The sequence below is a fragment of the Streptomyces zaehneri genome, assembly GCF_032248645.1.
In the GTDB taxonomy this organism is placed as follows: domain Bacteria; phylum Actinomycetota; class Actinomycetes; order Streptomycetales; family Streptomycetaceae; genus Streptomyces; species Streptomyces coriariae.
This window is the reverse complement of sequence record NZ_JASTTJ010000008.1, coordinates 171,292-337,406: the sequence shown is the minus strand read 5'-3', so window position 1 is coordinate 337,406 and position 166,115 is coordinate 171,292. Positions and strand designations below refer to the sequence as shown.

Annotated in this window: 129 protein-coding genes, 3 tRNA genes and 4 pseudogenes (1 of these 136 running past the window's edge); 77 read left to right on the top strand and 59 right to left on the bottom strand. The window is 71.7% G+C overall.

Annotated features, from left to right (window positions below; all coding sequences use genetic code 11):
- Window positions 1-126: pseudogene (locus tag QQM72_RS16615) on the top strand (IS481 family transposase); the annotation flags it as partial.
- Here QQM72_RS16615 and QQM72_RS16610 read toward each other — a convergent pair.
- On the bottom strand, window positions 123-509 hold the full coding sequence (locus QQM72_RS16610) for a RidA family protein (RefSeq protein ID WP_314221640.1): 387 nt from the start codon (window positions 507-509) through the stop codon (window positions 123-125). The pseudogene QQM72_RS16615 and the gene QQM72_RS16610 overlap by 4 nt on opposite strands.
- Window positions 510-566: 57 nt before the next feature.
- On the opposite strand from QQM72_RS16610, the gene QQM72_RS16605 reads away from it, so the two are divergent.
- Window positions 567-1,511 carry a LysR substrate-binding domain-containing protein gene (locus QQM72_RS16605; protein ID WP_399077450.1) on the top strand — a complete coding sequence of 315 codons (945 nt, stop codon included), beginning with the start codon at window positions 567-569 and terminating at the stop codon, window positions 1,509-1,511.
- A gap of 147 nt (window positions 1,512-1,658) precedes the next feature.
- A complete protein-coding gene (locus QQM72_RS16600) occupies window positions 1,659-2,867 on the top strand; it encodes a pyroglutamyl peptidase (RefSeq protein ID WP_314221656.1) in 1,209 nt (402 codons plus the stop codon).
- Between the two features lie 126 nt (window positions 2,868-2,993).
- On the opposite strand, the gene QQM72_RS16595 is transcribed toward QQM72_RS16600, so the two are convergent.
- Window positions 2,994-3,800 (bottom strand): EI24 domain-containing protein, encoded by an 807-nt coding sequence (locus QQM72_RS16595; RefSeq protein ID WP_314221639.1) that lies wholly within the window; start codon window positions 3,798-3,800, stop codon window positions 2,994-2,996.
- Between the two features lie 243 nt (window positions 3,801-4,043).
- On the opposite strand from QQM72_RS16595, the gene QQM72_RS16590 reads away from it, so the two are divergent.
- Window positions 4,044-5,219, top strand: a complete 1,176-nt coding sequence (locus QQM72_RS16590) for a serine hydrolase domain-containing protein (protein ID WP_314221638.1) — start codon at window positions 4,044-4,046, stop codon at window positions 5,217-5,219.
- Between the two features lie 130 nt (window positions 5,220-5,349).
- On the opposite strand, the gene QQM72_RS16585 is transcribed toward QQM72_RS16590, so the two are convergent.
- Window positions 5,350-6,369, bottom strand: a complete 1,020-nt coding sequence (locus tag QQM72_RS16585; RefSeq protein ID WP_314221637.1) for an NADP-dependent oxidoreductase — start codon at window positions 6,367-6,369, stop codon at window positions 5,350-5,352.
- A gap of 98 nt (window positions 6,370-6,467) precedes the next feature.
- On the opposite strand from QQM72_RS16585, the gene QQM72_RS16580 reads away from it, so the two are divergent.
- Window positions 6,468-6,920, top strand: a complete 453-nt coding sequence (locus QQM72_RS16580; RefSeq protein ID WP_314221636.1) for a MarR family winged helix-turn-helix transcriptional regulator — start codon at window positions 6,468-6,470, stop codon at window positions 6,918-6,920.
- A 236-nt stretch (window positions 6,921-7,156) separates the two neighbouring features.
- Here the strand turns inward: QQM72_RS16580 and QQM72_RS16575 are convergent, their stop codons facing one another.
- Genes QQM72_RS16575 through QQM72_RS16565 form a run of 3 tightly spaced genes read right to left on the bottom strand, consistent with a single transcriptional unit; the run spans window position 7,157 to window position 8,678 of the window.
- Complete coding sequence (locus tag QQM72_RS16575) at window positions 7,157-7,348, bottom strand: hypothetical protein (protein ID WP_314221635.1); 192 nt, start codon at window positions 7,346-7,348, stop codon at window positions 7,157-7,159.
- Complete coding sequence (locus QQM72_RS16570; RefSeq protein WP_314221634.1) at window positions 7,345-8,139, bottom strand: GntR family transcriptional regulator; 795 nt, start codon at window positions 8,137-8,139, stop codon at window positions 7,345-7,347. Before QQM72_RS16570 ends, QQM72_RS16575 begins: the two co-directional genes overlap by 4 nt.
- Window positions 8,136-8,678, bottom strand: a complete 543-nt coding sequence (locus QQM72_RS16565) for a GntR family transcriptional regulator (protein ID WP_314221633.1) — start codon at window positions 8,676-8,678, stop codon at window positions 8,136-8,138. Before QQM72_RS16565 ends, QQM72_RS16570 begins: the two co-directional genes overlap by 4 nt.
- Window positions 8,679-8,859: 181 nt before the next feature.
- Here QQM72_RS16565 and QQM72_RS16560 point away from each other — a divergent pair, with 181 nt between their 5' ends.
- Window positions 8,860-9,261: an ATP-binding protein gene (locus tag QQM72_RS16560; protein WP_314221632.1), complete on the top strand. Its 402-nt coding sequence runs from the start codon at window positions 8,860-8,862 to the stop codon at window positions 9,259-9,261.
- A gap of 38 nt (window positions 9,262-9,299) precedes the next feature.
- Here the strand turns inward: QQM72_RS16560 and yjfF are convergent, their stop codons facing one another.
- The 6 genes from yjfF to QQM72_RS41030 all read right to left on the bottom strand — a co-directional run bounded on the left by yjfF (window position 9,300) and on the right by QQM72_RS41030 (window position 16,678).
- Window positions 9,300-10,322 (bottom strand): galactofuranose ABC transporter, permease protein YjfF, encoded by a 1,023-nt coding sequence (gene yjfF / locus QQM72_RS16555; RefSeq protein ID WP_314221631.1) that lies wholly within the window; start codon window positions 10,320-10,322, stop codon window positions 9,300-9,302.
- Window positions 10,322-11,443, bottom strand: a complete 1,122-nt coding sequence (locus tag QQM72_RS16550; RefSeq protein ID WP_314221630.1) for an ABC transporter permease — start codon at window positions 11,441-11,443, stop codon at window positions 10,322-10,324. Before QQM72_RS16550 ends, yjfF begins: the two co-directional genes overlap by 1 nt.
- Window positions 11,440-12,999, bottom strand: coding sequence for a sugar ABC transporter ATP-binding protein (locus QQM72_RS16545; protein ID WP_314221629.1), 1,560 nt, complete (start codon window positions 12,997-12,999; stop codon window positions 11,440-11,442). The genes QQM72_RS16550 and QQM72_RS16545 overlap by 4 nt, the downstream gene beginning before the upstream one ends.
- 94 nt (window positions 13,000-13,093) lie before the next feature.
- Complete coding sequence (locus QQM72_RS16540) at window positions 13,094-14,101, bottom strand: ABC transporter substrate-binding protein (RefSeq protein ID WP_020126951.1); 1,008 nt, start codon at window positions 14,099-14,101, stop codon at window positions 13,094-13,096.
- A gap of 143 nt (window positions 14,102-14,244) precedes the next feature.
- Window positions 14,245-15,291 (bottom strand): LacI family DNA-binding transcriptional regulator, encoded by a 1,047-nt coding sequence (locus QQM72_RS16535; protein ID WP_314221628.1) that lies wholly within the window; start codon window positions 15,289-15,291, stop codon window positions 14,245-14,247.
- A gap of 496 nt (window positions 15,292-15,787) precedes the next feature.
- Window positions 15,788-16,678, bottom strand: a complete 891-nt coding sequence (locus tag QQM72_RS41030) for an SCO2400 family protein (RefSeq protein ID WP_449657430.1) — start codon at window positions 16,676-16,678, stop codon at window positions 15,788-15,790.
- Window positions 16,679-16,934: 256 nt separating this feature from the next.
- Here QQM72_RS41030 and QQM72_RS16520 point away from each other — a divergent pair, with 256 nt between their 5' ends.
- The 7 genes from QQM72_RS16520 to QQM72_RS16490 all read left to right on the top strand — a co-directional run bounded on the left by QQM72_RS16520 (window position 16,935) and on the right by QQM72_RS16490 (window position 26,289).
- The gene (locus QQM72_RS16520) at window positions 16,935-18,095 is read left to right on the top strand and encodes a mandelate racemase/muconate lactonizing enzyme family protein (RefSeq protein ID WP_171397024.1); all 1,161 of its coding nucleotides are present in this window, start codon (window positions 16,935-16,937) and stop codon (window positions 18,093-18,095) included.
- Entirely contained in the window at window positions 18,092-19,096 is a 1,005-nt protein-coding gene (locus QQM72_RS16515; protein WP_054238146.1) for a zinc-dependent alcohol dehydrogenase, read from the top strand. Before QQM72_RS16520 ends, QQM72_RS16515 begins: the two co-directional genes overlap by 4 nt.
- Window positions 19,097-19,218: 122 nt before the next feature.
- Entirely contained in the window at window positions 19,219-20,190 is a 972-nt protein-coding gene (locus tag QQM72_RS16510; RefSeq protein ID WP_314221625.1) for a hypothetical protein, read from the top strand.
- 151 nt (window positions 20,191-20,341) lie between these two features.
- On the top strand, window positions 20,342-21,451 hold the full coding sequence (gene chvE, locus QQM72_RS16505; protein ID WP_314221624.1) for a multiple monosaccharide ABC transporter substrate-binding protein: 1,110 nt from the start codon (window positions 20,342-20,344) through the stop codon (window positions 21,449-21,451).
- A 32-nt stretch (window positions 21,452-21,483) separates the two neighbouring features.
- A complete protein-coding gene (gene mmsA / locus QQM72_RS16500; RefSeq protein WP_314221623.1) occupies window positions 21,484-23,034 on the top strand; it encodes a multiple monosaccharide ABC transporter ATP-binding protein in 1,551 nt (516 codons plus the stop codon).
- Complete coding sequence (gene mmsB, locus QQM72_RS16495; protein WP_314221622.1) at window positions 23,031-24,275, top strand: multiple monosaccharide ABC transporter permease; 1,245 nt, start codon at window positions 23,031-23,033, stop codon at window positions 24,273-24,275. The genes mmsA and mmsB overlap by 4 nt, the downstream gene beginning before the upstream one ends.
- 298 nt (window positions 24,276-24,573) lie before the next feature.
- A complete protein-coding gene (locus QQM72_RS16490; RefSeq protein WP_314221621.1) occupies window positions 24,574-26,289 on the top strand; it encodes a pyridoxal phosphate-dependent aminotransferase in 1,716 nt (571 codons plus the stop codon).
- 99 nt (window positions 26,290-26,388) lie between these two features.
- Here QQM72_RS16490 and QQM72_RS16485 read toward each other — a convergent pair whose 3' ends face one another.
- A complete protein-coding gene (locus QQM72_RS16485) occupies window positions 26,389-27,822 on the bottom strand; it encodes a family 43 glycosylhydrolase (RefSeq protein ID WP_314221620.1) in 1,434 nt (477 codons plus the stop codon).
- Window positions 27,804-28,820: an arabinan endo-1,5-alpha-L-arabinosidase gene (locus QQM72_RS16480; RefSeq protein WP_314221619.1), complete on the bottom strand. Its 1,017-nt coding sequence runs from the start codon at window positions 28,818-28,820 to the stop codon at window positions 27,804-27,806. The genes QQM72_RS16485 and QQM72_RS16480 overlap by 19 nt, the downstream gene beginning before the upstream one ends.
- 263 nt (window positions 28,821-29,083) lie before the next feature.
- On the opposite strand from QQM72_RS16480, the gene QQM72_RS16475 reads away from it, so the two are divergent.
- Complete coding sequence (locus tag QQM72_RS16475; RefSeq protein WP_314221618.1) at window positions 29,084-29,851, top strand: intradiol ring-cleavage dioxygenase; 768 nt, start codon at window positions 29,084-29,086, stop codon at window positions 29,849-29,851.
- 406 nt (window positions 29,852-30,257) lie between these two features.
- Here QQM72_RS16475 and QQM72_RS16470 read toward each other — a convergent pair whose 3' ends face one another.
- The 6 genes from QQM72_RS16470 to QQM72_RS16445 form a co-directional block, all read right to left on the bottom strand.
- Entirely contained in the window at window positions 30,258-30,908 is a 651-nt protein-coding gene (locus QQM72_RS16470; protein WP_314221617.1) for a DUF4360 domain-containing protein, read from the bottom strand.
- A 473-nt stretch (window positions 30,909-31,381) separates the two neighbouring features.
- Window positions 31,382-31,840, bottom strand: coding sequence for an RrF2 family transcriptional regulator (locus tag QQM72_RS16465; protein WP_314221616.1), 459 nt, complete (start codon window positions 31,838-31,840; stop codon window positions 31,382-31,384).
- Window positions 31,841-32,056: 216 nt separating this feature from the next.
- Window positions 32,057-33,568, bottom strand: coding sequence for an arabinosylfuranosidase ArfA (gene arfA / locus QQM72_RS16460; protein WP_314221615.1), 1,512 nt, complete (start codon window positions 33,566-33,568; stop codon window positions 32,057-32,059).
- Window positions 33,569-33,608: 40 nt separating this feature from the next.
- Window positions 33,609-34,514, bottom strand: coding sequence for a carbohydrate ABC transporter permease (locus QQM72_RS16455; RefSeq protein WP_314221614.1), 906 nt, complete (start codon window positions 34,512-34,514; stop codon window positions 33,609-33,611).
- Window positions 34,511-35,452 carry a carbohydrate ABC transporter permease gene (locus QQM72_RS16450; protein ID WP_314221613.1) on the bottom strand — a complete coding sequence of 314 codons (942 nt, stop codon included), beginning with the start codon at window positions 35,450-35,452 and terminating at the stop codon, window positions 34,511-34,513. The genes QQM72_RS16455 and QQM72_RS16450 overlap by 4 nt, the downstream gene beginning before the upstream one ends.
- Entirely contained in the window at window positions 35,449-36,807 is a 1,359-nt protein-coding gene (locus QQM72_RS16445) for an extracellular solute-binding protein (protein WP_314221612.1), read from the bottom strand. Before QQM72_RS16445 ends, QQM72_RS16450 begins: the two co-directional genes overlap by 4 nt.
- 236 nt (window positions 36,808-37,043) lie before the next feature.
- On the opposite strand from QQM72_RS16445, the gene QQM72_RS16440 reads away from it, so the two are divergent.
- The 3 genes from QQM72_RS16440 to QQM72_RS16430 are packed head-to-tail and all read left to right on the top strand — an operon-like array spanning window position 37,044 to window position 40,392.
- Complete coding sequence (locus QQM72_RS16440) at window positions 37,044-37,652, top strand: toxin-antitoxin system, toxin component family protein (RefSeq protein WP_314221611.1); 609 nt, start codon at window positions 37,044-37,046, stop codon at window positions 37,650-37,652.
- On the top strand, window positions 37,649-39,001 hold the full coding sequence (locus tag QQM72_RS16435) for an MAB_1171c family putative transporter (protein ID WP_314221610.1): 1,353 nt from the start codon (window positions 37,649-37,651) through the stop codon (window positions 38,999-39,001). Before QQM72_RS16440 ends, QQM72_RS16435 begins: the two co-directional genes overlap by 4 nt.
- Window positions 38,998-40,392, top strand: coding sequence for an FAD-dependent oxidoreductase (locus QQM72_RS16430; RefSeq protein ID WP_314221609.1), 1,395 nt, complete (start codon window positions 38,998-39,000; stop codon window positions 40,390-40,392). The genes QQM72_RS16435 and QQM72_RS16430 overlap by 4 nt, the downstream gene beginning before the upstream one ends.
- Here QQM72_RS16430 and QQM72_RS16425 read toward each other — a convergent pair whose 3' ends face one another.
- On the bottom strand, window positions 40,393-41,247 hold the full coding sequence (locus tag QQM72_RS16425; RefSeq protein WP_314221608.1) for an SMP-30/gluconolactonase/LRE family protein: 855 nt from the start codon (window positions 41,245-41,247) through the stop codon (window positions 40,393-40,395). It lies immediately after the preceding gene.
- Entirely contained in the window at window positions 41,244-42,017 is a 774-nt protein-coding gene (locus QQM72_RS16420) for an IclR family transcriptional regulator (protein WP_314221607.1), read from the bottom strand. Before QQM72_RS16420 ends, QQM72_RS16425 begins: the two co-directional genes overlap by 4 nt.
- Before the next feature lie 163 nt (window positions 42,018-42,180).
- Between QQM72_RS16420 and QQM72_RS16415 the strand changes: the two genes are divergently transcribed.
- Window positions 42,181-42,771: a hypothetical protein gene (locus QQM72_RS16415; protein WP_314221606.1), complete on the top strand. Its 591-nt coding sequence runs from the start codon at window positions 42,181-42,183 to the stop codon at window positions 42,769-42,771.
- A 37-nt stretch (window positions 42,772-42,808) separates the two neighbouring features.
- On the opposite strand, the gene QQM72_RS16410 is transcribed toward QQM72_RS16415, so the two are convergent.
- On the bottom strand, window positions 42,809-43,693 hold the full coding sequence (locus tag QQM72_RS16410) for an ATP-grasp domain-containing protein (protein ID WP_314221605.1): 885 nt from the start codon (window positions 43,691-43,693) through the stop codon (window positions 42,809-42,811).
- 285 nt (window positions 43,694-43,978) lie between these two features.
- On the opposite strand from QQM72_RS16410, the gene QQM72_RS16405 reads away from it, so the two are divergent.
- The 12 genes from QQM72_RS16405 (at window position 43,979) to QQM72_RS16350 (ending at window position 60,951) form a co-directional block, all read left to right on the top strand.
- Window positions 43,979-45,439 (top strand): acyl-CoA synthetase, encoded by a 1,461-nt coding sequence (locus QQM72_RS16405; protein WP_314221604.1) that lies wholly within the window; start codon window positions 43,979-43,981, stop codon window positions 45,437-45,439.
- On the top strand, window positions 45,436-47,100 hold the full coding sequence (locus tag QQM72_RS16400) for a carboxyl transferase domain-containing protein (RefSeq protein WP_314221603.1): 1,665 nt from the start codon (window positions 45,436-45,438) through the stop codon (window positions 47,098-47,100). Before QQM72_RS16405 ends, QQM72_RS16400 begins: the two co-directional genes overlap by 4 nt.
- Window positions 47,101-47,184: 84 nt before the next feature.
- The gene (locus QQM72_RS16395) at window positions 47,185-47,511 is read left to right on the top strand and encodes a CU044_2847 family protein (RefSeq protein ID WP_314221655.1); all 327 of its coding nucleotides are present in this window, start codon (window positions 47,185-47,187) and stop codon (window positions 47,509-47,511) included.
- Window positions 47,508-49,235, top strand: a complete 1,728-nt coding sequence (locus tag QQM72_RS16390) for a VMAP-C domain-containing protein (RefSeq protein WP_314221602.1) — start codon at window positions 47,508-47,510, stop codon at window positions 49,233-49,235. The genes QQM72_RS16395 and QQM72_RS16390 overlap by 4 nt, the downstream gene beginning before the upstream one ends.
- Before the next feature lie 99 nt (window positions 49,236-49,334).
- On the top strand, window positions 49,335-50,363 hold the full coding sequence (locus QQM72_RS16385; RefSeq protein ID WP_314221601.1) for an AAA family ATPase: 1,029 nt from the start codon (window positions 49,335-49,337) through the stop codon (window positions 50,361-50,363).
- A 19-nt stretch (window positions 50,364-50,382) separates the two neighbouring features.
- On the top strand, window positions 50,383-53,844 hold the full coding sequence (locus tag QQM72_RS16380; protein WP_314221600.1) for an SAV_2336 N-terminal domain-related protein: 3,462 nt from the start codon (window positions 50,383-50,385) through the stop codon (window positions 53,842-53,844).
- A 128-nt stretch (window positions 53,845-53,972) separates the two neighbouring features.
- On the top strand, window positions 53,973-55,463 hold the full coding sequence (locus QQM72_RS16375) for an FAD-binding protein (protein WP_314221599.1): 1,491 nt from the start codon (window positions 53,973-53,975) through the stop codon (window positions 55,461-55,463).
- A 219-nt stretch (window positions 55,464-55,682) separates the two neighbouring features.
- Window positions 55,683-56,720 (top strand): rod shape-determining protein, encoded by a 1,038-nt coding sequence (locus QQM72_RS16370; RefSeq protein WP_314221598.1) that lies wholly within the window; start codon window positions 55,683-55,685, stop codon window positions 56,718-56,720.
- A 349-nt stretch (window positions 56,721-57,069) separates the two neighbouring features.
- Entirely contained in the window at window positions 57,070-58,206 is a 1,137-nt protein-coding gene (locus tag QQM72_RS16365) for a beta-ketoacyl synthase N-terminal-like domain-containing protein (protein WP_314221597.1), read from the top strand.
- Entirely contained in the window at window positions 58,203-58,751 is a 549-nt protein-coding gene (locus QQM72_RS16360; protein WP_314221596.1) for a hypothetical protein, read from the top strand. Before QQM72_RS16365 ends, QQM72_RS16360 begins: the two co-directional genes overlap by 4 nt.
- Window positions 58,748-60,232 (top strand): class I adenylate-forming enzyme family protein, encoded by a 1,485-nt coding sequence (locus QQM72_RS16355; protein ID WP_314221595.1) that lies wholly within the window; start codon window positions 58,748-58,750, stop codon window positions 60,230-60,232. The genes QQM72_RS16360 and QQM72_RS16355 overlap by 4 nt, the downstream gene beginning before the upstream one ends.
- Window positions 60,229-60,951 (top strand): thioesterase II family protein, encoded by a 723-nt coding sequence (locus QQM72_RS16350; protein WP_314221594.1) that lies wholly within the window; start codon window positions 60,229-60,231, stop codon window positions 60,949-60,951. Before QQM72_RS16355 ends, QQM72_RS16350 begins: the two co-directional genes overlap by 4 nt.
- A gap of 93 nt (window positions 60,952-61,044) precedes the next feature.
- On the opposite strand, the gene QQM72_RS16345 is transcribed toward QQM72_RS16350, so the two are convergent.
- From QQM72_RS16345 to QQM72_RS16320, 6 genes are all read right to left on the bottom strand, one after another.
- Window positions 61,045-61,899, bottom strand: a complete 855-nt coding sequence (locus tag QQM72_RS16345; protein ID WP_314221593.1) for a hypothetical protein — start codon at window positions 61,897-61,899, stop codon at window positions 61,045-61,047.
- Window positions 61,896-62,939, bottom strand: a complete 1,044-nt coding sequence (locus QQM72_RS16340) for a methyltransferase (protein ID WP_267020088.1) — start codon at window positions 62,937-62,939, stop codon at window positions 61,896-61,898. The genes QQM72_RS16345 and QQM72_RS16340 overlap by 4 nt, the downstream gene beginning before the upstream one ends.
- Before the next feature lie 59 nt (window positions 62,940-62,998).
- Window positions 62,999-64,054 carry a pyridoxal phosphate-dependent aminotransferase gene (locus QQM72_RS16335; RefSeq protein WP_314221592.1) on the bottom strand — a complete coding sequence of 352 codons (1,056 nt, stop codon included), beginning with the start codon at window positions 64,052-64,054 and terminating at the stop codon, window positions 62,999-63,001.
- Complete coding sequence (locus QQM72_RS16330) at window positions 64,051-64,437, bottom strand: cupin domain-containing protein (protein WP_314221591.1); 387 nt, start codon at window positions 64,435-64,437, stop codon at window positions 64,051-64,053. Before QQM72_RS16330 ends, QQM72_RS16335 begins: the two co-directional genes overlap by 4 nt.
- Entirely contained in the window at window positions 64,437-65,510 is a 1,074-nt protein-coding gene (locus QQM72_RS16325) for a class I SAM-dependent methyltransferase (protein WP_314221590.1), read from the bottom strand. The genes QQM72_RS16330 and QQM72_RS16325 overlap by 1 nt, the downstream gene beginning before the upstream one ends.
- 111 nt (window positions 65,511-65,621) lie before the next feature.
- Complete coding sequence (locus QQM72_RS16320) at window positions 65,622-65,987, bottom strand: acyl carrier protein (protein WP_314221589.1); 366 nt, start codon at window positions 65,985-65,987, stop codon at window positions 65,622-65,624.
- A 715-nt stretch (window positions 65,988-66,702) separates the two neighbouring features.
- Between QQM72_RS16320 and QQM72_RS16315 the strand changes: the two genes are divergently transcribed.
- The 7 genes from QQM72_RS16315 to QQM72_RS16285 are packed head-to-tail and all read left to right on the top strand — an operon-like array spanning window position 66,703 to window position 77,502.
- Window positions 66,703-67,713: a ketopantoate reductase family protein gene (locus QQM72_RS16315; protein ID WP_314221588.1), complete on the top strand. Its 1,011-nt coding sequence runs from the start codon at window positions 66,703-66,705 to the stop codon at window positions 67,711-67,713.
- A complete protein-coding gene (locus QQM72_RS16310) occupies window positions 67,710-68,018 on the top strand; it encodes an acyl carrier protein (RefSeq protein ID WP_079073590.1) in 309 nt (102 codons plus the stop codon). Before QQM72_RS16315 ends, QQM72_RS16310 begins: the two co-directional genes overlap by 4 nt.
- The gene (locus QQM72_RS16305; RefSeq protein ID WP_314221587.1) at window positions 68,015-72,175 is read left to right on the top strand and encodes a non-ribosomal peptide synthetase; all 4,161 of its coding nucleotides are present in this window, start codon (window positions 68,015-68,017) and stop codon (window positions 72,173-72,175) included. The genes QQM72_RS16310 and QQM72_RS16305 overlap by 4 nt, the downstream gene beginning before the upstream one ends.
- 12 nt (window positions 72,176-72,187) lie before the next feature.
- On the top strand, window positions 72,188-73,201 hold the full coding sequence (locus QQM72_RS16300; RefSeq protein WP_171397067.1) for a zinc-binding dehydrogenase: 1,014 nt from the start codon (window positions 72,188-72,190) through the stop codon (window positions 73,199-73,201).
- 13 nt (window positions 73,202-73,214) lie between these two features.
- Complete coding sequence (locus tag QQM72_RS16295) at window positions 73,215-74,456, top strand: beta-ketoacyl [acyl carrier protein] synthase domain-containing protein (RefSeq protein WP_314221586.1); 1,242 nt, start codon at window positions 73,215-73,217, stop codon at window positions 74,454-74,456.
- Window positions 74,457-74,509: 53 nt separating this feature from the next.
- On the top strand, window positions 74,510-74,938 hold the full coding sequence (locus tag QQM72_RS16290) for a nuclear transport factor 2 family protein (protein WP_314221585.1): 429 nt from the start codon (window positions 74,510-74,512) through the stop codon (window positions 74,936-74,938).
- A gap of 44 nt (window positions 74,939-74,982) precedes the next feature.
- Window positions 74,983-77,502 (top strand): AMP-binding protein, encoded by a 2,520-nt coding sequence (locus QQM72_RS16285; RefSeq protein WP_314221584.1) that lies wholly within the window; start codon window positions 74,983-74,985, stop codon window positions 77,500-77,502.
- Between the two features lie 85 nt (window positions 77,503-77,587).
- On the opposite strand, the gene QQM72_RS16280 is transcribed toward QQM72_RS16285, so the two are convergent.
- Entirely contained in the window at window positions 77,588-78,538 is a 951-nt protein-coding gene (locus QQM72_RS16280; RefSeq protein WP_314221583.1) for a M28 family metallopeptidase, read from the bottom strand.
- A gap of 658 nt (window positions 78,539-79,196) precedes the next feature.
- Here QQM72_RS16280 and QQM72_RS16275 point away from each other — a divergent pair.
- The gene (locus tag QQM72_RS16275; RefSeq protein ID WP_314221582.1) at window positions 79,197-80,270 is read left to right on the top strand and encodes a glycoside hydrolase family 5 protein; all 1,074 of its coding nucleotides are present in this window, start codon (window positions 79,197-79,199) and stop codon (window positions 80,268-80,270) included.
- Window positions 80,271-80,607: 337 nt separating this feature from the next.
- On the opposite strand, the gene ligA is transcribed toward QQM72_RS16275, so the two are convergent.
- Window positions 80,608-82,728: an NAD-dependent DNA ligase LigA gene (gene ligA, locus QQM72_RS16270; RefSeq protein WP_314221580.1), complete on the bottom strand. Its 2,121-nt coding sequence runs from the start codon at window positions 82,726-82,728 to the stop codon at window positions 80,608-80,610.
- A 137-nt stretch (window positions 82,729-82,865) separates the two neighbouring features.
- On the opposite strand from ligA, the gene QQM72_RS16265 reads away from it, so the two are divergent.
- The 6 genes from QQM72_RS16265 (at window position 82,866) to QQM72_RS16240 (ending at window position 88,470) form a co-directional block, all read left to right on the top strand.
- Window positions 82,866-83,738, top strand: coding sequence for an LLM class flavin-dependent oxidoreductase (locus QQM72_RS16265; RefSeq protein WP_314221654.1), 873 nt, complete (start codon window positions 82,866-82,868; stop codon window positions 83,736-83,738).
- A 132-nt stretch (window positions 83,739-83,870) separates the two neighbouring features.
- Window positions 83,871-84,122, top strand: coding sequence for an FAD-dependent oxidoreductase (locus QQM72_RS16260; RefSeq protein WP_314221579.1), 252 nt, complete (start codon window positions 83,871-83,873; stop codon window positions 84,120-84,122).
- A 94-nt stretch (window positions 84,123-84,216) separates the two neighbouring features.
- On the top strand, window positions 84,217-84,966 hold the full coding sequence (locus QQM72_RS16255; RefSeq protein WP_314221653.1) for a response regulator transcription factor: 750 nt from the start codon (window positions 84,217-84,219) through the stop codon (window positions 84,964-84,966).
- A complete protein-coding gene (locus QQM72_RS16250; RefSeq protein WP_314221578.1) occupies window positions 84,953-87,010 on the top strand; it encodes a sensor histidine kinase in 2,058 nt (685 codons plus the stop codon). The genes QQM72_RS16255 and QQM72_RS16250 overlap by 14 nt, the downstream gene beginning before the upstream one ends.
- Before the next feature lie 170 nt (window positions 87,011-87,180).
- Window positions 87,181-87,564 carry a hypothetical protein gene (locus QQM72_RS16245; RefSeq protein ID WP_314221577.1) on the top strand — a complete coding sequence of 128 codons (384 nt, stop codon included), beginning with the start codon at window positions 87,181-87,183 and terminating at the stop codon, window positions 87,562-87,564.
- Window positions 87,565-87,813: 249 nt separating this feature from the next.
- Complete coding sequence (locus tag QQM72_RS16240) at window positions 87,814-88,470, top strand: class F sortase (protein ID WP_314221576.1); 657 nt, start codon at window positions 87,814-87,816, stop codon at window positions 88,468-88,470.
- A gap of 29 nt (window positions 88,471-88,499) precedes the next feature.
- On the opposite strand, the gene QQM72_RS16235 is transcribed toward QQM72_RS16240, so the two are convergent.
- Window positions 88,500-90,050: an alpha-1,2-mannosidase gene (locus QQM72_RS16235; protein ID WP_314221575.1), complete on the bottom strand. Its 1,551-nt coding sequence runs from the start codon at window positions 90,048-90,050 to the stop codon at window positions 88,500-88,502.
- A gap of 172 nt (window positions 90,051-90,222) precedes the next feature.
- Between QQM72_RS16235 and QQM72_RS16230 the strand changes: the two genes are divergently transcribed.
- A complete protein-coding gene (locus tag QQM72_RS16230; protein ID WP_314221574.1) occupies window positions 90,223-90,399 on the top strand; it encodes a hypothetical protein in 177 nt (58 codons plus the stop codon).
- An 8-nt stretch (window positions 90,400-90,407) separates the two neighbouring features.
- On the opposite strand, the gene QQM72_RS16225 is transcribed toward QQM72_RS16230, so the two are convergent.
- Window positions 90,408-92,591 carry an alpha-galactosidase gene (locus QQM72_RS16225; protein WP_314221573.1) on the bottom strand — a complete coding sequence of 728 codons (2,184 nt, stop codon included), beginning with the start codon at window positions 92,589-92,591 and terminating at the stop codon, window positions 90,408-90,410.
- A 419-nt stretch (window positions 92,592-93,010) separates the two neighbouring features.
- Here QQM72_RS16225 and QQM72_RS16220 point away from each other — a divergent pair, with 419 nt between their 5' ends.
- Entirely contained in the window at window positions 93,011-94,138 is a 1,128-nt protein-coding gene (locus QQM72_RS16220) for a LacI family DNA-binding transcriptional regulator (protein ID WP_314221572.1), read from the top strand.
- Between the two features lie 247 nt (window positions 94,139-94,385).
- Here QQM72_RS16220 and QQM72_RS16215 read toward each other — a convergent pair whose 3' ends face one another.
- Window positions 94,386-95,483 (bottom strand): Gfo/Idh/MocA family protein, encoded by a 1,098-nt coding sequence (locus tag QQM72_RS16215; protein WP_314221571.1) that lies wholly within the window; start codon window positions 95,481-95,483, stop codon window positions 94,386-94,388.
- Window positions 95,476-95,727 carry an ester cyclase gene (locus QQM72_RS16210; RefSeq protein ID WP_399077400.1) on the bottom strand — a complete coding sequence of 84 codons (252 nt, stop codon included), beginning with the start codon at window positions 95,725-95,727 and terminating at the stop codon, window positions 95,476-95,478. The genes QQM72_RS16215 and QQM72_RS16210 overlap by 8 nt, the downstream gene beginning before the upstream one ends.
- Before the next feature lie 21 nt (window positions 95,728-95,748).
- Here QQM72_RS16210 and QQM72_RS16205 point away from each other — a divergent pair.
- The 9 genes and pseudogenes from QQM72_RS16205 to QQM72_RS16165 all read left to right on the top strand — a co-directional run.
- A pseudogene (locus tag QQM72_RS16205) lies at window positions 95,749-96,351 on the top strand (aldo/keto reductase); the annotation flags it as partial.
- A gap of 344 nt (window positions 96,352-96,695) precedes the next feature.
- Complete coding sequence (locus QQM72_RS16200; RefSeq protein ID WP_314221569.1) at window positions 96,696-97,421, top strand: SCO4225 family membrane protein; 726 nt, start codon at window positions 96,696-96,698, stop codon at window positions 97,419-97,421.
- Window positions 97,422-97,472: 51 nt separating this feature from the next.
- Complete coding sequence (locus tag QQM72_RS16195; protein WP_314221568.1) at window positions 97,473-98,177, top strand: LamG-like jellyroll fold domain-containing protein; 705 nt, start codon at window positions 97,473-97,475, stop codon at window positions 98,175-98,177.
- 509 nt (window positions 98,178-98,686) lie between these two features.
- On the top strand, window positions 98,687-99,760 hold the full coding sequence (locus tag QQM72_RS16190) for an AAA family ATPase (protein ID WP_314221567.1): 1,074 nt from the start codon (window positions 98,687-98,689) through the stop codon (window positions 99,758-99,760).
- A gap of 94 nt (window positions 99,761-99,854) precedes the next feature.
- Window positions 99,855-100,748: a hypothetical protein gene (locus QQM72_RS16185; protein ID WP_314221566.1), complete on the top strand. Its 894-nt coding sequence runs from the start codon at window positions 99,855-99,857 to the stop codon at window positions 100,746-100,748.
- A gap of 39 nt (window positions 100,749-100,787) precedes the next feature.
- Complete coding sequence (locus QQM72_RS16180) at window positions 100,788-102,110, top strand: type IV secretory system conjugative DNA transfer family protein (RefSeq protein WP_314221565.1); 1,323 nt, start codon at window positions 100,788-100,790, stop codon at window positions 102,108-102,110.
- Window positions 102,092-103,183 carry a GTP pyrophosphokinase gene (locus QQM72_RS16175; RefSeq protein WP_314221564.1) on the top strand — a complete coding sequence of 364 codons (1,092 nt, stop codon included), beginning with the start codon at window positions 102,092-102,094 and terminating at the stop codon, window positions 103,181-103,183. The genes QQM72_RS16180 and QQM72_RS16175 overlap by 19 nt, the downstream gene beginning before the upstream one ends.
- Window positions 103,184-103,229: 46 nt before the next feature.
- Window positions 103,230-103,697, top strand: a complete 468-nt coding sequence (locus tag QQM72_RS16170) for a hypothetical protein (protein ID WP_314221563.1) — start codon at window positions 103,230-103,232, stop codon at window positions 103,695-103,697.
- A 223-nt stretch (window positions 103,698-103,920) separates the two neighbouring features.
- A complete protein-coding gene (locus QQM72_RS16165) occupies window positions 103,921-105,387 on the top strand; it encodes an ATP-binding protein (RefSeq protein WP_314221562.1) in 1,467 nt (488 codons plus the stop codon).
- Here the strand turns inward: QQM72_RS16165 and QQM72_RS16160 are convergent.
- The 3 genes from QQM72_RS16160 to QQM72_RS16150 are packed head-to-tail and all read right to left on the bottom strand — an operon-like array spanning window position 105,309 to window position 107,065.
- The gene (locus QQM72_RS16160; RefSeq protein WP_314221561.1) at window positions 105,309-105,671 is read right to left on the bottom strand and encodes a hypothetical protein; all 363 of its coding nucleotides are present in this window, start codon (window positions 105,669-105,671) and stop codon (window positions 105,309-105,311) included. The two genes, QQM72_RS16165 and QQM72_RS16160, sit on opposite strands and share 79 nt — an antisense overlap.
- 52 nt (window positions 105,672-105,723) lie before the next feature.
- Window positions 105,724-106,695, bottom strand: a complete 972-nt coding sequence (locus QQM72_RS16155) for an alpha/beta hydrolase (protein ID WP_314221560.1) — start codon at window positions 106,693-106,695, stop codon at window positions 105,724-105,726.
- Window positions 106,696-106,747: 52 nt separating this feature from the next.
- Window positions 106,748-107,065 carry a putative quinol monooxygenase gene (locus QQM72_RS16150; RefSeq protein ID WP_314221559.1) on the bottom strand — a complete coding sequence of 106 codons (318 nt, stop codon included), beginning with the start codon at window positions 107,063-107,065 and terminating at the stop codon, window positions 106,748-106,750.
- A 153-nt stretch (window positions 107,066-107,218) separates the two neighbouring features.
- Between QQM72_RS16150 and QQM72_RS16145 the strand changes: the two genes are divergently transcribed.
- Window positions 107,219-108,124 (top strand): AraC family transcriptional regulator, encoded by a 906-nt coding sequence (locus QQM72_RS16145; RefSeq protein WP_314221652.1) that lies wholly within the window; start codon window positions 107,219-107,221, stop codon window positions 108,122-108,124.
- Between the two features lie 278 nt (window positions 108,125-108,402).
- Here QQM72_RS16145 and QQM72_RS16140 read toward each other — a convergent pair.
- The 3 genes from QQM72_RS16140 to QQM72_RS16130 form a co-directional block, all read right to left on the bottom strand.
- Window positions 108,403-108,476: transfer RNA gene (locus QQM72_RS16140), tRNA-Ile, on the bottom strand.
- Between the two features lie 169 nt (window positions 108,477-108,645).
- Window positions 108,646-108,718, bottom strand: a tRNA-Asn gene (locus QQM72_RS16135).
- A 5-nt stretch (window positions 108,719-108,723) separates the two neighbouring features.
- A tRNA-Asn gene (locus QQM72_RS16130) sits at window positions 108,724-108,796 on the bottom strand.
- A 157-nt stretch (window positions 108,797-108,953) separates the two neighbouring features.
- On the opposite strand from QQM72_RS16130, the gene QQM72_RS16125 reads away from it, so the two are divergent.
- From QQM72_RS16125 to QQM72_RS16110, 4 genes are all read left to right on the top strand, one after another.
- Window positions 108,954-109,259, top strand: coding sequence for a YtxH domain-containing protein (locus tag QQM72_RS16125; RefSeq protein WP_314221558.1), 306 nt, complete (start codon window positions 108,954-108,956; stop codon window positions 109,257-109,259).
- 170 nt (window positions 109,260-109,429) lie between these two features.
- Window positions 109,430-110,887 carry an FGGY family carbohydrate kinase gene (locus tag QQM72_RS16120; protein WP_314221557.1) on the top strand — a complete coding sequence of 486 codons (1,458 nt, stop codon included), beginning with the start codon at window positions 109,430-109,432 and terminating at the stop codon, window positions 110,885-110,887.
- Window positions 110,888-111,152: 265 nt separating this feature from the next.
- Window positions 111,153-112,886, top strand: a complete 1,734-nt coding sequence (locus tag QQM72_RS16115; RefSeq protein WP_314221556.1) for an ABC transporter ATP-binding protein — start codon at window positions 111,153-111,155, stop codon at window positions 112,884-112,886.
- Window positions 112,886-114,814 carry an ABC transporter ATP-binding protein gene (locus QQM72_RS16110; RefSeq protein WP_314221555.1) on the top strand — a complete coding sequence of 643 codons (1,929 nt, stop codon included), beginning with the start codon at window positions 112,886-112,888 and terminating at the stop codon, window positions 114,812-114,814. Before QQM72_RS16115 ends, QQM72_RS16110 begins: the two co-directional genes overlap by 1 nt.
- A 95-nt stretch (window positions 114,815-114,909) precedes the next feature.
- Here the strand turns inward: QQM72_RS16110 and QQM72_RS16105 are convergent.
- From QQM72_RS16105 to QQM72_RS16085, 5 genes and pseudogenes are all read right to left on the bottom strand, one after another.
- A pseudogene (locus QQM72_RS16105) lies at window positions 114,910-116,246 on the bottom strand (RNA polymerase sigma factor).
- Window positions 116,247-116,349: 103 nt separating this feature from the next.
- Window positions 116,350-118,245, bottom strand: coding sequence for a DNA primase (gene dnaG, locus QQM72_RS16100; RefSeq protein ID WP_314221553.1), 1,896 nt, complete (start codon window positions 118,243-118,245; stop codon window positions 116,350-116,352).
- Window positions 118,246-118,404: 159 nt separating this feature from the next.
- A complete protein-coding gene (locus QQM72_RS16095) occupies window positions 118,405-119,670 on the bottom strand; it encodes an NAD(P)/FAD-dependent oxidoreductase (protein WP_314221552.1) in 1,266 nt (421 codons plus the stop codon).
- Between the two features lie 167 nt (window positions 119,671-119,837).
- The gene (locus QQM72_RS16090) at window positions 119,838-121,121 is read right to left on the bottom strand and encodes a deoxyguanosinetriphosphate triphosphohydrolase (protein WP_314221551.1); all 1,284 of its coding nucleotides are present in this window, start codon (window positions 121,119-121,121) and stop codon (window positions 119,838-119,840) included.
- A 234-nt stretch (window positions 121,122-121,355) separates the two neighbouring features.
- A complete protein-coding gene (locus QQM72_RS16085; protein WP_314221550.1) occupies window positions 121,356-122,252 on the bottom strand; it encodes a sirohydrochlorin chelatase in 897 nt (298 codons plus the stop codon).
- Between the two features lie 207 nt (window positions 122,253-122,459).
- Between QQM72_RS16085 and QQM72_RS16080 the strand changes: the two genes are divergently transcribed.
- Together QQM72_RS16080 and QQM72_RS16075 are read left to right on the top strand one after the other, a co-directional pair.
- A complete protein-coding gene (locus QQM72_RS16080; RefSeq protein WP_314221549.1) occupies window positions 122,460-123,137 on the top strand; it encodes a SanA/YdcF family protein in 678 nt (225 codons plus the stop codon).
- Between the two features lie 173 nt (window positions 123,138-123,310).
- A complete protein-coding gene (locus tag QQM72_RS16075) occupies window positions 123,311-125,653 on the top strand; it encodes a molybdopterin oxidoreductase family protein (RefSeq protein ID WP_314221548.1) in 2,343 nt (780 codons plus the stop codon).
- Window positions 125,654-125,691: 38 nt separating this feature from the next.
- Here the strand turns inward: QQM72_RS16075 and QQM72_RS16070 are convergent.
- Window positions 125,692-126,390 (bottom strand): annotated as a pseudogene (locus QQM72_RS16070) (DUF6215 domain-containing protein).
- A gap of 400 nt (window positions 126,391-126,790) precedes the next feature.
- Window positions 126,791-128,437 carry a M4 family metallopeptidase gene (locus tag QQM72_RS16065; RefSeq protein ID WP_314221547.1) on the bottom strand — a complete coding sequence of 549 codons (1,647 nt, stop codon included), beginning with the start codon at window positions 128,435-128,437 and terminating at the stop codon, window positions 126,791-126,793.
- A 177-nt stretch (window positions 128,438-128,614) separates the two neighbouring features.
- Here QQM72_RS16065 and QQM72_RS16060 point away from each other — a divergent pair, with 177 nt between their 5' ends.
- The 7 genes from QQM72_RS16060 (at window position 128,615) to nirD (ending at window position 138,587) form a co-directional block, all read left to right on the top strand.
- Window positions 128,615-129,118, top strand: coding sequence for a gamma-glutamylcyclotransferase family protein (locus QQM72_RS16060; RefSeq protein WP_314221546.1), 504 nt, complete (start codon window positions 128,615-128,617; stop codon window positions 129,116-129,118).
- A gap of 268 nt (window positions 129,119-129,386) precedes the next feature.
- Window positions 129,387-129,974 carry a hypothetical protein gene (locus tag QQM72_RS16055; RefSeq protein ID WP_314221545.1) on the top strand — a complete coding sequence of 196 codons (588 nt, stop codon included), beginning with the start codon at window positions 129,387-129,389 and terminating at the stop codon, window positions 129,972-129,974.
- A 153-nt stretch (window positions 129,975-130,127) separates the two neighbouring features.
- Window positions 130,128-130,754, top strand: a complete 627-nt coding sequence (locus QQM72_RS16050) for a class F sortase (RefSeq protein ID WP_314221544.1) — start codon at window positions 130,128-130,130, stop codon at window positions 130,752-130,754.
- 178 nt (window positions 130,755-130,932) lie between these two features.
- The gene (locus QQM72_RS16045) at window positions 130,933-133,956 is read left to right on the top strand and encodes an eCIS core domain-containing protein (RefSeq protein WP_314221543.1); all 3,024 of its coding nucleotides are present in this window, start codon (window positions 130,933-130,935) and stop codon (window positions 133,954-133,956) included.
- A gap of 466 nt (window positions 133,957-134,422) precedes the next feature.
- Window positions 134,423-135,637, top strand: a complete 1,215-nt coding sequence (locus QQM72_RS16040; RefSeq protein WP_314221542.1) for an NAD(P)/FAD-dependent oxidoreductase — start codon at window positions 134,423-134,425, stop codon at window positions 135,635-135,637.
- Entirely contained in the window at window positions 135,637-138,240 is a 2,604-nt protein-coding gene (gene nirB, locus QQM72_RS16035; RefSeq protein ID WP_314221541.1) for a nitrite reductase large subunit NirB, read from the top strand. The genes QQM72_RS16040 and nirB overlap by 1 nt, the downstream gene beginning before the upstream one ends.
- Window positions 138,237-138,587, top strand: a complete 351-nt coding sequence (nirD, locus tag QQM72_RS16030) for a nitrite reductase small subunit NirD (protein ID WP_314221540.1) — start codon at window positions 138,237-138,239, stop codon at window positions 138,585-138,587. Before nirB ends, nirD begins: the two co-directional genes overlap by 4 nt.
- Window positions 138,588-139,238: 651 nt before the next feature.
- On the opposite strand, the gene QQM72_RS16025 is transcribed toward nirD, so the two are convergent.
- The gene (locus QQM72_RS16025; protein WP_314221539.1) at window positions 139,239-140,180 is read right to left on the bottom strand and encodes an oxidoreductase; all 942 of its coding nucleotides are present in this window, start codon (window positions 140,178-140,180) and stop codon (window positions 139,239-139,241) included.
- Window positions 140,181-140,469: 289 nt separating this feature from the next.
- Here QQM72_RS16025 and QQM72_RS16020 point away from each other — a divergent pair, with 289 nt between their 5' ends.
- Together QQM72_RS16020 and QQM72_RS16015 are read left to right on the top strand one after the other, a co-directional pair.
- The gene (locus QQM72_RS16020; protein WP_314221538.1) at window positions 140,470-141,627 is read left to right on the top strand and encodes an alkaline phosphatase PhoX; all 1,158 of its coding nucleotides are present in this window, start codon (window positions 140,470-140,472) and stop codon (window positions 141,625-141,627) included.
- 267 nt (window positions 141,628-141,894) lie between these two features.
- The gene (locus tag QQM72_RS16015) at window positions 141,895-142,887 is read left to right on the top strand and encodes an SMP-30/gluconolactonase/LRE family protein (RefSeq protein WP_314221537.1); all 993 of its coding nucleotides are present in this window, start codon (window positions 141,895-141,897) and stop codon (window positions 142,885-142,887) included.
- A 241-nt stretch (window positions 142,888-143,128) separates the two neighbouring features.
- Here QQM72_RS16015 and QQM72_RS16010 read toward each other — a convergent pair whose 3' ends face one another.
- The 5 genes from QQM72_RS16010 to QQM72_RS15990 all read right to left on the bottom strand — a co-directional run bounded on the left by QQM72_RS16010 (window position 143,129) and on the right by QQM72_RS15990 (window position 151,686).
- A complete protein-coding gene (locus QQM72_RS16010; RefSeq protein ID WP_314221536.1) occupies window positions 143,129-145,423 on the bottom strand; it encodes an FtsX-like permease family protein in 2,295 nt (764 codons plus the stop codon).
- The gene (locus tag QQM72_RS16005; RefSeq protein WP_314221651.1) at window positions 145,420-146,073 is read right to left on the bottom strand and encodes an ABC transporter ATP-binding protein; all 654 of its coding nucleotides are present in this window, start codon (window positions 146,071-146,073) and stop codon (window positions 145,420-145,422) included. The genes QQM72_RS16010 and QQM72_RS16005 overlap by 4 nt, the downstream gene beginning before the upstream one ends.
- A 96-nt stretch (window positions 146,074-146,169) precedes the next feature.
- Window positions 146,170-146,598 carry a hypothetical protein gene (locus QQM72_RS16000; RefSeq protein WP_314221535.1) on the bottom strand — a complete coding sequence of 143 codons (429 nt, stop codon included), beginning with the start codon at window positions 146,596-146,598 and terminating at the stop codon, window positions 146,170-146,172.
- 626 nt (window positions 146,599-147,224) lie between these two features.
- Window positions 147,225-149,972, bottom strand: coding sequence for a pyruvate, phosphate dikinase (gene ppdK / locus QQM72_RS15995; RefSeq protein ID WP_314221534.1), 2,748 nt, complete (start codon window positions 149,970-149,972; stop codon window positions 147,225-147,227).
- Window positions 149,973-150,462: 490 nt separating this feature from the next.
- Window positions 150,463-151,686, bottom strand: a complete 1,224-nt coding sequence (locus QQM72_RS15990) for an ROK family protein (protein ID WP_314221533.1) — start codon at window positions 151,684-151,686, stop codon at window positions 150,463-150,465.
- A 120-nt stretch (window positions 151,687-151,806) separates the two neighbouring features.
- Between QQM72_RS15990 and QQM72_RS15985 the strand changes: the two genes are divergently transcribed.
- The 3 genes from QQM72_RS15985 (at window position 151,807) to QQM72_RS15975 (ending at window position 157,667) form a co-directional block, all read left to right on the top strand.
- A complete protein-coding gene (locus tag QQM72_RS15985; RefSeq protein ID WP_314221532.1) occupies window positions 151,807-153,633 on the top strand; it encodes an MGH1-like glycoside hydrolase domain-containing protein in 1,827 nt (608 codons plus the stop codon).
- Complete coding sequence (locus QQM72_RS15980; protein ID WP_314221531.1) at window positions 153,630-155,579, top strand: amylo-alpha-1,6-glucosidase; 1,950 nt, start codon at window positions 153,630-153,632, stop codon at window positions 155,577-155,579. Before QQM72_RS15985 ends, QQM72_RS15980 begins: the two co-directional genes overlap by 4 nt.
- Before the next feature lie 153 nt (window positions 155,580-155,732).
- Window positions 155,733-157,667, top strand: coding sequence for an LTA synthase family protein (locus tag QQM72_RS15975; protein ID WP_314221530.1), 1,935 nt, complete (start codon window positions 155,733-155,735; stop codon window positions 157,665-157,667).
- A 46-nt stretch (window positions 157,668-157,713) separates the two neighbouring features.
- On the opposite strand, the gene dusB is transcribed toward QQM72_RS15975, so the two are convergent.
- Window positions 157,714-158,868, bottom strand: coding sequence for a tRNA dihydrouridine synthase DusB (gene dusB, locus QQM72_RS15970; RefSeq protein ID WP_314221529.1), 1,155 nt, complete (start codon window positions 158,866-158,868; stop codon window positions 157,714-157,716).
- 117 nt (window positions 158,869-158,985) lie between these two features.
- On the opposite strand from dusB, the gene QQM72_RS15965 reads away from it, so the two are divergent.
- Entirely contained in the window at window positions 158,986-160,431 is a 1,446-nt protein-coding gene (locus QQM72_RS15965) for an MFS transporter (protein ID WP_314221528.1), read from the top strand.
- Here QQM72_RS15965 and QQM72_RS15960 read toward each other — a convergent pair.
- A complete protein-coding gene (locus tag QQM72_RS15960; RefSeq protein WP_314221527.1) occupies window positions 160,421-161,545 on the bottom strand; it encodes an MmyB family transcriptional regulator in 1,125 nt (374 codons plus the stop codon). The two genes, QQM72_RS15965 and QQM72_RS15960, sit on opposite strands and share 11 nt — an antisense overlap.
- 101 nt (window positions 161,546-161,646) lie before the next feature.
- On the opposite strand from QQM72_RS15960, the gene QQM72_RS15955 reads away from it, so the two are divergent.
- Window positions 161,647-163,077 (top strand): MFS transporter, encoded by a 1,431-nt coding sequence (locus QQM72_RS15955; RefSeq protein WP_314221526.1) that lies wholly within the window; start codon window positions 161,647-161,649, stop codon window positions 163,075-163,077.
- Window positions 163,078-163,191: 114 nt separating this feature from the next.
- The gene (locus QQM72_RS15950) at window positions 163,192-163,410 is read left to right on the top strand and encodes a hypothetical protein (RefSeq protein ID WP_020132980.1); all 219 of its coding nucleotides are present in this window, start codon (window positions 163,192-163,194) and stop codon (window positions 163,408-163,410) included.
- 66 nt (window positions 163,411-163,476) lie between these two features.
- Here QQM72_RS15950 and QQM72_RS15945 read toward each other — a convergent pair whose 3' ends face one another.
- The 3 genes from QQM72_RS15945 to QQM72_RS15935 all read right to left on the bottom strand — a co-directional run.
- On the bottom strand, window positions 163,477-164,796 hold the full coding sequence (locus tag QQM72_RS15945; RefSeq protein ID WP_314221650.1) for an MFS transporter: 1,320 nt from the start codon (window positions 164,794-164,796) through the stop codon (window positions 163,477-163,479).
- Between the two features lie 290 nt (window positions 164,797-165,086).
- Window positions 165,087-166,043 carry a UTP--glucose-1-phosphate uridylyltransferase gene (locus QQM72_RS15940; RefSeq protein ID WP_314221525.1) on the bottom strand — a complete coding sequence of 319 codons (957 nt, stop codon included), beginning with the start codon at window positions 166,041-166,043 and terminating at the stop codon, window positions 165,087-165,089.
- Window positions 166,043-166,115, bottom strand: the final stretch of a protein-coding gene (locus QQM72_RS15935) for a TetR/AcrR family transcriptional regulator (RefSeq protein WP_314221524.1). Its footprint extends 524 nt past the window's final position; the window shows 73 of its 597 coding nt (coding positions 525-597); its start codon lies off the right edge, out of view — the gene reads right to left on this strand; the stop codon is at window positions 166,043-166,045. Before QQM72_RS15935 ends, QQM72_RS15940 begins: the two co-directional genes overlap by 1 nt.

Genomic DNA, 166,115 nt, shown 5'->3' with positions numbered 1-166,115 from the left:
GAGCAGGAACGACGCGACGCCTTCCCCGACTGGCTGCACACCTACAATCACCACCGCGGACACACCGCGCTGAAAGGCCAACCACCCGCCAGCCGCGTCCCCAACCTCACGGGTCAATACACCTAGGCCGCGGGTACCGCCGCCACCACCTCCACCTCGATCCGCGCCTCGGGGCGGAACAGCCGGGACACCTCGAAGGTCATGCTGGTCGGCGGGGTTCCGGTGAGGAACTCCTGGCGTACGGCGCCGTATTCGGCGAGCCCGTCGATGTCCGTGAGGTAGGTCCGGATGTTGACGACGTTCGCCAGACCCGCTCCGTGCGCCCTCAGCAGGGCGTCGATCGTCTCGAAGACGCCCCGGCTCTGCTCGGCGAGTGTGGCGCCCTCGGCGATCTGCCCGGAGAGGAACAACAGGGCGCTGCCGTCAGTCTGTTGGACGCGGGCGACCTGGGAGTAGTAGGGGCTCAGGGGCCGGGGTGCGCCGGCCGGGTTGTCGAGGGTGATGTCCATGTCCCGACGCTAGGACGGGACTTGCGATGCGACAAGCGAATGTCCAGCATGGAGGACATGCCGGATCCGCATCGCATGGCCTCCCTGCCCGAACTCTCCACCGTGTGGCTGCGGGCGTTTCTGGAGGTGGTCCGCCACGGCTCGTTCACCGTCGCCGCGCGGAGCCTTGGGTGGACCCAGTCCGCGGTGTCCCGGCAGATCTCCTCGCTGGAGTCGGCCCTGGGCGGCGACCCGCTCTTCGACCGGCTGCCCCGCGGGGTACGGCTGACGGAGGCCGGGCGGGCGCTGGTGCCGTACGCGGAGTCCGTCGCCGAGGCCCTGCACGGTGCGCGGCGGGAGCTGGCCGCGCTGCGGGAGGGCGCGGCCGGGCGGCTGCGGTTCGGGGCGTTCGCGACGGCGGACGCGGCGCTGGTGCCGCGCGCCCTGGCCGCGTTCCGGGACCGCTGTCCCGGTGTGCGCGTGACGAGGGAGGAGGGGCTCACCCCGGCCCTGCTGGAGCGGCTCGGCGCCGGGCACCTCGACCTGGCGGTGGTGTCCACGACGGGCCGCGCGGCGCTGGAGTCGTACGCGCTGCGTCACCTCCTCGACGAGTCTCTCCACGTCGCCGTGCCGGCCGGGCACCCCCTGGCGGGCCGCGGTGGGCCGGTGCGGCTGGGCGAACTCGCCGACGCCGACTGGGTGTCCGGATCCGCCCGGCCCGAGGGCACCCTTCTCGACGCGGCACTGCGGGAGGGCTTCCGGCCGCGGGTGGCGCACGTCGTCGCCGAGTGGACCGCCAAGCAGGGCTATGTCGCCGCGGGTCTCGGCGTCGCACTGGTCCCCGCGCTCGCCGCCTCGTCCGTACGGCCGGACGTCGTGCTGCTGCCGGTGCTCGACGAGGACGCCCCGGCACGGGCGGTGTACGCGGCCACGGAACGGGGGCGCTCGCTCACTCCGGCGGCGGAGGCGTTCGTCACCGCACTGCGGGAGGCGGCGACGGCGATCCCCGGCGCCATGGCGTAGACCACTTCCGTCACGGGATACTTCCGCCGTCCCACCCCACGCTCTCCCCCACAGCGACGGAAGGACCCCGACCCCGTGCATCCCGCGTACTGCGAGCATCCCGCATACTCCGCCCGTTCCCTTCGCGTTCGCGTTCGCGTCGGCGTTCTGGCTCTGGCCCTGGCGGCCGGGCTCGCCCTTCCCACCGCCGCCACCGCGACCGAGGCGCTGCCCACCCCCACGGTCGAGGAACAGCGCCTGACACAGGCCGTTCCCCAGGAGATCCTCGCCCGGTCCGGGTTCGACGTGGTGGCTCCGCGTCTCGCCCGGCTGCTGGCAGCCTCGCACTCCTACGCGCGGGCCCGTCAGGCCGTCACCCGCGAGGGCGCGGCCCTGTGGCGGCGGGCGGTGGACCGGGTCCAGGGGCGCGGCCCCGCCGGCGGGGACCTCAGCCGGGACGACGACCGGCCGCTGTACTGGGCGCGGCTCGGCATGACGAGCGAACTGCGCACCTGGCGGCCCGGCTTCGCGGTCACCGAGGGCCAACGGGCCGCCCTGCTCGACGTCTTGGAGCGCACCACGCGCGGACAGACCGATCTGCGCCTTCCGCCCCGCGCCAAGGGACTCAAGCGCGTTCTCGTCACCGGCTTCGACCCGTTCACCCTGGACCGGGACATCCGGATCTCGAACCCCTCGGGGGCGACCGCGCTCGCCCTCGACGGCACGGTGATCCGGACCGCGGACGGCCCGGCGCGGGTGGAGACCGCCGTGTTCCCGGTGCGCTGGCAGGACTTCGCGGAGCAGACGGTGGAGCGCGCGCTGCGGCCGTATCTGCCGCACGTCGATCTGTTCACCACCGTCAGCCAGGGCCGCGTCGGCCGCTTCGACGTGGAGCGCACCAACGGGGCCTGGCGCGGCGGCTTCCCCGACAACGAGAACGTCGGCCGGACGGAGACGGTCCCGGTCGCCGACCCCGCCACACAGCCGCAGTGGACGACCACGACCCTGCCGTACGCGGCGATCGTGGCGGCGGACACGGGACGGTTCCCGGTCTACGACAACACGAGCGTCACCGAGATCCCGGCGGGTGGCGCCGAGCCCGTCGTCCGGCCGGACGGGCCGACGGCGGGGTCGACCGCACGGGCCGGGGGCGGCGGGAACTACCTCTCCAACGAGATCGCCTACCGGGCCACCCTGCTGCGCGACCGGCTGGGGCTGCACGACAGCCTGCCGGGCGGGCATGTGCACACGCCGGTGCTCCAGTTCGCGGCGGGCAACACCCAGGACGTGACCGATCCGGAGTTCGTGCGCAACCGGCTGGACATCGTCGCCCAGGTACGGGCGATCCTGGCCGTGGCCGTGGCGGCCGGGAGATAGGCGCGCGGTCTCGGCGCCCGGGTCAGTGCGAGGGCGCCAGCGCCGGGCTGACGCCCAGGCCCGCCAGGACCGAGCCGATGACCTTGACGGCCAGCACGGTGATGAGGGCGACGGCGAGCAGCTCGGTCACCAGGTGGCGTTCTCCTCTTTCGGGGTGTCGGCGCCGTCGGCCCGGTCGCCCTCGTCGATCTCCTCGCCGAGCAGTTCACGGGCCAGCAGGGTGGCGCCCGCGACCGCGCCCGGCATCAGGAACACCGCGACGACCGGCACCAGGAAAGCCAGCCCCAGGGGGGTGCCGAAGCCCCAGATCAGGGTCTTGCGGGAGCGCAGCAGGGCGAGCCGGGCCCGCAGGTCGACGCCCCGGCGCTGGAGGGCGACGGCGACCAGTTCCTCGGTGAGGAAGAAGCCGGTGACGAAGAAGCCGATCACCGGGACCACCGTCTGCCCGACGACCGGAATGAACCCGAGGGCGAACAGCAGCACGGCCCACAGCAGCGCGCGGCACAGGATGCGCAGGCTGTCGCGGGCGGAGATCCACAGCTCGCGCCAGAGCGGCAGCCCGGACTCGGGGGCAGTGCCGTCGGGCGAGACGTCCCGGTCCACCTTCTCGGAGAGGCTCTCGTAGAACGGCTGCCCGATGAGCAGGGTGACCGCGGTGAAGGTGAGGACGGCGAGCAACAGTCCGAGGGCGAACAGCACGACGACGAGGAAGCCGCGGAACATTCCGCGCCAGGGGCTCGTCCAGTCGTCGGCGAACGGTGTCGACCATCCGACGAAGTCCTCGCCCCACACCGCGAGCGCCACCAGGGCCGCCGCGTAGAGGACGAGTGTGATCAGGCCGGGAACGAGACCGAACCCGTACTGCTTGCCGTGCCGGGCCACCCACCGCTGGCCCTTCAGGAGGTACGTGAACCCCGCCCCTAGATCGCGCATGGCCGAACTCTATCGGTCGTGCACATTTCACGGTCCGGGGCCGGCCGGGGCCCGCGTGCCGTGCGCGGCACGGGCTCGCGACGCCCCTCGTAGGCCATCCGGGGCATCGCTGACACCGACACCTGCTTGATGCAGTTGAGTCGAACAGGTGCACCTCGCCGTACCGATCCCCGGAAGCAACGATCTCGGCCAGGTGTTGATCACCATGGCACACGCAAGCAGTGGGCTGGTTGAGGAGAGCGAATGACTCGATTGACTCGGACGACGAAGGAGATCCACGGCAGCGTCGCCGACGGATTCGAAGCGGTGCGGGAGGCGTTCGCCGCGTTCGTGGCGGAGGAACGGCCGGACTACGAAGGCCAGTTGTGCGCCCATGTGCACGGACGGCGGGTCGTCGACCTGTGGGTGCCGGGCGACGGCGCCGGCCCCGACTCCCTCTACGGCGTCTACTCCTCCACCAAGGGCGCCGCCCATCTGGTGGTCGCGCTCCTCGTCCAGGAGGGCACCCTGGAGCTGGACCGGAAAGTCACCTACTACTGGCCGGAGTTCGCGGCCGAGAGCAAGGGCGCGCTGACCCTGCGCGAGCTGCTCGCGCACCGGGCCGGGGTGATCGGCACGGACAGCGGGTTCTCGCCGCAGGAGCTGGCCGACGACCGGCAGATCGCCGAACGCCTCGCCGACCAGCGGCCGTTCTGGCGACCGGGGACCGCCTTCGGCTACCACGGGCTGGTCATCGGGGCGCTCACCGGCGAGGTCGTACGGCGGGCCACGGGCCGCACGCTCCAGGAGGTGTACGCGGAGCGGGTGCGCGTCCCGTACGGGCTGGACTTCTTCCTGGGGCTGCCCGCGGCGCACGAGCCGCGGTTCCGCACCGCGCAGCCGATGGCGCCGACCGCCGAGCAGCGGGCGCTGCTGGACTCCCTGCCGGGCGGGCCGCACACCCTGGCCGCCGTCGCCTTCAACCGGCACGCCGCCGAGCCGACCGACCTGGAACTCCTGCCCAACGATCCCCTGATCCGGGCCAGGGGGCCGGCCTCGGTGGGCGGGGTGGCCTCGGCGCGCGGACTGGCCGGGCTGTACGCGGCGGCGATCAGCGAGGTCGGCGGGAAGGCGCCGCTGCTGAAGGAGGACACGGCGGCGGAGTTCGGGCAGCTGCACTCGGTGGGCTACGACGTGGTGGCGCGTTCGCACCGGTCGTACGGGCTGGGCTTCCAGGCGACCGCCGACACCTGGCACCCGTTCCTCGGCGCCGGGGCGTTCGGGCACAGCGGGGCGGGCGGCTGCCAGGCCTTCGCGGATCCGCGCAGCGGGCTCGCCTACGGCTACACACGGCGCCGGTTCGCCTTCCCCGGCGGGTCCGCGCCGGAGAACGACCGGCTGGCGGCGGCGGTGCACGCCGCCGCACTGGCTTCCGGCTGACGGCAGGGCACGGCGTACGGCCCGCCCGGCGGACGGCCCGCCGAGCGGGCGAAGGCCGCACCCCACGTCCAGGGGTGCGGCCTTCGCCGTACGCGACGACCGGTGTCAGGGCGGTGTCACGGACCGGGGATCAGAGCTTGACGATCATCTTTCCGGTGTTGTCGCCGCGCAGCACCCCGAGGAACGCCTCCAGGTTGTGCTCGATGCCCTCGACGACCGTCTCGCGGTACTTCAGCTCGCCGGAGCGGACCCAGCCGCCGACCTCCCGGACGAACTCCGGCTGGAGGTCGTAGTGGTCGCCGACCAGGAAGCCCTCGATACGGCCACGGGTCGCGATGAGCCGGGCGAGGTTCTTCGGGCCGGGGGCCGGCTCGGTGTTGTTGTAGACGGAGATCATGCCGCAGATCACGATGCGGCCCTTCTCGTTGAGCGAGCCGATGGCCGCCTCGAGGTGGTCGCCGCCGACGTTGTCGAAGTAGACGTCGACACCGTCGGGAGCGGCCTCGCGCAGCTGCGCGGCCACAGGTCCGTTCTTGTAGTTGAAGGCGGCGTCGAAGCCGTACTCCTCGACGAGCAGCTTGACCTTCTCGTCGGAGCCGGCCGAGCCGATGACCCGGGAGGCGCCCTTCAGCCTGGCGATCTGGCCGACCTGGCTGCCGACGGCGCCGGCCGCGCCCGACACGAAGACGGAGTCGCCCTCCTTGAAGGAGCCGGTGCGCAGCAGGCCCGCGTAGGCGGTGAGACCGGTCATCCCGAGGACGCCGAGGTAGGTGGACAGGGGCGCGGCCTCGGGGTCGACCTTGACGGCCTGCTTGGCGTCGAAGGTGGCGTACTCGCGCCAGCCGCCGAAGTGCAGGACGTGATCGCCGGCCGAGACGCCCTCGGCGGCGGAGGCGACGACCTCGCCGACCGCACCGCCCTGCATGGCCTTGCCCAGCTCGAAGGGGGCCACGTACGACTTGGCCGCGCTCATCCGGCCGCGCATGTAGGGGTCGACGGACACGTAGGCGTTGCGCACCAGCACCTCACCCGGGCCGGGCTGCCGGATCTCCGCCTCGGCCAGCTCGAAGTCCTCGGGCTTCGGCCAGCCGACGGGGCGGCTGAGCAGACGCCATTCGCGGCTGGTGGTGGGGAGGGCCGACTCGGTCATGGGGGGCTGCCTTTCCTGTGCTCGCAAATGCTTCACTACCTGAAACAACCATGCTCCTGAATATTTCAGGATGTCAAGTAACGGGGTACCCTCGATCCATGCCCACCCCACATCCGGCCCCTCTCCCCGATGCCCTGACCATGGAGGTCGTCGGCCTGATCGGCGAGGTCGTGGCCCGTTACTACGAGGACTACGAGGAAGCCGCGGCAGGTCACGCCCTCACCGGCGCACAGGCCCGGCTGCTGAGCCTGCTCTCGCTGGAGCCGCTGCCGATGCGGAAGCTGGCGCAGAAACTGAAGTGTGAGCCGTCCAACGTGACCGGCATCGTCGACCGCCTGGAGTCCCGCGGCCTGGTCGAGCGGCGCCCCGATCCGGCCGACCGCCGGGTGAAGCTGGCGGCCGCCACCGTCGAGGGCCGCAAGACAGCCAAGGGGCTGCGCGAGTCGCTGCGGTTCGCGCGGGAGCCGCTGGCGGGGCTGGCGGAGGAGGAGCGGGTGGCCCTGCGGGGACTGCTGCGACGCATGCTGGCCACGGAGCCCGGCGAGGCCTGACGGCGTCTGGCCCCGGCCGGCCCGACCGCGCCCGCCCCTGGCCGACCTGACGGCACCTGACCCCGGCGGGCCCCACCGCCCCGGACCCCGACGGGCCCGACCGCCCCGGACCCCGACGGGCCGACCGCCCCGGACCGACTGCGTCCGACCCCGGCCGGCCCGACCGCGTGCATGTCTCCGAGCGGCACGAGTCCGGCGCGCCCGACCGGACGGGGCCGCTCGTGCGGGCCGGTGACTCAGTCGTCCGAGCCGGACTTCCCGCCGCCCGTACGGTCCGTACGGTTCGCTCCGCGGAGCAGTTCGCCCGCCGCGAGGGTCACGAGGGCCACGGCACGTGCCCAGCGCGGGCCGCCTCGCGCCGCCCACCAGACACAGGCACAGCCGCCGAGGACGAGCACCAGGAGCCCCGTCAGGGCGAGCACGATCACGCGTCCCCCACCTCTTCGCCCGTGAACTCGTACTGCAGTTCGTAGAGATGGCCCGCCTTCACCATCACGGTCACCTCGACGGGGCGGCCGCCGTCGCCGTGGATCACGCGCAGGGTGCGCAGGACCGGCATGCCGCTGGTGAGGCGCAGGGCCTGGTACTGGGCCTGGGTGGGAACCCTGGCGGAGACCCGGTCCGTGCTGCGGCGGGGCGGGTGGCCGAGTTCCGTCAGCAGGGCGGGGGTGCCGCCCCTGATCCTGCGGCGCTCGGCCAGCGGCGTCCCCTGGGCGATGTCCAGCGGGTAGTAGGACTCCACGAGTTCGGCGGGCTCGTCGTCGACGAGGAGTACCTGGCCGCGGAGCAGCGCGACGCCGTCCGCCGGGAGGTCGAGGGCGGCGCGCACGTCGGCGGGCGGCCGGCTCTCGGCCACGTCGAGGAGCTGCATGCGGGCGTGCGTGCCGTGCTTGGCCGCCTCGGAGAGCCAGCGGTAGGGCGCTCCGGGGCTGCCCGGCCGCACGAGCGTGGCGGGCCGGACGGTGCGCTGGCGGTGCTCGCGGACCGTGACGGAGGCGCCCGCCCGGCCGACCACCAGGCGTTCGTCCTTGAGGAGCTGGAGGGCCTTCTGGACCGTGGCGCTCGACGCCTCGAAGCGTTCCTTGAGCCGGGCGGTGGTGGGCAGGCTGGCGCCGGGGGCGAGCTCTCCGCTCATGATGTCGTCGCGCAGATCGGCCGCGATCCGTTCGTGCAGGGAGCGGCGGTCGACGGCTTCCGGGTCTGCCTTGGGCACGGTCATCCGATCCTGATCTGGTAGCGCAGCCTCTGCCGTAGGGCAGGCATCACCATACGGTCGACCTGGATCGGCCGGTCGGCGTGGTCCAGCGTGAGCCGGACGAGCCGCAGGACCGGTTCCCCGGGGCCGGTCCCCAGGGCCTGGCGCTCCTCCTCGTCCGGCATCCCGGCCGTCACGTCCTCGCGCACGAGGACGCCGACGTGACCGAGCTCGGCGAGCAGGGCGAGGGCTCCGCCGGGGATCTTGGCGGTCCCGGCGAGACGGGTGCCCGCCGCTATGGCCGTCGGGTAGTACGTGTCGGTCAGTTCGCTGGGCTCGTCGTCGAGGAGGATCAGCCGCCGGCGTACGACGACCGGCTCGCCCTCGGGGACTCCGAGCAGCGCCGCCACGTCGGCGGGGGCGGGCACCTCACCGGCGTGCAGGATGCGCTGGCCGCCACGCCGCCCCTGCGCGGCGGCCTCGGCCGCCCAGGCGTCGCCCTGCCCGGTGCCCCGTGGCGTCAGATACGGCAACGATGCGCTGACCCATCCGCTCGCACCCACGACTCCTCCTGTACGGCCGACTGTTCTTTCGAACCCTGCCGCCCTACACGGTAGGCGACTTGGCTCATCCGCCAACCGCCCCCCTCAGCCCCCTTCAGCCACCCTTCACTACCTTGTCACCTTTCGTGAATAACAGTAAGGTTTCGCCGCAGGACGCCCCAGAACCACCGGAGGTGCCCCCGTGCCCCTGTCACGGCAACGTCGTTTCCCCCGCTCGCGCGCCTCGGTGCGGGCCGCCCGGGTCTTCGTCCATCAGGTGCTGAGCGACTGGAACTGCGTCGACCGGCTGGACGACATAGAGCTGTGCGTGTCGGAACTCGCCACGAACGCCCTGCTGCACGGGGTGCCGCCCGGCAGGCAGTACTGCGTGTCCCTCACCCTCGACGGCCCCCTGGTCCGGCTCGCCGTACGCGACAGCGGTGACCATCCCGTGCCCGCGTGCCCGCCGACCTCCGACGCGTGTTCGGGCCGGGGGCTCTTCCTGGCCCGGGAACTGGCCGACGACCTCGGCATCACCGAACACTCCGTGGGCAAGACGGTGTGGGTGACCTTCAAGAGCGAGAGCCTGCCCGGGACAGCCTGACGACGGCTCCCGGCCCACGCCGGGAGCGTCGCATCGCCTCAGGTCTTCTTGCGGGTCGTCATGAAGCGCTGGACCAGGATGAACGCGCACAGCAGCACACCGGTGGCGATCTTCGTCCACCAGGAGCTGAGGGTGCCCTCGAACTGGATGATGCTCTTGATCAGGCCCAGCACCAGCACGCCGAACAGGGTGCCCAGCACATACCCGGAGCCACCCGTCAGCAGCGTGCCGCCGATGACCACCGCGGCGATCGCGTCGAGTTCCATGCCGGTCGCGTGCAGCGGGTCGCCGGACTGGATGTACAGGGTGAAGAGCAGTCCGGCCAGCGCCGAGCAGAACCCGCTCACGGTGTACACGGCGATCTTCGTGCCGCCCTGCGGGAGACCCATCAGCATGGCCGACTGCTCGTTGCCGCCGATGGCGTACACCCGGCGCCCGAAGCGGGTGTAGTGCAGGACGTAGAACGCCACGGCGAGGACGACCAGCGAGACGATCGCGCCGATGGACAGGAAGCCCATCCCCAGCGACACCTGCGCCTGGGCCATGCTGCTCACCGAGGAGTCACTGATGGAGATCGACTCCTTGCTGATGACCAGGCACAGGCCGCGGAAGAGGAAGAGGCCGGCGAGGGTCACGATGAAGGGCTGGATCTCGAAGTTGTGGATCACATAGCCCATCAGGAAACCGCCGAGCGCGCCCACGCCCAGCGCCATGGGGATCACCAGCGGCAGCGGCAGCCCCTGGCGCTCCACCAGCCAGGCCGTGAACATCGTCGTGAAGCCGATCATCGAACCGACGGACAGGTCGATGCCGCCGGACAGGATGACGAAGGTGACGCCGACCGCGGCGACCAGCAGATAGCCGTTGTCGATGAACAGGTTCAGGAAGACCTGCGGCTCGCCGAACCCGTAGTTCTGGTAGCGGCTCAGGCCCACGCCGTACATCAGCAGGAAGAGCAGGGCCGTCACCGCGACGGGCAGCCGCCGGTCGCCGAGCAGCCGCGAGACCGTGGACGGGGTACGGCTGTCGGAGGCCGTGGGGCTCTGGGTGGTCGCGCTCATCACGACACCTCCATCTTGGGGGCGGCCTCGGACGCCGCGGCGGGGTCCGCCGGGGCCGCGGCCGGCTTGCCGCTTCCCTTCGCGCCGGATCCGGCGCCGAACCTGGCGCCGAACACCTTGGCGCGGAACTTCGGGGACTGGAGCAGGCAGACGACGATGACGACGGCGGCCTTGAAGACCAGGTTGGTCTGGGTCGGCACGCCGATGGTGTAGATCGTGGTGGTCAGGGTCTGGATGACGAGGGCGCCGACCACCGTGCCGCCGACGGAGAACCGGCCGCCCAGGAGCGAGGTGCCGCCGATCACCACGGCGAGGATCGCGTCGAGCTCGATCCACAGGCCGGCGTTGTTGCCGTCCGCGGCCGAGGTGTTGGAGCTGATCATCAGACCGGCGATGCCGGCGCAGAGCGCGCAGAACGCGTACACCATGATCTTGATGCGCCGGGACCTGATGCCCACCAGGCGGCTGGCCTCGGCGTTGCCGCCGACCGCCTCGACCAGCAGGCCGAGTGCCGTGCGGCGGGTCAGCACCACGGTGACGGCCACGACCACGGCCACCACGAAGATGGAGAACGGCAGGGTCAGCCAGTAGCCGCCGCCGATCAGCTTGTACGGCTCGCTGTTGATGGTGATGATCTGGCCGTCGGTGATCAGCTGGGCGACACCGCGCCCGGCGACCATGATGATCAGGGTGGCGATGATCGGCTGGATCCCCATCCTGGCGACCAGGAACCCGTTCCACAGGCCGCAGACGACCGCGGCCAGCAGGCCCAGGCCCATGGCGAGCAGCACCCCGGACAGGGCGCCCTGGTCGGACTGGTCGCTGATGTACGAGCAGGCCAGTGCTCCGGTGATGGCGACCACGGCGCCGACGGAGAGGTCGATGCCGCCGGTGGCGATGACCAGCGTCATGCCGACCGCCACCAGGATGAGCGGCGATCCGAACAGGACGATCGAGACGAGGCTGCCGTAGAGGTGGCCGTCCGCCATCCTGATCGAGAAGAAGTCGGGTGTGAAGGGAACGTTGACGAGCAGCAGCAGGACCAGGACCGCCACCGGCCAGAACAGGTGGTGGTGGGTCAGCGCTCGCCACCGGGAAGTGGTGGTCGAAGAGGTGGTCACTGGTGCTCTCCGCTCGCGATGGTCTCCAGGATCCGGCTCGTGGTGATCTCGGGCCCGTTGGCGATCTGCGCCACCAGCCGGCGGTCGCGCAGCACTCCGATGGTGTGACTGAGCCGGAGTACCTCCTCCAGCTCGGCCGCGATGTAGAGCACCGACATGCCGTCCTCGGAGAGCGAGACGACGAGCTTCTGGATCTCCGCCTTGGCGCCGATGTCGATGCCGCGCGTGGGCTCGTCCAGGATCAGCAGCTTCGGACTCGTGATCAGCCAGCGGGCCAGCAGCACCTTCTGCTGGTTGCCGCCGCTGAGCTGGCCCACCCTGGCCTCGGGGTTGGCGGGGCGGATGTCCAGCGCCTTGATGTACTTGGCGACGAGTTCGTCGCGCTGGGCGACCGGGATGGGCCGGGTCCAGCCGCGCGCGGCCTGCAGGGCCAGGATGATGTTCTCGCGCACCGTCAGATCGGGCACCAGGCCCTCGCTCTTGCGGTTCTCGGAGCAGAAGGCGACACCCGCGTCGATCGCGTCGTTCGGGGCGCTCATCGAGACCTTCCTGCCGCCGATGGACACCTTGCCGGTGTCCGGCTGGTCGGCGCCGAAGAGCAGCCGGGCGAGTTCGGTCCGGCCCGATCCGAGCAGGCCGGCGAGGCCGATCACCTCGCCCTTCTTGATCTCCATGTCGAACGGGGCGATGCCGCCGGTCCGGCCGAGGCCGTCCGCCTGGAGCAGGGCCTCGCCCGCGTGGGAGTGCAGCTGGTGTTCGTGGAGTTCGTCCAGCTGGCCCATGGCCTTGCCGAGCATGAGCTGGACGAGGCCGACCTGGTCGAGGTCGCGCACCATGTGCTCACCGACGAGGGTGCCGTTGCGCAGTACGGTCATCCGGTCGCAGACCTCGTAGATCTGGTCGAGGAAGTGCGAGACGAACAGGATCGCGACGCCCTCTTCCTTCAGCCTCCGCATCAGCGCGAACAGTTGGAGGACCTCGTCGCGGTCGAGGCTGGAGGTCGGCTCGTCGAGGATCAGCACCTTGGTGCCCGGCCCCTCGGCGCCCGGTCCCTTGCCGCCGCCCGCGCCGTCGCCGGTGCCCAACGACCTTACGATCGCGACCAGTTGCTGCACGGCGAGCGGATACGAGGACAGCGGGGCGGTCACGTCGATGTCGAGTCCGAGCCGGTCCACCAGCTCCGCCGCCTGCCGGCGCAGCTGCTTCCACTGGATACGGCCCAGCCGGGTCGGTTCACGCCCGATGAAGATGTTCTCCGCCACCGACAGGTTGGGGCAGAGGTTGACCTCCTGGTAGACGGTGCTGATGCCGGCCTGCTGGGCCTCCAGCGGGCTGGTGATCCGCACGGCCCCGCCGTCCAGCGTGATCGTGCCGCCGTCCAGGGAGTAGACCCCCGTGAGGACCTTGATGAGGGTGGACTTGCCCGCGCCGTTCTCGCCCATCAGGGCGTGGATCTCGCCGGGGAAGAGCCGGAAGTCGACGTCCGACAGAGCCCGTACCCCCGGAAACTCCTTGACTATGCCCGTCATTTCCAGGACGGGCCGTGGCTCTGCCATGGCAGCGCTCCTCTTGAGATTCGTTCAGGCCCGCAGGGAGCCCCGGGACCGACGGCTCGGTCGGCCGGGGGCTCCCTGCCGGTGGGTGCGTCGGTCAGTACTTGCGGCTCGGGAGCGCGGCCGCGGCCTGGTCCTGCATGAAGTCGCCCTCCTCGGTCTTGATCCAGCGCTCGACCGTCTCGCCGTCCTTGACCTTCTTGACGACGTCCATCAGCTGCGGGCCGAGGAGCGGGTTGCACTCGACGATGGCGTTGATCTTGCCCTCGGACATGGCCACGAAGCCGTCCTTCACGCCGTCGATCGAGACGATCAGGATGTCCTTGCCGGGCTTCTTGCCGGCCGCCTCGATGGACTGGATGGCGCCGATGGCCATGTCGTCGTTGTGCGCGAAGAGGACGTTGATGTCCGGGTTGGACTGGAGGAAGGCCGCCATGACCTGCTTGCCGCCGGCACGGGTGAAGTCACCGGTCTGGCTGACGACGACCTTCCAGTCGTCCTTGTGGCTCGCGTCCATGACCTCCTTGAAGCCCTTGGCACGCTCGATCGCCGGGGCGGCACCGGTGGTGCCCTCCAGCTGGGCGATCTTCACCGCGCCCTTGAGGCCGGCCTTCGCGATGACCTTCTCGAGGATCTTGGCGGCGCGGCGGCCCTCGTCGGTGAAGTCGGAGCCGACCAGGGTCACGTACAGGGACTCGTCGGAGGTCTCGACGGAGCGGTCGGTGAGGACCACCGGGATCTTCTTGGCCTTGGCCTCTTTCAGCACCGCGTCCCAGCCGGTGACGACCACCGGCGAGAAGGCGATGACGTCGACCCCCTGGGTGATGTAGCTGCGGATCGCGGAGATCTGGTTCTCCTGCTTCTGCTGGGCGTCGGAGAACTTGAGGGTGTAGCCCGCCTCCTTGGCCGCCGCCTTCACCGAGTCGGTGTTGGCGCTGCGCCAGCCGCTCTCCGAACCGACCTGGGAGAAGCCGAGGGTGATCGCCTTGCCGCCGTCCCCGGAGGAGCTGCTGGACGCGCCGTCGTCCTCCTTGGCGCAGGCCGCCAGGCCGCCCGCCGCCGCCACGCCGACCGCCGCGGTGAGGAAGTTTCTTCTGCTGAGCATGTTCTTCTCCTTTGAAGAGCCGGCCCGGGGATGGACCTGCTGGTACTCGATGGACCGGCCGCGCTGCGTCCAGCCTGTCGATCACTGTTCGGCATTTCGGCCACACTGCTGGTCAGAGGTTCGACGGGGTCCGACGGGGTCCGTCAGAGGGGGGCGCCCTCCGGTTGAGCGGCGCTCGGGAACGTGCTTGCGCGTACGACGAGTTGGGGTTCGATCGCGATCCGGGGCGCGCCGGAGGCCGGCCGGCCCTCGATCTGCTCCAGGAGCAGCGCGATGCCCCGCTGGCCCACCGTCGAGAAGTCCTGCCGGACGGTGGTGAGGGGCGGTGCGAAGAACTCCGACTCCGGGATGTCGTCGAAGCCGACCACCGCGACGTCCTGGGGAGTCCGGACGCCCGCCTCGCGCAGGGCCCGCAACACCCCCAGGGCCATCTGGTCGTTGGCGACGAAGACGGCGGTCAGCCCCCGGCCCACCCAGCCGGCCAGTTCCTGGCCCGCACGGTAGCCCGACAGCGGACTCCAGTCCCCCCGCAGCAGCATGGGCGGCTCGACGCCCGCCGCTTCGAGGGTGTCCCGCCAGCCGGCGGCCCGGTCGGCCGCCTCCTGCCAGTCCTCGGGTCCGGCGAGGTGCCAGACCGTGCGATGACCGGCGGCCAGCAGGTGGCCGGTCGCCAGCCGCGCCCCGAGATGCTGGTCGACGCCGACGCGGGGGATGTCCATGCCCGGCTCGCCGCCCACGACCACCACCGGGAAGGGATGGCGCAGTTCGGCCAGGGCGTCCACCGCCGACCGCTGCGGGGCGATGGCGACCACGCCCTCCACCCCGCCCTCGCTGAGGTGGTCCAGGGCCTCGGAGAGCTTCTCCATGGTCAGTTCGCGCAGGCTGACCGTCGAGACGAGATACCCCTCGGCCCGCGCCGCCTCCTCGAGCGCGAACAGCGTGCTGGCCGGCCCGTAGAGGGTGGTGTCGGAGGCGACCACGCCCAGCGTCCGGGTACGCCGGGTCGCCAGGGCCCGTGCGGAGAAGTTGCGGCGGTAACCCATCTCCTCGATCGCCCTCAGCACCCTGGCCCGTGTCTCGTCCCGCACGTTGGGGTGCTCCCCCAGCACGCGGGACACGGTCTGGTGGGACACACCGGCCAGGCGCGCCACGTCGGCCATGGTGGGCGGCCGGAGCCGGGTGTGTGTCACGGCCGCACCTCCTTGGCGCTCGTCTGCCGACAGTTGCGGTAAGTCCTGCGGTGTGGGCGGGTGGTTCCGCGCCACGGGCTTCACTCCGGGATCCCGGTGGGCCCGACGACACCGGTACGAAATGCGAGTGGGGACGCTGCGGGCACGACCGCTCGTACCTCCCCGTATCTGACGTCGTCGTCGACTGGTGAATGCGGAGGTCATTGTGAGCGCTAACAATTCATGGCGGTCAAGGGGGTTGCACGGGAAGCTCGTCACGGTTCCATAACGCGCTTGCCGGCGGCGGCACATCGTCCCTGGTCACAGGCCGAAAGGCGGACCGAGGCCGGGCTCCGGGCAGCGGACCGCCGACGGGTCGTGCGGCCGGAGCATGTCCAACTCGCTTCAGTGCACAGCTGTTTCGGCCATACCCGGGCGTCCCGCACACCCTCCTGGACGGCCCACATCACGACCGCTCGGCGGGCCCGGCCGCGAAACGGCCGGCTCCGGCGGAGCCCTACGAGCACCACCACAGGAAGCGGGTGCACGTCTGCGAGGGCGACGGGTCCGGGGACTCGGCCGGCGCCGACGGGTCGGCGGTCGGGGTGGGGTCCGAGCCGGAGTCCGCGTCCGAGGGGGTCGATCCGGAGGTCGACCCGGCTGAGCCGGGCAGGGTCGCCGACTGGGCGTCCTTGTCGGGGCTCGGCGTCGCCGACGCGTCCTTCGCGGACTCCGAGGCCGACGGGGAGGCGGAGGGGCTCGGGGAGTTCGAGGCCTCGTCCCCGCCCGTGTCGGTCCGGTCGTCCAGGGGTGGTGCGGACGCGCTCGGCTCCGACGACCCGTCGACCTCGGACGCCTCTCCCCCGGCCGCCGCCGGGTTCCCCGGAGAGGTGAACCCCGGTGCGTCCACGCCGAGTTCGGCCAGGCTCAGGCCACCGGCCGCGAGCGCGAAGCCGACGGTGATCAGCACGATGCGTTTGCGGCGTCTTCGGTGGGCCGAGGCCTTGCGGTCGCGGCGGCTCGCCTCCGGCGCGACGGCCGCGCCCTGGGGGCCGCGCCGACCGCCCCGGCCCTGCCCGCGACGGCGCGCGGCCCGGCCCTGCGGCTCGCCGCTCCCGTCTTCGTGATCGGCGTGCCCGTCGTGCTCGTCGCGATCTTCGCGAGCGCCGTGGTCGTCCCGGCCGTCGTGAGCGCCGTGGTCGTCCCGGCCGTCGTGAGCGCCGTGGTCATCCGGGTCGCCGCGACCGTCCGGGGCGCCGGGAGTCCGGTGCGCCGACGTGTCCCGCGCAGACGGCTCGGGTCCGGACGCGTCGGACGGATACGCGCGTAGCCGCTGAGCGGGCGCGCCGCACCCCGGGCAGGCGAGGGCGCCGTTGAGGTGCCGTCGGCACGGGTGGCAGTAGTCCATGACGCGGGAAGACTAAGTTCCCGGACAGGCGCGTTCCCGGGTTCACCTGTGAAAGTTGTGTGGGAAACCGGCCATACCGGCGCGACACTTCGAGTGACCTGGACCACAGCTCGGCAGGCCAAGTTTCGAAAGGAGTATCGAAACTGTCGAAACCGTTACCTGTTCGACCCATTGACACTCACCTCGCGCAATCCTTACTGTCTGCCCAGCATTTCGAACATGTGACGAAATCTCGAACAGCCGAAGGGTAACTTCCGTGCGCATCACCGGAATCAGCACGCACGTGGTCGGGACGCCGTGGCGCAACCTGACCTACGTCCTGGTGCACACCGACGAGGGCATCACGGGTGTCGGAGAGACCCGCATGCTGGGTCACACCGACGCGCTGCTCGGCTACCTGAAGGAGGCCGAGGCCAACCACATTCTCGGCTCCGACCCATTCGCTGTCGAGGACCTCGTGCGCCGGATGAAGTACGGCGACTACGGGCGGGCCGGCGAGATCGTGATGTCGGGCATCGCCGTCGTCGAGATGGCCTGCTGGGACATCAAGGGCAAGGCCCTCGGCGTGCCCGTCTGGCAGCTCCTCGGCGGCAAGGTCACCGACAAGGTCAAGGCCTACGCCAACGGCTGGTACACCACCGAGCGGACCCCGGAGGCCTACCACAAGGCCGCCCAGGGAGTCATGGAGCGCGGCTACAAGGCGCTCAAGATCGACCCCTTCGGCACCGGGCACTTCGAGCTGGACCACCAGCAGACCCTCTACGCGGTCTCCCTCATCGAGGCGGTGCGCGACGCCATCGGGCCGGACGCCGAGCTGATGCTGGAGATGCACGGCCGCTTCTCCCCCGCCACCGCCGTCCGGCTCGCGAACGAGCTCGCGCCCTTCAAGCCCGCGTGGCTGGAGGAGCCGTGCCCGCCCGAGAACCTGAAGGCTCTCGAGAAGGTCGCCGCGAAGGTCGACATCCCCGTCGCCACCGGCGAGCGCATCCACGACCGCGTCGAGTTCCGTGAGCTCTTCGAGAGCCAGGCCGTGGACATCATCCAGCCGGACGTCGGCCACATCGGCGGCATCTGGGAGACCCGGAAGCTGGCCGCCACCGCCGAGGCGCACTACGTGCTCGTCGCCCCGCACAACGTCGGCGGCCCGGTCCTCACCGCGGCCTCGCTCCAGGTCGGCTTCACCTCCCCGAACTTCAAGATCCTCGAGCACTTCAACGACTTCGCCGACTCGGAGATCAAGAAGGTCGTCAAGGGGGCTCCCCAGGTCGTCGACGGCTACTTCGAGCTGTCCCACGCGCCCGGTCTCGGTGTCGAGCTCGACGTGGACGCCGCCGCCGAGTTCCCGCAGCAGCAGGCCCGTTTCGACCTCTGGGCCGAGGGCTGGGAGCAGCGCAAGCCGAAGGGCAGCGACAAGTGAGCACAGCCGTCGTCGTCGAGGCGCCGGGCGAGCACCGGCTCGTCCCGCACGAGCCTCGGCGGCCGGAACCCGGCGAGGCGCTCGTCCGCGTCCACGCCACCGGCATCTGCGGCAGCGACCGCGAGGTGTACCAGGGCAACCGTCCCGAGGGGTACGTCCGCTACCCGCTGACCCCCGGCCACGAGTGGTCGGGGACGGTCGAGGCGGTCGGCGCCGGGGTCCCCGCGTCGCTCGTCGGCCGCAAGGTCGTCGGTGAGGGCTTCCGCAACTGCCAGGTCTGCGACCGCTGTCACGCGGGCGAGACGACGCTGTGCACGGACGGGTACGAGGAGACCGGCTTCACCCAGCCGGGGGCCATGGCGGCCACCCTCACCCTCCCGGCCCGGCTGCTGCACGTCCTGGCGGACGACGCCGACCTCACCGCGGCCGCCCTGCTCGAGCCCGCCGCCTGTATCGCGGCCGCCGCGATCAAGGCGCACGCGCTGCCGGGCGAGAAGGTGGCCGTCGTCGGCACCGGGACGCTGGGCATGTTCGCCGTCCAGTTCCTGAAGGCGGGATCGCCCGCCGAGCTGCTGGTCGTCGGCACCCGCAACGACCGGGAGGCGCTCTCCCGGCAGTTCGGGGCCACCGACTTCCGGACCAGGGACCAGGAGCTCCCGGACGACTTCGACGTCGTCATCGAGACCGCCGGGTCCGCGTCCGCCGCCCGGACCGCCGCCTCGCTGCTCCGGCGCGGTGGCCGGCTGGTCCTCACCGGGATCCCGGCGCCGGGCGCCGACGGGCTCGACCCGACGGACCTGGTCGTACGACAGCTGGAGGTGCACACCGTCTTCGGAGCGCCGCCGGACGCCTGGTCGCACACCGTCCGGGTGTTCGGAGCCGGGCTGCTCGATCCGCTGCCCCTGGTCACGCACGAACTGCCGCTCGCCGAGTTCTCCGCGGCCATCGACCTGGTGGGATCAGGCGATCCGAAGGTGGGCAAGGTGCTGCTCAAGCCGTAAAGCCCCTGATCCGTACGCCGGTGCGGGGGCGACCTGACCGCCCCCGCACCGGCGTACACCCATCACCCCGCACGACCTGAGCCGCGAACCTTGACCGAAATACCGAACACGAAGGACGGCATGTGACCACCGACGCTTCCGCCACGGCAGCCCGTCGACCTGGTGAGCAGGCGCTCACCGCGCTCGGCCTGGGCGCACCCGCCCTCGACCCCGCCGACGCCTCCGCCCACACCTTCCCGGACGGCGGCCGCTGGCGCACCGAGGTCCCCTCGTGCGAGGGCCCCGAAGCGCTGGCCGTCATCCTCAAGGAGGCCTCGCGCCTCGACGTGCCGATCCACCGGATCAGCCAGGGCAGCGGCGTGTGGATGCTGACCGACGCCGAGATCACCGAGATGGTCGACGCCACCGGCGAGCGTGACATCGAGCTCTGCCTCTTCACCGGGCCGCGCGGCACCTGGGACATCGGCGGCTCGACCCGCACCGACTCGCGGGGCGGCGGGCTGCGCGCCCGCGGTCACGACGCCGTCGCCGGATGCGTCGAGGACGCCGTCCGGGCCACGGAACTGGGCGTCAAGTGCCTGCTCGTCGCCGACGAGGGCGTGCTGTGGACGCTGCACCGCGCCCGTGCGGCCGGCATCATCCCGGCCGACACCACGCTGAAGGTGTCCGCGCTCATCGGCCCCGTCAACCCGGCGGCGTACGCGGTGTACGAGCAGCTCGGCGCCGACTCGGTCAACGTGCCCAGCGACCTCACCCTGGACCACCTGACCGAGATCCGCCGGGTCTCCGGCGCCCCCATGGACATGTACATCGAGGCCCCCGACGATCTCGGCGGTTACGTCCGGATGTACGAGGTCGCCGAGCTGATCCGGCGCGGCGCACCGCTCTACCTGAAGTTCGGCCTGTCCAAGGCCCCGGGGATCTACCCGTACGGCCACCACCTGCGGGATCTGGCGCTCTCCACGGCCCGGGAACGGGTGCGGCGCGGACGGCTCGCCCTCGACCTCCTCGCCCGTCACGGCGCGGACGGTGACATGGCGCCGCTGGGCTCGCGCCTGCCGGGCGAACTCAAGCGTTTTGACATCCAGTCATAACGTTCCGGAAACCCCGCTTCACAGAAGCCGACACAGGCGCGCAGAATCCCACACACCGCTTCTTCACTTCTTCTCTTCTTCCCGGCGTTGCTCCGGGAGCGGCCGTCGCACCGCGATACCGACCCCTGCACACACATCAAGGATGATGATCATGCGCAACCGTAGAGTCTCCCTCGCCGCCATAGCCGGAGCCGCCTCCCTCGCCCTGACCCTGTCCGCCTGCGGCCAGAGCGGTGACGGTGGCAGCAAGGACGAGGGCTCGGACAGCGCCAAGGGCGGGACCATCGGTATCGCGATGCCGACCAAGTCCTCCGAGCGCTGGATCTCCGACGGCGCCAACGTCGTCAAGGACCTCGAGGCCAAGGGCTACAAGACCAAGCTGGTCTACGGCGAGGACGACCCCGACCAGCAGGTCTCGCAGATCGAGAACCTGATCACGCAGGGCGTCAAGGCGCTGATCGTCGCGGCCATCGACAACAAGTCGCTGAACAACGTCCTCCAGCAGGCCGCCGACGCCAAGATCCCGGTCATCTCCTACGACCGGCTGATCCTCGGCACGAAGAACGTCGACTACTACGCGTCCTTCGACAACACCAAGGTCGGCGAGCTCCAGGCCAACTACATCGTCGACAAGCTCGGCCTGAAGTCCGGCAAGGGCCCGTTCAACATCGAGCTGTTCGCCGGCTCCAACGACGACAACAACACCAAGTACTTCTTCAACGGCGCGATGAGCGTGCTCCAGCCGTACATCGACAGCAAGAAGCTCGTCGTCCAGTCCGGCCAGACCGGCCTCACCCAGGTCACCACCCTGCGCTGGGACGGCGCGACCGCGCAGAAGCGCATGGACGACATCCTCACCAAGTCGTACGGCAGCAAGAAGGTCGACGCGGTCCTCTCGCCGTACGACGGCATCTCCATCGGCATCCTGTCGGCGCTGAAGTCGGACGACTACGGCTCCGCGAGCAAGCCGCTGCCGGTCCTCACCGGCCAGGACGCCGAGCTGGCCTCGGTGAAGTCGATCATCGCGGGCGGCCAGACCCAGACCGTCTACAAGGACCTCCGTGAGCTGGCCAAGGTCGCCACGACCATGGTCGACGACGTCCTCAACGACAAGAAGCCCGAGACGAACGACACCAAGACGTACGACAACGGCACCAAGGTCGTCCCGGCCTACCTGCTCCAGCCGGTGAGCGTGGACAAGACCAACTACGAGAAGGTCCTCGTCGAGGGCGGCTACTACACGGCCGACCAGCTCAAGTAAGCGTCGACCCTCAAGGATTGGAAGGCACGACCATGGCGGGACCCGTCCTGGAAATGCGCTCGATCGTCAAGACCTTTCCCGGTGTGAAAGCGCTGTCGGACGTCACTCTGACCGTCCGCCAGGGCGAGGTCCATGCCATCTGCGGTGAGAACGGCGCCGGAAAGTCCACCTTGATGAAGGTGCTCTCCGGCGTCCATCCGCACGGCACGTACGAGGGCGAGATCCTGTTCGAGGGAGAGACCGTCTCCTTCAAGGACATCCGGGCCAGCGAGCAGCGCGGCATCGTCATCATCCACCAGGAGCTGGCGCTGGTGCCGTACCTCTCCCTCGCGGAGAACATCTTCCTCGGCAACGAGCACGCCACGCGCGGGCTGATCAACTGGAACGACACCCTGCGGCACGCCTCCGAGCTGCTGCGCCGGGTCGGTCTGAGCGATCACCCCGAGACCCGCGTCGCCGACATCGGCGTGGGCAAGCAGCAGCTCGTGGAGATCGCGAAGGCGCTCTCGAAGAAGGTGAAGCTGCTCATCCTGGATGAGCCGACCGCGGCCCTCAACGACGAGGACAGCGACAAACTCCTCGATCTCATCCTGGAGTTGAAGAAGCAGGGCATCACCTCGATCATCATCTCCCACAAGCTCAACGAGATCCGCAAGGTCGCGGACTCGGTGACGATCATTCGCGACGGGCAGTCGATCGAGACGCTCGACGTGAAGTCGGCGGAGACGACCGAGGACCGGATCATCAGCGGCATGGTCGGCCGCGACCTGGACAACCGCTTCCCCGAGCGCACCCCGCACGAGGCGGAGTCGGGCGCGGCCCCGGCCCTGGAGATCCGCAACTGGACCGTGCACCACCCGATCGACCAGCAGCGCAAGGTCGTCGACGACGTGTCGGTCCAGGTGCGGCGCGGGGAGATCGTCGGCATCGCGGGCCTGATGGGCGCCGGCCGCACCGAGCTCGCGATGAGCGTCTTCGGACGCTCCTACGGCCGGCACGCGGGCGGCACCGTCCTCAAGGACGGCAAGGAGATCCGTACCAAGACCGTCGCGGAGGCGGTCGGCCACGGGATCGCCTATGTCACGGAGGACCGCAAGCACTACGGCCTCAACCTCATCGACACGATCAACCGCAACATCTCGCTGACCGCGCTGGACAAGGTGGCCAAGCGGGGGATCGTCGACGAGCACGAGGAGCGGCAGGTCTCCGAGGGCTACCGCAAGTCCATGAACATCAAGGCGCCGACCGTCTTCGAGCCGGTGGGCAAGCTGTCCGGCGGCAACCAGCAGAAGGTCGTCCTCAGCAAGTGGATCTTCGCGGGTCCTGACGTGCTGATCCTGGACGAGCCCACGCGCGGTATCGACGTCGGCGCCAAGTACGAGATCTACACGGTCATCGACCAACTGGCGGCCCAGGGCAAGGCGGTCGTCTTCATCTCCTCCGAGCTGCCCGAACTGCTCGGTATGTGCGACCGCATCTACACCATGGCCGCCGGGCGGCTCACGGGCGAGTTCCCGCGGGCCGAGGCCACGCAGGAAGTGCTGATGCGTCAGATGACGAAGGACAAAGAGGTATCGCGATGAGCACCGACGTGACCAAGAGCCCGGCAGCCGCGCCGCCCGGCAAGAGCGGCGGACCGGCGGCCGGCGGCGGCCTGCTCCAGCTGGTGCTGGACGGCCTGCGCCGCAACATGCGCCAGTACGGCATGCTGATCGCCCTCGGCCTGATCGTCGCGCTCTTCGCGGTCTGGACCGACGGTGACCTGCTGCTGCCGCGCAACGTCTCCAACCTGGTCCTCCAGAACAGCTATGTGCTGATCCTCGCGATCGGCATGATGCTGGTGATCATCGCGGGCCACATCGACCTGTCGGTCGGTTCGCTGACCGCGTTCATCGGCGCGTTCGCGGCCGTACTGACGGTGCAGCACGACGTCTCGTGGCCCGTCGCGGTGGTGCTGTGCCTGATCGTGGGCGCGGTCGCGGGCTCGGTGCAGGGCTTCTTCATCGCGTATCTCGGCATACCGTCGTTCATCGTCACCCTCGCCGGCATGCTGATCTTCCGTGGCATGACGGAGATCTTCCTGGAGGGCCAGACCCTCGGCCCGTTCCCGGACGGTCTGCAGAAGATGGGCAACGGCTTCCTCCCGGAGGTCGGCCCGACCACGAACTACCACAACATCACGCTGCTGCTGGGCCTCGCCGTGATCGTCATGGTGGTGCTCCAGGAGGTGCGCGACCGCAAGCGCCAGCAGGAGTTCTCGCTGGACGTCGTGCCGCGCAACCTGTTCCTGCTCAAGATCGTCGCCATCGTCGCCGCGGTGCTCACCGTCACGATGCTGCTCGCCAGCTACAAGGGCGCGCCGATCATCCTGCTGGTCCTGGGCGCGCTGGTGGTCGGCTACGGCTACGTCATGCGCAACGCCGTCTTCGGCCGTCACATCTACGCGATCGGCGGCAACCTGCCGGCCGCGAAGCTGTCCGGCGTCAAGGACAAGAAGGTCACCTTCCTCGTCTTCCTGAACATGGGCGCGCTCGCCGCCCTGGCGGGTCTGGTGGTCGCGGCCCGGCTGAACGCCGCCGGTCCCAAGGCGGGTCTGAACTTCGAACTCGAGGCCATCGCGTCGGCGTTCATCGGCGGCGCGTCGATGAGCGGCGGTGTCGGCACCGTCCTCGGCGCGATCATCGGTGGTCTCGTCCTCGGCGTGCTGAACAACGGCATGAACCTGCTCGGCGTCGGCAGCGACTGGCAGCAGGTCATCAAGGGCCTCGCGCTGCTCGCCGCGGTCGGTTTCGACGTCTGGAACAAGCGCAAGTCCGGTTCGTGACCCGTCCGCAGATCCAGGACGGGTCCGTGGCCTCAGGACCTGGTCCACAGCTCAGGACGGGTCCGTAGCTCAGGACAGGAGGGCCCCGCCGACACCGGCGGGGCCCTTTCCGATGCCCCCCGGGCGTCGTGGTCACGACGTCTTCACAGGTGACCCACAAGTTCTTACCGATTCCTCAGCGGTTGAACAGCGCCACCCAAAAGTTCGTATGTAAGGGCGGCCCGCGCTCCCCCGCGCGGGCCACCCAATGACGACGGGCCCGGTCGTCCCCGCCGGGCCCGCCCCATACGGAGGTTCCATGGCCGACAACGTCTCCTCGTTGTTCCGCAACACCGCGGCGCACAGTCCGTCGATGGCGGCGCTGACGCGAGAGGGCGGCGAGGGAGTCGGCCCGGTGGACTTCTGTATCCCCTGCAACCCCTACTTCCCCACCCCGGCCATGATGGACACCATGGCCGCGCGACTGCGGGACATCATCACGTACTACCCGAGCGGCGCCGACACGATCACGGCCGAGCTGTGCAACCTCCTCCAACTCCCCCCGCAGGCCGTGGCGATGGGCAACGGGTCGACCGAGCTGATCACCTGGATCGACCACCTGCTGGTGCGTGAGTCCCTCGCCGTCCCCGTCCCCACCTTCGGCCGCTGGACCGACCAGCCCATGGAGACCGGCAAGCGGGTCGACATGTTCCCGCTCCAGGAGTCCAGCGGCTTCGCCCTGGACCTCGCGCAGTACGCCGAGTTCATCCGCACCCGCGGCACCAGGGCCGCCGTCATCTGCAACCCGAACAACCCCGACGGCGGCTTCCTCCACAAGCACGCGCTCGTGCAGTTCATGGACGCGATGGCCGACCTGGACCTGATCGTCATCGACGAGTCGTTCCTGGAGTTCGCGGACGCGGAGCAGGAACCGAGCGTCGTGCAGGAGGCGATGATCCGGCCCAACGTCATCGTGCTGCGCAGCCTCGGCAAGAACTTCGGCCTGCACGGCATCCGGTTCGGCTACATGGTCTCCAACCCGTCGCTCGCCGGCCGGGTCCGCTCGATGCTGCCGAAGTGGAACCTCAACGCCTTCGCCGAGTACGTGGTGTTCATGCTGAAGGAGCACGGCCCCGAGTACGCGCAGAGCCTGATGCAGGTGCGCCGGGACCGGCTCGACATGGCGAGTCAGCTCAGCGCGCTGCCCGGGCTGACCGTCTACCCCTCCCAGGGGAACTTCCTCTTCGTACGCCTTCCCGTCGGCGCCGAGGGCACCGTGGTCCGCGACCGGCTGCTCGCCGAGCACCGCATCCTGGTCCGCGAGTGCGGCAACAAGATCGGTTCGTCCAGCCGCTTCCTGCGGCTCGTGGTGCGCCCCCAGGTGGACGTTCGTCGCCTGGTGTCCGGCCTGGAACAGGTGCTCTACGGGACCAGGAGGGGAGCCGCCGTGCCCGAGCTGAGCACCGGGACCAGCTACAGCTCGGGCACGCCGGCGGTGGACCGGCTGGTCACCAACGGGTCCGGCATGCACAACCTCGCCGCTCAGGCCATGGGCGTCGCGATGCCGGGGCTGGTCGCGGCCGCGCCGGCCGCCGGCGCCCCGATGGCGATGCCCGCCCCGCCGATGGCCCCGGCGATGGCGCAGGCCACTCCGTCCGACGGCGCCGGGATGCCGATGCCTGCCGCGGCCCAGATCTTCCCCCAGTCGGTGCCCGCCCAGGCCCCCGCGCCGGTCCCGGCCCCCGCCCCCGCGCCGGTCCCGGCCGCGGCTCCGCCGATGGCGCCGGCCGCCGCGATGGCACCGGCGGCCATGGCACCCGCCATGGCACCCGCCATGGCACCCGCGGCCATGGCCCCCGCCATGGCTCCGGCTCCCGCCCCGCCGATGGGCCCGACCCCGCCCGGCGTCCCGGCCCGCGGCGGCCTCACGGCCGCCCAGGTCCGGGGCACCAACGGCCTCTCCCCCGCCGCCGCGACAGGCTGGCCGAACGCCCAGAGCTGGCCGAACGCGGCGGGTATGGGGCAGGCGGGATAGAACTTCGCGGCGTCGATCCGTTGCGCCCCGGACGGCCGATGGCTGCTCGGGGCGCAACGGGTCGGCGGCAGGAACTCCACCGCACACCGACTGCACCGGCTACACCGGCTCGAGCCTCCACTGCTGGCAGGTGTTGTTCAGCCAGGACCACTGACGTACGTCGGCGGAGTCCGCGGCGGAGCAGTCGGCGACGTCGGCGACCTTGCCCGTGGACTGGTTGACGATACGGACGTATCCGCTGTCGGTGGTGAGGAAGCGGAAGCGCTGGCAGGTGTTGTTCAGCCAGGACCACTGACGCAGGTCGGCGCCGTCCGCGGCGGAGCAGTCGGCGGTGTCGAGGACCTTGCCGGTGGCCACGTTGACCAGTCGGCTGGTGTCGTCGCCCTGGTCCTCTACGCGCCAGCGCTGGTTCGTTCCTCCGTTGCAGGTGTACTGCTGCACGTTGGCCCCGTCCGCCGGCGAACTCCCCGCCACATCGAGGCACTTGCCGCTGTTGCGGTTGGTGATCCGGTAGGTGGTGGCGGTGGCCGAAGGTTCACCGGAGGGGCCGCTGCCGGCCGAGCCCAGCGCCACGGGCGTGCCCAGGTTCGGGGTGCCGTCGGAGTTCCAGGTGAACTTCTGGGCCCGGGTCGTCCGGCCGTTGTCGCAGCCGTCCGAGGCCGAGTCGTTGGCGTGGTAGACGATCCAGCTCTCGGCGCCGTCCGGCGAGCTGAAGAAGCCGTTGTGGCCGGGGCCGTAGACGCCCGCGGAGTCGTTGCGCTGGAACACCGGCGTGGACTTCTTGGTCCAGGACGATGCCGCGAGCGGGTCGGAGCCGGTGAGGGTGAGCTGGCCGAGCTTGTAGTCGGGGGTCCAGCAGCCGCTCGCCGAATAGACCAGGAAGGTCCTGCCGCCGCGTTGCAGGACCTCCGGGCCCTCGTTGACCGAACCTCCCGACTTCTCCCAGGAGTTGGTGGGCGTGGAGATGGTCGAGAAGCCGGTGGCCAGGGTGTACGGGTTGGACATCCGGGCCGCCACGAGGTTCTGCGTCCCGCCGCTCGCACTGCCGAACAGGTACAGCCGGCCGTTGATGGTGGCGACCGTCGGATCCAGCATCCAGGCGGAGTTGAGCTGGCTCTTGTAGGTGTACGGACCCGTCGGGTCGGATCCCGCGCTCTCCAGGACGTGCGTGCGCTGGGTCGGGTTGTAGTCGGTGACGTTCTGCCCGGCGACGTAGTACAGGTACCAGCGGCCGTCGAGGAAGTGGATCTCGGGCGCCCAGATGTTGCAGCACCGCGAAGCGGCGTCCCCGGTCCACACCTGGATGTTCGGCGCGGTGGCGAGTCCCGCGAGGGTGGCGGACTTGCGCATGGTGATGACGTTCGTCCAACTCGTCGTCACGAGGTAGTAGTTGCCGTCGTGGTACGAGATCCAGGGGTCGGCGCCCTTCTGCGCCTTGATCGGGTTGGTGACGGTGGCCGCGCTCGCCGAGGGCTGTCCGATCGCCAGGGCGAGCAGCAGCGCGGCCAGCAGGGTCAGTAGGCGACGGGCCATCCGCTGCTCCAGTTCAAGAGGTTGATGCCGAGCTTGGGGGTGCCGTTGTCGTTGCCGTCGTAGTAGTGGTAGACGATCAGGTCGCCGTCGGTGTCGTGCAGGATCGACTGGCCGCCGGGGCCGATGACGCTGCCGTGCGACTCCAGGACCGCCGTGCCGCCGTTGTTCGTCATCGCGACGCCGTTCTTGTCGTAGTACGGCCCGGTGACGGTGGTGGCGCGGCCGACCTTCACCTTGTAGGTGGAGCTGGTGCCGGCGCAGCAGGTGTCGTAGGAGGCGAAGAGGTAGTAGTAGCCGCCGCGCTTCACGACGTAGGGCGCCTCGACGGCCTTGGTCCCGGTGGGGCGGGAGGCGATCGAGCGCCGGGCGGTGTCGGACGCGAGCTGCTTGCCGGTGGCCGGATCGATCCGGATCATCTTGATCCCCGTCCACCAACTCCCGAACGAAAGCCACCACTTGCCGTCGTCGTCCACGAAGAGGTTCGGGTCGATGGCGTTGTAGTCGCTGGACGTGGTGGAGGTGTAGACGGTGCCGTAGTCGGTCCAGGAGCCGGGGAGTCCGGTGCTCGAACCGGCCAGTCCGATCGCGGACTTGTTGGATCCGAAGGTGGAGACGGCGTAGTACATGAGGTACTTGCCGCCCTGGTAGGAGATGTCGGGCGCCCAGGCCTCGGTGGTGCCGTAGGAGGACCACCAGCTCGGCCGGGTGGAGAAGGCGTCACCGCCCGCGCCGAACGCGATGCGGTCGGTGGAGGTGCGGTAGGACAGGCCGCCGCCGGTCGCGTAGAGGAGGTAGCGGCCGGCCGAGGTGCGGATCATCGTCGGGTCGTGCACGACGGTGGAGCCGGTGACCGTACCGGGGTTGGGGTACGCGGAGGCGGTGGACGGGATCAGGGCGAGCAGGACCGCCGCCGGGACGCCGAGCAGTGCGGCCCTGCGGGGCGTGCGGGATGTGCGGGGCGCGCGAGAGATGCGTGAGGTGCGTGAGGTGCGGCTCATGCGGACGCTCCTTCAGTGGGGATGTCGCCGTTCGTGATACCGAACAGCAGTCGCGTCGTCGGACGGGACCGTAGAATCGAACCCCTTGCGCGTCAATGCTCCGCACGCGCACCCGAAAGTCTTCGAGAAACGGCGCGATGGATCGCCTCCTCGAAGGCGCGACGACCCTTGTGTCGACACTTGCCCGGCAAGTAGCTTGACGCCGCCTCGCTTTGCCGAACTGACAGCCCTCCGACAGGAACCGTTTCTACGGTGTCGTGCTCATGACAGACACCTCAAATGCGCGCCCCTCCGTCGCGCGCCGTACCGTACTCGTCGCCTCGGGCGCGACCGCAGCGGCCCTGGCCGTAGGCGCCGCTGCCACGCCCGAGGCCCCCACCGCCGACGCGGCCGACACCGCCCCCGTCGCCGCCGCGGCCGTCTGCACCCTCACGAAGGAGATGACCGAAGGCCCCTACTACCTCGACGGACAGTACGTCCGCGCCGACATCACCGAGGGCAAGGCGGGGATCCCGCTGAAGCTGACCCTCACGGTGGTCGACGACGACACCTGCGTGCCCCTGTCCAACGCCCTCGTGGAGATCTGGCACTGCGACGCCCTCGGCGAGTACTCCGGCTTCGTCGGGAACAACGGCCACACCGAACCGGACGACGGCACCTTCCTGCGCGGCGGAGTCCTCACCAACTCCAGCGGAGTCGCGGCGATCACCACGATCTACCCCGGCTGGTACCGCGGCCGCTGCATCCACATCCACATCAAGGTGCACACCGGCGTCACGGTGACCTCCGACGGCCACTTCACCGGTGGCCAGGAGCTCCACACCGGTCAGCTCTTCTTCAACGAGACGATCACGACGGCCGTCGCGAGGATCTCGCCGTACTCGACCAACACGGTCACCCGCACCACCCTCGCCCAGGACTCCATCTACGACGAGGGAGGCGCCGCCTCGGGCCTGCTGACCCTGACGGCTCTGGGCAGCTCGCCCTCGTCCGGCTACGCGGGAACGCTGACGCTCGGGGTCGAACGCTGACCTCGGCGCCGCACGGTCCGACCCGCACCACCCGTACGACCCGCACCACCCGTACGGCCTGCAAAACCCGTACGACCCGTACGGCATGAGCATCCCCCGTTCGACTGGGCGTCACCGCAGCCGCGGTGGCGTCCAGTCGGCATGCCGCAGGGCGGCCCGCAGCGTCGCTCCGGAGGGCGCCAGCCACAGGGCGCCGTTGCGGAGGGCCACTGCGAGGGGGGCCGATCGCGGCGGCCAGCCCGCCGATGCCTCCGCCGACGACCACCGCGCTGCGACCGTGACCCATACCCCACGCCCCCTCTGTCCGCCGGCAGGGCGAGCCGCCGTGCCCACCGGGGGCGGCACCGCGTGGGCCGGGTTCGTGGCCCACGCGGCGAGGTGACCCGAGGGTCGGGAGGCGAACCGCCTACTTAGCCGGACACTGCTGCCAGGCCATGTGGTAGATCGTACTGAGGTCGCCGTCGGTCGAGTCCATGGTCATGAAGCTGACCTTGCTCGGCGAGGACGTGCCCGCGTTGACCCGCAGCTCGGTGTTGATGTTGAAGTTGCGCTGAACTCCGCAGGGCGCCCAGACCAGTTGGGCCCAGTCGGTGCTGTCGGTCGCCTGCCAGCTGTCGTTGTAGGAGCCGCTGAAGTTGTGGTTCTTGAACACCGTCTGCGACGAGCCCTGGAAGTAGTACGAGGCCCGCTGTACGGCGGTCGCGCCGGACTGGAGCGAGGCGTAGCCGCGGTAGTCCGCCTTGGCGATGGCGTACGTGAAGCCCGACGGGACGTGGACGACCAGGTTGAGCTGGCAGTTCTTGCGGAACGCCGTGGGGTTGGAGCCTCCGCCGACCTGGGCGAGGTAGTCGCTGTAGGTCACGGTGAAGGCGGTGTTGTCCTCGGAGACGGCGACGGCAGCCGTACCCGCGGGACAGCCGGAGCCGTTCACCGTGGCGACGTCGATGACGATCTTGTCCGGGGGCGGGTTGTCGAACACGGGGGACGAGTTGTGCGCGGGTATCGCCGCGGTGATGAGAGCGGCGACCGCACCGCCCAGGAGCAGCCCACTTGCCATGGTCTCTGTCCTTCGTTCGGATCGGTGGGGGGTGGATGCGCGCCCGGCTCGGCCCATCAACTCTGTGAAGGATCAATGGAGTTGCTGTGAAGAACCGGGGCGATCGCATCGTAGGGAGAGTGGTGGGGCGCGCCCAGAGGGAACTCCGGCCATTCACCACGGCCCGTTCACACCCGCTCGCTCCGCGTCAGCACAGGGGTCGCCGCTCCTCGGATTGCCGGACAGCGGGCGCGCATCGCGCCGCCCGGCCCGTGCGCCGCCCGCCACCGACGACCGGCGTCGGCACGGTCACCGCCTCCGGCGGGACCGCCGGAGCCGCCGAAGCCCCGGATCACCCCCCGGCCCGGACGGCGCCGGCAGCCGGGGCCCGCACGTCGCACACGTGCGGGCCCCGGCAGCCACGCCTGTCCCGGGCCGCGCCCTGGCAGCCGTGTCCTGGTACCGGGTCGGGTGATGCCGTCGGTGGCCGTGACTCACGGGTTCTCCCAGGCCGCCGGTTCCTCGGCGAGCGCCTGGACCGGGTCCGGCAGGGCGTCCGCCGCGATGTCGGCGATCGTGACGCCCTCCAGGATCCGCCGCACGTTCGCCCGCAGCGCGATCCAGAGCGGGAGCAGGGGCTGCGCCGAGCCCGTGTACGTCAGGCCGGTCGGGCGTTCGCCGCGTACGGACACGATCGGGCCGTCCACCGCCCTGATCACGTCAGCGACCGTGATCGCCGCCGGGTCACGGGCCAGCCGGTAGCCACCGCCCCCGCCGCGCCGGCTGTCGACGATCCCACCGCGCCGAAGGTCGCCGAGGATCCCCTCGAGGAACTTGTGCGGAATGTCCTGCACGGCGGCGATCGACTCGGCCTTCACCGGGTCGCCGCCCTGCCGTACGGCGAGCTCCAGTACCGCCCGCACCGCGTAGTCCGCCCGTGCCGAGATCCTCATGGGCCCATTGTGCCGTCAGCCGCCGGCCGTCACGGGTCGGGCGCCGGCCGCATGAACCGCCCGGGTACGGGAGAAACGGTCCGGCGCCGGGCGCCGGGTCGGACGAAGGGGTGATCGCAAGAGGCCGCCGGACGCACGGTCGCGCCCGGCCGGCCGGGCGCCGATCACCCTCGTACGCCCGGCCGCACCAGGCCGCTTCCGGTCAGGCCGGCCCGATCACGCGAGCCTGATCACGTTCCACGACAGCGGCTCCAGCGTCGCCGTCAGGGCGCCGTCCGTCAGCGCCGTGCCCTCGGCCGGGTGCGGGACGACCCGCTCGGGGTCGGCGAGGGTGTTCCGGGCGTCCGGGTCGGCGTCCGCGAGCACACTGTGTTCGACCACCGAGGTCAGGTCGAGGCCGGTCAGCCGGACGTGGAGCGGCAGCGCCTCGGTGCGGCTGCGGTTGACGGCGAACACGGTGACCGTGCCGTCGTCGGCGCGGACGGCGGTGGCGTGCAGAAGGTCCGCCTCGCCGTACTTGGCCGTCACGTACGTCGGTGAGTCGACCCGCACGTCGAGGACCGTGCCCCGGCCGTGCTTGGACGCCTGCGCGAACGGGAAGAACGTCGTCTGCCGCCAGGCCGGGCCGCCCGGCTCGGTGAGGATCGGCGCGATGACGTTGACGAGCTGGGCGAGACAGGCGACCGTCACCCGGTCGGCGTGCCGCAGCAGCGCGATGAGGAGCGAGCCGAAGACGACCGCGTCCATGACGCTGTAGTTGTCCTCCAGCAGCCGGGGGGCCTCGGCCCAGTCCCGCGTGGCGGAGTCCTCGATCGCGTGCCACCCCGAGATGTACCAGACGTTCCACTCGTCGAAGGAGAGGTTGATCTTCTTCTTCGACTTGAGCTTCGCGCCGACGTGGTCGCAGGTGGCGACGACGTTCTCGATGAACGACTCCATGTCCACGGCCGAGGCCAGGAAGGAGTCGACGTCGCCGTCCTGCGGCTCGTAGTAGGCGTGCAGGGAGATGTAGTCGACCAGGTCGTACGTCTCCGCGAGGACCGTCGCCTCCCACTCGGCGAAGGTCGGCATGGACTGGCTGGAAGAGCCGCAGGCGACCAGTTCCACGGACGGGTCCATCTGGCGCATGGCGCGAGCGGTCTCGGCGGCGAGACGGCCGTACTCCCCGGCGGTCTTGTGGCCGGTCTGCCAGGGGCCGTCCATCTCGTTGCCCAGACACCAGACCTTGATGCCGAAGGGGTCCTTGTCACCGTGGTCGGCCCGCAGATCCGAAAGCGCCGTGCCGGCCGGGTGGTTGGCGTACTCCTGGAGTTCCAGGGCCTCCGCCACGCCCCGCGTGCCGAGGTTGATCGCCATCATCGGCTCGGCCTGCGGGCCGATCTTGCGCAGGAAGGCGATGTACTCGGAGAGCCCGAAGCGGTTGGTCTCCGTCGAGCGCCAGGCCAGGTCGAGGCGGCGCGGGCGGTCCTCGGCGGGGCCGACCGAGTCCTCCCACTTGTAGCCCGAGACGAAGTTGCCGCCGGGGTAGCGGACGGCGGTGACGCCGAGTTCGCGGACCAGGTCCAGGACGTCGGTCCGCAGCCCCGCCTCGTCGGCGGACGGGTGGCCGGGCTCGTAGAGACCGGTGTAGACACACCGGCCCAGATGCTCCACGAAGCTGCCGAAGAGACGGGGGTCTACTTCGCCGATGGTGAAGGCGGGGTCGAGGGTGAGACGTGCGGTGCGCATGAACGCCTTTCGAGGAGGGGGTGCTTGTCCGTCGGCTTGACTACTGGCCCGCCAGACCCGTGTGGGCCACGCCCCGCACGATCTGGCTCTGGAAGAAGACGAACACGACGATCAGCGGAAGGCCGGCCAGCAGTCCGCCGGCCATGAGCTGGGGCCAGACGATGCCGAAGGCGTTCTGCACGGTGGCGATGCCGTTCGGCATGGTCATCAGGTCGGGGTTGTTGGTCACCATGTAGGGCCACAGGAAGTTGTTCCAGGAGGCGATGAAGGTGAAGATGCCGACCGCCGAGAGAGACGGCTTCGACAGGGGCAGGACGATCGTGAAGAAGATCCGCCAGCGGCCCGCGCCGTCGATGAAGGCCGCCTCCTCCAGCTCCCTCGGCAGCGACCGGAAGAACTTGTAGAGGATGTAGACCATCGCCGCCGGCGCGCACTGCGGAAGGATCATGCCCCAGTAGGTGTCCACCATGCCGAGCGACTGGACCGTGGTGAAGAGCGGGACGCCGAGGATCGCCGGGGAGAACATCAGGCCCGCCATCGTCAGCGCCATCAGCGCCGACTTGCCGCGGAACTCCGTGCGCGCGAAGCCGTATCCCGCGAGGGAGGCGACCGCGAGGACGACGAAGGTGACGCAGATGGACACGACGACCGAGTTCACGAACCAGTTGGGGATGTTGCCGGCCTCGATCACCGCCTTCCAGGACTCCGCGGTGAAGTCCTGCGGGATCCAGTGCGGGGACGTCACCGACTCGGTGGGGGTCTTGAGGGACGTCGACAGCGCCCAGGCGAGCGGGGCCAGCCAGACCAGGGAGAGGGCCGCCGCCACCAGCGTGAGGGCGATCTGGGCCGGGGTCCAGGTGCCGCGCGGCTTGCGCGGCGCAGGGGTCGGGGGTGTCGGCAGCGCGGGGGGCGCGGTCGGCGTCGTCGGCGTCGTCGGCGTCGTCATCGGGTGGCGACCTCCTCGCGGTTGCGCAGCAGCCACATCCGCCCGAGGGCGACGGCCGCGACGATGATGAAGAGGATGAAGGAGATCGCGGAGGCGTAGCCCACGCGGTAGCTGGTGAAGCCCTGTTCGAGGGTGTACTGCACGAAGGTGCGGGTCGATTCCTCCGGTCCTGGTCCGAACTGGTACATCACCACGGCCTGGTCGAAGACCTGGAGCGAGGCGAGGATCTGCAGGGCGAGGACCAGGCCGGTGATGTTGCGCAGGTTGGGCACGGTGATGTGCAGCATCCGCTGGAACGCGTTCGCCCCGTCCAGTTCGGCGGCCTCGTAGAGGTGGTGGGGGATGTTCTGGAGGGCGGCCAGATAGAGGAGGAAGGAGAAGCCGACCGTCCACCACAGGGTCGCGACGACGACCGCGAGCATCGCCGTGGACTTCTGGGTGAGCCACGGGGTGTCCAGGCCGAGGACGTGGTTGACCATGCCGTTCGTGGGCTGGAACAGCCACCACCACAGGTTGCCGATCACCGCGGAGGGCAGCAGGAAGGGCGCGAAGAAGCACAGCCGCCACAGCCACCTGAAGTGCACGGTGTGGTGGGCGATCAGCGCCATCAGCAGGGCCACGACGACGATCACCGGGACCACGTAGAGCGTGAACTGCACGCTGTGCCAGAGGGAGTCCCAGACCAGGTCGTCCTTGAGGGCCTCGCGGTAGTTGTCGAGGCCGACGAAGCCGGTGTGGTCGCCGGAGATGTTGGCGTCGGTGAAGCTCAGGTAGAGCCCGCGGACGACCGGCAGCACGACGAACAGTCCGTACAGGACGAAGAACGGGGCGACGAACCAGCCGCCGTGCTGGAAGCGGCGGCCCCAGCGGGCGCGGGCGGATTCGGCGGCGACCGCGGTGCGCGGCGGCAGTGTCCCGGCGTGCGCGAGCGTGCTCATGCGCCGGCTCCCTTCAGCTCCTGGGCTGCCGTGCGGCCGTCCATCGGGTTCTTCATCGCCAGCAGCTGCGCCAGCGCGGACTTCATCCGGCGGGCCGCCGCGTCCGGGGCGGCCGAGCCCAGGTTGGAGGCGGCCACGATCGGGCCGACGCGCTGGGCGAGGACGCCGGTGGAGCCGGCGAACCAGATGTGGGGTTCGTTGGCCTGGTGGTCCATGGCGGGGCGTGAGTACTCGCTCTGCGGGGCCAGTTCCAGATAGGCCGGGTCCTCGAAGGTGGGCAGATAGGCCGGGACATGGCCGCCGTTGGCCCAGGTGGTGGCGTGGGTGACCATGTAGGCGGCGAGCCGGTAGGCGCCCTCGTCGGCGTCCCCGCCGCGGTCGGCCTGGTGGGGCAGGACGAAGGAGTGCGACTCGGCGTGGGTGGCCGGGGTGCCGAAGACGGGGGGCAGCGGCTGAGCGCCGTACTCGACCTTCTCGCCGTTGAAGTACGGCACCGACCAGTTGCCCTCCCAGGTGAACGGCGAGCCGGCGAGGAACGCCTCGCCGTCCGCCTCGCCGACGGTGACGTAGCCGTCGGTGACGTGCTTGCGGAGGAACTCCAGGACCTGGGTGGCCTTGTCGGTGTCGAAGGTGACGGTCGTGTGGTCGTCGTCGAAGTAGGCGCCGCCGAGCTGCCGGTAGAAGGCGACGAAGAACCACCAGCAGAAGTTCTGGTCGCCGGCGTGCAGGCCGAGCGTCTGCTGCCCCTTCCTCAGCTGCCCCTTGGCCTCCTTCAGGATGTCGAACCACTCGTCGGTGGAGCCGGCGGCGGGGAGGCGGCCGGCGGTGTCGAGGAGTCCCGCCTTCTCGCAGACGTCCTTGCGGTAGAAGTTCAGCTGGACGTGGATGTCCAGCGGCAGCGCGTACAGCTTCCCGTCGACGATGCCTCGTTGCCACAGCACCGGGTTGAAGTCGGCCTCGCGTACGCCGTGCTCGGCGAGGAGGTCCACGTCCCAGGGATCCAGGAGGCGGCCGGGCGCGAAGCCGGGGACGCGGCCCTGGTGCATGACCCCGAGGTCCGGTGCGCGGTTGCCGGCGGCGGCCATGGCGAGCTTGGTGTAGTAGGGGCCGCCCCAGGCGAGGGTGGAGTCCTTCACGGCGATGTCCGGGTGCCCGTCGCGGAAGGCGTCCACCATCGCCACCTGGTTGGCGCCGTCGCCGCCCTGGAAGAGGTTCCAGTAGCGGACCCGGGTCCGTGTCCCGGCGGCGAGCGCGTCGGCTCCCGTGCCGAGAGCGGCGAAGCCGAAACTGCCCGCCACCGCCAACCCGCCGGCGGCGGCGAGGAGCTGCCTGCGATTCAGGCCAGGTTGTCCCATACCTTGCCCCTGTCGTTCTCTCGGTTCGACATTTCGAATTCCGCTCGTAACTTCGAACGGGACCGTAAAATCGATGCGCCTGCACGTCAATGGTTTTGACGGGATCTATGACAGCGCTTTCTATCGATGGTCTCCCTACGCCCCCCGACAGCCCCGTGAAACTTCCCGTGACGTGGGCACAACCGGCCGCGTAGGCTCGAACGGGCTGCCGTACGGCGGTCGAGAAGGGGGAGCGGATGGACATCGCGGGCGCGCGCGGGAGGGCGGCCCGGATCGGCTCGGCGCTGCGGCGCGCGAGGACCGGACCGGCCATGCGCGAGCTGACCGGCGATCTCTGCGCCGCGGTACGGGCCCGCCCCGGCCGGCCGGCCGGGGTGCGGGACGTGTGCCGGGCGCTGTGCGAGGAGATGTCCGCGCGGCGCGGCGGGCGGCCCGTCGAGGTGCGGTTCGAGCGGTTCCCCGACGAGATCGAGGTGACCGGGCTGTGCGTGGAGTTCCAGGACTTCGACCTGGTCATCGTCGAGGAACGGGCCGAGGACGTGCAGCAACTGGTCATCCTCGGCCATGAGCTGTGGCATCTGCACGCCGGTCACCGCCACCACCACGGGCCCGGCACGGCCGCCGCCGCACGCGCGTTCGCCGGTCGGCCCGGCTGGCGCGACGCGGCCCTCTCCGTCGCCGCCCGTGACGGTTCCCGCCAACGGGACGAGGCCGAGGCCGACGACTTCGGCCACCGTCTGGCCTCCGCCCTGCGGCCCCTTGTCTGCGGCGAGGGCGTCAGCGGGCCTCTCGATCCCCTGCAGCGGGCGTTCGGCTACCGCGGGCGTGGAGGAACGGCCCGGTGATCCATGCCCTGGGCTCCCCCGAGCTGGCCCTCGACCCCGCCCGTCTCCTGGACGAGTTCTACATCTCGTTCTGGATCCCCGCCGCGATCCTCACCACCGCTCTCGTGATCAAGCTGCCCACCATCATCAGACTGTGGCGGGACCCGCTGCTGCGCGCGGTCGGCGGGCTGCTGTTGCTCGCCTGCTTCGTGTTCGTGTCCGCGGCGCCTGCCACGATCGCCTGGACCAACCGGGTCACGGGCGTGCCGAACATCGCGGCCCCGCTGGTCTACTCGCTGCTCACCGCGTTCTGCGGCTCCTGTCTGCTGCTGCTCATCGCCTGGCGCAACGGTCTGTCCGACCGCACGGCGGCCACCCGCCGCGCCATGCGCTGGGTCCTGTGCCTGTACTCGGGCGTGGTCGTCGCGCTGTGGGTGCTGTTCGCCCTCGCGGACGCTCCGGTCGAGCGGCTCCGGGACCTGGACACGTACTACGCCTCGACGCCCTTCATGCGCGAGGAGATCCTGGCCTACCTGCTCGCGCACACCGTGGCCGTCCTGATCACCTCACGGCTGATCTGGAACTGGGTCCGCACCGACGGGCTCGACGCCTGGCTGCGCTGGGGGCTGAAGTCGCTCGGCGTCGGCTACGTGATCAACCTGATCTTCGACGCCGCCAAACTCACCGCCGTGGTGGCCCGCTGGACCGGCCACGACCTGGACTGGCTGAGCACCCAACTGGCCCCGCCCGTCGCCTGTCTGTCCGCGATCCTGATCGCGGTGGGATTCATCCTCCCGCACGCGGGCCAGTACCTGCACGAAAGCTGGCGCGTCCGGCTCGCCCACCGCGAACTGCGTCCCCTGTACACGCTGATGCGGACCGTCAACGGCGGCGGCATCCCGTTCGTCCTGCACACCACGCCCGAACTGCGCCTGATCCGGCGGGAGACCTTCATCCGCGACGCACTCCTCCCACTGGCCGGCCGCATCGACGAGGAGCAGCAGCGACGGTCGCAGGAGGCCGCGCTCGCCCTCGGCTTCGAGCCCGCTCACGCGAAGGCGCTCGCCGCCGCCGTGGCCGTCCAGGACGCGGCCGACGCCAAGCGTCGCGCGCCGGACGGCGCTGCCACCGGCAATCCCGACATCACGGACCTGCTCCAGGAGATCGCGGCCGTGTCACGGGCCCTGCACCGTCCCGATGACATGGCGGCGGTCCGCCGGCACACGGCCGCGCCCCCAGCGGGCGCCCCCGGCCCGCCCGTCGACGACCCCGGCAGCGACGGCCACAGCAAAGTCGACAGCAGCCATGTCGACAGCAGCAGTGACGACAGCAGCACCGATGACCACAGCAGAGAGCGTGCCCGTCCATGAGTCAACGCCCCACCACCGCCGTCGTCCTCGGCGGCTCCCTCGCCGGCATGCTCGCCGCCCGCGCCCTGGCCTCGGTCGCCGACCGGGTCATCGTGGTCGAGCGCGATGAGCTGCCCACGGGCCCGCACCCGCGAAAGGGGCTGCCCCAGGCGAGGCACGTCCACCAGCTGTGGTCGGGTGGGGCGCGGGCCGTGGAGGAGCTGCTGCCGGGCGTCACGGGGCGGCTGCGGGAGGCCGGTGCACACCGGCTGCCGGTCACCACGGACATGGTCGTGCTGTCGCCGAAGGGCTGGTACCGGCGCTGGGCCGAGTCGCACTTCATGCTGTTGTCCGGCCGTGACCTGCTGGACGCGACGGTACGGGCGGACGTCCTGGCCGATGACCGCGTCGAGCTGACCGACCGGACCGAGGTGCTCCGGCTGGACGGCACGGGCGCCGCCGTCACCGGGGTCCGGGTCCGGGCCCGCGACGGCGCCGAGCGCAGCCTCGCCGCCGACCTGGTGGTCGACGCCACGGGGCGCGGCTCCCGTGCCTCCCGGTGGCTGACGGACCTGGGGCTGCCCACCCCCGAGCGGCGCGAGGTCGACGCGGGACTGGCCTACGCGAGCCGCCTCTACCTCGCGCCCGAATCCGCCCGCGACGGCTTCCCGGTCGTCAACGTGATGGCGGACCCGCGCACGGGTGAGCCCGGCCGGGCGGGCGTCCTGCTCCCGATCGAGGACGGGCGGTGGCTGGTCACCCTGATCGGCACACGCGGCGGCGAACCGTCGTCCGACGCCGCCGACTTCGACCGGTACGCGCGCGAGGAACTGCGGCATCCGCTCGTCGCCGACCTGATCGCCCGCGCCGAGCCGCTCTCCGACGTGGCGTTCACCCGCACCACGGCCAACCGCCGTGCCTTCTACGAGAAGATGCCGGCCTGGCCGGAGAACTTCGCGGTCCTCGGCGACGCACTCGCCGCGTACAACCCGGTGTACGGACACGGCATGTCGGTCGCGGCCCAGGGCGCGTCGGCCATGCGGGACGTCGTACGACGGCACGGCTGGGGCTCGCCGGGACTGTCCCGGCGCATCCAGAGGGCAGTGGCCCGGCCGGTCGCGGCGGCGTGGGACCTCGCGGTCGGGCAGGACGTGTTCTTCCCGGGCGCGACGGAGGACGGCCCCACCCGACGGGACCGGCTCGTCGCCGCGTACGTGGACCGGCTGATCTTCACGGCCACCGGAAACGGCCGAGTCGCCAGAACGGTCACGGACGTGATGTCACTGGAGCGAAGAGCCGAGGTGCTGCTGGCACCGAGAATGCTGCTGTCGGCGGCGCTGGGCCCGCTCAAGCCACCGCTGAGCGGGCCACCGCTGACGCCGGAGGAACGCAAGGCCGCGGAACTGGAGTAGTCAGCCCGCGAACGCCGGTTGAGCCAGTCCCTTCCCTGCCTTCGGTATCACCAGCAGCGAGCCGGCGACCGGGTGCGGTGCCTCCAGGCCCACCCGGGCGGTGGTGACGTACAGGTCGGTCAGGTCGGCCCCGCCGAACGCGCAGGCCGTGACCCTCGGGGTCGGGAGGGTGAGCACCCGGTCCAGTTCGCCCGCCGGGGTGTAGCGGCGTACCGCTCCCCCGTCCCACAGCGCCACCCACACGCAGCCGTCCGCGTCGACCGTGAGGCCGTCGGGGAAGCCGGCGCCGTCCTCGATCTCGACGAGGGTACGGCGGTCCGCGACCCCGCCGTCCGCCGAGTACGCGAACACGTCGACCCGGCGCGTCGGCGAGTCGATGTAGTACATCAGCGTCCCGTCCGGGCTCCAGCCGGTGCCGTTGCTGACCGTCACGTCGTCGAGGACCGGCTCGGGCGAGCCGTCGCCGGTGACCCGGAACAGGGTGCCGCCGCCCGGGGCCTCGTCGTAGCGCATGGTGCCGGCCCAGAGGGAGCCGTCGGGGGCGACGGCGGCGTCGTTGGCGCGGCGGCCGGGGACCGGCTCGTGGTGCAGCCAGCGAAAGCTGTCGTCCGGGTCGAGCAGACCCACCCCGTCCCGGAGGTTGAGGACCAGGCCGCCCCCGGCGCGCGGCTTGGCCGCGCCCACGTGCTGGTGGGTCGCCCGGACCGTGCGGCGGCCGGTCGAGGGGTCGTAGCCGTGCAGGCGGGAGCCGAGTATGTCCAGCCAGAGCAGCCGGCCGGTGACCGGGTCCCAGGTCGGCCCCTCGCCGAGGACGGCCTCGGCCCGCACGGCCACCTCGTACGACGACGTCGTCATGCCACGCTCCGGTAGCCCAGCAGCTCGGACAACTCGGCGGCGCCCTTCGCGGCGAGCTGCTCCAGTTCCACCCGGCGCTCGTCGCTCCAGCGGATCATCGGCACGGAGATGGACAGGGCGGCGACGACCTGGCCCGTGCGGTCGCGCACCGGCGCCGCCACACAGCTGACGTCCGGGTTGGACTCACGGCTCTCCACCGCGACGCCCCGCTCCCGGATCTCCGCCAGGGCCTCACGCAGGGCGCCGGGCTCGGTGATGCTGTTCGGGGTCATCCGGATGAGGTCGGCGTCGTCGGGGATGCGCGCGCTGAGCTCCGGCTCGGAGAGCGAGGCCAGCAGCATCTTGCCGACGGACGTGCAGTGGGCCGGAAGACGGCGGCCGGCGGCCGACACCATCCGGACCGCGTGCGTGGAGTCGACCTTGGCGATGTAGATGACGTCCGTGCCCTCCAGGATCGCCACGTGGACCGTCTCGTCACACGTCTCAGCGACGGAGCGGGCGACCTGCTGACCCTCGGCGGCGAGGTCGAGCTGCTCGGCGTAGCGGCTGCCGAGCTGGTACGGACGTACGCCGAGGCGGTAGCGTCCGGGCTGTCCCGGTACGGCCACGATGTACGACCGTGCCGAGAGCGTGGTCACCAGTTCGTGCACGGTGGTGCGCGGAAGCTGGAGCTTGCGCACGATGTCGGGGGCGGAGAGCGAACCGTCCCCGTCGAGGAAGAGCTCGAGAATGTCGAGAGCTCGGGTCACGGCAGGTACGAGGCGCCCCACAACAGGCCCCCTCCCTTGGTTGGTCGTATCAGCGCCTGTGTTCGAGATTTCAACAGGCGATCGGCATGACGAACACAGGCTGTCATACGGCGTTGCGCCGGGCAATGGTCGGGAATCGCACACTGGCCCAGGACGGGGCGCCGCGTGGGCCAGGATGGAGCGCATGCCGACCCAGAAACGCCTCGCCGGCTCGTTCACGGCGCTCGATTTCCAACAGGTCCTGCTGCGCCGCATGGCCGACCACAACCCTGACCTGGTGGAGGAAGCGCGCCACGCGCTGGGCGCCTCCCTCGCACAGATGCGGGAGGCCAACAAGCGCTGGCAGGCGATGCTCCACTCCCCGCACGCCCGGGGCGCGCTGGCCCGCTACCGCTCCGTCCTCGGCGAACCGGAGTCCCGGGTGCCCCGCCGCGTCGGGGACCTCGACTGCGAGGCCTGGCTCTGGCCGCTGCCCCTCTGGCCCGACCTGCGCTTCGAGGTGCTCCTCGCGCCGGACGGCCGCGTCTGGAACGAGTGGCTGGTCCGCGCCCCGGGAGCCACGCCGCCGCGCCTGACGAGCCTCGAAGACCTCACCCCCTGGTCCTGCACGGTCGACGAGGCCGCGCACGCCTTCGCCCCGGCCCGCCCCCTGGAGGGCACCGCCCCCACCCGCTGGGGGCTGGCCTTCACGGCCCCCGACGGCTGGGGCGTACGGCGGGAGGTCGTCGCCGAGTTCACCTGGGGGCTGCTGCAACGGACGGGGATCCGGGAGTAGCGGCGGGCCGGTGGTGACGCGGGAGCGGGGATCGCCGTCAGGGCGTGGCGGCCGCCGCCAGGATCGCCGCCACGACGGTCGGCGCCGACTCCGGGTGCAGGAAGAGGAACAGGTTCGGCTCGACCAGTTCCAGCTCCATCACGCGCGGCTCCCCGTCGTCGCCGTCCACGAGGTCGACCCGGGCGTAGAGCAGCTCCGGCGCGTCCGGAACGGCGGCCAGGGCGCGTTCGGCGACGGCCAGCTCGGCCGGGGTCGGGGTCCAGGGCTCCAGACCGGGGTGGGCGACCTTGTCCGCGTCGAAGGCGGTGCCCAGGGCCAGTACGGCCCGCTTGCGGCTGGCGTGCAGCAGGCGCCCGCCGAAGAACTGCAGGGCCCGCTCCCCGCCGGTGTCGATGCTCCGCATGTACGGCTGCACCATCGCCGTCAGCCCTTCGGCGTGCATCCGCGCGAGGTGCCGTACGGCCGCCTCGTGCCGGTCGGGCGTGTAGCGGGCGGCGTACCGGGCGCCGGCGCCGGAGGTGGGCTTGACGACGTACTCGTGGTCGCCCGGCAGCCCCGCCGCGGCGTCGGCGTCGCCCGGGGCGAGATAACGGGTGGGGACCGTGGGCACGCCGGCCGCCGCGAGCTCCCCGATGTACCGCTTGTCGGTGTTCCAGCGCACGACGGACACCGGGTTGGCCAGCCGCGTCAGCTTGCCGCACCGCTCCGCCCAGGCCGTGAACTCGGCGGCACGCCAGCTGTAGTCCCAGGTCGAGCGGATGACGGCCAGGTCGTAGGAGGCCCAGTCGGCGTCGGCGTCGTCCCAGCACACGACGTCCGCCTCGGCACCGGCCGCCGCCAGCGCCGCCCGCAGCCCGGGAAGGTCGCGGTCCTTGCTCGGCTCCGGCCGGGGGTCGTAGGTGACGAGGGCGACTCGGGGCACGACGGGACTCCGTTCTCGTACATCCGCACATCCGCACATCCATACGCCTGTACGTCCGTACGTCTGCATTTCGTACGTCTGTGTAGTACCTCCGCAGGTTAACGGCCGTCCCCGCGACCGGGACAACCGGTTTGCCCGGAGCAGGCCCGGCGGCGCCGGCGGGCCGGACAAGGCCGGTTGCGTCGTCGCGGACGTGGTGGCGGGGACACCCTGACAGGTGGCGGCGAGGCGAGTGGGGTAGGAACGGCTGTGTCGTGTCCCGCAGCCACTCAAGGAGCCCGTTCCGTGTCCTCTCTCTTCCCGGCCCTGACGGACGACCCGTCCGGGCGCTCCGCCCTGCGGTTCGGCGAGCGTTCCCTGACGTACGCGCAGCTCGCCTCGGCGGCCGGTGCCGTCGGTGAACGGGTGCGGGGGGAGGGCAGGGTCGCCGTGTGGGCGACTCCGTCGCTGGAGACCGCCGTCGCGGTGGTGGGCGCCCTGCTCGCCGGGGTGGCCGCCGTGCCGCTGAACCCGAAGTCGGGCGACAAGGAGCTCGGGCACATCCTGGGCGACAGCGCGCCGCGGGTGGTGCTGGCGGCCCCCGGCGACGAACTGCCCGCCGCGCTGCGTGAGCTGGCACGGATCGACGTCGAGGTGGACGGCGAGGCCGGCGGGGAGGGTGCCGGGGCGCCGGGCGGGGCGCCCGTGGACGACGAGACCCCCGCCCTCGTCGTCTACACCTCCGGCACCACCGGGCCGCCCAAGGGCGCGGTGATCCCGCGCCGGGCGATCGCCACGACGCTGGACGCGCTCGCCGACGCCTGGCAGTGGACCGGGGAGGACGTCCTCGTGCACGGGCTGCCGCTGTTCCACGTGCACGGGCTGGTGCTGGGGATCCTCGGGCCGCTGCGGCGCGGCGGGTCGGTACGGCATCTCGGGAGGTTCGGCACCGAGGGCGTGACGCGGGAGCTGAGCACGGGGGCGAGCATGCTCTTCGGGGTGCCGACGATGTACCACCGCATCGCCGAGGCGCTGCCCGACGACCCCGCACTGGCCAAGGCGCTCGCCGGGGCACGGCTGCTGGTGTCCGGTTCGGCCGCGCTGCCCGTGCACGACCACGAGCGGATCGCGGCCGCGACCGGGCGGCGGGTGATCGAGCGGTACGGGATGACGGAGACCCTGATGAACACGAGCGTCCGGGCGGACGGGGAGGCGCGGGCGGGGACCGTCGGGATGCCCCTGCCCGGTGTGGAGCTGCGGCTGGTGGACGAGGACGGGTCGGCCGTCGAGGCGTACGACGGGGAGAGCGTCGGGGAGATCCAGGTGCGCGGGCCGAACCTGTTCACCGCCTACCTCAACCGGCCCGACGCGACCGCCGCCGCCTTCACCTCCGACGGCTGGTTCCGCACGGGTGACGTGGCCGTGCGCGACCCCGACGGCTATGTCCGGATCGTCGGGCGCAAGGCGACCGACCTCATCAAGAGCGGCGGGTACAAGATCGGGGCCGGTGAGATCGAGAACGCGCTGCTGGAACATCCGGGGGTGCGCGAGGCCGCCGTCACCGGGGAGCCGGACGCGGACCTCGGGGAGCGGATCGTCGCGTGGGTCGTGCCGACGGATCCCGAAAACCCGCCGACCGAGAGCGAGTTGGCCGACCACGTGGCCCGTCGTCTGGCGCCGCACAAGCGGCCTCGCGTGGTGCGCCATCTCGACGCGCTGCCCCGCAACGACATGGGGAAGATCATGAAGCGGGCGCTGCCGTCATGACGACGCGGCGGGCGGGCGCGCGCGAGGTCGTCGCCCTCGTCGCCGACGACTTCACCCGGTTCCCCGACCCGCCCGGCGGGGAGCGGCCCTCCGCTCCCGACGGGCCCCTCGGCTGGCCCGGCTACGACGCCTCGCGCGAGCGCGCCGCCCGACGTACCGGTGAGTCGGAGTCCGTCGTCTGCGGCACGGGGAGCGTCGGGGGCACGCGGGCCGTGCTGATCGCCTTCGAGTTCGGCTTCCTGGGCGGATCGCTGGGCGGGCGCACCGGTGACCGGCTGACGGCGGCGTACACGTACGCCCGTGAACACCGGCTGCCGGTCGTGCCGTTGATCGCCACAGGCGGCAGCCGGATGCAGGAGGGCATGCTCGCGCTCACGCAACTCCAGCGCGTGGCACGGCAGTCGGCGCTCACCCGGGAGGCCGGGCTGCCGCAGATCGCGGTCCTGCGGGACCCGACGACCGGCGGCGGCTGGGCCACCCTGGGCGCGGGCGCCGACGTGGTGCTCGCGCTGCCAAACGCCCAGGTCGGCTTCGCGGGCTCGCGGGTCCGGCCGCCGGACGCCGACCCGGCCGCCTACACGGCCGAGGCCCAGGTCGCGGCCGGAGCCGCGGACGCGGTGGTGCCTCCGGCAGAGCTACGGGAGGTGCTGGGGCGATGGCTCCGTCTGCTGACCGACAAAACGCCGGCAGCGCATCGTCCGAGCGGGACCCCCGGCACCCCCGGCGAACCGGGCGCCGCGCGGGCCGTGGCCCTCGGGGCCGGACCCCGGCCGAAGTCACATCGCGAGGCCGCAGCGGTACCGGCCGAGACCCACAGCACCCCCGGCGAACCGGGCGCCGCGCGGGCCGTGGCCCTCGGGGCCGGACCCCGGCCGGAGTCACATCGCGAGGCCGCAGCGGTACCGGCCGAGACCCACAGCACCCCCGGCGAACCGGCCACCGCCGCGCCAGGCGCCGTACCCGGCACGGGCAGCCCCTCGACACGGCCCCAGCCGAGGCCGCCCCGCGAACCCGCGCCTGTTCCCGTCGCTCTCGGCGTCGCGGATCTGCCGCGTACCGGGTGGGAGGCCGTTCGCCGGGCTCGGGCGGCAGAACGGCCGCGCGCCCGGGCCTACTTGGACGCCTACTTCAGCCACCGGCTCGCGATCTCCGGGGACCGGTGCGGCGGGGTCGATCCGGACGGGATGCTGTGCGGCTTCGGCGTTCACCAGGGCCGTACGGTCGGCTACGCCGCGCAGACCGGGGCGGCCACCCGGCCCGCCGGGTACCGCACGGCCGCCCGGCTGATCCGCCTCGCGGACCGGCTCGGCATCCCGGTGCTGACGCTGGTGGACACCCCGGGCGCGGCCAACGACGCCGAGGCCGAACGGCAGGGGGCCGGCGCGGCGATCGCGGAGCTGTTCGGCGTGGTGGCCACCGCCCGCACGCCGATCACCACGCTGGTCATCGGCGAGGGCGGCTCCGGCGGCGCGCTGGCCCTGGCCGCGCCCGGCCGCACCTGGGCCACCCCGGACAGCTACTTCTCCGTCATCGCACCGGAGTCGGCGGCGGCGATCCTCAAGCGGCCCCCGCGGGAGGTGGAGGCGACGGCCGATCAACTCCGGATACGGCCACAGGACTTGGTGGAGCTGGGAGTGATCCGGATCACGCAGGCGCGCTGAACGCAGGACAATCTCCAGTACCGTCCGTGACAATGGATGCGCGCAGAGCCGCAGGACTACATGGGTGAGGGGTTACGGGGCGCCGTGGACGGACTGGTGGAGTTCAGGACCGACGACGGTGCCGTGGTCGCCGTCGAGGCGGTCACGGAGGGGCGGCCCGGTTCCCGGCTGGTGGCCCGCGACGGTACGGTCCAGGCGGCGCGCACCTTCGAGGGCGCCCTGGAGGGCGTGCGCGCGGCCGCCGAGTCCGCCCTGCGGGTGTTCCGCGACGGGACGTTACGGCCCGACGGGGTGGAGATCGAGTTCGGGGTGAAGCTGTCGGCGGAGACCGGCGCGATCATCGCCAAGGGCACGGCGGAGGGCCACCTCGTCGTGCGGCTGACCTGGTCGCCGCCCTCCCCCGCCGCATGAACAGCGCCGAATGGCACGCCCGGATCGAGAGCGCGGGCCAGGTGGCGGGCGCGGGCTTCCTCGTCACCGGACGCCGGGTGCTGACCTGCGCCCATGTCGTGCGACAGGCCGACCCGGACACCCTGACGGTGACCTTCACCGAACGCCCCGGCGCCCCCGCCGTACCGGCCCGGGTGGTCGCCGACGGCGGCTGGGGCGGCGGCACCACCGACCTCGGCGACCTGGCCGTCCTGGAGCTGGCGCACGAGGTCCCGGTCGCCCCGGCCGCGCTGGCCCCCGTGGACGCCGCCCACGACCGGCGGCCCGACCGGCCCCGCAAGCTCGTCGTCTACGGCTTCCCGGTCGGCTTCGACGAGGGCACCCTCGCCGAATACCGCATCACCGCGAAGCAGTTGCTCAACCGCGAGTGGATCCAGCTGGAGGCCTGGCAGCCCGGCGGCCAGCCGCTCGCCCCCGGGTTCAGCGGCGCCGCGGTCACCCTGGCGGACACCGGTGAGGTCGTCGGCATGGTCACCGCGGCCGCCGGTGACCGTGGTGTGCACAACGGGCGGATGATGCCCACCGAGGTCATGGCCCGCTACTGGCCCGACCTGGAGGGCCTGGTCCCCACCTCCGACCACCGCGGCGCCGACCGCGCCCGGCTGCGCGAACTGGTCGAACGCGCCGTGCGCGCGGGCCTGGACGGCGATCCGGGGCGGCGCGTGCGGCTCTACGAGTCCGCCCGGGGCCCGCTGGACCCGGACGCCCCCGAGGAGGGGTTCGACTCGCTGTGGTCGGCGGCCCTGTTCGTGCTGTGCGAGGTCGACGGCGGCGACGCGGCGGCCACCGTCGCCCGCTTCACCACGCATGTGGAGGCCCTGTTCCAGGACCCCGTCGGGACGGCCGCCGAGACGGCCGCGGCACCCGACTGGTCGCCCATCCTCGTCGACCTCCAGCACAGCGGCGCGGGCGACGGACACGTCCGGGTGGAGGTGTCCGCGTACAGCGGGGGCCGCCGGCATCCGGTCGGCTCCGGCACGGTCCCGCAGGCCGGGCTGCGTGCCTTCGTGCAGGACCGGATCGAGGCCGCCTTCCGGTATCTGACGCCCGGCTGCGACGAGTTGCTGGCGTTCGCGCTGCCCCGTGACTGGATCGACCTGCCCGTCGACCGCTGGGCGAGCACACCCGACGACGACACCCCGCTCGGCTGTGTGTACCCGCTCGTCGTCACCGACCAGGCGCGCCGCAGGGCGGGGGTCCGGCACCAGCTGACCCGGGTGTGGAACCGGCTCGACGCGGCGCCCGGCGCCCGGGTGCACCGGGTCGAGTGCGGCAGCCCCGAGGAACCCCGCCGGCTCCGGGTGCGGCTGCGTCAGGACGACGCCTGTCTCGCCGGCTTCGCGACCGCCCCGGCCGCGTCCCACACCCGCCCGCACTTCGACACCTCGCTCAACGCGCCCGCGCCGATGGTCGTCTGGTCCCGCGAGGGCTGCGCCGGCGGTCCCGACGCCTCCTGCGCAGGCGGGGACGACTGCGCGGGCAAGACGTTCCTGGACGAGCTCGACACCTGTGTCTCCGGTGTGTCGCCCGCCGAACTCCCGCGCCGGGTGCTGGCGCTGCGCGAGGAGGCCGACGCGGAGGACGGCCACTGGGCCCACGACATCCAGCTGTTGTGGGACGACCCGCGCCTCTTCGCCGACCCGCACGGCGACGCGGCCGGCCACCCCCGCTCCCCCGTGACCTGAACCGCGTCCACCCCCGTCCCCGTCCCCGTCCCCGCAACAGAGCCACGAGCCGCACGAGTCACGCGAGCCCCACGAGTCACACCAGAGTTTCGGAGAACCATGCCGCACTGGTCCGTCTACACCGGGAACAGCGAGCCGCACGACGGCATCGACCGGCTGCCCGAGCCGCCGCCCTGGCGGGCGTTCGACGGCGAACCCGTCGTGCCGCCGCCCCGGGACGCCGACGACGAGGCGGCCGTCTCCCCCGACCGCGTCCACCGCGCCCGCTCGTACGTCGCCACCCCGGAGAGCGTCGAACTCGTCAACGCAGCCCTGGTGCTGCGCCGCCCGCTGCTGGTCACCGGTCCGCCCGGCACCGGCAAGTCCTCCCTGGCGTACGCGGTGGCGCGCGAGCTGGCTCTCGGCCCGGTGCTGCGCTGGAACATCACCAGCCGCTCCACGCTGGCCGACGGCCTCTACCAGTACGACCCGCTGTCCCGGCTGTACGCCGCCCGGCAGGCGGCGTGGCGCGAACGGGACGGGGACGCCGACGGCGGGGTCGAGGACCATCTGCGCCTCGGCCCCCTCGGCACGGCCCTGCTGCCCTACGAACGTCCCCGCGCGCTCCTCGTCGACGAGATCGACAAGAGCGACCTCGACCTCCCCAACGACCTGCTGAACGTCCTGGAGGAGGGGCAGTACGAGATCCCCGAACTCATGCGCGCGGCCCGGCACTGCGCCGAGGACGTCACCGCCGGCGTCCTGGCCGACGGCTCGGACGACCCGGTCGCCGTCACCCGGGGCCGAGTCCGCTGCCGCGCCTTCCCGTTCGTCGTCCTGACCAGCAACGGCGAGCGTGAGTTCCCGCCCGCCTTCCTGCGCCGCTGTGTCCGGCTGAAGCTGCGCCGCCCCGGCCGCGAACAGCTCACCGAGATCGTCCGGGCCCACCTCGACACCCCGCCGGGCGAGGCGGAACACCTCATCGACCGCTTCCTGACCCGCGCAGCCGACGGCGAACTCGCCACCGACCAGCTGCTGAACGCGCTCTATCTCACCGGAGTCGCCGGTCTGGACGCCGACTCCCGCGACGCACTGGCGGAGCGCCTGATGCCGTACCTCGGCGCCACGGCGGACGGCGATGGCTTCTGAGGAGACACCGGGAGGTGACATGTCCGCCCTGGACCGGCTGACCGCCCTGCTGACGGCCGCGGCGGACACCACGCCCACCCCCCGCGAGCTCGCCGAACTGCTGTGGCTCGCAGGGCTGTCGAGCGACCCGGAGGAGGTACCGGAGCGGACGGACCCGGCCGGGCCGGACGCGGCGGCCGCACGGGCCGAGCGGGCCGGGCGGGACACCGGCGGTACGCCCGACGACGAGGCCGGCGGCAGGCCCGACCACGCGGACCCCGACCGTACGGCGGGGAGTACGTCGCCGAACTCCGCGCCCGGTGACCCCGCCGACCGTGTCCCGCTCCGTCTCCCCACGCCCGCGCCCGCCGCCGGCTCCGGTGACGACTTCGGCGGGAACCGGCCCGTCCTCGCGCCCGCGCCCGCGATGCTCCCGCATCCCCTCGCCCTCCAGCGGGCCCTGCGCCCGCTGAAGCGCACGGTGCCCTCGGCGCGGGCCCGCCTCCTCGACGAGCGGGCGACGGCCGACCGCATCGCCCGGCTGGGCGCCCACCCGGACGTCTGGCTGCCCGTGCTGCGTCCCGCGCGCGACCGCTGGCTGCGCCTCAACCTCGTCCACGACACCGGCCCGACGATGCCGGTCTGGCGGCCGCTGATCCGTGAACTGCTCACCGTCCTCGCCCAGTCGGGCGTCTTCCGCACGGTCACCCCGCACCCGGCCACACCCGACGGCGAGGCCCGACGGGTTCCCCACCCGGCGGACGGCCGGACGGTCACCCTGATCGTGAGCGACTGCATGGGCCCGCAGTGGCGACCGGGACCGGCGGGCGAGCGCTGGTACCGGACCCTGCGGCACTGGGCGACCCGGATGCCGCTGGCCGTCGTCCAGCCGCTCCCGGAGCACCTGTGGACCACGACGGCCCTCCCGGCCGAACCGGGTCTGCTCTTCTCCGCGACCCGGGCGGCCCCGCTCTCCGCGCTGACGTTCACCCCGTACGACCCGCAGACCGCGCCCCGGCCCGGCGCGGCCCTCCCGATCCCCGTGCTGGAGCCGGGCGCGCCCTGGCTGGCCAACTGGGCGGCGCTGGTAGCGGGTCCGGGCGGCGCGCGCACCCCGGGTGCGGTGGCCTGGCTGCCACCGGCGCCCGTCCCGCCCGGGACCGCCGGGCCGCAGGCCGCCGACCCGGCCGCCCTGCCCGCCCAGGAGCTGGTGCTGCGCTTCCGCGCCACCGCCTCACGGGAGGCGTTCCGGCTGGCCGGTCATCTGGCCCTGGCCGTCCCCTCGGTTCCGGTGATGCGCCTCGTCCAACGTGCGGTGAACCGCGACCCGCGCCCCCAGCACCTGGCCGAGGTGATCCTCAGCGGCATGCTGACCACCGTGCCGGGTCCGCCCGGCTCGTACGACTTCCGCCCCGGCGTACGCGAGCTGCTGCTGCGCACCCTGCCGCGCACGACACGCGGCCGCACCCGCGAACTCCTGGACCGGATCGGCGCCTTGATCGACGAGCGCGCGGGCCTCACGACGGGCGAGTTCCGCGCGGAGACAGGCGGCACCGACAGCACGGCCGTCGCCTTCGCGACGGTGAGCGCGGAGACGGTCCGCAGGCTGGGCGGAAGCGTCGAACCCCCCGCGCCACGGCCCGAAGCCCCGACCGGCACCCTGCCGACCCCCCTGCCCGACGAACTCCGGCCGAACCGCACACGGTTGACACCCGACGACCCCGAGGCGGAAGGGACCGCACCCGGACACCGGGAGGCTCGCGCGCAGGTGGCCGAGCCGCCGATGACCGGCACAGGCACGCGGCACGCTCTTCTCTTCGAGACCGGCGCCGACCTCACCGCGCGCCCCGAAGCCCGTATCACCCTCGAATACGCCGTCCACGAAGTCCTCGCGCGGGGCGATCTCACGCCTCAGCAGTACGAGGTCCGTGTCCGCCCGAACGGGTATGTCGTGCGGATCCAGCCCGAGGCGTATCTGCTCCCGGTGCTCGCCGCCGCCCTGCGCGGGCTCCCCGGTCCGCTCGCCGAGCTGGCCGAACCGCCGCGTCTGCGGGTGACGTTCCAGGACGCGCCCGAGACCCCCGCGCCCCCGCGGGGCGACGCCCCGGTGCTCCTCACCGTCCCCCCGGCTCTCTACGCGGCCTTCGCCGACAGCTCCGCCGCCTCCGGGCCGCACCGCTTCCGGCCCCTGTTCGGCGACGCCCCGGACGCCCCGCCGCTCGCCTGGTACTGCCCGCTGCCGCCGGAGGAGAGCGCGGGCGACACGGCGGACGACCGGACCGACGTCCGGGAGCCGGTGCGCGGGCCCTTCCTCACCCGTGACCTGCGCCAGCTGGGCATCCCCGCGCCGGGCCGCACCGCGATCGTGCACACCCGTCCCGACAGCCCGCTCACCCTCCTCGACCCCGTCCTGCCCTACGGGGGCCGCCCGCCGCGTCCGGCGACGTACTACGAGGTCGACCTGACGCCGCGGCACGCCGTCGAGCGGATCTCCCTGCCGAGCTCCGGGAAGGGCGCCTTCATCGCCGCCGTCGAGCTGACCTGGCGGGTCGACGACCCGGTGGCGTTCGTACGGGCGGAGACCGCGGGCGTGCGCGAGCGGCTGCTGGCGCATCTGCTGGCGGCGGGCTCGCGCATCACCCGCCACCACTCCGTCCGCCGGGCGGCCGGCGCGCAGCGGGCCGTCAACTCCCAGCTGGGCAGGTGGCCGGTGCCGGGTCTGGTGGTGACCTGCGCGGTCACGCTCGCGCCGGACTACGCCCCGCCCCCCGAGGTGCGCCGGCCGGCCGGCCGTTCCGGGCGCCCGCTCCGGGACCTGCTCGGCGACGCCGAGACCGTGCTGTTCGGCTTCGACGGCCCGCTGGCCCGGCTGTTCACGGCGACGACCGCGCGTGCGGCCGCCCTCGACCTGCTCGGGATCGTCGCCGAGCACCGCGACCCCGAGGACGCCCTGGCGGGCCGCCCGGCGGGCGACCCGCGCGCCGCGGGCCGGGAGCTTTTCGTGCACCCGCTGGACGTGCTGCGGGCCTTCGCCCAGGACCGGCTGGGCCCGCTGCTGCGGGACCGTCTCGACCGGCTGGAGCTGAGCGCCGTGCCGGACGCGCCCAGGACGCACCACTCCGTGGTCCTCGTGCGCACCCTCCACGACACCGGGCGCCGGGTCGGGGTGGTCACGGACGTCTGTGAAGCGGCCGTCCACCGCTGTCTGGAGTCCTACCGGCTTCCGCTGCCGGCCGGCGTCCACGGCCGCGACGACGACCTCGGCCGGCTCACGCCGAACCCGGACCGGCTGCTGGGCGCCCTGCGGCCGCTCGGCGCGCCCGCCGCCACCGGCGTCCTGATCGGCTCCACGCTCGCCGAGCTCGCCGCCGCCCACGCGGCGGGTCTGCGCTTTCTCGGCCTCGCGCGCAATCCGACCGCCGAGCAGGCGCTGCTCGGGGCGGGCTGTGACGCGGTGGTCCCCTCCCTCACCCCGGTGCTGGAAGCGGCCCGCGCGCTGTAGAGGGGCCGAACCGGGCGATGCACGGCCACGGGCGGCGGTACCGGCGAAATCCGGCACCGGGCGGGGCCAACTGTCCTACCCTGACGTGGATTTGAAGATCTCATGGAGATTCCGAGGGGGAAATGCGCATGTCCAGCACACCGTCAAGACGTACCGTCCTGCGCGGACTCACGGTCACCGGAGCCGCGGTGACCGGCTTCGATCCCGGCGCCCGCAGCTGGGCCGCGACCACGGCCGACGCGGACCTCGAGGCCGTCACGGAACTGGCCCGGGTTCCCCGGCTGGACGGCACGCTCGTCACGGACGACCTCGCACTCGCGGCGGCGGCCGACGACTACGGACACATCGTGCACCGGCGCCCCTCGGCGGTCCTGCGGCCGGGCTCGGTCCGTGACGTCGTCGCCATGGTCCGCTTCTGCAACGACCACTGTCTGCCGGTCGCGCCACGCGGCCAGGGACACGCCCCGTTCGGCCAGGCGCAGGTGGCGGGCGGTCTGGTCATCGAGACCGCGACACTCGCGGACATCGGCCCGCTGGGGCCCGGCAGCACCACCGTCACCGTCGGCGCGGGCGCCAGGTGGAGCGCGGTGGCCCGGGCCACGCTCGCGCACGGCCTCACCCCGCCCGTCTTCACCGACTACCTCGAGCTCTCCGTCGGCGGCACCCTGTCGGTGGGCGGTCTGGGCGGCCAGGCCCACCGGTACGGCGCCCAGGTCGACAACGTCACCGAACTGCGGGTCGTCACCGGGGCGGGCGAGCTGGTGCGCTGTTCCCCGTCCCGGCGCGCCGACCTCTTCCACGCGGTGCTGGCGGGCCTCGGCCAGTGCGCCGTCGTCGTCGAGGCCACGCTGCGCCTGGTCCCCGCGCCCGAGACCGTACGGCGCTACCAGCTCACCTACGACGACCTGGCGGTCTTCCTCGACGACCAGCGCCTCCTGGTCCAGGACGGCCGTTTCGACTACGTCGAGGGGCAGGTCCACGCGGACGCCGCCGGGGCGTTCGGGGTCTACGTCCTGGAGGCGGTGGCCTACGGCCCGCCGGTGGGCCCCGCACCGGACGACACGGCACTGCTGCGCGGTCTGCGCCACGACCCCGCGAGCGCCGAGTCCACCGACCAGACCTACTACGACTTCCTCGACCGGCTGGCCCCCGTCGTCGCCGCCATGAAGGCGGCCGGCATCTGGACGTACGCCCACCCCTGGCTCAACCTCATGCTGCCCGGCACCTCCGCCGCGGCCCTCGGCGCGCGGATCCTGGGCGGACTCACCCCGGCCGACGTGGGCCCCGGGGCCGTCATCCTCTTCTACCCCCTGCGCGGCGACCGCCTCACCACCCCGCTGCTGCGCAGCTCCGACGACGCCGTGTCGTACCTCTTCGACGTGCTGAGCGCCGCGCCGCCGGACGACACCGTCGCCGTCGACCGTCTCCTGGCGGCCAACCGCTGCGCCTACGAGGCCACCGCGGCGGCCGGCGGCACCCACTACCCCGTCGGCAGCATCCCCTTCACGCCCGCCGACTGGCGCACCCACTTCGGCCCGGCCTGGCCGGGACTGGAGTCGGCGAAGCGGACGTACGACCCACAGGGGATCCTCGTCCCGGGGCAGGGCATCTTCGGCTGATCCGGCCGCGCGCCTCCCCGACCTGACCGTATTTCATACTTATTTTGGGCAGGTGAGACAAAACCCCCATTCGGCCGCGCCTCGCCCGGCCCACCAGAAAAGGCGGCCCCCTCCCCGCCCCCGCACCATGCGAAGGAGGCCGACCGCGCGGCGGCCCACGCACGAGAGGCCCGCCGGCCCGGCGAAGCCCCACGGTCTGCGCTCTCGGGAGGACCTGCCATGACCGCCAGTCTGGAGCAGCTGCGCCGCTGCCACTTCGCCGTCGACCTGGGAGCGGCGCGGACGCGGGTCTACGTGAAGGGGGCCGGGCTCGTCGTCGACCAGCCGTCCGCCGCAGCGGTGAACACCCGCACCGGTGCGCTGATCGCGGTCGGCGAGTTCGCCGAGAAGATGACCGGGCGCACGCCGCACTACATCCGCGTCATGCGCCCGGTCTCCGGCGGCACGGTCGTCGACATCGAGATGGCGCAGCGCATGCTGCGCCATCTGCTCGGCGACAAGATCCGCCGTCAGCTGCGCCGCAAGCCGTTCCTGCGCGCCGCCGCCTGCACCCCGCACGACGCCGACCCGCTCGCCCAGCGCGCCGCGATCGAGACCCTGGTGGGCCTCGGCGCCCGCCGCGTGGAACTCGTCGACACCCTGATCGCCGCCGCCGTCGGCTGCGGGCTGCCCGTCGAACGCCCCGAAGCCACCATGATCATGGTGTGCGGGGCGGCCGCCACCCAGGTCGCCGTGCTCTCCCTCGGCTCGATCGTGACCGCCGAGCGGATCCCGGTGGGCGGTGAGGCCGTGGACCACGCGATCGTCCAGCACCTGCGCCACGAGCACGAGTTGATGCTGCCCAGCCAGTCCGTCCGGCCCCTGCAGGTCACCCTCTCCGGCAACGGCCTCACCTCGCAGGGCCCCGTGTCCACCGAGATCCACGGGCGGGACGTCGCCACCGGCCTCGCCCGTTCCGTACAGGTCGACACCGCGGCCGTACGGGACGCCATCGAGACCCCGCTGACCGCCGTGCTCGACGGCATCGGCAGGGTGCTGCGCGAGTGCCCGCCCGACCTGGTCGCCGACCTCGCCGACCGCGGGATCATGATGGTCGGCGGTTCCGCCCTGCTGCCGGGCTTCGACCAGATGCTGCGTCAGGCCACGGGGATGCCGGTGCACATCGCGGAACGGCCCGACATCTGCGCCGCCCAGGGCCTGGGCGCCATGCTGGAGGGCAAGGTCGAGCCGCTGACCCTGGACCCGCTGGGCGCCTGAGCCCTGGACCGGGCCGCGGCGACCGGCCCGGCCGAGAGCCGGATCCCGGAGGGGACGGCGACGGGGGCGTCGCGAGCGCCGGGGGTGCCGGGGTGCCGGGGGTGCAGGGCGGCGGGGGTGCCGGGGCGGCGGGGCGACGACCGTGACGTGGCAGGCGTCGATGTGAGCGCGACCTGCGTCCCTTGCCACCCCAGAACTCCTTCGTTAAAATACGATTGCTGTATGCAAATAGAATTTCGATCGGCAAATCGGGGTTACGCGGATCCCGCAGAGCTTCGCTCAGAGCGTTTATCGGAATACCGGGGGGATTTACTTGGGGGGTTTCCGCAGAGCCGACCGCGATCGGGCCGTGTGCATCACCGGCATGGGCTGGACCACAGCGCTGGGTGACGGTCTCGACGAGGTGTGGCAGCAGCTGACGAGCGGGCGCGTCGGCGTCCGGGAGTCGGCGGGTGACGGCCGTCCACCCGCCGCCCTCCTCACGGACGGCGAGGCGGACCGCGGGGCGGACGGACCTCCGTCCGCACGGCAGATCTCGCTCGCCGTGACCACCGCGGCCGCCGCCCTGCGCGACGCGGGCTGCCCGGCCGGGGACGTCGACACGCTGGTGCTCGGCAGCAGCCTCGGCCCGCACCTGGACGACGCCGCCGAGACCTCGCCGCACACCCTGACCTCCGCCGTCGCCGAGCAACTGGGGGTGGCCCGGTCCGCGTCGGTGAGCACCGCCTGCTCCTCCGGCGCCGATGCCGTGCTGGCCGGCGCGGCCCTGCTCACCGGCGGCGAGGCGGAACGCTGTCTGTGCGGCGGCATCGACCTGCTCACCGAGGGCAAACTCCTCGGACACCGGGCGCTCGGCACCCTCTCCGCGTCCGGCGCCGTCCGCCCCTTCGACACCGACCGGGACGGCACCCTCTTCGGCGAGGGCGCCGGCTTCCTGCTGCTGGAGACCCGGGCCGCGGCCACGGCGCGCGGCGCCCGGATCCTGGGCGAACTGCGCGGCTGGGGCGCGTCCAACGACGGCACCGGGCCGACCGCCCCCGACGAGACCGGGGCGGGCGCGGTCCTCGCCGTCCGGCGCGCTCTGGCCAGGGCGGGGGCCGACGCCCGGGACATCGCGGTGATCAACGCCCACGGCACCGGCACCCGCGCCAACGACACGGCGGAGGCGGCGTGTTACGGCACCGTCTTCGGCAAGGAGTCGGAGGCGGTCGTGTTCGCCACCAAGCCGGCCTTCGGCCACACCCTCGGCGCCACCGGCGCGCTGGAGGCCATCGCCCTGCTCCTCGCGCTGCGGCACGGCAGCGTGCCCCCGCTCCCGCACACGCGCACGGTCATGCCGGAACTGACCCTGCCGCTGGCCGCGGACGCCCCCCGGGAGTTCACCGGCTCCCTCGGCATCAGCCTCACCCTCGGCTTCGGCGGCTTCAACACGTGCCTGCTGCTGGCGGCCGACGGGCCGCGGACCGCGGTCGGGGGCGCCGCGTGAACCCGGCGCAGTGGTGCCCCGCGGGAGCCGTGATCACCGGCTCCGCCCTGGTGGAGACGGACGACCCGGGCACGGTCGGGCGCCGCGTCCCCGGGGTGTACGCCGACCCCGTGGCCTGGCTGATGGCCGAGACCGTGGCCGCCGCGCTGGAGAACTGCGGCGACGCCGCGCCGAGCCGTCCCGAGGAGGTCGGGGTCATCGGGGTGAGCGAGCGGGCCACGCGCCACACCCTGCGCGCGCTCGCCGAGTCCGTCCCCCGCGGCCGGGTCTCCCCCATGCGGTTCGCGGGCGCCGGAGCGGGCTCGCTCGTCGGGGTCGTCTGCTCGGCGTTCGGCTTCCACGGGCCGGTGTCGATGCTGCCCATGCCCCTCACCCCGGCCGTGCCGCTCACCAGAGCACTGTGCGGCGACTGGCTGCTCGGCGACCCGCCGAGCGCCGCACACGTCCTGGTCGTCACCCACGAAGTCGACGACGAAGGCAAGCACCGGGCGCACTGCCTGGTCGTCAGTGGGCCGACGCCCACGCGGAGGCCCCGGAGAACATGACCTCGCAGAACACCACCCCGCGCAACACGACCACCCCGAGCACGACACCACCGATCACGACTTCCCCGATCACGACACCGCCGAGCCTGGCCGACCCGCTCCTCGACCCCGCCGTCGTCGGCGACTTCCTGGGCCGGGTCGAGGACCTGTCCCGTACCGAGGATCCGGGCGGCCCGGCCGGGCTGCCCGCCCTGATCGACCGGTTCGCGGCCCTGCCGGCCCCGCCCGGCGCCGTCGTCGTCATCGCGCTGCCGAACGGCATCCGGGCGCTGCGGTTCTTCTTCGCCGTCGCACTGGCCGGACACACCCCCGTGCTGCTCTCCCCGTCCACCCCGGTGTCCCGGGTCCGCGAGGTGGCCCGTGAACTGGGCGCCTGCGCACTGGTCAGGGCGGCCGTGCGGGCCGACGCGTACGGCGTCACCGACGTCACCCGCACCGGCGGCGCCGACATCGGCCTCTTCACCGGCCGGCCGTATCAGCACCACGGGCCGGGCCACGTGATCCTGATGAGCTCCGGCACCTCCGGCATGGCCACCGGATGCCTGCACGGCGTCGACGCCCTGCTGCGCAACGCCCGCCGCCACGGCCGCTCCCTCGGCCAGCGCGCCGCCGACACCACCCTGGTCAGCCTGCCCGTCTACTACTCCTACGCGCTGGTCGCCCAGGTGCTCGGCGGCCTCGTGCACGGCTCGCGGCTGGTCATGGCGGGACCGCCGTTCTCGGTGGCCGACTACCTGGCCACGGTCGCCGGCCGGGGCGTCACCCTCTCCTCGCTCACCCCGAGCCTGGTCAAGTCCGTGGTCACCGCGGGCGGCGAACTGCCCGCGCCGCTGCGCACGCTGACCGTGGGCGGGCAGGCCCTCGACCCGTCGTACGTCTCCCGCCTGCTGAAACTCAACCCCGAGCTGGGCCTGTACATCACCTACGGGCTGACCGAGGCCGGGCCGCGGGTGTCCACCCTGGCCGCCCACCGGGAGCCCCCGCACCGGCACGGCTCGGTGGGGTTGCCGCTGGACGGCGTCGAGGTGCTCACCCGGCCCACCGACACCGGGGAGCGGGAGCTGCTCGTGCGCTCCGACACCGTCTACCGCAGGCGGGTCGGCGAGCCCGCGCCGTCCAAGCGCGGCGATCTGGTCGAGCCCGGCCTGCTGGCCACCGGCGACATCGGGCACGTCGACGACGACGGATACGTGTACGTGCACGGCCGCTCGTCGGACTTCGCGATGGTGCGCGGCGAGAAGGTGTCGACGGCGACGGTGCGCCGGGCCGCCGAGTCGCTGCCCGGAGTGGTCCGTGCCGCGACCAGGATCGCCGTCGTGGACGACGACTCCGCCGTCCTCGAGCTCGACGTCTTCGTCGACGACGCCGTACCGCCCTCCGAGGCGGAGATGCGGCGGCACCTGCGGTCCCTGCTGACCCGCAACGAACTGCCGCTGACGGTCCGGATCCGGTCACTGCGCGCGGGCGAGCACCACAAGTGACGGGCCCGGAACCGCTCACCCTGTACTGCGTGCCGCACGCCGGCGGCTCCGCGCGCAGCTTCGTGCGCTGGCGGCGCGAGCTGCCGGCCGGGCTGCGCGCCCGGCCTCTGGAGATCGCGGGCAAGGGCCTGCGCTCCCGTGAGCCGCGGGCGGCGACCCTGCGGGCCGCGGCCGCCGACCTCGCCCTCCGGCTGGACCCGCCCGGCCGGTACGCGCTGCTCGGGCACAGCATGGGCGGCCTGCTCGCCTACGAGACGGCCCTCGCCCTGCACGCCCTGGGCCGGCCCGCGCCGGAGTTCGTCGTGGTCGCCGCCGCCCGGCCGCCCCACCTCCTCGGCACCTCCTCCTACGGCCCCCTGCTCGCCCTGGACGACGACGCCCTGCTCGACGCGCTCGCGGAGAACGGCCGGATCCCGACGGAGGTGCGCCGGTCACCGATGCGGCACCAGTTCGTGCCGGTCATCCGCGGCGACCTCGCGCTGCTCGCCGGCCACCGCCCCGCCCCCGAGCCGCGGCCCCTGCCGAGCGACCTCGTCGTCTGGTACGGCGGCGGCGACGCGGACACCCCGCCCGAGGTGATGGCCGGCTGGCGGCACTACACCCGGCGCACGCTCGTCGGCGAGGCCTTCGCCGGCGGCCACTTCTTCCTCCATGAACGCTTCGAGGAGGTCGCGGCCCGGCTTGTCGGCCTGGCCGCGCAGCAGCGAGCGGGCCGCTGACCGAGTCCGGTCGGCGGCCCGCTCGCGAGGGCCGGTGTCAGGAGGGGGATGCCGGAGAAGCCGTGTCAGGGGTGGTCGGTGCTGGTCAGGGGGTCAGTGCTGCACCGGACAGCCGTTCCCGCCGCCGCGCACCGGGGCGTCGGTGTCGTGCCGGGTGCCGAGCAGCCAGTACGCGTCCTCCGCCGCCCGCCACAGTTCCGGAAAGAGCGCCAGCTGCGAGCGGGCCTCCAGCGTCGCCAGGGACCGGCCGCCCAGGCTCTGCGGCAGCTCGAGCTCGTCGTCGCCCTCCTCGTTCCCCTTGCGCAGGCCGGGCTGGCCGCCCAGCTGCGACCAGACCATGATCAGGTGGTGCTGCTTCCAGCCGAGGACACTGCCGTCCAGCCGCAGCATCGCCTCCCGGACCAGGGCCAGCGACTGCGAACCGGACGAGCGGGGGCCGTCGTAGCCGTCGTCCTGCTGGGCGATCACGTCCTGGAGGGACAGCCCGGCGCGCTCCACCGCCTGCTCGTAGGCCTTCCAGACCGGACGGGCCACCCGCCGCAGGTTGCGGTAGCCGGGCGAGTCCAGGCCGGTGGCGTCCTCGGGGAGCGCGTTGCGCATCATCAGCAGGCTGTGCTGCGGCAGGTGGTCGGTGAGCAGCCGCACCGCCTGGACGGTGACCTCGCTGAGCCCGGTCGCCCGGTCGAACATGCGGACCGCCTGGTGATACCGGTCCTGGTCCAGGTGCCCGATCGCCCGGCGCAGCTCGTAGTGGACCTGTACCCAGGCGTACTCGGTGATGAGGTGGGTGACCTGGAAGAACCGCTGGTCGGGATGTTCCGTCTCGCTCTCCGGGACGAGGGCGCCGAGGGCGTCGGTGAGATGCAGGACGTTCTCGTAGTTGCTGCCCCGGTCGAAGTCGTAGGAGAGCAGGGCGTTGGGCTCGTCCGGGTTCAGCGAGCGCTTCACCGGGTCTCCTCTTTGGTGTACTCGACCAGCCAGTGGCCGGGCAGCTCGAACTTCGTGGAGTCGGTGAGGGTCAGTCCGACGCCGGCGCCGAGGTCGCGCAGGTCGTCCATGCTGCGTTCACGGCCGCCGAGCAGGACCAGCATCAGCAGGTCGGCGTAGCTCGCCATCACGGGGTCCTTGCCGCTGTCCAGCAGCCGCTCGACGACCACGACCCGCCCGCCGGGGGCGAGCGCCGCCGAGCAGCGGCCCAGGATGCGGGCGGCGTCCCGGTCGCTCCAGTTGTGCAGGGTGTTGGCGATCAGGTAGACGTCGCCGCCGGCCGGAACCGGCTCGAAGAAGCTGCCCGCGACCAGCTCGCAGCGGTCGGACACCGGGGCGGTGACCCCGCCGGCCTCGTCGATGACGCTCGGCAGCTCCAGCAGCGTGCCGCGCAGCGCCGGGTGCTCGGTGAGCAGCTTCAGCAGCAGGGAGCCGTTGCCGCCGCCGACGTCCACGACGTGCCCCACCGACGCCCAGTCGTAGATACGGGCCAGTTCCGGCACCAGCCGGTCCGCGATCCGGGCGATGCCCGCGTTGAAGGACTTCTCGATGTCCGGGTGTGCCTCCAGGTCCTTCCAGAAGGGCCGCCCGTGCGCCTGCTCGTACACCGGCAGACCGGTGCGTACGGCGTCCATGAGCCGGCCGACGGCCGGTTCGAAGCGGGCCTCCATGGGCCGGCTCGGGTCCTCGTAGTCCAGCCAGCGGCGCAGATTGCTCGGGTGGTCGCCGAGCAGCACCCGGCCCACGTCGGTGAGCTCGTACGTCCGCTGCCGCGACGCGCTGTCGGTCGTCTCCTCGAAGAGGCCGAGGAGGCTGACGTAGTGCAGGACGCGGCCCAGGGACTGCTCGTCGGTGCCGGTCTCGGCGGCCAGGGCCGCCGCGGTCCGGTGACCCTGCTCCACCAGGTCGGGCAGGCGGAGTGTCGCGGTCACCCGCACGGCCGTGGGGGTGAACCCGGAGCCCAGGGCGAGGATCGTGTTCAACGGGTCTTGGCGGAACACCAAAAGCCTCCAGTCGTTCTCGTTCGGTCGGTCGTTTCGCCGGGCGTTCCGGTGGGAATTCAGGGAGTCCGTTCGATCTCGTCCAGGGCGTCGAGGAACCGCACGAGGTCCTTTTGTTCGCCGAGCGACGTGCGCAGGTATCCGGGAAATCCGAACAGCCCTGCATTGCGAACGAGAATGCCGAAATCCGCGGCGAGACGATCCTGCGCGCGGGCGCAGTCCCGGGCCGCGACGGCGACGAAGTTGGTCACGGAGGGCAGATGGGCCCGCCCGCGCCGGTCCAGCTCGCCGACGAACCAGCGCCGCCGCTCGGCGGTGGACCGGCGTACCCCGTCGACGAAGTCCCGGTCGCCGAGGGCGGCGGTCGCGGCCGCCTGGGCGAGCCGGTTCACGCTGAAGGGCAGGGCCCGCAGGGTTCCCCGCAGTCCGGCGATCAGCTCGGGCCGGCCGACGGCGTAGCCGACGCGCAGCGCGGCCAGGCCGTAGGCCTTGGAGAAGGTGCGCAGCGCGACGACGGGCGCGCCCTCGTCCAGCAGGTCGCGGGTCTGCGGGGTGTCCGGGTCGGCGAACTCCATGTACGCCTCGTCGAAGACCAGCGGGACCCCGCTGCGGCCGGAGGCATCGACCAGCGCGGCCAGTTCCCGCCGGGTGAGGGCCGCGCCGCTGGGGTTGTGCGGGTTGCACAGATAGCCGATCCCGTGTCCGGGCAGCCGCGCGGCGAAGGCGGCGGCGTCGACGGCGGTGCCGCTGAGCGGTACGGCGGTGCAGCCGCGCCCGGTGAGCTCCAGACAGGCCCGGTAGCCGGGGAACGTCCCGTCGGTGACGAGCCCGGGAAGGCTCCGGTCGCCGAGGGTGAGGGCGGTGGCCAGGACGAGCTCGTCACTCCCGTTGGCGACGGCGATGTGGTCGGGGCCGACACCCCAGTGCGCGGCGAGCGCCCGCACCAGTTCCTGCCGCTCGGGGTCCGGGTAGACGTTGACCCGCCCCAGTTCGCGCTCGGCCGCCCGCACGGCCGCCTTGCTGGCGCCGTGGGGACTCTCGCTGAGGTGCAGCCGGATCAGGTCGTCGGCGCCGGGGACACTCGTGTTGAACGCCTTGCCGGCGGCCGGGGTCACAGGCTGTCCCCCAGGAGGACGCCGAAGCAGTAGCTGCCGGCCTCCGCCTCGAGGGTCAGGAAGCAGTGTTCGCTGCCGGCCGGGATCCGCATGACGGCCGGGGAGAGCAGTTCATGGCGTCCGCCGTCGAGTTGGACCTCGATGCGGGCGCCGCCCTTGTTCGGGGAGATGAGCAGGTAGAGCTCGTCGACCGGGTGGGTGTGCGGCGCGGCGACCGGTTTGCCGACCAGGGTGCTGAGTTCACCGCCGGCGAGCTGCACGGGCAGGCCGCCGAACATGTCCGCGGTGAGGTAGAAGGGCGCGGGCTGGTGATGCCCGGCCACGGCGAGGGGGATGGGCAGATCCTCCACGATCTCGGGGCCGGCGGGACATCGCTCGCTCATCACTGGGCCTCCAGGACGAACAGGTAGGTGTGGGGGGCGCCGAAGGGAACCGTGCGGCGCAGGTGCAGCCCGCCCTCGTGGAAGAGGTCCTCGTACTCCTCGCGCGTGTAGACGGGGACGCCCATCAGCGCGTGGGCGAGCTCGAAGCCGCTGGAGAAGACGGGCAGCGTGTCCTTCTCGCCGCGCGGCCGGACGGTGGTGTCGGCGAGCAGGAAGGTGTGCGCGCGGGGGAACGCCTTGCGCAGCGCGGGGATGACGTCCGACCGGGTGGTGGGGTCGACGAGCAGGTCGTGCAGGAACATGAAGCTCATCGCGACGTCCACCTGGTCGGCGCCCTCGATGCGGCGGCCCCGGAAGAGGATGTCGAGGACGTCGGCGCAGATCGGCTGGACGCGGTCGGCCAGCTCGTGCCGTTCGACGGTGCCGGCCGCCAGCGCGGTGGCCGAGGCGCTGATGTCCAGGCCCAGACCTCGGGCGCCGGGACGGGACTTGACGAGGCGGCACACGCGTTCGCTGATCCCGCTGCCGAGGTCGGCGATGACGGAGAAGTCGAGTGCGGCGATCTGCTCGTCGAGCAGGTTCCGCATCAGCGCCATGTCGGCCTGGGCCGAGCCGAGCGCCACCATGGCCTCGTCGCGCAACACGTCCTTGCCGAAAGCGCGTTCCCCTCGCGCGATGGTCGCGGCATTGGCGAAGACGTCGTGGTACCCGCCCACGCCCCAGGTGAAGAACCCTATTTTCCGGCGGAGGTCGCCCCAGGCCGGCGTGGGTGTCACCAGGCCGTCGAGAACGTCGAGATACCCGAAGGCCTCCGCCGCCGACAACAACTGGCGGAAAACCCTTTCGTCCAGCTGCCGGCTCCAACAGTACTCGCGCACGTCGAGCCGGTCGGCCGCGTCGAACCAGGCGAACAGCCCCAGTTGCTCCAGGGCGAAAACGACATGTGTGGAGATGAATCCGTTGAACGCGGTGTCGGCATCGAGCGGGGTGTTCGCGGCGCCCTGCCATTCGGCGGGACGGAAAAAGCTTTCACCCAACGCTTGGAGGCCGTCACGGGAAAGGGGAGCAGTCACGAGAGGTGCCTTCCTTGTTTCGGTCGAATGCCGAGCTCCGGTCGAGCCGACGACGAGCCTGCTTCGAGTCGGCCTCGGGCCGGCGCCGAAGCCCGAATCTGCGGCAACCGGTCAAACGCGGGGCGAAGTGGCGGCGACACGTGCCACCGCCACCGCCAGTTCCCGCACGGTGGGGTGGTCGAAGAACAGCCGGTTGGGCAGCCGGACACCGAGCTGCCGACGCAGCCGCATGAGTACCTGCGTGGCTTTCAGGGAATGACCGCCCGCCTCGACGAAGGGGGTGTCGTCATCGAAGTCGTCATGCCCGAGGACCTCGGTCCACGCCGCTCTGACCTGGTCTTCCATGGCCCGCGCGGACGGTGTCGCGGGCGGTTCGGGAACCGGCCCGGAAGGCGGTCCGGAATGCCGCCCCGAAGGCGGTCCGGAAAATTGCGCGGCATACGGATCCGGACGTGTTTTCACGCCGTCGTCGCTCAAGATAATTCCCCCGTGTCATGACGGATCACGGTCGATCGCCCCGAATGTGGGGCAGCCGTGGAACGGCCGCGCCGATGGGCGCGGCCAAGCGAAACTTCAATTGTTTTCCCCCGTAAAAACGGACGCTCCACCGGTGGGTCAAACCGGTTCGGTCCCTGAGGTGATTGCTCACCTGGCGGCAGACTGCCGATATCGGAGAGTAGGCAGCGGCCATCGAGCCAGTCAAGGGTCGGATGTCGGCCAGCCTGCGCCGGAATCACCTCTGGCCAACACTTCAACGCTGGGTGTAAACCCGCCCTGTCATTCGCTTGCATCGGCCATCCGGTTGGCCGAAAAGCGGGTTGACGGCCGAAACTCGGCACCTCTACGGTCGATGAGTCGATTGTGAACGCAGTATTTCAAGGGTTGCGTTCGAGGCCGACACCAACCGGCGTGACAGGGGGAATGATGTACGCCGAAACGGGGGAGACAGAACCGGTCGACCAACCGGTTCCATATTCCGTCAGAGTCCTTTTCGAACTCCGATGATCCTTGGATCGGTGACCACCTGACCCGTGGCCGCCTGATCTCTCAAAGGCCGTAGCCGGCCCTTTTCCATCATTCACACGGTGTCGTCCACCGCTGCCCGCCGCACGGCGCACATCCGTGCGCACACCTGTGCGCGCACCGCCGTACGGGCAGCGGCATCCGTCACGAGATGCATCAAGGAAGCGTGTTGAGGCATGCGATTCTGGGCGCCGGCGGAGTCGGGCTCGCCCTCGGAGCGGCGCTGGCCCGTGCCGGCCACGAGGTCGTGCTGGTGATGCGGGAGTCCTCACGAGCCCGCTACCGCGGCGTGATCGACGTCCACAGCAAACTGCACGGCGACCTCGCCGTCGAGGCGCGCGCGGTGGAGCGGCTCGACGAGCCGGTCGACGTCCTGTGGGTGACGGTGAAGGCGCCCGCGCTGGACGCCGCCCTGGACCGGGTCGCCCCACGGCTGACCCCGGACTCGGTCGTCCCCCTGCTCAACGGACTCGACCATGCGCGATCGCTGCGGACCAGGTTCGGGCCCCGCCAGCTGGTCGGCGCGATCCTCATCGAGGCGGAACGCACCGCGCCCGGCCGGGTCACCTGGAACTCCCTGTACGCGGAGGTCAGCCTCGCGACCACCGACGGCGACCGCGCCGGGGACGCTCCCGAGGACCGAGGCCGCGCCGCGGACGCTCCCGAAAGGGGCGCCGGCCCCGGTGGCCGGCGGCTCGGCGGGCTCGCCGAGGTCCTCGCCGACGCGGGTCTCGGCTGCACCCCGGAGCGGGATCCGGCGAGCGTCCTGTGGCGCAAGCTGGTCCTCCTGCTGCCGTTGGCGCTGGCCACCACCGCGGCCGACGGCCCCCTCGGCATCGTCCGCCGACGGCCCGAGCTGTCCGCCCTGCTGCGCGACGCCGCCCGGGAAGCCTGTGCCGTCGCCGCCGCGGACACCGTCGCCGTCGACGACCGGAACCTGCTGCACACCCTGGACACCCTGCCCGGCCGGACCGACACCTCCCTGCACCGGGACGTCGCCGCCGGGGTCCGGCCGACCGAACTCGCCGCGCTCACCGAGCCGGTGCTGCGCCGCGCCCGGGACCACCACGTGGCCGTACCCGCGCTGACCGAACTGGCCCGCAGGGCCGCGGAGCGGGAGCGGCAGGCGGAAGTACCCGCACCGCACCGATCCACCTACCGCAAGGGAGAAACGTCATGACAGTCGGTTCGGGCGAGACACTGGACGAGACCCTGGAAGCGACCCTCAAGGAGATCCTCGTCGAGGACCTCTTCCTGGACGTGCCCACCGAACGCATCGGGGACGACGACGGCCTCCAGGACGTGCTGGGCCTGGACTCCCTCGGCTTCGTGGAGCTGCGCGCCCAGTGCGAGCAGCGCTTCGGCGTGGCCATCACGGACGCCGAGTTCACCCCGCTCCACTTCCACTCGGTGCGCACGGTGGCCAACCTGGTGCGCACCCTGCGTACGGGCGCCGCCGGCGAGCACCTGGCGGTCCCGCAGTGAGGGAACCCGCCTCCTCCGAGCAGATGGACGTCTGGCTCGCCTGTCAGCGCGAGCCGGAGTCCGACCGCTACAACGTCACCGTCGACCTGGAGTTCACGCCGACCGTCGACATACCGGCGCTGCGTGCCGCACTCGGCGATGTGCTGACCGCCCACCCTGCCCTGCGCTGCGCCTTCGTCACCGAGGGCGGCGAGCTGTGGCGCACCGCCGAGACCGACCCGCCGATGGCGTTCGTCACCGACCGGCTCCCCGGCCGCTACGACCGTGCGCAGGCCCTCGCCCGCGCGGTCGTCGCCGGCCGCGCGCCCTTCGACCTGGCCACCGCGCCGCTGCTGCGGGCGACGCTGCTGGCCGGGGAGGGCGGCGCGCTGCTCGCCGTCACGATGCACCACATCGTCTCCGACGGCTGGTCCAGCCGGATCCTCTCCGAGGACCTGGTGACGGCGTACCGGGCCCGGACGACGGGCGGCCCGGTCCCGGTCCCAGCTCCGCGCACGTCGGCCGACATCGATGCCGACATCGATGCCGGTGCCGGTGGCGGTGCCAGTGGCGTTACTGCTGCCGAGGCCGACGCCCAGGGTGACCGCGACGCCGACGCCGAGATCGACACCGACACCGATATCGATGCCGACGCCGACGCCGACGAGTACTGGACCTCCGTCCTGCGTGACGCCCCCGCCTCCCTCGCGCCCCCGCACGACCTGGTACCGGAGGACGGCTTCCCCGGTCCCTCCGGCCGGGTCGAGGTGCTCCTGCCCGCCGAGGTGCACGCGGGGGTCCAGGCGCTGGCCGCCGCCGAACGCGGCTCCCCCGCCGTCGTGCTGCTCGCCGCCTGGTCCGTGCTGCTGCACGCGTGGGCCGGGGAGTCCGAGGGCACCTTCGGCATGGTCTTCGCCGGCCGCCGGTACGCCGACGCCGAGCGTGTCGACCTGTTCAGCCGGGCGCTGCCGATGCGTGACCGGATGTCCCCGGACGACCGCTTCCTGGAGGTGGCGGCCCGGCTGCGCGAGCAGATGCTCGACGCGATGGAACACGCCCACCTCCCGGTGCGGCGGCTGCGGGCGATCCGCAGCGCACAGGCCGACGGGCCGGGCGTCGAGCGGACGGTGTTCATGTACACCCCCGCCTACGAGGACGAGTGGCAGGCGGGAGAGGTGACCGTCCGCCGCTTCGACCACCCGGACGAGACGACGAAGTACGAGTTCTCGGTCAACGTGCTGGAGGGCTCGGCCGGTACCCGGCTGTGCGTCTACTACGACACCGCCCGCTATCTCCCCGCCACCGCCGAGCTGTTCGCCGGGGAACTGCGCGAGCTGCTGGCCCGCGCCGTGGCCGACCCGGACACCACCTGCGGCGACCTGCTCGCCGCCTGCGACCCGGGCCTGTCCGAGGTCGCCGCGCACGGCGCGCCCGTCGTGTCACCGGCGCCGAGCATCCCCGGGCTGGTCCTGCGGCACGCCGCCGACCGCCCGGACGCCATCGCCGTACGCCACGGCGAGCGCACCCTCGACTACGGCGAACTCGCCGGCCGCGCGGGCGAGGTGGCCGGCTGGCTGCGCGAGCGGGGTGTCGGGCCCGGCGACACCGTGGCGCTGCTGCTCGCCCCCGGCGTCGAGACCCCGGTGTTCTGGCTGGCGTCCGCCCTGGCCGGAGCCGCCTACCTCCCCCTCGACCCCGCCTATCCGCAGGCCCAGCTCCAGCTGATCGTGGACGACGCCCGTCCCGCGGTCCTCGTCGTCGACCCGGCCTGCGGACAGACCCTCGACGTGCCGGAGGGCACCGCCGTACCGGTCGACGAGGCGCTCGCGCGGGCCCGCGGCCGGTCCGCCCCCGAGCTCGCGTACGACGACACCGCCACCCTCTGCGTGCTCTACACCTCCGGCACCACCGGCCGGCCCAAGGGGGTCGTGCTGCCGCACCGCGGGCTGGCCCGGCTCTTCGTACGGCCCGACTTCCTCCCGCTGGACGAGACGGACGTCGTCGCGCAGCTGTGCCCGCTCAACTTCGACGGCGCCAGCTACGAGATCTGGGGCGCCCTCACGCACGGCGCCCAACTGGTCGTCCTCGACAAGCACCTGGTGCTCAGCCCCCGTGAGATGCGGACGGTGGTCCGCGAGCGCGGGGTGACCACACTGCTCGTGACGACACCGCTGCTCAACCGGATCATCGAGGACGCCCCGGACCTGCTCCAGTCGCTGCGGCGGGTGTACTTCGGCGGCGAGCTGATCTCCGTACGGCACATGCGCCGTGCGCTGCGCTGGTCCCGGCCGGGCGTGCTGCTCCACAGCTACGGCCCCACGGAGAACTCCTTCACCTCGACCTGGTTCCCGATCACCGACCTCGCGCCGAACGCCAGGACGGTCCCCATCGGCCGACCGGTGCCCGGCACCGAGGTACGGGTCGTTCAGGAGGGCGGCACCCGTCCGGTGCCGCGCGGGGTTCCGGGCGAACTCCTGCTCGGCGGCGCGGGGTTGGCCGACGGCTATCTGAACGCGCCCGCGATGACGGCGGACCGTTTCGTCACCGACGGCCCGACCCGCCTCTACCGGACCGGTGACCGGGTGCGCTGGCGTCCCGACGGCCTGCTGGAGTTCATCGGCCGCAACGACAACCAGGTCAAGATCCGCAGCCAGCGCGTCGAACTCGGCGAGGTGGAGGCGGTGTTGGACGCGCACCCGGCCGTCGAGTCGGTCTTCGTCACGACGCGCGTCAACCGGCGCGGCGAGAAGGAGATCGTCGCCTACACGGTGGCCGCGCCCGGCACGGACGCCGACGAGCTCGGCCGGCACGCCAGGCTGCGGCTGCCCGCCTTCGCCGTACCCAGCCACCTGCTGCTGGTCGGGGAGCTCCCGCTCACCCCGACCGGCAAGATCGACCGGCGCCGGCTGCCGGACCCTGAGCGGGCGACCGGGTCCGCTCGGCCCGACCCCGCTCCGGCCCCCACGGCGGCCCTCGCCCCGGAACCGCCCTCGGCGGTATCCGCGGCTGCCGCGGCCTCCGGTCCTCCCCTCACCTCCGCGGCCTCCGCGGCCTCCGTGACGGAAGGGGTGCGGGCCGCCTGGCGGGCGGTGCTGGAGCACGACGGCTTCGGGCCCGACCGCAACTTCTTCGACGCCGGCGGCCATTCGCTGCTGCTGGTGAGACTGCGGGAGCAGCTGCGGCTGGCGACCGGCGCCGACATCCCGGTCATCGACCTGCTGCGCCATGTCACGGTCCGCGAGCAGGCGCGCCTGGTCGCCACGGCCCACCAGCCCCTGGGCGGGACGGCGGCCCCGGCCGCCGTCGTGCCCCGACGGCCCCTCGAAGGCGCGCCGTCGAGGCCGGCCGGCACGCCGCCGGTGTCGGCTCCCGGTCCGCGGATCGTCGCCCTCTCCGCCGCCACCGCGGAGGCCCTGCTCGTCGCCCGCGAGCGGCTGGCCGCCCATCTGGAGGCGAGCGAGGACCTGGCACTGGCGGACGTGGCCCACACGCTGGACGTGGGCCGTCGGCACTTCGGTCACCGGTGTGCCGTCGTGGCGTCCGACCTGGCCGAGGCGGTGCGTGCCCTGCGCGCCCCGCACACCGCGGCGCCCGCCGCCCCCGGTTCGCCCCCGGCCGTGGTGTTCGCCTTCGCGGACGGCCCGCCGGACGGCACCGGCCGGGGCTCCGGACCGCTCACCCGCCAGCTGCGCCTGGCCGCCCGGTTCGCCGAACGGGGCGTGACCCCGGCGGCGGTGTACGGGGTGGGAACGGGCCGGTTCGCGGCCGCGGTGGTGAGCGGCGCGCTCACGGCCCAGGAAGGTGAGGAGGGCGTAGGGCCGGCCGCCGACCGGGCCGGCGCGCGCGTCCCCGTGCCCCGCCGTCCCGCCCTGCTGTGGTCCACCGCGCTGGGTCCGCTGTTCCCCGACGGGCCCGCCCCGCAGGAACAGCACCTGTCGGCCGAGGCCGAGCCGGCCAAGCTGCTCCGGACGGCCTGTGACCGGCTCGGCGAGGTGGCCGTCCTCGACCTCGCGGCCGAGGACCCCGACGAACGGGCCCTGCTGACGGCCCTCGCGGCCCTGTGGTGCCAGGGCGCCGAGGTGCGGCTGACACCGGCCGGCCCGGCCCGTCGTCTGCGTCTGCCCGGCCACCCCCTGTCCTGGGCGTCTTCCGCGTCCCCGCTCTCCGTACATTCCTGAAGGAAGGTCCGCATGCCGCACGTACGTGGCGAAGCCGCCGTTCTCGTCGAACCCGGTCGCCTGGAGGTGGCGGAGGTCGCCTTCCGGGAGCCGGCCGAGGGCGAGGTCCTCGTCCGCAACACCGTGGCCGCCATCTGCGGCAGCGATGTGCACCGGGTGCGCGCCGAGTCCCCCTTCTTCCGGGACATGCGCGACCACCCCTACCCCTGTCCGGCGGGCTACCCCGGGCACGAGGGGGTCGGGGAGGTCGTCGAGAGCCGGTCGGCCCGCTTCTCGCCGGGCGACCTGGTGCTCACCGTGCCCAACCACGCCTACATGGCGTCGTTCGCCCGCTACCAGACGATCGCCGACCGGTTCCTGCTGCCGGTGAAGGGCACCGGGGCGCCGACCGTCCAGCTGATGGCGCAGCAGCTCGGGACCGTCGTCTTCGCGCTGAAGCGGTTCTGGCCGGAGCCCGTGCCGGAGGGATCGACGGCCGCCGTCGTCGGCGTCGGCTCGGCGGGGCTGCTGTTCCAGCAGCTGCTCAAGCACCGCGGGTTCGAGAAGGTCGTCGCGGTCGACCTGGAGCCGGGGCGGCTGGCGGTGGCCCGTTCCCTCGGCGCGGACGCGACCGTGCACGTCCCCGGACAGAGCGCCGAGGAGGTCGTCATGGAGGCGACCGGCGGCAAGGGCGCCGACCTGGTGGTGGAGGCGGCCGGCACCGACGGAGCACGCGAGCACGCGATGCGGATGGTCGGCCAGCACGGCCGGCTGGGCTTCTTCGGCATGCCCGAGGACTACGACATGCGCATCCCGTACGCCCATCTCTTCGTCCGCCAGGCGCAGTTGATCACCGCGGTCGGCGGCGCCCAGCTGGAACCGGGACTCCCCTCCTTCCGGACCGCGCTGGAGCTGATCGGGGACGGCTCGATCCGGGTCGACGACCACATCACCCACACCTTCGACATCAAGAACATCGCCGACGCCTTCGACCTCGCGCACAACCGGCAGGACGACGTCGTCAAGATCGCGCTCACTTTCGGCTGACGGGAGGACAGGCATGTCGGAACTCGCCAGGCACTCGGGCCCGGTGGCCGTCATCGGCGTCGGCGGGCGCTTCGCCCGGGCGCCCGACGTAGGGGCGTTCTGGGACAACCTCGTGGCGGGCCGGGACTGCTTCCGGCGGGAGCCGGTCCCGGTCGTGGAGGACCTGGGCGAGGACCGGCTGCGGGTCCACTCGTGGGGGATCGCACCGCACCGGGACACCTACGACCACACGCTCGTCGGCGTCGAGGGGCTGGACCCGCAGCACGGCATCCTCCAGGAGTCGCTGTGGCAGGCGGCGGAGGACGCCGGGGTCAGGCTGTCGGCGATCGCCGACCGGACCGCCGTCTACGCCGGCTGCGCCCGCACCAAGCATGTGCCGCGGGCCGCCTTCGACGACGTGGTGCAGGTCGACCCGACGTTCGCCGGGCCCTATTTCTCCTATCTGCAGGACCTGTGGGGCGAGTCGTTGATGCTGGACTCGGCGTGCGCCACCTCCACGGTGGCCGTCCAGCTCGCCTGCCAGAGCCTGCGGTCGCACGCCTGCGACTACGCGCTGGCCGGGGCGGTGGCGATCCAGGAGGACGCCGACGGCTCCTATCTGCGGACCCCGCGCAGCATCTACTCCACCGAGGGCATCGTGCGCCCCTTCGACCGCCGTCACAACGGCGTGGTGCCCGGCGACGGCTCCGGGGCCGTCCTGCTGCGCAGACTGGACGACGCCCTGCGCGACGGCGATCCGGTCTACGCCGTCATCCGGGGCGGCGCCGTCACCAACGACGGGCGGGCCAAGCCCGGTTTCGTCATCCCCGGTGTCGACGGCAAGGTCCGCGCGGTGCGCCGGGCGCTGGAGGCGGCGGGACTGACCGGGGCCGACGTCGACTACGTGGAGACGCACGGCGTCGGCATCCCGCTGAACGACCAGATCGAGGCGACCGCCCTGATCGAGGCCCTCGGCACCGACGGGCCGCCGGTGGCGGTCGGCTCGGTGAAGGCCTCCGTCGGCCACTGCGACACCGCCGCCGGCATGGCGGCCCTGATCAAGACGTGCCTCGCGATCGACCGCGGCTTCCTGCCCGCGACCCCGAACACCGAGGTCCCCATCGAGGAGTTCACCGGGCGCGGCGAGCGCTTCGGCATCCTCCCCGAAGGCCGTCCCTGGCCCACGAACGGCCGCCCACGCACGGCCGGCCTGATGTCGGCCGGCGTGGGTGGCACCAACGCCTTCCTCGTCCTCGAGGAAGCCCCGGCCCACTGACGCCGGGCCACTGACCACCCACCGGTTTCCGTTTCCCTCACCGAGGAGCACGCATGTCCGTCACCGCCGACCTGTACATCGAGGTCAAGAACTTCTACGCCCGCCAGATGCGCGTCCTGGACGACCTGGACATCGAGCGGTTCACCGCGACCTTCACCGAGGACGGCTCGGTCGCCCACCCGCACCGCGGCGAGAAGGTGGAGGGCCGCGAGGCGATGCGCACCAAGATGAAGAGCATGCTGCCGATGTACGAGGGGCTCGTCACCCGGCACTGGTTCGACCACTTCCTCATCGAGGAGACCGAGGGCGACGGCCTGCGCGTCACCTACTACTCGCTGGTGACCCAGACGAACACGCAGGACGAGGTGCACTTCTTCTCCTCCTCCAGCGTCGAGGACCAGATGGTGCGCGAGGAGGGTGAACTGCGCATCCGGGAGCGGGTCATCCACCGCGACAACCCCAAGTACGGCCGAGTGATCTGACCCTCGCCCACGCAGCCGTGAACCGCCGAAGGAGGGCAGAGCAGATGGCAGAGCAGAGGGCAGATCGGCCCGCGGAGCAACCGGCGCGACCGTCGGCGGAGCGGTCGGCGCAGCAGCCCACGGAGTCCTGGGAAACGCCGCCGGCCGAGTGGAACGACACGGCGCGGCCGTTCGAGGACCAGGTGAGCATGATCGACCTGATCGAGCGGCGTGTCCGGGAGTCCCCCGACGCTCCCGCCGTCCGCCTCGGCGAGGGGGAGGTCAGGACGTACGCGCGGCTGTGGGCCGACTCCGGCCTGCTCGCCCGGTTCCTCGCCGGTCACGGGGTGGGCCGGGGCGCGTTCGTCGGCATCCTGCACGAGAACTCGTGGGACAGCGTGCTGGCGGTCGTCGGTGTGCTGCGCACCGGCGCGGCCTACGTGCCGCTGGACGCGCGCTGGCCGGCCACCCGGATCGCGGCGCCGCTGCGTCAGTCGGGCATCGACTGGCTCGTCACCGGCCACGCGCTGGCGCGCCGCGCGGAGGAGGCCGGGCAGCTCGCGGGCCGCGGCGTGCGGCTGGTCTGCACGGATCTGCGGGCCGCGGCCCCGGACCCGCTGGACACGGAGACGGTGGGCCTGCTGTGGGACACCGTCGCCGAGGACGAGGACCTGGCCCGGGCCTCGGGCTTCAACCAGAACCCCGGCGACGGGATCTCCGCCGCGCAGATCGACACCTACGTCTCGCACGTGCGCGACCTGGTGCTGTCGGCGGCTCCGACGGTGGAGCGGCCCCGGGTCGTCGAGGTGGGCTGCGGCGCCGGTCTGATCGCGGGTGCGCTGCGGGACCGGGTGGCCGGTTACACGGGCGTCGACGTGTCGGCCGTCGCGCTGGAGCGGGCGGGGCGGGAGGCGGGCGAGGGGGCACGGTTCGTGCGGGCCGCGGCCGCCGACCTCGGCCGGGTGGTGGCCCCGGCGAGCGCGGACGTCGTCCTGCTCGCGAGCGTCGCCCAGTTCTTCCCCGGGTTCGAGTACCTGCGGTCCGTGCTGCGGGACGCCGTGGGCGCCCTGGCGCCGGGCGGGGCGGTGGTCCTCGCGGACCTCGCCGATCTCGCGGAGCCGGGCGAGGGACCCGACTCCGGCCATCTGCGGGTGCCCGCCGAGTGGTTCGGGCACCTCGCGGCCCAACTCGGCCTGCCGGTGAGTGCGGAGATCCGTCGGCGCGGTGGGGACGACTGGCCGCCGGTCCTGCGGGACCGGTACGACGTCGTCCTGCGCATGGCGCCGCACGACACGGCCACCCCGTACTCGCCGGTGATCAGCGCCTGGAGCGACGTCGAGGAGGCCCGCGCCCTGCCGCTGCCGGCCGGCCCCGGCGCCGACGACACCGCGTACGTCATCTTCACCTCGGGCTCCACCGGCGTGCCGAAGGGCGTGTCGGTGCGTCACCGCAGTGCCGTCAACGTCATCCAGTGGGTGAACGAGACCTATGCGGTGGGTCCGGACGACTGTCTGCTGTGGGTCACCGCGCTCACCTTCGACCTGTCGGTCTACGACCTCCTCGGCGTGCTCGCGGCGGGCGCCAGTCTGCGCGTGGTCTCCGCGGCCGAACTGTCCGACGGCGAACGGCTGCTGGACATCATGCTGCGCGAGCCGATCACCTTCTGGGACTCGGCGCCCGCCGCGCTCGGCATGGTGATGTCCTTCGCCGACGAGCCGGACGGGACGGGCGCGACGGGCGTCACGGGCGGAATGGGCACGACGGACGGGACAGGCGCGACAGGCGCGACGAGTGTGACGGGCGCGACTGCGGACGGCGGTCCGGTGCCGGGTCTGCGGCTGGTGTTCCTCAGCGGCGACTGGGTGCCGCCGGCCCTGCCCGGCCGGGTCCGGGCCCGCTTCCCGCGGGCTCACGTCGTGGCGCTGGGCGGCGCGACCGAGGCGACGATCTGGTCCAACCACTTCGACGTCGGCGAGATCGACCCGGCCTGGACGAGCGTCCCGTACGGCAAGCCGATCCAGAACGCCCGCTACTACGTCCTGGACGGCGACCGCAAACCGTGTCCGATCGGGGTCGAGGGCGATCTCCACATCGCGGGCGTGGTGGTGGCCGACGGGTATGTCGGCGATCCGGAGCTGACGGCCGCGAAGTTCACGGCCGACACGGTGATCGGCCCGGCAGACGAGTCCATGTACGCCACGGGCGACCGGGCGCGCTGGATGGCCGACGGCAACCTGGAGTTCCGGGGCCGCCGTGACGACCAGGTCAAGGTCCGCGGCTACCGGATCGAACTGGGCGAGGTGCTGGCCGCCCTGCGTCAGGTACCGGGGGTGGTGGACTGCGCGGTCACCACGCTGCGGGGGGACGACGGCCCGCAGATCGTGGCGGCCGTGGCCGTGGGGGGCTCGGATCCCCTGCCGGGCGGCGGGTTCGTCCGCCGCCACCTCGCGCAGAGCCTGCCCAGCTACATGCTTCCGGAGCATGTGCTCGTCCTGCCGGCCCTGCCGGTCGGCCCCACGGGCAAGGTCGACCGGGAACGGCTGGCCCGGCTGGCCGCCCGCCCCCGGGACCGCCGGCGGACCTGAGAGCCGAGAGGGGTGGGGGCCCCGCGGGCGCGGGGGGGCCCCCCCACCCCTCTCGCGGCCGCACGGGACCTGGGTCGGACACGTCCTAGCCGCGCACGCCCAGCTTCCACACCATCGCGGCGACGGCGTCGCTGTTGACGTCCAGGGCCCGCCTGTCGATGTTGGCGGGGGTGTCGCAGGCCTGGTGGTAGCACTTGTCCATGGCCTCACCGGCGGTGCCGCCCCACTTCGCGGCCTGCTCCGGGGTCTTGATCTCGGCGGATCCGGTGAAGATTCCGCCCACCGGGACGCCCTTGGCCAGAAACGGCTCGTGGTCGCTGCGGCCGTTGAGAGCGGTCGCGGGCTCGGTGGGGATGCCCTTGGCGGCGAAGTACCGGTCGAAGTGCCGGGCGACCTCCGGGCTCTGGTCATAGACGAAGTAGCCGGGGTTCGGTGAGCCGATCATGTCGAAGTTCAGATAGGCGGTGATCTTCGACAGTTCGGCCGCCGGCAGGGTGTTCACGTAGTGCGTGGACCCGATGTAGGTCTCCTCCTCCGTTCCCCAGAAGCCGAACCGGAGGTGCTGGGAAGGGGTGACGTTCTTCGCGGAAACCGTCAGCGCGGTCTCCAGGATCGCGGCGACGCTGGAGCCGTTGTCGTTGATTCCGGGGCTTGTCTCCACCGAGTCGAGGTGTGCGCCGACCATGAGGACTTCCCCGGTCCGACCGCCCCGGGGCCAGTCGGCGATCAGATTCCAGCTCTTCTTTCCGCCGAACTCGAATTCCTGGAGCGAGGTGGTGAATCCGGCGGCGTCCAGCTTTTTCTTCACGTAATCGACGGAGGCCTGATAGCCGGCCGTACCATGGGCGCGGTTTCCGCTGTTCGCGTCGGAGATCCGCTGGAGCGCGTCCAGGTGCCGCATCACTCTGGAGACCGAGAGGTCGGGCGCCGCACCTGCCTGAGCAGGCTCTTCCGCATGCACACCGACCGTTGTCAGCAACAGGACGGACAGCGTGGACGCCGCGACGACGGCCGGACGGGACGGCTTGAAAGGCACAGCTGTTTCCCTTCTCGGTACGAGCAATTGATCTTTCCGAATGCTTCCACGAAGCCCGCACCGAAGCCAACAGAGTTCAACGGACTTCACAAACGGAACCGTCCGGACGCTCCTTTTCCGCCAGGTGGCCCGCAACGGCTTTCTCACCCAAGAGCGCACCGGAAATCAACCGTCACCGACCACCGCCACGCCGGAAAAGCACATGAATTCATGACGCGTTTCACACGGTCGAGAACCGGCTCCGCCGAACCACGGAACCCCAGCACTACGGAACCGCCGGACTGCGGGACTGCCGGACTGCGGGATTGCCGGACTGCCGGACTGCGGAACCGAGCAGCGGGACCGGACCACCGGGCTCGTTCACGGGGCGGGACCGCCGGGCATCTCACCGCACCGACGGGACCGGGCGGCCCTACCCCTCCAGCCCCGTCCCGACCCGACCCGAACCGTCTCGGCCCACCCGCCTCCGGAGCCCCGGACGTTACGCGCCGGAAACCTTGACGATCACATCGGCGGGTGCCACGATTCCGGCGCCGTCATGTTTACGTAAACATCAGCCACCCCCAAGGCGTTGATGTTTGCGCAAACATCGCGTGGCGGCCGCCGCCCAGCCCGCGCGTCCCCCAGCGCCGAGCCGCTTCTCCTGAAAGGGCACGTCATGCGCAAGACCCCCACCAGAGCCTCCCGCACCCCCCGCCTGCGCGCCGCCCTCGTCGCGGTCGCCGTCGCCGCCGTCACCGTCACCGGCACGACCCTGGCCGGCAGCCCGGCCGCCGCCGCCCCCGGCGCCGCACCGACCACCGACACGACCCAGTTCAAGGGCGTGAACTGGGCCGACCCGCGCGACAACTTCGCCGACGACCTCCTCCAGCTGTCCGGTCTGTCGACCACGGACACCTACCGGCAGACCTACGCGAAGGCGACCCGGATCATCGCGGCGTTCCGCGCGAACCTCGGCGCCAACACCGTGCGGCTGCCCATCAACCCGTACACGGTCAACGGCGCCTACTGGAAGTCCTACCGCGGGGTCATCGACGCGGCCTCGGACCAGGGCTTCAAGGTCATCGTGTCCTACTGGGAGGGCACGGGCGCCCAGAAGGACGGCTTCATCGACGACACGGCCACGTACTGGCCGATGTGGGACACCGTCGTCAAGGCGTACAGGAACGACAGCCGCGTCTACTTCGAGCCGATGAACGAGCCGCACGGCTACACCGACACCGAGTGGGCCGACATCGCGGCCAAGTGGCTGTCGACGTACTCGAAGGTCCCGCGCAACCGGGTGTTCGTCAGCGGCGCCGGCTACAACGACCACGTCACCACGGTCTGCGCGGACCCGCGTCTGAAGGGCACGTATCTCTCCCTGCACCACTACGGGTTCTGGAAGGACTACGCGACCTACGACCAGTGGGTGGCCGACCTGAAGGTACGCATCGGCGACTGCGCGAACCGGACCGTCGCGGACGAGTTCGGGGCCCCGATGACCACCGGGCTGAACTACGACGTGAAGACGCCGGACGACAACTTCGTCAACTACGTCCAGGCCGTCACCGACACCTTCCGCGAGCTGAAGATGGGCTCCGTGTACTGGCCGGGTCTGCGCACCGACGACACGTACTCGCTGCAGACCCTCACGGGCACCACCGCCCGCCCCTGGCTGGCCACCACCAACCAGTCGGGCGCCGACCGCCTCGCCTGGGCATGGGGCCGCGGCAAGCCCGTCAAGGGCTGAGCCGGCCGAGGCCAAGCCCCCGTAGGGGACCGGGTCCCGTCACGGACGGGGACGGTCACGGACCGGGCGGCCGGGTACCGGGGCCGCCACGGACCGGCGCCTCACCGGACCGGCGGTCCAGGAGCTGAGGCCGGCACGGACAGGGGCGGCCGAGCAGGGGAGCGTCCACGAACCGGACGCTCGGGCGTCCGGACGTGAGCCCCCCAGCCCGACCGTCCCCCGGCAGCGGCCCCACCGCGCCCGGCCCGGCACCCCCGAGGGGAGCACGGCCGGGCCCGACCGATCGTCGTCACCGGGGCGGCCGACCTGACGGCCGGCCCGGTGACGGCTTGTCCGCCTACACCGTCGGCTCCCCGCCGGGGCCCGCGTCGACGTAGTCGGCGACGAGCGCGGCGAACTCGTCGGGCGCGGCGAGCCGGAGGCCGAGGGTCTCGGCCTTGGTCCGCTTGGAGCCGGCGCCCTCGCCGGCGACGACCAGGCTGGTCTTCTTGGAGACGCTGGACGAGGAGCGGCCCCCGGCGCGCTCGATGAGTTCGTTCATCTGGTTGCGGCTGAGCTTCTCCAGCGCCCCGGTCATCGCGCCGGTGACGACCACGGTCATCCCGGCCAGCGGCCCGGCGGCGACGGCCTGCGTGCCCTCGCCCTCGCCGTCGGCCGCGTCGGGCGTCGCCGGTACGGGCGGGGTGGCGCCGGGCTCGGTCATGTTCACCCCGGCGGCGACGAGTCTGTCGATCAGCGGCGCGAGTTCGGCGAGTTCGGCCACGATGGACGGGGCCTTCTCGGTGCCGATGCCCTCGACCTGCTGGATCGCTTCGGCGTCGGCGGCGCGCAGCAGGTCCATGGTGGCGAAGTGGCGTGCGATCCGGCGGGACATGGAGCGGCCGGTGCCGCGGACCCCGAGGGCGCACAGCACGCGGGACAGCGGCTGGTTCTTGGCCTTGGCGAGCGCGGCGAGGAGGTTGTCGGTGCTGGTCTCCCCCATCCGCTCCAGGCCGAGGAGCTGGTCGCGGGTGAGGGCGAACAGACCGGCGAGGTCGGTGACCAGTCCGGCTTCGACGAGCTGGACGACCCGGGTGTGGCCGAGGCCCTCGATGTCGAGCTGGTCGCGTCCGGCGGCGTAGGAGAGGGAGGCGACGAGGTGGCAGTCGCGGCCGTTGACGCAGCGCCAGCGCTGCTCGCCGGTGTCGATGCCCGATCCGCAGCGCGGACACGCCTCGGGGAAGACGATGGGCTGTTCGTCGCCGGTGCGCAGATGGGCGACGGGCGCCTCGATGCGGGGGATCACGTCCCCGGCCCGGTGGACCATGACGTGGTCGCCGAGGCGCAGGTCACGGCGGGTGATGTCGGCCGGGTTGTGGAGGGTGGCGTAGGTGATGGTGGAGCCGTCGATCTCGACCGGCTCCAGGACGGCGCGCGGGGCGATGATGCCGGTGCGGCCCACGTTCCACTCCACCGCCAGCAGTCGGGTGATCTTCTCGACGGCGGGCAGCTTGTAGGCGGTCGCCCAGCGCGGGGCGCGTGAACCCGAACCGGCGGCCCGCTGGTCGGCGGCGAGGTCGGCCTTGACCACGATCCCGTCGATCCCGAACGGCAGCGAGGCGCGCAGCCCGGCGATCTCGGCCACCCGGGCCAGGACCTCCTCGACGGTGTTCGCGGTGACGCCGGGCACGGCCGTGGTCGCGGTGGTGTTCACGCCGTAGCCGCCGGCCCGGGTCATGAGGTCGCTGTGCGCGCTCTCCTCCAGCAGCGCGGCCAGCGCCGGTTCGGTGTCGTCCAGCGGCAGCAGTCCGTAGCCGAAGAAGGTCATCGGGACGGTGTACGCGCGTTCCCTGGCGCGCAGGGTGCCCGCCGCGGCGTTGCGCGGGTTGGCGAACGGCGCGCCGCCGTGCGCGGTGCGCACCTCGTTGGCGTGCTCGAACTGGGCGGTGGTCATCAGGACCTCGCCGCGCACCTCGACCGTGACCGGCTCCGCCAGTTCGGTCGGCAGGCCCTCGACGGTGCCGATGGCGTGCGAGACGTCCTCCCCGGCCGTCCCGTCGCCCCGGGTGATCAGCCGGGTCAGGCGGCCGCGCGTGTAGCGGGCCGCGATCGCCAGACCGTCCAGCTTCGGCTCGACGCTGAACGGGGTGACGTCGTGGCCGACGCGCCGGGTGAGAGAGGCGGTCCACGCGGTGAACTCCTCCGCGGAGAAGACGTTGTCCAGGCTCAGCATCGCCCTCGTGTGCGGGACATCGCCCTCGACCGCCCCGCCGGCGACCTTGCCGGTCGGCGAGTCGGGCAGCACCTGCTCCGGGTTCTCGTCCTCCCAGGCCGCGATGGCGCGCACCAGCCGGTCGTAGGCGTCGTCGTCCAGCACCGAAGTGCCACCCGCGTAGTAGGCGGCCGACGCCTTCACCGCGTCCTCGATCGCCTGCGCGTAGGCGACGGCGTCCACAATCACTGCACCGGGTGTTGTCATGCCTCACATCCTGCCTGCCACCACTGACAACGCCCCGAACGCGGGATCGGCGGCCCCGGACTTCGGGGGTGGCCCCGGCCCGGATACGCCGTTGATCCACTACCCGCCCACCCCATAGGTTCCGGTGCATGACGAACGTGACGAACGTACGGGTCGGTGTCATGTACGACCGCGACTGGGCTCCCGAGGAGTTGCCCGGGTTCGCGCGGCGGGCCGAGGCGCTCGGGGTGGACGACCTGTGGGTGGTCGAGGACCTCGGCTGGAACGGCGGGGTGTCTGCGGCGGCCGTGGCGCTGGGGGCGACCGAGCGGCTGCGGGTGGGCATCGGGATCGCACCGGCGCCGCTGCGCAGCCCGGCCTTGCTGGCGATGGAACTGGCCACGCTGGCGCGGGTGTTCCCCGGGCGGCTGGTCGCCGGGATCGGGCACGGGGTGCGGGAGTGGATGGAGTCGGCCGGCGTCGCTCCCCGGTCGCCGCTGGCTCTCCTGGAGGAGACGATCACCTCCGTGCGCGCGCTGCTGCGCGGTGAGCGCGTCGAACTGGAGGGGCGTGAAGTACGTCTGGACGGCGTGCGGTTGGTGCATCCTCCGGGCCAGGTGCCGCCGGTGGTGGCGGGCGTGGTCCGTCCCCGCTCCCTCGAACTGTCCGGCCGGGTCGCGGACGGCACCCTGATCGCCGAGGGGCACGGGCCGCGGGACCTGGAGAACACCCGGGCCCTCACCGCCAAGGGCGGGGCCGGTCCCGACCACACGCTGACCGTGCTGTCCTTCGCCTGTGTGGGCGACGACCCCGAGCAGGTCGCGCGGATCCTGCACCCGCACACCGAGGGGCACGGCGCCTGGCTGGGCCGCCCGCAGGACGAGGTGTTCACCGTCTCGGGCACCCCCGCGCAGGCCGTCGCCGGCATCCACGCCCTGAAGGACTCCGGCGCCGACACCGTCGTCCTGCGCGTCGTCGGCCCCGAGCCGTTGCGCCAGCTGGAGGCCGTGCTGACGGCTTTCGGACGCTGAACGGGTGAGAGGGCGGCCCGGACCGGTCGTGCGGCGCCCGGCCGGAACTCCGGTCCGCCGTCCGGGCGTTCTCCCGTGGGTGGCGTACGACGACGGGGCCGTGCGTCCATGGGCGCAACAGCGGGGTGAGGCATGGCGCGCGTACTGGTCGTCGGCGGCGGGATCGCCGGCGCGGCGGCGGCTCTGGCGCTGGACAAGGCAGGGCAGGAGGTCGCCGTGTACGAGGCGCTCCGGCGCCCCCGCGTGGAACACGACACGACCGTCGGCGGGAACATCTCCCGTGGCGTCCGCCCCCCGCCGCCCCGCACCCCCGGGAGCCCGCCCCCGGCCCGGCCCGACGCGGAGACCACCCGCCGGCTGGAGTGGGCCGCCGCCCTGCGCTGACCGGCATGGACGTCGAACTCCCTCTGCCGCGGCTCGACTTACCGGGGCGCCGGGTCGGGCGCTCGCTACGATCCTCGGCGTGTGCGCAAACATCATGGTCGCCGAAGACGACGCGAAGCAGGCAGAACTGGTGCGTCGCTACCTCGAGCACGAGGGCCACGCGGTCACGGTCGTCGAGGACGGCCGTGCGGCTCTCGAGGAGGTCCGGCACCGGGAGCCCGACCTGCTCGTGCTCGATGTGATGATGCCCCGGGCCGACGGGCTCGACGTGGTGCGGATCCTGCGCGCGGAGGACCGGGAGATACCGGTGCTGATGCTGACGGCCCGCAGCACCGAGGACGATCTCCTGCTCGGGCTGGATCTCGGCGCCGACGACTACATGACCAAGCCGTTCAGCCCCCGTGAGCTGGTGGCCCGGGTCCGCACCCTGCTGCGCCGCAACCGCCGCACCGCGGCCCCCTCCCCGGCCGCCGGTCCCGGCCCAGCGGCCGCCGTTGCCCCGGCCGAGGCCGACGACGCGCTGACGGTCGGCACGCTCAGGGTCGATCCGGTCCGGCACGAGGTGTCGGTCGGCGGCACACTCGTCGTGTGCACGCCCGGCGAGTTCCGCATCCTCGCCGCGATGGCGGCGGAGCCCGACCGGGTGTTCACCAGGCAGCGGCTCCTGGCGGAGCTGCACGGCTTCGACAAGTACATCAGCGGCCGCACCGTCGACGTGCACGTCATGCACCTGCGCAAGAAGATCGAGCGGGCCCCGCGCCGGCCGGTCCGGCTGCTCACCGTCTTCGGCGTCGGCTACAAGCTGACCGACCCCGCCAAGGGAGCACGCCGTGCGTCGTCGTGACGGGCGGGCGGGGCGGACGGGGCGGGCAGGGCGGACCCGGACACGCCTGCCGCTCCGCAAGAGCCTGCTCGGCCGCCTGCTCACCGTGTCGGCGCTGGTGGCCTCCTGTTCGGTCGCCGCCACCGCCTGGCTCGCCGTGCAGACGACCTCCGTCGCGATCCGTCAGGAGCAGGGGCGCAACCTGAGCACCGACGCGAGGATCTACGACACCCTGCTGGGTTACGCGGCCGGCCATCCCGACTGGGCGGGCGTCGCCGGCACCGTGCGGGACCTGGCGCGGGAGTCCGGGCGCCGGATCGTGCTGACCACCGAGGACCGCCGGCCCCTCCTCGACTCCGCCGCGGGCGCCTCACCCGCCGCCGACCTGCCGACGCAGGCTTCGGCGGTCGTCGACCCGCTGTCGGTCGACACCGTGCTGGTGCCCGACGCCGTGCCGGTCGGCACGGACCGCGTCGACCCACGAGCCGTCGGACCGTTCCTGCTGCCCGCGAAGGAACGAACGGTCCTGCGCAGGGCCACCGCCCGCAGCGCGGAGTGCCTCGCGGGGATGGGGATCGCCGCGGATGTCGTCGACAGCCCCAGCGGGCGGCCCTGGGTCCGGTTCGTGAGCGACGGCACCGACCGCGACAGCGAGCTGAAGTGCCTCTCCGTCGACGGCGCCGAGACCACCGCGACCGAGGAGAGGGCCCTGCGCGCGCTGGAGCAGCTCGCCGACGCCTGTCTGAAGCGGCAGGGCCGTACGGGCGTGAGACTGAACCTGGATCTGTCCTGGGACCGGGGATACGGACGGGAGGGTACGGATGTCGGCTCCTCGGCGCCCGTCCCCGTGCCCGAGACCGGCATCACCAAGGAAGAGGCGATCGAGCGGCGCGTGGCCGAGGACAGGGCGGCCGCGGCGGGCGTTCCCACCGGCGGCGCGGCACAGGCCCGCGGCAGCGGGTACGACCGGGCCGTGGCCGCCTGCGTCGGCAGCGCCCGCCGCGAACAGCTCACGGCCTATGTCGCCGCGCCCGCCCTGCTGTTCATCGACGGCCCCGGCGCCGTCAGCGTGCCCGGTTTCGACCTCTCCCCGGCCAACACCGCACGCATCGCCGGGGTCACGGCCCTCGTCCTCGCCCTCACCGTCGGCGCCTCGGTGATCGCCGGAACCCGGCTGGTACGCCCGCTGCACGCGCTGACCGGCGCCGCCCAGCGGATGCGGGACGGCCTGGACTCGGCGCCCGTACCGGTCGGCCCGGACAACGAGATCGGACGGCTGGCGCTGGCCTTCAACGACATGGCCGCCCACCGGACCCGGCTCGAGGAGCAGCGCAAGGTGATGGTCAGCGACGTCGCCCACGAGCTGCGTACCCCGCTGAGCAACATCCGTGGCTGGCTGGAGGCCGCGCACGACGGGCTGGCCGAACCGGACCCGGCGTTCGTCTCCTCCCTCCTCGACGAGGCGGTGCAGCTCCAGCACCTCATCAACGATCTGCAGGACCTGGGGGCGGCCGAGGCGGGCGCGCTGCGGCTGCACCTGGAGCCGGTGTTCGTCGACGAGCTGCTCGGCCAGGTCGCCGCGGCTCACCAGGGGCCGGCCGAGACCGCGGGCGTGACCCTGGAGGTCGCCACGGCGCCCGGCTCCCCGCCCCCGCCGCCGGTCGAGGCCGACCCGGTCCGGCTGCGTCAGGCCGTCAGCAACCTGCTCTCCAACGCGGTACGCCACACCCCGCCCGGTGGCCGGGTGACGCTGCGTCCGTATGTCACGAAGGGCGGGGACGAGGTGGCCGTGGAGGTGTCCGACACCGGCAGCGGCATCCCGGCGGGCGACCTCCCGCATGTGTTCGACCGCTTCTGGCGGGCCGAGAAGTCCCGCAACCGCAGCACCGGCGGCAGCGGCCTCGGGCTGGCGATCGTGCTCAAACTCGCCGAGGCGCACGGGGGCACGGTGAGCGTGACGAGCACCGAGGGACAGGGCTCGGTCTTCACCCTGCGGTTGCCGGCCCTGCCCGACGAGGACGCCGAGCGGCCGAGGGACGGCGAGGCGACCGTCGTCCGCCCCTGACGCGAGGGCCCTGCCGCTCGCTGCCCCTGCCGCGAGAGCCCTGCCGCTATGCCCCGGCCGCGATGACGCTGATGCGATGACCACGACGCTCTGACAGCTTCTTCACAAGTGACGGCAAGTCTTCGGTCACGCCCCAGGCCACCGAGGCCGGGCTGGAATTGGAGTCACACATGTCCCGCCGTCCCATCCTGCGTCTCGCCGTACTGACCGCCCTCGCGGGCGGCGCGCTGCTCGCCCCCGCCACCGCGGCCTTCGCGGACGACCCCACGCCGGCGGCGTCCGCGCCGACCACGGGCGCGGACTCGGCCGTGGCCGAGAGGAAGGCCGAAGCCGACAAGGCGGCCAAGGCGAAGGAGGAAGCGGCCGCGGCGGCCAAGAGGGGCGAGGACGCCAGGCAGCTGCCGCGGGGCGGCGTCGACGCGGGCGAGGCCACGGCCGATGACAGCGGCTCCGGCAGCACGGCGCTCGTCGGTTCGGCCGCCGGCGCCCTGCTGCTCGCGGGCGCGGGCACCTTCGTCATCCGCCGCCGCGCCGCCGGCCGCACCGACGCCTGACCCCGCACCGCACCGCACCGCACCGCACCGACACACCATGGCGCCGCCCGGCTCGGGCGGCGCCATGGCGCATCGCCGTATGTCCGCGCACACCTCGGCGTATCGCCGCGGACTCCCCACCCACCTCCGTCGGCGTCCGCGTATCGCCGCGTACCTCCGCTCAGCCCCGCTCATCTCCGCGGGCGCGTTCGCACCCACGCGTGCGTCCGCGTGTCGCCGCGTATGCACCCACCCCGCTTGGAGCCCGTCATGTCCCCCGTACACCGTCCGCTGCGCCGCCGTGCCACCCGGCCGGCCCCGGCCGCCGCCCGGCTCGTCCGCGTCGCCCTCGTCGTACCCGTGGCGCTGGCCGTGCTCACCGGCTGCTCGTCCGCCCCGGAGAAGACCGCCCCCGCGGCCGACCCGGGTTCCTCCACCGCGGCGGGCACCCCCGCGTCCGGCGGCGCGTCGCAGGCCGGGCAGCCGCCGGCCCCTGCCGAGGTGACCATCCCCTCGCTCGGGATCACCAGCTCCCTGATGGAGCTCGGCCTCCGTAAGGACGGCACCGTCGAGGTCCCGCCGGCCGACAAGGGCATGACCGCGGGCTGGTACACCGGCGGCGCCGTGCCCGGTGCGCCCGGTGCGGCCGTCATCATCGGCCACAACGACACCCGGTTCGGCAAGGCCGTCTTCCACGACCTCAACAAGATCACCGAGGGCGCGGACATCACCGTCACCGACGCACGAGGAGACGCGGCGCACTTCTCCGTCACGGGTACCGAGAGCGTCAGCAAGGGTTCCTTCCCCACCCAGAAGGTCTACGGCCCGACGGCGGACCGCGCCCTGCGGCTGATCACCTGCGACGGCGACTTCGACGCCGAGGGACATCCGGTGAACAACCTCATCGTCTACGCGACGCGCGACTGAACGCCGCACCGCGGCGGCGGCCGCCTCGCTCAGCTGTCGCGGAGGCGGGACGCCAGGGCGGCCAGGGTCTGGGCGGTGTCGGTCAGGGACCGGACGGCCGCCTCCAGGTCCGCGGCCAGCAGGGGCGCCGGGATGGCGAGGGGCGCGGACGCCGGTGCGGGTGTGGGGACCGGCGTACCGCGATAGCCGATCGGGCCCTCGTTGTAACGCTGGTAGTAGCCGGTGAACGCCCGGCCGACGGCGCCTTCGACGAAGCGGACCCGGGCGAGCTGGGTCTCGATCGCGCCGGAGTTGCGGGTGATGTCGAGGCGGTAGTGGCGGTAGCCCGAGGCGGGGGCGCGGAGGCGGAACTCCCTGGTCTCGAAGCGGTTGTCGAAGAATTCCCCGGCGCGGGAGTCCAAGCGCGTCCAGGTACGGCCGTCGTAGGAGCCCTCGAGGGTCCAGTCGCGCGGATCGCGATCGGGGCTGTCGTTCGCCGACATCAGCGTGTAGGAGGTGACGACCGCGGGGTGGGCGAGGGTGAAGTGGAGCCGGGGGGCTTCGTCGTGCGCCAGCCACTTGGACCGGGAGCCGTTCAACAGGTTGTCCGCCGTCTCCCCCGCTTCCTCGAACTCGTCGCTCGCCTCGACGTCGGCCACCCGGGCGTCGGTGGCGGTCTCGCCCGGCACGCTCTGGAGCATGGCCACGCCGGAGTTGCCTCGCTGGTCACGCCAGGTCACCCGCTCCACGGGGGCCACGCCGTCGTCCACCAGCAACCGCAGTTCATGCGAGCTGTGCCAGCGACCACCGTGTCCCTCCTCCGTGCGGAAGCGGTGCAGCCCGGACGCCGACGTCTCCTCGAGACCCTCCGGAAAGGACCAGCCGCCGGTGAGACGGCCGCGGTACTCGTAGGCCGTACCGTCGGCGGTGCGGTGGCAGCCGTGGAAGTCGGACATGTTCGACTGGAAGCTGATGGCCGATTCGGTCCCGTCCTCGCCTCGCCAGCCGAGCTGCGCGGGCAGCGAGTGCTCGTCCCGGTCGAGGTGGAACACCAGCCGCGGGGCCTCCTGCCAGGACGTCGACGAGGAGTCGTGGGCGGGGCGGAGTTCCGTCCGGTAGGCGAACACCGAGTTCCGGGCGGCCTGCGCCGCCAGCGCGCGCTCCGAGGCGCCCCGTTCGTCGACGGAGTCCAGGATGATCCGGTAGAGCCGGAGCGTGCTGCGCGCCTCGGCCGAAGCGCGTATCTCCAGGGTGTTGGTCCCGGGCTTCAGCATGCCGGCCGGCACCGCGAACACGTTGTCCTGCGGAAGGTCCCCGCCACCGGGCACGGTGAGGTCCTCGGCCAGCGCCTCGCCCTGGACGAGTACGTCGATCGGGGCGTGGCCCGGGGCGGAGCCGAGCCTGGAGACGAGGGCCGTGACGGTGAGCGTCGCCTCGGGGATGTCCTCCGGGTCGGCCACCTCGAAGTCCAGCGTCACCGTCGCGCCCGCGCCCAGCGTCAGGTGGGATCCGCCGAACTCGGCCCGGTCATGCCTGACCACGGCGTTGGACAGCCGGGCGGGGTCGACGGAGAAGTCGGCGAAGGTGGCCTGCAAGCTCATTGCGCATCACTCCTGATAGACAGTCAACAACGTTGTCACCCAAGGGAGGTGACGCGATCAGGTGGACCCTAGCGCCTCGCTCCGACAGTGCCGGACGCCCGAGTCGCCGCCCCTCACGCCGTGCCGCACGGAGCCGGTGCCCTTGCGCCCCGGCGAGGACGGTGATGAGGGCATGACGTTGTCGACGGCCTTCACGGAGCCGTTCGGTGTGCGGCGTCCGATCGCGTCGGCGCCGAGGGGCGGACCGGTCGGCGGCGCGCACCTGCGCCCCGCGGCCGATCTCGTCGCCGGCCTCGCCGCGCGGGCCGAGGACGCGTCGGCCCGCGCGGGAGGACGAGGAGGCGTGTGACCCGCCGGTCAGGGGTGCGGCGGCGTGCCGTCCGGCGGGGGTGACGCCATGTCCAGGCGGAGCAGTACGGCGGTGCCGGGGCGGGGCAGGCAGACGGTGAGCTGCCCGTCGGCGGCGTCCCAGGTCGCGTTCGCGTCGGCGGTGACGGGGTAGAGCGGCGTGGGGCGGACGTGGCTGCCGCGCAGGTGGGAGACCGTGACGGTGCGGGTGCTGTCGTCGGCCGGGGGCCGGTCGCGGCGGCTCCGGACGCTCCCTTGCCCCCCGGCGGCGGGCTCTCGACGCCACAGTGCGAGCCAGGTGGCGGTGGGACCGCGCCAGCCGTAGGCGAGCCAGCCGTCCTCCCAGGAGGGCAGCCCGAGCGGCCAGAACGGCAGGCTGTCGGGGATCTCCGCGCGCAGGGCCTTGTAGACGGAGAGACCCGAGCGGACGAGGTCGAACTGCTCCGGGCTCATGCGGTCGAGGAACCCGGACAGGTGGATGCGGCCCGGCAGCGCGCCGGTGAGGGTGAAGGCGATCTCGTCGAGCCCGAAGTGCGGCTGGGGGTAGGCCCATACGGCGGCTTGCTCGGGGGTCGCCGCCGTGGCGGCCGCGGCGGCGATGGGCGGCTGGCGCAGCGGGTCCTGCTGGTCGCTGGTGGACTGGATCTGGACCACGGCGAGTTGGGCGTAGTCCATGCGCAGCCCGCCCGACGCGCAGTTCTCCAGGACGAGGCCGGGGTGCCGGTCGAGGAGGGAGCCGAGCCAGTCGAGGTGCGCGCGGTGGTGCCCGAGCAGCCCGGCACCGGCGCTCTCGCCGCCGTTCTCGGTGCCGGGGCCGATGTTGATGTTGTAGTCGAGCTTCAGATAACCCACACCCCACTCCCCCACCAGCCGGTCGACGACCCGGTCGAGGTGGGCGCGGGCCGCGGGGTGACGCAGGTCCAGGTGGTGACGGCCGTGTTCGGTGACGCGGACCCCGCCCCGGCGGAAGAACGCCTCGGGCGGCAGCGTGTCGGCCAACGGGCTGCGCACACCGACCACTTCGGGCTCCAGCCACAGTCCCGGGGTCATCCCGTGCGCTCTGACGGCGTCCAGAACCTGCCGGATGCCGCCCGGAAAGCGCCGGTCCGAGGCGTCCCATGCGCCGACGGCGTCCCACCAGCCCTGGGCGTCGTCGTCGTACCAGCCGGCGTCGATGACGAAGACCTCGGCACCGGCGGCTCCCGCCGCTTCGACGAGCGGCAGGAGCCTTTCGGTCGTGGGGTCGCCCATCAGGGTGTTCATGTAGTCGTTGTAGATCACCGGGAGCGCCGTGTGATCCGGGTGGCGGCGGCGGATCCGGCGCCGGTAGGCGGTGAGTTCACCGAACGCGGCGTCCAGGCCACCGCTCTCGGCCCGGACCAGGACGGCGGGGACGGTGCTGAACTCCTCTCCTGGACAGAGGAGTTGGTGCCACTGATGGTGGGCGTCGTCGGGCCCGAAGAGAGCGAGGTAGGCGGCGCCCTCCCGTTCGCCCGTCTCGTAACGCCAGCCCGCGCTGGACTCGATCTGCCAGAGCCATGCCCGGCCCGTCCGGTCGTCGGTGAGCGCGGCCATCGGCAGGTGCCGTCCCGAGGACCAACTGCCCTGCGAGTAGCGCTCGAAGCAGCCGCGCCCCTCGTGTCCGTGGGCGGCCCGGCTCAGGGGGACGACGTGGTCGCGGAACGCGCTGTGCCGCCAACGGCACTCGGCGAGCCAGTCGTTGTCCGCCCAGTGCAGGGTCAGGCCGTCCGGCGCGCCCGAGCCGTCCACGATCCCGCCGACGGCCAGGGTCGACACGCTCTCCAGCCGGAGCGGGACACGGCCCTCGTTGACCAGACGCACCTGTGAGCGGAGGAAGCCGGCGCCGGGGCAGGTCCGCAGGGTGATATGGGCGGCGAGGCCGGTCACCGGATCCGCCAGCCGGATCGTCGTGCGCTGCCAGTCCCCCTCGTCGGCCGTCTCGTGGTCCCGGTAGACCAGCCGGTCGCCGATGGCGGTGTCGATGAAGCGCTCCCCCGACCAGGTGCGGCCGTGACCGGTGGCGGTGACCTCGACGAGCGGCAGCAGCGTGTGCCACTCCCGGCCCGGCGCGCCCAGCCTGACCGACCCGGCGGAATCCGTGACGGCGTGCAGCCCAAGGGCCTCGTGGGACCAGATGAGCGACCTCTCGGCCGCTTCGTCGGCGATGGTCAACGCGGTTTCCCCTTCTGCCGTGTGCGGTCTCTCGCGTACGCCGCGGGGTGCGGCTTCCGATGCGCCGCGGGGCGGGATGCCCGATGCGTCCCGGGGCGCGGTGCACCACAGCTCCGCGATACCCGATGCGCCGCGGTGTCCCAGGTGCGATGCGTCGCGGGGCGCGAGCATCCGACGGGCCGCCGTGCGCGGCGTGCGATGCGCGGCGTGCGATGTCGCGGCGTGCGATGTCGCGCGGATCCCGCCCGGAGCCCCCGCCGGCCCCGCCCGGCGGCTCCGCGCCCGCCCTGGCGACAGGCTCTCTGCCCGCCTCCGCGCCCGGCTCCGCGCCCGCCGGCGCGCACGGTGTGTTGATACGATCCCGGGCGGATCCGGGGTTCCTGTTGACGGTCGTCATGGCGACCGATCACAATCGTGACATGGATGTGACCGGTCACACAAGCCTCGGCAACCCCTCGGATCCCGGCCCGGAACCGCGTAAGGCCGCGAGCATCCGGGACGTCGCCCAGGCCGCCGGCGTCTCGTACCAGACCGTCTCGAGGGTCATCAACAACCACCCGAACGTCCGCGAGGAGACCCGCAAGCGGGTCGAGGCGGCCGTCGGGACACTGGGATTCCGACGCAACGCCACCGCGTTCGCGCTGGCCAGCGGAGTCACCCGGTCGGTCACCGTACTGACGTCGAACACCACCCTCTACGGCTATGCGGCCACCCTCCAGGGCCTGGAGGAAGCGGCCCGCGCCGCGGGTTACTCGCTGGGTGTGAAGCTGCTGACGCCCGAGGACGACCTGGACCGCACCATCTCCGCTGCGGCGGCCGACGGTGGCGGACTGATGGTCATCGGCTTCGACCGGCTCGCCGCTTCGGCTCTGGACCGGGTCCCGGAGAACGTGCCGTGCGCCGCGGTCGTCGAAGCGCCCTCACACGGCCGGCCCCCTCCCCGTCCGGCCGTCTGGGCCGACGACCGTGAAGCGGCCCGCGCCGCCACCGCGCACCTGCTGGAACTCGGACACCGGACGGTCCACTACGTCGCGATCCCGACGTCGGTGGGCACCCGGCGCGCGGAAGGGCCCCGTGCACAGGGCTGGCGGGCCGCCCTGGAAACCGCCGGCATCACCCCGCCCGAACCCCACGGCGGCAAGGGCTGGGACGCGCGGGTCGGCTACGACGAGGGACGGGAACTCGCCCGCGACCCGGAGGTCACGGCGATCCTGTGCGGCAACGACGACCTGGCGCTGGGCGTGCTGCGCGCCCTGCACCACGCCGGGCGGTCGGTACCGGGAGACGTCAGCGTCATCGGCTTCGACGACGCCCCGCACGCGGAGTTCGTCACCCCGTCCCTCACCACCGTCCGGATGGACTTCCAGGGCCTCGGCCGCGACGCCTTCGCCCTCCTGCGCGGCCGGCTGGAGAACGACTACCGGCCCCCCGCTCCGACGTTCGCCGGTACGGCCCTGATCCTCCGCGAGAGCACGGGGCCCGCCGACGCCCGACACCGGGCGCAGGGTCAGTGGATTTCCGCCATGAGTGAGACCTGTGCAACATGAAGTACGCAGGTCACGGGTCTGGTGTGCGGGGCGGGCGGGGTACTCGCGCTGGTCGTCGGCGGGTGTCCATGGTGAAGATCGTCTGACCTGTCGCCAGGGCCGTTGTCGGGGTCTGCCGCGCCGCACGCCACGCTTGCTCGTGTCCGCTCTCGATCGGTCAGCGTGCGGCCGAGTATGCCGGCACACACGGCAGGGGCCGATGTGGCGAAGTGATGTCGGACAGTGTCGAAATCGACCGGCTGCGCGCCTAAGGATGGAGGGCTTTTCGTCGGCCTGTGGCGGCGGACCGTACGATCGCGTCAAGGAGTCGGTGGCGCTTTACGGCGTGGGTGAAGTCCGGGGCGACAGCCGTTCCGTGGACGAGGTCGTCCCGAATCGCGGCATAGGCGTGCACCAGCGTGTGGATCACTGTTCCGGCCAGGCCGGGATAGTCGTCGTAGCCGCTGGGCAGCGTGACCTTCGTAGGCCGACCGACGCCGCGTGTGCCACGCACCGTGACCGGACCGACGTGCGGGAACTCGGCGGCGGTGATCTCGAGTCTCCCTTTCGTGCCGTCGATGACCAGAGAGAACCCTGCACCCGATGCCGCGCCTCCACGGTGGTGGACGGACAGGATCGCCCCGCCCGCCGCGGTGCCCGAGATCGCGATCTGGTCCTCGGCGGTCATCGGAACGACCTGCCCGGTGCGCCCGAGGGGAACCTGGCGGCGCCGGGTCGCGGTCGTAGCGACCACTTCCTGAAGCTCGCCGACGACCATCGACACCAGGTCGATCGCGTGTCCGAACGCGATGGTCAGCATCGTGGCCCCGAGCTTGCGGTCGAGCGTGTAGACCATGTTCGGAGACACCGGAGTGCCCCATTCGGTCGAGGACGCCACGACGGTGGCGGAGAGCACTTCCCCCACGAATCCTTCGGACACGAGGTCGGCCAGCCAGCGGAAGGTAGGCGAGGAGCGTCCCTGAAGACCGACGAAGGTGCGCGTCGTCCCGGCGGCACGCTCCAACTCCTCGGCCTCGCGCAGGTCGACGGCGAGCGGCCACTCGGAGAGCACCGGCACTCCCGCCTTCAGCACGGGCAACACGAGTTCGCGATGCTGGGGCACTTTGACGGCGACCACAACGAGGTCGACGTTCTCGTCGCCGGCGAGCTGCTCGACCGACGTGTACGCGGGTACGCCATACGCCGCTCCCGCGGCCTGGGCCGAGGCTTCGGAGCTCGCCGCCAGCGCGCGAAGCTCGATCCCGTCGACGGCGCTCAGCGCGGGCAGGTGAGCCCCGGCCGCCCAGCCTCCCGTGGCGCTCAGGCCGACGATGCCGACGCCGATCGGCTTACGGGGGTCAGGCACCGAGCTGCCGCCTCAGGGTCTCAGCGTCGTGCAGGGCCGTCATGTGCACGAACCGCCCGTGACGAACCTGGTAGATGGCGTACTCGACGATCTCGAACGAGGCGCCGGTGGGAGCCACGCCGAGCCACTCCTTGGCGGGCGTGCCCGTGTTGGTCAGACGGGCGGCCAGGCGATCACCATCGACCGCGATCTCCCGGGGCTCCCAGTGGAAGTCCGGGACCGCGTCGATGTCGCCGTTCAGCACAGCAATGACCTGGTCCCGAGTGCGGACCCCGGCACGCCCATCGAAGAGACCGTTGGCGCGCTGGCCGAACTGGTGGCCGAAGGCAAGATCCGCCACATCGGCCTGTCGGAGGCCGGTCCCGCCACGATCCGCCGCGCTCACGCCGTGCATCCGGTCACCGCGGTCCAGTCCGAGTACTCGCTGTGGACCCGCGACCCGGAGGCCGAGATCCTGCCCGTCCTGCGCGAACTGGGTATCGGCTTCGTGCCGTACTCCCCGCTTGGCCGCGGCTTTCTGACCGGCAACATCCGCTCTCTGACCGATCTTGACGCCGACGACTGGCGCCGCACCAACCACCGCTTTGCCGACGGCAACCTGGAACGCAACCTGCGGATCGTCGACGAGGTCCGGGCCGTGGCCGCCGAGATCGACACCACGCCCGCGCAGGTCGCCTTGGCCTGGCTGCTCGCCCAGGGTGACGACATCGCGCCCATCCCCGGCACCAAGCGAGTCGCCCGGCTGGAGGAGAACGCCGCCGCCGACCACATCGAGCTCACTGCCAGCCACGTCGCCCGCCTGAACGACCTGCCCCCGGCCTCCGGCGAGCGCTACGACGCGGACAACATGGCCGCCATCGACCGCTGATCGAAGACGCACCATCACGCACGCCACGGGTCGGCATCCGGGCGAAGTGTGCCGCATTCCCAAGTGACGACGAGGAGTACCTGGAGAAGAGCCCGGCCGCCGCCTGGGGAGTCCGGCCGCCGTTGCGGCTGACAGCGGCCGGACTCCCCAGGCGCGTCCTCGCTCGGCTCGCCGAACTGTGAGCACGGCGTCCGCGGCGGCCGAAACCCCCAGCCAGGGTTGAGTACCCGTACTCAACCCTGAACGCGCGCCCTGATCCATCGTGGAGACCACCGGACCGGACCGACCCAGGACCGACCCGGACCGACCCAGGACCGACCCGGACCGACCCGAAGGACCCCACGATGACCGATGCCTCGCGTTCTCGCCGCCTCCCGCGCCTGCGTCGCCTCCTCGCGCTCGCCACGGACAACTGGCCGGCCCGGGGCTATCTGGCTGTCGTCGCCGCCTCCGCCGCGGTCATGTTCCTGTTCCCGGAGAGCGGCTTCGCCGCGGATCCCCTGTTGCTCACCGCGCCCCTCTCCTTCCTCGGGATGGTCCTCCCCTTCGGTCCCGGCACCAAGGGCGGCGGGGCGGTCGAGGCGTCGGCCGTCGGCTTCTGGGTCGGCTGGCTGCTGCTGTGCGCCCTCGTGAACTCCGCGGTGCTCGGCGCCCTCGTCGCGAGGTCCACGGCCGCCGCTCCGTCCGGCCGCCGTGCTCCCCTCCCCGGCGTCCCGGACCCCGCCGAGCGTCCCCGGCCGCGGGGGGCCCGGGCCCTGCTGGCGCCCGCGGTGGACAACTGGCTCGCGCGCGGATACCTCGTCGTGGTCGCGGCGGCGCTGGGGTTCTTCCTCTTCGCCGCGTACGTGCTGCCGGACCCGGGGTTCGCCGGGATCTGGCCGCTCATGGCCACGGCACCGGTCAGCCTGCTCGCCGTCCCGCTGTCGGCACCCGCGGAGTACTCCTCGCTCACCTGGCTGAGCCCGTTGGTCTTCGCCGTGGTCACGGCACTGGCCGGGCTGTTCAACGCCGTACTGCTCGGCCGGCTCGCACACCGGCTGCGGGTACGGGAAGCGCGTCCGGCCGTCTGAGCCCGCCGTCCCGGGACTCTCGGCCCGCCGAAGCTGCTCGGCCACTGGTCTGTGGAGAACGCGACGGACGGGGTGAGCCCCGAGCAGACCGGCGGCGCACCGCTGCGGCTCGGCACGGGGGCTTCGATCTACCGGGGCTCCGACAGCTCCTGCATCCCGGACATCGACCCGGACTGCGCCTACGTGCCGCCGCCACTCGTCGGCGACGGGCATCTGCGTCTGGACGGCGAGAACGGGTATGCCGCTGCCGACGGGCCCGTCGTGGACACCCGGGACAGCTTCACGCTCGGCGTCGTCGTACGCCTCGCGGACTCCGAGCCCGCCCACCCGATGACCGTGCTCTCGCAGGCCGGCGAGCACACCGACGCCTTCAAGGTGCGCTACGAGCCGTCCACGCACACCTGGCAGCTGGTGATGCCGGAGAAGGACGAGGCCGGAGCTCCCGAGAAGGTGGTGTCCCAGATCGTGGGCGCGGACGGAGGCGAGGGCCAGGGTCATCGCCTCGCCGTGGTCTACGACGACGCCTCCGACGCGATCAAGCTCTACGTCGACGGCTACACCAACGCCCAGGCGACCGGGCACCTCCCCGACGGCCGGCACAGCACCGGTGCCCTCCAGATCGGCCGGGCCAAGGCCGGTGACGGCTGGGGCGAGTACCTGAACGGCGACGTGGACGAGGTGCAGGCCTACTCGGGTGCCCTGAGGGACGGGGATGTCCTCGGCCTCGGGTGGGGTACGAATCCCTGTCTGTGCTGATCCCTGAGCCCGTTGCCTGAGCTCTGTTCCCCGAACTCCCCGACGGCCCGCCCGAACCCAGGTTCCGGCGGGCCGTCGTGCTCCGGCCGACCGCCGGTGCCTGAGCCGAACCGGGCGGTCTCCCGGGGGTCCGGCGGGCCGTCCACGGGGCCGGACCCGCTTCGGCAGGCCGACGCCCGCTTTCGGCGGTGGTGCGGCGAGGTGGCCGGTCCTGCGGCGACAGCAGGTGTGGCCCACCGGACGACACCCTGTTTCCCGCATTTCACAGCGGTCCGTCGGCTCGAAAAGCTTCGCCTCACCATTCGCTTTGGTCCATCCCCTCCCACCAGTAACCACAAAGATGCCAATTATGGCGTCAGGCTCGCGGAACGGTCACGTCAGGCTATATCGTTCACCCGTAGGCAGGATGAACATGGCCTTGCCTACGGGGGTGTCAGTGATACCACTGGGCACGGATCGCACTGCATTTCGGTGTACGCCGCACAGCGGATCCTATAGGGGGACCACGGATGCCATCCGGGGAAGGCGTCGGGCCGGTCGATTCTTCGGCCCGGCAGATACTCACGGAACTACGCAAGACCGTGGTCGGTCAAGAGACGGCGATCAGGGATCTCGCCACACTGCTCGCGATGCATTCCGAGTGGTTTTCACATCCCGATGACGACCACACCGCGCCGAACGCGCTGATCATCGGCCCGACGGGGGTCGGGAAAACACATGCGATTCGCCGGGCCGCGCAGAACCTGCACATCCCTCTCGCCGTCGTCGACGCAACCCATCTGGGCGGCCTGGGCTCTGGTGTGAACCTCGAAGACATACTCGTCGAACTCCTCACGACCTCCCGAAGGCTGATGAAGGAGAAGAAGCTGCCGGCTGGTTCACTCAACGACGACGGCCTGGCTTACCTTGATGAACTGAAGGTCGCGAGCCGGGGAATCGTATTCATCGACGAATTCGACAAGATCGCGACCAGAAACAAACAGACCAACGAACGCAATGAATTGGTTCAGCGTCGGCTCCTGCAGTTCATTGACGGTGCCAGCGTGACGCTCAACCCCTCACCCGAGGCCAGCCACCAGGAGGTCACCTTCAACACGGCCGGCCTCATGTTCGTCGTCGCCGGCGCTTTCACGGGCCTGACCGACGACATGGGGGCACGGCCACAGCCCCGAGCACGCGTATTGGACGACCCCAACCAGATCATCCCGGACGATCTGGTCCGCTTCGGGTTCATGAAGGAGCTGATCGCCCGCATACCGGTGATCATCGTGTTCGAGGAGCTCGGTTCCGCGGACCTTGTCGAGATCCTGCGGAACCCGGCTACCGACCCGTCCCTCTTCTATCGACGGTATTTGAAATCACTCGGCGCCGACCTGGTGATCGACGACAGCGCACTGGCCCGGATCGCGTCAGACGCGGCAGCTCTCGGCATCGGCGCACGCGGTCTTCACCAGAGAATATTCCCCCTCCTTGCCCGGCTGAGCCAGCAAGTGGAGGACGATCCCGTCGAGGCTGTGGTCCTGGACGAGGCGAAGCTGGACAGGCTCGACCAAGAACTGGAGCAGATACGTCTTGACAGATAAAACTTCCTCGGGTTCGAAGCGTGACTTCGAGGTCGCCTACGAGGAGTATCTCGCCACCTCCCGCTCGCCGAAGTTCTTGCGCACCATGACACACGTGGGAAGCTTCACCTACCGGGCGCAGACGAATTTCCTGGGCGGCTGGGACGCCGAGAAAGAGCGGCGAGTCATCTTCCTCTTGCAGCGGACGTTGCAAGAAGCCCTCGTGGAGTCCCGGTTCCATAACCTCGACGCGCTCGAGACGCGTAGCTTCGAGGGCGGAATGGAGTTCCGCTACGGCGATCCGGACTACGGGTTCCGCTACAGCATCAACGGGCGCGGCCAGCTGGTACTGTCGCGCGAACCGTCCTCCGCGCGAAGTTTCCACGAGTGGTACCGGCGGTTCATCCCTTCCCTGGTGACCATCATCCAGCAGACCGTCCGGATCATCGACAGTGAGCTGACGGGATTCGCCCGCGACGAGGCCGACTGGGACCAGAACCCGGACAAGACGCGCCCGCAGGTGATCGAGGTCGAGTCGGCATCCTACAATTTCTCGGTTGCCGTGGAGCTTCCGGAGACACAGCTGAGTGCCGAGCCGCCGAGCTCTGAGCTGACCTTTCCGAATATCCAGATCCTCAGTGAGAGTCTGCTCCGGCAGGTCCCGTCCGAGTCCGGGTCATTGACGGCGCCCACCGGTGTAAGCCCGGAGGAGTTCGGAAAGATCGAGTACCAGGTGAACCGCTGGCAGCAGCCCTCGCGCGCACTGGAGGTGTACCGGGTCTCGGCGCCGAGCAACGAAAAATGGCGGCTCCTGGTTTTCAACTTCTCTTACGGTGGAGTGACCTACGTCCCCACCGTGGGCGAGCGGGAGCCGTTCGACCAGAAGAAGTTTGTCACCAACGCGCGTTCCGCGGATGCGTATTTCGATTTCTTTCGCCAGCGTTGCCTCTGCGGATTCGTCAGCGACGTGTTGTCCGGCGGCCACGAATACTCGAGCATTTTGTGGTGAGGGCGCCGGTCGCGTCCGGTGCCGGAGGGGGAGGCCAGGATGGAGAACAAGTGGGAGAACATCTCCTGCCGGGCGGTCGACCAGTCGCAGCTGGGACCGTACCGGGTACGCGTAGGCACCACGCCGCAGCGGCTGTACGCCGCGGAGAAGTATTTCCCGGTGCTCGTCTTCGGACCCCAGCGTAGTGGGAAGACGTCGGGTTTCGCCGTCCCGGCCCTGATCGACTGGGGGGGTCCGGCGGTGGTGACGTCCGTGCGACGGGACATCCTGGACGACACCTACCAGTGGCGTCAGAGCCTCGGCAACGTGTACATCTTCGACCCGTCCGGGTCCCTCGCCAGGACCCGCTACAACGAGTTCCGGCACAGCTGGGACATTCTCGACCACTGCCGCTCCTGGGACGACTGCGTCCGAATGGGCAGGGCATTGACGGAGTCCGGACGGACCGGCGGAATCAACGGTGACGACAGCTTTTGGTACAGCCTGTCGGCCCAGTTGCTGGCACCGTACCTCTTCGCCGCCGCCGCCGAGGGCCTGGGCATGACGGACGTCGTGCAGTGGGTGAAGACCCAAAAAAAAGAGAAAGTACGGAAAGTTTTGGAGGATACGGGAAATGTCTCCGCCTTGGATTCGGCGGAGGCCGTCTGGGCGACCGACGAAAGGGTGAGGGACAGCGTCTACACGACGACGCGCTCCGTTCTGCGGGCATTCGACTACGAGGATGCGGGAGTCGACACCCCACCCTTCCTCGACGTCGACGCATTTCTCGCATCGAAAGCCGACACGCTATATATCTGCGCTCCCCCGGATGAGCAAGAGGAGTATCGGCCGCTGTTCACCGGCCTGATCCGCACCATCATCAGGAAGACGTACGACCTGAACATCGCGGCGCTGGACGAAGGCGCCGAGTCGGGGACCGTCGACGAGGCGTCGATCTGTCACCTGCTGCTTCTCCTCGACGAGGCCGGAAACATCGCGCCGCTGGAAAACCTCGACACGCTTGCCACGACGGCGGCAGGCACCAGGGTGCAACTCGTCTCGATCTTCCACGACCTCTCGCAACTGTCACGGGTCTACGACGAGTTCAAGGCACGGTCCATCGTGAACAACCATCCCGCCAGGCTGGTCCTGAGTGGCATGTGCGATGTGGCGACACTGTCCTACTTCGAGAACATCCTCCGAGGCGAGCGGGTCGCCAACAGCAAGGATGCGCTCTGGAACGGCCCTCGCCCGATCCGTGGCATCGAGTTCGGAGAGGCCCTCCTTGTCTACGGCAACAGGCAGCCCATAGTGCTCTCGCTGCGCTCACGATTCACCGACGACGAGTTACTTGTGCGTACCCGGTGGAGAGCTTCCAGGTGAGCGGGCGCGATATTCCGGGCGGAGAGTCCCTGAAGTGGAGGAAAGCCTACGAACAAGAACACCCGCTCCGTGAACTGTTCACTCGACGCCTCACGGAGCTGCTGGAGAACATCGTCGAGCGGTCATCGGTCGACGTCGCGATGATCGAGAGCCGAACGAAGTCGGTTGCCAGCTTCACGGAAAAGATCGGGCGAAAATCAGGGAAGTATCAGAACCCGCTCCGGGACATCACGGACCTCTCGGGGATCCGGATCATCACCTACTACTTGGAGGATGTGGCGCGGGTGGGCGAGTTGATCCGCAGCGCCCTCACCGTCGACGAATTCGAGGCGGCTCTGAACTCGGCCGAATCGTCGGCCGACCGTTTCGGCTACGCGTCGGACCATTACATCGTCAGGCTGGGTCCGGACAGGTCGCCGCTACCCGAGTGGAACGACTTCCTCGAGATGCGTGCCGAGATCCAGGTCCGCACTGTGCTGCAGCATGCCTGGTCCTCCGTCAGCCACAAGGTTGCGTACAAACGCGAGGCCGAAGTGCCCCAGCGGCTGCGGCGCCGGCTTTCCAGCCTGAGCGCCCTCTTCGAACTGGCCGACGACCAGTTCTCCCAGCTTCGCGCCGACACCGCGGACCTGGGAAACGAGTACGCGCACAAGGTCGGCGAGGGCGATCTGGGGATCCTGCTGGACGGCCTGTCGCTGGAGGCCTACCTGCGGTCGCCGCGGGTTCGCGACCAACTGGACGCCGCGGTGCACGGGGCGGGCTGGGAGATTCTGGGGGCGGACGCGGAGAAGATCAAGGCTCAGGACACCCGGGACCTGCTCAGAATCGCCGCAGACCTGGGTATCGAGACGGTCTCGCAACTGGACGAGGCGCTCGCCCCGGATGACGTTGAGTGGATCCTCGGCGAGCTCAGGGCCGAACACGAGCGGAGCTCACCGGCCTTGAGGGCGACGATCGAAGATCTGCTGGCCCGCTTTCTCGCCATCAGACTGGGCCGAGGCGACGGCGTCGCCGAGAGAATCTATTCCCAGCGCGTTCAGCGCGCCATGGAAGCAGTACGGTGCCGGCTCTGAACCCGGCATATGGCCTGGCCGAGTGTCCTGCGGCGACGCTGCGGCGATGCCCGGGAGAGAGACGATGTCGGTGATCGACGGGATCGTCGGGGGCGCCTTCGCGCTTGGCGGAGTGGCGATCCAGTTCGGTCTCACGGCCGTCTCCGCCCGGCGGCACGACCGACGAGCAGAGACGGTGCGGCGGCGCGACGAGTGCCGCGAGCTCTACGCGAACGTGCTGGTGGCGGCGCGGCGGGCGCAGCGCGGGCTCAAGGACCTGGCGGACGGCCTCGGCTCGCACTCGGCCGAGTTCGAGGAGCAGCTCAACCGGCTGGCCGAGTTGAACGCGATGCTCCGGCTCACCGCGCCCGAGCATGTCAGTGCCGCGGCGACGGAGCTCGAGGACCAGATGCGCGGCCGGTTCAGGGGTCAGCGGCCCAATGACGATCCGCTCCCTCTGGCGCCGCTGATCGAGGTCTTCCGGTGGGACCTCGAAGACGGCGACGGCGGGGGCGGAACGCGACCCGGTGACTAGACACCCCGCACGGCGGGAACGGCAGGGGGAGGCAGGCGTGGCGTCTGGTAGGCACATGACATGGCAGTGGATCGACGAGGCTCGCCGGCTTCCGGAACCCACCCCGGGGGAAGCCACAGTCATCAGGGAGGTCTGGAAGGCAAGGCTCGACCCTTCGATGAAGCGCCGGTGGGCGTGGGCCGCATCGGCGTTGGCTGTCGCCGTCGGCGAGGACATAGCGCGCGTGGGAAGGGGAATCGGCGCTTTCGGGTGGGACGGCAACAGCGATCTCGGTGACGCCCTGCGGAAGGTCGTCACCGAGGAGCCTGGGCTCGGCCTGATGGTCGTGTTCGACGGTGCCGACGTGTCGGGCGTGCTCGAGACGGCCCGCGAGGTGATGGCGCAGCCCGGTGCCGGGCTGCGTGAACTGGGAGTGGTCGTCCGTGGGGACGGGATCTGCAGGATCGTGCGGGTCCTGCGCCGTAGCGACGCCGGAAGCGGGGTCTTGGGAGAGCTGGCCCCGCGGGCAGGCGCCGAGACTGTCGAGAGGGTGCTGCACAGGGTCACCGTCAGCATGCCGGCGCAGGTTCCCGAGACGCCGACCGCGAGGCTGCTCCTCATAGGGCCGGAGGCCGGTGGGCCTCGTGAGGTAGGCGTTCTCGGCGGACGTGCCGCCGGCCTCTCGCCGGGCACCTGGGTGGTGCTGTCCAGGCAGAACGCGCCTGACAGAGGCCGACTCGGGCGGGCGCCCGGAGCGGTCGAGGTGTTCGCGCTCGGAAGGATCTCCCGGCAGCCGAGCCCTCGCGCACGGCTGCTCACCTACGACCGGCTCTCGGTACGGAACCGGCCTGTGCGTGTGCACCTACTGGACGCCAGGAAAGGCCAACTCAACGGCACGGTCTCGCTCTCGGCGGCCGCCGCGGCGTTCGGCGTGGCACTCGAGAACATCGACAGGGTGGCGCCGTCCATGGCTGCGGGGGACATACTCGCCCAGTTGCCGGATCTGCCGGTCGGATTTGCGGAATCGGTCGCCGCGACCGTCAACGCGGGGAAGAACCTCCTGCTGGTCGGCGCGCCGGGGAGCGGGAAGACGACGATGGCCATCGGCCTCGCGCGCGCGTTCTTCGAGGCCGGGTTCGTCGATGAGAGCCCGCGCGTGGTCAGCGGCGACAGCCCCGAATCGTGGAAACCCTCCAGAACAGGCGAGGAGTGGCGCGACAACTCGTTCGGCGAGGGCCGCCGCAGCCGTCAGACCCCGTACATGAGCGCCTCCGGACTGCTGATCGTGGATGACCTGGAAGCGGATGCGTTGCCGGTCCTGGTGCGTGAGCTGGCGGAACGAGCACGCACCTCAGATTCGTCCGGGGAGAAACCCCGCGCGGTCGCGACGGCCCTGCCGCGGGCAGCGCTCGACGAACGGGCGATGCCGCGGTACCCGTCGCGCCACCTGGTCGTCATGAGGATTCCTCCGCCGGGCCTGGCTGCCCTGGTGGCGGTCGTCGAGCGGTCAGGCGTACTGACCGAGCCGACCAGGACGAAACTCGCCGCAGCCGTCAGGGAGGCAGCTGCCTGGCTGACGTCGGGCGTCGTCTCCGACGTCGTCCGGTATCTGGAGGAGCTCCAGGTCGCCGGTCAGCGCACGGATACCGCGGGAATGATCGAGGAGGCGTTCGAGCTGTTCGCGCGCGCCTTCGCCAAGGAGGAAGCCTGAGCCTGCCGTTGGGGCGGAGTTTCTCGTGCGGCCGGTCTGGAACATGAGGCAGGACGGGTGGTCTCCGGCCGAGGGGGCGCCGGCCGGTCCAGGCCAGGGGCCGTTCCGGAGCGGAGGGGGCCGCTGCCGCGGGATCGACGCCCTCTACGCCCTGGGCGCGAGCCCCGTACCGGTCGGCCGCATGGTCGGCCGACGAGTCCCGGCCAAAGGTTGTAGCCGCCCGATACCTCGACGTTCTGACCGGTGACCCAGCGGCTCTCGTCGGAGACCAGGGTGGCGATCATCGCGCCGATGTCGTCGGGTTCTCCGACCCGGCCGAGAGCGGTCCTCGCGGCGCTATGCGGCGGAGTCCGAGGGCAGAACTCGGGCCAGCCAGTCGGTGCGGGTCCGGCGGGCCGTCGCCGAGATGGGCGCCTGCGGGTACAGCGCGTCGAAGCCGTGGAAACCGCCCGCCCAGACGTGGAGTTCGGCCTGGCCGCCGGCCGCCCAGATGCGGGTGGCGTAGTCGCCGACCTCATCACGGAACACTTCGGCGGACCCGGTGTCGAGGTAGGTGGTCGGCAGGCCCGAGAGGTCGTCGGCCAGCGCGGGTGAGACGTATTCGGGTACCTGGCCGTCGGCGAGGTCGCCGAGGACGGCGCGCCATCCGAACTCGTTCATCTCGCGGGTCCAGACGCCGGGCCCGTCGGAGTACTGGCGGCTGGAGGTGCTGGTGTTGCGGTGGTCGAGCATGGGACAGATCAGCGTCTGCGCGGCGATCGCCGGGGTACCGAGGTCACGGGCCAACAGGGTGACACCCGCGGCGAGGCCGCCGCCCGCGCTGGCGCCCGCGACGACGATCCGGGCGGGATCGATGCCCAGTTCGGCGGAGTGCTCGGCGATCCAGAGCAGTCCCCGGTAACAGTCGTCGACCAGAGCGGTGCCGGTGGCCTCCGGTGCCAGCCGGTAGTCCACGGAGACCACGACCGCGCCGAGCTCGTCGAGCCACTCCAGCGGGATGTCGATCTGCGAGAAGCGGTCGCCCATGACCATCCCGCCGCCGTGCATCCAGTAGACACAGGGGGCGGCGTTGGTGGCGCCGTCGGTGGTCGCGGGGCTGAACACCGACAGGGGGATCGGGACGCCGTCCTTGGCGGGCACGGTGATCTCGCGCCGGTCGACCCGCCGGTGGGCGAGCAGGGACTCGACGGGAACCGAGGGGAGCTGACGCAGCCGCGCGAGCACTTCCGGGCTGAGCCGGGACATCAGCGGCATCTCGGCGAGCAGTTCACGCAGTCCGGGGTCGAGGGCGGGGCGTGCTGTGGTCATGGTCGTTGCCCTTTCGTTGGGTGCTGTCGGCCTGGGGGGATCGGTCAGGGGCTCAGAACGCGGCCTTGCCGCGGACCGGGACGTAGTCGGTGTACTCGGGCTCCTTGGCCAGCAGTCCGTCGATCTGCGCCACGATGGCCTGGGCGGCCTCGCCGGCGAAGATCCGGTGGTGGTCCTCCTCGCTGGTCCAGCCCTCGGTGACGTGGACGACGTCGGGGTCGGAGGCGGAACGGGAGACGAGGTAGACCACGCAGTGCTCGCTCGCACCGGGGCTGCCCTCGTCCAGGCCGGTCAGCAGCAGGTCGACCAACAGGTCGCCCATCCGGGGCCCGGCGGTCAGGGTGGCGTTGAAGCCGTACGTGGCGATCATGGGGTCCTTCTTCTCGGTCGCTGGAGTGAAGTGACTCCATTCAATCGCCCTGACCTGCGGAAACGTTAGAACGATGCTCGCCGCGACTTGCATAATCCTCTCGACCACGGGAGGCAGAGCACGCGATGGTGCTGCAATGGACGCATGCACCGCATGTACCTCGAAGAGCTCCGCACCCTGCTTGCCCGGCATGCCCGTCCCGACTGGGGCACCGCCGTCGAGGGCGTTCTCATCTCGAAGGTCGACCGCCCGGATCCGCCGGCGCCCTCCATGTCCGGCACGGTCCTCGCCGTCATCGCCCAGGGCGCCAAACGCCTGGCCCTGGGCGACCGGGTCTACGAGTACGGCGCCGGGCAGTACCTGGTCGCATCGGTCGACCTGCCCGTCACCGGGCAGTTCACCCAGGCCGACCCCGAGCGTCCGGCGCTGGGCTTCGGCCTCGTACTGGAGCCGTCCGCCGTGGCCGAGTTGCTGCTGCGGGCCGGGCCCGGCGACACGCCCCGCGCCGACGGTGGCACGCCCTCGGGGATCGCCGTCAGCGACGCTCCGGCCACGCTGCTCGACGCGGTGGTCCGGCTGCTGCGCCTGCTCGACGAGCCGCGCGACCGGGCCGTACTGGCCCCGCTGGTCAAGCGCGAGATCCTGTGGCGCGTGATCACCGGCGAGCAGGGCGCGGCGGTGCGCCAGCTCGGCCTCGCCGACAGCGGCCTCAGCCACATCTCCCGGGCCGTGCGCTGGATCCGCGAGCACTACGCCGAGCCCTTCCGGGTCGAGGACGTGGCACGGATGGCCGGTATGAGCGTCTCCGCCTTCTACCGCAACTTCCAGGCGGTGACCGCGATGAGCCCCATCCAGTTCCAGAAGCAGATCCGGCTGCAGGAGGCCCGGCTCCTGCTTGCCACCCACCCGGGCGACGTCACCGGAGTCGGCCACCGCGTCGGCTATGACAACCCGTCACAGTTCAGCCGGGAGTACCGCCGCCAGTTCGGTGCACCCCCCAGCCGGGATGCCGACCGCCTGCGTCACAGCGTGCGCCCGCCGGCCGCCGTCCTTCCCTGAACGGAACGAATCGCCCCCGAGGCACCGTGGGCCCGGACGCGCCCGCGCCGTCCCGGCCCCTGTACGGCCCCTGGGTCTCGGCATCGGCCCTCGCCGCAGTCGCCCTGCCCGCGAGCGACACCCTCGATCATCTGCTCAGCCGCAGGTCGGAGGGGTCGGAGCTGCCCTGAGCACCACCCGACCCCGAACCCACGAGCAGCGGAACCAGTCCGCTCAGGCAAAGTTGACGCCCCGACACCCAAAAATGAACGTTTCCGCAGGTCACAAGCCTGCGCAGGTGGGGCGGGTGGGACTCGAACCCACGGCCGACGGATTATGAGTCCGCTGCTCTAACCGGCTGAGCTACCGCCCCATAGCGGCGTGTCGCGTACATGTGTGCGCGCCGTCTGCCGCAGCATAGCCGCTCATACGATCTCACGCTTCGGCTGGTCGACCTTGCACGACCACGGTGACAGCACCCCTGGCCTGCACGGTTCCCGCCGACATGAAAAAGGACCCCCACGGGGCCCTCGTTCACGATGCTCCCCCGACTGGACTCGAACCAGTAACCTGCCGGTTAACAGCCGGCTGCTCTGCCAATTGAGCTACAGGGGACCGAGCTCCCCCGACTGGACTCGAACCAGTAACCTGCCGGTTAACAGCCGGCTGCTCTGCCAATTGAGCTACAGGGGAATGCCTCGTTCGCATCGAACTCACCTACCTGGGTATTCGCCAGGAAGCGCTCGCTCGCTGCGACACATACATTAGCGCAAGCAGGGGGGTGCTCCGCCAATCGGTTCCCCCGGCGCCCATGTCGTGCCAGGGACTACGCAAGGAGAGGATGGCCGTCATGCGCTACAAGCTCACGTTCGTCGTCGGGCTGGCTGCGGGTTACGTACTGGGCACGCGTGCCGGGCGCGAGCGCTACGAGCAGTTGAAGAAGTCCGCGCGGCAGGTCGCCCAGAACCCCGCCGTCCGCAACACCGCCGAGACCGCCGCCCACCAGGGCCGCCAGTACGCGGGCAAGGCGTACCACGCGGTCAGCGACAAGGTCGGCGACCGGATGCCCGAGTCGGTGGCGGGCCGGGTGCGGTCCCTGCGCGACCGCAACAGCAACGGCTCGGGTGGGGACGACTGGGGCACCAGCAACACCTAACGGCTCCTCGATGCGCCGGGTGGGTCCGGTCCCGGCGCCGCGGGGATGTGACATATACGGCTCCACCACGTGGGCCCGACCAGCCACAACGCCCCGCGTCGGGCAGGTGTGGGGCACCCCTGCGGTCTCCGCGGCCGCACCCGAGCGGCGCGTGCGGCAGAATTTTCGCCATGGGGATAGTCGCCGGGTTGGACAGTTCACCCGATTTCACTCGTATCGTCGTCTGCGACGCGGACACCGGAGCCGTGCTCCGGCAGGGGTATGCGCCGCATCCGATGGAAGGCGCCGAGAGTGCGGGAGGGCGGCCCTCCGATGTCGATCCGCAGGCCTGGCTGCTGTCGCTGGGCGAGGCCGCGGGTGGTGGGCTGCTCGAGGGGGTGCAGGCCATCGGCGTGTCCTCGCAGCAGAACGCCGTCGTGCCGCTGGACGCGCAGGGCAACACCGTGCGGCCGGCGATGGTCGGCGGGGACAAGCGGGCGCAGGTGGCGGCGGCCGACCTGATCGACGCGCTCGGCGGGCGCGAGGCATGGGCACAGGCGGTGGGGTGCGTCCCGCAGGCCGCCCAGCCGGTGACCAAGCTGCGCTGGCTGGCGAAGAACGAACCGGACGCCGCCGCCCGGACCTCCGTACTGCTCCAGGCCCACGACTGGCTGGTGTGGCAGCTCCTCGGGCGGCCCGTACGAAGGACCACCGATCGCGGCGGAGCCTCCGGGACCGGGTACTGGTCCGCCGCCACCGGCGGTTATCGGCCAGATCTCGTCGAGCTGGCGCTCGGTCACCAGGCCATGCTTCCCGAGGTGATCGGACCGTCCGAAGCAGCCGGTACGACGCCGGAGGGACTGCTGATCTCCGCCGGGACCGGCGAGACCATGGCCGCGGCACTGGGGCTGGGAATCGGACACGGGGACGCGGTCGTCTCCCTCGGCGCCTCCGGGTCCGTGATGGCCGTGCACCACGAGGCGCTCGTCGACCAGAGCGGGATGATCACCTCGCTCGCCGACGCGACGGGCATGCACCTGCCGGTCGTCACGACCCTGAACGCCGTACGGACCCTGCGCGGGGCCGCCGAGCTGATCGGGGCGGCCGATCTGGAGGCGCTGTCGGACCTGGCGATGAAGTCGACGCCGGGGTCGCACGGGCTGGTCATGCTGCCCTACCTGGAGGGTGAGCGGACGCCGAACCTGCCGCACACGGCCGGGACCCTGGCGGGCCTGCGCCGCGAGTCGATGAAGCCCGAGCACTTCGCGCGGGCCGCCTTCGAGGGCATGCTGTGCGGGCTCGCGGACGCGCTCGACGTGCTGCGCGGCCGCGGCGTGGAGGTGCGGCGCATCTTCCTGCTGGGGGCGGCGGCCGAGCTGCCGGCCGTGCAGGCGGCGGCGCCCGCGCTGTTCGGCGCGCAGGTCGTCGTGCCGCAGCCGGCGGACTACGCGGCGATCGGAGCCGCCCGGCAGGCCGCGTGGGCGCTCGGGGCGTCGCAGGGCACCCTCGACCCGCGGACCCCGCCGGCCTGGCAGGGAGCGGCCGCGCAGGTCCTCGACCCGGGCGAGGAGCTGGCCGTCGGGCAGGCGGTGCGCCAGCAGTACGTGTCGGTGCGGGAGCAGACGCACCCGGGAGCGTTCCGCGGATAGGAGCGAGGGGTTCCGCGGACGGGAGTGGAGCGTTCCGCGGACAGGAGCGCACGCGGCGTAAAGGACCCATGGCGCGCGCGGGGCGCATCGGGTGCGTGGGGCGCATCGGGTGTACAGGTGTGCGTCCGGCTTGCGCGGACGGCCGTAAAAGCACTGCTCTCAGCTTAATCAGTTGAGGTAACGCGGGTGGAGTGTTCAACGATAGGGGCCAGGGGCAACCAATGCCCTTCCTCTGCTCCTCCCCGCCGACTCCGAGAGACGTAGCGTGCTCATACGACTACTACGGACCTATCTCAGGCCCTACAAGAAACCCATCGCCCTGCTCGTGGGGCTCCAGTTCCTCCAGACCTGCGCCACCCTCTACCTGCCCACGCTGAACGCGCACATCATCGACAACGGCGTCGTCGAGGGAGACACCGGATACATCCTGTCCTTCGGCGGCGTGATGATCGGCATCTCGCTGGCGCAGGTCGTGTGCAACATCGGCGCCGTGTACTACGGCGCCCGAACCGCTTCCGCGCTCGGCCGGGACCTGCGGGGGGCCGTCTTCGACCGGGTGCAGTCCTTCTCCGCCCGCGAGGTAGGCCAGTTCGGCGCCCCCTCGCTGATCACCCGGACGACCAACGACGTCCAGCAGATCCAGATGCTGGCCCTGATGACGTTCACCCTGATGGTGTCGGCGCCCATCATGTGCGTGGGCGGGGTGGTGCTGGCGCTCGGCCTGGACGTGCCGCTGTCCGCGGTGCTCGTCGCCGTGGTGCCGGTGCTCGGCATCTGCGTGACGCTGATCGTGCGCCGGCTGCGGCCGCTGTTCCGGTCCATGCAGGTGAGGCTGGACACCGTGAACCGGGTGCTGCGTGAGCAGATCACCGGCAACCGGGTGATCCGTGCCTTCGTCCGGGACGAGTTCGAGCAGCAGCGGTTCCGCAAGGCCAACGCCGACCTCACCGACATCTCGCTGAAGAGCGGCAACCTGCTCGCGCTGATGTTCCCGGTGGTCATGACCACGGTGAACCTGTCGTCGATCGCCGTGGTGTGGTTCGGTGCCCATCGGATCGACAGCGGTGAGATGCAGATCGGTGATCTGACCGCCTTCCTCGCCTACCTCATGCAGATCGTCATGTCCGTGATGATGGCCACCTTCATGTTCATGATGGTGCCGCGCGCGGAGGTGTGCGCCGAGCGCATCCAGGAGGTGCTGGACACCTCGTCGTCCGTGGTGCCGCCGGCGGCTCCCGTCACCGAGCTGCGCCGGCACGGGCATCTGGAGATCCGGGGGGCCGGATTCCGCTATCCCGGCGCCGAGGAGCCCGTCCTGAAGTCCATCGATCTCGTGGCGCGGCCGGGTGAGACGACGGCCGTGATCGGCTCGACCGGCAGCGGCAAGTCCACCCTGCTCGGGCTGGTGCCCCGGCTGTTCGACGCCACCGAGGGCGAGGTGCTCGTCGACGGCGTGGCCGTCGCCGAGGTCGACCCCGTGCTGCTGGCGAAGACCGTCGGACTCGTACCGCAGCGGCCGTACCTGTTCGCGGGCACGGTGGCGACCAACCTGCGTTACGGCAATCCGGACGCGACGGACGAGGAGCTGTGGCACGCGCTGGAGGTGGCGCAGGCCAAGGGCTTCGTGGAGGGTCTGGAGAACGGGCTCGACTCCCCCATCGCGCAGGGCGGGACGAATGTCTCCGGCGGTCAGCGGCAGCGGCTCGCGATCGCCCGGACGCTCGTGCAGCGGCCGGAGATCTACCTCTTCGACGACTCCTTCTCCGCACTCGACTACGCCACCGACGCCGCACTGCGGGCGGCGCTCGGGCGGGAGACCGCCGAGGCGACCGTGGTGATCGTCGCCCAGCGGGTGGCAACCATCCGCGACGCCGACCGGATCATCGTCCTCGACGAGGGTCTGGTCGTCGGCACGGGTAGCCACCGCGAGCTGATGGCGGCCAACGAGACCTACCGGGAGATCGTTCTCTCCCAGCTCACGGAAGCGGAGGCTGCCTGATGGCCGGGCCCATGGGACGCATGATGGCCGGCAGCGGTCCCGACAACCACTCGCTGGACTTCAAGGTGTCCGGCAGGCGGCTGCTCGCCCAGTTCAAGCCGGAGCGGTTCACCCTCTACGCGATGCTGGCCTGCGTGACGCTGAGCGTCGGCCTCAGCGTGGTCGGGCCGAAGATCCTCGGCAAGGCCACCGACCTGGTCTTCGCGGGCATCGTCGGACGGCAGATGCCGGCCGGGGCGAGCAAGGAGCAGGTCCTCGACTCGATGCGGGAACGCGGCGAGGGCAGCGTCGCCGACATGCTCAGGAGTACCGACTTCACCCCCGGCAAGGGCATCGACTTCGGCTCGGTCGGCGAGGTCCTGCTGTTCGCGCTCGGGGTGTTCCTGGTCGCCGGTCTGCTGATGGCGGTGGCGACGCGGCTGGTCAACAGGTCCGTCAACCGCACCATGTTCCGGCTGCGCGAGGACGTGCAGACGAAGCTGTCCCGGCTGCCGCTGTCGTACTTCGACAAGCGCCAGCGCGGCGAGGTGCTGTCCCGCGCCACCAACGACATCGACAACATCGGGCAGACGCTCCAGCAGTCGATGGGACAGCTGATCAACTCGCTGCTGACCGTCATCGGCGTGCTGGCGATGATGTTCTGGGTGTCGTGGATCCTGGCTCTGGTCGCGCTGGTGACCGTGCCGCTGTCGTTCGTCGTCGCCACCCGCGTGGGCAAGCGGTCGCAGCCGCACTTCGTGCAGCAGTGGCGCACCACCGGCAAGCTCAACGCCCACATCGAGGAGATGTACACCGGTCACACGCTGGTGAAGGTGTTCGGCCGCCAGGAGGAGTCGGCGCGGCAGTTCGCCGAGCAGAACGACGCGCTGTACGAGGCCGGGTTCAAGGCGCAGTTCAACAGCGGGGTCATGCAGCCGCTGATGATGTTCGTGTCGAACATCAACTACGTGCTGGTCGCGGTGGTCGGCGGGCTGCGCGTCGCGTCGGGTTCCCTGTCCATCGGTGACGTGCAGGCCTTCATCCAGTACTCGCGCCAGTTCTCGATGCCGCTGACGCAGCTCGCCTCGATGGCGAACCTGGTGCAGTCCGGCGTCGCCTCGGCCGAGCGGGTCTTCGAACTCCTGGACGCGGAGGAGCAGGAGGCGGACCCGGTGGCGGCCGAGCGGCCGGCGGAGCTGCGCGGGCTGGTGGCGCTGGAGGGCGTGTCCTTCCGCTACGACCCGGAGAAGCCGCTGATCGAGGACCTGTCCCTGACGGTGGAACCCGGCCACACGGTCGCCATCGTCGGCCCGACGGGCGCCGGCAAGACGACGCTGGTGAACCTGCTCATGCGGTTCTACGACGTCTCCGGCGGGCGCATCACCCTCGACGGCGTCGACGTAGCGAGGATGTCCCGCGACGAACTGCGCGCCGGGATCGGCATGGTGCTCCAGGACACCTGGCTGTTCGGCGGCACCATCGCGGAGAACATCGCGTACGGGGCGTCGGGCGAGGTCACCCGCGGCGAGATCGAGGAGGCGGCGCGGGCCGCGCACGCCGACCGGTTCGTCCGCACCCTTCCCGACGGCTACGACACGGTGATCGACGACGAGGGCAGCGGGGTCTCCGCCGGTGAGAAGCAGCTGATCACCATCGCGCGGGCGTTCCTGTCCGACCCGACGATCCTGGTGCTCGACGAGGCGACCAGCTCCGTCGACACCCGTACCGAGGTGCTGATCCAGAAGGCGATGGCGAAGCTGGCGCACGGGCGGACGTCGTTCGTCATCGCGCACCGGCTGTCGACCATCCGGGACGCCGACACGATCCTGGTGATGGAGAACGGCTCGATCGTCGAACAGGGCGCGCACACCGACCTGCTGGCGGCCGACGGGGCCTACGCGCGGCTGTACAAGGCACAGTTCGCGCAGGCACTGGCCGAGGTCGACTGACGGTCCCTTCCCGGAGGCGTCCCAGGGGCGTCTCCGGGGCGTCCGCGGGACCGGCGGGGGCCGCTCGCACCGCGGGGGACGGCGAGCGGCTCCGCTCAGTCGAGGTAGCCCCTCAGCTGGTCCGCGAAGGCGTGGTCACGGAGCTTGTTCAGGGTCTTGGACTCGATCTGCCGGATCCGCTCGCGTGTCACGCCGAAGATGCGGCCGATCTCCTCCAGCGTGCGCGGCCGGCCGTCCGCCAGTCCGTAGCGCAGCTGGACGACCTTCCGCTCGCGTTCGCCGAGGGTGGAGAGCACGGCCTCCAGGTGCTCGCGCAGCAGCAGGAAGGCCGCCGACTCGACGGGGCTGGCCGCGTCGCCGTCCTCGATGAGGTCGCCGAGGGCCACGTCGTCCTCCTCGCCCACCGGGGCGTGCAGCGAGACCGGCTCCTGGGCCAGCCGCAGGACCTCGCCGACGCGTTCCGGCAGGAGGTCGAGCTGGGCGGCGACCTCTTCCGCGGTCGGCTCGTAGCCGCGCTCCTGGAGCATCCGGCGCTGGACGCGGACGACCCGGTTGATGAGTTCGACGACATGGACCGGGACGCGGATGGTACGGGCCTGGTCGGCCAGCGCGCGGGACATGGCCTGGCGGATCCACCAGGTGGCGTACGTGGAGAACTTGTAGCCGCGGGCGTAGTCGAACTTCTCGACCGCCCGGATCAGGCCGAGGTTGCCCTCCTGGACGAGGTCGAGCATGGTGAGCCCGCGCCCGACGTACCGCTTGGCGACGGAGACCACGAGCCGCAGGTTGGCCTCGATCAGCCGCCGCTTGGCCATCCGGCCCAGGACGACCAGCCGGTCGAGGTCGAGGGCCAGTTGACTGTCCAGGTCGGACGCGCCGCTCAGCTTCTCCTCGGCGAACAGGCCGGCCTCCACGCACCGGGCCAGCTCGACCTCCTCGGCCGCGGTGAGCAGCGGGATGCGGCCGATCTCCCGCAGGTACTGCCGGAACAGGTCCGAGGAGGGGCTGCCGCTGTCGGTGGTGCGGGCGCGGGGTGGCGGGACGGGTTCGGGGGCGTCCTCGGGAACGTCCTCCAGAGCCTCGGCGGGCGGCTCGGTCTCGGACTCGGGCTCGGTCTCGGACTCGGGCTCGGTCTCGGACTCGGCCTGCGTCTCCGGGTGGGTCTCGGGGTGGTGCGCGGCACGGTTCTGCGGCGGGACGGCGGCCAGGACGTCGGTCTCGGCGTCCGGTTCCGTGCCGTCGGCCGTGCCGGCACCGGTGGTACCGGCCGTACTCTCGGCAGTGCTGACGGTCTGGGTCAGGGTCTGGGTCTGCACGGGGGCGACCTCCAGGATGATCGCTGCTGAGGTGAGCAGCAGCGGTACTTCGGGGGCGGAGTCGGCGGCCACGCCGCGTCCGTCCGGGATCGGCCGCGCTCCGAGGACTCAGGCACCGCACCCCAGTGTGGAGTACGACACACAGCCGCCACGAGGGGCGTGCGACGACTTTTTGAGTCCGGTGCGTGACCGCGTGGTTACCCTGCCGCGGGCGACGGCTCAGAGAGCGGACGGGCCCTCGTGCTGCAACGCCCTGTCGTACCTGGTCAGGATCATCATCTCGTTCTGGACGGCGGCCGACTGGGCCGGGTCCGTGTGGCCGAGACGGGTCAGCGTGCCCTGGAGATCGGTGAGCCTGCGGGTCACGGCCCTGCGGCGGACCGTCACCAGCTGCTCGCCCGCGTAGTTCTCGTCGACCGTGCGGCGCATGATCGCCTCGACCGCGAGCTCCGTCACCATCGCGCGGACCGCGTCGTCGGGTGCGGCCTCCCGGACCCGGACGAGGTACTCCTGCCCGTCCTTGACGCCGAACTCGGCGCCGCCCGCGTCCTGGATCGCCTGGCGTACGGCGGCGTAGGGGGCGGCGGTGAACTCGTCGATCCCGTAGGCGTCGAAGGCCGGGGAGACCAGTTCGGGGCGCTGGAGGGCCAGCTTCAGCAGCTCGCGTTCGGTGGCGTAGACGGCGTTGCGGAGATTGAGGGCGGGGCCGCCCGCGGCGGGCCGGGAGGCGGACTCGTACGACTGGGGGCCCCGGGCCGGCGCCGGGCCCTTGCCGCCCCGGTCGCGGGCCCAACGGGCCAGCTGGGCAACCCTCTTGACGACGAACTGGGTGTCCAGGATGCCGAGCATGCCGGCCAGCTGGACGGCGACCTCGTGCTGGGCGCCGCTGTTCTTGATGCGGGCGACGATGGGCGCGGCCTCGTCCAGGGCGGCGGCGCGGCCCGCGGGGGTGTCGAGGTCGTAGCGGACGACGATCTGGCGGAGCGCGAACTCGAAGAGCGGCGTGCGTGGTTCGACCAGGTCGGCGACCGCCTCGTCGCCCTTCGCCAAGCGCAGGTCACAGGGGTCCATGTTGTCCGGCGCGATCGCGATGTACGTCTCGGCGGCGAACTTCTGGTCGTCCTCGAAGGCGCGCAGGGCCGCCTTCTGGCCGGCCGCGTCGCCGTCGAAGGTGAAGATGACGCGGGCGCTGCCGTTGTCCATGAGGAGCCGGCGGAGGATCTTGATGTGGTCGCCGCCGAAGGCCGTGCCGCAGGTCGCGATGGCGGTGGTGACGCCGGCCAGGTGGCAGGCCATGACGTCGGTGTAGCCCTCGACGACGACCGCGCGGCTGGACTTGGCGATGTCCTTCTTCGCGAGGTCGATGCCGTAGAGGACCTGGGACTTCCTGTAGATCGCCGTGTCGGGCGTGTTGAGGTACTTGGGTCCGTTGTCGGCCTCGTAGAGCTTGCGCGCGCCGAAGCCGACGACCTCTCCGCCGATGTCGCGGATGGGCCACATCAGCCGGCCCCGGAAGCGGTCGATGGGCCCGCGGCGCCCCTCCTGGGAGAGCCCGGAGAGGATCAGCTCCTTGTCGGTGAAGCCCTTGCCGCGCAGATAGCGGGTGAGGTGGTCCCAGCCCTGGGGGCTGTAGCCGACGCCGAAGTGGACGGCCGCGGACTGGTCGAAGCCCCGCTCGGCGAGGAAGATCCGGCCGGTGTCGGCCTCGGATCCGGTGGCGAGCTGTTCCGCGTACCACTCGGCGGCGATCTTGTGCGCCTCGACGAGGCGGATGCGTTCGCCGCGCTGGTGGGCGGGGTTGTAGCCGCCCTCCTCGTAACGCAGGGTGATGCCGGCCTGGGCGGCGAGCCGCTCGACCACCTCGGAGAAGGTGAGGTGGTCGACCTTCATCACGAACGTGATGGTGTCGCCGCCCTCCTGGCAGCCGAAGCAGTGGAACAGTCCCTTGCTGGGGCTGACCTGGAAGGACGGCGACTTCTCGTCGTGGAAGGGGCAGAGGCCCTTGAGGTTGCCGCCGCCCGCGTTGCGCAGCTGGAGGTACTCGGACACCACGGCGTCGATCGGGACCGCGTCCCGTACCGCCTTCACGTCCTCGTCGTTGATCCGTCCTGCCACGAGGTGATTCTACGGGGGCGCGCCGACATCTCCGGCGGGCCGTGGTGCCCTTGGGGCGCGCGGGGCTGTGACATGTGCGGCTCACCCGCGGGGGCGCGAGCGGCCGCACACGCCCCCGCGTCCGCCGGACGACCTGCCCGCGGACGACCGGAACCCGGCCTACGCGCCGAGGCCGTCCAGCGGCACCCGGGGGTCCGCCAGGGCCTCCGTGTCGATCCGTTCGCGCGAGCGGATCAGCTTCTGGATCGGCTCTGTGACGTCCCACACGTTCACGTTCATCCCGGCGAGGAGGCGGCCCTCCTTCAGCCAGAACGCGACGAACTCCCGCTTGCCCGCGTCACCGCGGATCACCACCTCGTCGTACGTCCCCGGCGGGGCCCAGCCGCTGTACTCCATGCCCAGGTCGTACTGGTCGGAGAAGAAGTAGGGCACGCGGTCGTAGGTGACCTCCTGGCCGAGCATCGCGCGGGCGGCCGCCGGGCCGCCGTTCAGGGCGTTGGCCCAGTGCTCGACGCGCAGCCGGGTGTCGAAGAGGCCGTGCGGGAAGGACGCGACGTCGCCGGCCGCGTAGATGTCGGGGTCGGAGGTGCGCAGCCGGGCGTCGACCGCGATCCCGCCGCCGTGCGCGCGGTCGGCGAGGGTGAGGCCCGCCGCCTCCGCGAGGCTCGTGCGGGGGGCCGCGCCGATCGCCGCGAGGACGTCGTGCGCCGGGTGTTCCTCGCCGTCGTCGGTGCGGACGGCGAGGACCATGCCGTCCTGGCCCACGATCTCGGTGAGCCGGGCGCCGAAGTGGAAGCGGACGCCGTGCTCGCGGTGCAGGTCGGCGAAGACGGAGCCGAGCTCCGGGCCGAGGACGCCGTGCAGCGGGGTGGGCTCCGGTTCGACGACGGTCACCTCGGCTCCGTACTCGCGGGCCGCCGCCGCGATCTCCAGGCCGATCCAGCCGCCGCCGGCGATCACGATGTGGCCGTTGTCACGGCCGAGGGCGGCCAGGACGCCCTTGAGGCGCTCGGCGTGCGCGAGCCGGCGCAGATGGTGCACGCCCGCGAGGTCGGTGCCGGGGATGTCCAGCCGACGGGGTTCCGCGCCGGTGACGAGGAGCAGTTTGTCGTAGTGGACGAGCGTGCCGTCGTCACCGAAGCGGACCGTCTTCGCGGTGCGGTCGATCGCGTCGACGGTCTGGCCGAGGTGCAGCTCGATGTCGTTCTGCGCGTACCAGGCGGGCTCGTGCACGAAGACGCTCTCCCGCGTCTCCTTGCCGAGCAGGAAGCCCTTGGAGAGCGGCGGCCGCTCGTAGGGGTGGTCGCGTTCGTCGCAGATCAGTATCACGCGGCCGGTGAAGCCCTCCGCCCTCAGCGTCTCGGCCGCCTTGGCGCCGGCCAGGCCTCCTCCGACGATGACAAATGTCTGATCCGCGTCGACCACGTGATGCCTCCTACCGGGTTTCTGGGGGGTGGTCCCCCAGAGAACACTGTGCGTGCCGCCACAAGCGAGCGTCCCGCACGCAGCGTGATGGGGGAAGGGGGACGTGCCCGATCAGGGCACGTCGGGTCACGTTCCGGGCCCGTTCGGGCGCACCCGGTCCGCACTTGTCAGGATCTCGTCCGCTCCGTGAGACGGCTGTGCAGCGAGCGGGCCGAGGCGTCGGTGAGGGAGGCGATCTGGTCGACGACGACCCGCTTGCGGGCGCGGTCGTCGGACGCCTGGTCGAACAGGGCGCGGAACTGCGGGTCGAGCCCGTCGGGGGCGCGGGCGGTGAGCGCCTCGGCGAGCTCGCTGATGACGATCCGCTGGTCGGCGCGCAGGACTTCCTGCTCGGCGCGCTGCATGACGTACCGGTCGGCGACCGCCTTGAGGACCGCGCACTCCAGGCGCGCCTCTTGGGGTACGACGAGCTCGGCCTCGTAACGGGTGAGGCGCCCGTTTCCGTACCGTGCGCGGGTGGCGCCCTCGGCGGCCAGGCAGAAGCGGCCGATGAGCTGGCTGGTGGCGTCCTTCAGCCGGGCCTGGGCGGCCGCCGTGCCGTCGTAGCCGTGCGGCCACCAGTCCTGGTCCTGGAGGCGGTCGAGGGCGGCGGCGAGCTCGGCCGGATCGGTGCCCGCGGGGACGTAGCGGCCGACGGCGACCCGGAAGATCTCCCGGCGCTCCGGTTCGGCGTGCAGGCAGTCGGGGTCGATGTGCCCGGCGTGCAGGCCGTCCTCCACGTCGTGCACCGAATACGCCACGTCGTCGGCCCAGTCCATGACCTGCGCCTCGAAGCACGTACGCGTACCGGGGGCCGTTTCGCGGACCCAGTCGAAGACGGGCCTGTCGTCCTCGTAGACGCCGAACTTGCCGGACGACGGGTCGACGGGATGGGCGTCCCGGGGCCAGGGGTACTTGGTGGCGGCGTCGAGGACGGCCCGGGTGAGGTTGAGGCCCACGGAGCCCTCGGCGGTGAAGCGTTTGGGTTCGATGCGGGTGAGGAGTCTCAACGACTGGGCGTTGCCCTCGAAGCCGCCGCAGTCGCGCGCGAACTCGTTCAGCGCCTGTTCGCCGTTGTGCCCGAACGGGGGGTGCCCGAGGTCGTGGGAGAGACAGGCCGCCTCGACCAGGTCGGGGTCGCAGCCGAGGGCGGCGCCCAGCTCGCGGCCCACCTGGGCGCACTCCAGGGAGTGGGTGAGGCGGGTGCGGGGGGTGGCGTCCCAGGCGTCGGTGCGGGTGCCCGGGGTGACCACCTGGGTCTTGCCGGAGAGCCTTCTCAGCGCGGAGGAGTGCAGGACGCGGGCGCGGTCTCGTTGGAAGGCGGTCCGACCGGGGCGTTTGTCCGGCTCGGGGGCCCAGCGGGCGACTGACGTCGGGTCATAGGCGGTGTCGAGGTGTGCGGTGCCTTCCATGTCTCGACAGTAAGCGGCGGGGGTGACAATCGGGTGGTACCGGGCGCCTGCCCGGCTGTCGGATCCGGCACGTCGGCGAGTCGGCGGGCCCGGCGGATCCGGCACGTCGGCGAGTCGGCGGGCCCGGCGGATCCGGCACGTCGGCGAGTCGGCGGGCCCGGCGGATCCGGCACGTCGGCGGGCCGGGGCATGGGCGGATCCGGCGCGTCGGTGCGTCCGGGCCGCCCGGGGTCCTCAGGCCGACGCCAGTTCGGGGGCCGTGCTCGCCGGGGTCGCCCAGGCCTGGTCGTAGCGGTGCAGGAGCAGACTCGCCATCGCCGGGTGGGTGCCCAGCGGGGCGGACGCGATCCAGGGGGCCGCCCGCGCGCACTCGGTCGCGAAGCGGCCGGGGGCCGTGAAATAGGAGGCGACCGCCACCCGGTCGCGGCCTCGCGCGGCCAGGGCCCGCAGCGCCGTCGGGACGCTCGGGGTCGCCGTGGAGGCGTACGCGGGGACCACCGGGACGCCCAGTCGGCGCGCCAGGAGACGGGCCGTACGGCGGGTGTCGACGGCCGAGTCGGGGTCGCGGGAGCCCGCCGCCGCGAGGACGACCGCACTCGTCCGGCGTTCCTCCTGCGTCAGGTCCGTGCGCCAGCCCGCCTCGACCAGCCGCGTGTACAGGGTCTCCACGAGGAACGGGTGCGGGCCGAGCGGTGCGGCCACGCGCGCGTGCACCCGCGCCTTCGCGGCCGCCTCGGGGATGTCCCGCCTGACGTGGTAGCCACGGGCCAGGAGCAGCGGGACCAGGACGGCGTCCGTCGTGCCGTGGGCGTCGAGGTCGGCGAGGGTGTCCGTCAGCAGCGGCTCGTTGAGCTCGATGTGACCGAGGTGCACGGGCAGACCGGGGCGCTGCTCGCGGACGCGGTCCAGGAGCGTGCGGACGGTGCTCAGCGCGCGCGGGTCGCGGCTGCCGTGGGCGACGACGACCAGCGCGGGCGGGCCGGGACGCCGGCGGCCGTCGAGCTGGACGAGGCTGAGCTGGCTGGCGAGCTGGGAGCTGATCCGGTTCATGATGTGCGCCGTACTGTCGAGGTGGACTTCGGACTCGTCGTGGACTTCGGACTCGTCGTACTGAGCGGGCGACGCCTTCATGAACAGATCCTGACGGCACGAGGTTGCACGCCCGTTGCCTGGCCGTCACGAGTGTTTTCCGGTCGTTCACGCCGGACCCGGGGGCGGTGTGAGATGTGGCTCGTGGCACGGGAGCGAACCGGACCACCGTCGACTGCGTCTTCCCGGGCCGAAGGGGCTTGCGACCCGCTCGCCCGTTCGGCCTGTTTCGACCTGGGGGATCACCGTATGAACATCCGTCGACCGCGGCTGCCGCGCACCCGTGCCGGCCGGCGGCGGCTGGTGCAGGCCGTGATGGCCGGGTGCGTGCTCGCGCTGCTGCCGGCCACCTGGCTGTACGTCTCCACGGCCGACCGGCTCGGCACGACCGCCGACGCGCCGCGCACCGAGGTCGCCGTCGTGTTCGGCGCCGGTCTGTGGGACGGCGAGCCCTCGCCGTACCTCGCGCACCGGCTGGACGCGGCGGCGAAGCTGTACCGGGAGGGCCGTATCGAGGTCGTGCTCGTGACGGGGGACAACAGCCGCGAGGACTACGACGAGCCCGACGCCATGCGCACCTATCTGACCGGGCACGGGGTGCCCGACGGGCGGATCGTCAGCGACTACGCCGGTTTCGACACCTGGGACTCCTGCGTCCGCGCCAAGAAGATCTTCGGCGTCGACAAGGCCGTGCTGATCAGCCAGGACTTCCACATCCGGCGGGCCGTCGCCCTGTGCGAGGCGGCGGGGGTGGACTCGTACGGCGTCGGGGTCGCCGCCAAGCACGACGTGACCTGGTACTACGGGGGCACCCGGGAGATCCTCGCGGCCGGCAAGGCGGCCGTGGACGCGGTGTTCGAGCCGGACCCCAGATTCCTCGGACCGAAGGAACCGGGAGTGACGAGGGCCCTCGCCGACGGCCGGTGAGGTGGCGGCTGGGGCGGGTGGGGCAACCGGTGCGCGGCTGGTGCGACGGCGGCTGCGGCGGTCCTCCCCCGTGGGCGCCTCACGGTGGGAGCGGTCCGGCGAGGAGGGCACCACCACACCGCCGTAACAGGAGACCGCACGGCGCGTAACACGGCCGAAGCACGCTGGAACGTATGCCGACCACTTCGACGCCCACCCACTGCCCGTACTGCGCACTGCAGTGCGGGATGGCCCTGTCGCCCCTGCCCACGGGGGGCGTCGAGGTGGTCGAGCGCCCGGACTTCCCGGTGAACCGGGGCGCGCTGTGCGGCAAGGGCCGTACGGCGCCCGCGGTGCTCTCCTCCCGGGTACGGCTGACCTCCCCGTTGGTGCGGTCCGGCGGTTCGCTCGTGCCGGCCACCTGGGAGGAGGCGCTGGACCGGATCGCCGGGGAGCTCGGCAGGGTGCGGTCCGAGCACGGGGCCGACGCGCTCGGCGTGTTCGGCGGGGGCGGGCTGACGAACGAGAAGGCGTACACGCTCGGCAAGTTCGCGCGGGTCGTGCTCGGTACCTCGCAGATCGACTACAACGGCCGCTTCTGCATGTCGTCCGCGGCGGCGGCCGGCATCAAGGCGTTCGGGCTCGACCGGGGACTCCCCTTCCCGCTGGAGGACATCCCGCGGACGGGGTGCGTGATCCTGGTCGGGTCCAACCTCGCGGAGACCATGCCGCCCTCTCTGCGGTTCTTCAACGAGCTGCGGGAGAACGGCGGCACGCTGATCGTGATCGACCCGCGCCGCACGAAGACCGCCGAGCAGGCCGACCTGCACCTCGCGCCCCGGCCGGGAACGGATCTCGCGCTGGCGCTCGGTCTGCTGCACCTGATCGTCGCCGAGGGGCGGGTCGACGAGGAGTACGTACGGGAACGGACCACCGGCTGGGAGGACGCGCGGGCGGCCGCCATGGCGCACTGGCCGGAGTACGTGGAACGGATCACGGGGGTGTCCGTTCCACAACTCCGCGAGACCGTGCGGCTGTTCTGCGAACCCGAGGCCGCGATGGTGCTCACCGCGCGCGGGCCCGAGCAGCAGTCCAAGGGCACCGACACGGTCGGCGCGTGGATCAACCTCTGCCTCGCGACGGGACGGGCCGGGCGGCCGCTCAGCGGCTACGGCTGTCTGACCGGACAGGGCAACGGGCAGGGCGGGCGCGAGCACGGCCAGAAGGCCGACCAGCTGCCCGGCTACCGCAAGCTGGACGACCCGGCGGCCCGACGGCACGTCGCCGAGGTGTGGGGCGTCGACCCGGACTCGCTGCCCGGCCCCGGCCGCAGCGCGTACGAGCTGCTGGACGCGCTGGGGTCCGACGTCCGGTCGCTGCTGCTGATGGGGTCGAACCCGGTGGTCTCGGCACCGCACGCCGCGCACATCGAGGAGCGCGTCAGGTCCCTCGAGTTCCTCGCCGTCTGCGATGTCGTCCTGTCCGAGACGGCGGCCCTCGCGGACGTCGTCCTGCCGGTCACCCAGTGGGCGGAGGAGACGGGGACGACGACCAGCCTGGAGGGACGGGTCCTGCTGCGCCGCCAGGCGATCACCGCCCCGGAGGGGGTACGCAGCGACCTGGAGGTCCTGCACGAGCTGGCGGCACGGCTGGGCGTCGAGAAGGGCTTCCCGACCGACCCCGAGGAGGTCTTCGAGGAACTCCGCCGGGCCAGCGCGGGCGGCGTCGCCGACTACTCCGGCATCACCTACGCGCGGCTGATGGAGGCGAGCGGGGCCGGGGTGTTCTGGCCCTGCCCGGCGGAGACGGACACCAAGACGCAGGGCGAGGCGGAGGACGGGGACCGCGCGGGTGCCGGGGACGATGCGGTGGCCGGGGACCGTGCGGCGGCCGAGGGCGACGCGCCGACCGCGCGGGACGAGGAGGGCGACCGGCGGCGGCTCGGCGCGGCGGCCGGGAGCGATACCGGGGCCGGGGACCGTGCGGCGGCCGGCGGCGAGGCGGGCGCCGGGAGCACCGGGAAAGGCGAGGGAGGCGAGGGAGGCGAGGGAGGCCAGCAACGGCAGCGGCGGACGGCGGCCGGTACGCCTCGGCTCTTTCTCGACCGGTTCGCCACGGAGGACGGACGGGCGCGCTTCGTGCCGGTCTCGCACCGGCCCAACGCCGAGGAACCGGACGACGACTACCCCGTCCTGCTCACCACCGGGCGGGTCGTGTCGCAGTACCAGTCCGGCGCCCAGACCCGCCGCGTGGACGAGCTGAACGCCGCCGCGCCCGGCCCGTTCGTGGAGCTGCACCCCCGGCTGGCGGCGCGGCTCGGAGCCTCCGAGGGCGACCCGCTGGCCGTGGTGTCGCGACGCGGACGGGCGGTGGCCCCGGCCCGGATCACCACCGGGATCCGCCCCGACACCGTCTTCATGCCGTTTCACTGGCCGGGCGAGGGCCGCGCCAACACGCTGACCAACCCGGCGCTGGACCCGACCTCGCGCATGCCGGAGTTCAAGGTGTGCGCGGTGCGGGTGGAGATCGCCGGGTAACCGGCCGTCGGCCGCCGGCTGCCGTGAACCGACCGCCGTCAGCCGGCCGCCGCCCAGCCCGGGATCGCGGGCAGGACCTTCTGCGCGATGCTCAGCAGCGCGGTGTCGTCCGGTCGCACGTCGTCCTGGCGCCAGATGGCGAGTTCATAGGAACCGCCGCCGTCCTCGGTGTCCGGGGCGACGACCAGCGCACGGGCGATGCCGCCGGGGCCGGCGTCGGACTTGCCGCCGCCGAGGTCGAAGCTGAAGGCGATCGTCCGGCTCGAGTAGAGCACCGCGCCGTGGCCCAGGACGGTCTTCGGCTCCGCTTCGCTCAGCAGGTCCTCCATCCCCGCGATCGGGAGGTCGTCGTAGGACCGCGAGAGCTTCACGGTGTACGTGTCCAGTTGGACGGTCCCCTCGGGGCTGGGGATCTCGGTGCCGCCCGCCATCTCGACCGAGCCGTCACTGCCTTAGGCCGTCAGCGCGTGCTCCTGCGGGGTGCCGAGCAGCGCCGGCAGGTCCGCGCGGTTCAGCGCCGTGCACAGCTCCGTCCCGGAGACGCGCTGCGCCGCGTGCGCCTTCTCGGCGGCCTTCTTGTCCTCGTCGTCGACGCGGCAGACCGCCGGTCTGTCGTCGTCGGCCACGGCGTCGTTCTTCTGGATCACGTACAGGCCGCCCCCGAGCGCCCCGACCACCACCAGCGCCGCGATGGCTTGAGCCCATGCGTTCGGGCCCTTCTCGGGCGCGGCAACCATCTCGGCCATGTCCCCCATTACCCCCGGTACCCCCTGCTCGCGCCGGATGCGCGCTGGGGGAGCGTAACGGGTGATCCGGTCACGGGGAAGCGAGTTCCTCACCAGTGAGTAACATCGAGCACTCGCGCGCGGTGCGGATCCCCGTCGTCCGCCGGCATCTGCTCCGTCTCCCCCCGAACCAGCGAGGGAAGCGCCGCGATCAGCGCTGTGAGCGCCCCGGTCGTCCGGACGTCGGCGGCGGTCACCCCCGGTAGGCCGCCGGCCCGGAAGTACAGCCGCACCCGGTCCTGGTCCAGGAGGAGAGCGACGCTCCGGGGGTGGGCGGTGGTGAACCGACGCCGGCCGCCCCGGCCCCGTGGTTTCGGGTTCGGGGCGGCCGTGTCGTGCCTCGGGGAGCGGGTCAGTTCACGTTGACCGCGGTCCAGGCCGCCGCCACCGCGTTGTACTCCGTGGTGCCGGTGCCGTAGAGGTCGCGGGCCGCGTTCAGGGTGGCTGTCCTTGCCGCCGCGTAGTTCGTCGAGGACGTCATGTAGACGGTCAGGGCGCGGTACCAGATCGCGCCGAGCTTGTCGCGGCCGATGCCGGTGAGCGTCGAACCGTTGTACGTCGGGGAGTTGTAGGTGACGCCGTTGACGGTCTTCGTGCCGCTGCCCTCCGCGAGGAGGTAGGCGAAGTGGTTGGCGACGCCGGACGAGTAGTGGACGTCGAGGTTGCCGACCGAACTGCTCCAGTAGTCGGCGGAGTTGCCGTCCTTGCTCGGCTTGTCCATGTAGCGCAGCGCGTCCCGGCCGAAGCCGGAGCGGACGATCTTCTCGCCGATGAGGTAGTCACCGGCGTCGGAGGAGTTCCCGGCGTAGAACTCGACCAGGCTGCCGAAGATGTCGGAGGTCGCCTCGTTCAGGCCGCCCGACTCACCCGAGTAGGTCAGCTTGGCCGTCTTCGAGGTCACGCCGTGGGACATCTCGTGGCCGGCCACGTCCAGGGCGACCAGCGGGCCCAGCTGGGTGCCGTCACCGTCGCCGTAGGTCATGCAGAAGCAACTGTCGTCCCAGAAGGCGTTGTTGTAGCTGTTGCCGTAGTGGACGCGGTTGTAGGAGCCCTTGCCGTCGTTGCCGATGCCGTTGCGGCCGTGCACGTTCTTGTAGTAGTCCCAGGTCACGTCGGTGCCGTACTGGGCGTCGACGGCTGCCGTGGAGCGGTCCGCCGTGGTGCCGGTGCCCCAGTGGTTGTCGGTGTCCGTGAAGAGGGTCGCCGGGGCGCGGCTGATGCAGATGCCGAAGATGCACAGGTCGGTCTTGTTGGCCGCGTCGCCGGTGTACGTGTTGCCGCGCGTCGGGTCCTTGAGCTGGTACGTCGACCCCGAGAGGGTCGTCTCCAGCGGGACCGTGCCGCCGTACAGGGACTTGCCGTCGCCCGAGGCGGTCTCGATGGTGTCCCAGGCGTCGATCTGGGCGCCGGTGCGCGCGTCGGTCAGCACCGCGCGGGCGACCGGGTTGCCGAGCGTGTCCAGGGCGACGGCATCGGTGCGCCAGGCCAGTTTCGGAGCGCCGTGCAGCGCGTCGACGACCAGCTGCGGCTTGGCCTTCACCTGCTTCAGCGTCTCGCCGAGGTTGGCGGCGCGCAGGGCGTTCACGGCGAGGTCGGCGGCCTTGGGAGCGGACACCTTCGGGGTGATGCTCGACAGCGAGATCGTCGCCCTCGTCGCCCGGTTCGCGCTGCGGTACGCGCCGTCGGGTGCCAGATGGACGACGAAGTCACCGCCCAGTACGGGGAGTTGGCGGTAGGTGCGGTCGTAGCGGACGTGCTGCGTGCCGTCCTTGTCGACGACCACGTCACGGACGGAGGTGCCCTGTACGGAGGTGAGGCCGAGGGTGGCCGCGTGGTCGGCGAGTACCGCCGCCGCGTTGTCGAGCGCCGTCGCCCGGGTCGGCCTGTCCGCCGCGTCGGCGACCGGGGAGAGCACGGCGGCCAGGAGCGTGGCCGTGGTGGCGGCGATACCGGCGGTGGCGAGACGGGAACCTCGGACGTGCTGCCGTATCCGACTCATCAGTGTCTTCGGTCTCCTCGAGAAGGCGCCGTGGGGGCGCGTGTGGGGGTGGCCTGTGGGTGGCCTGTGGAGGTGGCGCTGATGTCGTCCTGGCATTTAAGAGGCCATGACATGTCATGTCCATAGCGCATGCGCGATGGGCCGGTGAGGGGGCGGTGAGAGGAGAGAATCGTTTCCGTGAGCGCCCCGGAACTCCCCTTCTTCGTCTACGGCACCCTCCGCCCCGGCGAGGTCAACCACGACCTCCTCCTGCGCGGTCGCACCCTCCGCGAGGAACCGGCCCGGCTGGCGGGAGCCGTGCTCTACCAGGGACCCGGCTATCCCTATGCGGTGGAGGAGCCGGGCGGGACGGTGGCCGGCGAACTCGTCACGCCCCTCCCCCGGGCATACGCGCGGCTGCTCGCCGAGCTCGACCGGCTGGAGGAGTACGTGCCGGGCGACCCGCGCAACCTGTACGAGCGGGTCGAGCGCGAGGTGGCGGTGACAGCGACTGCGACTGCGACTGCGACAGCGGCAACGGGTGCGGACGGGGATGCGGACGAGGAGAGGGAGGGGGCGGCCCTTCGGGGTGGGGGGCCTGTAGTACGCGCCTGGGTGTACGTCGCCGCGCCCGCCGTCGCCGACCGTCTGCGGGCCCGGGGCAAGCCGATCGAGAGCGGGGACTGGCTCACCCGGCGGTGACCGCACCCGGCCCTGCGGCAGCCGTCGGCAGGTACCGGCGCAACCACCCGTCGGCGACGGTCACCCGTTCACCCGCCCCGTCCGCGCTTTTCCGCGCCGGGCCCTCCGCACGCCGGTGACCTGGTGAAACCCTCACCCGGGCCACCCGACCGCGCACACATCTGACACCCATTCATCCCATTCCTGACGCTCCCTCAGGAAGCGCGCTCGCCGCGCTGCGACTTACCTCGGAAGGGCAGGGAGACTCGAAGAGCTCGAAGGAGCACCGATGCGACGCACCGCCCGTCGTACCGCACGTCGTGCCGCGCATGTGGTGACCGGTACCGCGCTCACCGTCATCGCCACGGCCGGGTTCGCCGCACCCGCACCCGCCCACGGCGCCGATGCCGGTGCCCGCGCCGGCGCCACTTCCGGTACCCGTGCCGGAGGTCTGGTGGTGTATCCCTCCACCGCGGTGCCGGGCGGGCAGGTCGCGGTGGACACGGTGGCGTGCGGGGACGGCGGAGCGGCGACGGGCGACGCCGGGGCGGTGGGCGCCGGCCGCTTCCCGCTGGCGCCCAGCGCGCACGAGGGCAAGGCGATCGGACAGTTCCGGGTGCCGCCGAGCGCGCAGCCGGGAACGTACGAGATCGTCGCGGAGTGCGCCGAGGGCGGGCGTCGCCTCACCGGGGACCTGGTGGTCGTCCTGGCCTCCGACCGGCAGCCGGTGCGTCCGCGAGGAAGTGTGAAGACGGGGGTCGGCGGCGCACTGGGCCCCGACCCCGTACAGACCGCGGCCGGCGTGGCGGCTCTCGCCGTCGCCGCCGCGGGCGGTACCTGGCTCCTGCATCGCCGGGCGAGAGGCGACGGGATCTGACGGACACCCTCCGCTGTCCGTCCGCCGGGTACCGCATGTCCCCTCCCCCTCCGGGTCCGACGCCCCTCGCGGCCCGGAGGGGGAACGGGGTTCCCCCGACCAGGAAATTCACGGAAAGCGTCCGCGCGAAGAGTCACGCAGAAGGGTCCCGGGATGCTCAGGGTCGGCAACACCGCCATAGCGGCCGTCACCGTGATCGCTCTCGGCGGCGGCGCGTGGCTGCTGCACAGCGGCGCCGAGACACACGCTCCGCCGCAGCCGTCCGCGGCCCAGGCCCACTCGGCCGGTCCGGGCGGACGGGGCCGCTCCGCCCCGGCGCTGCCGCCCTCCCCGCCCGACCGCGTCCGCATCCCCGCGATCCATGTGGACGCCCCGCTGACCGGCCTCGCGCTCACCCCGTCGGGCAGCCTCGACGTCCCGCCCGCCGAGAAGGAGAACCTGGCGGGCTGGTACGAGGCGGGCACCACTCCCGGCGAGACGGGCACCGCGATCGTCGCCGGCCATGTCGACAACGCCGACGGACCCGCCGTCTTCTACGACCTGGGCGCCCTGCGCAAGGGCAGCGCCGTCGAGGTGGACCGGCGCGACGGAAGCGTCGCGGTGTTCACCGTGGACGCCGTCGAGGTCTACCAGGCACGCGACTTCCCCGACGAGAAGGTGTACGGGGCGGCGGGCAGACCGGAGCTGCGGGTGATCACCTGCGGCGGGGGCTACACGAAGTCGACCGGCTATCAGGGGAACGTCGTCGTCTTCGCACATCTCACCTCCTCGCACGCCTGACCGGGCACCTCACCTCCTGGTGCGGCCGACCGGACACCGCCGCGTTCCCCCGGCCCCCGCCGCTCCCGCCCCGCTGCCTCGGTCACCCGCCCGCCCGGCCGCCCCACCGATCGCTTCGGCCTTGTCGCGGATTGGTTAACTCCCCACCTCTCGCGGGGAGATGGCCGATGATTGGAGCATGCGTTCACAGGACCAGCAGGACACCGCCGCCCGTCCCACCCGGACCGCGCCCACTGCCGTGCGTTCGACGGACACCGTCGGTACGTCCATGTCCTGCGGACCCATGGGCCCCATAAGCCCGGTCGGGCTGTCCGGTCCGGTCGGGCTCGGCGGTCCCATCGGGCTCGGCGGACCGGTCGGGCTCGGCGGACCGGGCGGGTCCGGTGGCGCGCCGTCCGCCGGGCAGCTGCTGGCACTGCAGCGCGCGGCAGGCAACGCCGCCGTCGTCCAGGCGCTGGAACAGCAGCGGCAGGCCCAGCGCCACGCGCACGGACCTTCCTGCGGCCACGACGACTCCACCCCCGTACAGCGCCACGCGCACGGGCCCTCCTGCGGCCACCACGGCTCCGCGGACTCCGCGCCCGTGCAGCGATCGTCCGTGCCGGACGTGCTGCGTGCCGCCGGGCAGCCGCTGGACGGGGCGGTCCGCACGGAGATGGAGGCGCGGCTGGGCGCGGACTTCTCCGACGTACGGCTGCACACCGGGCCGACCGCCCAGCGCTCGGCGGCCGAGGTGGGGGCCCGCGCCTACACCTCGGGCAGCCATGTCGTCATCGGCGCCGGCGGTGCGGACCGGCACACCCTGGCCCATGAGCTGACGCACGTCATCCAGCAGCGCCAGGGGCCGGTCGCGGGTACCGACAACGGCTCGGGGCTCAGCGTCTCGGACCCTTCCGACCGCTTCGAACGCGCGGCGGAGGAGAACGCCCGCCGCGTGCTGGCCGGTCCCGCGCCCACCGAGGCCGCTTCCGTGCAGCGGACGGCGGGTGCCCCCACCGGGGAGGCGCCCGTGCAGCGGACGGCGACCGCTCCCGCCCGCGCCGACGGGAACATCGCCGTACAGCGCTTCGGCGAAGGCGAGGCGCCCTTCGACCACGCCCAGTACTACGCGAAGGCGGGCTGGCAGGCGGCGGCGGAGGAGTTCGAGAAGCGGCTGGGCGCGTACTCCTTCGGACATCCGAGGGCGCTCGCCGCGGCTCGTAAGACCGTCTCCCGGCTCAAGCAGCTGCTCATCGCCTACGCCCGCACGGAGCGCAAGGACGTGGCTCTCGCCAACAGGTCGTTCTTCAAGGACGACAAGACGAGCGCCGGACAGGTGGGCGAGGGCTTGACCACCACCCAGATCAACGAGTTCTTCGCCCGCGACGGCAACGTCCGCGAGCTGATCACGGCCGTCTACAACGCCGCCTACTACAACAAGGGGGCGGAACTCTCCCTCAAGGACATCCTCAACGGGATCATCGGGCCCAAGCCGCAGCTCGCGTCCACCCTCGGTATGAACCAGGAGGAGCTGAAGAAGCACTCGGCGTTCCTCAACGGCTGGACCCGCCCGCCGCTGTGGGCCGCGGCGAACCTCGCGGGCAAGGGCTACAACTACGAGAAGGACCCGTACGCGCTGGGCAACCTCCTGTGGCAGTCGGATCCGGAGACCTTCGCCGGCGACACCCGCGAGATGATCAACAGCCAGGGGCCCCGGAAGGAACGGAGCGAGGCCGACAAGGAGGCCAACCGCAAGACCCCCCGCGACTACGCGGACCGGGGTGCCCCGCTCAGCACGCGCGAGCTGGCCTTCGTGGGCAAGCCCGGCCCGGACGACAAGCTGCCCTGGAACGAGGGCACCGCCTACTGGGAGATCCAGCAGAACGAGTCCTGGCCGAAGGAGAACGCCGCGCGCGGCGTCCCGGTCGTCGCGGGCATGTCGGGCACCACGACCCGGATGCTCAAGACCTTCCAGTGGATCAAGGTGTCCGGGGTGGACGTCTTCGACTACCGGATGGCCGTGATGGGCTGGATGCTGCCGTCCTGGGACCACTCGCTCTACGAGATCCTGCGCGGCTCCTGGGCGGCCGGGGTGAAGGGGCCGGGCGAGTCCGCGGCGCGGGCGGGCAAGGGCGCGGCGCTGATGTACCAGAACATCGCGCCCTTCACGGAGGAGGAGCTGCGGCAGAACGTCTGCGTCGGCGGCCACTTCCCGCACGAGGCGATGTACTTCGCCGAGGCCAACAAGCCGCGGGACACCGACCCGCAGGCGAGCGGCTTCATGGAGCCCGGCCAGAACGCGGCCGGCACGGTGCCGGCCAAGTACAACGCCTTCGTGAGCGGCGACACCGCACCCAGCCCGCGCATCGCCAAGTGGAAGGCGGACAACGGGGGTGCCTCCACCGAGGCCGTCGCCGAGAAGTTCAAGCCCGCCCACGCGACCGCGCTGATGGCGTACACCGGCGGGGCCCACCAGATGATCAACTCGGTGGTGCGCAGCCGGCTGCTGCCCGAGGGCTACGCGCCGTACGGCACCGGCGGCGTGGCCTCGGCCGGCGCCGAGGCCGTCTCGCTCCAGCAGATCAAGAGTCAGCTCCGTTGGGCCGCCCAGAACGACGGCCCCAACCAGGAGTGGGTGCCCACGCTCGACGAGGACCCGGTGATCCAGCCGCAGCTCGCGAACGCCCGGGGCGCGGACCCGGTGGCGAAGAAGGCCGCGATGGCCGTCATCGACGCGCGGATCGACGTACTCGCGCCCGTCCTGTTCGAAGAGCTCAAGGCGCATGCCGACATGACGATGGAGGCGCTCAACCGGCTGCCTCCCGTCACCGGCAAGGTGTACCGCGGCGACTGGAACCTCGGCGGGGACGAATCGTTCTACCAGCTCGGCAAGCAAGCCGCGCTGAACTACCGGCCCGGCTCCGTCTTCACGACCTCCTTCGACAGCACCAGCCGGGAGAAGTCCGTGGGACTGGGCTTCATGCGCGGCCAGCGGGTCTCCGGCACGAAGACGCACCGGATCCTGCTGGAGCTGACGCTCACCGGGAAGTACGGCCGTGACATCGACCCGTTCCACCAGTACCAGGGCACCGAGGCGGAGGTCCTGCTCATGCCTGGCGCGAGTTTCAAGGTGGACAGGAGCGAGTGGGTGCAGGACCCGGGCCACGACCCGGCGAACGGCGGCAGCGACTGGTACGAGCACGTCTACGCGACAGAGGCCTGACGGCCCACCCCCCGCGGCCCCCGTCCCCAGGCGGCGGCCGGACCGCCCGTGCCGGAGCCGGAGCGGGAGCGGGTCCGTGCCGTTCCGGGGAGCGTGCCCGAGCTGACCGGGGCGGCCTGTGCCGGGGCGGGGGTGTGCGGCCCGTACGCGGGCGGAGGTCCGCGGGCCCGCACCCGGGCGGAGGTGCCCCGCGGCCGTACCCAGGCGGTGGTCCGCCGGACCGGGACCGGACGGGCCCTACACGGGCGGAGGTGCGCGGGCCGGTAGCCGGGCGGAGGCGCGCGCGGCCGTACCCGGGCGGCGGCGCGTCGGAGCCGGTGCGGGGCCGGGCGGCGGCCCGCACCCGGGGCGGGGGTGTGCGGGGCGTAACCCTCACACCCCCGCCCCGGCCCCGCTGAGGGCAGCGTTCCTCGCGGGAAACAACGGTGATGCGGTCGGGTAACGTCGACAACGCACGCTCCTGGACATGACCTCGAATTCGCGTGTGGTGGTGATCGGCGCCGGCCTCGCGGGCGTACGACTCGCCCGCCGGCTCGGCGAGCTGGGCACGCCCGCGCTGCTGATCGGCGAGGAGGAGCACCGGCCCTACAACCGGGTCCTGCTCGCCGAGGTGCTGGCCGGCCGGTACGCCCCCGAGGTGATCGCGCTGCCCGCGCCCGCCGGACTGGTCCGGGGCCGGGTCACCGGCATCGACCGCGACCGGCGGACGGTGGCCTGCGCGGACGGCTCGGAGATCGCATACGACACCCTGGTCCTGGCCACCGGCTCCAACCCGGTGCTGCCGCCCCTGCGCGGTCTGTTCACCCCCGACCACGTCCTGCCGGAGGGCGTCCACGCCTTCCGCACCATGGACGACTGCCTCGGCCTGTCGAAGGCGGTACGGCCGGGCGTGCGGGCGGTCGTCATCGGCGGCGGGCTCCTCGGGGTCTCCGCGGCCCGTGCGCTCGCGGTACGCGGCGCCCAGGTCGTCCTCGCCCAGCAGGCCGAGCGGCTCATGGAACGCCAGCTCGACCCGAACGCGTCCAAGCTGGTGCTCCGGCACCTGAGGGACCTCGGCGTCGAGGTCCACACCGAGTGCCGGGTCCGCGACGTGCGCTGCGTCGGCGGCGCCGTCCGCTCGGTGGAGATGTCCGACGGATACGCCCTCGGCGCCGACCTGGTGGTGCTGGCCTGCGGGGTCTCCCCGCGCGCCGGACTCGCCAAGGCGGCGGGGCTCGCCGTCCACAAGGGAATCCTGGTCGACGACGAACTGCGCACGTCCGACCCGCACATCCGGGCGATCGGCGACTGCGCACAGCACGACGGGAACGTGTACGGACTGGCCGCGCCCGCGCTGGAACAGGCGGACGTCCTCGCCGAGTCGCTCGCCGGAGACCCGGGCTCCCGGTACGCCGGCACCCGCGCCCTCACCCGGCTCACCCTCGCCGGGAACAGCGCCTTCGACCTCGCCGCGTTCGGCGAGACGGAGCCGCGCCCCGGCGACGACGTCGTACAGCTCGCCGACGCCACCCGGGGCACCTACCGCAAGGTCGTCGTCCGCGACGACCGCCTGGTCGGCGGGGTCCTCGTCGGCGAACTCGGCACCGTCGGCGCGCTGGCGCGCGCCTGGGAGGGAGCAGAGCCGCTCCCCTCCGACGGCGGCCCCCTGCTCCACCTGCTCACCAACGATGGAGGCTCCTGATGACCGCCACCCCCGGGGGCACCCCCACGATCGTGCTCGTCGGCCACGGCATGGTCGGCCAGCGCTTCCTCGAGGCGCTCGCCGAGCGCGGCCTGACCGCCACGCACCGCGTGGTCGTGCTCTGCGAGGAGCCGCGTCCCGCGTACGACCGCGTGCAGCTCACCTCGTACTTCTCGGGCAAGACGCCCGAGGACCTGTCGATGACCGACATGCGGTTCATCGCCGACCACGGCATCGAGCTGTACGTCGGCGACCCCGCGGAGACGATCGACCGCGAGGCCCGCAAGGTGACGGCCCGCTCGGGGCTGACGGTCGACTACGACATCCTCGTCCTGGCCACCGGCTCCTACCCCTTCGTGCCGCCCGTCCCGAACAAGGACGCCGAGGGCTGCTTCGTCTACCGCACGATCGAGGACCTCCTCGCGATCGAGGAGTACGCCGGCACGAGGACGACGGGTGCCGTGGTCGGCGGTGGGCTGCTGGGCCTGGAGGCGGCCGGCGCGCTGAAGGGCCTCGGGCTCACCTCCCACATCGTGGAGTTCGCGCCCCGTCTGATGCCGGTCCAGGTCGACGAGGGCGGTGGCGCCGCGCTGCTGCGCACCATCGAGGACATGGGGCTGTCCGTCCACACGGGCGTCGGCACCCAGGAGATCGTCGTCGACGAGTCCGGCGCCGTCACCGGCATGAAGCTTTCCGACGGCTCCGAACTCGCCACCGACCTGGTGGTGTTCAGCGCCGGCGTCCGCCCCCGCGACCAGCTGGCCCGCGAGTGCGGCCTGACGGTCGGCGAGCGCGGCGGCATAGCCGTCGACGAGCAGTGCCGCACGGTGAACGACCCGCACGTGTTCGCGATCGGCGAGTGCGCGCTGGCCGCCGACGGCCGGGTGTACGGCCTGGTGGCCCCCGGCTACGAGCAGGCCATCACGGTCGCCGCGACCATCGCCGCCGACGAGTCCGAGCAGCTGACCTTCACCGGCGCCGACCTCTCCACCAAGCTGAAGCTGCTCGGTGTGGACGTGGCGTCCTTCGGTGACGCGCACGGCACCACCGAGGACTGCCTCGACGTCGTCTACTCCGACTCGCGCTCGGGGCTGTACAAGAAGCTGGTCATCGGCCGCGACGGCACGCTGCTCGGCGGCATCCTGGTCGGCGACGCGGAGGCGTACGGCACCCTGCGCGCCTTCACCGGGTCCGTACCGCCCGTCGCCCCCGAGTCGTTGGTCCTGCCGGCCGGCGCCGGGGAGTCCGTCCAGCTCGGCCCGTCCGCGCTGCCGGACGAGGCGATCGTCTGCTCCTGCCACAACGTGTCGAAGGGCACGATCCGCAGCGCGGTGACGGAGCACTCCTGCACCACCGTGCCCGAGGTGAAGAAGTGCACCAAGGCCGGTACCGGCTGCGGCAGTTGCGTCAAGGTGCTCGGCCAGCTGGTCACCGCCGAGCTGGAGGCGAGCGGCGTCGAGGTCGACAAGGGCCTGTGCGGCTGCTTCTCGCAGACCCGCGAGGAGCTGTACGAGATCGTCCTCGCCCTGCGCATCAACACCTACCAGGACCTCCTCGACCGCTACGGCCGGGACAACGCCCGGGGCGGCGACGGCTGCGAGGTCTGCAAGCCGACCGTCGGCTCGATCATCGCCTCCCTCGCCCCGACGATCGGCGCGAGCGGCTATGTCCTGGACGGCGAGCAGGCGGCCCTCCAGGACAGCAACGACCACTTCCTCGCCAACCTCCAGAAGAACGGCTCCTACTCGGTCGTCCCGCGCATCCCCGGCGGTGAGATCACCCCCGAGGGCCTGATCGTGATCGGTGAGATCGCCCGCGACTTCGGCCTCTACACGAAGATCACCGGCGGCCAGCGGATCGACATGTTCGGCGCCCGCGTCGAACAACTCCCGCTGATCTGGACCCGGCTGGTGGACGCCGGCTTCGAGTCGGGTCACGCCTACGGCAAGTCGCTGCGCACGGTGAAGTCCTGCGTCGGCCAGACCTGGTGCCGCTACGGCGTCCAGGACTCCGTCCGCATGGCGATCGACCTGGAGCTGCGCTACCGGGGGCTGCGCTCCCCGCACAAGCTCAAGTCGGCGGTGTCGGGCTGCGCCCGCGAGTGCGCCGAGGCCCAGTCGAAGGACTTCGGCATCATCGCCACCTCCAACGGCTGGAACCTCTACGTCGGCGGCAACGGCGGCGCCACCCCGCGCCACGCCGACCTGCTCGCCCAGGATCTCACCGACACCGAACTGGTGCGCCTCATCGACCGGTTCCTGATGTTCTACATCCGCACCGCCGACCGCCTGGAGCGCACCTCGACCTGGCTGGACCGGATCCCCGGCGGCCTGGACCACGTACGGGACGTGGTGGTGGAGGACTCGCTCGGCATCTGCGAGGAGCTGGAGTCCCTGATGACCGACCACGTCGCGCACTACGCCGACGAATGGGCGACCACCATCAACGACCCGGAGAAGCTCGCCCGGTTCGTGTCCTTCGTCAACGCGCCCGACACCCCCGACCCGGTCGTCGGCTTCGTGCCCGAGCGCGACCAGATCAAGCCCGACCTGCCGTTGCTGACCATCGGCCACCGTCCCCTGGAAGGGAGCGCCCAGCGATGACCCTGGCACTCGAGACGACCGACATCAAGGTCCAACTGCGTCTGGAGGAGCAGTGGTTCACGGTCTGTGACCTCAGCCGGCTGATCCCCGGCCGCGGCGTGGCCGCCCTGCTGCCCGACGGCCGTCAGGTCGCCCTGTTCCTGGACCGGGCGGGTGAGCTGTACGCCGTCGACAACCGCGATCCGTTCGGCGGCGCGGCCGTCCTCTCCCGCGGCCTGACCGGTACCCTCGACGGCCGCACGTTCGTCGCCTCCCCGCTGCTCAAGCAGCGTTTCGACCTGCTGAGCGGGAAGTGCCTGGACGACGACACGGTGCGCATCGCCACCTACCAGGTGCGCACCGCCTGACGCTCGTCCGCCGCCTGTCGCCGGCCCGGTGTCGTGGCCCTGCTCCGGGCGTGCCTGGCATGAGCGGCGCACATGCCAGGCACGCCCGGGGCCGGGGAACGGGCGCGGGCATCGCCTCGGGCACGGAGTGGCACCCGGGCGCCGACCGGGACACGGACACGGCCTGGGAGCGGGCGCGGACCGGGACACGGGCCCGGACCGGGGAACGGGCGCGGACCGGGGAACGGGCGCGGACCGGAGCTCCGGGGACAGTGACGGAAGGGGCCGCACGTTCGGGGAGGCGGCCGGGCTGACCGGTCGGCCGCCCCGGCCGACGCCACCGCCACGGCCCCTGTCCCCCCGCCGCCCACGCGCCCGCCCTCGCCTACACCGACACCGACACCGACGACCGGGCGGGGCGACACCCCGAAGGCCGCCCCGAAGGCCGCCTCGAAGGGCGCGGCGCAGGGCGCGGCGCAGGGCGCGGCGCAGGGCGCGGCGCAGGGCGCGGCGCAGGGCCTCCTGCGACTGCCCCAGTACGCGGAGGAGTACACGGAGGAGCACGCCCCGGGGTATGCGGAGGGTTACCGGCGGGAGCACTCGGAGGGACACGCGGACGAGTACGCCCCGGGTGCGGCCGGTCAGTGAGGTGAGCGGCGAAGCGGCCGGGGCTCAGCCCTTGAGCGCCTCGTAGGACACCCCGGTCAGCTGCTCGGAGGCGGCCCACAGGCGCTCCCCCGCCCGGTCGTCGAGGGTCCAGGGTGCTCGCCGCGACGGCGCGGGCGCCCCACGCCACATGGCGAGGGACGGCCCGGTGAACGAGTCCGGGCGGACACCGGGCGCGGTCGCCGCGTACAGGGCGGGCAGCGCACCGGCCTCGGCGGGCTGGGCGAAGACCCGGTTGCCGAGCGCCATGAGCCGCTCGGCGACCCGGCGCCCCTCCGCCCGCGGCCCCGCCGTCTGGAGGTTGGTCGCCGCGTATCCCGGATGCGCGGCCGCCGCGACGATCTCGGTCCCGGCCGCCGCGAGTCTGCGCGCCAGTTCGTGCGTGAAGAGCAGGTTGGCGGTCTTCGTGCGTCCGTAGGCGATCCAACGCCGGTATTTCCGCTTGGAGTTGAGATCGTGCGGGTCGATGTTGCCGAGCAGGTGGACCATGCTGGAGACGGTCACGATCCGCGTCGACCCGGGCGGTCGGTCCGGCGCGGCGAGCAGAGCGGGCAGCAGCAGCCCGGTGAGGGCGAAGTGCCCGAGATGATTCACCCCGAACTGCGTCTCGAACCCGTCGGCGGTGGTGCCGTACGGCATCGCCATCACGCCCGCGTTGTTGACGAGCAGGTCGAGCCGGTCGTAGGGCAGGGCGTCCGCGAACTCCCGCACGGAGGCGAGGTCCCCGAGATCGAGACGCCGCAACTCCGCCTCCGCGCCAGGCACTTCCTCGCGCAGTCGCCGGACGGCCTGCCGCCCCCGCGTCTCGCTCCGGCAGGCGAGCACCACCCGCGCCCCCTTGCGGGCGAGCTCGCGCGCCGTGACGTACCCGAGCCCGCTGTTGGCCCCGGTGACGACGGCGGTGCGACCGCCCTGGTCAGGGATGTCGTGCGCGCTCCAGCCGGACATGTCCGTACTCCCTCCGCGGTGTGCACGGCCCGCAGCGTCCACGGGCGGCGGTGCCCACGGCCCGCAGCACCCACGGGCAGCGGTGCCCACAGCCGGCAGTGCCCACGGGCAGCAGTGTGCACGGGCAGCCTACGGCGCTCCCGGTCATCCATCCCGCATCTCCCCGTTACGGCATGTCCACGACATAGTTACCCTGCACTTCTAGCGTTCGGCAGCGCACGACCCTGAACGACCCCGTCGCCGGGACCGTCGTACGGGCCGGTTCACCACACCACCCCTGGGAGTGAGCGTGGAACGTCGTACCTTCCTGCGTGCCGCCGCGATCGGCGGCTCCTCCGCCGTACTCGGCGGAACCCTCTGGCGCGGCGCCGCCTACGCCGCCCCGGCGCAGCCCGGCACGGGCCCGTACGGGGCGCTCGGCGCGGCGGACGCCAACGGCATCCGGCTCCCGAGCGGCTTCACCAGCCGGATCATCGCCCGCTCCGGCCAGACGGTGTCCGGGACCTCGTACGCCTGGCACAACGCCCCCGACGGCGGCGCCTGTTACGCGGACGGCACGGGCTGGATCTACGTCTCCAACTCGGAGATCAACCCGTCGGGCGGCGCGAGCGCGGTGAGGTTCTCGGCGACGGGGACGATCACGGCCGCGTACCGCGTCCTCTCCGCCACCCGCCAGAACTGCGCGGGCGGCAAAACCCCGTGGAACACCTGGCTGTCCTGCGAGGAGGTCGACCGCGGGTACGTCTACGAGACCGACCCCTGGGGCGTCAAGGCGGCGGTACGCCGGGACGCGATGGGCCGTTTCAAGCACGAGGCGGCCGCCGCCGACCCGGTCCGCAAGGTGCTCTACCTGACCGAGGACGTGACCGACGGCTGCTTCTACCGTTTCCGGCCGACGAGCTGGGGGGACCTCTCCTCGGGGACGTTGGAGGTCCTGGTGGCCGGCACGGCCACGAGCGGCCCCGTGACCTGGTCCCCGGTGCCCGACCCGACCGGCGCCACCGCCACCCGCAACCAGGTCTTTGGCGCCAAGCGCTTCAACGGCGGCGAGGGCTGCTACTACGCCGACGACACCTGCTGGTTCACGACGAAGGGCGACAACCGGGTCTGGCAGTACAACGCGGCCGCCCAGACGATCGAACTCGCCTACGACGACTCGCTGGTGACGTCCGGCACGGCTCCCCTCACGGGGGTGGACAACGTCACGGGCTCCGCCTCCGGCGACCTGTTCGTGGCGGAGGACGGCGGCACCATGGACATCTGCCTCATCACCCCCGACGACGTGGTCGCGCCCTTCCTGCGCATCGACGGCCAGTCGGGTTCCGAGATCACGGGCCCGGCCTTCTCCCCGGACGGCACCCGTCTGTACTTCTCCAGCCAGCGCGGTACGAGCGGCAGTTCGTCGGGCGGGATCACCTACGAGGTGAAGGGGCCGTTCCGGACATAGGGACGCCCGGGCCTGCGCTTCGACCTGCGGACCAGGATCGACAGGAACTCGACAGCGGAACGGAGGAACACGGTCGGGCGGCGGCTCGTTACTCGCCAACGAAGTCCAAGCGGAGTGAGACCACCCACCCGCCGGCCACAGCCGCACCCGGCGTGGCCGCGGTTCGCCGTGTCACGCCGTACGCGGAGTCACACGGTCGGCAGGGTCACACCGTTCGCAGAGTTACGCCGTTCGCCGCCCGCACCCCACTCACGGAGGCACGTAACCATGACCCCCGCTCCGACGCCCGCCGCCCCCACCCCGTCCCGCCGCACCGTCCTCGGCGGCGCGGCCCTGGCCGCCCTCGCCCTGACGGCCACGGCGGCCCCCGCCGCAACAGCCGCCCCCTCCACTCCCGATGCCATCAAGTCCCCTACCGGAGAGGCAGGTTGGCCGACCGAGTACTCCCTCCCCGACGGCTGGCTCCCCGAGGGCATCGCCATCGGCAGCAAGCCGTACGCCTACCAGGGCTCCCGCGCCGACGGCGGCATCCTCCGCACCGACCTGCGCACCGGCGAGGGCACGGTCCTGTACGCGGGCGGCACCGGCCAGGTGTCGGTCGGCCTGAAGCTCGACCGAGACGGCCTGCTGTACGTGGCGGGCAGCACGGGAGTGGCACGAGTACTCGACTCCCGCACCGGCGAGCTGCTGGCGACCCACCAACTCAGCCCGTCCGCAGGCCACTTCATCAACGACGTGACCCTGCTCGGCGACCGGGCCTGGTTCACCGACTCACGGGACGCCATGCTGTACGGCGTCCCGCGCGGCCGGACCGACGGCGAGATCCGCGCCCTTCCGCTCACCGGCGACTGGGTCCAGCTCCCCGACGCGAACAACGCCAATGGGATCGTCGGCACACCGGACGGCCGGGGTCTGATCGTCGTCAAGAGCACACCCGGCGAGCTGTACAACGTGAACCTCAGGACCGGTCACGCCACGAGGATCACGCTGGTCGGCGCGCCGGACGTGGTGAACGGCGACGGCCTCTACCGCATCGGCCGCACGCTGTACGTGGTCCAGAACCGCCTGAACCTGATCAGCGTCTGGTCCCTGGACCGCACGGCGACCACCGCCACACTCACCCGCACGATCACTGACCCCCGCTTCGACGTCCCCACCACGGCCGCCCGCTACGGCGACCGCCTCTACCTGGTCAACGCACGCTTCACCAGCCCCCAGCTCCCGGAAACGACGTTCACGGCGGTAGCGGTGACGATCTGACGACCCGTCCGGCCCACCGGGCCGGGGAGGGGCGGCACTCGATGAGCGAGGGTGCCGCCCCTCCCCGGCCTCCGGAGCGATGCGCACAGAAAGTCGGCCGGGTACCGCGCAGCTGCCATCGACGTCCGCGACCACAACCGCTCCTCCAAACCCTGCCGACGCCTTGAACCCCCACGGCCACAACAAGGGGCGGCACCCTCACAAGAGGGTGCCGCCCGATTTCACATCCCCCGACCGCCCATCAGTCGCGCCGGATCAACTCCGGATCGATACGCCGGCCGATCAGCGGCAGCGCGCCGAGCGCGGCGACGACCACAACGCCGAGCGCGGAAGCGAGAAGCAGCGGCAGTCCGGCCCCGTCCCAGAAGACGGCCCCACCACCGGTCACCAGGTAGCTGGACTCCGCCATCTTCCCTGTCACCACCGCAAGCACGAGCCCGACGGCCAAGGGCAACACAACCTGCGCGGCCTGAACGGCCCGGAGCGTCCGAGGCCTGGCCCCGAGCAATGCCAGGGCAGTTACCTGCGGTCGGCGTTCCACGGCTCGATCGGTGGCGGCGACGAGGTACGCCGCCACCCCGATGATCAGGCCCAGGATCATGCCTACCGCGAGGAGGGTCTTGATGACGGTGATCTGCTGGAGAGCGGCGGCGTCCACGCCATCCGTCTCGACCTCGATCGTGGGGTCGACCCCCGCGATGCCTTCGAGTACGGAGCGCACGGTCTTGGGGGCGGCGCCGCTGAGGAGCTTGAGGGTGGCTCGGTCCTCGGGGCGGAAACCGGCGGGGAACAGGGACGGTGGGAGCAGAACAGCGCCGCTGCTGGCCATCTGTGCTGCCGTGTCGTCGTGATACTTGATCGTCTGACGCGGCACTTCCACGTTGACGACCCGGCGCTCGCCTTCGGAGTTGCGCAGGTGGAAGGGGAACATCTTTCCCGGCTTGCTGACCTCGTCGTAGGTGTGCCCCTGAACCATCAGCCGGGCGGGACGTCCGTCGACGCAGTTCTCGACCAAGGACGCCATCCTGCGCAGTTGCCCGCACGTGGCGATCACGGCACTGATACTCGCCCACGTCTCGCTGCTGGGATCCGTCCACGACTGCGCCTGAATGGCGTGGCTGCGGACGCCCGGGACCTTGGTGAGAGCCCGCTCCTTGTTCTCGGGAACATCGTCGAGCGCCATGGTGTAGAGCTGAACCGGCGAGGTGTTCTTGGAGACCTGATTCAGCTCGATGAGCACGCCCTGCGTGAGTGACGCCGCGTAGACGAGCAACACCAGGCCGGTCGCCACGCGGAGAGCACCGCCCGGTTCCACTTCGTTGCGGCGCATGGCGAGACCCAGAGACAGCGAACTCGTGACTCGGGCAACCGTCCGGGCCAGCACGCGCGAGAGGATCGGCAACGACAGCACGAGGCCGGCACCTACCAGCACGACGGCGAGCGGCATCAGGATCGCGGAGAACGACGTGTCCGTGGGTACATTCCCCGTCGCGCCGGCCAGGCAGTATCCGATGACGATGCCCAGTCCGGGAACAAGCGGAAGCAGGCCCCACAGACGCGGTGGCTTCTCCACGGCACTACGCCGCACGGCCAGCGGGTTGGCCGCCGCCTTCTTCGCTCCGGCACGACCAACGAACCAGGCCAACGCCGGACAACCCACCAGACAGACGAGGAGCGCCGTCCCGGGCAACGCGCCATCGGCCGGGTACCACTTGAACCCGGGCAGTCCCGCCCGCGCAACCAGTTGATTGACGACCCAGTAGGCACCCAGACCGAGCACGGCTCCCAGCAATGCCGCAGCGACGGTCTCAGCCGCGTTGACACGCTGTGTGCCCTTTGCGCTCAGCCCTAGCAGGCGCAGCGCGGCCAGCCGCCTCATACGGGAGGCGGCGGACAGCCGGGCACACACGGAAAGGAACACTGCCAGCGGTAGCAGTACGACACCTGCCAAGGTGAAGCGCAGAATGTCGAGCGTGGAGGGCTCCACAGTCGGGAAGCGCGCATGTTTCCAACCGAATTCCGACAAGTGGCCACCCCCCTTGAGCTCTTCTGGTTTGGCGCCGACGTACGCGTAAAGCTCGTCAGGCTGGGCCAGCCCCTGAGCGGAGATGAGGCCGACCTCGTTCCCGGGCAGAAGTTGAGCAAGGCCGGGATCTTTGTCCAGCAGCTCGTGCAGCCGAGGGGAAACAAACACCTCACCGGGGCCCGGAAGCTCAGGCAGACCTGGCGGCGGGGTAATGGGCGCGCCTGTCTGAGCCACGAAGATCCGGGTCAGGGGTTCTGAACCGTAGGGATCCATTCGGGTGAGGGCCAGTCCGTCCCCTGTGGTTGAGAGACAGCTACCTCGCCCGTTCGAGCAATCTGGCTCTCGAGCTGCCTTCCGAGCATCTTGCGCGGCCAGAATTCCCGGAATCGCAAGGACGACCGCCAGACAGCACACACCGACCCCGCTGCCCACGACCATGAGCATGAAACGCACACGGTTACCTCGTCCGCTCCCCAGCAACAGCCGCAGCCCCAAGAGGAGTTCCTTCACGACGTCTCCTGCACTTGAGCCGTGAGAATTCCGTCACACATGGTGTAGCGGGTATCGGCTCGTGATGCCACCTGCGCGTCGTGCGTCACGAGCACCACTGCCGTTCCTTGTGATCGCGCAAGGGTAAGGAACTCTTCCAGCACGGCCGTGGCATTGCTGCTGTCAAGCGAGCCGGTGGGCTCATCCGCGAAAACAACGGCTGGCTTGTGCACCAATGAACGAGCTACCGCGACGCGTTGACTCTGCCCTCCGGATACCTGCGACGGACGTCGCCCTCGTAGATCACCAAGGCCGAGCCGCTCCAGAACCTCACCGGCCGCGGCAAGGGCGTCTGCCTTACGCCGTCCAGCCAGCCGGAGTGGCAACGCGGTGTTTTCTTCCACGGTCAACTCAGGCAAGAGTTCACCGTACTGGAAGACGAAACCGAAACGTTCACGCCGAAGCATGCTTAGCTCTTCATCATTGAGAGCCCCGATGGAATTCCCTTCGAAACGGATCTCACCGCAGGCAACTGGCAATACACCCGCCAAGCAATACAGCAGCGACGACTTACCCGACCCGCTTTGACCGGTGATCGCCGCAACTTCTCCCCGGCGCAGGGAAATCTGCGCGTTCCTGACAGCCGACGTTTCCCCATAGAGAAGATCAATCCCCTTGGCGGAAAGGACTTCTGACGTATTGATCTCGTTCCCCTATCAAAAGCCCGAGCCCAGGAAAATCCACCTAGGCTCGGGAAGTCAGACCGATCAGGCATGGTCCCAGTCGTACAAAAAGTTCTGCTCCGGAGCGCAATTATCCGGGCGGAGGGCGCCCCGGTCGCGACAAACCCGGAACTTAACCTTTCCCGTATAGCGCTGCGCACCGTCCCAGTTGGACTTATGCAACCAAACCGAACTCCGCTGCTTTCCGTAGTAGCGCACCCAGCCGTGCCCGTGAACCTTGACCTCGACATAGACGTTATGCCGGTCAGTGGTGATCGTGTCTTTGAGCCGACCCCGCCATTCGAATGCCCCGTGGTTGATCCCGGGCCGGTTGAACTTGTACTTGCCTTCACTGAAATCGGCGCCCAGCGGTGCAAGTTTCGCGATCTTCCCCTGTACCGGCGAAGCAGGCACCGCCACCGCCCCGCCGAACATCAGACCGACCGCAGCCAGGCCGAGCACTGCACTCTTCATCCATGCCTCCGTAACCATCAGCGACGCGACCATCGCTAGGAGTAACGGACTGTAGCGCCACGTAAGTTGACAGAAACGATCTATCGCCCCACAACCACCACATCAGGCGATCGACTTCCAGCCACGTCGCCGCAAAAGGCCACCATCGCGCCACCGGCAGCCGGCCCTACCGCTCAGCGCCTCACCCACGCGTAAGCGTCCCCATGGGGTTCCATAAAGGTCGCGCTCTGGGAGCCGTGCAGGTGGGCGTAAGTGCCGCCGTGGGTGAGCAGTTCGTCGTAGCGGCCCGTTTCCACCAGGTGGCCGCGGTCGACGACGAGAATGCGGTCGGCGTCGGGAGCAGGGGGGCCGCGTCCACCACGGCGACGCCGGGCCACTGGACCGCGGGGGACCAGCATGCGGACCGCGCGGGCGCACAGCGCAGAAAGTCGGCGCGGGCGCACAGCGCCAGGCGGACCTCGCGGGCGGACAGCGCAGGAGGTCGGCGCGGCTGGATGCGGACCGTGCGGATGGACAACGCGAGAGGACGGCACCCCCGCACAGGGTGCCGTCCTCCGTGGTGCGCCGGGGCCGTCGCCGATCGGTGAGGGTCGGGGACCGGCGGCGGCTCCGGGGTTATCGGGGCGTCAGCGGTGGTCGCTGCCCGTCGACTGCGAGGCCGCCCGGCCCGCTTCCAGTCGCGCCACCGGGATCCGGAACGGCGAGCAGGAGACGTAGTCGAGTCCCACCTCGTGGAAGAAGTGGACGGACTCCGGGTCGCCGCCGTGCTCGCCGCAGACGCCGAGCTTGAGGTCGGGGCGGGTGGCGCGGCCGGCCTCCACCGCCAGCTTCACCAGGGAGCCCACGCCGTCCCGGTCGATCGTCTCGAACGGGCTGACGCCGAAGATGCCCTTCTCCAGGTAGGCCGTGAAGAAGGAGGCCTCGACGTCGTCGCGGCTGAAGCCCCACACCGTCTGGGTCAGGTCGTTCGTGCCGAAGGAGAAGAACTGCGCCGCCTCGGCGATCTGGCCGGCGGTCAGCGCGGCGCGCGGCAGCTCGATCATCGTGCCGATCGAGAGCTTCAGCTGGACGCCGGTCGCCGCCTCCACCTCCGCGATGACCTGGTCGGCCTCCTCACGGACGATCTCCAGCTCCTGGACGGTGCCGACCAGCGGGATCATGATCTCCGCGCGCGGGTCGCCCTTCGCCGTCCTGCGCTCGGCGGCGGCCTCCGCGATCGCCCGTACCTGCATGGTGAACAGGCCGGGGATGACCAGGCCGAGGCGTACGCCGCGCAGGCCCAGCATCGGGTTCTGCTCGTGCAGGCGGTGGACGGCCTGGAGGAGCCGGAGTTCGTTCTCGTGGGGCTCCTGACGGGACTCCGCCAGGGCCACGCGGACCGACAGCTCGGTGATGTCGGGCAGGAACTCGTGCAGGGGCGGGTCCAGGAGCCGGACCGTGACCGGGAGGCCGTCCATCGCCGAGAACAGCTCCACGAAGTCCTTCTTCTGGAGCGGCAGGAGTGCCTTCAGCGACTCCTCGCGCTCGTCCTCCGTGTCCGCGAGGATCAGGCGCTCGACGAGCTCACGACGGTCGCCGAGGAACATGTGCTCCGTACGGCACAGACCGATGCCCTGGGCGCCGAAGCGGCGGGCGCGCAGCGCGTCCTCGGCGTTGTCCGCGTTGGCCCGGACCCGCAGGCGGCGCTTCCTGTCCGCGAAGGCCATGATGCGGTGGACCGCCTCGACCAGTTCGTCGGCGTCGTTGGCGCCCGCGTGCATCCGGCCCTCGAAGTACTCCACGACGGGGGACGGGACCACCGGGACCTCGCCCAGGTAGACCTTGCCCGACGACCCGTCGATCGAGATCAGGTCGCCTTCCTCCACCACGTGACCGCCGGGGACCGTCATCCGGCGGCGTTTGGTGTCGACCTCGAGCTCCTCGGCGCCGCAGACGCAGGTCTTGCCCATGCCGCGGGCCACCACGGCCGCGTGGGAGGTCTTGCCGCCGCGCGAGGTCAGGATGCCCTCGGCCGCGATCATGCCGTCCAGGTCGTCGGGGTTGGTCTCGCGGCGGACCAGGATGACCTTCTCGCCCGAGCGGGACCACTTGACGGCCGTGTACGAGTCGAAGACCGCCTTGCCGACCGCCGCGCCCGGCGACGCCGCGATGCCCCGGCCGACCTGCTGGACCTTCGCCTCGTCGTCGAAGCGCGGGAACATCAGCTGGGCGAGCTGGGCGCCGGTGACCCGCTGGAGCGCCTCGGCCTCGTCGATCAGGCCCTGGTCGACGAGCTGGGTGGCGATGCGGAAGGCCGCGCCCGCCGTGCGCTTGCCGACGCGGGTCTGGAGCATCCACAGCTGACCGCGCTCGATGGTGAACTCGATGTCGCAGAGGTCCTTGTAGTGGTTCTCCAGCGTCTCCATGATCTGCATCAGCTGGTCGTACGACTTCTTGTCGATCGACTCCAGCTCGGCGAGCGGGACGGTGTTGCGGATGCCCGCCACCACGTCCTCGCCCTGGGCGTTCTGGAGGTAGTCGCCGTACACGCCCTGGTGGCCGGAGGCGGGGTCGCGGGTGAACGCCACGCCGGTACCCGAGTCGGGGCCCAGGTTGCCGAAGACCATCGAGCAGACGTTGACGGCCGTGCCCAGGTCGCCCGGGATGCGCTCCTGGCGGCGGTAGAGCTTGGCGCGGTCGGTGTTCCAGGAGTCGAAGACCGCGTGGATGGCGAGGTCCATCTGCTCGCGCGGGTCCTGGGGGAAGTCGCGGCCGGCCTCGGTCTTGACGATCCGCTTGAACTTGGTGACCAGCTTCTTGAGGTCGGCGGCCTCCAGCTCGGTGTCGACCGTGACCTTCTTGGCGGTTTTCGCGGCCTCCAGCGCGTCCTCGAAGAGCTCGCCGTCGACGCCGAGGACCGTCTTGCCGAACATCTGGATCAGGCGGCGGTAGGAGTCCCAGGCGAAGCGGTCGTCGCCGGCCTGCTTGGCGAGGCCCTGGACCGACTTGTCGGAGAGGCCGATGTTGAGGACCGTGTCCATCATGCCGGGCATCGAGAACTTGGCGCCGGAGCGGACCGAGACCAGCAGCGGGTCGTCGGCCTGGCCGAGCTTCTTGCCCATGCGCCGCTCCAGCGCGTCGAGGTGCGCACTCACCTCGTCACGCAGTGCCGCCGGCTCCTCGCCGCTGTCGAGGTAGACCTTGCAGGCGTCGGTGGTGATGGTGAAGCCCGGGGGGACCGGAAGGCCCAGGTTGGTCATCTCGGCGAGGTTCGCGCCCTTGCCGCCGAGGAGATCCTTGAGGTCCTTGTTGCCCTCGGTGAAGTCGTAGACGAACTTCACGCCCTCAACGGTCGCGGCCTGCTCGGCTACCTGGAGATCTTTGTTTTCCGACACGGGTCTCGACTCCTCGAGGACGCGGTGGCTGCCCTGACGGCCAGGAACATACCCAGATCGAAGGCTCCTGGGTACGTCCACTCGCGCGTCATGTGCCCGTAACCAACCGTCCGCCAGCGGATCGAAAGTCAAGGCTTGGCAAGCGCACGGCCGCGGATGTTTTCACTTCTTGAACGCAAGCGCCTCCCGACCGCCCCTCACATGCCCCATATTGCGCTCAGATGAGCACTGTGCGGCACGATTGATTTCGATCGATGAACGATCAAGGGGTGGCACTGAGTGCCACCCCTTGGAGAAGTGCAGTCGCTCTTGATTCGCTCATCTGAGCACTACCCCCCTCAGGGGTGGCGAGAATCACGCTGCAATCAGCCTTGTGCGGACGCCTCGATTTCACGATGCGGACGCGCCCGAAGACCCGCCCAGGGATGGAAACCCGCTCGTCACACGCGGCTCCCGGGGGTCGCCGGGAGTCCCGTCACACGAGCGTCCCTCACACCCCGAGCGCCAGCAACCGCTCCTCGACCCGCTCCGGCGCGTACAGGTGCTCCACGACCAGCGCACCCGCTCCCACCAGGCCGGCCCGCTCCCCCAGCCGCGAGGTCACCACGTCCAGGCGGGCCGTGGAGCGGGGCAGCGCGCGCTGGTAGAGCAACTCGCGCACGCCCGTCAGGAAGGCGGTTCCGGCCAGATCTCCGGCGATCATCAGAACCCCGGGGTTGAGCAGCGTCACGACGGTCGCCAGTACGTCCCCGACCCGGCGCCCGGCCTCACGGGCCAGGGCGGCCGCCTCCGGGTGGCCGGCCGCGAGCAGGTCGCGCACATCCGATCCCGAGGACGCCGGGACACCCGACTCCGCCAGCCTCCGCGCCACGGCGCCACCGCTGGCGACCGCCGCGAGACAGCCGTAGGAACCGCAGCGGCACAGCGCCTCCGCGCCCACCCGGATGTGCCCGATGTCGCCGGCCCCGCCGTCGACGCCGCGGAAGATCGAGCCGCCGACCACGACCCCCGCGCCTATGCCTGTCGAAACCTTGACCAGCACGAACGCCGAACAGTCGGCGTATCCGGTGCGCTGTTCGCCGTACGCCATGAGGTTCGCGTCGTTGTCGACGAGGACGGGGACCGCCACCGCGCCCCCGTACCCGCCCGCGTTCCCGCCCGCCGTCCGTTCGGTGAAGGCTCGGGACAGCCGGCCCCTTATGTCGTAGCCGTCCCAGCCGGGCATGATCGGCGGCTGGACGACCCGGCCGGTCTCGCTGTCGACCGGGCCCGGCACGGCGAGTCCGATGCCGCACACCTCGTCCGGCCGGTGGCCCGCCTTCTCCAGCAGCTCGGCGAACCAGCCGCCCAGCTCGCCGAGCACGGCGTCCGGCCCGTCCTCTACGACCAGCGTGCCGCCGTGCTCGGCCAGGATCTCCCCGGTCAGCGTCAGCACGGCCGCCCGCGCGTGCCTCGTGTCCAGGTCCGCCGCCAGGACTACGGCGTGGGCGTCGTCGAACTCCAGGGTGATCGAGGGACGGCCGCCCAGCGGGGAGTCGACCGGGCCGCCGGCGCCCTCGCGCAGCCAGCCGGCGCGGAAGAGCCGGTCCAGGCGCTGGCCGACGGTGGCGCGGGAGAGGCCGGTGGCCTGCTGGAGGGCACCACGTGTCGTCGCCCGTCCCCTGCGCACCAGTTCGAGCAGATCTCCGGAGCTGGCCTGGCCTCGTCCCGTCATGCGCACCCCCTTGTGTTTCTCAAGCCTGCATTACATATTGAGTTTTGCGTGTTAAATAGACGTAACCCTATGGTAGCCACTGCCGAACCGGTCGGCCTTGTCGTCTTCGGGGAGCCCCGAGTGGATCGCACCGCCCAGCTCATCGCCCGCCCGGCGGAGTACGCCGTTGCATACGATCCGCCGGGTCCGCCGGGTCCGCCGCAGCTCGGGGCCCCGGCACCCGGGACTGCGCACCTCGCGGCTCTGCGCCGCAGGGCGGCGAGCGTGCTGGCGGGCAACTGGACGGGTACGTCGACGGTTCCCTCACCCGGTCTGTACCCGCACCAGTGGTCCTGGGACTCGGCCTTCATCGCCATCGGCCTGCGGCACGTCTCGCCGCGCCGGGCGCAGACGGAGCTGGAGACGCTGCTGGACGCCCAGTGGGGCGACGGGCGCATCCCGCACATCGTGTTCAACCCCTCCGTGCCGCTCGACGCGTACTTCCCGAGCCCGGACTTCTGGCGCTCCTCGACCGCGGGGCGCGCTGCGGGCGCCCCGCGCACCGTACAGACCTCCGGCATCGTGCAGCCACCGGTGCACGCGCTCGCGGCCTGGCTGGTGCACTGCGCCGACCCGGGACTCTCGCGCGCCCGCGGTTTCCTCACCCGGGTGTACCCCCGGCTGGCCGCCTGGCACCGCTATCTGCTGCACCGGCGCGACCTGGGCGGGGGCGGGCTGGTGTCCGTCGTCCATCCGTGGGAGCAGGGCATGGACAACGCGCCGAGCTGGGACGCGCCGCTCTCCCGGGTCGCCCCGGCCCCGGCCCGCTCGTTCCGGCGCGCCGACCTCGACCACGGCGCGCCCGAGGACCGCCCGACGGACCTGGACTACGGGCGGTACGTGCGGCTGGCCACGGAGTACCGGGACGGCGGATACCGCGACGGCGGAGTGCGCGACAGCGCGTACGGCGAAGACGGGGTGCGGGACGGCGGACACCTCGACGGCCGGGTACGGGACGGCGGACACGGCGGCGGCAGGCACGAGGGAAGCGGGCACGAGGGCGGCGGGGAGCCGAACCTCGGGAACGAGGACGGCAGGCCGCGGAACGGCAGGGACGAGGACGGCAGGCCGCAGGCCGCAGGGAAGCAGGACGGGCGGGAGCGGGACGGGCGGGAGCGGGACGGCGGGCTCGAGGGGGCGTCCGGTGCGGGGGGCCGGGGCGGCGCCGGGGGCGCGGAGTTCGCCGTCGAGGATCCCGCCTTCAACGCGCTGCTCATCGCCTCCGAGCACGCCCTCGCGCGCATCGCGTACGAGCTGGGCGCGACCGGCACGGCCCGGCACGCGCGCGCGGAGCGGCTCACGGCGGCGCTCGTCGAGCGGCTGTGGGACCCGGCGGAGGGCATGTTCTTCTGCCGTGATCTGCGCGGCGGGGATCCCGACCCGGGGCCGGATCGTGATCCTCGCCCGCGCCCGCTCCCCGGCGCCCTCGTCCGGGAGCGGGGCGTCTCCGGCCTCGTCCCCCTTCTCCTGCCCGGCCTGCCGCGCGAGGTGGCCGCCGCTCTCGTACGCACCCTGCGCGGCCCGCACTTCGGCCTGGGCGCCACCACCCGCCTCGCGCCCAGCTACGACCTGCTCGGCGAGGCCTTCGACCCGCACCGCTACTGGCGCGGCCCGGCCTGGTTCAACACGAGCTGGCTGCTCGAGCGGGGCCTCAGGCTGCACGGCGACCAGACCGGCGCGGACGCGCTGCGCCGGGCCGTGCTGGACATCGCGGACACCTCCGACTTCGCGGAGTACGTCGACCCGTACACCGGCGAGGCCTGCGGCGCGACCGGCTTCAGCTGGACCGCCGCGCTCACGCTCGACCTGCTGCACGACGACACCACGTCAGGCACGGGTGTCATGGCCGGCCCGGGAATCCCGGCCGGCACGGGTATCACGGCTCTCAAGGGAGGGGACCGGGGATGACGGACCGACATCATCTGCTCGTGTACGGCGGGACGTTCGCCGCCGTGGGCGACCGCGGGGACATCAGCGGCGTACGGGGCTCCGGGGTGGCAGCGGGATCTCCCGAGGGGTTGTTCGTCCGGGACGCCCGACACCTCAGCCGCTGGCAGCTGACGGTCGACGGGGCCGTGCCGGAGGTGCTCTCGCCGGTCGCGGACGGGGACACCACGCGGTGCGTGCTCGTCCCGCGCGGCGGCCGCAACGAGCCGCCGTCCTGCACGCTGTTCCGTGAACAGGCCGTCGGCGACAGCTCGTTCGTGGAGTCGCTGCGGGTGGTCAGCAACCGCCCGGTGCCGACCACGGTCCGCCTCGCGGTCACCGCCGACGCCGACTTCACCGACCAGTTCGAACTGCGCTCCGACCACCGTACGTACGCGAAGACCGGTGTCGTCCGCCGCCGCCAGATCCTCGACGACGGCGTGGAGTTCACCTACCGGCGCGGCGAGTGGAAGTCCTGTACGACGGTGACGGCCGAGCCCGTGCCGGACGGCATCGAGGAGACCGGCACCGGCGCCCGCCGGCTGGTGTGGAAACTGGAGCTCGAACCGCACGGCTCCGCCGAGCTGACCCTGCGGGTGATGGCCCGGCCGCACGGCGAGAAGCGGGCGCTGCGCGTGCCCCGCTCACCGGCCTCGGTGACCGGACAACTCCTGGCGCAGGAAGGCGAGTTCGTCGAGGGCGTGGCCTTCCCCACCGGCTGGCCAGAGCTGGCCGCGGCCTGTGCGCGCGGTCTCGCGGACCTGGCCTCGCTCCAGGTCCAGGCGACCGGGCCGGACGGCGAGGAACTGCGCGTCCCGGCGGCGGGCGCCCCCTGGTTCCTGACCCTGCTGGGCCGTGACGCCCTGCTCACCTCGCTGTTCGCCCTCCCCTACCGGCCCCGCCCGGCCGCCGCCACGCTGCTCGCGCTCGCCGCGGCCCAGGCCACCGAGACCGGGCCGCGGACCGTGTCCCAGCCCGGGAAGATCGTGCACGAGGTGCGGCACGGCGAGCTCGCCCACTTCGAGCAGGTCCCGTACGGCCGCTACTACGGCTCGGTGGACGCGACCCCGCTGTTCCTCGTCCTCCTCGGCGCGTATGTCGAGCAGACCCGTGATGTGACGCTGGCCCGCAGGCTGGAGCCGCACGCCCGCGCGGCGATCGGCTGGATGCTGGACCACGGCGGGCTCACCTCCCGCGGCTACCTGGTGTACCGGGCCGACGAGGGCGGTCTGGCCAACCAGAACTGGAAGGACTCCCCCGGCGCCATCTGCTCCGCGGACGGCACCCGCGCGACCGGAGCGGTGATGGCGGCGGGGGCCCAGGGCTACGCGTACGACGCGCTGCGCCGCACGGCGTGGGTGGCGCGCACGGTGTGGGAGGACGAGAAGTACGCGGCCCTGCTGGAACAGGCGGCCGCCGACCTGCGGGACCGGTTCCAGCGGGACTTCTGGATGCGGGAGCGTTCCTTCCCTGCGATCGCCCTGGACGGCGAGGGCCGCCAGGTCGACGCGCTCGCCTCGGACGCCGGGCACCTGCTCTGGTCGGGCCTGCTGGACAAGGAGTACGGGGAGGTCGTCGGACGGCGGCTGCTCGAACCGGACTTCTTCTCCGGCTGGGGCGTGCGCACCCTGGCGTCCGGGCAGCCGGCGTACCACCCGCTCTCCTACCACCGCGGTTCGGTCTGGCCGCACGACAACGCGCTGATCACGCTGGGCCTCGCCCGCTACGGCCTGCACGACGAGGCCCGTTCGGTCGCCCATGCGCTGGTCGACGCGGCGACCGCGACCGGGCACCGCCTCCCCGAGGTTCTCGCGGGCTACGGCCGTGACACCCACGCGGAGCCGGTACCGTACCCGCACGCGTGTGTACGGGAGTCCCGTTCGGCGGCGGCCCCGTTGGCGCTGCTCACGGCGGTCGGGGGCGCGTGACCGGCTGCTTGGCGCACCGTTTGCGCGGTGTTTGCCGAGCGCTGGCCGAGGGCGGCTGAACGCGAGCCCCAGGCAGGCCGTACGAAACTGTGGCGGATCCGGCCCCATGCCGGATCCCCCGAACCGCCGGGCTTCGTACGGAAGGACCCTCGGGTGCCTGTCACCACTCGCTCATCCCAGCCGCCCACACCGAAAGACCCCGAGACCCCGCCGGCGGAGACCGCCTCAGCCGAGACCCCATCGGACCGGACCCCGACCGCCGCGGCCGAGCCCGACCAGCCCAGCAAGTCCACCGAGACCGGTGAGGCCACCGAAACCGGTGAGGCCACCGAGGCCGGTGAGGCCGCCGAGGCCGGTGAGCACGCCGAGGCCGGTGAGCACGCCGGGGTGGGCGCGTCTCGGGGGATTCGGGCGCGGGTCTCGTACTGGCGTGGGTGGCGGGGGCGGTATCCGCGGGCCGCTCGGGTGGTGTGGTGGGCGGCGACCGTCCTTTCCCTGCTGCTCGTGTTCGGGGCGCTGTCGCTGCCGAATCGTCTCTTCGCGCTGCACCTGAGCCGGTTCGTGCGGCTGCCGGGTGAGGCGATCATCGGCGCGGCCGCGCTGCTGGCGCTGCCGCGCCGGCCCCGGGTGGCGCTGGCGGCGCTGGCCGGCGCGGCCCTCGGCGCGCTGACCATCCTGAACGTGCTCGACATGCAGTTCGTGGAGTACCTGGGCCGCCCCTTCGACCTGGTCCTGGACTGGATCCTGCTGGACGACGCGCAGTCCTACGTGGCGGACTCGATGGGCGGGACGGTCGCGCTGGCCGCGACGATCGGGCTGATCATCCTCGTCGTACTGATCATGGCCGTCATGGCGCTGGCCACGGTCCGGCTGAGCGGCATCCTGGTGCGTGACACCCGGCGGGCGACCCGGGGCACGCTGATCGCGGGCACCGTCTGGATCACCTGCTCGGTCCTCGGGGTCCAGTTCGCCGGGCTGCCGGTCGCCTCCGACCAGGTCGTGAACTCGCTCACCTCCGAGGCCAGGCGGGTGCGGGCGACCCTCCAGGACGAGGCGACGTTCGGGAAGGTGGCCCGCAGCGACACGTTCGGGGCCACCCCGGCCGCCCAGCTCGTGCCGGACCTGCGCGGCAAGGACGTCATCTTCGCCTTCATCGAGAGCTACGGCCGCAGCGCCGTCGAGGACCCGGGCATGGCGCCGGGCGTCGACGAGACGCTGGACACCAGCACCGCGGCCCTGGCGAAGGCAGGCTTCAGCGCGAAGAGCGGCTGGCTGACCTCGGCGACGTACGGCGGCAGCAGCTGGCTCGGCCACTCCACCACCCTGTCCGGCCTGTGGGTCGACACCCAGCAGCGGTACCGCACGGTGATGGCCAGCGACCACCTGTCCCTGACGAAGGTGTTCCAGAAGACCGGCGCCTGGGACACGGTCGGCATCATGCCGGGTGTGCAGAAGGGCTGGCCGGAGCAGAAGTTCTACGGCCTGGACAAGGTCTACAACGCCTTCCAGATGGGCTACCAGGGGCCGAAGTTCAGCTGGTCGACCATGCCCGACCAGTACGCCCTGGAGGCGTTCCAGCGGCTGGAGCACGGTCGCACCGACCGCGACAAGCCGCTGATGTCGGAGATCATCCTGACCTCCAGCCACCAGCCCTGGGCGCCGATCCCCAAGATGGTCGGCTGGGACGAGCTCGGCGACGGCTCGGTCTTCGAGGACATCCAGGCGGACGGCGAGAAGGCGTCCGACGTCATCGCCGACTCCGGCAAGTCCAAGAAGGAGTACGGCAAGTCCATCCAGTACTCGGTGACCGCCCTCACCCAGTGGATGGAGCGCTACGGCACCGACGACACCGTCCTGGTGTTCCTCGGCGACCACCAGCCCATCAGCCGGGTCAGCGGCAACAACGCCAGCCGGGACGTGCCGGTCTCGATCGTCGCCAAGGACCCGAAGGTCCTCGACAAGATCGCCGCCTGGAACTGGACGGACGGCCTGAAGCCGGCCCACGACGCCCCGGTGTGGAAGATGAGTTCCTTCCGCGACAGGTTCCTGAAGGCGTACGGCTCGACCCCGCACCCGACGACGGGCTGAGACCCTGCGGGTCGGCCCCCTCCGGCGGGTCGGCGCCCCCGGGGCGTCAGCCGCCGGAGGTGTCCAGTTCCGCGTCCTCGCTGATGCCCGCGCAGTCGTACGGGTCCTTCAGCCAGCCGTCCGGCAGCACGACCCTGTTGTTGCCGGAGGTGCGGCCCCGGGGGCCGTCGGCGCCGGTGGGCCAGGCCTGGTCGAGGTCCAGCTCGTCGAGACCGGCCCGGAGTTCGGCGAGCGACGAGGTGACGGCCAGCCGCTTGCGCATCTCGGAGCCGACCGCGAAGCCCTTGAGGTACCAGGCGACGTGCTTGCGGAAGTCGATGACCCCGCGCGGCTCGTCGCCGATCCACTCGCCGAGCAGGGTGGCGTGCCGGACCATGATGTCGGCGACCTCGCGGAGCGAGGGCCGGGCGATGTCCTCGGTCCGTCCCTCGAAGGCGGCCACGAGGTCGGCGAACAGCCATGGCCGGCCGAGGCAGCCGCGTCCGACGACCACGCCGTCGCACCCGGTCTCGCGCACCATGCGCAGCGCGTCCTCGGCCGACCAGATGTCGCCGTTGCCGAGGACGGGGATCTCCGGGACGTGTTCCTTCAGGCGGGCGATCGCCTCCCAGTCGGCGGTGCCGCCGTAGTGCTGGGCGGCGGTGCGTCCGTGCAGGGCGATCGCGGTGACGCCCTCCTCGACGGCGATACGGCCCGCGTCGAGGTAGGTGATGTGGTCGTCGTCGATGCCCTTGCGCATCTTCATCGTCACCGGCAGGTCGCCGGCCCCGCTCACCGCCTCGCGCAGGATCGCCCGCAGCAGAGGGCGCTTGAAGGGAAGCGCGGAACCGCCGCCCTTGCGGGTCACCTTGGGGACCGGGCAGCCGAAGTTCAGGTCGATGTGGTCGGCGAGGCCCTCCTCCGCGATCATGCGGACGGCCTTGCCGACGGTGGCCGGGTCGACGCCGTACAGCTGGATCGAACGCGGCTTCTCGCTCGCGTCGAAGTGGATCAGCTGCATGGTCTTCTCGTTGCGCTCGACCAGCGCCCGGGTCGTGATCATCTCGCTCACGAACAGGCCCTTGCCCCCGCTGGACTCCCGGCACAGGGTCCGGAAGGGAGCGTTGGTGATCCCGGCCATGGGAGCCAGGACGACCGGCGGGGTGACGGCGTGCGGGCCGATCCGGAGGGTCGTGTTCTGCGTGGGCGCGGTCGTGGGCATCCACCCATTGTCACGCATCGGAGGGAGTGCCCGGCCGCATATTTCCCTGCCCGGCCGACACATCATGTAGTAACCATTAGTTAGGCGCACTATTGATATCGGCGTACGATGGAGCGCATGCCCGAGCTCAGCTCCCGGCGACGTCTCCTGGTTCTCGCGATCTGCTGCATGAGCCTGCTGATCGTGAGTCTCGACGTCACCGTTCTCAATGTCGCCCTGCCCGCGATGCAGAGCGATCTGCACGCCTCCACCGCCGGCCTCCAGTGGACGATCGACGCGTACACGCTCGTGCTGGCCGTGCTGCTGATGCTGGCGGGATCGACCGCCGACCGGATCGGCCGCAAGAAGGTCTTCATGGCCGGGCTGGTCGTGTTCACGATCGGCTCGGCGCTGTGCTCGCTGGCCCCGAACCTGGAGCTGCTGGTCGCGGCCCGGATGGTGCAGGCGGTCGGCGGCTCGATGCTGAACCCGGTCGCCATGTCGATCATCACCAACACGTTCACCGATCCCCGCGAGCGGGCCCGTGCCATCGGGGTGTGGGGCGCGGTCGTGGGCATCTCGATGGCGGCGGGACCGCTGCTGGGCGGGCTCCTGGTGGAGTCCGTCGGCTGGCGGTCGATCTTCTGGCTCAACCTGCCGATCGGCCTGGTCGCCCTGCTGGCGACCCTGCGGTACGTCCCCGAGTCCCGCGCGCCGAAGGCCCGCCGCCCCGACCCGGTCGGCCAGCTGCTGGTCATCGCCCTGTTCGGCCCCCTCACCTACGCGATCATCGAGGCGCCGGAGGCGGGCGCCTCGACCAGCCTCCCCTTCGCCGCGGTGGCGCTGGCCGCGCTGATCGGCCTGCTCCGGTACGAGCCGCGGCGCGCTGAACCCCTGGTCGACCTGCGCTTCTTCCGGTCGGTCCCGTTCAGCGGGGCGACCGTGGTAGCGGTCGCCGCGTTCGCCGCGCTGGGCGGGTTCCTGTTCCTGTCCACGCTGTACCTCCAGAACGTGCGGGGCCTCGACGCCCTGCACGCCGGGCTGTGGATGCTGCCCATGGCCGTGCCGATGTTCCTGTGCGCCCCGCTGTCCGGACGGCTGGTCGGCAGCCGGGGACCGCGGCTGCCGCTGCTGATCTCGGGCGCCGCGATCACGACGAGCGGGCTGCTGTTCGCCGTCTTCGAGGCGGAGACGTCCGACGTGACGCTGTTCCTCGGGTACGTGCTGTTCGGCGTGGGCTTCGGGTTCGTGAACGCGCCGATCACGAACACGGCGGTGTCCGGCATGCCGCGCGGTCAGGCGGGCGTCGCGGCGGCGGTCGCCTCCACCAGCCGCCAACTGGGCCAGACCCTGGGCGTCGCGGTGATCGGCGCGGTCCTCGCGGCGGGCGTGAGCACCTCGGCGTACCGCGACACCTTCGTCTCCGCCGCCGTCCCCGGCTGGTGGATCCTCACCGGCTGCGGTGCCGTCGTCCTCGTCCTGGGCGCCGTGACCACCGGAGCCTGGGCCCGCCGGACGGCGGAACGGACCGCGCGACGACTGGAGTCGCCGGAGGTCCGGGAGGCGGCGAGCCTCAGCGCCTGACCCCGATCCCGGCGGCTTCGGCGCTCTTGGCGGTCTTGGCGGTCCCTGCCGTCTCGGCGCTCTTGGCGGTCCCTGCCGTCTCGGCGGTCTCCGCACTCTCGGCGGAGGCCGCCCGCGCGAACGCGTACAGCTTCTCCAGCCGCTCGCGCGTCACCTCGTCCGCCGGTGCGTACGTCACCAGCCGCGCCCCGAGTTCCGGGCTCAGCCAGAGGTCGGTGTGGGTGAGGTCGAGGAGGCCGACGTGCGGGTTGCGGAACTGTTTGGTCTTGCTGCGGGTCGCGACGACCTCGTAGCGCTCCCAGTTCTCGCGGAACTCGGGGGACTCCGACTGGAGCCGCTTGACCAGCATCTTCCAGGCGGGCTCGGTGAGATGGCCGGCCATGGAGGCGCGGAGCTTCGCGGCCATCAGGCGCATGGACTCGTCGAGGTGGACGACCGACTCGCGCCACTGCGGGTGGGTGTGGACGAGGATCATGCAGTTGCGGTCCTCGGGCGGGATCGCGTCGAGGTCGCAGAGCAGACGGGAGTAGGTGCGGTTGTAGGCCAGGATGTCGTAGCGGCTGTTCTGGACGCAGGCGGGCAGCGGGTCGAGCTGGTCGAGGACCTCGCGTACGGCGTCGGTGACGCCGGTGCAGGACGAGGCGGGGGTCGGGTCGGTCGCGGCGGCCAGCTGGAAGAGGTGCGCCCGTTCGCTCGGGTCGAGCAGCAGGGTGCGGGCGAGGGCGTCGAGGACCTGGACCGAGACCTGGATGTCCCTGGACTGTTCGAGCCAGGTGTACCAGGTGACGCCCACCGCCGAGAGATGGGCGACCTCCTCGCGGCGCAGTCCCGGCGTACGGCGGCGTGCCCCGCGAGGGAGACCCACCTGCTCGGGCGTGATCCGCTCGCGGCGGCTGCGCAGGAAGGCGGCCAGCTCGTGGCGCCGGATCTCCGAGCCTCCGGCCCCGGGCGACTCACGGGCCCTCTGGACCTCGCGTGCCTCCTGGGCCGCACGGACCTCCTGGGCCGCACGGACCTCCTGGGCCGCACGGACCTCCTGGGCCTCACGAGTTCCCTGAGCCTGGCGCATCGCCCGGGCCTCGCGCGCGCGTGTTTCCTGGGCCATCGTCGTCATGCCTCCAGCGTGCTGCCGCCCGGACCCTGTTGCCAGGTACTCCTTCTACCAGGATAAGAAGCATCTGGTACCCGTCTGAGCGGCGGCGCAGGCTCGGGAGCGTGACTGAAACCATCGCCACCCCAGCCGCCGCACGGACGGTCGCGGCGCCCCACGCGCTCGGCTCCCTCGGGCTGTTCACCGTGCTGCTCGGCGCGGCCCTTCCCCTGATCGACTTCTTCATCGTCAACGTCGCCCTGCCCACCATGGGCCGGGATCTCGCCGCGAGCGAGTCCGTCCTCGAACTCGTCGTCGCCGGGTACGGGCTCGCGTACGCCGTACTGCTGGTGCTGGGCGGCCGGCTCGGTGACCTGTTCGGCCGGCGCCGGCTCTTCCTGGGCGGTATGGCCGCCTTCGGCCTGACCTCGCTGGCCTGCGGACTCGCGCCGGACGCCTGGTCGCTGGTCGCGGCGCGGGTCGCGCAGGGCGCGTCGGCCGCCGCGATGGTTCCGCAGGTGCTGGCCACCATCCAGTCGTCCACCGAGGGGCCGCGACGCGCCAAGGCGATGAGCCTGTACGGCGCGACCGCCGGGCTGGCCATGGTCACGGGCCAGATCCTGGGCGGCGTGCTCGTCGCCGCGGACCTCGCCGGCAGCGGCTGGCGGTCCGTGTTCCTCGTGAACGTCCCGGTCGTGGTCGTCGGGCTCGTCCTCGCCGTCCGTACCGTCCCGGAGACGCGCTCACCGCGCCCCGAGCCCGTGGACGTACCCGGCACCGTGCTCCTCGCCGCCGCCCTGCTGACGCTGCTCGCCCCGCTCACCGAGGGCCGTGCGGCGGGCTGGCCACTGTGGACATGGCTGTCGCTGGCCGCGTTCCCGCTGGTGACGGGCGCGTTCCTCGCGGTGGAGCGGCGGGCCGACCGACAGGGCCGTACCCCGCTGGTGCCGCCGAGCCTGTTCGCGCTCACCACGCTGCGGCGCGGACTGACGATCATGGTGCCGTTCGCGATCGGCTTCAGCGGGTTCATGTTCGTCATCGCCGTGGCGCTCCAGAGCGGGGCGGGGCTGGGCCCGGTGCCGGCCGGTCTGGCGCTCGCGCCGATGGCCCTGGCCTTCTTCCTCGTCTCGCTGGCCGGGCCGCGGCTGGTGGCGCGGTTCGGGGCCCGGGTGGTCACGGCGGGCTCGGTGGTCCAGGGCGTGGGTGTCGTCCTCATCCTGCTGGCGGTGCGCGCCGACTGGCCGGACGTCGGCTTCGTCGAACTGCTGCCGGGCGCGGCGGTCGCCGGTGCGGGGCAGGCGCTCCAACTGCCCGTCGTCATGAGGATCGTGATGTCCGAGGTGCCGCCGGCCCGCGCGGGCGTCGGCAGCGGGGTGATGGTGACCACCCAACAGGCCTCGCTGGCGCTGGGCGTGGCCACGCTCGGCACCCTCTTCCTGTCCCTGGTACCGGGGATGGGCATGCGGGACGCCCTGGTCACCACGCTGGCAGTGCAGTTGGGCGGGGTCGTCGTGACGGGCCTGCTGAGCCTGCGGCTGCCGCGCAGGGTGGGTTGACTCCGGCGTCCCGGACCGGCCTCGGGAACGGCTCGGTCAACGCGAGCGGACGAAACCCCCGTTGATGTTGGTATTGCTGCACACTCCTTGCTGGCCGGGATTTCGGGAGGCGTGGTGCTGGAGATCAACACGAGCAAGGTCAGCCGCTGGGACCAGCACGGGCGGGAGCATGTCGTCAGGGTGCGGCGCGCGGGAGTGCAGCGCACGATCAGATGTGACACCTGCGGCTGGCGCAAGGGGGCGCAGTTCCTGCCGTGGCTGAAGGCCGAGGAACACCTCGCCGAGGCGCATCAGGCGACGGTGGACCCCTCGGAGGGCCGCGAGCCGCGATGACTTCCGGCCGTCCCGGAGGTCATGGGGACGACACAGGGAAATCGCACGCGAACTACACCGCGGCCGTCAGCCACGGTTCGGTGGCCGCTCGCGCTCCGGCTCCGGCTCCGGCCTTGTCTCCTGCCCCGGCCCCGGCCCCGGCCCCGGCTGCGGCTGCGGCTCCGGTCCCGGCTCGGAAAGACGCGCCACCGTGCGACGCGGCAACAGCAGCGGGGTGGCCAGCAGGAGCACGCCGGCCAGGCCGATGGCCGTACGCGGGCCGAGCAGGCCGCCCAGCACGCCCCAGACGGCCGTCAGGAGCGCGGTCGACGCCTTGGTCGTCACCGCCCAGGCGGACAGGGTGCGGGTGACCCGGTCGGTCGCGGTGCGCTCCAGGCGGTAGGTGGCCTGGACGGGGTTGAAGACCCCGCAGCAGAAGATGAGCCCGAGTTCGACGCCCACCACCAGCAGCAGCCCGCCGGTGCCAGGACCGATGAACGCCAGGCCGACGGGCCAGACCGCGCGCAGCGCCCCCGACCCGACCAGGACCCGGCGCTGCCCGAACCGGGTGACGAGCGGCCGGGCCAGCCGCGAGCCGACCAGCCCGCCGATCGCGGGCGCGGCGAAGGCGAGGCCGTACTGCCACGGTGCGAAGCCGAGCCGGCCGAGCATCAGGACGGTCAGCAGCGGCTGGGTGGCCATCACCAGGCCGTTGAACAGGGCGGTGTTGAAGAACAGGGCACGCAGTGTCGCGTCGGCGAGGATGTAACGCCAGCCGTCGAGCAGGTCCCCGGCCCTCATCCGCGCGGCCTCCCGACGCTCGGCCGGCGGCTCGTGCCCGCCCATCGCGCGCAGGCCCAGGGCCGAGAGCAGGTAGCTGACGGCGTCGGCCACCACCGTCGCCACCGGACCGAGGAGCCCGATCGCCACCCCGCCCAGCGGCGGGCCGATGATCGTGGTCGTCCAGGTGGTGGACTCGAACCGGGCGTTGGCCACGAGCAGGTCCTCGGCCGGCAGCAGTGTCTTCAGGTAGGCGCCGGAGGCGGCCCGGAAGGTGATGTCGGACGCCGCGACGACGACCGAGACCAGCAGGAGCTGAACGAAGGTGAGGACGCCGCACGCGAACGCGGCGGGGATCGTCAGCAGCGCCGCGCACCGCACCAGGTCCATGGCGATCAACACCGGCCGCTTACGGCGGAACTCCACCCACGGGCCGAGCGGCACCGCCACGACCGCGCCCACCGCGGCCCCGACGGAGGCGAGCGCGGCGACCTCGGCCGGTCCGGCGTGCAGCACCTGGACCGCGATCAGCGGGAACGCGCCGAAGGCGAGCCAGGTGCCGAGCGCGCTGGTCCCGTACGCCCCCCAGAGCCACCCGAACCGCCGTCCCAGCCGATGTCCGGGCAGCGGTCCGGGCAGACGTCCGCGCAGCTGTCCCCGCCGATGTCCGGGCAGCCGTCCGGGCAGACGTCCGCGCGGTTGTCCGGGCAGCTGTCCCAGCCGGTGCCCGCTCCTCATGCCCGCCACCCCTCGCCTCTCATCCGCACAACCGATCCGCGTCCGGAAGCATCAAAGCGAGCACCACACCCGGGGATCAAACAACCACAGGACCGCCTGACCACAACCATCGGTTGTATCCATAGGGTGTCCGCCATGGATCTCGACACCGGGGTGCTCCCGCGTTGAGCCCGCTGCGTCTACGCGAGCGGGGACCGCCCTGATCGCTCTTCGGTCGGTGCGAGGGAGGCGGCCCGGTCGCCGCGGGTGTCGAGGTCGCTGACCAGACCCCGCAGCACCGGCCCGTACTCGGGGTGGGCCAGGGCGTGGGCCAGCTGGGCGACGAGGTAGTCGGCCGGGTTGCCGGTGTCGTACCAGCGGCCCTGGATGACCTGGCCGTACACCGCGCGGCCGCGGGCGTAGGCGTTGATGGCGTCGGTCAGGTAGATCTCACCGGTCCGGTGCTCGTACCAGCGGCGGGTCTGCTCGCGCAGTTCGTCGATGATGCCGGGGGTGACGACATAGCCGCCGATGGCCGCGTACGACGACGGCGCCTGTGCGGGGTCGGGTTTCTCGACGAGGCCGGTGATGCGCAGGGTCCCGTCGCCGAGGTCTTCCTTGACGACGGGCACGCCGTAGCGCTGTGAGTCGGCGGGGTCCATCGGCAGCAGCGCCAGCACCGGGCAGCCGGTCTGCTCGTAGGCGCGGATCAGTTGCTGGGCTCGGGGGGTCTCGGCGACGAAGACGTCGTCGGGCCACAGGACCAGGACCGGCTCGTCCCCGAAGGAGCGGGCGGCGTTGAGCACCGGCGTGCCGTTGCCGTACGGACCGCGCTGGTCCAGGTAGGTGATATGGCCCTTGCGGGCCAGCTCGGCGACCTCCTCGACCGCGTCCGCGTAAGCGGTCCTGCCGTCGGCGCGGAGCTGCTCGACGAGGGCCGGGTTGGGACGGAAGTGGTCCTGGATCAGGCTCTTGCCGCCGGACACGACGATGGTGATGTCGGTGATGCCCGAGTCCACCAGCTCGCGCACGGTGTGCTCGATCACCGGCTTGTCGCCGACCGGGAGCATCTCCTTCGGGATCGCCTTCGTGAGGGGCAGCAGCCGCGAGCCCAGGCCGGCGGCGGGGATCACGGCCCGGCGGATGGTGGGGGCCATCAGAGCGTCCCCCGCAGCCCGCGCAGCAGCAGGTCCACCAGCGCCGTGAAGTCCTCCTGCGCCCCCGGTCGC

Excerpts from the sequence above, each read along its gene's own strand:
- QQM72_RS16610 (WP_314221640.1), bottom strand. The coding sequence starts at position 509 with ATGGACATCACCCTCGACAACCCGGCCGGCGCACCCCGGCCCCTGAGC.
- QQM72_RS16605 (WP_399077450.1), top strand. The coding sequence starts at position 567 with ATGCCGGATCCGCATCGCATGGCCTCCCTGCCCGAACTCTCCACCGTG.
- QQM72_RS16595 (WP_314221639.1), bottom strand. The coding sequence starts at position 3,800 with ATGCGCGATCTAGGGGCGGGGTTCACGTACCTCCTGAAGGGCCAGCGG.
- QQM72_RS16590 (WP_314221638.1), top strand. The coding sequence starts at position 4,044 with ATGACTCGATTGACTCGGACGACGAAGGAGATCCACGGCAGCGTCGCC.
- QQM72_RS16585 (WP_314221637.1), bottom strand. The coding sequence starts at position 6,369 with ATGACCGAGTCGGCCCTCCCCACCACCAGCCGCGAATGGCGTCTGCTC.
- QQM72_RS16580 (WP_314221636.1), top strand. The coding sequence starts at position 6,468 with ATGCCCACCCCACATCCGGCCCCTCTCCCCGATGCCCTGACCATGGAG.
- QQM72_RS16570 (WP_314221634.1), bottom strand. The coding sequence starts at position 8,139 with ATGACCGTGCCCAAGGCAGACCCGGAAGCCGTCGACCGCCGCTCCCTG.
- yjfF (WP_314221631.1), bottom strand. The coding sequence starts at position 10,322 with ATGAGCGCGACCACCCAGAGCCCCACGGCCTCCGACAGCCGTACCCCG.
- QQM72_RS16545 (WP_314221629.1), bottom strand. The coding sequence starts at position 12,999 with ATGGCAGAGCCACGGCCCGTCCTGGAAATGACGGGCATAGTCAAGGAG.
- QQM72_RS16540 (WP_020126951.1), bottom strand. The coding sequence starts at position 14,101 with ATGCTCAGCAGAAGAAACTTCCTCACCGCGGCGGTCGGCGTGGCGGCG.
- QQM72_RS41030 (WP_449657430.1), bottom strand. The coding sequence starts at position 16,678 with ATGGACTACTGCCACCCGTGCCGACGGCACCTCAACGGCGCCCTCGCC.
- chvE (WP_314221624.1), top strand. The coding sequence starts at position 20,342 with ATGCGCAACCGTAGAGTCTCCCTCGCCGCCATAGCCGGAGCCGCCTCC.
- mmsA (WP_314221623.1), top strand. The coding sequence starts at position 21,484 with ATGGCGGGACCCGTCCTGGAAATGCGCTCGATCGTCAAGACCTTTCCC.
- mmsB (WP_314221622.1), top strand. The coding sequence starts at position 23,031 with ATGAGCACCGACGTGACCAAGAGCCCGGCAGCCGCGCCGCCCGGCAAG.
- QQM72_RS16490 (WP_314221621.1), top strand. The coding sequence starts at position 24,574 with ATGGCCGACAACGTCTCCTCGTTGTTCCGCAACACCGCGGCGCACAGT.
- QQM72_RS16485 (WP_314221620.1), bottom strand. The coding sequence starts at position 27,822 with ATGGCCCGTCGCCTACTGACCCTGCTGGCCGCGCTGCTGCTCGCCCTG.
- QQM72_RS16480 (WP_314221619.1), bottom strand. The coding sequence starts at position 28,820 with ATGAGCCGCACCTCACGCACCTCACGCATCTCTCGCGCGCCCCGCACA.
- QQM72_RS16475 (WP_314221618.1), top strand. The coding sequence starts at position 29,084 with ATGACAGACACCTCAAATGCGCGCCCCTCCGTCGCGCGCCGTACCGTA.
- QQM72_RS16470 (WP_314221617.1), bottom strand. The coding sequence starts at position 30,908 with ATGGCAAGTGGGCTGCTCCTGGGCGGTGCGGTCGCCGCTCTCATCACC.
- QQM72_RS16465 (WP_314221616.1), bottom strand. The coding sequence starts at position 31,840 with ATGAGGATCTCGGCACGGGCGGACTACGCGGTGCGGGCGGTACTGGAG.
- arfA (WP_314221615.1), bottom strand. The coding sequence starts at position 33,568 with ATGCGCACCGCACGTCTCACCCTCGACCCCGCCTTCACCATCGGCGAA.
- QQM72_RS16455 (WP_314221614.1), bottom strand. The coding sequence starts at position 34,514 with ATGACGACGCCGACGACGCCGACGACGCCGACCGCGCCCCCCGCGCTG.
- QQM72_RS16450 (WP_314221613.1), bottom strand. The coding sequence starts at position 35,452 with ATGAGCACGCTCGCGCACGCCGGGACACTGCCGCCGCGCACCGCGGTC.
- QQM72_RS16445 (WP_314221612.1), bottom strand. The coding sequence starts at position 36,807 with ATGGGACAACCTGGCCTGAATCGCAGGCAGCTCCTCGCCGCCGCCGGC.
- QQM72_RS16440 (WP_314221611.1), top strand. The coding sequence starts at position 37,044 with ATGGACATCGCGGGCGCGCGCGGGAGGGCGGCCCGGATCGGCTCGGCG.
- QQM72_RS16430 (WP_314221609.1), top strand. The coding sequence starts at position 38,998 with ATGAGTCAACGCCCCACCACCGCCGTCGTCCTCGGCGGCTCCCTCGCC.
- QQM72_RS16425 (WP_314221608.1), bottom strand. The coding sequence starts at position 41,247 with ATGACGACGTCGTCGTACGAGGTGGCCGTGCGGGCCGAGGCCGTCCTC.
- QQM72_RS16415 (WP_314221606.1), top strand. The coding sequence starts at position 42,181 with ATGCCGACCCAGAAACGCCTCGCCGGCTCGTTCACGGCGCTCGATTTC.
- QQM72_RS16400 (WP_314221603.1), top strand. The coding sequence starts at position 45,436 with ATGACGACGCGGCGGGCGGGCGCGCGCGAGGTCGTCGCCCTCGTCGCC.
- QQM72_RS16390 (WP_314221602.1), top strand. The coding sequence starts at position 47,508 with ATGAACAGCGCCGAATGGCACGCCCGGATCGAGAGCGCGGGCCAGGTG.
- QQM72_RS16385 (WP_314221601.1), top strand. The coding sequence starts at position 49,335 with ATGCCGCACTGGTCCGTCTACACCGGGAACAGCGAGCCGCACGACGGC.
- QQM72_RS16380 (WP_314221600.1), top strand. The coding sequence starts at position 50,383 with ATGTCCGCCCTGGACCGGCTGACCGCCCTGCTGACGGCCGCGGCGGAC.
- QQM72_RS16375 (WP_314221599.1), top strand. The coding sequence starts at position 53,973 with ATGTCCAGCACACCGTCAAGACGTACCGTCCTGCGCGGACTCACGGTC.
- QQM72_RS16370 (WP_314221598.1), top strand. The coding sequence starts at position 55,683 with ATGACCGCCAGTCTGGAGCAGCTGCGCCGCTGCCACTTCGCCGTCGAC.
- QQM72_RS16355 (WP_314221595.1), top strand. The coding sequence starts at position 58,748 with ATGACCTCGCAGAACACCACCCCGCGCAACACGACCACCCCGAGCACG.
- QQM72_RS16330 (WP_314221591.1), bottom strand. The coding sequence starts at position 64,437 with ATGAGCGAGCGATGTCCCGCCGGCCCCGAGATCGTGGAGGATCTGCCC.
- QQM72_RS16310 (WP_079073590.1), top strand. The coding sequence starts at position 67,710 with ATGACAGTCGGTTCGGGCGAGACACTGGACGAGACCCTGGAAGCGACC.
- QQM72_RS16300 (WP_171397067.1), top strand. The coding sequence starts at position 72,188 with ATGCCGCACGTACGTGGCGAAGCCGCCGTTCTCGTCGAACCCGGTCGC.
- QQM72_RS16295 (WP_314221586.1), top strand. The coding sequence starts at position 73,215 with ATGTCGGAACTCGCCAGGCACTCGGGCCCGGTGGCCGTCATCGGCGTC.
- QQM72_RS16290 (WP_314221585.1), top strand. The coding sequence starts at position 74,510 with ATGTCCGTCACCGCCGACCTGTACATCGAGGTCAAGAACTTCTACGCC.
- QQM72_RS16285 (WP_314221584.1), top strand. The coding sequence starts at position 74,983 with ATGGCAGAGCAGAGGGCAGATCGGCCCGCGGAGCAACCGGCGCGACCG.
- QQM72_RS16275 (WP_314221582.1), top strand. The coding sequence starts at position 79,197 with ATGCGCAAGACCCCCACCAGAGCCTCCCGCACCCCCCGCCTGCGCGCC.
- ligA (WP_314221580.1), bottom strand. The coding sequence starts at position 82,728 with ATGACAACACCCGGTGCAGTGATTGTGGACGCCGTCGCCTACGCGCAG.
- QQM72_RS16260 (WP_314221579.1), top strand. The coding sequence starts at position 83,871 with ATGGCGCGCGTACTGGTCGTCGGCGGCGGGATCGCCGGCGCGGCGGCG.
- QQM72_RS16255 (WP_314221653.1), top strand. The coding sequence starts at position 84,217 with ATGGTCGCCGAAGACGACGCGAAGCAGGCAGAACTGGTGCGTCGCTAC.
- QQM72_RS16245 (WP_314221577.1), top strand. The coding sequence starts at position 87,181 with ATGTCCCGCCGTCCCATCCTGCGTCTCGCCGTACTGACCGCCCTCGCG.
- QQM72_RS16240 (WP_314221576.1), top strand. The coding sequence starts at position 87,814 with ATGTCCCCCGTACACCGTCCGCTGCGCCGCCGTGCCACCCGGCCGGCC.
- QQM72_RS16235 (WP_314221575.1), bottom strand. The coding sequence starts at position 90,050 with ATGAGCTTGCAGGCCACCTTCGCCGACTTCTCCGTCGACCCCGCCCGG.
- QQM72_RS16230 (WP_314221574.1), top strand. The coding sequence starts at position 90,223 with ATGACGTTGTCGACGGCCTTCACGGAGCCGTTCGGTGTGCGGCGTCCG.
- QQM72_RS16220 (WP_314221572.1), top strand. The coding sequence starts at position 93,011 with ATGGATGTGACCGGTCACACAAGCCTCGGCAACCCCTCGGATCCCGGC.
- QQM72_RS16200 (WP_314221569.1), top strand. The coding sequence starts at position 96,696 with ATGACCGATGCCTCGCGTTCTCGCCGCCTCCCGCGCCTGCGTCGCCTC.
- QQM72_RS16190 (WP_314221567.1), top strand. The coding sequence starts at position 98,687 with ATGCCATCCGGGGAAGGCGTCGGGCCGGTCGATTCTTCGGCCCGGCAG.
- QQM72_RS16180 (WP_314221565.1), top strand. The coding sequence starts at position 100,788 with ATGGAGAACAAGTGGGAGAACATCTCCTGCCGGGCGGTCGACCAGTCG.
- QQM72_RS16170 (WP_314221563.1), top strand. The coding sequence starts at position 103,230 with ATGCCCGGGAGAGAGACGATGTCGGTGATCGACGGGATCGTCGGGGGC.
- QQM72_RS16160 (WP_314221561.1), bottom strand. The coding sequence starts at position 105,671 with ATGATCGCCACCCTGGTCTCCGACGAGAGCCGCTGGGTCACCGGTCAG.
- QQM72_RS16155 (WP_314221560.1), bottom strand. The coding sequence starts at position 106,695 with ATGACCACAGCACGCCCCGCCCTCGACCCCGGACTGCGTGAACTGCTC.
- QQM72_RS16150 (WP_314221559.1), bottom strand. The coding sequence starts at position 107,065 with ATGATCGCCACGTACGGCTTCAACGCCACCCTGACCGCCGGGCCCCGG.
- QQM72_RS16145 (WP_314221652.1), top strand. The coding sequence starts at position 107,219 with ATGTACCTCGAAGAGCTCCGCACCCTGCTTGCCCGGCATGCCCGTCCC.
- QQM72_RS16125 (WP_314221558.1), top strand. The coding sequence starts at position 108,954 with ATGCGCTACAAGCTCACGTTCGTCGTCGGGCTGGCTGCGGGTTACGTA.
- QQM72_RS16120 (WP_314221557.1), top strand. The coding sequence starts at position 109,430 with ATGGGGATAGTCGCCGGGTTGGACAGTTCACCCGATTTCACTCGTATC.
- QQM72_RS16110 (WP_314221555.1), top strand. The coding sequence starts at position 112,886 with ATGGCCGGGCCCATGGGACGCATGATGGCCGGCAGCGGTCCCGACAAC.
- QQM72_RS16090 (WP_314221551.1), bottom strand. The coding sequence starts at position 121,121 with ATGGAAGGCACCGCACACCTCGACACCGCCTATGACCCGACGTCAGTC.
- QQM72_RS16085 (WP_314221550.1), bottom strand. The coding sequence starts at position 122,252 with ATGAAGGCGTCGCCCGCTCAGTACGACGAGTCCGAAGTCCACGACGAG.
- QQM72_RS16080 (WP_314221549.1), top strand. The coding sequence starts at position 122,460 with ATGAACATCCGTCGACCGCGGCTGCCGCGCACCCGTGCCGGCCGGCGG.
- QQM72_RS16075 (WP_314221548.1), top strand. The coding sequence starts at position 123,311 with ATGCCGACCACTTCGACGCCCACCCACTGCCCGTACTGCGCACTGCAG.
- QQM72_RS16065 (WP_314221547.1), bottom strand. The coding sequence starts at position 128,437 with ATGAGTCGGATACGGCAGCACGTCCGAGGTTCCCGTCTCGCCACCGCC.
- QQM72_RS16055 (WP_314221545.1), top strand. The coding sequence starts at position 129,387 with ATGCGACGCACCGCCCGTCGTACCGCACGTCGTGCCGCGCATGTGGTG.
- QQM72_RS16050 (WP_314221544.1), top strand. The coding sequence starts at position 130,128 with ATGCTCAGGGTCGGCAACACCGCCATAGCGGCCGTCACCGTGATCGCT.
- QQM72_RS16045 (WP_314221543.1), top strand. The coding sequence starts at position 130,933 with ATGCGTTCACAGGACCAGCAGGACACCGCCGCCCGTCCCACCCGGACC.
- QQM72_RS16040 (WP_314221542.1), top strand. The coding sequence starts at position 134,423 with ATGACCTCGAATTCGCGTGTGGTGGTGATCGGCGCCGGCCTCGCGGGC.
- nirB (WP_314221541.1), top strand. The coding sequence starts at position 135,637 with ATGACCGCCACCCCCGGGGGCACCCCCACGATCGTGCTCGTCGGCCAC.
- nirD (WP_314221540.1), top strand. The coding sequence starts at position 138,237 with ATGACCCTGGCACTCGAGACGACCGACATCAAGGTCCAACTGCGTCTG.
- QQM72_RS16025 (WP_314221539.1), bottom strand. The coding sequence starts at position 140,180 with ATGTCCGGCTGGAGCGCGCACGACATCCCTGACCAGGGCGGTCGCACC.
- QQM72_RS16015 (WP_314221537.1), top strand. The coding sequence starts at position 141,895 with ATGACCCCCGCTCCGACGCCCGCCGCCCCCACCCCGTCCCGCCGCACC.
- QQM72_RS16000 (WP_314221535.1), bottom strand. The coding sequence starts at position 146,598 with ATGAAGAGTGCAGTGCTCGGCCTGGCTGCGGTCGGTCTGATGTTCGGC.
- QQM72_RS15990 (WP_314221533.1), bottom strand. The coding sequence starts at position 151,686 with ATGACGGGACGAGGCCAGGCCAGCTCCGGAGATCTGCTCGAACTGGTG.
- QQM72_RS15980 (WP_314221531.1), top strand. The coding sequence starts at position 153,630 with ATGACGGACCGACATCATCTGCTCGTGTACGGCGGGACGTTCGCCGCC.
- dusB (WP_314221529.1), bottom strand. The coding sequence starts at position 158,868 with ATGCCCACGACCGCGCCCACGCAGAACACGACCCTCCGGATCGGCCCG.
- QQM72_RS15965 (WP_314221528.1), top strand. The coding sequence starts at position 158,986 with ATGCCCGAGCTCAGCTCCCGGCGACGTCTCCTGGTTCTCGCGATCTGC.
- QQM72_RS15960 (WP_314221527.1), bottom strand. The coding sequence starts at position 161,545 with ATGACGACGATGGCCCAGGAAACACGCGCGCGCGAGGCCCGGGCGATG.
- QQM72_RS15940 (WP_314221525.1), bottom strand. The coding sequence starts at position 166,043 with ATGGCCCCCACCATCCGCCGGGCCGTGATCCCCGCCGCCGGCCTGGGC.